We start from the raw sequence: 196,060 nt of genomic DNA, 5'->3' as shown, positions 1-196,060 counted from the left end.
CCTATAACCGGGCGGGGCGTGCCCCGCCCGCCGCCCCTGCCGGCCTGTGGGCCCCCCGCCCCCCGGGGGGGGGGGGGGGGGGGGGCCCCCCCGGCCCCCCCCCCCCCCCCCCCGCGTCCCGTTCCGGTGTTCAGCGCGTGTCGAGTACGTCGGCCACCGCGCGCCTCGGCGTCACCGGACCCTCGGGGCCGTAACCGAGCCGGATCACCATCTGGACGTGACTCATCCCCGCGAGCGGGTCGCGCACCGTCGGACGGAGCTCGGGCCACTCCAGCGGCTGCGAGGTCATGGAGGTGACCAGACCGTCGGAGGTGGCCTGGAGCAGGACCCGCTGCATGGCCTGACCTGCCAGCAGCCAGTCCACGGGCGCATCGCCCGCCGTGCCCAGCAGCGCGATGTGCGGCCGGCGCTCGAAGACCGCCCATCCCCGGCGGGGCAGGGGGCGCGAGCGGCCGAAGTCGCGCACGGTGGCTCCCGGACCGGACCGTACGGGACCGAACGCCTCGGCCGGGATCCCGTCCGGCCGGGCCTCCTCGCCGGGAGCACCCGTACGCGTCCACGCCGTGGTCTCCGCGCGCAGCGCTGGATCCGTGTCCTCGCGGTGCTCGGCATCGTGCACCAAGCCCAGCAGCGTCTCGGTGTGCCAGGCGTCCGGAACGGCCAGACGGCATCCCTCCAGGAGCGCGGCCCCGCACAGGGCGTCCAGCAGCGGTTGCGGGATCTCTTCCTCCGTGAAGGGGAAGCGACTGGTGTGACGCCGCCGCAGAGCGGGGTGGAGAACGGAGAGGTCGGCGTCCGCGGACGTGGGCGACCGGAGCGCCACCGAGGCCAGGAACCACGGATCGTCGCTGTCCGGCAGCAGCTCCACGACGGGCCCCCAACCCGCGTGGACGGCGGACACGCGCAGGTTGAACAGGGCGGCGGCGCAGCTCAGGTGCAGGGCCCTGTGATCGGGGTCGGCCTGCGGCATGGTTCGTTCCGGATCCCCGTGCAGCTCGATGACGCCCGTGTCCGGCCGGTGTACGAATCTCCACGGCTGGGCGTTGTGCATGGACGGCGCCGTGATCGCGTCCTCGACGAGGGCGACGACGGCCGGGGCGTCAAGGAGCGGAGCGGTCATGGGATCCACCTTTCACCTGCTTGCTCGGCTGCCCTCGAAGACGGCCTCGTGGCCTTCCGCTGCGCCGGACAAGCGGTCCTCGCGATCGGTTCACGTTCACCACTTCTCGTGCCAATTGTCTCAGGCACGGACCATTCGGTCGGGATGACCGGACCGCGCCGGGACACGCCGCCGCTCGTCGTTGCCCGAGCGGGCGGACCGGTGTGCCGTACGGTGACCGGGCCCGTCTCGGCCGGTGGGTCGGCGGGCCCTGGAGGCGAGGAGTGGCCATGGGACGGATCGAGGACTCCGTGCCGGAGGCTCCCCTGCACCGCTCGGGCCCGGCCCGTCGGCAGGTGCTCGGGCTCGCGGCCGGCTTCGTCGTGTCGGCACCGCTGCTCGCGGCCGCCGCCCCCGGGCGCGCGGCCGTACCGGAAGCCGGACCCTCCGGGTTCGACGTGGCGGCCGAGAACCGCCACCCGGGCGATCAGGACTGGCGGATCACCCACACCGGCAAGGCGCGCGCGATCGAGGGCTTCGCCGAGCGAACCTCCGTCCTCCCGGGCGAGCCGCTCGGCCTGAGGGTGTCGACGAAGGCGGCCTCCTACACGGTCTCCGCCTACCGCATGGGCTGGTACGGCGGCGCCCGAGCCCGCCTGGTGTGGCGCTCGCCCGTACTGCCCGGGGTGCTCCAGCCCGCCCGGCAGGTCGATCCCGCCACGAGGACCGCCCGCGCCGAGTGGCGGCGGACCGCCGAGGCCGACACCACCGGCTGGCCCGAGGGGAACTACCTGCTGCGGCTCGACACCGTGGGCGGCGAGCGGGCGCAACGGTACGTCCCGGTCACCGTGCGCTCCGCCTCGGCGGCCGGCCGGATGATCTTCGCCAACGCCGTCGGCACCTGGCAGGCGTACAACCGCTGGGGCGGCGCCGACCTGTACACGGGCAGCACCGGCAAGCCGGGCTCGCGCTCCCTCGCCGTCACCTTCGACCGCCCCTACGCGAACGCTCGCGGCGCGGGCCAGTTCCTCACGTACGAGGCGCCGCTGCTCGCCCTCGCGGAGCGGATCGGCATGCCGCTCGCCTACGCCACCGGCATCGACGTGGCCCGGGACGCGGCACTGCTCCGCGGAGCAGTGGCCCTGCTCTCGCCCGGCCACGACGAGTACTGGAGCCCCGAGCAGCGCCGCAACGTGACCGACGCCCGCGACAAGGGCATGAACCTCGCCGTGTTCGGGGCGAACTGCTGCTACCGGCGCGTCAGGCTCCGGGAATCCTCCGTCGGAGCCGACCGGACCGTCGTCTGCTACAAGGACGACTACGCGCAGGACCCCGGATTCCGGCGCGGCCTGCCGCCCACGCACGACTACCGGCGCCGGCCGTCCCCAGAGCCGGAGAGCAGCCTGCTGGGCGTCATCTACAGCGGCTACCCGGTCGACGCGCCCCTCGTCGTGACCCGGCCCGGGCACTGGCTGCTGGCAGGCACCGGGGCGGGTGCGGGGGACTCCTTCCCCCACCTCGTCGGAGTCGAGTACGACCGGATCGACCTGCGGTACCCCACGCCCCGGCCGGTCGAGATCCTGGCGCACTCGCCGGTCGTGCGCAAAGGGCGGCACAGCCACGCGGACACCGTGTACGCCTCGCTGCCGTCCGGCGCGGGCCTCTTCGCGGTGGGCACGATGCGCTGGGTGGAAGCCCTGGAGGCGGGAAACGCCGGAGCGAAGGTGAAACACGGACTGGACGCCCGTACCGGGAGGTTCACCCGCGCCGTCACCGAGAACGTCCTGCGCGCCTTCGCTGCGGGCCCCGCGGGAAGCGCGCGGCCCGCGCTGGACAGCGTGGCCCTCCACTACGGTCCGGACGGTACCCCGACAGGACCAGCCTCCGGCGTGTAACCGGAGCGAGACGCCCCGCAGTCGCTAGCGTCGGGCTTCGATCATCCGACCATCCGACGGCCCGCGCGTCCACGTGCCGGTGCGTCGGCCCCGGCCGCCTTGGAGTGTCCGATGCTCCGTCTCGCCACCGCCCTGACCCTCCTCACCACCGTGGTCTCCGGCGCCGCCTGGGCCGGCCCGTCCGCAGCCGGTCCCGTGTCCGGCCACGGGACGAACGTCCTCGTCGTCGGAATCGACAGCCGGGAGGGGCTGTCCAAAGCGGAGAAGGACCGGCTGCACGTCGGCGGCGCCGGGTGCAACTGCACCGACGTCATGATGCTCGTGCACCTGTCGCAGGACGGCCGCCGGGCGAGCGTGGTGTCGATCCCGCGCGACTCGTACGTCGAGTACGCGGACGGAACCGGTGTCCGCGGCAAGATCAACGGCGCTTACAAACGGGGCGGCGGACCCCTGACGGTCAAGACCGTCGAGAAGGTCACCGGCCTGCACGTCGACCACTACCTCGAAACCGGCTTCTCCGGCTTCGAGCAGGCGATCAACGGGCTGGGCGGAGCCACCCTCTGCACCGACAAGCACCTCCAGGACGAGAACTCCGGACTCGACCTGACCCCGGGCATCCACAACGCCAACGGCCGCATCGCGCTGCGCTACGTCCGGGCCCGGCACACGGAACACCCCGGCGACCTCGGCCGTGTCCGGCGCCAGCAGCGCGCGGTCTCCGACCTGCTGAGCCGCCTCACCGTCGAGGGCGCCCTGGCCGACCCGGTGGGGACGGCCGACACCGTACGGACCCTGCTCAAGTCGGTGCGCACCGACGCGGGCACGGACGTCGCCGACCTGGTCCGCATCGGTATGACACTCGGCCGGCTGAGCCCGGAACGGACCGAGTTCGCCACCGTCCCGATCAGGCTCTTCGACAACCGGGTGCCCGGCGTGGGCTCCACCCTCGTCTGGGACGAGGAGCGCTCCCGCGCCCTGTGGGAGGCGCTGGCGGCGGACCGGCGGATCACGGACGACACCCGGATCCAGCCCGTCCCCGAGACCCCGGCGCGCACCAACCCCGCCGGCGTCAAGGTCCGCGTCGACGACGCCGTCGTGGCCAAGGCCCTGAGGGCTGCCGGATTCGCCGTCACCGACACCTCGGCATCGGCCCCCGCCCAGCGCCCGGCGGGACCCCCGGTGATCCGCTACGCCCCCGGCCTGGAGGACGACGCGGCGACCCTGGCGGCGGCGCTGCCCGGGGCCCGGCGCCAGGTGGTCCCCGGCCATGACGCGTCCTTCGACGTAGCCGTCGGCACCCGGTCCGTCGGCGTCAAGAACGTGACGTACGACCGGAACACCCTCGACGGCGCCCCCGTCACCGGCGACCGCCTCGGCTGCCTGGGCTCCCGCGCCCGCCGGGCCGGGACGAGCCGCGTCGACGACTGAGCCGGGACAGCGTCGATTCCCGGCCCGATACACCCGATCGGACGCCATACTCCGGCCGGCCCTCGCTTTCCCCGCCTCCGGGCGGACAGCATGGTCCGGGCGGATCCGGCGGCACGGGACGGGACGAAGGAGCGGGCATGCGGGGCGGAACGGTTGCAGTGGTCGGCGGGTCCATCGCGGGCTGCGCGTTCGCCTCGGCGGCGGCGCGGGCCGGCGCCGAGCGGGTGGTGGTCTTCGAGCGGACCGGCGGGCGGATGGCCGACCGGGGAGTGGGCCTGTGCGTCCACGACGAACGGGCCGCGGAACTCACCGCCATGGGCACACTGCCCGCCGGGATCCCCACGCACCGGCTGACCCGCCGCCGGTGGGTGGTGCGGGACGGCTCGGCCTCACCCGCCGGGAAACTGTTCTGGGAGCAGCCGTTCCCCTTCCACTCCTACCACTGGGGCCTGCTGTGGCGCGGGCTGCGCGAGGCGACTCCCGCCTCCGTGGTCTACCGGCAGGGCGTCACGGTGACGGGCGTCGCCGGGGACGGTGGGCGGGCCGAGCTGCTGCTCGCGGACGCCGGCGCGGACGCCGGCGCGAACGCCGGGACCGGTGACCTCGAACGGCACGACCTCGTCGTCGGCGCCGACGGGTACCGCTCGGTCGTCCGTGACGCGGTCTGCCCCGGATCCCGGCCGCACTACGCCGGATACGTCTGCTGGCGCGGGAACTTCGACGCCCGGCTGCTGGACGGAATCGGCGCCGACATCTGGCCCTGCGACGCCGTGACCACCGTGTGCTTCCCCGGCGGCAGCTGCGTCGTCTACCGCATCCCCGGCCCGGACGGCACCCGGGTGAACTGGGTCCTCTACGCGGTGCCCCCGCGGTCCGGGAACCTGCGCCTCGACGACCCGACGAGCTTCCCCCCGGGCCGCCTGACCACGGAACTCGCCGACGGTCTGGCCGAGTTGCTCGCCCGGGAGTTCCCTCCGTACTGGGCCCGCCTGCTCGCGCTGACCCCGCCGGAGGACACCTTCGTCCAGCCGATCTACGACCTGGAGACCGCCCGGACCACCGCCGGACGCCTCCTCCTCGCCGGTGACGCCGCCACCGTGGTGCGGCCGCACAACACCAGCGGGGCGGCCAAGGCCATGCAGGACGCGGCCGCCTTCGAATCCGCCTGGCGCGCCTCCGCCTCCTGGGACGAGCTGCTGCACGCCTACCAGGAGGCGCGGGGCGCGGCCGGGCGCGAACTGGTGGCGCTGGCCCGCCGCCTGGGCCGCGCCCAGGTCGAGCAGACCCCCGACTGGGCCGCGATGAGCCGCGACGAGGTCGAAGCCTGGTGGCAGGGGCAGCTCGGGGGCGCCGCGGGAATCGGAGGCCAGGCCATGGCGCCGGCCCCTTGAGCGGTCAGTGCCGGGGGAGGTGGGTCTTGGCGTCCTCGTACGTGCCGTGGCCGGCCGAGGCCGCCGGGGCGTAGAAGAGGTTGAGCACACCGGTCCGGAAGGTGTCGCACGAGAGCAGCGTCAGCGGGACGGTGGCCTCGCCCTCCTCGAAGAGCCGCAGGCCCTTGCCCACGACGATCGGGTGCACCAGCAGGTTCAACTCGTCCAGCAGCCCCGCGGCCATCAGCTGACGGACGACGGAGACCGAGCCGCTGATCCAGACGCGACCGGTGCCCGGCCCGTTCCTCAGGGCGGTGACGGCACCGGCCAGATCGCCCTCGACGCGCTCGGAGTTGCGCCAGCCCGGTTCGAGCGGCCGGTTCGACACGACGATCTTCCTCGCGTCGCCGAGGACCTTGGCGAAGGGGGCGTCCTCGCCGCCGGCCGCCTCCCGGCCGGGCCAGGCCCCGGCGAAGCCGTCATAGGTCCTGCGGCCGAGGAGCAGGGTGTCGGCCGAGCCGAGGGTGGTGTCCACGGCCGCCCCCATCTCCTCGTCGAAGTAGGGGAAGTGCCACTGGTCGGGCGCCTCCACGACGCCGTCGAGCGAGATGAAAAGCTGCGCCGCGATCTTCCGCATGCCGGCCGGTCCTCCACAGAAGCCGTCGTGTTCCCTGACGCTCCCAGTAGACGCCGCCGGCGGCCGGACCGGTCGGCGGCGCGTCCGGGCGGCCGGCGGGCGGCGCCACGCGGTCAGCCGATCGGCTGCCGGGCCTCCGCACGTACCTTGACGGTGGTCTCGGCCACCTTGGCCAGGTCGACGGAGCCGGGAGCCTGCAGCGAGGTCTCCGGTGTGACGACGGCCACCGTGGCCCCCGTGTTCCCGTCCGCCCAGGCGCACATCGGCAGGGTGACCGTGGCACCGTCCTGCTTCGAGGTCAGCACCTCGCAGGACACGGTGATGTCGGAACCGGGGGGAGTGATCTCCCGGGCGGGGACGGCCACGGTCGCGCCGTCGGCGTCCGCGGCACCGGCCAGCATCTTGCGGCGGGCTCCCGAGGGATCCTTGAACTGGCCGTACATCCCGGAGAGGACGAGGACGCCCGGTCCCTTCGCCGAAGCCGAGCCGTACTGGGCGACCACCGGCTGCGGGTTGCGGATCTTCGGGTCGTACGAGTTCTTGATCGCCTTCCCGCCCTCGCCCTCCGACAGGTCCTGGGCCAGCTCGAACTCGCCGGCCAGCAGCGTCTTCGGCACCGTCAGCCGGTACTCGGCCGCGGGGAAACCGGATCCGCTCGCCACCGATCCCGCGTCCGCGATCTGCTTCACCGCGAACCCGAGGACGCCGAGCCCGACCAGCGAGCCCACGACGATCCAGATCACCATGCCGGTCCGGCTCTTGCGCGGCGCCGGCCCCATCGGCGGCTGCCCCCAGGGGCCTTGACCGGAGTACGGCTGCTGCGCGAACGGCTGCGGCGGATAGTGCTGTTGCGGGTACTGCTGGGGGTGCTGCTGCGGGAACGGCTGCTGCGGGTACTGCCCTCCGCCGTACGGATTCGGGGGCTGCGGGGGGCCGTACGGGCCGGGGGACTGCTGGGGCGGCGGGGGCGTGCTCATGACCGAACGCTACTTCAGCCCGCACCGGGGCCGCCGCCCCGGGACCGCCGCCCCGGCCGCGTCAGCGGCCGGACAGCACCACGTTGCCCGTGACCGCGCCGTCCGTGCCGGACACCGTGACGGCGTGCCGGACGCCGTCCGGACCGAGCACCACGGCCCGCCACGCACTGCCGCCGCCCTCCTGACCGACCACCCGGATGCCCTCGACCTTGCCTCCGGTCACCGCCGCCGCGGCCTTCTCCGCCGCGTCGCCGATCGCCAGCGACGGCAGCGGCGCGGGCGCCGCCTTCTTCGGGCCCCCGGGGCCCTGCTCCCCGGGTCCACCCGGCAGCCCCTCGCGGTGCTTGCCCATGCCCTCGGGCCGCCCGGCCTTGCCCATCCCCTCGGGACCGGCCTTGTGCGGGCCCTCGGGACCGCCCTCGCGCACCTCGAACCGGACCGGGTGGCCGTCGCGGTGGTGACCGGACACGGCCAGCGCCGTCAGCGCGGCCGTCCCGCCGCCCACGATCACCACGGCCGCGCCGATCGCCGCCCAGCGGGCACCCTTGCCGCGCGGAACGAGGCGTGCGGCACGGGCGGACTTCGCGGGTTCCGCCGCGGGCTGCTCGAACTGCGCCGTCTGCTCGGGCTCCGGGTGCGGCTGCTGCTCCGGCGGCGGGGGGAAAGACTCAGACATACGGGTACTCCTCATGACCCCGGGCACTCCGCCCGGCTGCTCGCCCAGAGCATGCGGAAGGAAAGCTGAAGCCCACCTGAAGCCGCCTGAAGACCCCTTCAGCCCCGCGCCCGCGCGGCCTGAGACCCTGGGCGCCATGCGTGTACTGGTGGTGGAAGACGAACGGCGGCTCGCCGTGGCCCTGCAGCGGGGGCTGCAGGCCGAGGGATTCACGGTGGACCTGGCACACGACGGCCCGCAAGGGCTGTGGATGGCCACCGAGCACGACTACGACGTCATCGTGCTCGACATCATGCTGCCCGGACTCAACGGCTACCGGGTCTGCGCCCGGCTGCGCGCCGCCGGCGTCGAATCGGGCATCCTCATGCTCACCGCCAAGGACGGCGAGTACGACGAAGCGGAGGCACTGGACACGGGCGCCGACGACTTCCTCTCCAAGCCGTTCTCCTACCTCGTCCTCGTCGCCCGCCTGCGTGCCCTCGGCCGGCGCACCGGCCGCCGCAGCCCCCAGACCATGCGCTTCGGGGACCTGCTGCTCGACCCCGCGCGCCACCTGTGCTCCCGGGGTGAGACCCAGATCCGGCTGACGGCGCGCGAGTTCGCCGTGCTCGAGTACCTCGCCCGGCGCCCCGGCGAGGTGATACCGAAGCGGGAGATACTCGAACAGGTCTGGGACAGCGCCTTCGACGGCGACCCCAATGTCGTCGAGGTCCACATCAGCGCCGTACGCCGCAAGATCGACGCGCCGTTCGGCCGGGCCGCGCTGGAGACCGTACGGGGCGCCGGCTACCGGCTGGCGGCCGACGGTGGCTGAGCCCGCGGCCCCGCGCCGCCTCCTCCTCCACGGCCTGCGCCGGCTGCCCGGGCTGCGCCGCCTGTGGCCCACGACCGTCCGGGCCCGGGCCACCGCGGGCGCCGTCGCCGTGGTCGCCCTCGCCCTGACCCTGGCCTCGTACGTCCTCCTCGGGCTGCTCGAGGCCAACCTGGTCCGCGGCGCCGAGGAGGACGCGCTGCGGCAGGCCCAGACCGTGGCCCGGCTCGCGGCCGCGGGGAACCTCGACCGGGTGCGGCCGCTCGTCCACGGAGTGGATTTCGTCCAGGTCGTCGGAGCCGACGGCCGCGTCGTGCTGGCCACCCCCAACCTGGCCGGAGTGCCGCCGATCGGCCCCGTCGAACCCCCGGTCCCCGGCCGGCGCGTCCGAGCCTGGAAGGGCCGCCCGCTCGGCGTCGAACACCGCCAGCAGGTAGTCCAGGTCACCACGGACACGCCCACCGGCACCATCACCGTCTACGCGGGCGCCTCCCTGCGCGACGTCGACGCCGCCGACGACACCACCACGGCCGCGCTCGCCTTCGGCGTACCGCTGCTCCTGCTCACCGTCGGCCTCGTCACCTGGCGGGTCACCGGCCGCGCCCTCGGCCCGGTCGAGGCCATCCGCGCCGAGGTGGCGGCCATCACCGACCGCGATCTGCACCGCCGGGTCCCCGTACCGGACACCCGTGACGAGGTCGCCCGCCTCGCGCAGACCATGAACACCACCCTGGACCGGCTGGAGGCCTCGGGCGTCCGCCAGCGCCGGTTCATCGCCGACGCCTCGCACGAACTGCGCAGCCCCATCACCGTGCTGCGCACCCAGCTGGAGGTGGCCCTCGCGGTCCGGGACCCAGAGCTGTGGCCCGAGCTGATCGGCGGCGCGCTCGAGGACACCGAACGCCTCCAGCAGCTCGCCGTCGACCTGCTGCTGCTCGCCCGCATCGACGCGGCCCAGCCCGTGGCGGCCGTCCCGCTCGACCTGACGGCACTGGTCCGGGCCGCCGTCGACGCACGCCTCGGCGACCGCGTCCCCGTGCGGACGGAGCCGGCGCCCCCGCTCCTGGTGACCGGCAGCGAACTGTGGCTCACCCGGGTGGTGACGAACCTGCTCGACAACGCCCAGCGCTTCGCGGACCGCGAGGTCCGGCTCGTCCTGAGCGGGGGCGGGCACACCGTGGTGCTGGAGGTCACCGACGACGGCCCGGGCATCCCGCCCGAGGACCGCGAACGGGTCTTCGAACGGTTCACCCGCCTCGACGACGCCCGCAGCCGCGACCACGGCGGAGCCGGCCTGGGCCTCGCCATCGCCCGCGACCTGACCGCGCATCACGGCGGCACGCTCACCGCCGAGGACTCCCCGCGCGGGGCCCGGTTCGTCGTCCGCCTGCCGCCGGCACCGCCGGCGCTCAGCGCTCCGACAGCTCCGAAGGGGCCTCCTGCACGATCCAGCCGTTCCCGTCCGGATCCGCGAAGGTGATGAACGAGTTCCAGGTGTCACCCTTCCCGTCCTCCCACCCGGTCTCACCGATGTGCCGGACGGGTGACACGTCCACGCCCCGGGCCACGAGCTCGTCGCGGGCCGCCTCGATGTCCGTGACGCAGAGCTGGAGGCCCCGCAACGTCCCCGGTGCCATCGGCTCCGTTCCGGGCATCACCGGCATCCCCCGTTCGAGGGTGATGGAGCACCGGGAGCCGGGCGGGGTCAGCTGGAGGATGCGCACCCCGGGGGCGACCTCGGAGTCCAGATCGACCGTGAAGCCCACCTTGTCGGCGTAGAACTCCTTCGCCCGGTCCAGGTCGGTGACGGGCACCAGGACCACTTCGAGTGTCCAGTTCACGCAGAGCCTCCTCAGATGCGCCGGCGGATTCGCCCGGTCCCACGGTCGCCCACGAGGCCGCCCCCGCGCACGCCGAAACGCCACTCCTCCCTAACGGACCACGAACACCGCGCCCGGCGCGGCGTACTCCACCGGCCCCCGATAGCGCCCGGCGGCGCGTGACACCGCCTGCTCCGGTGTGAGGGAGGGCCCGACGTGCGTGAGGACCAGCCGTCCGACCCGGGCCGTGCTCGCCGTGTCGCCGGCGTCCTCGGGCGTGTGGTGCACCTGCTCGCCGGCGGTGGGCGCCTGCGCGCTGTCGGCCTCGCACAGCAGCAGGTCGCAACCCCGGGCCAGGGCCGTCAGCGCGGCGCACGGGGCGGTGTCCCCCGAGTACACCAGGGACCCGCTCCCGGCGTCCCCGCCGCCCTCGATCCGTACGGCGAAGGCGGGCACTCCGTGCGCCACCGACCGGCTGGTCAGCGTGAGGGCGCCGACCCGCGCGCTGTGGCCGTCGTACAGCTCCCGGACGGCGAACGCCGACTCGACGGGGCTGCGGGTCGCGGTGTTGGTGAGGAAGTCCGCCAGCCGGTCGGCGATGCCCGGAGGCCCGAACAGCGGGATCGGCGCGGGAAGCCGTACGTCCGCGTAGAGCGCGCCGTAGTAGGCGGTGAGCAGGTCCGCGGTGTGGTCCGCGTGCAGGTGCGAGATCCATATCGCGTCCAGCTCGTCGAGGCGCACGTGCCGCCGCAGTTGCGCCAGGGTCCCGGTGCCCGCGTCCACCCACACCCGCGCGCCGCCCCCGGCCACCAGGTAGCCGGAGCAGGCGTTGTCCACGTCGGGATAGGGCGTCGCGGACCCGAGGACCGTCAAACGGAGAAGATCACTGGTCATTCGCGGAGTCTAGGAGCGCGCGGGGCCCGGCGGGACGCGCGCGGCGGGCCGACCGGAAATACGATGAGGGGCGGGCTTTTCGTACATCGGAAGCAGAGGCGAATGGATTCACCTGCACCCCGGAGTGGTCCATGAGCCCGCGGCGGACACCGCGGGCGACCAGCGCCGAGCTGCTGAGCACCCTGCGGCGGCTCGCGGCGCAGACCCGGGAAGGGGTGGAGCTCCAGCAGGCCCGCGTGGAGCTGGCCGAGGCGCTGCAGCGCGAGCTGCTCCCGGCCTCACTGCCCGTCGTGCCGGGGTTGCGTGCCGCGGCCCGGTACGCGCCCGCCCGGCACGGCCTGGACATAGGCGGCGACTGGTACGACGGCTTCCGGCTGTCCGAGGGCGCGCTCGCCTTCTCCATCGGCGACGTACAGGGCCACGACGTGGAGGCGGCGGCCTTCATGGGCCAGGTCCGCATAGGCCTGCGCGCCGTGGCCTCCGTGGTGGACGACCCCGGCGAAGTGCTGACCAGGGCGAACGAGGTGCTGCTCGCCATGGGCCGGGAGCTGTTCGCCACCTGCACCCTGCTCCGCTTCGACCCGGAGACCTGGGAGATCGAAAGCGCCCGGGCCGGTCACGTGCCCGCGGTCTGGGCCACGGTCGACGGCCGGTGCGGGATCGCCGAGGACGCCGGAGGTCCGCCGCTGGGCATGCTGCCCGGCGGCGGGTACGCGGTCACCAGACGCCGGATCGCCGCCGCGGGGTCGATCGTCCTGCTCACCGACGGCGTGGTCGAAGGGCCGGCGTTCCCGATCGACGTGGGGCTGGAGCGCGTGGTCCGCGTGGTCAGGGAAGGGGCGGGCACCGACCCCGAGGAGCTGGCCGCCGAGGTGATGAAGGTCGCCGATTCCACCGGCCACGCCGACGACGCGGCGGTGCTCGTCCTCAGCCACGACGGGCCGGGACGGGTCGGGACGGGTCGGGACGCGCCATGACCCGCCACGACGCGCCGACCGGCCATGCCGGGCCCTGACCCCCCGATCGCCGCGTGTCACGGTCCGCCGGACCTTGGGACTGTTGTCTGATGCTGTGGTGCGCACCGAGCCATGGCGACGTTTCCCCGCGGTCCTCCTGCCGATCCTCGCCGTCGCCCTCGTCTACTACGCGAGTGCTCGCCTCGGCCTGCGGCATCGCGTGGTCGTCGAGGGTGCGATGGTCACGCCCCTGTGGCCGCCCACCGGCATCGCCGTCGCCTGCCTGCTGTGGCTGGGCATCCGGGTCTGGCCGGGGATCGCGATCGGCACGTTCCTCGCGATCCAGCACATCACCGCCTTCGACGCGCCGGGCCTGGGCATCGTGGCCGGGAACACCCTCGCCCCGGTCTGCGCCTACCTGCTGCTCCGCCGGGTCGGCTTCCGCGTCGAGCTGGACCGGCTGCGCGACGGACTGGCGCTGGTCTTCCTGGGCGGCCTCGTCCCCATGTTGATCAGCGCGAGTGCCGGGACCGGGACGCTGGTGGTCACCGGGGACCTGCCGACCGCGGATTTCTGGCCGACGTGGTGGGCCTGGTGGGCGGGGGACGCGATGGGCGTGCTCATCGTGACGCCGGTGCTGCTGGTCCTGCCCACGCTCAGGTGGCCCGCCGACCCCTACCGCGTGGCGGAGGCGGTGGCGCTGTTGGCGGCGGCGGTGGGCGTCACCCTCGCGGCCACCCAGAGTTCGCTGTCCTTGCTGTTCCTGGTGTTCCCGCTGCTCATCTGGGCGGCGGTACGTTTCCAGCTGGCCGGGAGCGCGCCGTGCGCCCTGATCATCTCCGTCCTGGCGATCTCGGCCGCCATCGACCGGGAGGGTCCGTTCGCCCGCCACACCCTCTTCGAGATCATGGTCAACCTCCAGGCCCTCAACGGGGCCGCGGCCTTGACGGGCCTGCTACTGTCGGCGCTCGTCACCGAGCAGAACAACGTCCGCCTGAAGATCGAGCAGGTCTGTGAGGACCTCGCGGAACTGGTGGACCAGCTCAGCCGCGGGAAGCCCGGGCGGTGACACTTGCGGTTGCCGCCCACCCCCGGAGTCGTGATGAGCACGCCGAAGCCCCCTTCGCAGACCCCTGTGGGGCGCGCCGAGCGACTCGTGATGTACGCGGTGGGGCTGGCGCTCGAACGCGACAGCGCGGAGGCCGCGGCCCGGGTCGCCGAGTCCGAAGAGGTCATGGCCACGGTCGGGCGCGCACGCGTGGGACGGATCGGCCACAAGACCGACCAGGTGTGGATGCAGGCCGTCTCCCTGTTCGGGTTCCTGGGCGCGGCCTGGTTCCTGATCACCGTGGCCGTGATGGTGGGCGGCCTGTTCCTGCCCCGTTCACCGCTGACCGGCTACCTCGTGGCGGCCGCGGCGGCGTTGCCCTCGGCCCTCTGCGTCTCCCGAGAGGCCGCGCACGAGATCGCCAAGTCGGCCCTGCGCCGCGGGCGGCTGACGGCGGGCGCCCGCCGCCGGCTGACCCGGGTCCGGAGCGACGCCTTCGTGCTCCCGGTGACCGTCCCGATGTACGGTGTCTGGCTGCTGGTGATCCAGCCTTGGGCCGTGACCGCGCAGGTCACCCGGTGAAGACGCCCGCCCGGGCCGCTGCGACGGCGGCCTGCGCCGCCCGCTCCGCCGTGGCCTCGTCCAACGGGGCCGCGGAGGTCAGGAAGCGGTAGTAGAGGGGGGCCGATACCGCGCGGACCACCTCGGCGGCGTCGGTGCCCTCCGGCAGTTCGCCCCGCTCGACGGCCTCCCGAACGCACGGCGCCCACTCGGCGAGGCGGACCTCGTAGAAGCGGTGCAGTGCCTCCGCGGTCTTCGCGTCGCTCGTGGCGGCGGCGATCACGGCCTTGAACAGGGCCCCCTGACGGGGGTCGGCCAGGGTGCGGCGTACGAGGGCTGCGTTGGCCCGCATGTCCTCCAGCAGCGAACCGGTCTCGGCGCGCGGCAGGGACTGTTCGGCCATGTCCGCCAGCAGATCCGCGACCAGGCCGGTGGCGGTTCCCCAGCGGCGGTACACGGTCGTCTTCCCCACCTCGGCACGGCGGGCGATCTCCGCCAGGTCCAGCCCGTGGAAGCCGTGCTCGGCCAGGGTGTCCCCGGCCGCCTCCAGCACCGCGGCCCGGACCCGGGCCGTACGGCCCCCGGGGCGGACGCTTCCCGGCTCGGCTCCCTCACCACTGGATGTCATAACGGGTCTCCGGTTCCATTAGTGCCGATCTCCTGTTAGGTTGGACCCACCTTAACGGGTCCAACGTTCCATTACCGCTCGCTGGAGGGATCCATCATGGAATACAGGCAGCTCGGCACGTCAGGCCTCAAGGTCCCCGCCCTCAGCTTCGGCGCCGGCACCTTCGGCGGCCAGGGGCCGCTGTTCGGCGCCTGGGGCACCACGGACGCGCAGGAGGCGCGACGGCTGGTGGACATCTGCCTGGAGGCGGGCATCACGATGTTCGACACCGCCGACGTGTACTCGGCGGGCGCCTCCGAGGAGGTCCTCGGCCAGGCGGTCAAGGGCCGCCGGGACGAGGTGCTGCTGTCCACCAAGGCCGGCCTGCCGACGGGCGACGGGCCGGGGGACGCCGGCACCTCCCGCTCGCGCCTGATCAGGGCGACGGAGGACGCCCTGCGCCGGCTCGGCACCGATTACATCGACCTCTTCCAGCTGCACGCCTTCGACGCCGCCACCCCCGTCGAGGAAGTGCTGTCGACGCTCGACCAACTCGTGCGGGCGGGGAAGATCCGCTACATCGGCGTCTCCAACTTCGCCGGCTGGCAGCTGATGAAGTCCCTGGCCGCCTCCGAGGAGCACGGCTTCCCGCGCTACGTGGCCCACCAGGTCTACTACTCCCTCATCGGTCGCGACTACGAATGGGAGCTGATGCCCCTCGGCCACGACCAGGGCGTCGGCGCCATGGTCTGGAGCCCCCTCGGCTGGGGCCGCCTGACGGGCAAGCTGCGCCGCGGCCGACCGCTGCCCGAGGGGAGCCGTCTGCACCAGACCGCCGACTACGGCCCGCCCGTCGAGGACGGACACCTCTACGACGTGGTCGACGCCCTCGACGAGGTCGCGCGGGAGACGGGCCGGAGCGTCCCCCAGGTGGCCATCAACTGGCTGCTGGGACGCCCCACCGTGTCCTCCGTCATCATCGGCGCCCGCAACGAGGCCCAGCTGCGTCAGAACATCGGCGCGACCGGCTGGACGCTGTCCCCCGAGCAGACGGCCCGCCTCGACGCCGCGAGCCACAGGCCGGCCCCGTACCCGTACTTCCCGTACGAACGCCAGGAGGCCTTCGCCCGCCTCAACCCGCCCCTGATCCGCCCGGCCGCGGAACTGCCGTAGGGACCGAGGCGGCGGGGTCAGCGTGCCTCGTCCACGTTCCACTCCTCCGGCAGTTGCGCACCGCAGAAGACGCAGAAGTAGTCCTCGTCCCGCACGATGCCGACCTCACCGCATCCGGGGCAGCGCCGGAACACCACCGCGTGGGTGAAACCGCCCGGGCGCGCGATCCCCGCCGCGTCCAGGGCCTCCGCGACGGCCGTCCACGAGGTGACATCGGGGCAGTAGCCGGTCGACTGGTTGCTGACCTCGGAGACCACCCACAGCCCGGACTCCTCGCGGAAGCCCATCTCCCCGGCCGCCAGAACGCTTCCGCCGCCGGCGCACACCACGTGCTCGCTCCGGCGCACCGCGAGCCGCAGCATGCCCGACGCCTCCACGACGAAGGTGAAGGGCTCGGCCGTCTCCCGTGCCGGCCGGTCGGCCAGCCAGTCGCCGAAGTCCGCGGAGGACGCGATTCCCGTACCCACGGCTTCCGGCCGGGCGAGCGCACGGAGCTCCGCCGGCCCCACGTATCGGTAGGTCCGCCCCCGCGTCGCCGTCACGCCGGCCGGCCTAACGGGACCGGGGCCGCGCTGGCGTCTGTACCTGGGGCCTGTCGGATCAGGCGGGGTCGGCGGAGGGGACGCTCCGGTCCAGCGTGTACGTGAAGGTGTACGCGACGGACTGCTCGCCGTGCCGGTGGTCGAACCCGCCCGAGCCCGACAGGCCGGTCAGTTCGCCGGTGCCCGAGCCCGGGACCACCTCGAAGCGGCAGCGTGTGCCCGAGGAGTCGAAATCGCCCCGCTCCTCCAGGACGAACGTCCCCTCGAGGCCGTCGACCGTGCCGGACAGGAGCTCCATGCCGGTGTAGGTGCCGGAGGTCTCCCCGGTGTACGCGATCGTGTACGAGCAGCCGGTGCCGGGGGCCTCGATCGCGCCGGAGAAGGAGTTGGTCACCGTGGCGCGGGCGAGCCGGGGTGCGGTGCCGGCCGGGCCCACGGGCTGTTCCTCCCAGTCGGCGAAGGTGAAGTGGCCGCCGGTCTGCGTGGGAGCGGGCGTGGGCGTGGGCATGGTGGTCCTCCTGCGCTGTGCGTCGTCGACCGGCGGGCGGTCGGTGCCCCCGGCGTGGGAACAGCCTGTCCGGGATTCCTGACATGTTCTGTCAGGTATCCCGGACAATGAACCGCATGCGCGCAGACCGGCTCCTCTCCCTCCTCCTGCTGCTCCAGAACCGCGGCCGGATGACCGCCCCCGAGCTCGCCGCCGAACTCGAGGTGTCGGTCCGTACCGTCTACCGGGACATCGACGCGCTGAGCGCCTCCGGAGTCCCCGTGCACGCCGACCGGGGCCCGGCCGGCGGGTACCGGCTGATGGACGGCTACCGCACCCGGCTCACCGGCCTCACCGACGCCCAGGCCGGCTCCCTCTTCCTCGCCGGCGCACCCGGCCCCGCGCGGGAACTCGGCCTCGGCGCCGACCTGGCCGCAGCGCAACTCAAACTCCAGGCGTCACTGCCCGCCGAACTCGCCTCCAGGGCACGGCGGATCCAAGCCAGGTTCCACCTGGACGCCCCGGCCTGGTTCCGCGACGCCGACCCCGTACCGCACCTCGCGCGGATCGCGCAGGCGGTGTGGGACCAGCGGATCCTGCGCACGCACTACCGCCGCTGGGGCGGCGAGGTCCACCGCGATCTGAGCCCGCTCGGCCTCGTGGTGAAGGGCGGCATCTGGTACCTGGTGGCCCGGGCGGAGGCGGAGGCGGAGGCGGAGGTGGAGGCTGAGGCGGAGGAGGAGGTGGTGCGGACCTACCGCGTGGGCCGGTTCCTGGCGGTCGAGACCCTGGAGGCCGGCTTCGAGCGGCCCACCGGCTTCGACCTGGCCGCGTACTGGCAGGAGAGCTCACGCCGGCTGGAGAGCTCGCTGCTGCGGCAGACCGCCGTCCTGCGGCTCTCCCCGCGCGCCCGGAAACTGCTGCCCATGTACTTCGGCTCGGCGGGCGTACGCGCCCTCGCGGACGCGGAGGCGGCCGGCGCGGACGCCGTAGACGCGGAGGGCCGGCTCCACGTCAGCCTCCCCGTGGAGTCCCAGGCCGTAGCGGTCGGAGACCTGCTGCGCCTCGGCCCCGAAGCCGAGGTCCTCGGCCCGCCCGAACTCCGCCAGGCGGTCGCCGAGGCGGTGGCCGTCCTGGCCGAACGCTACGGCCCGCAGCGGCTAGGAGGCGACGGGTTGGTAGACGAACCCGCTCAAGGGTGAGAGGACCTTCCAGCCGAGCGCCTCATAGAGCGCCCGGCCCTGGACGGTCGCACCCAGAACGCCCGCGGAGGCCCCGCTGTCGACGGCCGTGTTGGTGAGCGAGGCCATCACCACCGTCCCCAGGCCACGGCGCTGGTGGGACGGTTCGGTGACGATCTGGTCGAAGACGCAGGCCGTACCGGTCAGACCGGCCCGGCCGCACGCGGCGAGTTCCCCGTCGGCGTCGCTCAGGACGCGCACGTGGGTGACGCCGCCGGTGGTCTCGACGGTGACGGTGTACCCGTCCGGCGCCCGCACGCGCGACGGTCGCAGATCGACGGCCATCAGGAAGCAGGGATCGGTGGGCTCCCATGCGGACGAGAACCACGGTTCCATGTCGGCCGGTGCGAGGAAGGCCTTGACGCACGTGGTGGGCTCGGTGATCGTGCCGATGAGCCCCCGGGCGGTCTCGGCATCGGTGTCGAGCAGGACGTGACGCACCACCTGGGTCGGCACTCCGGTCTGGATCCGCAGTCCCCAGGGCACGTCCACCGGCTCGGGCATCCCCCGGGCCACGGCCCATCCTCGGACCCACGACCGTCCGGTCTCCAACATCCAAACCCCCGGGACACGCCTGCGGCCGGCGCCCTACTGTGGCGCGGTGACGACTCGGATGATCATTCTCAACGGTGGTTCCAGCTCGGGCAAGTCCGGCATCGTGCGCTGTCTGCAGGACGTACTGCCCGATCCGTGGCTGGCGTTCGGATGCGACTCGTTCGTCGACGCGCTTCCCGCGCGGATGCGGGCGTCGGACGACGGGATCACCTTCGACGCCGACGGCGGGGTGAGCGTCGGCGCGGAGTTCCGGGCGCTGGAGGAGGCCTGGACGGAAGGCATCGTGGCGATGGTCCGGGCCGGGGCCAGGGTCATCATCGACGACGTCTTCCTCGGTGGAGCGGCGTCCCGGCAGCGTTGGCAGAAGGCGCTCGGGGGAGTGGACGTGCTGTGGGTGGGCGTCAGGTGCGAGAGCGCCGTCGCCGAGGGCCGCGAGATCGCCCGGGGCGACAGGGTCCGGGGGATGGCCGCGGCGCAGGCGGACCTGGTCCACGAGGGCGTCGCCTACGACGTGGAGGTGGACACGACGCACACCGAGTCGCTGCTCTGCGCGCAGGCCATCGCCGCCCACGTCCGCTGACCGGGCGGCTCAGGAGACCGCGTACCACTGGCTGGCCCAGCCGGTGTTGATGGTGCTGGTGGACTGTTCCGCGAGGTTCACCGTGCGCGGCAGCGAGGTCTGACCCGTCAGCACGGTGCTGTAGCGGAGCTGCGGGGGCGCCAGGCCCGCGTTGACCGAGATGCCCGCCCCCGTCGCCTTGAGGGTGAGCCCGTTCGTCGCCCAATTGCCGTTGAGCAGCAGGGCGATGAAGTAGGTGCCGGGGGCGGCCGTGAACGGCTTGGAGAGGGCGAAGGGCTTGGCGATCGCGTCGGTCATCAGCTGCGGCGAGATGTCCTCGGTGGTCCCGACCAGGGCGCCGCCCGCGTCGTACACACCGAGGTAGCAGTTGGCGAGCTGGGCGTTCGGGTCGATGCCCGCCAGACCGAGCCAGATGTTCGACCAGGTGATCCGCTCGCGCAGGACGATCCGCACCAGGGTGACCCGTCCGCCGACGCCCGCGGCCGACTGGGCGGTGACGTGCCCCGCGTCATTGGGGTCGCCCGTCCAGGCGAGGAGGTTCTGGTCCTGGGGCCGGGGTCCGTCGAAGGAGCCGCCACCCGGCGCGGGCGCGGAAGCGGTGGCCGGCGCGGTCCCCGACCCCTGCCGCTCCCCGCCCGGAGCGGTGCACCCGCCCAGGATCAGCATCGTTGCGAGCGCGGCAACGAGGCCGGTCGTGGCGGTGGTGGTGCGGGTGCGCATGGTCCCCCCATGAGGTGCGGTTGTGCCGACGGGACATCGTCACACGGGCCGTCGCCGTGATCGGCGCCGGGAGGATCCCGAAAAACTTCGGGCGGGACCGATGAGTTCCGGGAGCCGAGGCGGTCCACCCCTGTGACGACCGGCCACCGAGGAGACGGAAATGACCGAGATCGAGACCAAGACCCACACCCTGGACGCCGCGGGTGCCCGGATCACCTACGACGTCCGCGCCGCCGCCGCCGGCGACCCGGCCGCCGACCCCGCGCTGCTGCTGGTCGGCTCGCCGATGGACGCCACCGGGTTCGCCACCCTCGCCTCCTACTTCACCGACCGTACGGTGGTCACCTACGACCCCCGGGGCGTGGGCCGCAGCCCCCGCACCGACGGCGCGACCGAGAACACGCCCGAGGAGCACGCCGACGATCTGCGGCGCGTGATCGAGGCCCTCGGAACGGGCCCGGTGGACGTGTTCGCGAGCAGCGGTGGCGCCGTGAACGCGCTCGCCCTGGTGGAGGGACAGGGGTCCCTGGTGCGCAACCTCGTCGCACACGAGCCGCCCTCGGCGCGGGTCCTCCCCGACCGCGAGGTGGTGCTGGCGGTCTGCGAGGACATCCACGCGACCTACCTGCGCGAGGGGATGGGGCCCGCGATGGTCAAGTTCTTCTCCGTGGTGTCCCGCAAGGGGCCCTTCCCCGCCGACTGGGCCGATGAGCCGCTTCCGTCGCCCTCCGAGTTCGGACTGCCGACCGAGGACGACGGCAAGCGGGACGACGCGCTCCTGGGCCTGAACATGCGGACCTGCACCGGCTACCTGCCCGACTTCGAGGCGCTGCGCGCCGCGCCGACGCACATCGTCATCGCGGCGGGCAAGGAGTCCGAAGACGAGTTCCCCGCCCGCGCCGCGGCGGAGATCGCCGCCGCGCTCGGCACGGGGCTGAGCGTGTTCCCCAGCCACCACGGAGGCTTCCTGGGCGGCGAGTACGGCCGGGAGGGCGCCCCCGAGGAGTTCGCACAGGCGCTGCGCGAGGCACTCCGTACCGGCGAATGATCCACCCGCCGGGCCTCCGCCGGGCCTCCGCCGGGCCTCCGCCGGGCATCCGCCGGGCATCCGTCCGTCATCCGTCCGGCATCCGCCCGGCATCGGTGGAACCGATCAGGATCGGAGAAGCCCTGCTCACGGGGGCGCGGCTAGCGTGAGGGACATGGACAACACAGACATCACCGTTCACTGGACCTTCCTCCCGCACACCGACCCCGAGGCCTCCCTGGCCTTCTACCGCGACGTCCTCGGCTTCGAGGTCCGAAACGACGTCGGGCAGGGCGCGATGCGCTGGATCACGGTCGGCCCCGCCGGCCGGCCCGGCACGTCGATCGTGCTGGAGCCGCCGGCCGCCGACCCCGGCATCACCGAGGAGGAGCGCCGTACCATCGTCGAGATGATGGCCAAGGGCACCTACGCCCGCATCGTCCTCGGCACCGAGGACCTCGACGGCACCTTCGCGCGGCTGAAGGCCGGGGGAGCGGAGTTCGTGCAGGAGCCCACCGAGCAGCCCTACGGCGGACGCGACTGCGCGTTCCGCGACCCCGCCGGCAACCTGATCCGGATCAACGAGGTGCGCCGAGCCCGAAACTGATTGGATCGAACAGATCTTCCGTTTCGTCCAGCGCACAGATGGAGACACCATGAGCAAGGCCACGAGGACGGACACGCGGTCGCCCGCGCCGCACGTTGCCGACAGCCACGACTTGATCCGCGTGCACGGTGCGCGCGAGAACAACCTCAAGGACGTCAGCATCGAGATCCCGAAGCGGCGGCTGACGGTGTTCACCGGCGTGTCCGGCTCGGGCAAGAGTTCGCTGGTCTTCGACACCATCGCCGCGGAATCGCAGCGGCTGATCAACGAGACCTACAGCGCCTTCGTACAGGGCTTCATGCCCACCCTGGCGCGGCCCGAGGTCGACGTCCTCGACGGGCTGACCACCGTGATCACCGTCGATCAGCAGCGGATGGGTGCCGACCCCCGCTCCACGGTCGGCACCGCCACCGACGCCAACGCGATGCTCCGCATCCTCTTCAGCAGGCTCGGGAAGCCGCACATCGGCTCGCCGAAGGCGTTCTCCTTCAACGTCGCGTCGATCAGCGGAGCGGGCGCGGTCACCGTGGAGCGCGCCGGACAGAAGGTGAAGGAGAAGCGGACCTTCAGCATCACCGGTGGCATGTGTCCGCGCTGCGAGGGGCGGGGCACGGTCACCGATCTCGACCTGACCCAGCTGTACGACGCGTCCAAGTCGCTCGCCGAGGGCGCGATCACGGTCCCCGGCTACACGGGCGGCGGCTGGAACTCCCGGCTCTACAGCGAATCCGGCTTCTTCGATCCGGACAAGCCGATCCGCAAGTACACCAAGAAGGAGCTTGCCGACTTCCTGCACCGCGAGCCGACCAGAATGAAGATCGCGGGCATCAACATGACCTACGAAGGTCTGATCCCGCGGATCCAGAAGTCGATGCTCGCCAAGGACAAGGAGGGCATGCAGCCGCACATCCGGGCCTTCGTCGACCGGGCGGTCACCTTCACCACCTGCCCCGAGTGCGAAGGCACCCGGCTCAGCGAGGGCGCCCGCTCCTCGAAGATCAAGGGGATCAGCATCGCCGACGCCTGCGCGATGCAGATCAGCGACCTCGCCGAATGGGTCCGGGGCGTCCAGGAGCCCTCGGTGGCGCCGCTGCTTGACGCGCTGCGGCACACTCTCGACTCGTTTACCGAGATCGGCCTGGGCTACCTCGCCCTCGACCGGCCGGCGGGCACGCTGTCGGGCGGCGAGGCGCAGCGCGTCAGGATGATCCGCCACCTGGGCTCCTCGCTCACCGACGTCACGTACGTCTTCGACGAGCCCACCACGGGCCTGCACCCGCACGACATCAGCCGGATGAACGACCTGCTGCTGCGCCTGCGGGACAAGGGCAACACCGTGCTGGTCGTGGAGCACAAGCCGCAGACGATCGCGATCGCCGACCACGTCGTCGACCTCGGGCCGGGTGCCGGACAGGCGGGCGGCGCGGTCTGCTTCGAGGGCACCGTCGAGGGGCTGCGCGCCGGCGACACCATCACCGGCCGCCACCTCGACGACCGGGCCTCCGTGAAGGAGAAGACGCGGACCGCCACCGGGACGCTGGAGATCCGCGGCGCGACGGCGCACAACCTGCGGAACGTCGACGTCGACGTCCCGCTCGGTGTGCTCTGCGTCGTCACCGGGGTCGCCGGTTCCGGCAAGAGCTCGCTCGTGCACGGGTCGCTGCCCCATCTGTCGGGGGCCGCGGGGGAAGGCGTGGTGTCGATCGACCAGGCCCCGATCCGCGGTTCGCGGCGGAGCAACCCGGCGACGTACACCGGACTGCTCGACCCGATCCGCAAGGCCTTCGCGAAGGCCAACGGCGTCAAGCCGGCCCTGTTCAGCGCCAACTCCGAGGGCGCCTGCCCCAATTGCAACGGAGCCGGGGTCATCTACACCGACCTCGCGATCATGGCGGGCGTCGCCACGACCTGCGAGGAGTGCGAGGGCAAGCGGTTCGACGCCTCGGTGCTGGAGTACCGGCTCGGCGGCCGCGACATCAGCGAGGTGCTGGCGATGCCGGTGACCGAGGCCGAGGCCTTCTTCGGCGACGGCGAGGCGCGCACGCCGGCCGCCCACAAGATCCTGGAGCGGCTCGCGGACGTCGGGCTCGGCTACCTCAGCCTCGGCCAGCCGCTGACGACCCTGTCCGGCGGCGAGCGGCAGCGGCTCAAGCTGGCCACCCACATGGGCGACAAGGGCGGGGTCTACGTCCTGGACGAGCCGACCACCGGCCTTCACCTCGCCGACGTGGAGCAGTTGCTCGGCCTGCTCGACCGGCTGGTGGACGCCGGCAAGTCGGTGATCGTCGTGGAGCACCACCCGGCGGTGATGGCGCACGCCGACTGGATCATCGACCTCGGCCCCGGCGCCGGTCACGACGGCGGGCGGATCGTCTTCGAGGGCACCCCCGCCGACCTGGTCGCCGCCCGCTCCACCCTGACGGGCGAGCACCTGGCCGACTACGTGGGCGGCTGAGACCACGGGCCGCCGGTGCGACGGGGGCCTGTCCGGCGGATCGGAGTCGGACAGGCCCTAACGGCGCAGATCGACGACCAGGTGCGCGGACAGCGTGCCGAGGAACTCGGCCGCGTCGAAAGCCGCCCCGGCGGACAGGACCCCGCAGGACGCCGTGGTCCGACCCGTCAGGACGCGGTGGACGGCCTCCACCGCGAGCGGCGCGCTGACGGCGTAGATGTCCCGGCCGCTCGCGGTGGCGCGCAGCTCCTCGCCGCCGGATCGCACCAGCACGTCGACCAGGAAGGACTGCGCGGACCTCCCGCGCCCGTCGACCGCGGTCGGTGCCGGGGTGTCCGGCGCGGCCAGCTCGCCCGCGGCCTCGACCGTCATGTAGGTGCGGACCTCGGGGACGTCCAGATGGCTGGGGACGGTGACGACGTCCGCCATGGTGAACTCGCCGATCACCTCACGTGCGCCCAACGGCTCTGGGAAGGCCCACTTCAGGGTCGGCAGCGCGTCGTCGTGGTACTCCAGCCGCCCCTGGCCGTAGCGGACGCGCCGGCCGTTCCGGCGCTCCCCGGAGACCTTGCCGGCGGCGCGGGTGCCGGCGGTGGGGTGCCAGCTGCTGAGCCCGTACGCGACGTGGACCTCGTCGGCCCGTGTCCGGTCACCCAGCGCCGCGGTGACCAGCAGGTCGCCGAGGCCGCCGAAGAAGGCCATCGCGGGGATCACCACGGCGCCGGCGGCCCGGGCGGGATCCGCGAAGCGCCCGAAGGTGTCCGCGTTGGCCTCGATCTCGGCCGCCACGTCCACGTACGGGATCCCGGCGCGCAGGGCCGCCTCGATCACCGGTGAGCCGGTGGTGGCGAACGGGCCGGCGGTGTTGATCACGGCGGCCGCTCCCGCGAGCGCGTGGTCGAGGGAGGCGGCGTCGTCGACCGAGGCGGGCCGGACGTCGAGACCGGGGTGGGAGGCCGCGAGCTGCCGCAGCTTGTCGGCGTCGCGTCCGGACGCGATCGGGACGAACCCGCGCGCCAGCAGCTCCGCCACCACGAAACGGCCGGTGTGCCCGTAGGCACCGAACACCGCAACCCTCTGACCTGCACTCATCAGCTTCTCCCGCCGCTCTTGACCGTTGAACTGTGAACATCATGCGGGCGGTGGATGACCGGCACGAGTGTCCGGAACGACATGGCCCGTACAATTCCGGACATGAATTCCGTCGCGCTCGCCGTCACCGACGGGATGCTGCACTTCGAACTGTCCCTGGCCTGCGAGGTCTTCGGCGCCGACCTGTCCCACCTCGTCGACCCCTGGTACGAGTTCGCCCTCTGCGGGCCGGGCCCCGTGCGGGTCGGAAGGTTCCGGATGGAGCCCGACAGCGGGCTCGACGGCCTCGCCGCCGCCGACCTGGTCATCGTCCCCGGCTGGGCCGACATCGACGTGGACCCGCCCGCCGACCTGGTCGACGCGGTCCGCGCGGCCCACGAGGCGGGCGCGCGGGTGGCCTCCCTGTGCACGGGCGCCTTCGTACTGGCCGCCGCCGGCCTGCTGGACGGCCGGCGCGCGACCACGCACTGGGCCCACACCCGCGCCCTGGCCGACCGCCACCCACGGGTGGAGGTCGATCCGGACGTGCTCTACGTGGACAACGGCAGCGTGCTCACCTCGGCGGGCAAGGCCGCCGCCATGGACCTGTGCCTGCACCTGGTCCGCCTCGACCACGGCTCGGCGGTCGCCAACACCATCGCCCGCCGCCTCGTCGTGCCCCCGCACCGGGCCGGCGGCCAGGCCCAGTTCGTCCCCGCCCCGGTGCCCGACCAGGACGACCATCCCCTCACCAGGCTGTTCCCCTGGGCCATCGAACGCCTCGACCGGGCGCTGACCGTCGAGGACATGGCCCGGCGGGCGAACATGAGCTCGCGCCACCTGGGCCGCCACTTCAGGGCGGTCACCGGCACCACCCCGCTGCAATGGCTGCTGACCCAGCGGATCCGGCGCGCCCAGGAGCTGCTGGAGACCACCGGCGACGGCATCGACGCCATCGCGCAGGCCACCGGCATGGGCACCGCCGCATCGCTGCGCCGCCACTTCAACCGCACCATCGGCGTCCCTCCGGACACCTACCGCCGCACCTTCCGCACCTCACGGGCCGCCGCCGGCCGACCGGGGTCCAGCTGACCGGCGAGCAGGGCGGCCAGGGCGAGGCCGAATCCGGCGAGCTGCCCGGGCGTGAAGGCCTCGCCGAGCATCAACGCACCGATGAGCGCGGAGACCAGGGGCGACAGCAGCACGAGCATGCCGGTCGCGGTCACGGGAAGCCGTCCGATGCCGCGGAACCACAGCACGTGGGCGATGAATCCACCCACGGTGCCCAGCCACAGGTAGCCGCTCACCGCGGACCCGTCCAGACGCGGGGGAGCGCCCTCGAAGAGCAGCACGAGAGGCAGCAGGACGAGTCCGCCCGCGGTCAGCTGCCAGCCGGCCATCGACGCGGGGCCGACTCCGGCGGGACGGCCCCAGTGCTTGGTGAGGACGATCCCCAGTGCCATGGAACCGGCCCCCGCGAGACCCGCGAGCACACCGACCCCGTCGAGTCGCGCGCTCGGACCGAGGATCACGAGCCCGACGCCGGCGGCTCCGGCGATGCCCCAGCCGATGCGCCAGACCGAGGCACGCTCCCGCAGGACGGCGACCGCGAGCCCCGCGACCATGATCGGCTGCACGGCGGCGAGGGTGCCCGCGACACCACCGGGCAGCAGCTCCGCCGCCACGAAGAGGAGCGTGTAGACGGCCGCGATGTTGAGGGCGCCGAGCACGGCGGCCTTCCACCACCACGCGCCGCGCGGCAGCACCCGGGTGAGGAGCAGGAGCAGCAGCCCTCCGGGCAGTGACCGCATCAGGGCGGCGAACAGCGGGTGGCCGGGCGGCAGAAGCTCCGTCGTGACCGCGTACGTGGTCCCCCAGGCGGCCGGCGCGAGAGCCGTGGCGGCGATCAGCGCGACGGCGCCGCCCGCTCCGCGCGCCCGTCCACCGCCGCGCGGTCCCGGGTCCCGCTCCGCCTCTGCCGGTACCAGCTCCCGCTGCGGTGAAGTGCTCATACAGGCAGTCTTGTCGCGCCACCACCCATGCGTCCAAGACATGGTTGTCATCGGACCGATCGCGCCGGAGGATGGATGGCATGGAACTCCGACAGCTCCGGTACGTCGTCGCCGTGGCCGAGACCCGCAACTTCACCCGGGCCGCGGCACGTTGCTTCGTCGCCCAGTCGGCGCTCAGCCGCCAGATCGCCAACCTGGAGCGCGAGCTCGGGGCGAAACTGTTCGCCCGGACCAGCCGGCGGGTGGAACTGACCCCGGCGGGCGAGGCGTTCCTCGCGGGCGCGCGCCAGTCCATCGAGGCCGCCGAGCGGGCCGCGGCCGACGCGGCCGCGGCGGTGGGCGAGGTACGGGGGCGACTGACCATCGGGATCATCCCCATGGTGGTCTCGATCGACATCGCGGAGGTCCTCCAACTGTTCCGCGGGCAGCACCCCCAGGTGCGCGTGGCACTCCACGTCGGTGCGAGCGACGTCATGACGGCCGAGGTCGCCGCCGGCGACCTGGACGTGGCCTTCCTGGGCCTGCCCGGCGGCACCGAGCCCCATGGCGTCGCGGCCCTCGAACTCGGCCGGGAACGGCTCGTCGCCGTGGTGCCTCCCACCCACGAACTCGCCCACCACGCCACGGTCACCCTGTCCGAGCTCGCCGGGTCGCCGTTCGTCGACTTCCCGGCGGGCTCCCCGGGCCGGGCGCAGAGCGATCAGGCCTTCGAGGCCGCGGAGTTGGAGCGCGACGTCGCCTACGAAATGATGTCCGTCGAACTGATGACGAGGCTCGTCAGCCGGGGCCTGGCCGTCGCACTCCTCCCCGCCGCCATCGCCCACGCCACCCCGTCCGTCCGCGCACTCCCGCTCGACGGCGCCCCGAGCCGTGCCGAGTACCTGATCTGGAGCAGGTTCAACCCCACCCCCGCGACCCGCGCGTTCCTGTCCCGGTTCGAACCCCACCCCTGACGGGACCCCCGGCCTACCGGCCGACCGCGCCGAGGAGCAGCCGTGCGGCGACCGCCGCACCGTCGGTGCGGATCGTGCCCGCCACGGCCACCGCCCGGGCGCCGGTTTCGGGGCCCAGGGCCGTGCCGAGTGCCGCCGACAAGGACTCGACGGTGGGCGTCGGGTCGTCGTGGGCCACGCCGGTGCCCAGGTCTGCCACCCGGCCGGCCCAGTACGGCTGGTCCGCCCCCTGGGGTACCACCACCTGCGGCACGCCCGCCCGGGTGGCGGTGGTCGTGGTGCCCGCACTGCCGTGGTGGACGACGGCCGCCGTACGGCGGAAGAGCGCCTGCTGGTTGACCTCGCCGACGGCGATGCAGTCGTCCTGGTCGTCGATCAGGGCCAGTTGCGCCCAGCCGCGGGAGACGACCACGCGGCGGCCCCCCGCGCGCACCGCCTCGATGGCCGTCTTGGCGAAGGCCTGCGGGGCACTGATCGGCATGCTGCCGAAGCCCACGTACACCGGTGCCGGGCCGGCGTCCAGGAACGCCACCAGCTCTGCCGGGAGCGGGCGTTCGTCCGTCAGGTTCCACGCTCCGGTCTGCACCACGCCGAGGCCCGTCGGCTGCCACGGGGACAGGACCGGGTCCGTGGCCAGCCACGGCCGGGCGCTGAACGCGAAGTCGCGGATGTCGTCCACCGGCGGCAGACCGATCGCCGCCCGACGGGAGTTGACCGACTCGCCGAACATCGCGTTCGCGATCCGCGCGTCCTCTTCCCACAACGCCGTGTTGTCGCTCGGCTCCACGGACAGCGGCATGCCCCGCCGCGCCGGCGGCCGACGGTACGGCGACGGCAGGCTGACCGGCTGATGGCTCGCGTGCACGTAGCGGATGCCCAACTTCTCGGCCACGGACCGACCACAGGCCGCGACCGGCAGCGGGCCGGTCACCACCAGCGCGTCACACCCCTCGGCCGCCGAGGCGACCGTGTCGAACTGAGCGTCCATCAACTCGGCCGCGCGCTGCGCCAACCCCGCCGCCGACCCCGGTGTCACCGTGGTCACCAGCGGGCGCACCGGCGCACCGGCCGGCACCATCTCCACGCCGACTCCGGCGAACCGCTCCACGAACTCCTCGTCGGGCGGCGCGCACACCCGCACCTCCCCACCGAGTTCCCGCAACGCCAGGGCGAGCCCCACCATGGGTTCGACGCTCCCGCGCCCCCCGTACGCCGACAACAGCACACGCATTCCGCAACTCCCCGTCTCCGCAGGTCTCCTGAAACCGTGATTCTGCGATACGGGCGTCGACTTGAAGAAGCGGGCCCCCGACCCACCCCGCCCCGCCCGTGGCGACGACCTACTGTGTACGGGGCTGATGCGGCCGGCGTCGACGGGGGAAGGTGCGTACAGCGGTGAACGAGAAGCGGGGCGCCGCATGACCGGCCCGGGCACGCCCTCGGAGCCCGGCGGTGTCCCGGCTCCGCCCTTCGACCCCGAACTCGGCGCCGTACTCGCGGGTTTGGACAGGGCCGCGAGGGAACCGATCACCCTGGACAACCTCCGGGCCAGGCAGGCACGGGACGCGTCCGCCAGACCCCGGCCGACGGCCGAAGAGCTGCGCGCCGACGGCCGGTTCGAGGTGACGGAGCTCCGTGTGCCGGGGCCGCCGGGCGGACCGGACCTCACGCTCGTGAGCGCCCGGCCGTCCGCGGCGGCCGGGCCGCTGCCCCTGCTGTACTACATGCACGGCGGCGGCATGATCATGGGCAACGCGTGGTCCGTGCTGCCGAGGATCCTCCGCGAGTGGGTCCTCCCACTGGACCTGGCCGTCATCTCGGTCGAGTACCGGCTGGCGCCGCAGGCCAAGTACCCGGAGCCGCTGGAGGATTGTTACGCCGGACTCGTCTGGGCGGCAGAAAACGCGGCCGAACTCGGCACCGATCCCGAACGCATCGTGATCGGGGGCAAGAGCGCGGGCGGCGGACTCGCCGCGGCGCTCGCCCTGCTGGCCCGTGACCGCGGGGGCCCCGCCGCGCTGGGGCAGTTGCTGCTCTCCCCGATGCTGGACGACCGCGGCGGCACGTTCTCCAGCCGCCAGATGTCCGGCCTCGGAGTGTGGGACCCCACCTCCAACGAAACCGCGTGGAAGGCGCTGCTGGGCGACCGCCACGGCGCCGCTGACCTGCCGCCCTACGCGGCCCCCTCCCGCGCCACCGACCTCTCCCGCCTCCCTCCGGCCTACATCGACACCGGGTCGGCGGAGATGTTCCGGGACGAGAACGTGGCGTACGCGAACGCGATCTGGCAGGCCGGCGGCCAGGCCGAACTGCACGTATGGCCCGGCGCCTACCACGGCTTCGACGGCTTGGCGCCGCACGCGGCCCTCACCCGCGACGCGGGACACGCCAGGACCCGCTGGCTCCGACGGCTCCTGGCGAAGCCGGGAGACACCCGTGAGAGCGCGGTGCCGGTGTCGTGACCATCGCAGTCCGCCCGGCGCGGGGCGAGCCGCTCCGCGCCCTCGGCCCCGCCGGGATCCTTCCTACGACGGTGACGAGCCGGGCGGCCGGGCGGAACCACTCGCATCGTCGGCCTGCGCGGGCTGCGCGGCCTGCGCGGGCTCCAGGGCCTGCGCCGCGTGCCCGGTGTCCGTGGCCTCGGCGGGCTCAGCGGCCTGCGCGACCGGCGCGGCCTGCGTGACCTCCGAGGCCTGCGTCTGCCCGGGGACGCCGACGGTCCCTTCCAGCGCCGCCGCCATCGCCCGCTGCCTGCGGACGCGTCGGCCGCGCACGGCGGCGTACAGGGCGGCGGTCATGATGCCGGCGGCGCACCAGGCGCCGAGGACCACGGAGATCGTGGTGAGCACGGCCACGAGGGCTCCTCGGGGTGTGAGACGGCTGAAGCACGGGACGGAAACGGCGGCGGTACCGGCCGCCGTGCCTGGAGAACGAGCGGCAGGGCGTTCCCGGTTCGGCCGCGAACCCCCGCAGTGGGAGTGAACCCGGTATGTCGCACGCCGGGTTGCCGCGGCCGGCGCCCCATCCGCGCCGGGGAATGCCGTACGACCGCGTCAGGACTCACGACGAACCGCCTTCGGGGCAACGACCGTGACCAGAACCGCCACTCAGGGCGATGCGGTGCTTGCTCACCGTGACCGAGGTGTACCCCGAGGGTGCGGGCTTCACGCCCGGATCGGACGCCGCGTCCCCGCCGGGTGTGTTTCGGCCCGTTTTCCCCCGGGAGGGTGGCAGGGTGGAGGCATGTGCGGTCGATATGCCTCCTCCCGGGCCCCGGAGGACCTCGCGGGCCTCTTCGACGCCGAGCGGGATCCCACCGCCGGGGAACTCGGCCCCTCGTGGAACGTGGCCCCGACCGACGACGTGTGGGCCGTCCTGGAGCGGGCCGACCGCACCACCGGCGAAGTGGCCCGGCGGCTTCGGCCGGTGCGGTGGGGGCTGGTCCCCTCGTGGGCGAAGGACCCGGGGGTCGGCTCGCGGATGATCAACGCTCGGGTGGAGACCGTGCACGAGAAGCCCGCCTACCGGCGCGCGTTCACCCGGCGGCGGTGCCTGCTGCCCGCGGACGGCTTCTACGAATGGGTCGCCGTGCCCGCCACCGGCTCGGCCAAGGCCTACAAGCAGCCGTACTTCATCCGCCCCGAGGACACGGGCGTGATGGCCATGGCGGGGCTGTATGAGTTCTGGCGCGACCCGGCCGTCAAGGACGACGAAGACCCGTCGGCCTGGCTGACCACCGCCACCATCATCACCACCGAGGCCACCGACGCGGCCGGCCGCGTCCACCCCCGCATGCCGCTGGCCCTCGACCCGGGGGACTACGACACCTGGCTCGATCCCGCCCACCAGGACACGGCGGACCTCCGTGCCCTCCTCCACACCCCGGGCGGAGGCCGTCTCGCGGTGACGGCGGTCTCGACCGCGGTCAACAGCGTCCGCAACAACGGCCCCGAACTCCTGGCCCCCGCCGCCCCCTGACCCGCCTCCTGGCCTGCACCACCCGCCGTCGGCCGACCCGCCGTCAGCCCACCCGCCGGGCCAGCACCTGCCCCGGCCAGGCCCCGTCGAGGAACCGATCGGTGCGGGTGAAGCCGTTGCGCTCGTAATACGAGACCAGCTCGCCCCCGCCGCCCGCCCAGCAGTCGACCCGCAGCAGTGCCACGCCCGCCCGCCGGGTCTCCTCGGCGGCATGGGCGAGCAGCGCCGCCCCGACGCCCAGACCGGCGTACCGTCGGTCGGAGACCAGCAGCCGGACGTACCGCTCGGGTTCCCCGGCCGGCGCGATCGGCAACTGCGGGCTGGGCCCCGTGTCCAGCACGAGGGCTCCGACGGGTACTCCGTCCAGCTCGGCGACGTACGGCACGTTCTCGGTCGTGTACCGCTCGACCCGCGCCACCGCGCCGGGCTTCTGCGAATACGGAGTCGTGCCCCATTGCTCCGTATTGCCCCGGCCGTTCATCCAGGCCACCGCGGCGTCGAGCATGCCGAGCACGGCCGGTACGTCGGAGGGGCCGCCCGGTCTGATCCGCACGCCATGGCCTCGAGAGGTGTCGTCGTTCACGCCGGAAGCCTAGTGCTCTGACCGGAAAGGTTCCGCGCCTCACGACGCCCGGCACGGCACCTCGCCGCGTTGTCGGGCCACGCGAGTACGTCCAGTACGAGCCGTGGCCCTCCGCCTTGCGATCCACCGCACCGGACGCCGTGAACCGGCAAACCTTTCCGGTCAGAGCACTAGGCGGCCGCCGGGCACCCGCGGGCCTCGGGAGATGATGACGGGACGCACGAGGGGGAGGGGACGCGGCGGACGTGAAGGACGACAGGCTGCGCAACGACGAGAGCTACGAGGCGCTGCTGGCCGGCATGGGGCTGGAGCCCCTGGGCACGTGGTGGCTTCCGGGGATACGGAAGGCCGCCACGGCACGCCGGCTGCTGGACGCCGCGGACGGCGGAGGCGAACCGGCGGCGGGCCCCGCCGAGGCGGCCGGACTCGTGCTCGGCGGCGGCCGCGAGTTCCTGCTCGCCTTCGCCGGCCCCCATGCCCCGGGCGGCTGCATGGGCGGCGCGTGGCGGCGGGTCCGGATCCTCGCCGGCGACCCGGTGCGGGCCCTTGCCGGGTTGCTCGACGGGGCGGACCCCGACCCGCGCGGGCTGCTGCTGTCCGCGACGGACGGCGGGACCTTCGCCGGGACGGTGTCCGGCGAGGGCGGAGTCCCACGGCTGCTCGTCCTGACCCGGGTCGGCGCGCGGATCGACGCGGCGGCCGAGGCCGTGGCCCGGGAGAGCGCCGAAGAGAGCGCGGCGGTCTGGGACGCTTTCCCGGCCGCACCCGATCCGGCCCCGGCCGTCCTCGACGCCTGGAAGGACGCCCTCGCGTCGAACCCGCACACCCCGCAGGCCGTACGCCGCGAACTGATCCGCCGCTCCCCGAGGCAGCTGCCGCGCCTCCCGGCGGACGAGCTCGTGGAGGTGGCCCTGACGCACTCGGATCCGAAGGTCAGGCTCCACGCGGTCGAGCTGCGACCGCCCCTGACTCCCGCCCACTGGACCCGGCTGTTCCGCGCCGCGGACACCGAACGGGAACGCCGGTTCCTCGCCCTGCTCGCCGCCGAACAGCGGGCCGTGCTGGAAGAGGAGGCCTACGCCCTGCTGGTGGCCGATCCGTCCACCCGTGTCCGGGCCGAGGCCGCCACGCTGCCCGGCCTGCCGCCACGGCACGCCGCCGCCCTGACGGAGGATCCCGACCCCGGAGTCCGGGCGTCGGCCTGCTCGTCGGCCTGGCCGGCCCTCTCGGCCGAGCGGCGTGAGGCACTGCTCGCAGATCAGGCCCCCGGCGTACGGAAGCAGGCGCTGCTGCGGCACCACGAGCACGAGCCGCTGCCCCGGGAGGTCTACGTACGGGAGGAGCCGGGGGAGTACGCCGTCGAACACTGCCGCCTCGCCCCCGACCTCGTCGAGCACCTCCTCGCGACCGGCGACGCCCGACTGCGCGGGGCGCTCGCCGCCAACCCCCGCCTCGACGCGCGGACGGTGGCCCGGCTCGCCGAGGACACCGACGACGGAGTCCGGCACACGGTCTCGATCCGCGCGGACCTCACCGAGGAGCAGCGGGCCGCGATCCCCGTGGACATCGGTCCCGGCGACCGCTCGTCCCCCCTGCCCTGGGTCACGGAGCTCCACGACGACCCGGAGGCCATGCGGCGCCTCGCCGCCTCCTCCCACGCCCTCGTGCGCCGGAGCGTGGCCCGGGCCCGGCGGCTCCCGTCGGACGTGGTCCGGCGCCTGGCCTGGGACCCGGACCGGGTCGTACAGCTGTTCCTCGCCGAGTCCTGCGACGACGCCCCCGCCGAGATGCTGCTGCGGGTGTGGACCTGGTGGACGGGGAGCATGTCGAGCCCCGGACGCCCCCGCACGCACCCCAACTTCCCCCGGGAAGGCATGCTGCGGTACGCGGACGACCCGCACGGCCGGATGCGCCGGCTCGCCCTCGACGACCCGCTCGCACCCGCCGAGCTCGTCGCCCGGTTCGCCGCGGACCGCGACCCGGAGGTGCGCCACCGGGCCGCCGAGGACCCGCGCCTGCCCGTCGCCGACGCGGTCCGCATGACCGAGGACCCCGAGGACTCCGTACGCTGGACCGTCCTGCAACTCCGGCACCTTCCGGCCGGTGTGCTCGCGGCGCGGCTGCGCGACCCCGACACGGCCTGGGCCGCCGCCCGCAACCCGGGCATCCCGTCCCATGTGCTCCTCGGCATGGCGGCGAGGGTCATGCGGGAGCCGGACACCCCTGGGGCACGGTGAACCTAGGGCACGGTGAAGAGGACCTTGTCCCCGTCCCAGGAGGGGTTCGCCCGTTTGAGCGTGGCCCTGACGCCGGCTCCGAGCTGGAGGTCCAGGCCGTTGGTCGACTTCACCTTGGCCAGGACGGCGGGGTCGGCCAGGAACACCCTGCCCTCGCGCGGCCTGCCCCACTCGGCGTCGGTGTCGATGACCGCGGCGTCGAACACCTCGCCCACGCGGTGCATGAGCATCGCGGCCTCGGCCAGGTCCACGGTCTGCCGGTCCGCCAGGTTGCCCTTTCCCCGTGCCGTGTCGCACGGGATGCAGTACAGGGCGTCGAGCACCCAGCCTGGCGGGGCCTTGTCCGAGCACGCCGCCACGCACAGCTCACCGGTGTACCGGTCGACCAGGCGCCGCAGCGGAGCGGTGCAATGGGCGTACGGGGCCGCGATCGCCGCGTGCATCGTGTACGCCGGCTTCTGGCCGTCGCGGAAGACCGTGTACTCCGACCTGAGCATCGTGCCGGTGGCCTCGCTGAGGAAGGCCATGTGCCGCTGGTTGCCGGGATCGAGCTTGCGGACCAGCGTCGCGTACGAGATGCCGGGCCGCCAGACGATGCCCAGGGCCTTCGCGATGTCGTGCAGGCGCTTGACCACGTTCTGATCGGCCTGCTCCTTCTGGGTCCGCAGGATCCCGGTACCGGTGTCGAGCATGATCTGTGCCGCGGACATGCCGGTCATCAGGGAGATCTGCTCGTTCCAGCCCTCCACCGGAAGCGTCGCCACGTAGCTCAGCTGCAACGCTCCGTCTTTGAGGGTGACCTCCTGGTCCGGCAGGTTCACCGAGATGCCGCCGCGCGCGATCTCGACGGCCTCCCGCAGCTTGCCGATCTCGCGCAGCAGGAGGAGGGACTCCGGGGCCGTGCCGTTCTCGATGGCCCGCTGGGCGCCCGCGTAGTCGTACTGGGCCTGGCTGCGGACCATGGCCCGGCTCACGGACGAGTCGGTCAGGTTGCCGTGGGCGTCGAGGTCGTGCTGCCACAGCAGGGCGGGGCGGTCCTGGTTCGGCAGCAGGCTGGCCGCGCCCTCGGAGAGGACGGGCGGGTGCAGGGGCACCTTGAGGTCGGGGAAGTACAGCGTCTCGATCCGGTCGTGCGCCTCGACGTCCAGCGGGCTGCCGAACCCGACGAAGGCCGCCACGTCCGAGATCGCGTAGTACACGCGGTATCCGCCGCCGGGCCGCCGCTCCAGGTGCATGGCCTGGTCGAGGTCCTTCGAGGTCGGCGGGTCGATCGTGAACAACGGCAGGTGCCTTGCGTCCTTGTCGGGCAGGCTCGGCGCGGCCGCGGCGTTGTCGGCCGCTCTGAGTACGCGCTTGGGGAAGGCGAGGGGGACCTTCAGCTCCGTCCGAAGTTCCACCAGCGCGGCGCGCAGGGTCTCCAGGGCATCGTCGGACAGGTGCATCGGGCGGCGTCTCATGCCCCGAGCGTAGGACGGCGGTCACGGACCGGCACGGTGAGCGGGTCCGGGTGGGGGAGGCCCGTCCGGGCGGGGGGAGACCCGTCCGGACGGGGGCGACGGGGGCCGGTGCTCAGGGCTGGGGGAGGTCCTTGACGAAGACGATCCCGTCGCTGCCCGCCAAGTGGGCCGGGTCGAAGGGGGCGTAGCCGAACCACGGGGAGACGCGGGGCGCGGGCGGTGTCTCCCCGAGGGCGGTGGCCAGCCGACGGGCGTCGACGACGCACCGGTCCTCCGTGAGCGCGTACAGGATTCCTTCGACGGTGTCCGGCGGCGGCGCGTCCACGCCCCGGTGCCGGATCGTGCCGAGGGCCGTGGCCACGAAGGCGTACTCCCCGCCCAGGTGCGCGCTCGCGACGGCCCCGGCGCTCCACCACTCCAGCGGGATGTCGCCCAGCCGCATGCTGCTCCTCTCTCGCTGGAGGTGGGAGTTGTGGGCGTGGACGAGCACCGGGCCCCGGTCGGCGAGGGCGAGGAGGTTGCGGGCCATCATCCGGCCCCGCAGGCCAACCAGCCGGGTCAGGCGGGCCGGTGAGGCGTCGGCCATCCAGTGGTGGTACCGCAGCAGGCCGGTCGCGGTGCGCCCGTACAGGCACGCGCGGTCCCAGTCGTCCCGCGACGTCGAGGCGATCAGGTGCGGAGTCTGCTCGTCGAGCAGCGCCACCAGATCGTCGGCGAGCAGCCCCAGCTCCGCCGCCTCGGGCGACTGCCCCGCGGACCGGGCCGGGTCCATCATCGCCCCGGGCTCGGTCCACCGGCCGTCGGCGCCGAGCAGGCGGTCGAGGGTGTCCGCGGTGCACGGGAGCAGCCCCGGGCCGACGTGGTCGGCCAGGTAGCCGTGGAGTGCGGTGAGGGCCTGCCGGGGACTCGCGGCGCCGGTGATCTCGAGCGGGCCGTCGACCCCGGCGAAGCGGATCCGCTCGGAGGCGGGGCGCCCCTCGTTGTGGGCGCGCATCCAGCGCACCAGCTCCCGGTTGGCCGCTGAGGCGCCCCAGCCGTGGCTGATGCCCCGCTCCACGACCTCGTCGAGGGCGCCCGTGCCGGAGGTGACGTACTCGTCCACGATCAGGCCCGCCAGGCAGTCGCTCTCGATCGCGATCGTCCGGTAGCCCTCCTCCTCGACGAGCTGTCGGAACAGCGCGTTGCGCAGTTCGAGGAGGGAGTCCTCGCCGTGCGTGGGCTCGCCCAGCGCGAGCACCCGGGGCCGGGCCGGGAGCAGCCCCAACACGGAGGCGGCATCGAAGGGATGGACGGTGTCCTGGATGTCTTTGACCATGGCTTCAACGCTATCGTTGAACCTTCGGTTGAGACTTTTCGGCGATCTGGGCGGGGCTGTGATGCGAAACCCTCAAAACGGCAGGCAGCTCAGGCCGATCGATCTGGCCCGTGGACACGGTCTGTCCACACAGGCCGTCAGGAACTACGAAGAGGCCGGCATCCTCCCGCCCGCCGACCGGACGGCGCACGGCTACCGCACCTACACACCGCTGCACGCGCGGGCCCTGGACGCGTTCCTCGCCCTGGTCCCCGGCCACGGCCACCGCACGGCCACGTCGGTCATGCGGGCCGTGAACGAGGGCGAGACCGACGAGGCGCTCCGCCTCATCGACGAGAGCCACGCCCGGCTGCTCGACGACCGGCGGACCCTCCAGGCGGTGGAGCGGGCCCTGCGCGACCTGCCGCCCGCCGCCGGGTCCGACCCGGGCACGGCGCAGGGCGGGCCCCGCGGCGTGTTCGTCGGGGCGTTGGCGGCAGAGCTCGGGATCCGGCCCGCGACCCTGCGCAAATGGGAGCGCGCCGGGCTGGTGCACCCGCGCCGCGACCCGCTCACCGGGTACCGCGTCTACGACGCGGCGGACGTACGGGATGCCAGGCTGGTCCACCAGCTCAGGCGCGGCGGCCATCTGCTGGAGCAGATCGCCCCGCTGATCGCCCAAGTGCGGGCGGCGGGCGGGCTGGAGCCCCTCGAAGCCGTACTGGGCGGCTGGCGCGACCGGCTGACCGTGCGCGGGCGGGCGATGCTGACCGGCGCCGCGGAACTGGAGGCGTACCTCCGCGAGCGGGGCTGAGAGAGGGAAAACAGAAAAACGAGGAGCCGTCCGCTCCTCGCCACTATCAACCTATAGCGCACCGGGGGGCTTGTGGCAAGGCCCCCTTCCCGTCGCACAATCGTCGGCCTCAACCGGATACCCGCGGAAATGTGGTCTTGATGATTGACGTGATCGTTGTGGGCGCAGGCCCCACCGGCCTGATGCTCGCCGCCGAACTGCGGCTGCACGGCGTGGGGGTGGTCGTGCTGGAAAGGGACACGGAGCCGACCGGGATCGTCCGCGCCCTCGGCCTGCACGCCCGCAGCATCGAGGTGATGGACCAGCGCGGCCTGCTCGACCGGTTCCTCGCGCTCGGCAAGCAGTACCCGGTCGGCGGGTTCTTCGCCGGCATCGCGAAATCCGCGCCGGCGCACCTGGACACGGCGCATCCGTACACCCTCGGCATTCCGCAGCCCGTCACCGACCGCCTGCTGACCGAACGCGCCACCGAACTCGGAGCCGATATCCGGCGCGGCAGCGAACTCGTCGCCGTGAGTCAGGACGAGCAGGCGGTGACCGCGGAGCTGGCCGACGGCACGCGGCTGCGCTCGCGCTACCTCGTCGGCTGCGACGGCGGCCGCAGCACGGTCCGCAAGCTGATCGGCGTCGGCTTCCCCGGCGAGCCCAGCCGGGTCGACACGCTGCTGGGCGAGGTGGAGCTGACCGCGCCGCCGGAGGAAATCGCCGCCGTGATGGCCGAAGTACGCAAAACCCAGCTGCGTTTCGGCGCCGGGCCCCTCGGCGACGGGCTGTACCGCGTCGTCGCGCCCGCCGAAGGGGTGGCCGAGGACCGCACGGTCCCGCCGACCCTGGAGGAGCTGAAGCAGCAGCTGCGGGCCACCGCCGGGACCGACTTCGGGGCGCACTCGCCGCACTGGCTGTCCCGCTTCGGGGACGCCACCCGGCTGGCCGAGCGCTACCGGACCGGCCGGGTGCTGCTGGCCGGCGACGCGGCGCACATCCACACACCGGCCGGCGGGCAGGGCCTCAACCTCGGTATCCAGGACGCCTTCAACCTCGGATGGAAACTGGCCGCCGAGGTGGCCGGCTGGGCGCCGGACGGGCTGTTGGACAGCTACCACACCGAACGGCACCCGGTGGCCGCGTCCGTCCTGGACAACACCCGCGCGCAGTGGGAGCTGATGTCCCTCGAACCGGGAGCGCGGGCCGTACGCCGACTGCTCACGGAACTCATGGAGTTCGAGGACGTGAACCGGTACCTGACCGAGAAGATCATCGCGATCGGCGTCCGCTACGACTTCGGCGAGGGCCATGAACTGCTCGGCCTGCGGATGCGGGACGTGGAGCTGAAGCGGGGACGCCTGTACGACCTGATGCACGAAGGCCGCGGACTGCTGCTCGACCGGACGGGGCGGCTCTCGGTGGCGGGCTGGTCCGACCGCGTTGACCACGTCGTCGACGGCAGCGAGGAACTCGACGTGCCCGCCGTGCTGTTGCGGCCGGACGGGCACGTGGCATGGGTCGGAGAGGACCAGCGGGATCTGCTCGGCCACTTGTCGAAGTGGTTCGGATCCGCCGCGCACTGAGCGCGCACACCGGTGTCCCCGGTACATCTCGAGCGGGGTCTCGGACTCCTGCCGCGTGAGGGCCGAGCTGTCCGCTCACCCGGTGAGAGCCGGGGAGAACCACTGGTGGGCTCCACCACCGCGCCGGTCGTGACTGTGGAGGGCAGACACATGGGAGCGGTCCCCGCCCGTCGCGCATGATTCCCGGCATGACAAGCGGAATCACACCCCCGTCCGGCGCGGCCGCAGGCGTCGACCTCTCGGGCCGTACCGCCATGGTGACGGGCGCCGGCAGCGGGATCGGCCGGGCCTGTGCCCGGGCGCTCGCCGCCGCCGGCGCGTTCGTCCACGTGATCGACCTCGATGCCGGGGCGGCCGAATCGGTCGCCGGTTCCGTCGGGGGGCGGGCCCACGTCGTCGACCTCGCCGAGGGCCCGCTCCTGGCGGAGCTCCCCACCGACATCGACATCCTGGTCAACAACGCGGGACTCCAGCACGTCGCGCCGCTGGACGAGTTCCCGATCGAGCGGTTCGAACTCCTCCAGCGGGTGATGGTCCGGGCCCCGTTCCTCCTGATCCGCCGGACCCTGCCGCACATGTACACACGCGGCTGGGGCCGCATCGTCAACATCTCCAGCGTGCACGGTCTTCGCGCCAGCGCGTTCAAGGCCGGATACGTGACCGCCAAGCACGCCGTCGAGGGGCTGAGCAAGGTCGCGGCCCTCGAAGGCGCCCCGCACGGGGTCACCAGCAACTGCGTCAACCCCGGTTACGTCCGTACCCCCTTGGTGGAGCGCCAGATCGCCGCCCAGGCCGCGGCCCACGCCATCGACCCGGAACAGGTCGTCGGCGAGGTGCTGCTCAGCCGCTCCTCGATCAAGCGGCTGATCGAACCGGAGGAGGTCGCCGACGTCGTCGTATGGCTCTGCGGCCCGCACACCGGCTACATCACCGGGGCGTCCGTCCCCGTCGACGGGGGCTGGAGCGCCGCCTGACCGCCGGGAACGTCAGTGGCCGTTCGCGTCACCGCCCTCGCGGCGCCGGCGCCGGCGTGCGCCGAGGGCCCCCGCCAGACCGATCAAGCCACCCGTTATGGCGCCGGACACGAGGATGCGCAGAAAGTCTTCCATCGGACGGTTCCCCTCTGAGTCGGATTCACCGGGGACACTAGCGACGCGCGGACGGCCTGGCTTGGACAAATCTGCCCTCGGCCCTCACAGGGCGACGGCCCCCTCCGCGAGGCGGGCGGCGGCCAGCCGGCCGGGGGTGGTGCCGGCCAGCGCGCGGAACTCGCGGTTGAGGTGGGCCTGGTCGTAGAAGCCGCAGGCGGCGGTGACTTCGGTGGGGTTCGCACCCCCGCGGGTGAGCAGCCCGACCGCCCGGTGGAAGCGCAGCACCCGCGCGGACATCTTCGGCGTCAGACCGACCTGTTCGGTGAATCGCCGTACCAAGTGGCCTTGGCTCCAACCCACTTCGGCCGCGATCCGACCGACCGGGACCGCCCCGCCGGCACGGGACAGCAGCCGCCACGCGTGGACCACCTCGGGCGCGGGCAGCGGCCCCCGCGCGAGCCGGGCCGACAAGGCGGTGTCGAGCAGGTCGAACCGGGCCGACCAGTCACCGGTGGCGGCCAACCGCTCCACCAGCACCCCGGATTCGGGGCCGAGGACATCGCGCAGCTCGACCACCCTGTTGGTCAGCTCGCCCATCGGCACGGCGAACAGCCGATAGGCCCCCAGCGGGGTCAGCTCCAGCCGGATCGCCTCCTGCCCGCCGGGATGGTCACACACCCGGTACCCGTCCTCGAGGCCCGCGACCAGCGAGCCCGTCACCTGGCCCGCCGGACTCGCCTCCGCCGGCCGGCTGATCCGGGCGAACGGCTCACCCAGGCTGATCACCACGACGGCTCGCCCCGTGGGCACCAGTCGCACCCGGTAGGGCGAGGCCGCCGCCTCCCAGTAGCCGGCGTAGCTGTGCAGGACCGGGCGCAGTTGGGGAGGCCAGGGCCGGGTGACCCGCCAACGGTCACCCACCCGGGTCACCTCGAGTCCCCGACCTGCCACGCCCGTCCTCGCGGCCACCGGCATGTCCCTCTCCCTCCCTCCCGCGCCCGGCTCCTGCGGTACGTCCCGTTCCTCAGCGCCAGGAGGGATGGCCCTCGCCGGAGGTGCCGGTGGTGAGCATGCGCTCGCCGGTCCCGTCGGCACGTACGGCCCAGATCACCGGCTTCTCGTACGGGCCCCGGACGAAGGCCACCCAGGTGCCGTCCACGGACCAGGTCGGGTCCATTTCGTGGGCGCCGGTGGCGGCCAGTGCGCGGTCCTGCGTGCCGTCGGCGTTCACGAGGCGGATGTCGCCCTGGGTGGCCTTGCCGTAGGCACCCGCGGTGTAGGCGAAGGTCTTGCCGTCCGGGGACCACACCGGGTCGAGTGCCGGATGGGGCAGCCGGGTCACCTGCTCGGGAGAGCGGTTGGGGGCGGCGGGATCGACCAGGTGGATCTGCCAGTTCTCGGGATCCGTCTGCAGACAGACCGCGACGTGCTTGCCGTCCGGGGACCACGCGGGGTCCTCGACCTGGCCCGTTCCGAAGGTGAGCTGCCGGGCGGAGCCGTCGGCGACGGTGACCTCGAACAGCTGCTGTACGCCGTCCTTCTTGCGCAGTACCGCGAGCCGGCGGCCGTCCGGCGACCAGGACACCCGGCCGCCGGCGATGGGGCCGACCCGTCGGGCGTTCGATCCGTCGGCGTCGGCGGTCCAGACGGCCGTGCCCTCGGAGCCGGTGCGGATGAACGCGAACGACTTGCGGTCGGGGGACCACTGGGGCAGCACGTCGCACGTGCCGCCCGAGACGAGCTGGACGGGTGTGTCCGTCGCGGGGTCCCGGCGGGAGATGACACCGTGACAGGTCGCCGGGAAGCCCGGGGCGGTGTCCTGGCGGATGAGCAGGGGGTCCGTCGGGAGCGGGGCGGGGCCGGAGGCCGAACCGGTGGGTGTCGGGGCTCCGGACTTGCCGCCGTCACCGGCGGAACCGGGACCGTCCCAGGGCTGCCACACGAACAGGCCGGCGGCCGCGAGGGCGAGTACGAGCGCCGCCGCGAGCACCGCGGGGCGCCGCCGGGACCGCTGCGCGTCGTCCGGCTCCGGCACCGCCGTGCCCTCCCCGGGGGCGGGGTCGGGGGCCGGGGTGTCCACGGTCGGGGTGTCCCGGACCCGGGGGTCCGGGGCAGCGGTGTCCGGGGCAGCGGTGTCGGGGGCAGGGGTCTTCCGGACCAGGGCGTTCAGGGCTCGGGGGTCCAGGATCGGGGTGTTTCCGTCCGAGGCGTTCAGGGCTCGGGGGTCCAGAATCGGGGTGTTTCCGTCCGAGGCGTTCAGGGCTCGGGGGTCCAGGACCGGGGTGTTTCCGTCCGAGGCGTTCAGGGCTCGGGGGTCCAGGACCGGGGTGTTCCCGGCCGAGGCGTCCAGGGCCCGGGGGTCCAGGACCGGGGTGTTGCCAGCCGAGGCGTCCAGGGCCTGAGTGTCCTGTGTGGTGGGTCGTGCGGTGGGCTCCTGCCGGGGGAGCAGTTGCGTGGCCTCGTCCGGCAGCCAGCCGCCGACGGCCGGGTGGCGGACGGTCAGGCTGCTCAGGAAGCCGGTGGGTGTGGGGCGGTCGTCCGGGTCCTTGGACAGGCAGGCACCGATGAGTCCGCGGAGTTCGCCGGGAACGGCGGTCAGGTTCGGTTCCTCGTGGACGACCATGTAGTGCCGGGCCGCGGACGGACCCTCGCCGAACGGGGAGCCGCCCGCCGCCTGTGTGAGTACGACTCCCAGCGCGAACATGTCGACCGCGGGGGTCACGGTGCCGCCGGTGAGCTGCTCGGGTGCCAGGAACCCCGGCGTGCCGATCTGCAGGCCCGTCTGTGTCAGGGCGGTTCCGTCCAGCGCCCGCGCGATGCCGAAGTCGATCACGCGCGGCCCGTCCTCCGCGACGATGATGTTCGCCGGCTTGAGGTCGCGATGGATGACTCCCACCCGGTGGATCGCCTCGAGCGCCTCGGCCAGGCCGGCCGCCAGGACGGTGAGCGTGTCCAGCGGCAGCGATCCCACGTGCGCGAGCACCGCTTGCAGGGTGGGGCCGGGTACGAAGGCGGTGACCAGCCAGGCCGGATCGCCGTCCGGGTCGGCGTCGACGACCGGTGCGGTGTGGAAGCCGCCCACCCGCCGTGACGCCGCCACCTCGTCGGCGAACCGCCGCTTGAAGCCCGGCTCGCTGCACAGCTCCGGGCGTACGACCTTGACGGCCACCGCACGGCCGGACTGGGACCGGCCCATGTAGACCACGCCCATGCCCCCCTGCCCGAGCCGTCCCAGCAGCCGGTAGCGGCCCTCGCCGACCGAGGTGGGATCGCCCGCTTCGAGCGGCTTCATGGGTTCCCCGTTTCACACGTTGAGCAATGAACAGCCTCTCCCTACCCGTCGCGCCGCATGGCAGTCAAGCGCGGTCCACGCAGTGACGTGGGCGATTGGTCCGGTTCGTTCCTGAGCCGACCCTGCGGGCTTCCTTAAGAGACCTTGAAGAAGGCCTCCAGGCGGCTCTTTTGGCTGGTCACAGCCCTAGGCTCGGTCGGACCCGTTCACCCCCTCCCCTCTGAGGTGCCACAGGCATGAGCCGCAGCCGAACTCCCGGAACACCGTCCCGCGCCGGGGCGCGACGGAAGAAGAAGGTGCGCACGCGCGTCGTGCTGTCCCTCACCGCGGCGGCCGCCGTGGTCGCGGTCGGGGTCGCGGTGGCCGACTCCGACGGGGGCGGGCGCGCGGACCGGCACGCGGAGGCCGCCGGGAAGGCGTACCCCGGATCGGCGGGTTCCGCCGGCGAGGGCGCGACGGCGACCCCCTCCGCTTCCCTTCCCGGCGCCTCGGCGTCCGCGACCGGTGCCACGCCGTCCGGAACCCCCGGCGCCGACGCGACGGGATCCGCCGCCCCCGCGAAGTCCGAGGCGCAGCAGAGTCGCCCGGCCGGCTCGGCACCGGCGCCGGCCAGCAAGCCGGCGCGCCCGCCCGCCACGACCGGGGGCGGCGGTTCCGGCGGTTCGGGTGGTTCGAGTGGTTCGGGAGGCTCCTCCGGAGCGTCCGATTCCGAGTCGGCCGTCCTCGCCCTGGTCAACAAGGAGCGGGCCGCGGCGGGCTGCGGTCCCCTGACCACGAACGCCAAACTGAGCGCCGCGGCACGGGCGTACAGCGACACCATGGCCCGCAGCGGAGTCATGTCCCACACCGGACCCGACGGGTCCACCATGACCTCCCGCGTGGAGGACGCCGGATACGGCTGGTCCCGCCTGGGCGAGAACATAGCCCGCGGCCAGGCGGACGCCGACGCCGTCATGGACGCGTGGATGAACAGCTCCGGCCACAGGGCCAACATCCTCAACTGCGGCTTCAAGGAGATCGGCATAGGCGTCCACAAGGGCGACGGCGGTCCCTGGTGGACGCAGGACTTCGGAGCGCCGAAGTAGGCGCCGAACCAACGGTCCCCGCACCGGCCCCGCCTCCCCGCAGCCGGGCGGCACCCGTCCTCCTGACCCGTACGCTGGTCAGGAGGACTTCGGCGTTCCCCGGCCCGGCCGAACCCTCCCCGGGTCGGCCGCGGCCGATCCGGGGGAGGCGGTGACGGGCGGCCCGGAGCGTCGGCCACTATGGGGCCGTGCCAAGAATTCCGCGCTACCTGCTCATATGGCTGTCCTGTACGGCCGCCAGCGTGACCGCCGTGCTCGGCACGGTCCAGTTCGTGGTCGGCTCGACCAGGCATACGCCGCCGGTCGCGCAGTCCGCCCCCATGGTCTTCGACTCGCCGCCGGCGTGGCAGGCGGGGCAGGGCCAGTCGCCGGGCCCGCAGTCCCCGAGCGCGTCCGCCTCCGGCTCGCCCACCGAGACCGCGCGGCCCTCCTCCCCGGCTCCGGCGCCCACCCCCGTGAAGGTCTCGACCGGAACGCCCCGTACGACGGCGCCGAAGCCCTCCGTGGACTGCGAGGGCGGACCGGGCCTGCACACCGTCCCCTCCGAGGGCGGCAAGGCCACCGTGCGCTACGGGAGCCGGGGCGTGTGCCTGATCTCCGCGATCCCCGGCCCCGGATTCAAGGCCACCACGTCCCAGAGCGCGAACGACACCCTGACGGTCACTTTCACCGGCGCGGACCACCGCTCGGTCATCACGGCGACGATCGAGCCGATGGCCAAGGCCAGTGTCCGTGAGACGTCGTTCTGAGTTCTCCTGGTCCCTTTGAAGGGTTTCACCCCCGCGTATGCGCTCTTCTCCCGAGTCCCGGCGAAGCGGAACCTGAGCTGTTCCTTAGGGGAATCTCAAGATCGCGCACACACGGTTCCGGAGGCCCGGAGCGGTCCTATGCTCGCGTCAGCCGAGTGGCCCTCGGCGCCCGGGCGTGACGCCCCGGCGACGACCGGGCCGCCGGTTTCACCGATCCGGGAGGCGTTCCGCCCTTCCCGCAGTCCGAACCGTGCCTTGGGGTGTATCCGCCATGAGTTCTCGCATGCTCCGACCCGCTCTCGTCACCGCGGCCGTGTTCGCCGTCGGGCTGACCGCGGCGTGCGGGCCGTCCTCCCAGTCCGCGGGCGCCTCCGCGCCGGCCGCGGCGGGACAGCCCTCGGAGGCCCCCGCCGCCGACGGCACGACCTCGGCCTCCGCGTCCGCGTCCGCCTCCCCGAGCACCTCGGCCTCCCCGTCGGCGTCGGCCAGTGCCTCGTCCGGTTCCTCTCCGAGCCCCTCGCGCGCCCAGACCCCGGCCGCCGCACCCAAGCCTTCCCGTACGTCCGCCGCGCCGGCCCCGGCGAAGGTCCCCGGGCCCGGCTACGACAGTTCGGCCGATGCGCAGCAACTGATCAACGCGGCCCTGAGCTCGGCCAAGGCCGACGGGAGGATGGTGCTGCTCGACTTCGGCGCCAACTGGTGCGGCAACTGCAAGGCGGCCGACAAGGTGTTCGGCCAGTCGCAGACGGCGGCCCTCCTCGGGGCCTCCTACCACCTGGTCAAGATCGACATCGGGGGCAACAGCTCCGCCAACTCCGCGCTCCTGCGCAAGTACAGCCCCTCGGGCGGCACGTACAAGATGCCCGTCCTAGTCGTCGTCAGCCCGTCCGGGACGGTGAAGGTGGACACCCACGCCACCGGCAACCCCAGCCTGACCTCGGAGGGCATCAACTCCTTCCTGCGCCAGTGGGCGTCATGAGAAGACCCGTTCTGCGGCCCGCCGCCCTGGCGGTCGGCGGGCTGGTCGTGGCGGCCGCGGGCTGCCTCTTCGCGGCCACCGGGAGCGGCGCCCACTCCGGCGCGGCCGATGCCGGCGGCGCGGACGGCGGCGCGGTCAACGCGGCGGCCGCGGCCACGGTCGTCGACTTCGACGCCCGGCCGGCCGCTCCCGCCCTTGCGGGCGAGGACCTGGACGGAAGACCCGTCAGCCTCGACGGGTTCCGCGGCCAGGTCGTCGTGCTCAACGTCTGGGGGTCGTGGTGCGGCCCCTGCCGGGCGGAGGCCGACGACCTGGCGCGGCTCGGCGAGCGGACCCGGGCCCAAGGGGTCCGGTTCCTCGGGATCAACACCCGCGACCGGGACCGCGCGGCCGCACGGTCCTTCGTCAGCGCACACGGTCTCGGTTTCCCCAGCCTCCACGATCCCGACGGCGAGCTCCTGCTGCGCTTCCCTCCCGCGGTCCTCAACCCGCAGACCATCCCCTCCACCCTCGTGATCGACCGCCGCGGACGCATCGCCGTCAGCATCGGGGGAGCCGTCACCGACGAGGAACTGGGGCCGCTGGTCGCGCGCGTGGCGCGGGAGACGTCATGACGGCCCTCGCGGGGGTGCCCCTCGCCGCCGCGGACGCCCCGTCCCTCCTCCACGGGACACTGGCCGTCGCCGCCCCCGTGGCGTTCTTCGCGGGGCTCGTCTCCTTCCTCTCGCCCTGCGTACTGCCGCTGGTGCCGGGCTACCTCAGCTACGTCACGAGCCTGTCGGTCGCCGACCTGGCGGACGCCCGCGGCGGGAGGCGCAGCCGTATGGCGGCCGGTGCGGTGTTGTTCGTCCTGGGCTTCACCACCGTCCTCGTCTCCGGAGGCGCCCTGTTCGGGTACTTCGGCCGTACCCTGCTCGCCCATCAGGACGTGGTCACCCAGGTCCTCGGCGTCTTCACCGTGCTGATGGGGCTGTCCTTCATGGGCTTCCTGCCGGGCTTCACCCAGCGGGAGTTCCGCAGCCACCGGCGACCCGTGCTCGGACTGGCGGGCGCACCCCTGCTCGGGGCGGTGTTCGCGGTCGGCTGGACGCCGTGCATCGGCCCGACGCTGGCCGCCGTACAGGCGCTCGCCTGGAGCGAGGCGAGCGCGGCACGCGGCGCCCTGCTGATGGCCGCCTACTGCCTCGGGCTGGGCCTGCCCTTCGTACTGGCCGCGCTGGCCTTCCGCCGGGCGCTGGGCGCCTTCGGCCTGGTCAAGCGCCACTACCAGTGGGTCCTGCGGCTCGGCGGCGGGATGCTCGTACTCGTCGGCGTGCTGCTGGCCACCGGAGTGTGGAACGACCTCGTCTACCGACTGCAGCTGTGGAGCGCCGACTTCACCGCGGCCTTCTAGCCCCTTCCCCTCCCTCCCCCCTTCCCTTTTCCGAGACGAACGCGCAGAGGCAGAGACCCGGCAATGAGCATTTCCGAGTACGTGAGGCAGTCCCGCAAGGCCCGTGTCGCGGCCGCCCTGATCCCCCTGGCCGCCCTCGCGGCGTGCGGAGGGCAGCCCGCCGGGGCCGGCGCCGCCCCCGCACCCACGACGCGCTTCAGCGAGAACGGGGTCACCGTCACGCTCAGCGTCTCGCAGTGGCACGCCCCGAACGGCACCCTGACCGCGGTCTTCACCCCCGAGGAGAAGGGGTTCCACCTCTACAGCACCGACCTGCCGGCCGCCGGGATCGAGGGCGTGGGGCGGCCGACCGCGGTGGACGTCACCGGGGTCCTGCGGGCGGACGGCAAGCTGACGGCTTCCGCGGACGTACGGACGATCAGCGTGCCCGGCGTCGAAGCCCCGGTCCCCGTCTACCCGGACGGCCCCGTCACCACCACCCTGCCCATCCGCGCGGACGGCAACGGCGAGGCGACGGTCCTGCTCGGCTACGCGAGCTGCAGTTCCCAGGAGGGCTGCACCATCCCGGTCTCCGACCACCCCGTGCACCTGCACGTCACCGACGGCGGCCCGGCCTTCACCACCCGATAGGAACGGAAACGATCGTTCACCTAAGGTGTGCGCATGCCGAGCGTCCTGGTCGTGGAAGACGACCCCAGCATCCGCCAGTCACTCATAGAGGTCCTGGCGGAACACGGCTATGCCGTCCGCAGCGCGGGAGACGGGTTCGGCGCCCTGCGCGAGGTCACCCAGACGCCCGTCGACGCGGTCGTCCTCGACCTGGGACTGCCCGACCTGGACGGAGGGGACGCACTGCGCATGATCCGGGGCATATCCTCCGTCCCCGTCATCGTGGCCACCGCCCGCGACGACGAGACGGAAATCATCCGGCTCCTCAACGCGGGCGCCGACGACTACCTGGTCAAACCCTTCTCCGGGGGACAACTCATCGCACGCCTCTCCGCCGTCCTGCGGCGCACCGGCCACGTTCCCTCCGGCCCTGCCGCTCCGCACGCCGGTCAGGGCGCGTGGCCCGCGCCGGCGGCCGAACCGCTGCGCGCCACCATCGTCGGCGAGTTGGCGGTCGACCCCGGAGCGCGCACCGCCCACCTGGCCGGCCGGGAGCTCCACCTCACCCGCCGCGAGTTCGACCTGCTGGCCTTCCTCGCCCACCACACCGGGCAGGTCGTCTCCAAACGGCGGCTGCTGACCGAGGTCTGGCGCGAGCCGTACGTGGACGACCAGACCGTCGACGTGCACCTTTCGTCCCTGCGCCGCAAGCTCGGCGAACGCGCGGCGGCCCCGCGCTACCTGCTGACCGTGCGCGGTGTCGGCATCAAGTTGGTGGAGCCGAGGTGAGACGCTCACTGGCCGGAGTGGCGCTCGCCGTCACCTCCATGGTCGCCCTCTCCTTCCTCATACCGCTGGCGGCGCTGGTGATGTCGCTGGTCAAGGAGCAGAGCGTCACCGCGGCCGAACAGCGGGCCGCGGCCCTGGCCCCCGTGCTGACGCTGACGACGGACCCGAACGCCCTACGGGAATCCGCCGCGAGCCTAGACGCGACCGAGCGGCTCGTCGTGCACCTGCCGGACGCTGCCGCCCTCGGCACCTCCCGGGCCCCCGCCGCCCTGCTCGAACGGGCCCAGCAGGGGCGCGAGTCCATCTCGCAGGCGATACCCGACGGCTGGATCTGCCTGCAGCCGGTGGTGCTGCCGGGCGACCGGGTCGCCGTCATCGAGAACTTCGTCCCCGAACAGGAGCTGACCCGCGGGGTCAGGGCCTCCTGGGCGGTCATGCTGCTCCTCGCCGTGGGGCTGATCGGCGGGTCCGTGCTGGTCGCGGACCGTCTCGGGGCGAAGGTCGTCAGGTCCTCCAAGCGGCTCGCCCACGCCTCCCAGGCGCTGGGCCAGGGCAATCTGGACGCCCGCGTGGAGCCCATGGGCCCGAAGGAACTGCGCGACGCGGGGCTGGCCTTCAACGCCATGGCCCACCGGATGACCGAACTGCTGGCAGTGGAACGCGAACTGGTCGCCGACCTGTCCCACCGGCTGCGCACCCCCCTGACCGCCCTGCACCTGGCGTCGGAACGCATGGGCGCCTCACCGGAGTCGGCGAGGGTCGAGGCGGCCGTCTGCGAGCTGGAGACGGAGCTCCAGGCCATCATCACCGCGGCGCGCACCCCGCTCGCCGTGGGCCCGATGGGCCAGGGCATGCTCGGCACGGAGCCGGGCGCGAGCCACCCCGCCACCGGCGAGGTACCGACCGGACCGCGGTGCGAGGCGGCCGACGTCGTGCGCCGCAGGACCGCCTTCTGGGCGGTCCTGGCCGAGCAGCAGGACCGGACCTGCTCCCTCGACATCACCCAGGAGCCCACGCCCGTCGCCCTGTCCGACGACGACCTCGCCGCCGTGGTGGACGCCCTCATCGGCAACGTCTTCCGGCACACCCCGTCGGGCACCCCGTTCGGCGTCCGCGTCGTCCGTACCGCCCTGGCCGTGGAACTGGTCGTGGAGGACGCCGGTCCGGGCATCCCCGAACCGGACCGGGCCCTGTCCCGAGGGAGCAGTACGGGATCCTCGGGCCTCGGCCTCGACATCGCCCGCAGGGCCGCGACCGTCACCGGCGGCTCGACGCAGATCACCCGCGGCCCCCGCGGGGGCGCGCACATCACCGTGTCCTTCGAGCTCGCCACCCCCGTTCCGTCCGGCCGCCGGACCCGCACGTCCCGACGGCGTACGGGCCGGCCCCGCGGCCGGTCACAGGGTTAGCGGGCCGCCCGCGAGGTCCACGTGCAGGCCGTCGGACTCGACGCGTACGGACGTGGCCTTCAGCCCGAGCGGATACTCCTTGGGGGCTCCCGGCTCCGCACCGAGCGTGCCGGTGCCCGCCCCGAGCCGGTCGGCGGGGACGGACCGGCCGAACAGGGTGAGCCCGTCGACGGCGAGGGTGACCCTGCCGTCCGCGAGCACGGGACGCAGCGTCAGCTGCCCGGCGCCGCCCGGGCCGACGGAGGCGAGGACGGTGCCCCGCGCCGGGTCGGTGGTGACCGCGCCCACCCGTACGGAGGGAGCGGCGGCGCGGATCCCGGCCGCGATGGACTCGGTGGGAGCCGTCACCTGGGCGTGGGAGGCGCCGACTCCGGTCTTCCCGCCGAGGCGCACGTCGTCGAGTCGCGCCCGGACCCGGAGGTGGTCGAGCCTCCCGGCGCGGGCGTCGTCGCTGCTGATGTCGAGCCGGGGGACGCGTTCCCGCAGCAGTTCCCACAGGACCCAGCCGTCCGAGCCGACCGCCACGTCGTCGCCGAGCGCGGGCGCCGCCTCGGCGATCCGGCTGCGGACGATGTAGCGGGCGGTGAACTCGGCAGCCCCCGCGGCGAGGACGGCCACCAGGGCCACGGCGGCCGTGACGGTCAGGGCCCGGCGGCGGCGCGGCAGCACCCGGGTCTTCTTCGGTCGCCGCTTCACGGGCGCTCTCCCCGAGCGCGCGCCAGGACGGGGGCGGCCACCGGCTGGGCCGGGGCGGGCGGCCCTTCCGGGTCGAGATGCGGCAGGAGACGGTCCAGCCAGCCGGGGATCCACCAGTTGGCGCGCCCGAAGAGGTACATGGACGCCGGTACCAGGAGCAGCCGGACCACGGTGGCGTCGATGATGACGCTGACGCCCAGGCCGAGCGCGAGCATCTTGACGGCGACGTTCGTGGAGAGCAGGAACGCCAGGAAGACGCTCGTCATGATCAGTGCGGCGCAGGTGATGACCCGGGCCGTGGCGGCGAGGCCGGTGGCGACGGCGAGGTGGTTGTCCCTCCCGTGCAGCCACGTCTCACGGATCCGGGAGAGCAGGAACACCTCGTAGTCCATGGAGAGCCCGAAGACGATCGCGAACATCATCATCGGCACGTACGACTCCACGGGCACCTTCTCGGTGACACCCAGCAGCGCCCCGCCCCAGCCCCATTGGAAGACCGCGACGACCACGCCGTAGGCGGCGGCGATCGAGAACAGGTTGAGCACGGCGGCCTTGAGCGCGATGAGCGGGCTGCGGAAGACGGTGAGCAGCAGCAGGAACGCGGCGGTGACGACCACCCCGATGATCAGGGGCAGTTTGGCGGCGAGGGTGTCGGTGAAGGTCTGCCCGGCGGCAGCGGTGCCGGTGACGTAGCCGGTGGCTCCGGTGCCCGACAGCGCCTCCGGCAGGGTCTCGTCCTGCAAGGTGTGGATCAGGTCGCCGGTGGCCGCGTCCTGCGGCCCGGTGGCGGGGGTGACCGTGGAGATGAGCAGCACGTCGTCGGGGCTGGTGACGGGAGCCGTCACGGAGGCGACCCCGGGCACGGCGGCCAGACCGCTGTGCAGCGAGGCGGCGAGCTCCCGGCGCTGCGCGTCGTCGGCGACCTGCCGGCTGTCGAGCTGCGTGACGACGGTGAGCGGGCCGTTGGCGCCCGGGCCGAACCCCTCGGTGATCAGGTCGTAGGCGCGGCGGTCGGTACGGCTGGTGGACTGCGCTCCGGCGTCGACGTGTCCCAGCCGCATCGAGGCGACCGGTATCGACAGGACGCCGAGCACCAACATGCCGCAGGCCAGGAAGACCCAGGGGCGCCGGCTGACCAGGACGGCCCAGCGGTGCCACACGTCCGACTCGCCGGTGGGTTCGGTGACGGGCGTGCGCACGTGGAAGCGGTCGATACGGTGGCCGAGCAGGCCCAGCAGCGCGGGAGTCAACGTCACGGACGCCGCGGCGGCCACGACGACACTGAGCCCGGCCGCGACACCGAGGGAGCCGATGAAGCCCACGCCCGAAACGCAGAGCCCGGCCAGGGCCATGGCGACCGTGGCGGCGGCGACCAGCACGGCACGGCCGCTCGTGGCGACCGTACGCCCGACCGCCTCGGCGGGATCCGCTCCGGCCTGCAGCAGGGCCCGGTGGCGGGTGGCGAGGAACAGCGCGTAGTCGATGCCGACGCCGAGGCCCATCATCGAGGCCAGGGTCGGGGCCGCCTGCCCGAAGTCGAAGTGCCCGGCGAGCAGTCCGAGCCCGGCCAGGCTGACGGCGAGGCCGAGCACGGCCGTCACCAGCGGCAGTCCGGTGGCGGCGACGCTGCCGAAACCGATCAGCAGTACGAGCACGGCGACGGCCAGGCCGATGGCCTCCGAGGTGCGGTCGGCGGACTTCGGCGTGGCCAGCTGCCCGAGCGGGGCCCCGTACTCGACGGTGACGCCGTCGGCGCGCAGCGGCTCGACGGCCGCGTCCACCCCCGCGAGGTAGGAGGAGCCGAAGGAGGCCGGATTGCCGTCGAAGCGGACGGTCACCTGCGCGATGTCGCCCTTCGCGGACACCGCGCCGGGGGTGGTGAGCGGGTCGGACACGGACAGGACGTCCGGCAGCCGGCCCAGGTTGGCGACGGCCGATTCCACCGCGGCCCGGTGCCCGGTGACGGACCCCTGGTCCGACCGGAGCACGATCGGCGCGGCCGTGCCCCCGGAACCGCTGGTGTGGGCCTGGAGCAGGTCGGCCCCGGTCTGGGTACGGGTGCCGGGCAGAGAGAAGCCGTCGGCGAAGGCGCCGCCCCACGCGCGGTTCGTTAGCCCGAGGCCGACGAGGAGCAGCACCCACAGGGCGACGACCCGCCAGGCGTGCCGGGCACACCAGCGCCCGCTGCGGTGGAGGAGGCCGGGGCGCCCGGCCGATCGAGAGTTCATGGGCCCCACTGTGCGTGGCGAGGGTAAGGGGGACGTTGGCGCATTGTTCGGGGAATGTACGGGCGCGCGGCCCGCCCTCAGACGGTGCCGGGTGAGCGCGGGAGCGCGACGGTGAAGCAGGCCCCGCCCTCCGGGCCGTGCCCTTCGACGCCGAGGGTGCCGCCGAGGCGGCCCGTCAGGCGGTGGGCGATGGCCAGCCCCAGACCGCTGCCGACGGGGCGGCTGCCGCGGTAGCGCTCGTGCAGGGCGCCGTGGTCGAAGGCCACGCGTACGTCGTCCTCGGTGAGACCGGGCCCGCCGTCACGGACCTGCACCTCGGCCCCGCCGCCGGCCGCCGCACGCACGGCGAGGACCAGGGGTGCGCCCTCGGGCGTGACCCGCAGGGCGTTCTGCACGAGGCCGTCGACCAGCTGGCGTACCCGGAAGGCATCCGTGTCGACGACGACGGCCCCCTCGGGCCGCTCCAGGCGCAGCTCGACACCGTGGCGCGCGCACGGGTCTTCCCAGAAGACGGCGGCCTCGGCGACGACCGCGCCGAGGTCGGCGGGGGCCACGTCGAGGCGGAACTCGTCCGCCTCCAGCCGGGCCAGGTCCAGCAGGTCCCCCAGGAAGCGGTCCAGGCGGCGGGTCTCGTCGGCCAGGATCCCGCCGACCTCGGGCACCCGGTCGGGTTCGATCAGGCCGTCGGCGAGCGCCTCGGCGTACCCCTGCAACGCCGTCAGCGGAGTGCGCAGCTCGTGGGAGACGGACAGCAGGAACTCCCGCTGCCGGTTCTCGCTGCGCGCCAGCGCACCGTCCAGGACGTTCAGCGCGCGCCCGATGTCCGCCGCCTCCCGGGGGCCGTCCATCGGAGCGGGCACACCCCGTTCGCCGTCGGCGAGCCGGTGCGCGATCCGAGCGGCCGTGACCAGCGGACGGGCGATGCGGCGGGCCAGGAGCGCTCCGGCCAGAGCCGCGCCGAGCATGCCGGCGAGCAGCGGCGCCACCACGTTGCGGCGGATCTGGTTCGTGTTGTCGGTGACGACCGTGTACGGCTCGGTCAGCACCACCGCGCCGCCGCGCACCCCGGGCTGCCCCACCAGCAGCACCTCCCGGCCGCCCAGGATGCCCGTCGTGGAGACCGGCTTCCCGGCCAGCAGAGCCGATTTCGAGGCCCTGTCGACGGCCGGGCCGGCCGTTCCGCTCACCTTGCCGTCCGGGGCGACGACCGCGAGCTGCACCTCGTTCGGCCCGCCGAGCACCTGGGCGCCGTGGAACAGCGCCTCGGACAGGACCGGCAGCCGGCTGAGCACGGTCGCCTGACGCGTCAGCCGGTCCCGCTCGCGCTGCTCCGCGCCGTGCGCCGCCGTCTGCCAGGCGATCAGCCCGGTCAGCGCCACCGCGAGCGCCGCCACCACCGTGGTCAGCACCACGATGTTGCGCGCGAGGGAGCCGCGACGCAGGCCGTCCGGGCCGGCGCCGTTCACGCGCCGGGAGACGTCGCGCTGTACCCGACGCCCCGGACCGTACGGATCGGGCTCGCGTCGCCGAGCTTGGAGCGCAGCTGAGAGACGAACACGTCGACCATCCGGGTGTCGCGGTAGCCCGGGTAACCCCACACCTGACTGAGCAGCTGCTCACGGGTGAAGACCTGACCCACGTGCGTCAGGAGGTGTTCGAGCAGGTTGAACTCCGTGGTGGTGAGCTCGACCGGCTCGCCGTCGCGGCGCACGGTGCGGCTGACCGGATCCAGGCTGAGCCGCCCGACCGGCTCGGGCGAACGGTCAGGAGGGCCCGCCGCCCGGCGCAGCACGGTCTTGACCCGGGCGACCAGCTCGCGCGGCGAGAACGGCTTCGTCAGGTAGTCGTCCGCGCCCAGTTCGAGGCCGAGGATCCGGTCGGCCTCCTCGCCGCGCGCGGTCACCAGCAGCACCGGCGTCCAGTCACCCGCGTCACGCAGCGCGCGGCAGAAGGCGATGCCGTCCATGCCCGGCAGACCGATGTCCAGCACGATCGCCACCGGCCGCATCCGACGCGCGGCCGCCAGCCCGGCGGACCCGTCCGCCTCGACGTGGACACCGAAACCCTCGCGCGCCAGGTACAGCCGCTGCACATCGGAGATGTGGCGCTCGTCCTCGACGATCAGCACGAGGCCCTTGGACTGCGTCATCACTGCCTCTCAGGTGCGGCACACCCCGCCGATGGCTGATGCTAGCCGCACCGACCGGGCCGTCCGGCGGGCGCGCCGCCGCCCGTACATTCCCCGAACAATGCGGCGGCGGCGACGGCCGGCGACGGCCGGCCGCCGCCGTTCACACCGCCGGGAAGACCGGGGGGATCCCGAGTGCCGGCGCGATCGCCCGCCAGATCGCCGCCTGCGCCGTGTCGAGATCGACCCGGGGGTCTTCCAGCATCAGGCGGATGCCCAGACCGTCGCACAGGGCCAGCACCAGGGTGGCGAGAGCGGCGACATCGCAGTCGGTGAACTCCCCGGAGGCGATGCCCCGTTCCACGACCCCGCCGACCCACGCGTGCAACTGGTCGTACAGGTCGACGGCGAGGTGCCGGGCCGTCGCGTCGCGCTGGGCGCGCACCCACAGCTCCTGCCAGAGCTTCCAGTCCTGGCGCAGCTCCGCGTCCGTGGGCAGCATGCTCCGTACGATCCGGGCCAGGACCAACGCGGCGGGCAGCGAATCGTCCTCGCTGCCGGTGTCCGTGCCCGTCTTCGCGAAGGAGTGCGTCATCGCCTCGGCGAAGAGCTTCTCGCGGGTGTCGAAGTGATAGTGCAACAGGGCCTTCGAGACGGCCGCGTGCTCGGCCACCTTGCGCATGCTGACGTGCTCGAAACCGATCTCGGCGATCACTTCGCACGCCGCCGTGAGGATTCGCTCACGTGTCTCCAGTGCGCGCTCGGCCTTGGTCACGTCGGCTGCTCCCCGTGTCGGCGCCCGTCGGCGGGTGAGTGGGTGGACGGCGCCGCTACGGCGGTCCGGCCCGCCGCATCCGAGCCACCCGTACCCCCATCCTTGCCCATGGTGTCCCCCGTGCCCCGGTAGACGTGGAAACCGCGGCCCGTCTTGCGTCCGAGCAGGCCCGCCTCCACCATCCGCGACAGCAGCGGCGGCGGTGCGTACAGCGGCTCCGGGTACTCCGCGTACATCGACCGCGCGATGGACCGTACGGTGTCCAGCCCGATGAGGTCGGCCAGCGCGAGCGGCCCCAGCGGGTGGGCGCAGCCCAGGGTCATGCCCCGGTCCACGTCCTCGGCCGACGCCGCCCCGGCCTCGACCATCCGCACCGCGGCCAGCAGGTAGGGCACCAGCAGGGCGTTGACGATGAACCCCGCCCGGTCGCGGGCCCGCACCACCTGCTTGCCGAGGACCCCGGCGGCGAAGGCCTCCGCCCGGCGCACGGTCTCCTCGCCGGTGAGCAGGGAGGGCACGAGCTCCACCAGGGGGAGCACCGGGACCGGGTTGAAGAAGTGCAGGCCGATCACCTGTTCCGGCCGGGAGGTGGCGGCCGCCAGCCGGATGACGGGGATGGAGGAGGTGTTGGTCGCCAGGACGGCGTCGGGGCGTTCCACCACCGCGTCGAGCCGGGCGAGTACGTCCACCTTGGCCCGTTCGTCCTCGGCGACCGCCTCGATCACCAGGTCCCGGTCCGCCATCCGCCCCAGGTCGGTGGTCACGGTGATCCGGGCGGCGGCGTCCGCCGCCTCGGCGGCGGTCAGTTTGCCGGCCGCCGCGGCGCGGGCCAGCGAACGCTCGATCCGCGCCAGGCCCGAGTCCGCGGCCGCCCGGTCCGCCTCCGCGACCACGACGTCCCGTCCCGCGCGGGCGCAGACCTCGGCGATGCCGGATCCCATCAGTCCGCAGCCCACGACCCCGATCCGGTCCGCCCCGGGGGACCCCTCGGCCGCCCGGCCGGCGGCGGCGGTCACCCGTCCGCCGCCGGTGGACAGTGCGTCGTCGGTCACCGGGCGCCCGCGCCCTCGCCGGCCGGCAGCTGCAGAACGCCCGTGCCCCGCTTGACGAGTTCACCCGCGATGATCAGGCGCTGGATCTCGGAGGTGCCCTCCCAGATCCGGTCGACGCGCAGTTCGCGGTAGAGGCGTTCGACCGGGTACGAGCGGTCGTAGCCGCGGCCGCCGAAGATCTGCAGGCACCGGTCGACGACCCGGCCCGACGCCTCGCTCGCCGCCAGCTTCGCGATGGCCGCCTTGGCGTGCAGGGTCTTGCGGTCGACCAGGCCCTCGTCGACCTCCCAGGCGACCTGGTGGGTGTAGGCGCGGTTGACGGCGATGTCGACGGCGCAGTCGGCGAGCATGCCCTGGATCAGCTGGAAGTCGGCGATGGGGGAGCCGAACTGGCGCCGCTCGACCGCCCAGTCCCGGGCCAGCTCCAGCACCCGTTCCGCGGCGCCGATCGTGCGCGCGGCGATCATCAGACGTTCCTCGGTGAACCAGGAGCGGGTGATGTCGTAGCCGTTGCCGATCTCCCCGAGCACGGCGTCGTCCGGCACGCGCACGTCGGTGAAGGTGAACTCGGGGTGCTCGTAGACGAAGGTGTGCATCCAGCGCGGCACGCGGGTCATCTCCACGCCCGGGGTGTCCTTGTCGACGAGGAAGAGGGTCGGTGCCCGCTCCTCCCCGGCCGCCGCGAGCACGATCATGAAGTCGGCGTGGTCGCCGACCGTGACGAACCACTTCTCGCCGTTCAGCACCCAGCCGCCGGCGGTCCGCGTCGCCGTGGTCCGGATGCTCTGCGGGTCCGAGCCGGCCTCGGGCTCGCTCACCGCGTAGCAGTCGCGGCGCCGGCCCCGGATCACCGGCACCAGGTACCGCTCGCGCTGCGCGGGGGTGCAGTGCGACAGGGCGTTGGCGGGCCGCCACACCATGTCCCAGAGCGCGCCGGTGAGCCGGCCGAGCTCCGCCTGCACGACGACCTGCTCCAGGATGGTCAGGCCGGCGCCGCCCCACTCCGCGGGCATGTTGACGGCCTGCAGGCCGCTGTCGAGGACCGCGTCGCGGATCTCGGTGTGGGCCTGCGGGGGCAGGCCGTTGTTCTCCTCGCAGTCGGCCTCGTACTTCATGATGAACTCGGTGAGTGCGCGGGCCGTGCCCTGGAGCTCCTGCTGGCGTGCGGTGAGTCGGAAGTCCATGGGGTCCTCTGGGTCCTTTCGGCGGTTCACGGGGGGTTCGGTCGTACGGGCGGAATCAGCGGGGGAGGGCCAGGACCCGGGTGCCCCGCTTGACGAGTTCGTTGGCGATGATCAGGCGCTGGATCTCGGAGGTGCCCTCCCAGATCCGGTCGACGCGCAACTCGCGGTACATGCGCTCGACGGGGTACGTGCGGTCGTAGCCGCGGCCGCCGAAGATCTGCAGGCACCGGTCCACGACCCGCCCCGCGGCCTCGCTCGCCGCGAGCTTCGCCGTCGACGCCTTGGCGTGCAGGGTCTTGGGGTCGGTCCCGGGCCGGCCGGCCTCCCAGGCGACCTGGTGGGTGTAGGCGCGGTTGACGGCGATGTCGACGGCGCAGTCGGCGAGCATGCCCTGGATCAGCTGGAAGTCGGCGATGGGGGAGCCGAACTGGCGCCGCTCGACGGCCCAGTCGCGAGCCAGTTCCAGAGCCCGTTCGGCGGCGCCGACGGTCCGGGCGGCGATCATCAGCCGCTCGTCGGTGAACCACTCCTTGGTCAGCTCGTAGCCGTTGCCGACCCCGCCGAGCACGTCCTCGTCGGGGACGAAGACGTCGGTGAAGGTGAACTCCGGGTGCCCGTTGACCGCGGAGTGCATGAACCGGGGCACCCGCGTCATCTCGACCCCGGGAGCCTGCTTGTCCACGAAGAACAGGGTCGCCGCCCGCTCGGGCCCCGCGTCGGCCTGCACCAGCAGGAAGTCCGCGATGTCGCCGCAGGTCACGAACCACTTCTCGCCGTTGAGCAGCCAGCCGCCGTCGGTCCGGGTGGCGGTGCTCGTGCCCGAGCCGGGGTCGGAGCCGGCGCCCGGCTCGGTCACCGCGAACGCGTCGAACCGCTCGCCGCGGATGACGGGCAGCAGGTACTTCTCCCGCTGCGCCTCCGTGCCGTACGCGAGGACGTTCGCGGGCCGCCACGGGATGTCCCAGAGGCAGTTGGTGACCTTGCCGAACTCCTCCTCGACGATGACCTGGTCGAGCAGGGACAGCCCGGCGCCGCCCCATTCGGCGGGCATGTTGATCGCGTAGACGCCGGCGTCGATCGCGGCGCGGGTCAGCTCGCGGACCGTCTCGGCGGGCAGCGGCCCGCCCGCCTCCTCGGACCGGTCCTCGTACGTCATCAGGAGGTGCGTGTAGGCGGCGGCGCGGGTCTTGAGCTCGGTCTGCTCGGGTGTGTAGCGGAAGTCCATGGTCCTCTTGCTTTCCTTCGGGAAGCGGGAAGGGGGGATCTTTGCGGGCCTCAGCCCAGGACGGCCCGGGCGTCCAGGGCCAGTGCCCCGTCCGGGCGCACCAGCAGCGGGTTGACCTCCAGTTCGGCGATCTCCGGATGTGCGGCGGCCACCTCGGTGATCCGCTCGATCACGGCGGCCGCGGCGGCCACGTCCACCGCCGGCCCGCCCCGTACGCCGTCCAGCAGCGCGCCCGTCCGCAGGCCCCGGAGCAGTTGCTCGGCCCGCGCGGCCGGTACGGGTGCCAGGGCGAACGCCACGTCGCGCAGGGTCTCGGTGAGCACGCCGCCCAGCCCGACCATGGCCACCGGCCCGAACCGGGGGTCCCGGTTCACCCCGACGATCAGCTCGATGCCGTCGGAGAGGTCGGCCATCGCCTCCACCGAGTAGGCGGCGGCACCGAGCCGGGCGTGCATCTCCCGGTACGCGGCCAGCAGCGCGGCCCGGTCGGGCAGCCGCAGGGCCACACCGCCGGCGTCGGACTTGTGCAGCAGGTGCAGCGCCTTGAGCACGTACGGACCCTCGAAGTCCGAGGCCGCCGCCAGTAGTTCCGACTCGTCGACGACCTCGCGGGCCGCCGGGAACGGCACCCCCGCGGCGGCCAGCAGCGCCCGCACCCCGTGGTAGCCGGGGTCCCCCAGCTCCACGGCCGGGGCGGGCAGCGGGGCGATCCCGGGCGCGGGCGCGGCCGCCCGCCCGGTGATCGCGGCCAGCGCGCGGGCGGCGTCCTCGGTGGCGGAGAACACCGGGACCCCGGCCTCGGCCAGCACCCGGCAGCTCGGCGACCCGGGGTACATCGACTGCACGACCAGGGGCTTCGCCGCGGACGCGAGGTGCCGGGCGATCTCCTTCGCGGCCCGGGTCTCGCCGTCGGCGAGTACGGAGGCACCGGCCGGTCCGCCGCCCAGACCGCCCTCGGAGGCGGCGTACCCGCCGAAGTAGCCGGTCATCAGGACGGCGTCGACCTCGTCGGCGGCGAGGAGTTCCCCGACCGTGTCCGCGTACGACAGGGGCCGCTGTTCGCCCATCCCGGCCAGGTCCACCGGGTTGCCGACCGAGGACTGCTCCCACAGCACGGCCCGCAGCCTGTCCTGCGTCATGCCGCCGAGTTCCGGTACGTCGAGCCCGGCGTCCTCGGCCGCGTCGGCGGCGACCGCGCCGTGCCCGCCGCCGTCGGTGAACACCGCCGTACGCCGGCCCTTCGTACGGGCCCCCGCGCTCAGCGCCGCCAGGACGACCGTCATCTCCCGCGGCGTGCGCACGAGTTCGACCCCGGCGTCGCGGCAGGCGGCCGCGACCACGTCCGCCGAGGTGGTGAGCGCCCCGGTGTGGGACTGGGCGCTGCGCGCGGAGGCGGTGCCGCGCCCGGCGGTGAGCAGGACCACCGGCTTGCCCGCCGCGGCGGCGGCCCGGGCGAAGGCCCTGCCGTCGCCGAAGTCCTCGGCGTACACGGCGATCGCGGCGGTGGCCTCGTGCCGGGCGCAGTCCTCGACGAGGTCGACGAGGGTGACGTCGGCCTGGTTGCCGAGGGAGACGAACCGGGAGAAGCCGAGGCCGTGCGGGGCGCCGCGGAGCTGGAGTTCGAGGGCGAGGTTGCCGCTCTGGCTCAGCAGGGCGACGCCGCCGGGCGCGAAGCGGTCCGAGGCGAGGTAGAGCTCGGTCGTGTTGTCGGCGATGCCGAGGCAGTTGGGCCCGACGAGGACGGCCCCGGCTTCCCGGACCCGGGCGACGACCGCGCGCTGGCGGGCCAGTCCCGCCGGGCCGGCCTCGGCGAAGCCCGCGGTGATGGCGACGATCGCCTTCGCCCCGCAGGCCAGGGCGGATTCGACGGCGGCCTCGAAGCCGCTGCCGGGTACGGAGACCACCACCAGGTCGACCGGCTCGCCGATCGCGGCGAGCGACGGCGCGGCCGGCTTGCCGAGGACGGTGCCGCCGCGCCGGTTCACCAGGTGCACCGGGCGGCGCGCGCCGGCGCGGAGCGCCTGGGAGGCGACGGCGTGGCCGTACTTCGCGGGGTCGTTGCTGGCGCCGACGACGGCGACGGAGCGGGGGTCGAAGAGCGCGGTCAGATCGCGTCCCATGTCACTTCTCCACTCGGAGGGCGGAATTGGGGCAGCTCGCGGCGCAGGCGCGGGCCGCTTCCTCGCTGCCGGGCGGGACGGCGATGGCGATGACCTTCGCGTAGCCCCATTCGTCGAGTTCGATCAGCTCGGGCGCGGGTTCCTGGCACAGTCCGTAGCCCTGGCAGCGGGTGGAGTCCAGCAGGAGTTTCATGACGTCCCTTTCAGTACGGGCTGGGGCCGACGGGCAACGGCCAACGGGAGACGGGACCGGGGGACGGGGGTGCGGCGGCGACCTCGGGTACGGGCACGGCCAGACGGCGCCCGCGACCGTCGCCGCCCGCCGTGCCGGCGCAGTCGGGGCACGGCCCGCGCAGATGCGACCGGACCCGTTCGGGGAAGGCGCGCAGGAGACTGCCGGCGGTGGCCGCGGCCGCGTCGAGCAGTCCGCACGCGCCGCGCCCGGGCAGACCCTGCGACCACCGCTCCAGCCGGGCCGGGGCGTCCGGGTCGGCCGTGCCCGCGGCGAGGGCGTGCACGGTGTCGCGGATCGCGGCGGTCCCGGAGACGCACACCCCGCACTGCCGGGCGCTCTCGGCGGCGAGGTGGCCGACGGCATCGGCGGCGGTGGCGACCGGACAGGCACCGGAGGCGAGGAAGCGGATCGCCCCGCAGCCCAGCGCGGTGCCCGCCGCGGCGAGCGCGCCGGGTTCGAGGGGGAGGTCCAGGACGTGGGCGTCGACGAGCCCGCCGAACAGTCCGCCCATCAGGGCCCCGGCCGGGGCGGGGGTGCCGTGCCGGGCCGCCAGGGTGCGCAGGGGGACGCCGTAGGGGACTTCGGTGAGCACGGGGGTCGCGTGCCCGCCTGACAGCGTCACCAGGGTGGAGCGGGCGATGCCGCGGCGCAGCCCGGGGTGTGCGGCGGTGAGGGCGATCCGGGCGAGGGTCTCGACGTTGGAGACCAGGGTCGGCGCGCCCCCGACGCCCCGCTCGAACGGCCGGGGCGGTTTGGAGGTGGGCAGAGCGGGTCCGCCGTCGATCCGGCGGACGACCGCGCTCTCCTCGCCCGCCACATAGGCGTGGTCGGTCTCGACGACCTCCACGGGCAGGTGCGACCCGCACTCGGCGAGGGCCCGGCGGACGGATGCGGCCGCTTGCGGGTCGGAGAGGTAGACGTAGCCGCGTACGGCGCCGGTGACCGCGGCGGCGTGGGCCAGGCCGTCGAGGACCAGGTGGGGCCTGGCCCGCAGCAGCCAGCGGTCCTTGACCGAGCCGGGCTCGCCCTCCTCGCCGTTCGCCACCACCACCGGGACGCCGCCCCGGTCGCGGACGGCGCGCAGCTTCACGGCGGCCGGGAAGCCGGCCCCGCCCCGCCCGCGCAGACCGGACGCGTCGAGGTGGCGCAGCAGTTCGTCCGGTCCGGTGGTGCCGGCGTAGCCGCCGGTGGCGCGGTAGGCCTCGGCGCTCTCCGTCACACCCGGTGCCGTTCCGAGTACGGAGCGGGGAAGCCGGGTCGTGGGGAGTCGGATGGTGGTCATCGGCTGGTTCCTGTCCGGGGGTCGGTGCGCAGGTGCCGTACGGCGCGTTCGAGGGCCGTGCGGTCCCGGGCCGTGCGGTCGTATTCCGGTCCCGGGAGGCCGATGAGCATGCGGTGGTGGTCGAGGACCACCTCGGCGGCGTGCAGGGCGGCCGCGCGGTCGACCTGCTCCGCGCCGGCGGCGGCCGTGGTCACCAGCTCGGTGACCTCGGCCAGGTAGCGGAGCCAGCCGTGCCGGCTGCCGTGCAGTACGAGCCGTTCCACGCGCCGCCGCTCGGCGGCGGCCAGCTCTGCCGGCTCGGCCCGCTCCGTACGCGCCGAAGCGCGCAGGGCGGCGAGCGCCACGGGGAGCTCCCGCTCGGGTTCGGGGGTGAGCCCGAGCCAGTCCAAACGCCGACGACCGCTCATGCGTGCCTCCGCGAGGAGTGGGATGGGTGGTGCACGCGGTGCGGGCGATGGCACTCGGTGCGAAAGGTTTGCGGGTGGTGCGGGCGGTGCGGGCAATGCGTGCAGGGCAAGCACTGCAGCTGGTGCAGGCAATGCACGTGGTGCGGGCCATGCCGGTGGTGCAACCAGTGCATGCGGTGCAGGTGAGGAAGGCCGTGCGGTTGATGCGGGCCCGGGTGACATTCGGGGCGGGGCCGGCCGGCTTGCGGGGCCCGCGTAGAGAAGGCCTACGCGGGACGAACCTCGCACATGCCGGAAAGGCGACAGGCGGCACGCTCACTGACCGATCGGTCAGCCACGAATGACGCTAGCTGACCGATCGGTCAGCGCACAAGTCTTGACCCGACGGAAACGAGCCAGCAATCTGACTGTCCAATCGGTCAGCGAGTTTCCGGCGTCCGTCCGGACCGTCATGCCGTAACCGGTTCGGCCTCGACACCGACCGCGGACACCGATCGCCGCACGGCAGGCACGGAGGAGTCATCCGATGCAGTCCAGAGCCCCCGAAACCCAGCTCGGCCCGCCCGGCCGGGACGTTCCCGGCCCCGCGTTGCCGGCCCGCTACTACACCGATCCCGACACCGCCGCCGCGGAGACGGAGCACGTCTTCGCCAGGTCGTGGCAGCTCGTCTGCCACGAATCCGACCTGCCGGCCACCGGAGCCAGGCTCGCCGCCGCGGTGGCGGGCCGGGAGGTCCTGGTGGTCCGCACGGAGGACGGCTCCCTGGCCGCCCACCTCAACGTGTGCCGCCATCGCGGAACGCGCCTGGTCACCGCCCCCGAACCGGACGGCAAGGCGATCCGCTGCCCCTACCACGGCTGGACCTACCGCCTCGACGGGAGTCTGGTCGGCGCCCCGGAAGCCCGGCAGATCCCCTGCCTCGACAAACCGAGCCTCGGCCTGTTCCCGGCCCGCGTCGAATCCTTCCTCGGCTTCGTCTTCGTCAACCTCGACATGGACGCCGTACCGCTCGCCAAGAGCTGCGCCGGACTCGCCGAGGCCGTCGGCCACTACGCCGACGCGGACCTCGTCCCGGTCGGCCGCGACCGGATCCACGACCTGGCCCGCGCCGAGGTCCAGGAAGCCAACTGGAAGGTGGCGGTCGACAACTACCTGGAGGGCTACCACGTCCCGGTGGCCCACCCCGGACTGATGCGGCTGCTCGACTACCAGGGCTACACCTGCGAACTGGACGAGTCCTACGCCCTGTTCGCGTCACCCCTGCGGGACAAGCCGTCCTCGAACTGGGCCGAACGCCTCTACCAGCGCATCGCCGCGCCCATGCCGGGCCTCGCCGAGGCCGACCGCCGGGTCTGGCGGTACGCCGTCATCTATCCGAACACCCTCATCGACTTCTACCCCGACCACGTGCTCGCCTGGACCGCGATCCCGACGGCCGTGGACCGCGTCGCGGTTCCGGGAGCGTTCTACACGCGCCGCGGCACGGGCCCGCGCACCCGACTGGCCCGGCGCCTGAACATCCACATCGGCTGGATCACCAACGACGAGGACGCCGAGCTGGTCGCCCGCGTGCAGAAGGGGCTCACCACTCCCGGGTTCGAACCCGGGCCCCTCTCCCGCCGCGAATCGGCCGTGGGCTGGTTCGCCGCCCGCATCCGGGCCGACCTCGCCGCCGACACCCGTCCCTGATCGGCGCCCGCCCCGGGAACCGCCCCGGGAACCGCCCCGCGAACCCGACCCAGGAACCCACCCGGGAGGACCACGTCCCCGGGAGGAACCCGCACCGGGCGCACCCGCGCACCGGCGCGACCGCATACGGCACGACCGTACCGAGCAGCACGGCAGCAACCCCCCACGCCCCGAAGCACCGTTCGTTCGAGCCCCGCCGTTCCCCACGGCCCCCCTACGGAGAGGACCCCGATGTCCCCCGAGGCACACTCCCTGACCAGACGCTCCTTCCTCCGGGCCGGCACCGCCACGGCCCTCGGCCTCACCGCGGCCGGATGCGGATTCGCGTCCGGTGACGATCCGGCCGGCAAGGCGGCCGAGGAGACCCCGATCGACGTCAAGGTCGACGGCGACCTGGTCTATTTCAACTGGGCCGACTTCGTCGACCCGGCCGTCTTCGAAGGCTTCGAGAAGGAGTACGGCGTCAAGGTCATCCAGTCGAACTACGACTCGATGGAAGGCATGGCCGCCAAGCTCAATGCCGGCAACCGCTACGACATCGTCTTCCCCACGGCGAAGTGGGCGCAGCGCCTCGCCACCGGAGGCAAGCTCCGCACGATCGACCACGCCCGGCTGAAGAACGCGGAAGCCGTGTTCGGCGGCTACGACTACTTCGCCAACCCCTGGTACGACCCGGGCTCCCGGCACACCGTCCCCTTCACCATGTACAAGACCGGCATCGGCTGGCGCCGTGACCGGCTCGGGGACCTGACCGGATCCTGGGGCGACCTGTGGAACGAGCAGGCCAAGGGCAAGGTCTTCGTGCTCGACGACCGTGACGAGGTGCTCGGCATGGGCGCGCTCAAGGCCGGCGTCGGCCTCAGCACCGAGGACCCGGACGAGCTCGCACGGGTCACCGAGACCCTGCACTCGCTCCGGCCCCGCCTGCGCGGCTTCTCCAGCGACAGCTACAACAACCTGCTCAACGGCAACGCCGACATCACCCAGGCGTGGAGCGGGGACATGGCCGCGATGCTGGCCCAGGCCGAGGACCCCGCCGTCTTCGGTTTCGAGGTCGCCAAGGAGGGCGCCCCCGTCAACTCCGACTGCTACGCCATTCCCGCGAGCGCGGAGCACCCCGGCACCGCGATGCTCTTCATCGACTACATGCTCCGCCCGGAGAACGTGAAGAAGAACATCGAGTACATCGGCTACCCGATGCCGGTGCGGGGGACCGAGGACACCTACTCCGCGCTCGTGGAACCGTTCCCCCAGTGCCTGGTGACGGCCGACGACCTCAAGGACGACCACTACTTCCGCAACGTCACGGTGAAGGGCGAACAACGCCGCGACGCCGCCTGGACCGACGTGAAGGCCGGCTGACATGCCCCGACGCAACCGATCCGGAGCCGCCCGCGCGCCGCGCGGCGGCCCGGCGGCCTCGGAGGCCAGACTGTGGAGCGGGCTCATGCTCCCCGGCACCCTCTGGATGACCGGTTTCCTCGTCGCCTCGCTCCTCCTGGTGGCCACCCTCGCCTTCGGCACCACCGACCCGCTCGGAAACCCGCGCTTCGGGCTCAACTTCGAGAACTTCGCCGCGCTCGCCGACCCGGCCTACCGGACCGTCCTGCTGCGCTCCCTCGGCTACGCGCTGATCACCTGCATCATCTGCCTGGCGGTGGCCTACCCGGTCACGTACGCCATCGCCCTGCGCGGCGGCCGCTTCAAGAACCTGCTGATCGCGGCGATCGTCGTACCGTTCTTCGCCAACTACCTGGTGCGCATGTACGGGTGGTCGGTCGTCCTCTCCGACGACGGGCCGCTGCTGAGGGCCCTGCGCTCGATCGGCCTCGCCGACGACGGCACCAAGATCCTCCAGACCGGCCCGGGCGTCATCGCCGGACTCGTCTACGGGTTCGTCGTCTTCATGATCATCCCGCTGTACGCGGCCATGGAACGCATGGACACCTCGCTCATCGAGGCCGGACGCGACCTCTACGGAGGCCCCCTGCGGACCTTCTTCTTCGTCACCGTCCCCGCCACCCGGCAGGGCGCCGCGGCCGGCAGCGTCCTCGTCTTCCTGCCCGCCATGGGTGACTTCGTCAGCGCACAGCTCATGGGAGGCCCCGACCAGATCATGATCGGCAACCTGATCCAGGACAAGTTCTTCCAAGGCCAGAACTGGCCGCTGGGCTCGGCCCTGACCATGCTGCTGATGGCGGTCCTGCTGCTCGGCATGCTGGGATACCTGCGGCGCGCCCGCAAGGACGAGGCGGAGGCGGCCCGATGAAGCTCCCCCGGAGCCGCGGCCGAGGAGCCGATCGCCGGCCCCGCTTCGCCATCGCCGTCACCGTGCTCTTCTTCGCGCTGCTCTACCTCCCCGTCGCCGTCGTCACCCTCTTCTCCTTCAACGCGCAGAAGTCCCTCACCGTCTTCGACGGGTTCAGCCTCCGCTGGTACCGGGAGTTCCTCCACGACGACGTACTGATCGGCTCGCTCGGCATGAGCCTCCAGGTGTCCCTGGTCGCCATGGCCGGCTCGCTCGTCCTCGGCGTGACCCTGGCCCTGGGCCTGGTCCGCGCCCGCTCCCGGCTCGGATCCCTCGCCGGCCTCGTCATGCTCGTCCCGCTGATCACACCGGAGATCGTCACCGGCGTCGCGGCGATGATGCTCTTCAAAGGCCTCGGCATCACCCTGTCCACCACCACCGTGATGCTCGCCGAGATCACCTTCTCCATCTCCTACGTGACGGTCATCCTGCGCTCCCGCATAGCCGCCCTCAACGCGGAGGTCGAAGAGGCCGCGATGGACCTCGGCGCCACCCGCCGCCAGGCCCTCTTCCTCGTGACCCTGCCCGCGCTGCTCCCCAGCATCCTGGCCTCCGCCGTGCTGATCTTCGCCCTGGTCTTCGACGACTTCGTCCTCGCCTACTTCACCACCGGCGTCGACCCGCAGCCGCTCTCCGTCCGCATCTACTCGGCCATCAGGTTCGGCGTCCAGCCCACCATCAACGCCGTGGGCACGCTCATGCTGGCCGGATCCGTCGCCCTGATCGTCCTCGCACTCGCCATACCGCGCCTGATGGGGCGCCGCGGCGGCCTCGACCTGCTCTCCGGGAAGTGATCCCCATGTACCCGACACCCGTGCACCCGACCCCCGCCGTACGGCTCGACCGCGTGAGCAAGCAGTACCCCGGCGCGGGCGGCGGCTACGCCGTGCGCGAGGTCGAACTCGACATGGCGCAGGGCGAGTTCTTCTCCCTGCTCGGCCCCTCCGGCTGCGGGAAGACCACCCTGCTGCGGATGACCGGAGGCTTCGCCGACCCCACGGAAGGCAGCGTCCTGCTCGACGGCGAGGACGTCACCGGCCTTCCGCCCAACAAGCGCAACGTCAACACCGTCTTCCAGAGCTACGCCCTCTTCGACCACCTCTCGCTCGCCGACAACGTGGCCTTCGGACTCAAGCGCAAGGGAGTCGCCCGCGCCGAGATCCGCCGGCGGGTCGCCGACATGCTCGACCTCGTACAGCTCGGTGGACTGGCCGCCCGCAAGCCGCCCACCCTCTCCGGCGGGCAGCGCCAGCGCGTCGCCCTGGCCCGCGCCCTGGTCAACCGGCCCCAAGTCCTGCTGCTGGACGAGCCTTTGGCAGCCCTCGACCTCAAGCTCCGCCGCCAGATGCAGATCGAGCTCAAGCAGATCCAGCGCGAGGTCGGCATCACCTTCGTCTTCGTCACCCACGACCAGGACGAGGCCCTGACCATGTCGGACCGCCTCGCCGTCATGAACGAGGGCCGCATCGAGCAGTGCGGCACGCCCGAGGACGTGTACGAGCGCCCGACGAGCCGCTTCGTCGCCTCCTTCATGGGCACCTCCAACCTGGTCCCCGGCACCTACCGCGCCGGCCGGGTCGTCCTCGACGAGGGCCCCGCCCTGCCCGTCGGCACCCGGCCCGGCGTCCCCGACGGGAGCCGCGTCAGCCTGTCGATCCGCCCCGAGAAGATCTGGCTCTCCGACTTCGAACCGGGCATGGCCACCGTCGGCGGGGTCGTCCGCGAGACCGTCTACTCCGGCCCCACCACCACCTACCTCATCGAACTCGCCCCCGGCGTCACGGTGTCCGTGCTGGAACAGAACACCGTCCGCTCCCGCATGGAGGACCGCTGGAGCGGCGGCGAACAGGTCGAGATCGCCTGGAAGCCCGAACACTGCCTGGTCCTCGACCACGCCGACGCCTGACCGGAGGCACCCCATGAACCACGACGTCATCGTGCTCGGCGCCGGCCTCGCCGGTCTCAGCGCCGCACGCGACCTCGCCGCCGGCGGAGCCGACGTACTCGTCCTGGAGGCCCGCGACCGCGTCGGCGGACGCGTCGAACAGACCGAACTCCAGGGCGGCAGGCTCGTCCAGCTCGGCGGGGAAGTCGTAGGCCGGGCCCACACCGCCTACACGGCCCTCGCCGCCGAACTGGGCCTCACCCTCGTCCCCAGCTACGTCGCCGAACCCGGCGCCCTCGCCCGCGCCACCCCCGAAGGGATCTCCGCCGGGGACCCGCCCCACTGGTTCCGGCCCGGGGACGACGCCTGCCACCGGAAGGCCACCGCCGCCTTCACCGAGCTCGCCCGGACCGTCGACCCCGACGACCCGTGGTCCCACCCCGACGCCACCGCGCTCGACCGGCTCTCCGTCGCCGACTGGCTCCGCTCCCAGGGGGCCGGCCCGGCGGTCGTACGCCTCTGGGAGATCGGCCAGCTCGCCCTCGCCGACGGCTCGTACGAGCGCACCTCCCTGCTCGCCGCCCTGCGCAAGAACGCCGCCGTGCCCGGCCCCGGCCACTACGACTACGAGGCCTGGGAGGGCCTGCGGGTCGCCGAGGGCTCGGCCACCGTCGCCCTGCGCATGGCCGAGGCCCTCGGCGCGCGCATCCGTACCGGCGCACCCGTCGAGGCGGTCGCCGTACGCCGGCCCCGGGGCTGCGCCGTACGGATCGCGGGAGGCGAGACCCTCACCGCCGCGGCCGTCGTCAGCGCCCTGCCCGCAGGCCCGCTCCGCTCGGTCGCCGTCAGCGGAGTCTCCGAGGCCCGCCTCGCCTCCCTCCACCGCCAACGCCACGCCCTCGCCGCCAAGTTCACCGCCGCCTACGAGACCCCGTTCTGGCGGGAGCGGGGCCTGAGCGGACTCTCCGAGTGCGAGGGGGTCCTCGGCAGCACCTGGCCGCAGAGCGACGGCATCCTCTCAGCCCTCGTCCCGCCCGAACGCTACGGCGTACTGCTCGGCATGCCCGGCCCGCTGCGCGCCCCCGAGCTGCTGGCCGAGATCGCCCGCCTCTACGGGGAGGAGGCCCACCGCCCGCTCGCCACCCACCTGCGGCTGTGGGGCACCGATCCGTGGACCCAGGGCTACGTCACCCAGTGGACCCCCGGCGACGTGATGGCCGTCGGGCCCCTCCACGGCACCCACGAACCGCCCTTCTACGTCTGCGGCTCCGACCAGTGGGTGGCCGGCTACATGGAGGGCGCCGTACGCACCGGACGGGGCGCCGCGCAGGAGGTGCTGAGCCGTGGCTGACGCCCTCCGCAACCACATCGGCGGCGCCGACCGACCCGCCGCCTCCGGCGAGACCATGGAACTGATCGACCCGGCCACCGGCCAGGTCCACGGCCGCGCCCCCCGCTCCGGCCGCGCCGACACGGACGCCGCCTGCGCGGCGGCGGCAGCGGCGCGCCCCGGCTGGTCCGCGACCACCCCGGCCGCGCGCCAGCGCGCCCTGCTCGGCATCGCGGACGCGATCGAGGCGTACGCGGACGAGCTGACGGCCGCCGAGACGGCGGACACCGGCAAGCCGGCCGAGCGGTTCCGGAGCGACGAACTGCCCGCCATCGCCGACGCCGTACGGTTCTTCGCCGGCGCCGCACGCAATCTGCCGGGCGCCGCCGCGGCCGAGTACACCGAGGGCCGCACCTCCCTGCTGCGCCGCGAACCGGTCGGCGTCTGCGCCCAGATCACACCCTGGAACTACCCGCTGATGATGGCGGCGTGGAAGATCGCGCCGGCCCTCGCCGCCGGGAACACCACCGTGCTCAAACCCGCCGACACCACCCCCTCCTCGGCCGTCCTCCTGGCCCGGATCGCGGCCGCCCACCTCCCGCCCGGCGTGCTCAACGTCGTGTGCGGGGACCGCGACACCGGCCGGGAGCTCACCGCCCACCCCGAGGTCGCCCTGATCGCGGTCACCGGCAGCGTACGGGCCGGGCGGGAGATCGCCGCGGCCGCGGCGGCCGGCCTCAAGCGGGTCCACCTGGAGCTCGGCGGCAACGCCCCGGTCATCGTCCACGAGGACGCGGACGTCGAGGCCGCCGCCGCGACACTGGCCGAGGTCGCCTACTACAACGCCGGCCAGGACTGCACCGCGCCCACCCGGCTCCTCGTGCACCACCGGGTGTACGAAGCGTTCCTCGCGGCCTTCACCGCGGCGGCCACCTCCCCGCCGAACCGACAGGCGGCCTTCGGCCCCCTCAACAGCGCTGCCCAGCTCGCGTCGGTCCAGGGGCTGCTGGAACGGCTGCCGGCCCACGCCGAGGTCGTCACCGGCGGCGCCCGGCTCCCGCGCCCCGGCTTCTTCCACGAGCCCACCGTCGTCGCGGGGTGCCGCCAGGACGACGAGATCGTGCAGGAGGAGATCTTCGGCCCCGTCGTGACCGTCCAGTCCTTCACCGACGAGGCCGAGGCCCTGCACCTCGCCAACGGCGTCCGTTTCGGCCTGGCCGCGAGCGTCTGGACCACCGACCACGACCGGGCGATGCACGCCAGCCGCGCCCTGCACACCGGCATCGTCTGGGTGAACACCCACGGCACCACCGTCTCCGAGATGCCCCACGGCGGAGTCAAGCACTCCGGCTACGGCAGCGACCTCTCCCTGACCGGCCTCCTGGAATACACGCAGGCCAAGCACGTCATGCTCTGAGCAGGTCCAGGGTTTCGGGGGAGCGCAGCCGGGCAGCCGCCTCGCGGGGGTCCGGAACGGGAGGAGGCCCACGATGGACGAGCAGGGTGGAGCAGGAGGGGTGCCGCTGCACGACGAGGGTGAGCAGGCCCGGCGCCGCAAGCCGCACAGCACCCGTCAGGACGACCGGCGCACGGCGGCCGCCGACACGGACGAGGCCAGCCGCCTCGACCGCCCGCAGCAGCCCGAGAAGGACAGCGGGAAGGGGACGCGCTGGGTGGGCCCGAAGCACGGCTGAACCGAGCGGACCGCGCACCACGACACCGGCCCCGGGCCCGACGCCCGGGGCCGGGGGCGCGGGCGGGGCCGGCTGGTCACCGTACGTACACCGGAACGCGTGGTGATCACCTGGACCGCGCAGCCGGAGCCGTGCCTGCGGCGGCGCGAGCGCATGCGGGGTTAGGCTCGAAGCCGGCCACGAAAGAGGTGATGCGCATGTGTCGCTGGCTGGCCTTCTACGGCTCGCCGGTGCTCCTCGACACGCTGCTGTACCGCCCGGAGCACTCGTTGATCAACCAGAGCCTGCGCGCCCGGATGGGCGTGGAATCCACGAACGGCGACGGCTTCGGCATCGGGTGGTACTCCGCGGACGGCGACAGGACACCGGCGATCTTCCGGGACGTGGGGCCCGCCTGGAACAACCGCAACCTCCAGGAACTCGCCGCCCACGTGCGTTCACCCCTGTTCTTCGCGCACGTCCGGGCCTCTACGGGCTCGGCCATCCAGCAGACCAACTGCCATCCGTTCCGCCACGGCCGGTGGCTGTGGATGCACAACGGAGCCATCTCCGAATTCGAGCGGTTGCAGCGCGACCTGTACATGGCGGTCGATCCCGCCCTGTTCCCGTCCATCGAGGGCTCCACGGACTCGGAGGTGATGTTCTACCTCGCGGTGACGTTCGGTCTGGACCAGGACGTTCCGGGCGCGGTCGCCAGGATGGCGGGTCTCGTGGAGCGGCTCGGCGAGCAGCACGGCGTCGCCGACCCCCTGCAGATGACGGTGGCGGTCAGCGACGGCACCCGCGTGTGGGCCTTCCGCTACTCCAGTCAGGGAAAGACGCGGTCGTTGTTCTACAGCAGCAAGGCCGAGACCGTACGTCGTCTGTATCCGGACGTGGACTACCTGAGCAACGTGTCGGACACCTCCCGCATCGTGGTCTCCGAGCCGCTGGGAGACCTGCCCGGCGTCTGGAACGAGCTCCCCGAGGCCAGCTACACCGTCATCCCGGCGGGCACCGGCGACGACTACTTCCCCTTCGTCCCCGAGGTTTCCTGAACAGAGGGGACCGCCCGCGATCATGAGGGAGGAAGGCCGTGATCGTCGACTGCGCACACTACCGGGACGGGCGCCGGCAGCACGAGGGCGCGATGCCGCTGGAGCAGGCGGCCGCGCGCTGCGGGATGGGCGGCTTCGTCTGGCTGGGCATCTTCGAGCCGGGCCCCGAGGAGCTGGCCCGGGTACGGGAGATCTTCGGGCTCCACGAGCTGGCGGTCGAGGACGCCACGGCCTACCACCTGCGGCCCAAGGCCGAGCAGTACGAGGACGGCACCGAGCTGATCATCCTGCGCACGGCGCGCTACGACGACGAACGCGAGGAGATCGACACCGGCGAGATCAGCGTCTTCCTCGCCGAACACTTCGTGATCACCGTCCGCCAGGGCATCGCGAGCGAGCTGCACGGTGCCCGCAGTCGGCTCGAAGCCCGCCCCGAGCTGCTGAAGACCGGCAGCGCCTCCACGCTGTGGGCGATCCTCGACCAGGTCGTCGACAGCTACGCACCGGTGGTAGGGGAGCTCGAACGCGACATCGAGCAGATCGAGGCCACGGTGTTCTCCGGAGCGGTCGCCCCGACCGAACGGATCTACTCCCTGCGCCGCGAGGCCACCGATTTCTACCGGGCGGTGCACCCCCTGCTCGCCGTGCTCGCGCGGCGCCTGCAGCCGGGGAAGTCACCGCCGACGCTCCTGCCCTACATCCGCGACGTCCACGACCACCTGCTGCTGGTCAACGAGGAGGTCGCCGCCCAGCGCGACCTCCTGACCACCGTGCTGGAGGCGAACATCGCGGTGATCTCCGTCGAACAGAACAAGATCAACCTCCGGCAGAGCGCCACGATGGAGCGGCTCACCGTCCTCGCGTCGGTGTTCCTGCCGCTGTCCTTCGTCGTCGGGTTCTTCGGGCAGAACTTCGGGTGGATGGTCGGCCACATCTCCGGCTTCACGGCGTTCCTGGTCTTCACCCTCGCCGGACTGCTGCTGCCCTGTCTGCTGCTGTACCTCTGGCTGCGGCGCCGCCGCAGCCATCCGGGACAGCTGATGCCTGAGCCGACGGGTCCGCCCGCCGGGCGCTCGCGCCCGGCGGGCGGCTGAAGCCGGACCGGTGCGGGGGTCTACGGACCCTCGTCGTAGGTCCCCGCCTCGATCTCCAGGGCGAGTTCCCGGAGCACCTCGATGGCCGAGGTGTCCGTCCGCCCGCTGTCGTGCGCGATGGCGAGGCTGGTGAACGCCAGGCTGAATCCGGAGACCATGGTGTGCAGCGCCGGGCCGAGGGCCTCGGCCACCAGAGTCGCCACCTGCTGCGGAGACGCGTCGGCCGGCACGCTGATCGACGGCAGCATCTCGTTCAGGAGCGTCGTGGCCACTCCGGCCGTCGCCGCCAGGTCGTCGTCGTGGCCGTCGGCGTCCTCTCCGGTTTCGGCGGCCCGGCGGATCTCCTGGGCCTCGGTGAGGATGCCGATCACTCGCTTGAGTACCTCTGAGCGTTCCATCCTCTGGAGCGTAGCCCCGCATCCGGGCACGGGGGGACGGGTCGCACACGAAGTCCTGCCGGGCCGCGGCGGGTTACCGGGCGACGCTGCCGCCCGCGAGGGGCCACTCCCGGTTGAGGGAGCCGAGCGGGATGCGGCGCTCGAAGACCGGCGTACCGAACAGGGACAGCTGGAGGTGGAGCTGTCCGCTCAGGTCGAAGCCGCCGTAGAGGGCCCAGGCGCCGGATGCCGAGGCCTTGCCGTCGGTGGAGGCGGCCGCCTTGGCGTCGGCCTCGCCGCGCAGGTAGGGGGCGAAATCGGCACTGACGCCGACGGCTCCGTACAGACCGACGGAGGCCTCCGCGCCGAGGGCGCCCTTGACCCGCCCGGTTGCGGTGACGGCCGCCTTGACCGGCGAGCTCTTCACGGCAGAGGTGCTGACCGGGGTCCAACCCTTGCCCGCCGCGTAGGCGCCGCCGACCCGGAAGTCCCCCTTGACGTCCTGCCGCACGTCGAGGGTGACCCGCCCGTCGGCCTCCACCTGGACGTAGCAGGTCAGGCTCAGGTTGACGACGACGGGCACGGGGCCCACCTGGATCACGGGAGCGCTGCGGAGCGTGGCGAAGGGGATCCGCTTGGGCGCTCCGGTGCTCGCGGCGGCGCGGCCCTTCAGCTCCCACTGGGAGGACCAGTCGCCGCTCATCCCGAGGAAGGCGGAGTGCGGGCCCGCGCCGCCGCCGGGCGTGCCGTCGTACGCGAACTCCACCTTGGGAGCGAGCTGCACGAAGCCCGACACGGAGGCGCCGGCAGACGCGGGCGCACCCTCGGCGGTGTCCACCGCGGCGTTCACGTCGAGGCGCAGGCTGCCGAGGGGCAGTTCCGCTCCCTTGGGCCCGGAGCGCAGGCCCTGGCCCTTCGCCCAGGAGAAGGTGACGCCCTTCATCAGTGGCTCCACGGTGACCGAGGCCGGGTCGACCGGGACCGCGCCGTCGGCCTTGTCCTCCTTGAGGACGGAGGCCAGCGTGGTGGGAGCGGTCTTCACCTCGGTGCCGCGGTCGGTCTTCCCGACGACCTCGGTGACCTTCGCCAGGAGGCCGTCGGGGGCGCCGGGCGCCGGTGCGCTGGCGATGACGTCGTCCACGGCCACGGCCACGGGGTTCGGGGAGCCGGTGTGCTCCTGCGGGGTGGCCGATATGACGGCGCGGCCGCTCGCCTTGTCGTAGGAGGCGACCTTCAGGGAGGACTTCTCGGGCTTGTTCCCGCCCGCCCGGGCGCGGGCCACGGCCGTCGGAGCGGCGGAGCCCTCGGGCGCGGCGGCCACGTCGAGTCGACCGTCTCCGGCGGTGGTCGAGGCGGACGCGGCGGGGTGCTTCGGTTCCCCGGTGGAACCGGTGTGGGCCGGGGAGGAGCAGGCGGTGGCGGTGAGGGCCAGTGTCGTCAGGCAGGGGAGCAGGAGGCGTCGGGCGAGCATGCGCACGGAGGAATGACCTTCGGGTGGGGGGAAGAGAAGGCGTTACTCACAAGTAACGTCCAAATGATCATGCCATGTGCACGCAACGGCAGTCACCTCGGGATCCGGCCAACTCCCGCCCACCGTAGACACGTTGAAGATTCACCCATACGGCACGGGTCCGGAGGCCGGGGCGCCCCGCCCGGGCGGTGACATGCGCGCCGGGCGCGGTGCGCCCAGGATGAGGGGGACCGGTGACAAGGAGCGGAGCATGAGCAGTCCGGCCGAGCGGTCCCGACGTGGGCGCGCCGTCCGCAAGCGCGTCAGCCGTGCCTCGCACGGCCAGTGGACCGTGTCTCCCGACCGCCCCGATCCCGTCGAGGTGCTGCGGCGGCAGGCGGCCGGCCGGGTCCCGGAACTGCTCCCGATCCGCTACGGCCGGATGGCGGCCTCACCGTTCGCGTTCCTGCGCGGTGCGGCCGCGGTCATGGCCGCCGACCTGGCCGCCGGCCCGGACACGGGACTGACCGTCCAGCTGTGCGGGGACGCGCACCTGCTGAACTTCGGCATGTTCGCCTCACCCGAACGTGCCCTGCTCTTCGACCTCGACGACTTCGACGAGACCCTGCCCGGCCCCTTCGAGTGGGACGTCAAGCGGCTCGCCGCGAGCGTCGCGGTGGCGGCCCGCCAGAACGGCCACGGCGACGACTGGGCCCGGGAATCGGCCCTCGCGGCGGCCAGGGCCTACCGGGAGAACATGAGGGCGCTCGCCGGGCAGGGCGAGCTGGACGTCTGGTACCACCGGATCGACACCGCCGATCTGCTGCCCCTCATCCGCAAGCCCAAACTGCGCGGCCGCGTCGAGGCCGGACTGGCGCGCGCCCGGACCCGCACCAGCCTGCGCGCCCTGGCGAAGCTGACCGAGGTCCGAGAGGAAGGCCGGCGCATCATCCACGACCCGCCCCTGCTGGAACCACTGGCCCGGCCGGATTCACGGGCCGTCGCCGAGGTCTTCCGCGAGTACCGCGGCACGCTGCCCGAGGAGCGCCGCCTCCTCCTGGACCGCTACCGGCTGGTCGACGTGGCGCGCAAGGTCGTCGGCGTCGGGAGCGTGGGGACCCGCTGCCACGTCGTGCTGCTCACCGGCCGCGACGATGACGACCCGCTCTTCCTGCAGATCAAGGAGGCCGGTCCCTCCGTGCTGCAGGACCACCTCCCGGCCGGCGGCCATTACCACCACGGTCACCGGGTCGTTGCCGGTCAGCGGCTCATGCAGGCCACGAGCGACATCTTCCTCGGCTGGATGACCGGCCCCGAAGGGCGCCACTTCTACGGCCGGCAGCTGCGCGACATGAAGGGATCGGCCGATGTCGCGAGCATGTCCCGGGCGGTCCTCGGTCAGTACGCCGGGCTGTGCGGCCGGGCGCTGGCGCGCGCCCACGCCCGCTCCGGCGACCGCATCGCCATCGCGGGATACCTGGGCAACGCCGATGCCTTCGACCGTGCCGTCGCCGACTTCGCGCTGCGCTACGCCGACCGGACCGGCGCGGATCACGCCCTGCTGACCGCCGCGGTCGCCGACGGGTCCGTCATCGCCATCACCGGAGCCTGAGCGCACGTGGAGGCGCGTGGGGCTCAGGGGGCGACCCGGCGGAGCCGGATGAGGCTGCTGGCGTGGTCGCCGGCGGGCAGCCGCGGATCGATGCCGTGGCGGATCAGTACGGCCCCGCTGTGGACCCGGCCCAGGTCCTCGTCCACGTACCGCGCTCCCGGATCGAGGGCCGGCAGCCGCACCGGAGCGGGCGGATGACCGAAGCGGGCCGAGGGACGCCATACGAGGACCACGTGCCCGGAGTCGTCGGGCGCCGCGTAGTGCACGGCGGTCACGGGCCCCGCCTCCGGGGTGAGGCGGTACTGGTGTCCCCGCTGGACGAGGGGGCGGATCCGTTTGTACCGGGCCACGAGCCCGGCGGCTTCGGCGAGTTCCTCCTCGCTCCAGGAGGCCAGGTCCCCGCCGAGCCCCAGCGCTCCGGCCATCGCGACGTGGAAGCGGAAGCGCAGCGGGGTCCGCCTGCCGGTGGCGCCGCACGGGCTGTCGGTGACCCACGCGGCCATGGCCTGGGCGGGGAAGAGCTGACCGAACCCGTGCTGGATCCCGATCCGGTCCACCGGGTCGGTGTTGTCCGAGGTCCAGGCCTGGTCGGTGCGGGCGAGCATGCCGAGGTCGACGCGCCCTCCGCCGCCCGCGCACGCCTCGATGCGCAGACCGGGGTGGGCGGCACGGAGCCGGTCCATGATCCGGTGGACGGTCCGGGTGTGGTCGATCCACAGCCGGTCCGGGTCGGGATGGCCGTCCCAGCCTGCCTCGGTGAAGGCCCGGTTGGCGTCCCACTTCAGCCAGTCGACCTCGTACTCGCGCACGAGCCGGTCGAGCGTCTCCCAGGCCCACGCCTCGACCTCGGGGCGTCCGAAGTTCAGCACCAGCTGGTTGCGCAGTTCGGTCGCGTCGAGCCGGGGCGAGTGGACGACCCACTCGGGGTGGGCGCGGTACAACTCGCTGTCGCGGTTGACCATTTCGGGTTCCACCCACAGCCCGAAGGCCATGCCGAGCCGGTGCACCTCGTCGGCGAGGGGCCGCAGTCCGCGGGGGAAGGCCTCGGGCCGCGGAGTCCAGTCGCCGAGCCCGGACCGGTCGTCGCGGCGGGTCCCGAACCAGCCGTCGTCCAGGACGAAGAGCTCCGCGCCGACGCCGGCGGCCAGCCGGGCCAGCCGCATCTGACCGGCCTCGTCGACGTCGAACCCGGTGGCCTCCCAGGAGTTGTAGAGGACCGGCCGGTCCCGGTCGGGCTCCGGCAGCACGTGCCCGCGTACGTAGTGGTGCCAGGCACGGCTGGCGGCGCCGAAGCCGTGCGGGGTGTAGAGGCCCGCGTACACCGGAGTGCGCAGGCTCTGGCCCGGCCGCAGGGTCCAGCCGATCCCCTCGTGCCCGAAGCCGCCGGTCCAGGTGGTGCGCCCGACCGGATCGCGGTGGACGGTGACGCGCCAACTCCCGCTCCAGGCCAGGGCGGTGGTCCACACCTCGCCCGAATCCTCCGTCGCCGTGCCGTCGTCGACGGCCAGCCAGGGGGCGGCGTGGTGGCCGGTGAGCCCACGACGGCTCGTCAGCACGGTCTCGGCGACGGGCAGTCGGTCGCGCTGGAGCTGGAACTCGCTGTTCCAGCCGCCCACCAGATGGCTGAGCCGGTAGTCGGCCAGCGGGGGAGCGGTCCAGGCGGCCGAGTCGAGTCGGTCGACGGAGACGGGTTCGTCCGAGGTGCCGGTGTGGGTCAGTTCCGTCCACCGCTCGATGACGTCGGTGTCGGGCCGGACGCGGTAGCACAGCTCGGCGCGCAGGGGGCGGCGCCGGTCGTCGAGGCGCAGCCGCAGCTCGCCGCCCTCGACGCGGTGGCCGGAAAAGCGCCACTGGGCGCCCCGGGTGCCGTCGGAGAAGCGGACCTGGAGCCCGGCCGGTCCGAAGCGCGCCCCGGTCTGCGGCGCCAGTTCGTCGGCGGCGGCATCGGCCTCGAAGCTGCTCGCGGCGGGGGAGACCGCCTCCGGCAGCTCGGACAGCGGTCCGGTGTCGAGCGGTGCACCCCAGTACACGTGCCGGGGACTGCCGTCGGCGGCGACGCGCAGGGCGTACACGCTGTTCGGCGTGCGCAGGACCGCGAGGCCCGGGTCGGGGTCGAAGGTGACGAGCGGAAGCGTGGCGAGCACGGATGGGGCCCCTGACGTGCGGAGAGGAACAGGGTGAAATCCAGGCGGAGTTGGGCCCAGAGCGTAGGGCGGCCCCAACTCCCAAATCAATACTGGAAGAAGTTATTTATTTGCTCTAGGTTTCACCCGTGTTCCGACAACAAGCCCAGCCCCTGGTCAGTGCACCCGCCGAGACCGCGGTCCTCGCCCTGCTCCTCGCGGAGGGACCGCTCAGCAGAGTGGAACTGGCCCGGCGCACCGGGCTCTCCTCGACGGCCGTCACCAAAGCGGCCAGACCGCTCATCGACGACGGTTACCTGTACGAACTCCCCCCCGAGCGCACGGCGCCCGGCGCCGGCCGGCCCGTGAACCCGCTCGCGGTCGCTCCCGACCGGGAGTACTTCGTCGGCCTGAAGATCAGCTCCGACCAGGTCTTCGGCGCCGTATGCGATCTGCGGGCCGGCATCAGGACCACCGCCGTCAGGCACCTCGACGTGTGCGCCCCCGAGGTCGTCGCCGCCCTCGTCGCCGAACTCGTCGACGAACTCCTGGACACCGAACCGGCGTTCCGCGATCGCACCCGCCACCTCGGCGTCGCCGTGAACGGGGACGTGGACCGCGACGGCGGCCGGCTGCGCCACTCCGGCCTGCTCGGTTGGCGAGACGTCCCGCTCGCCGAACTGCTCGCCGCCTCCACCGGTCTCGCCGTGACCGTCGAGAACGACGTGAGGGCCCTGACCGTCGCCGAGCACTGGTTCGGCGAAGGCATCGGCACCGGCTACTTCGCGCTGGTCACCATCGGCGCGGGCATCGGCTCCGCGCTCGTCGTGGGCGGGCACCTGCTCAGAGGCGCCCACGGAGTCGCGGGCGAGGTCGGACACATCTGCGTCGACCCGACCGGCCCGCGCTGCCGCTGCGGTGCGCGCGGCTGCGTCGAGGCGATCGCCTCGACCGGCGCCATCGTCGAAGCGGTCCGAGGGGCCACCGGGAACCCCCGCCTCACCTTCGACGAGGCGGTAACCATGGCCCGCGAGGGCCTCCCCGCGGCACGCGAGGCCTTCGCCCGAGCCGGAGAGGCCATCGGGGTCGGGATCGCGGCGCTGGTCAATCTCGTCGGCCCGGAGCGGGTCGTCGTCAGCGGAGAAGGACTCGACACCTACGACCTGTTGGGCAGCCACATCCAGGACGCCTACGCCGCACACGCCTTCGGCGCCGCGTCCCGCTGCCCCCTGTCGCTGCGCCCGCTGCCCTGGGAGGAGTGGGCCCGCGGTGGCGCCGCCGTCGCCATCCAGGCCCTCTTCCCGCAGCCGGCGACCCCCTCCACGCTCGGCGCGGGCTGACCGGCGCGGCACGCCGCCGTCCCCACAGCCGCCGCGTACGACACCCGGCCGCCGCCCGCCTCCGCCGGCACGCACCGACGGAGGCGGGCGCGGCGGCCGGGGAGCACAGCACGTCCGCCCCGCATCCCTCAGTACCCCTCACAGAAGGAAATGCGACATGAGCGCACGCAGACCAGAGCTCAGCCGACGCGGATTCCTCACCGGATCGCTGCTCGTCGCCGCCGGAACGGTCCTGACCACCGCCTGCAGCACCGACCCCACCGGCGCCTCCGCCTCCGGAGCCAAGACCACCCTCAACGTCTGGTACCACGCCTACGGCGAGGCCGGCACCCAGCAGGCGGTGCTCCGCTACGCCACCGCCTTCACCAAGGCCAACCCGGACACGGCCGTCAAGGTCACCTGGGTGCCCGGCGACTACACGGCCAAGCTCAACGCGACCCTGCTCACCGACTCGGCGCCCGACGTCTTCGAGATCGGCGACTTCAGCGAGGCCCTCGCCCGCCGGGGCCAGATCGCCGCGCTCGACGACGTGTACGGCAGCGCCAAGAGCGACTTCAACACCAACGCGGTGGAGTCGGTCACCGTCGACGGCAAGCTCTACGGCGTCAAGATGATCGACGACGTCATGATGCTCTACTACCGCAAGAGCGCCCTGTCGAAGGCCGGTATCACCCCGCCCGCCACCTTCGACGACCTCGTCGCCGCCGCGAAGGCCCTGACCACCGACAAGAACAAGGGCCTGTTCGTCGGCAACGACGGCCTCGGCGACTCCCCGAGCATCGCCGCGTTCGCCAACGGCAGCGACCTCGTGACCCCCGACGGCACGGTGGCCTTCGGATCCGCCCGGGCACTCGAAGCGCTGACCGGGCTGAAGCGCCTGCACGACGACAAGTCCCTGCTCCTCGGGTTCACCACGGACTGGTGGGACCCCGCCGCCTTCACCCAGGGCGTCGTACCGATGCAGTGGGGCGGCCTGTGGTCGATGCCCGCCGTCTCCTCCGCGCTCGGCGACGACTTCGGCGTGCTGCCGTGGCCCGCCTTCAAGGCCGGCGGCGCTCCCGTCGTACGCGTCGGCGGCTGGACCGGCTGCGTCAACGCCAAGGGCCGGAACGTGGACGCCGCCAAGAAGTTCGTCCAGTGGCTCTGGGTCGGCCAGTCGGACCTGCAGAAGGACTTCGCCGAGAGCTACGGGTTCCACGTCCCGCCGCGCACGTCCGTGGCGGCCTCCGCGCGGAAGCTCTCCGCGGGCGCCGCCAAGGAGACCGTGGAGCTGGCGGCGAAGTACGGAAGGCACTACCCGGGAACCTGGGACACCGCCGTGAGCAGCACCTTCAACGCCGCCGCGGCGAAGATCACCGCTGGGCAGGGAGACCCGTCGGCGCTCCTGGCCGACGCCGTGAAGAAGGCGCAGAGCGAGATAGACAAGCAGCTCGGCCGGTGAGACCGATGAACGCGGTGAACCCTTCCGCGGCGGCGAACGGGGCCCGCGCCGGGCGGTCCGGCAGGCTCGCCTTCGTACTGCTGACCGCGCCCATGCTGATCGGGCTCGGCATCTTCAAGTACGTCGCGATCGGCTGGAGTTTCCTGCTCAGCCTCAGCGACGCGCGGGGCACCATCGCACTCGGCCACTGGGTCGGACTCGACAACTACCGCACCCTTCTCGCCGATCCGGCGTTCCGCGGCTCGCTGGTCCAGATCCTGCTGTTCACCGCCTTCATCGTGCCGGTCACCTTCGCCGCCTCCCTCGGCCTGGCCCTGCTGGTGCACCGGATCCGACGCGGCCGGGCCCTGCTGCGCACCACCTTCCTCATACCGGCGGCCGTCAGTTACGTCGCCGCGTCACTGCTGTGGAAGATGTGCCTGTTCAACGGCCTTCCGGCGGGCGTCGCCAACACCATCGGCGGATGGTTCGGAGCGGAGCCCGTCGCCTGGCTGCAGACCGGCTCGCCACCGCTGTACTGGATCGTCCTCGTGACCCTGCGCCTCTGGCTCCAGGTCGGCTTCTACATGGTGCTCTTCCTCGCCGGGCTCCAGACCATCCCCAGGGAGGTCCACGAGGCCGCCGCGCTCGACGGGGCCACCGGCCGGCGGCTCCTGACCCGGATCACCCTGCCGATGCTGCGCAACACCTCCGTCGCCGTGCTCATGCTGCTGTTCATCGCGGCCTTCCAGGCCTTCGACGAGTTCTACAACCTGTTCAACAGCGGGCTCTCGGGAACCGGAACCGCCCCGGTGCAGACGCCGCTGGTCCACCTCTACAACACCGCCATGGGCAGCCAGAACTACGGTCTCGGCTCGGCGGGGGCCTTCGTGCTGACCGCCCTCATCGTCGGAGTGACCCTGATCCAGGGCCGGTTCACCGGTTTCGGCAGGAGCGGAGAATGAGAAGCGCGTGATTACCTTCCCCGGACTCACCCGCACCGCGCGCCTGCTGGCCCGCGGCCTGCTCGTCGGCCTGCTCACCACTACCTTCCTGGCGCCCTTCTACCTGATGCTCCGCAACGCCCTGATGGACTCCCGGAGCCTGGCGGCGCCGGAGTGGACGTGGTGGCCCTCGACGACGCACTTCGAGAACTTCACCGCCCTGTTCGCGGACCCCACCGTCTCCATGGGCCGCGCCCTCGGCAACTCGGCACTGATCGCCGCCGTGACCGCGCCCGTCTCCACGCTCCTCGCCTCCGCCGCCGGCTACGCCCTCGCCCGGATCCCGGTCCGGGGGCGCGGCGTACTGCTCGCCCTGGTGGTGGCCACACTGATGATCCCCGGCTCGGTCACCTTCGTACCGACCTTCGTCGTCGTCGGTTCGATGGGCGGCGTCAACACGCTGTGGGGCATCATCGCGCCCGGTCTCTTCAATCCGTTCGCGGTCCTGCTGTTCCGCAACTTCTACCTCCAGTTCCCGAGCGAGATCGAGGAGGCGGGACGACTCGACGGCCTCGGCTGGCTCGGCCTGTACGGCCGGATCGCCCTGCCCAGCTCCGGCGCGATGCTGGCGTCGCTCGGCGCGCTGTCCTTCATCGACAGCTGGAACTCCTTCCTGTGGCCGCTGGTCATCGGCCAGGATCCGACCGCCTGGACCGCGCAGATCGCGCTGTCCACCTTCCTCACCTCGCAGACCGTCAACCTGCCCGGCCTCTTCGCCGGCGCCGTCGTCACCATCACGCCCCTGGTCGTCATGTTCCTCTTCGCCCAGCGCCACATCGTCGAGGGCATCGCCACGAGCGGTCTCAAGGGCTGACCCGGACCGGGCCCGGCCTCCCAGATCTCCCCGGACCTCCCGTCCGGGGCCCGCACGACCCGGCACCATCCCGCTCCCTCACCCCACTCCATCCGGAGGGAAACCCCCATGAGATCCGCAAGATCACCGAGGTCCGCGACACGAGGCCTGCGCACGCTGCTCGCGACCGCGGCGCTGCTCGCCGCCGCCGTCGCGGTTCCCGGGGCGAACGCCGTCGCCGCGGCCCCGGCGTCGGCCGCCGCGTCCGCTCCCGTCGCCCTGACGGGCGAACAGCTCGCAGCCTCGTGGACCGGCCCGCTCTCCACCCGGGGCCGGTACGTCGTCGACGCGGGCGGAAACCGCTTCAAGCTGAAGTCCGGCAACTGGGCCGGCGCCCAGGGCACCTGGCAGGGCAGCGGCGACATCGGCGACGTCGCCAACCACCAGGCGCGCCAGAACTCGCACAACCTCCCGCTCGGCCTGGACCGCAAGCCGATGGCGCAGATCCTGGCCGACTTCCACGCCATGGGCCTCAACAGCATCCGGCTGCCGTTCGCCAACGCGCTGGTCCACGACACGAGCGTGGTCCCCGACTCGGCCGTCGCCGCCAACCCGCAGCTGAGGGGCAAGACCCCGCTCCAGGTGTTCGACGCCGTCGTCGCCGCGCTCACCGCCGACGGCTTCGCCGTCATCCTCAACAACCACACCACCAGCTACCGCTTCTGCTGCGGCCTGGACGGCAACGAGCGCTGGAACAGCGGCCAGTCCACCCAGGCGTGGATCGACGACTGGGTGTTCCTGGTCAAGCGCTACCAGGCCGACAAGCGGGTCGTCGGTGCCGACCTGCGCAACGAGGTCCGCCGCGACACCTGGAACGACCCCAACTGGGGCTGGGGCAACGACCACGACCTCAACAAGGCCCTGGAAGAGGCCGGAAACAGGATCCTCCAGGCCGACCCCGACATGCTGGTCGTCATGGAGGGCATCAACTGGCAGGGCATCCCCACCGACGTGACCAGCCACGGCCGCCCGACCCTCACCCCGGTCGCCACCCTCTCCAACACCCTCGTCCGCTCGGACAAGCTCGTCTACTCGGCCCACTTCTACGGCTACACCGGCCCGAACCACACCGGCGCCACCGGCACGGGCGAGACCCACGACCCGCGCTACGAGGAGTTCACCCCCGAGCAGCTCGCGCAGGTCGTCGACGACCAGGCGCTGTTCGTCACCCGGTCCGGGCAGCACTTCACGGCGCCCGTGTGGATCAGCGAATTCGGCGCCGCCGGCCGCGGGGACGCCGACGCCAGGGAACGCGCCTGGTTCACCAACTTCACCGACATCCTGGTCAGGAACGACACCGACTTCGCCATCTGGCCGCTGGTCGGCTGGAGCGACGCGAACGGCACGCCGAACGACAACTGGGCCATGGTCAACTACCGCGCGGACGGCACACGGCTCGGCGTCATGGACGCCGGTGACTGGCGCGCCACCGACTGGAACAAGCTCGTGGGCGCCCCGGGCAAGACCGGACAGGTCGCCCCGGCCCCGCGCTGGAACATGCTCAACCTCGACTACGGCGATTACGACGTCTCCGCCACCATGCTGGCGAAGCCGGACTGGTCGCCCGGCAACCGCAAGGGCAACTGCCCCGACACCCAGCGCCTCGTCGGCCTGGGCCGCAGCGACAGCCGCGGCCTGTGCACCGACATGGGCCAGCCCGCGAAGGGCAGCGGCGCCTGGACCGTCGTCACCGACGAGCGGTACGTCACCGGGGGCGACTGGGCGGGCGGCTACAACAAGCTCCAGTGCCCGGACCGGACCTTCGCCGTCGGCTACAGCGTGAACGGCAACGCCATGTCCGCGCTGCTCTGCGCGCCCGCGGCGAGCGCCCTGCCCACCTCCGGGCGCGTGCTCTGGTTCGACCACGGCGACAACCGGCCCGCCACCGGAGGTTCGACCGCCAGCGACTGGGCACCCGGCCACTACAAGGGCCAGTGCGCCGACAACGAGTACCTCGCCGGCGTCGCCTTCACCTGGAAGTGGCTGCACTACGGCGTCCCGGACGCCCTGCTCTGCCGCCCGCTCGCCTGACCCCCTCACCCCGCACCCGTACACACGGCTAGGAGCACCCGGCATGCCCCGACTGGAGATCGCCGAGGACGGATTCCGCCTCGACGACCGACCGTTCCGCATCCTTTCGGGCGGACTGCACTACTTCCGCGTCCACCCGCAGCAGTGGGCCGATCGGCTCCGCAAGGCACGCCTGCTGGGACTCAACACGGTCGAGACCTACGTCCCCTGGAACCTCCACGCCCCCCGGCCCGGTGAGTTCCGGATGGACGCGGGTCTCGACCTGCCCCGCTTCCTCGACCTCGCCGCCGCCGAGGGCCTGCACGTCCTGCTGCGGCCGGGCCCGTACATCTGCGCCGAATGGGAGGGCGGCGGCCTGCCCTCCTGGCTGCTGACCGAGGAGGACATCGAGCTGCGGAGCCGCGACCCGCGCTTCCTCGCCGCCGTCGACGCCTATCTCGCCGCCCTCCTTCCGCCGCTGAAGCCGTACCTGTCCACGGCCGGCGGGCCGGTCATCGCGGTGCAACTGGAGAACGAGTACGGCGCCTTCGGCGAGGACACCGGCTACCTGGCCGACCTCGCCGGCCTGCTGCGCACCCACGGAGTGGACGTCCCGCTGTTCACCTGCGACCAACCCGGCGACCTCGCCCGCGGCGGGCTGGACGGGGTACTGCGCACCGTGAACCTCGGCAGCCGCGTCGAGGCCGGCCTCGACGCGCTGCGGAGGCACCAGCCGACCGGGCCGCTGATGTGCTCGGAGTTCTGGATCGGCTGGTTCGACCGCTGGGGCGCCGCCCACACCACCCGCGACGCCGCCGACGCGGCCGCCGACCTGGACCGGCTGCTGACCGCCGGGGCCTGCGTCAACATCTACATGCTGCACGGCGGCACCAACTTCGGCTTCACCAACGGCGCCAACGACAAGGGCACCTACCGCCCCACCGTCACCTCGTACGACTACGACGCACTGCTCGACGAGGCCGGCGACCCCACCCCCAAGTACGAGGCCTTCCGCGCGGTCATCGCCCGCCACGCCCCGGTTCCCGACGGGACCGCTCCCGCTGTCGCCCGGGCTCCGAAACTCGCCCCGGCCACCGTCGAACTCGACCACTGCGCATCCCTGTTCGCGCAGGAACACCTCTTCGGGGAAACCGTTCGCGCCGACCGTCCGCTGACCATGGAACGGCTCGGCCAGTCCTTCGGCTTCGTGCTGTACGAGGCGGCCCTGCCGGCCGCCGGGCCGACCGTGCTGCGGATCGACGAGGTCCGCGACCGCGCCCAGGTCTTCGTCGACGGGCAGCCCGTCGGCGTACTGGAACGGGAGCACCACGAGCACGCCCTCGCCTTCACCAGCCCCGGGCCCGGGGCGCGCCTGGCGGTCCTGGTGGAGAACCAGGGCCGGGTGAACTACGGACCGGGCATCCACGACCGCAAGGGCCTGCTCGGCCGGGTCACCGCCAACGGAGAGCGGCTCACCGACTGGGGCAGCCGCCCGCTGCCGCTGGACTGCCTGGACGGCATCGCCTTCGCCCCCGCAGTGCCCCTGGTCGGCCCGGCCTTCCACCGGGGCTCCTTCGAGATCGACCGGCCCGCCGACGGCCACCTCGCCCTGGACGGCTGGACCAAGGGCCACGTCTGGATCAACGACTTCCCGCTCGGCCGCTACTGGTCCCGGGGCCCGCAGGCGACCCTGTACGTACCCGCGCCGGTGCTCCGTCCCGGCCGCAACGAGATCACCGTCCTCGAACTCCACGCCTCCTCGGTCCGCACCGTCGAGCTGCGGGACCGGCCCGACCCGGGTCCCACCCAGGACTGACCCCCGGCGCCCCTCCCCGGCCATCCTGGAGCCTCCCCGCACGCCGTCCCAGTGGCGCGGTGTGCGGGGATCTCCTGGTGCGCGGGCGCGCCGGGCCCACTCGGGTCGACGAGTTTGACTGAACTTTCAGTCAGTGCGAGGGTGAGGCCAGGGCCGGAGCCCTGGCCCACCGGCGCCCCCATGCCCGCGATGGCGGCGCCGACCCGGCGATGGTCGACTTGATCTGGAGATGCCATGACCGAACACCGCGACGAGCGCTCGCTCGCCGACCACCTGCTCGGGCTCCTGCCGTCCCGCCGACGCCTGCTGGGAGCCGCCGGCCTCGGCGCGGCCGGCCTCGCCCTCGGCGCCGGGGCGCTGACGGGCTCCTCCGCCTCGGCCGCGCCGCGTCCCGGGGGAGCACGCCCCTGGGTGCCGGCCGACGACGTCCCGCACGCCAGGACCTGGATGTCCTGGCCCTCCCGGAAGTCGGTGTGGGGGCGGCAGCTGGCCGGCGTACAGGAGGACATCGCGCTGATCGCCCGCACCATCGCCGAGTTCGAGCCCGTGGTGATGTGCGTCCCCGACGACTACAGCGCCCGCGAGGCGCGCGGCATGTGCGGCCCGCAGGTCGAGGTGACCACCGCGATCCCCACCGACGACCTGTGGATGCGCGACATCGCCCCGGTCTTCCGCCGCGACGGCCACGGGGCCCTGGACGCGGTCTGCCTCAACTTCAACGGCTGGGGCAACAAGCAGGTCCACACCGACGACGCCCGCGTCGCCGAGCGGGTCGCCCGCCGCCGGAGCCTGCGGCTCACCTACGCCGACCTGGTCGGTGAGGGCGGGGCCGTGGAGACGGACGGCGACGGCACGGTGATGGCGACCGAGAGCAGCCTGGTCAACAAGAACCGCAACCGGGGCATGAGCCGCGACGAGATCGAGGACGCCGTCCTCGACGCGTACGGTGCCGACAAGATGATCTGGCTGCCCGGAATCAAGGGCAAGGACATCACCGACGACCACGTCGACGTCACCTCGCGGTTCGTCCGACCCGGCGTGGTGATGGTCCAGCTGCCGCCCGCGGACCGCAACGACGTGTGGGCGCGCGACGCCCGCGAGCAGTTCTCGATCCTCTCCTCGGCGACCGACGCGCGCGGCCGCCGGCTCCAGGTGATCCGGGTGGACGGCCCCGACACCGTGCGCTCGAAGAGCAACACCTTCGTCGACTCCTACCTGAACTTCGTCCTCGTCAACGGGGGCGTGATCACAGCACAGTTCGGCGACCGGGCCAAGGACGAGGCCGCCCGGCGGACCCTGGCGGCGGCCTTCCCCGGCCGCGAGGTCGTCCAGCTCGACGTGGACCGCCTGATGGGCGGCGGTGGTGGCATCCACTGCTCCACCATGCACGAGCCGATGCCCTGACCCTCCGTCCCCACGGACACCGCCGGCGTTCCGCCCCGCCGGCCCGCCCGGGTGTGCGGCCCGGTCGCTCCCCCCCTTCCCCTCTCCCCTCACCTTCCGGAGGACCCCTTGTCGAACCCCGCCCTGTCACGCCGCGCCATGATGCGCACCCTCGCGGGCGCGAGCGTGCTCGCCCTCGGCCTGACCGCCTGTACCGAGCTCGACGACACCGAGCAGGACGGCGCGCAGGCCCCCGGACCCGGCGGAGCGAACGGGCGCCGCTTCGGCGCCGAGTGGGAGAAGCACACCCGTACGTTCATGTCCTGGCCCGCTTCGGAGGACGTCTGGGGCGACCAGCTGGACGACGTGCGGAGGGACATCGCCGCACTCGCCGCCGCCATCGGCGCGCGCGAACCGGTGGTGCTCATGGCCCGGCCCGACCAGGAGCAGGCGGCCCAGCAGGCCTGCGGCGACGACGTGGAGGTCATCCCGCTCGCGGTCGACGACCTGTGGGCCCGGGACACGGCACCGGTCTTCGTCGAGGAGGGCGGCAAGGTCAAGGGCGTCGACTTCAACTTCAGCGGCTGGGGCAACAAGCAGGAGCACGGCAACGACGCCAAGGTCTCCCGGGCGCTGCTGGCGAAGTACGGCCTCGACCGGATCGAGACGCCGATCGTCGCCGAAGGCGGCTCCTTCGAAACCGACGGCCTGGGCACCCTGGTCCTCACCGAGAGCTCCGTGGTCAACTCCAACCGCAACCCCGGCATGAGCCGCGACCAGGTCGAGGCGGAGCTGAAGAAGGCCCTCGGCGTGACCAAGGTGATCTGGCTGGCCGGAGTGAAGGGCAAGGACATCACCGACGCGCACGTCGACTGCCTCATGCGCTTCGTCGCACCCGGCGTCGTACTGCTGGACAAGGCCTTCCCGGGCACCCCGGCCGACGTGTGGTCGCGCTCGGCGGACCAGGCGAAGTCCGTCCTCAAGGACGCCACGGACGCGCGCGGCAAGAAGATCGAGGTCATCGAACTCTCCCAGCCCGACCCCGACCGGATCACCGGCCGCGGCGACGCCTTCGTCTCCTCGTACATGAACTTCTACATCGGCGGCAAGGGCGTCTACCTGCCCCGGTTCGGCGACGCCCGGGCCGACGACCGCGCCAAGCAGATCATGAAGGAGCACTTCCCCGACCGCGAGATCGTCCAGGTGAAGATCGACGCGATCGCCTCGGGCGGCGGCGGCATCCACTGCGCCACGCACGACCAGCCCGCGATCGGCGGCTGACCGAACCCCTCTCCGACCGCGGCCCGGCCCCACGTCACGCGACGTGGCGCCGGGCCGCGGTCGTCGCCGTTCCGGGCCGCGGACGACTGTGCACTTTCGTTGCCCCTCCCAGGCCGATCGCCACTACTGCGCGCAGCGACCCCTCGCCAAAGCTGGTCCTGTGAACGACCTTCATACGAACGAATCAAGGCCGTACGCCGCGGACCGCACGCCGCGCGGCGAACACCGGGGCGACCGGGCCAAGACACCGGTACTGCTCAAGGTGCTCGCCGCTGTGGCCGGGCTGGGCGTACTGCTGCTCGGTGTCCTCGGCTCGCCCGACCGCTCCCTCGGCCACTCGCCCGAAGTGATCGGCGAACGGGAGATGGTGCGGGTCAGCGGACCGAACGGCAAGACGCTCGAAGTGCTCGCCATGGTCGACACCGGCGCGTCCGCGTCCTCGATGGACACGCAGCTGGCCAAGGACCTCGGCTTCGACCTCGGGACGGCCCCCAAGATCACCGTCGCCTCCGCGCTCGGCCGCGAACAGCGGCCCGTCGTCGACTCCACCGTACGCCTCACCGGCCGCTCGTTCGTCGCCAAGACCACCGTCAACAACCGTGCGAAGCGGGAGACTCCGGTCCTGCTCGGCCGGCAGGACGTCCAGGGCCTCCAAGTGGTCGTCGGGAAGCGGCTGCTGACCCAGCCCGAAGCCGCCAAGGCCCCGTCCGCCCTGCGCATCCTGTTCGCCAAGGCCCCCGCGATCGACCCGGTGTCCATGATGGCCCTGCTGCCCCTGGCCGCCCTGGTCATCGTCCTGCTGCGGGTGGTCGTCGGCCTGAACACCCTCGGCACCTTCAGCCCCGTCCTGCTGGCGCTGGCCTACGCGCAGTCGGGGCTGCTCCTCGGAGTACCCCTGACCCTCGTGCTGTTCGCGCTCGGATTCGTCATCCAGCCGCTGCTGCGCCGCCTGCACCTGCCACGCGTCGCCCGCCTCGGCGTGCTGATCGGCGTGGTCACCTGCGGCCTGATCGCGGCCCAGCTCTCCCTCGGCGGCCTCGGCCTGTCCGATTCCTGGGGCATGGCCCTGCCCGTCGTCGTCACCTCGATCATCACCGAACGGCTGTGGGAGCAGTGGGACCTCGACGGCGCCCGATCGGCCCTCGTCGGAGCCGCGGTGACCATGGGCACGGCCGTCCTGGTGGCACTGCTGCTCCTCACCCCGTACGTACGTCACCTCGCCGAGGTCGTACCGCTGCAACTGGCGACCGTCTGCGCGGTGTGGGCGGTGCTGGTCGGGACGTACCGCGGGCTGCGGCTGAGCGAGCTGTTCAGGTTCGCCCCCGCCGCCAGGGCGCAGGGCGGTGCCGCGTGATCCGGCTCCGCGGCTGGGACCCGGTCCTGGGCATGAACCTGCGCAACGCCCGGATCGCCGAACAGAACCCATCGGCCGCGATCCGCCTGGTCAACGACAAGTACGCCACCAAGCAGGCACTGGCCGCCGTCGGCGCGCCGACCTCCCCGACCGTGGGCCTGCTGCGCTCCCGCAGGGAGATCGCCTCCCTCGACTGGGCCGGCCTGCCCGACTCCTGGGCGCTGAAACCGAACCAGAGCCTCGGCGGGAACGGCATCCTGCTGTCCTTCGGCAGACGCCGGGGCACCTGGTACTCCTCGTCCGGCAAACGGATCGCCCGGGAGACCGTCACCGACCACCTGCGGCGCATCCTGGACGGGGAGTTCTCCCCGCGGCCCAACGACTGGGCGATGTTCGAACCGCTGATCCGAGCCCACCCGGAACTGGAGCGGCTCTCGCACCAGGGCCTGCCGGACATCAGGGTGATCTGCCGCGGCGACCGGCCGCAACTGGCGATGCTGCGGCTGCCGACGCGGTTCAGCGGCGGCCGGGCCAACCTCCACCAGAAGGCGATCGGCGCCGCCGTCGACCTCGCCACCGGCCGCATCACCCACGCCCTCGTCGGCAGGGAACCCACCGATCGCCACCCCGACACCGGGGAGCCCCTGATCGGTGCGAGCGTCCCGCACTGGCCCGAGGTACTCGACGCGGCCCGCCGCTGCGCGGGGGCGACCGGCCTGCGCTACCTGGGCGCCGACATCGTCGTCGACGCCGGCCGGGGCCCCTTGATCCTCGAGGTCAACGCCCGGCCGGGGCTCCAGATCCAGAACGTCACCGGGCGCGGTCTGGCGACCGTCTCCCGCCACCAGCACAGGAGGCACTGATGCGAGGGCTCGCCCTGGCTTCCAAGATCGTCGTCGCCGGACTCGCCGGTGCGTTCCTCACGATGAGCGCCGTACGCGCGGAGCCGGCCCGGCCCGCGTCCGACCACGACGCCCACCGGGACGCGCCGGCCGGCGTGCGGTCCGAGCCGCCGCCGGTGCCGGCGTCCGCTTCGCCGTCCGGGCCGGCGTCCGCGCGGCCGTCCGCGTCGCCCTCGGTGCGGCCGTCCGCGTCGCCGACCCCGCCCCCGTCACCTTCTCCCGGCGCCTCCAAGCGGCCCTGACGGGTCACCGGTCGGGGCGGAGCCGGGCGTCGCGGGCGAGGAGGGCGGCCTGAACCCGGTTGGCGCAGCTCAGCTTGGTCAGCATCCGGCTCACGTACGCCTTGATCGTCCCCTCCCCGAGGTGCAGCCGCCTTCCGATCTCCGCGTTCGAGGCACCCGTGCCGACCATGGCGAGCACCTCCCGCTCGCGGCCGGTGAGGGCCGCGATCCGGTCGAGCCGTGGATCCACCTGCTCCTCGTCCGACTCGAGGTACCGGTCGATGAGGTGGCGGGTGATCCGCGGGGAGACCATGGGGGTGCCGCCCGCGACCGTACGGACCGCCTGGATGAGCTCCTGCGGGGTGCCGTCCTTCAGCATGAACCCCATCGCACCCGCCCGCAGCGCCCGGGCCACGTACTCCTCCTCGCCGAAGGTGGTCAGCATGACCACGCGGACGGACGGGGCCCGGGCGGCGATCATCTCGGCCGCGTCGAGCCCGTCGGACCCCGGCATCTGGATGTCGAGCATGGCTACGTCCACCCGGTGCCGGACGGCGAGTTCGGCCGCCTCGCGGCCGGAAGAGGCCTCCGCCACGACCTCGATGTCCTCGGCGTGCCCCAGCACCAGCCTGATCCCGGCACGCACCAGGTCCTGGTCGTCGGCAAGGAGAACACGGATCACGGCAGGCCTCACGGTGTGTGGATGGAGATCGGGACGAAGGAGTCGAGGGGGGCGAGGGGGTCGAGGGGGTCGTGCCGGGCGTCGTCCCGGGAGGAGACCCCGGGCCGCTCGAAGACCTCCGGTCCGTCTTCCGCCGGGAAGGGGACGAAGGAGAGAGTCACGAACTGCAGGGCGACCGCTCCCACCACGCCCAGCAGCATGACCGCGCCCGCCACGGTCCGGCTCGGCCACGTCCGAGCGCCGACCAGCACCCCGAGCCCCGCCGCCGGATCGGACGCCGTACGAGGGGCGGCCGGGCCGCCGTCCAGCGGGATGCGGGCGTCGACGCGGAACCCGCCCTCGCCGGTGCGGGCCGCCCGCAGTGATCCGCCGAGAAGACGCACCCGCTCGTGCAGACCGGCCAGCCCGATCCCGCTGCCGCGCGGGGGCTGCCCGGGCGGGCCCGCGGGCCGGGGCCTGTTGTGGACGTCGACCCGTACCTCGCCGGTGTCGCAGTGGACGGTCACCTCCACCGGGGCCCCGGCAGCGTGCTTGTGGACGTTGGTGAGGGCCTCGCGCACCACCCGGTGGACCGCCCGCCGGGCGGTCGGGGCGGCGTCGGCCAGGTCCCGGCCGGTCCACCGCAGGTCCACCGGGATGCCGGCGGCGGCGGACTCGCCGACGAGGGCCGCGACGTCCGCGTGGGTGCCCGTCGCGGGGGTCAGCGGGTCCGGAGCCCCCGTCGCGGTGTCGCCGGCCCGGAGCACGCCCAGTACACCCCGCAGCTCGTCCATCGCCTCCCGCACCGTGCTGTGCACCAGTACGGCGGCCCGCTGGATCTCCGGGGAACCCGCCCGGCCCGCCAGCTCCAGCCCGCCGGAGTGCAGCGCCGCCAGGCTGAGCCGATGGCCGAGGAGGTCGTGCATCTCGCCGGCGATCCGGGTCCGCTCACACGCCCGGGCCTGTTCCTCTGCCGAGCGCTGCGCCTGCTCCAGGACGGCGTTGCGCTCCCACAGCGCGCTGAGCAGCCGTTCGCGCTGCCCGGCGAGCGCACCCACGAGACCCGGCAGCGCGCCGCACACGATCCCGGTGACGAGCACGATCATGGCCTCGTACTCGCGGACCGGCCCGGGCGCGCCGGCCGAGACCGCCGAGGTGATCACCAGGGGCCCCGTCACGCTCACGGCGAGCAGCAGGGACCGCCCCCGCAGATCCGACCAGCGGGAACCCGCCGCGTAGGCCACCGCGACCAGCGCCCCGCCGGTCAGCGGCTGGACCGCGATCATGGCCGCAGCGGTCGCCAGCGCGACCGAGGGCCACCGCCTCCGGACCAGCACCGCCAGGCCGGCGCAGCCGGTGGCGGTGTAGTAGGCGGCGGGGCCGATCAGCCCGCCGGCACCCCAGATGTCGGTCCACTCGAAGAGGACCGGCACCGTCAAGGTCACGGCGGCGATCAGCAGTAGATCGCCGAGCAGGTGGAGCAGCGCGGGCGGCAGCCGCCGACGCGGGTCGGCGGCCCGTGCGCCGGGGCGTTCGGCGGACATGCGGTTGCTCTTTCGGCGGTGGGGGAGGGGGAGGTCGACCGGTGGTCTGTCCGCATCCTCTCCTTGACTGAAGATTCAGTCAACATCGTGCAGGAGGTCATGGCCGGGCCATGCCCCGCCGGATTCATTTCTCGCCGATGACGACGAGGAACGGAGGTGTCGTCCGTTCCGTCGTCCAGCGGCGCTCGGCCGTCACATCGGAGGCGTGCCAGCGCTGGGCGTCGGCCGGCAGGGGGACGGTCTGCCACGTCCGTGCGAACCCCGATTCGCGGAGCATCGCGTGGTAGCTCTCGGCGGGCCAGTACGTGTCCACGATGTCCACCCACGTGCCGTCGGTCTGGCGCAGGCGCACGGGCATGGGCTCGCCCGCCCGGTAGGTGGCACCGGGGCGGCCGATCCGGAAGCTGTCGAAGGTGACGCCCGTGTGGAGGGGGTGGGCGTTGAGGATCGCGAAGCGGCCGCCGGGCCGCAGCACCCGGTGCACCTCGGCCGCGATGGCGCGGGCCTGGTCCCGGTGGGGAACGCAGACGAAGACGAAGTTGCACATCGCCGCGTCCACCGAGGCGTCGTCGAGGAACGACAGGTCCGAGCCGCCGGCCTGGTGGCGGCTCACCCGGGGATGGCCGTAGCGCGCGGCCGCGATGGCCAGCATCGCCGGGGAGAGGTCCACGGCGTGGACCCGGAGATCGTGGTCCTCCGCGGCACGCCGGGCGACCTTCCCGGGGCCGCAGCCCAGGTCCAGCAGGACCCGCACCTCCGGCTCGGGCAGGCGCAGTTGCTCGAAGACGGAGGGGTAACCCAGCAGCCAGCCGACCGTGTCGTCCCACATGACGAAGTCATCGGCGATCTCGGCGGTGTCCCAGACGGTGGGTCGGCGCGGAGCGTCCACGAGGGCAGTCAAGCAGAGTCGTGTACGAGAGGCCCGCCGGCGAACAGCGTGTCGCGACCGGTGGCGCCGCGGGCCCGCGCCCGGCCGACGGGCACTCCGTCGGCCGGGCGCGGGAGGCCGTGCCGTCGGGCACCGCCACGGGCGAGGGACCTGGTCAGCGCTTGGAGATGCGGACCACTCCGGTTTCGGTGCCCTGGTAGAGGGTGCCGTCGGGGGCCGCCGTTCCCCGCATCTGGAGCGGGTTGTACACCAGCCCGATGCCCAGGAAGGAACTGGTGAGCTGGGCGCCGGTGGCCGGGTCGATGACGGAGTGGTGGTACTGGGCGAAGGTGTTCAGGCCGGCGCTGCCGGTCGGCCCGGTCACCGAGACGGTGTAGATCTTCCCGTCGGCCAGGGAGAGGCGGGGCAGCGCGGCGGACTTCACCGGGCTGTTCCACACCACGGAGCAGCCCGTTCCCTCGGCGTTGACGTCGATCCGGCTCAGCCCGCCGTCGAAGTTCGCGGAAGAGGGTTGGCTCGCCGGAGCACCCTCGGGCAGGGCCGGGTACGGGTAGCCGTAGGTGTTGGTGACGAAGACGCTGCGGCCCGAGGCGATGACCGCGTCCTCGGTGCCGCTCCGCGCGTACTGGGTGAGTACGGGAACCCGGCAGATCGGGTCCGGTCCGCCGGCCGCCCGGTACACGAGCAGGTTCCCGTGCGGGGCGGCGTTGTCGACGATGGTGACGTACTCGGTGCCGTTGCCCGGTCCGAAGAAGCTCGGGGTGGTGCCCGTGCCCCAGCTGAGCTGGCCGGGCTTGCGGGCAGGTCCCCGGTCGTAGGGGGCGCGCCAGTCCACGACGGGGGTGCCGTCGGGGGCGGCCGACAGGAGGTAGAGCGCGTGGTCCGTGGCGACGGCGGTCCGGCCGGGCACGGTGGAAATGCTGTTCTGGACGCCTTCGCCGGTGCTGATGCTGCGTACCGTGCCCGAGCCGGTGTCCACGGTCCCGATCACGCCGCCGCTGGTGGCGAACCAGACCTTGCCGTCCCAGGCGGGAGTCAGGCCGACGATGTTGTCCCCGGCGGGGACGGCGTTCCCGAGGGGGGTGGACTGCTCGATCCGGAGCGTCCATCCGGACCCGGCGCGGCTGTGGCCGATGCGGACGAGGTTGTTGTTCCCGTCGACGGCGACCAGGCGGTCGCCGTTGTCGAGGTAGGCGTAGACGCCGCCGAAGAGGCTGCCCTTGGGCAGGGCCAGAGAGGCGAGGTCGGCTCCGGTGGCGGGGTCGAGCAGGTGGACGGTCGGTGTCTGGCCGAAGATGGTCGTGCAGAGGGCGATCACGTAGCCGTCGCTGCCCACGACTACGGTCGGGCAGGCCGAAGCGAGCGCCGTGCGGGTGTAGTTGATACCGGCCGTTCCGGGGCCCGGGTAGGGCGTGGTGCCACTGGAGGCGCTGTCTCCGTGCATGGTCGCGGCGCCGTTGGCCGCGGTGGCCGGGTTCTGCGGCGGCTGCGGGCCGTACGGGGAAGCCGCGTCGGCGGCGGCGGGGCCGCCACCGAGGACCACGGTGAGGGAGAGGGCGAGCGCGGCAAGACGCCCGCCCGCGGGCAGGGAGAACGGCATCAGGAGGTCCTCGTGACTGGAGGGGGAGTGAACGGCCGCGGAGCGGGGGCGCCGACGAGCGGCACGGGAGCGCCGCGCGCTGCGGCACCGCCGCGTCGGCCGACGTAGGTGGAACAGCCGACGGGACCGCTGCCGATGGTGCGGCCCGGCCCTTGCTTCCGTGTGGCGGTTGCTCCCCGGATCGGCTCTGACGGCGACGCTATCCGCTGTCCGCCGGGTTTGGATCTTTCCCGGGCGACCGGCCACAGCCTGTTCATGCCGTTCACACGCCCGCAGCACGCGGGCAACACAGGAGGGGTTGACCCTCCCGCCGGCTTCGCGCAGGCGGTGCCGGCGGGTCTGCCGGACCCGCCGGCCAAGCGGCCGTGCACGGTTCCCTCTGGTACTCCGCCGGGCCCCATCGCGCCGTGCCCGATGGCGTACAGGGGTCCTTCGCGCATCCGGCCCCCGGCGAGCAGAAGCCGCAACGGCCCGCCGGATGGACCGGCGGGCCGTCACGAGCGCGGAGTCAGTGGTCGGCGGGTGCCGCCGTCTCGATGGTGATGCAGGCGACGGCCCGCTCCGCCCGCTCGGCGGCCTCGACGCCGTCACGGCCGACCGCGAGGACATGGCCCGACCGGTCCCAGGAGTTCCTGACGAGTCCGATCCGGTCCCCGACCTCGACGTCCAGCTCCACTTCCCGGACGCCGGGCACCGCGTTCGCCGCGTCGACGCCCGTGATGCCGCGGACCACCCCGGGCGCCGCGTCGATGAACCGGATCGCCGCCCCGCCCACGAGCGAGCGGGAGCGGGAGACCTCGCCGCCGCCGAGGACGCTCAGCACGTCCCCGAGCAGGGAGCCGCCGTAGGAGAGGTCGATCAGGGTGTCGATGCTGTCGCCGGGCAGCCGGGCGGCGCATTCGACCAGGTGCGGGGTGTGGCCGTCGGCGAGGAGCCACTCGGAGTGCAGGAGGCCGGTGTGGAACCCGGTCTCCCGGATCAGCGCCGTGACGGAGTCGTCGAGTGCCTTCACGGCGACGTCGGGCAGAGAGGCCGGAACGGTCTGTCCCTGCTCAACGGGGTTGCGCCCGCCGAACACCGTCTTCGCGGTGATGTTCGAGTAGACCGGCTCCCCGTCCTTCACCAGCACTTCCACGCTGACCTCGGAGCCGCGGACCACCTCCTCCACCATGTAGAGGGGCTCGATGCCCTGACGGGCGCTCAGCCCGAACTTGTCCGCGGCGACGGCCTCCGCCCATGCCGCTTCGACATCGTCCTCGGGGTCCAGCAGCAGCACGCCGAGGCTCGCCTGGCGGTTGGCGGGCTTCAGCACGCAGTGTCCGCCGTGCCGGGCGCGGAAGGAGGCCACGTCGGCGGGACCGGTCGCCTGCACCCAGCGGGGCTGGGTGATGCCGGCGTGCCCGGCCGCGGTACGCAGCCGCATCTTGTTCCGGAAGGTCCGCGCGGCATCCAGGCCGGCGCCGGGGAGGCTCCAGCTCTCCGCCAGCGCGGCCGCGCCGATCACGCCGTACTCGACACCCGGGATGACGGCGCGTACCCGGTGCGGACGGTCGACGGCCTCGATGACGAGGTGCATCGACTCCTCCCGCTGGATCGGGGCCGGCACCACGCCCGCGAAGCAGCGGTAGCCCGTCGCGTGGGTCTGGATCTCGCGGGCCGCGATGACATCCGGTTCCTCTACGACGAGGACGCTGCGCGCCGGCAGCAGCTTCTCCAGGTCGGCGAGCATGGAGATGCTGAAGCCGACCATCACGTGCGTCACATCGGGAAGTTCGGATTCAGACATCCGTCATCACGTCCTCGGGTTGGGGGTGAACAGGGCACGGGGAGAGCCGATGCGGGGTCATGCCTCGCCGCCCGCGGCCGGACGGGCCTCGATCAGGCAGGACTTCGGTCCGGGGGTGATCGAGTGCAGGGTGAAGCCCGCCCGCTCCAGCAGATCCCGCCAGGCCTCGGCCGTGCGCTCGCGCCCGCCGAGGAGGACGAGCATGTGCAGGTCCAGGAGTGCCATCGGGTGGTGGGTCGCCTCCGAAGGCATGACCTGCTCGACGATGAGGAGCGTGCCGTCGGCGGACATCGCCTTCCGGCAATTGCGGAGGATGTCCAGCGCCTTGTCGTCCGGCCAGTCGTGGAGGATCTGGGAGAGGACGTAGACGTCGGCCTGCTGCGGGACCCCGTCGAAGAAGCTGCCCGCCGTCACCGTGAGCCGGGAGGCGACGTCCGGCGTGCGCGGCGTCTGCGCGGCTTCCTCGGCGATGTGGGGGAGGTCGAGGACGACGCCCTTGAGGTGGGGCGCGTGCTCCAGGAGGCGGCAGACCAGCGCACCGTTGCCGCCGCCGACGTCCACCACGGTGGCCGCGGTCGACCAGTCGCGTTCGAGCAGGGGGAGGAGGCGGAGCTCGACCAGGCCCGCCTGCGCGTTGGCGAACTCCTCCTCGGCGGCGGGATGGTCGGCCAGCCACTCGAAGTAGGGCGAGCCGAACACGCGGTCGAAGGCGGGGGTGCCGGTGCGGAGCGAGTGGGAGGCAGAACCCCACACCTGGTAGGCCTCTCCGGACATCAGCTTGACGAGGTGGTGCAGCGAGCCGTCCACGCTCGTGCGCAGGAGGTGGCCGGCGTCGGTGAGCGCGAACGCCTCCCCTTCCACGTGGAACAGGCCCTCGGCGGCGAGCACCCGCAGGAAGCGGCTGAGGGCGTCGGCGTCCACGCCGAGTTCGGAGGCGAGGTCCGCCGCGGACCGGGCCCGGTCCGCGAGGGCGTCGGGTACGCCGGCCTCGCACACGGCGACGATCGACTGGGACACGATGTGGCCCATGATCTGCCTGCGCACCCGCTCGTAGGTCTCACTCATGCTGTCGTCACTCTCGTCAGGGTCGGAAAAAGCGGGATGTCCACGGCCGTGCGGAGGTAGGAGGCGCCGTCGGTGCCACCCGTCCCGGACACCTCGCCGATGATCTTCAGGGTGATGCCCCAGTGGCTGCGCTTCATCAGGCTCCAGCCGCGGTCCAGGCGGAGCATGGCGTGCTCGAGGGCGTCGGCCTCCGCGAGCTCGTCCCGGTGGGCCAGGAAGGCCGCTTCGAGGGTGGGTCGGCCGGCCTCGGCCGTCCCGCCGCTCAGGTCGATGACGCGGCGATAGGACTCGGACTGGATCGCACTGCGGCCGGAGGTGTAGCCGCGGATCACGGAGAAGGCGTCGACGGGCATGGTCGTCAGGACCCGGAAGAGGGCGGAGACCGCCTCGATGCGGTCCGCCGCCCGGCCGATCCGGCGCGACGCGGCAGGCCCGTCGCCCGACTCGACGCACCGGATCGCGGTCGCCACGGCGGTGGCGATCTGCTGGTACATCCCCTCGAAGATCTGGATCATCCGAATGAACATCAGTTCGTCATGCAGGCGGGTCGTCGGCACGAGGGACCGCCGGACAGCCGACGCGATCTCCGCGGGCACCGCTTCGCGCGCCAGGGCGGCGGCCCGGGCCGTCGCGGCGGCGAAGGCGCCGCTGTCCTCCGCCGCCTTGGCGAGGACGAGGGCGATCCCCGCTCGGTCAGGGGTCGCCTGCGGGGCCAGATAGGCCAGCCGGGTCAGCAGGCGGGTGGCCGCACGGGCACGGGCCTCCTGGGGGGACCTCCGGGCCGCGCCCACGGCGGCCGACGCCTCCAACTCCGCGAGGTCCGCCACCACGGCGGTGATCATCGCGTCCGTCCGTGCCGTGTCGTCGCCCACGAAGTGGTGCAGATAGTCCTGGCCGTAATAGGTCGCATAGGTGCCGTCCGCCTGGTCGACCGCCATGGACAGCCACGCGGCCACGGCGGCATCGGTCCCGGGGGCGGCCTTCACGGCCTCCAACCGCCGGACCAGGTCCGGTCGTACGCGGTGGCGGCCCGTCGACTGGTAGTAGGCGACCGCCTCATCCAAGGGGAACGGCGCCGAGGCGTGCTCCCAGAGGTCCAGAGCGCGCTCCAGTTCGTGCCCGGACCGACGGTCCGGGGTCGCTTCCGCGCTCACCATGGACCCGCCGGCCACGCCGGGCGACACCGATTCCGCAAGCAGCGTCTCCATGTCGAGTACCCCGCTTTCAATCATGTTTTCTCCTCGCCTTCACCGTTCCGGTAAGGAATCCGGATCAGGAATTTCTCTGCGTGGCGGACGCCACCGCAGGAGCCCTCGGGGGTGCGGGCGGACTTTCGTGGGACATCAGGAGGAACGGACGAGCTTTCCGTACGCGTGCACGATCTCGGCCACCAGCGGGGATCCGGGGAAGCGGATGCCGTCGACCGCCTCCACCTCGGCGATCTCGATGGCGGTGCCGCACAGGAACGCGCCGTCGAAATCGGCCAGTTCGGCGTAGTGGACATCGCGTTCCTGCACCGTGCGTCCGGGCAGCAGCTCGTCGATGACGGTCCGTCGGGTGATGCCGTCCAGCGCCAGCTCGGTGGTGGGGGTCACCACGACGTCACCGGCCACGAAGAAGACGTTGGAGCCGCTCGACTCGCACACCCGGTCCTCGGTCGACAGGAACAGCACGTCGTCGGCGTCGGCGGGCTTGTTCCGGTAGCTCAGATAGCTGAGGGCGTACGTCGACGAGGTCTTGGCCTGGTACGGATGGCAGGCGGCCGGAGGGCGGCGCCACTCGGCCGTGGCCAGGCGGACCCGGCGACCGGGGCCGTGCGAGGGGAACGGCAGGGCGAACACCGCGGTCCTGCTGGCACATCCCCGCCCCATGAAGCTCACGTCGGCGTCGTCGTAGTAGACGAGGATCTTCAGGTAGGCGTCCGTGAGCCCGTTCAGTTCCAGCAACCGGTGGCACACCGCGGCGAGTTCTTCGTCGGAGTGGCCGACCGCGTGCCCGAACAGATCCGCGGAGCGGCGCAGCCGCCGCAGGTGTTCCGCGAGCTTGAACACGGAACCGCCGTAGCTGCGGATCCCCTCGTACACCGACGTGGCGTACGAGAGCGAATGCGTCTGCGCGGACACGCGGACCTCGTCGGTCCGCGTGAAGGAACCGTCCTGCCAGGCGATCAACTCGCTCACGCCCGCACCGCCGTGCGCGCGGTGTCGGCGCAGTAGAACTCGCCCCGGATCAGGCTGTCGCCGTCGTAGCTGTTGGGGGCGGTACCGGTGGCGTCGAGCTCGGCCATGATGGCGTCGTAGGCGGCGAGCGGAATGATCCGGAAGTCCATGCTGACCCGGGTGCTGTCGCTGATGTTCTCGGCGGTGCCGTGGAGGGTGCGGGGGTCGAACAGCAGACACTGGCCGTAGCGCATGTTGACCGGCATGGTGTCGGCCCGGATCGCGGCCAGCCGCTCGGGGTGTTCCCGCATGTACTCGAAGAACAGGGGCCGGCTGCTCTTGTAATCCGCGTAGGCGAATTCGTGCTGGTCGATGAATTGGCCCAGCGTCGTCAGGCTGGTCTCCTTGGAGCACACGCTGAGTGCTCCGGTCTCCTTCACGTCGCAGAACGGGAGCCAGCAGTTCACCTGCTGGAAGTAGTCGCCCAGCATGGTGTCCGAATGGTGCGAGAAGATCTCGCCGTCGGACAGCCGGAAACGGTCGTCGAACCGGTTCGGTATGTGGAAGCGGACGAGCGGGTTGTTCTCGAAGACGAAGTCGAACCCGAGGTGGTCGCTGAGCCAGCCGACGAAGCGGTGGTACTCCGCGACCATCGGCGCGCCCAGCTCCTGGATCGGGTGGGTCCAGTGGCCCGAATCCTCGGAGTTCTCGGCGATCTTGGACGCCTCGACGTACTTGTGCATCTTGTCCAGCCGGAAGTCGGCCGGGAAGCCGTAGCGCTCCATCAGCGTGCTGCGCAGGACCTCTTGCAGCGCGAACGACGACGCCGGGTAGTTGATCGCCGACGCCTCTCCGAACACGGGGTGGTCGGCTTCCAGGAGCTGCTTCAGATCGAAATGGGACATGAGTGTCTTCTCCTCCTTCAGGTGGCGACCGTCGCGGCGAATCGCTCCATCGCCGCGCGTCGTTGCGTGTTGATCGGAACCAGCACGTTCACCAGCTCGGTCACGTGGTTGGCGCCCAGTCGGCGCTTGGCCTGCACCGCGCCCCGACCGAGGCAGTGCGTGGTGAATCCGAGTTCGTCGGCGAACTTGTAGAGCTGGTAGTAGTCGGTGATGTAGAGGTTGAGCCCGGGTTCCCTCAGGCTTTCGTCCTGGCCCTGCACCAGCTGCGCGAAGACCCCGCTGCGGTCGTCCGCGTAGCTGAGCGACCCGTAGAGCGCCGCGCCGTCGTCGCGTCGGCGGTTCAGCTTCAGGTGGTAGTCCCGACCTGCCGGCGACGCCGCGAGTCCGCGCAGGATCTCGGCGGTGTAGAGGTTCTTGCTGTGCCCGTACTTCGCCACGTTGTTCGCCTGGAGCCGGGCGAAGTCCTCCAGCGGGCCGGGGCGGTCGACCAGGTCGGACAGGCGGTGGAAGACCGTGTCGTACAGACGCTCGGCCTTCCTGGTCCGCCGGGCGATGTCCTTGTACTGCCCGTTGCCGACGGCCGAGCGCAGGCACCGGTCCAGGTCGCCGTCCACCCGGAAGTACGCGACCGGCATGAACCCCACGGCCACGTGGTCGAGTTCGAGAGCCGTCGGGACGCCGGGGACCGACGGCAGGAGCAGCCAGTCGGCGTCCCCGGCCTCGGCCAGCAGCCGCGCGAGCCGGTCCTCGTCCGGTTCCTCGGACACCGGCAGGTAGAAGTAGCCCGGTGCCAGATGCGCGATGTCGTCGTGCACCGGATCGCCGGCCTGCCCGGCGCCGTCCATGACCGCCGCCCAGTGGGCGATCTCCCGCAGCCGCAGGGTCGGCGCCGCGACGCCGTGGGAGGCGCAGAACGCCGTGCGTTGTGCCTCCCACGGGGCGAATCGCGCGGCCTCGGCCTGGACCTCGACCGTGGTCACCGGTCGCTCCGTTCCGCGGCGACCAGGCGCCGCTCGCTGGTGAAGTGGAACCGTCGCGTGGCCAGCGCGGCCAGCTTCCGGTTGTGGGTGATGACGAAGAACAGCGTCCCGGGGGCTTCGGCGAGCAGCGTGGCCATCAGGGCGACCTCCTCGTCCGTACCGAGTTCCGAGGTGGCCTCGTCCAAGATCGCGATCGCGGGCCGGGACGAGAGCACCCCGAGCAGCGCGAGTCTCTGCTGCTCCGACTTGCTCAGTTCGGTCAGGCCGGTGACCGGCGCCGTCCCGGAGAACCCGCCCGGCAGCCGCCCGACGACGTCCGACAGGGCGAGCCGCTCGGCCAACCGCTCCAGTTCCGCCGGGTCCGCCCCGGCGAAGTGGTTCGCCAGCGGCCCCGGACGGAAGACCGGGGCGGCGGTCAGGAACAGGATCTCGCCGCGGTGCGGGCCCGCCAGGTAGCTGCTGCCGGAGCCCAGGGTCGCCACCGTGCCACTGGCGGGGCGCAGGTGACCGATCACCAGATTCGCGAAGGTCGACTTGCCGATGCCGCTCGGTCCCGTGATCACCACGACGTCCCCGGTGTCGAAGGACTCGCTGAAGTCCTCCAGCAGGGCGGTGCCGTCGCGCTGGTTCACGTACGTCACGGCCGAGAACGACACCAGCGTCGCGCCGTCGGCCCCCGGAGCCCGGGTCGGGGAGCCCACCGGAGCAGCGGGCAGGGCCAGCCGGTCGGCACTGTCCAGGACCTGCCGCAGCTCGATCGCGCAGCGCCCCAGCCGGCCGAAGATCGCTATCAGGCTGTAGCACAGGCCGACCCCGAGAACCATGCCGGCACTCACCGTTCCCAGCAGGTGCGCCCACACCGAAGCGGCGACGACCACGGCCATGAAGGTCAGGCCGAGCAGGTCCAGCTTGTAACTGAACCACCTGCGCGCTGCGGCGTTGTCGAGCGTGGCGAAGGCCCGCTCCGCCACGCCGGGTCGCAGCCACTCGAACATCGCCCGGGCGCCGTCCGTGGTGGTCTCGAACCGCCCGCCGTCCCGGTCGAGCGCGTTGACCTGCTCGAACAGGGCCGCCGTGGCGGTCACCTCGCGGGTGTTGAACGCCCCCAGGACCTCACCGGACCGCTTGGCGCTGTTGAGGTACGCGGCCAGGATGACGGCCAGCGCCACCAGGACCACCGGGCTGCTCACCACCACGTACAGGACGGTCGCCGTCAGCATGGCCGCGGCGCTGAGGGTCTCCAGCAGCAGCGAGGGCAGGGTTTCGTCGACCCGGCGCTGATCCCAGGTGATCTTTCCGTGCCGGTCCTGCGCGATGCGCTCGCGGTAGGCCGCGTGGTGGCGCGGGTTCATCAGACCGGCCAGATAGCCCACGCAGTGGGCCGAGGCCGCGGCGATGGTGCGCATCGTCAGCAGCAGCGTCCCGCCGATCGACAGCAGCGCGCCACCGCCGATGGCGATCGCCAGCCAGAGCGCGGCCGTACGGATGTCCGCGGCCAGCAGGCCGCCCGCCACCACGTAGTCGCCGACGATGGTCAGCGCTTCGCGGCTCGCCAGCAGGACGAGGGCGATCAAGGAGATCCGCCCGATGCCGAAGCGGCGCAGACTCCGCACGGTCGAGGACCTGCGGCTCGCTCCGGGGGCCGGGGAGGCGACCGCCGGGACCGGCGCCTCCGCCGCCACCTCCTCCGCCGCCACCTCCTCCACCGGCGGCGCGGTGACGTCGGGCGCCGCCTTCGGGCCGGCGCCGGTCCGGGTCTCCACCTTCACCACGGTGCGGTCGGCGACCGTCCAGACCTCGTCCGCGGCCTCCTGCTCGTCGGGACGGTCGGTCACGTAGACGACGGTGGTGTCCTTCCACGGACCGCTCAGCAGAGCGGCCAGGAGGCCGTCGGCCAGCGCGTCGTCGAGCCCTGAAGTGGGCTGGTCGACGAGGACCGGCGCCGGGCCGGCGAGGAGAGCCCGGGCCAGCTCGATCCGCTTGCCCTGACCGCGCGACACGCCCCAACTCCGGGGCGGCTCGCCGGTCCGGTACCCGGTGAGGAACTCCGCCGGCAGCCGACAGGCCGTCAACGCGGACCGCACCTCCTCGTCGCTGCGGTCCCGCCGGTGAAGCATCAGGTTCTCCCGGAGGCCGCCGGGGACCGTCCATGGTTCGTCGGGGACGAACAGCGCGCCGTCGAGGCCGGCCGTCCGGCCCACGGCCCTGAGCACCGACGTCTTGCCGCTGCCCGCCGCGCCGACGATGGCGATGTGGCGGCCCGCGGCCACGGAAGGCACCGAAGGGAGGTCGGGCACGCCGGGCTCCTCGGCGAGGTGCCGGGCCACGGCACGGTGTCCGGACACTCCGCGCGCGATGTCCTGTACCAGGTCCGGAAGCGCGTTGGCCGCGGATCGCAGACCGCCCACCACCGCGATGGAGGCGAGCACACCGGTGACGTCCACGTGCCCGCGAACGGCCAGCTGGGTCAGTGCCGCCCCGAGCAGGGCGATGAGCGGCGTCATCGTGGCCAGGAGGCTGATCGGTGCCATCAGACGGGCGGCGCCCTTGAGGGAGCGTTCCTCTTCGGCACGGCGGTCGGTGTACCGCCGCGCGAGGTCGTCGGTCCAGTTGTGCAGCCAGGCGGTCACCGTGTTGTCGACGGCGAAGGTCCCCACCTCGACACGGCGGGCCGATCGGGCCGACAGCTCGTCGTACGTCGTGTTCAGACGCTTGGCGACGCCGTAGACCACGACCGCGCTGAGCAGGGTGATCGCCAGTGCGGTGACTCCGGCGACCCCGAGGGCCACCAGGAAGAACGTCATCGAGTAGGCGACGGTGACCAGGACCAGGGCGACCATCACCAGGCTCGCCCAGGCGGCTTCCACCCGCGCGGCCTCGCGTTCGAGCGGGACCGTCAGGTTCTGCCCGCGGCCCTTGCCGCGCAGCAGGATGCGGCTCTCCACGTAGACCCGTGCGCCGACCGCGACGACCTCGGCCAGGAAGGTCGTGTGATTGAGGGCCAGCCAGGCGACGAGGGTGAGCAGGACGCAGACGGAGCCGGAGGCCAGCAGGGACGACAGCTGGGCCGAGTCGTCCGTCAGCCGGTGCAGCAGCGTCCGGAGGGCGGAAGCCGCCCCGTACGCCGCCGCCCCGTTGACGGCGGCTGCGAGCAGCCCGAGGAACAGGTCGCGGCGTACGACCCGGAAGACGGCCCGGTGGAGCGAGGGCTCGGCGGCGGCGGAGCGCTCGTCCCCGCAGGCCCTGTCGTACCAGTGCTGCCACCTGGCGGCGTACCTGAGCCGAGCGTCCTCGCCCGGCCTGGGCACCGGAAACCAGAACAGCCGGGCGAGTGACTGCGTCATCGAGCGACGGCCTCGACAGGCTCGGTGGTCGCGAAGGCGGCGATCCGGTCGCACAGCAGGGTGATCATCCGCCAGCCCTCGCGGAGGCTCTCCCGCAGCTCCGCCGCGTCCGCGGCGCCCGCTCCGCGCAGCAGGTCGAGCCCGAGGAGGACGTGGTCACCGTCGTCCTCACCGTGGTCCCGGAAGTGCGGCAGGTCCACGAAGACGCGGGCAGCCTCACGGTGCCAGACCTCACCGCTGGCCTCGAGCACGAGGTGCATCAGCAGCGTGCGCACCATGTCGCTGCGGCGCAGCATCTCGGACTTGAACCACTGCATGGCCGCGTCGAACTCCGCGTCCGAGACCGGCCGCTGGGTTCCCTCGCGCTGCTCGCGCAGGTTGTTGTTGTGCCCCAGCTCCTCGCGCAGGTGGTCCAGCGCCACCTCCTTGTGCGCCGGGTCCTCGCTCATGGCGACCCGCAGGTGCAGCAGGTCCTGGAACACGTCCGACCAGGCCTGCTGGCAGTCCAGCATGCGGTCGAGGACGTCGTCGTCCTTGATGGCGGGCTCGTCCAGCAGGCGCAGCAGCGTGCTGTTGCGGAACTGCTCGACGTACGCCTCGTTGGCCGCGAGCAGTTCGTCCACCAGCACCGGCTGCTCACCGGTGCCGAGGAAGGCGGCGTTCGGGCGCTCGAGGTCCTCGTAGAGGGCCTGGCCGTTGAACTGGATCGACAGCGCCCAGTAGCCGGTACCGGTGCCGCGGAAGCCGTGGGGGACGTGGCTCGGGACCATGACGATGTCGCCCGGAACCACGTCCTGCTCGACGGCGCCCATGGTCTGTCCGGTGCCCTCGCAGACCAGGATCAGGCTCGCCTCCGGGTGCTCGTGGACCGCGAGCTCCTCGCCGGCCTCCAGCCGCACCCAGCTCATCGCCAGGTTGTTGGCGTCCGGGATGAACTTCGCGAGGTCGGGCTCCTTGGCGAACATCTTGACCACGCCGAGGCTGTGGACGACGCCGTCGACCTCCACCTCGCGGAGGGTCTCCATGTCGTTCCTGGAAATGATCTTCAACGCTGTCTTCCGTTTCGTTGGTCGCAGAAACCTTCACGGGGGCATCGGGGCGCGTCGGCGCAGCACCGGGAGGGGCGCGCCGATGCGGAGCACCCGTGAAGGAGGACGCGGTCTCGCGTCATCGTGTGTTCTCCGGTCGATGGACCGGGAAGGATCCCGCCGGACGGTGTGCGTCCCGCGTCCGGCGGGTGATTCCGGTAAAGGAATTCTTTCCTCTAGAGGAATCCGTGCCTCAGGTATTCGACGGCCTTGTCGAACGCGGCCCGGTCTCGGGCGGCGAATACAACCCAGCCGATCTTGTCGTCATTGACGACCGGGCCGTGGCGCTCGGGGGCCGCGGCACCGATGTGGAGCCGGTGGATGTCGACGTCTTCCAGGTTCGCCCGCAGAACGTCCTGGTCGACCGGCTCGTAGAAGAGGTGGGACGAGGCGAAATCGTAATCGCCTTGTGCGCTCGCGGGCTCCGACTCGCCCGCGAAGAAGCGGACGGTCTCCCGGATCATGCTCACACCGGTGGTCAGCTCCGCGAGGAGGCCGACATAGTCACCGCCGACCCGATTGTTGATCTCGATCAACCGAATGCGGTCCCCGTCGAGTTTCAGCTCGATATGGCACGGGCCGTGTTCGTGGCCGATGAGGGTGAGCAGGCGGGCGCAGAATTCGGCCAGTAGCTCCCTGGTTCCGGAATTCACGACATCCGGGGTGACGATATGCCTGGTCTCCGCCAGTGTGTCACGGTAGAGCGTCTTGTCGGTGACCGCGAGAAGCCGGTGCCGCCCGTCGATCGTCAGCGTTTCGACGCTGACCTCACGGCCGGGGAGATATTCCTCGGCCAGCATCGAGAACGGCCCTTCGCCGAGCGCTGTCACCGCTGCGACCAGGTCGTCCTCGTCATGGATCACGAACACGTCCTCGCTGCCCGAGCCCGCGGGGGGCTTCAGGACGAGACCGGCCGGATTCTCGCGCAGGAATTCCCGGACCTCCGCCGCGCTTCCGCACGACGCACTGGCGACGTCGAACTCGGTGCCGCGAAGATGGTCGCGCATCAGACTCTTGTCCACGCACAGCCGACAACTGGACTCGGATATTCCGGGCAGGCCGTAATGGCCGGCCGCGACGGCAGCCGGAAGCAAACCGTCCTCGGTGAAGGAAAAGACATGGTCCACGCGCTTGTCCGCCAGAATCGCACCGACCGCGTCGACGACGGTTTCCACCTCGAGGTCGCCCACCGGGTGAATGTCATCGGTCAGAGCGCGCAGATTGGGCCCGATCGAACCCGCGAGTTGCACGACACTGAATGTCAGCGGCAGGTCCGCGCAGTGCGTGAATGTCTCATCGTGCCCACCGATCAGCACGATGTTCTTCATGAGAGGTACCCCTTCGAAGCGAGCGGACGAGATCACACTGATGGTGTTTTCTCGTCCGCCCGATGTGCAATGACCTGCCTGTTTGCCGGTCAAGTTGATCTTATGCATTTCCGGAAGCGGTTGTCACTGGTTCCGGTCATTTTTCCGAAGGAAATCAGCGCGCCGGTTCGGTTTTGACCCGGACCAGGTCGCGCGCCCGCTCGGCGTTGGCCACGGCCCCGTCGGTGTCCTCCCCGGTGCACAGGACATAGCCCTGGCGGGCGGTGGAGGAGGTGAGGGCGCCGAGCTCCCGGCCGGGCTCCAGTTCGCACTGGAGCCTGACCACGCCGGGCGCGTCACCGGCCTCCGCGACGCCGTCCACGCCGACGACGCGCACGTCCTCGTACGAGAAGAAGCGGATCGCGGCCGCGGCCGCCCTCGGCGTGCGCGGCGGACGGGGCAGCCCGAGCAGCGTGGCGAAGGTCTCCGCCATCAGGTCCACCCCGCTCACCATCTCGCACATCTCCCAGATCTGGTCGCCGCCGACCCTCGTCTGCGCCTCGATGAGCCGGGGACCGGCGGCGGTGAGCCGCAGCTCGGTGTGGACCGGGCCGTCCTTCTGCTCGATGAGCGTCAGGAACTCCGTCACGCACCCCTCGATCGCGGCGCGGGTCGCGTCGTCGAGTCGGGCGGGCACCTGGTGCCCGGTCTCCACGAAACGCGGCATCGGGGTGATCACCTTCTCGGTGACGGCGGCGATCTCGTGCCGGCCGCCCACCGAGAAGGACTCCACGCTGAACTCGGGGCCGGTCAGGAACTCCTCCACGAGGACGGGGCCGTCGGTGGCCCGCCGGGTCCATTCCCAGCGCTCGGCCAGCTCCTCCTCCGTCTCCGCCAGGAACACGCCCTCGCTGAGCCCGCCGTCACGGGGCTTGAGCACGACCGGCACCTCGCCCAGCTCCCGCATGAAGCGCACGGCTTCGAGGGGCGTGCCGCACAGGCGGTGCCGGACGGGGCTGAGGCCGTGCCGGTCCAGCAGCTCCCTGGTCCTGGTCTTGTCCCGGGTCAGTTCCACCGCCGTCAGGTTGTCACCCGGTATGCCCAGCGCGCGGGCGCACCGGGAGGCCGGGTACAGACCGTACTCGGTGAAGGAGGCCACCGCGTCGAACGGGTCGACCGAGTGCCAGGCCTTCGCCACTGCCAGGACCTCGTCGAGGTTCCGGTAGTCCATGACGGCGTAGTGGGAGGCGTTCGCGAACTGCCTTTCGCTGACGCGCTCCGGAATCTGCATCATGGAGTAGCGCACGCCGAGCTTCTCCAGCTTGTCCAGTTCGCTGCCTGGTCCTCCGACCAGCAGTACGTGCTTCTGTGCCACTTCCGTTCGTTCCCCTCAAGGCTTGACGACTGCCGGCCGGATCGCGTCGTCCGGCTACGGACGCAGCCTGGCCAGGTCGATGTTCATGCGGTTCGCCCAGGCGCGGCTGCGCATCAGCACCACGTCGACGAGCTCGGGGTGCGTGCGCCTGACCTCGTCCGGGTTGAGGGCCAGGGCGAGCAGCTCGCCCATCCGCTGGCGGATGTGCGTCTGCAGGTTCGCCTCGTCGAGGCACTTGCGGCCCAGGCCGATCGAGTCGCTCAGCAGCTCGATGCGGTGGTACCAGTTCGCCGGCAGGTAGAGCACGTCACCGGGCTTCATCGTGAACTGCATCAGCTCGGTGCCGGGCGACTCGCACAGGGCCTTCCAGTCCTCCTCGGTGTCGGCGAGGACCTCGGCCCCGGGGGCCATGACGTACCAGAGCTTCTCGCCGACGATCTGCGCGTGCATCACGTCGACCGAGTACGAGTCCTGGTGGAGACGGGTCACGCCGCCGCTCTGGCCCAGCCACAGCTGGTGGTTGGTCGACGCCGTCTCCCCGTACAGGTTGCGACGGAAGTCGTACTGCGCGATGTCCATCTCCGGCATGTCGTCGGCCAGCTCGGGAGCGGTGGTCTGGTAGTACCACTCCTGGAGGTAGACGGGAGCCGCGTCGTCGCGCTCGCCCTCCTTCAGCATCGCCACGAACTCCGCGACGGTCGCCTCGCGGGCCGCCTTGGTGTTGTAGCTGTCCACGATCACGCGGACGTCTCCGCAGCGCTCGGCGAGGTGGTCGAACGACCAGGTCCGCACCGAGGGCCAGTCCTCGACGAAGCCCTCCAGTATCACCGGACGCAGCTTGTGCCGGTACTCGCGCTCGAACTCCTCCAGCGTGAGCCCCTTGCGCCGGTCGAGCTCCGGCGCGGTCTTGACCGCCTCGCTGAGCGGACCGGTGTGGAAGGCCCGCTCCACGGCCGCGAGGCTCTCCAGGTCGTGCCGTCGCAGGATGTTCGGTTCGTTGCTCATTCGGTATCCCCCTCTTCGTTCGCGAGCCGGTCGGCCGGCTCATGGGTGCCGGCGGTGACCACGCTGCGCAGCGCGTCCAGCACTTCGGTCTTCACAGCGTCCTGCTCCGGGAGCCACCGGTGGATGAAGTGGTCGCAGTCGAGCCAGATCACCCGGCGCGAACGTGCCTTCGTGGCGTGCGCGAGGTAGCCGTCGACCGTGGCCTCGGACACCACCTGGTCCTGGCGGGCGCCGATGATCAGCAGGTCGCCGTCGAACTCCCCGATGCCGGCGAAGGCCGGGGAGTCGGCGTGGTTGCCGGGACGGGTGCCGTCACCGAAGGCGTCGTCGGCGGCGTCCGCCGGGTAGGCGGCCGGGCAGAAGAGCACGAGGGCGCGCGGCCTCAGCTGCGGGACGGCCCACGAGGCGAGGTGCCCGCCCATGCTCGTGCCGATGAGCACCGGGCGCCGTTCGCCGTCCAGCAGGCCGACGGCGGCCAGGGTCTCTTCCTTGCGCCGGCGGAGCGTGGCCTGCGCCATCACTCCGGTGCTGTCGCCGTTGCCCGAGAACTCGAAGGTCAGTGACGCGTGGCCGTGTGCCGCCAGGTCGTCGAGCAGATAACGGACGCCGTGCCGGGTCGCCGTGGTTCCGAGTCCGTGCAGGTGCACGACGTCGGGCGCGGCGCCACCGACGGTGCGGACCGTGGTGGCGGCCAGCCGGTGCCCGCCGACGTCGAAGAAGAAGTCCTCGGTCGCCGCGACGGCACCGCCCGCGTCCGGCGCCTGATCGTGGATGACGGACACGATCAGGCTCCGGCCTCGGTGCTGAACGCCGCGAAGCGCTCCTTGCGCAGGGCGGGCCACTCGTCGCGCAGGATGCTGTAGTAGATGACGTCGCGCCGGCGTCCGCCGGGCATGTAGTTGAAGCTGCGCAGGACGCCTTCCTCGTGCGCGCCCAGCCCGGCCAGCCCCTTGCGGGCCGTGGCGTTGAGCACGTCCGTCTTGAACTCGACCCGCTCGCACTCGAGGACGTCGAACGCGTGGTCCAGCAGGGCGAGCTTCGCGGCCCGGTTGACGCCGGTGCCCCGCATGGCCGTGGCCACCCAGGACCAGCCGATCTCCAGCCTGCGGTCGGCCTTCGCCAGGTTGCCGTACGCGCTGCTGCCGACGATCCTGCCGCTCTCCCGGTCGATGATCGCGAAGACGTTGCGCACTCCGGTGAGCGTGTCCTTGATCGCGCTCTCCAGGAACGCGTCCAGCTCGCCGGGCGTCTCGATCCGGCTCACGAAGTAACGCCAGATCTCCTCGTCGTAGACGATGTGCTCGAACTCGGCGCGGTCGGTGACCCGGATGCGGCGCAGCTCGACCCGCTCGTTGGACAGGACGAGATCGGACAGGTTTTCCCAGCTCACGTTAACTTCCTTCACTTGGTGCGTACTCGGGTCCGGCCCCTGGTGCCACGATGACGAGGGGGTCATCCGCGGGGGGCGGGCTCGCGGCCGCGAGGGCCTCTTCGTAGACACGGGACAACTCGGCTTCGTAGCGCCGGTGGATGTCCCGTCGTATGGGTTTGAACTGCGTGGTCAGCAGGCCGTTCTCCATCGAGAACGGTTCCGCCGCGATCACGAGGGCGTGGACGCGCTGCTCCGTCATCAGACCGGCGTTGACCTCGGCCACGTGCCGGCCGAGCGAGGCGAGGTCCGCATCCGCCGACGCGAGGGAGATCACCGCGGAGAGGAACTCCTCGCCGTTGCCGTAGAGCACGCAGCCGTGCACGGCCGGATGCCGGCGGATCTTCTCCTCGACCAGCGGGGCCAGGACGTTGTAGCCACCGCTGACGGTCAGTACGTCGTCCACACGGCCGTGGATGTAGAGGTAGCCGTCCTCGTCCAGGGTGCCGACGTCGTACGTCTTCACCTCTCCGGTGGGCAGGAACATCTTCTCGTTGGTCCCCGGGGAGCACCACGTGTAGCGGTGGTTGACCGGGTGCCTGCTGCCGACGATCAGGATCCCGTCCCGGTCGAACCTCACCGTCTTGTTCGGCAGGACCTTCCCCACGCTGCCCAGGCGGAAGGCGCCGGGGTGGTTCTTCGCGACGATGCAGGTCTCGTTGAGCCCGTATCCCTCGAAGAGGGGCACGCCGCCCTCGTTGAAGAACTCCAGCAGCGTACGGCTCGCCGGTGCCGATCCCGTCCACAGGTAGCGGACGCGCCCGCCGAGCTCGGCCTGGATGAGGTCCCGGCGCTTTTCGGCGTCCTCGGGCAGCTCCTCCCGGGCCTGGAGCCCGGCCTTCACGCCTTCGTAGAAGCCGGGAACACCCATGATGACGGTCGGTGCCGTCCTCCGTGCCGTGTCGAGGGCGTTGTCGGTGCGGGCGAGGGTCACGTCGTGGCCGTGGACGAGTCCCGAGTAGATCCAGTAGCGCTGCTGGATGAACCAGTTGCCCAGGAAGGTCATCACGTTGTCGCCGTCGCCGTGGGCGAACATCCCCTGGACCTCGTGGAGGGAGCTGTTCACGCTGGCGACCGTGGCCTCCAGGCCCTTGGGGACGCCGGTGCTCCCGGACGTGAACTTGACGGCCAGGATGTCCGCGGGGTCGTACCCCTCGTGGAACGGGAACTCCCCGCCCTCTCCCGCCTCCGGGGCCTCGTCGGCCCACGCGGCGACGGCCGCCGTGTCGCGCAGCACGCCGCCGTCGTCCAACCCCTCGGTGAACAGCAGGCTCAGGCCGTACTCCCGCGGCAGGTGCCGCGGGTCGAAGCGCCCGGGTTCGAACCCGGCGGTGACCGCGCCCAGCTTGATGACGGCGAGGTCGAGCAGCACCCACTCCAGACTGTTGGGGGCCAGGATGCCGACGCGGTCCTTCGCCCGTACGCCGAGCGCCCGCAGGCGGCGGGCCACCCTGACGGCCCGGGCGTCCAGGTCGGCCAGGGTGAGGGAGCGCACCTCGTCCGCGTCCCGGTAGTACAGGCGGTGCCGGCTGTCGGTGTTCTCCACGAGCGACAGGGTGTTGACGACATCGGTGATCCGGTCGCCGGCGGCGGTTCCCGCGGTTCCCGCGGTCGGGTCAGACATCGGCGCTCCGCTCGGAGTCGGACCGGAGGAAGAAGACCGCGTCGACGAGCGCGACCTTCGTGCCGGCCGGCAGCAGCTCCACCGTGCGCGGCCAGGTGGCCGCGTCCTGCGTGCCGAGGGCCTCCTCCATGCCGAGTGCCGCCGCCAGCCGGTCCGCGAAGCGGGGCATGACGGGGGCCGCGACGCGCGCCAGGAGTCGCGCCGCGGCGAGCTCCAGGGCGACGGTGGTCCTGGTGTGGTCGTTCCAGCGGCCGATGCCGGCCACGGCGTACTCGGCCTCGGTGAACCGCAGGACGTCCTCGACCAGGCCGTTCAGTTCCTCGGCCGCCTGGTTGAGGGAGAAGCCGTCCTGACCGAGACTGCGGGTGACGGCGGCCAGTCGCACGGTGAGCCGGTCGAGGAACGCCGTGTGCTCCGGCGTCCACACCCCGGCGTCCGGTGCCTGCCCGTCGTACCGGTCGGCGATCCGCGTGCCCAGGTCGCCCAGCCAGCGCTGCCAGGTGCCGATCAACGTGTCACCGAGCACGGCGTCGTAGACGGCCGGATCGAAGTTGGTGCGACGCCCCTCGGGACGGGTGCGGGCGAGGAAGAACCGCACCGCGTCGACGGTGTCGGCGCTGAGGACGTCCTTGCCCCACACCGCGTGCTTGCGGCTGGTGGAGAACTTCTGCCCCTCCAGCAGGTAGAACTCGTTGACGTGGTAGTCGATGTCCGGCTCCCAGCCGGGGTGGGCGAGCCGGTAGAGCACGGGGTAGAGGAGCGAGTGGTAGAAGCTGTTGTCGTACCCGAAGAAGTGCACGATCTTCCAGTCCTGCTGCGGCTCCCCGGCCCGCCAGTCCTGGCCCAGGCCGCGTCCCAGGGCCTGGATGCCGTGCAGGAAGCCGTACGCCATCTCGGGCCACACCCAGACGACCTGGCCCTCGGCGCCCGCCTCGGCGGGCGGTACGCCCCAGTCGGAAGGGTGCGTGAGGGGCAGGTGGAGCTCGGGCCGCGCGAAGACGCGCTGGGCGAGTTCACGCAGCCGCGCCGGGACGCGCCCCAGGTTGTGGTGGGCGGCGACCGCGTCGGCGAACTCGTGCAGGGGCAGGCTGTGGCGGGTGGCCGTACCGAGCCGCGGGGCCTCGCCGGAGCGCCGGGTCCGCGGGTCTGCCAGGTCCGCGCAGACGTTGGGCTCGCCGCACTCCTCGCAGATGTTGCCGCTCGTCCCCACCCCGCAGCCGGGGCAGATGCCGCCGACCCCGACCTCGTAGAGGTAGTCGCCGGTCTCGGCGTCGAAGAGCGCGGGCATTTCGCGCGGGGCCACCGCTTCGGAGGCCGCCACACGGGAGAAGAACGCGCGGACGCCGTCCCGGTACGTCGCGTCCGCGTCCGAGTCCGTGACGGTGTACTGGTCGGGCCGGATGTCCATCAACGCCAGCGTTGCCGCGATCTCGGCCGAGAAGTGGGCGGCGGTCTCGGCGGGCTCCCGGCCGTCGCGCTCCGCCCGGTCGACCACGTAGCTCTGGTAGTCGTCGCTGCCGGTGAGGTGCCAGGCGTCGACCCCGTTCATGCGCTGGAAGCGCACGAAGGCGTCGGCGCCCAGGTACGGGCCGGAGAGGTGGCCGAGGTGGAGGTCGCCGTTGGGGGTGGGCGGGGTGGAGAAGACGAAGACCGGGCGCTGCCCGAAGCGGCGCCGCTCCGCGGCCGCGCCGCCGGCCGCCCGGGCCGCGAGCGCGGGGTCACGCCAGTACATGTCGAAGAAGACGAGGTCCTCCGTGCCCGTGTTCTCGACGACGTGGGTCTCGAACGGTTCGAGCATCGCGACCGTTCCGGGTCCGACGGGGGTGCGCTCGCCGTCGACCACCAGCTCGCCGGTGCCCTCGACGATGACGAAGACCTCCGTCTCGTCGTGCTGATGCGCGTCACTCCTGCCTCCGGGCACGACCCGGCCCCAGCCGGCGCCGGGGCGGAAGCCGGCGACCGAACTCATCTCGATGCCGAACGCGTCGGACAGTTCGTGAGGGGTGAAGTGGCTGATTATCACGCTGGGTTCCTTTGTGCCGTGCGGATGCGCAGTAGATCGGCGGCTTCGGCGGCGATGGCGGGGGCGAGCCGGTAGCCGGAGCCGTTGGCGGCGCCGGCGAAGACGACGCGGGCGCCGTCGTCGAGGGCTCGTACGAGCGGTTCCCGCGCGGGGCTGTACGCGTCGCAGAAGACGCGGCCCGACGTGGCGTGGGCGGACAGGTCCGGCGCGTAGTGTGCGAGGACCGCGTGCGCCTGAGCCAGATCGGCCGCCGACAGCCCTGCGGTGATCTCGTCGGGCTTCACGTCCCATTCCGGGGAAGTGAAGCTGAAGAGCCAGTGGCCTCGGTGGTGCAGCGGGAGCAGGAAGGCGTCGTGGTCCTCGAACACGACGGCGCCGTCGTGCGCTTGCGGCGCCTTGTCGACGTGCAGGGCGACGATCTTCTTCACCCGGGCGCCGAGCGGCTCGACGAGCGACCGCCATGCGGGGTCGGCGATCCAGGGCCCGGGGGCCAGTACGGCCTTGGCGGCGGTCAGCGTCTCGCCGGTGGACAGTCGCAGCGTCACCGCGGACGGACCGGGCTCGACCGCGGTGACCGCAGTCCCCTCGCGGAAGGCGACCCGCGGGCGCAAGCGCAGGGTCAGGGCTTCGGTGAGCGCCCCGACATCGGCGTACTGGCAGCCCCGACCGGTCCAGAGCGAAGTCCCCTCCGGCGCGGTGACCAGCCCCCCGGGAACGGACCGGGTCGGTACGAGGCCGGCCCCGCCGAGGTAGTCGCGCTCGACGGCCGCCGCGTCCGAGGAGAGGACGTGCAGGGCCAGCGGGTGGATGGGCAGGGCCGGTTCGCCGCCGAGGAGCTCCTCGTAGAAGGTCTGGCTGCGGCCCGCCATGTCCCGGACCCGCGGCGTCGCGCCGCGGGGGAAGTGCAGTCCTGCCGACCGCCTGGTCGCACCGCTCGCCACGACGTCGCGGTCGATGACGGTCACCCGGCTCCGCGGCGCACGTGTGGTGATCTCGCGGGCGACGAGAGCGCCGATGATTCCACCGCCGATGACGGCGATGTCGACGTCGGTCACGTCTGCACCTCTCGCATCGTCTCGGGCAGTCCGCACTTGGCCGACCATTCGATGAAGGAGTCCAGCTGCTCGTCGCCACGGACGCCGCGGATCCGGTCGGCGATCCGCCCGCTCCGCCAGGCGATGAGGCTCAGGTTGCGGTCCGCCAGGCCGCGCTGCTGCGGGGCCGCGTTGTGGACGAAGACGTTGTGGCCGGCGGGGCCGTCCCACTGCACGGCGAAGTTCTTGTCGATCCGGTATTCGCCGTCCTCGCGCTCCAGGCGGTGGGCGATCGGTTCGAGGACGGTCATCGGAGCCGGGCGGAAGCCGGTCGCCCAGATGATCACGTCGGCGTCGACGTGCGTGGCATCGGCGGGGTGGTCGATGTCCCGGAGCTCCACGGACCAGGCGCCCGTGGCGCCCCGCGTGACGTCCGTGACCTCGCGGCCCGGCAGCAGCGCGGCGAGGTCCGGGGTGTCCTCGGTGAACCGGTGGACGTAGACGCGCTGGTAGATCTCGCGCAGCGTGGCCTCGGAGATGCCGTCGCTCGTCAGGACGTGGTCCGCGTTGAGCTTCTGGCGGATCGGCTTGTCGAGGAGGGCGAAGTGGTCCGAGTAGCCGGGCATGTAGAAGTCGTTGGTGAACGGTGTGTCGTCGATGGGGAAGTAGTTGCGGCGCCGGGCGATCCAGGACACGCGCCGCGGCCGCTCCCCGGGCGGCCGGGAGATGAGGTCGAGGAACGCCTCCGCTCCCGACTGGCCCCCGCCGACCACGCACACGCGCTTCCCGCCGAGGTTCCGCGCCTTCGCCACGACGTCGGAGACGTGGAACTGGTCGTCGCCGAGCAGGCCTTCGGCCAGGGGCGGGACCCATGGGCTGGTGCCCACGCCGATGGAAACGTTGTCGGCGGTCACCGTCCGGCGGTCGGTCTCCACGACGAAGGTCTTGTCGAAGTCCACGGAGAGCACGCGCTCCCCGAAGACGACGTTCTCGTTCCGCTCGCTCGCCCATTGCAGGTAGTTGCGGTACTCCCGACGGGGCATCGCGTCGAACTGCGCGTTGATGAAGTGGTAGATCCTTCCCTGGTCGTGCAGGTACGCCAGGAACGAGAACGGGTTGGTGGGATCCGCGAGGCTCACCAGGTCCTTGAGCATCGACACCTGGAGCGTGGTGTCGGGCAGCTGCTGCCCGTCGTGCCAGGTGAAGCATTCCTTTTGATCGAGGAAGAGATTGGGAATCGCCTCGTCTCCGTGGAGGAGGGACGCAAGGCTCAGATTCGCGGGGCCGACACCGACCCCGATGCAACCGTAATGTTGGCTGCGTTTATGCCCGTACATGGTGCTGACACTCCCTGAATAGTGAGCTCGCCGACCGGCCGAGGTGTGGCTTTGGGTGTGCTCCAACCGCAGACCGACTTTTGGTGATGTCGGCCTGCAGGGCTGCGGAATCATGCTGCCGCTACAGCAACGTGTAATCGACTAAGAACGTCGAGAGTCAGAGATGTTTGGTTCCGAAACCTTCTGGTGAGAGGAATCGGTATCGACGAGTTGGGGCCTTCGCGCTGCTGCGGCCACCACGGGTCGGACCGTCAAGCCGGCAAGGAGGAAAAGGGCGGCGAGCACGGCCCAACCGGCCGTTCCGTTATTGATGACACCCGCCGTCATCAAAAGAGGGCCCACTGCCACTTGGACGCTGGAACCGAGGTGAAAGGTTGCCAGATATTCGACTCGGGAACGAGTGGGTGCGAGTCCGAAGGAAAGGCTCCATTGTCCGGCGGACTGGAACATCTCGCCGAAGGTGAGGAGGACTATCCCGGCCAGGAGCACGGCCGTCACCACGACCGTGGAGTCGAGGTACGCGGCCGCCGCGAAGCAGGCGCAGGACAGCGCCAGGGCGACGCTCGCCCTGCGCATGGCCGTCACGCCCCCGCTCAGTTCCTCCGTGCCTCGCGCGAGTCTGACCTGAAGCAGGATCGCGATCACGGTGTTGACCACGAGGAGGATTGCGACGAGCGAATCACCGGCACGGGTGTGCGTGGTGATCCACAGTGGAACGCCCACGCTGAGCAGTGCCATGTGGAGCAGCATCAGGGCGTTGACGCCCGTGGTTGCCGCGTACCAGCGGTCGCGCAGCGCCGGCAGGCGCAGTGGAGAGACGTCACCGGAGGAGCGTGCGGACCGGTCCGCGGCTCTCGGCCGCAGGAAGGCCAGCAGGGTCGCGGACAGGACGAACGAGACGGCGTCGCCGACCATGATGGTCAGGAACGACGACCGGGTACCGATCTGGATGGCCAGCGCCGCGAGCAAGGCGCCGCCCGTGTAGCCCACGTTGTAGACGACCCGGAACCTGGCGGACATCGCACTGCGGTGCTCCTCGCCGACCACCTGCTCCACGAGCGCCTGGCTCATGGGCCGGGCCGACTGCTCCGCGATGCCGAGGAGTCCGGCGACGATCAGGAAGGACGCGAAGCCGTCCACCAGGACGTAGGAGGCGAATCCCGCGGCGCAGCAGAGATGGAGCAGTATGAGTACCGCACGGGGACTCCACCGGTCGGCCAACCTGCCGAAGGGAATGGGGCCGAAGATTCCGAGCACACCTGCCACGGAAAGACCCAATCCCACCTGCACGGTGGAAAGCCCTACGATCTTCGTGAAAAAAAGCGCCGATCCCGCCAAATAGAGACCGGTTCCGGTGGCATCGACAAGACCCACCAGCAGTAGTCCGGCGCCGCTGCGATTGACTGCGAGCCGGCGCAACAAGGTTGCACTCACGCCTGTTTGCCGATCGTTGTCGCCAAACAGGGTGCGCAACGGACACCCGCGACAAAGCGCGCGTCTATCATTTTACTATTCTCCCCGTCAGGCCCATGTCGCGCTGTGATGGATCACACGCCGGCGCGGTTTGGGCCAACCCCCGTTGGTCTGCACCACCCTAAACGACTCCACTTGGTACCCACAAGCATTTCTCGATGGCCGATGAAACCTCTGGGCGGCAGGCGGACGGGTTTGCGCCAGAGTGGCTCGAAGTGCCGCTGATCAGCGGAAAGGCCGACCACGCCCGCGGGTGGGGCGGGGGGCGGACCACCGTCGACGAGGCGAGGCCCGTGCCGGGGAGTACCGGGGCCGCCGATTCCGTCGAACTCCCTTGTGGGGCAGGAAAAGTGGGGCTCGATACCTGTCAACCCCCCTCCCATGCGCTCTCCCGCGCCGCCGAGGCGACCTCCTCCCCGCGATGGACCGGACGCACCGGAAGGCACGCCGGGACCGGCCGCGAGCGGCTCCTTCCGGCCAATGGCTAAGCCCGTCGAGAGACGCCGAAGTGGGTGAATACATTCCGCTTCAGTGGCCGTTGTGAAGACGCCGCAAGTCCACGGAGGGCATCACGGACGGCATCGCCTGCCAGGACTGTCGGCGAGGACCTTCTCGATGCCGCCGCTGGAGTACACCCCCTGCAGAGCACAACCCCGACAGGATCAGCGGAACCGGGAGACCCCATACTCGGTCATCGTTGCCGGCCCATCGAGCCGGTGGGCTTGGCGCGTTGGAAGGATTGAGGGGGGACATGACGGACGTGAACGATCTGGCCGTTCCGGAAGTAGTGGAGAGTCCCGCTGTGCAGGCACCGCCGGCCGGCGGCCTGGCCCAGTGGTTGCTGCGCCATCGGGTGCAGCCCGTGGGGCCGGCGTCCGGCGAGGGGCACAGCGAGCCGCAGGCCTGGTGGAAGGTGATGTGCCTGACCGGGGTGGACTACTTCTCCAGCCTCGCCTACGTCCCCGCGATCGCCGCGCTCGCGGCCGGTGCGGTGTCGCCGCTGGCGACGCTGCTGATCGTGGCGCTGACGCTGCTGGGGATGCTGCCGATGTATCGGCGGGTCGCCCGTGAGAGCCCGCACGGAGCCGGTTCGGTGGCGATGCTCGAGGACCTGCTGCCGTTCTGGCGGGGCAAGCTGTTCGTCCTGGTCCTGCTCGGCTTCGTGGCCACATCGTGGATCATCACCATCACCCTGTCCGCGGCGGACGCTTCCGTGCACGTGGTGGAGAACCCGTTCTTCCCCGAAGCCCTGCACGGCCACGAGGTCGCCATCACGGTGGCGCTCCTGCTGCTGCTCGGCGGAGTGTTCCTGCTCGGGTTCAGCGAAGCGGTCAGCGTCGCGATCCCGCTCGTCGCCGTCTTCCTGCTGCTCAACGCGGTGACCATCGCCTTCGGTGTGGCGGAGGTCGTCACCTCGCCGGGCGCCTGGTCGGCGTGGACCGACGCGCTCCTGGACGGCGGAGGCGGACTGGGCGACCTGGTCGGGCCCGCCCTGCTGGCCTTCCCGCTGCTGGTGCTCGGGTTGTCGGGCTTCGAGACCGGGGTGAGCATGATGCCGCTCGTCTCCGCGGAGGGCGAGGATGCCGGGCAGCGGCTGGAGTCCCGCATCCGCAACTCCCGGAAGCTGCTGACCACCGCGGCGGCCATCATGAGCGTCTACCTGCTCGCGGCCTCCTTCGTCACCACGGTCCTGATCCCGCACAAGGAGTTCGAAGCAGGTGGTGCGGCCAACGGTCGTGCCCTTGCCTACCTGGCCCACGAACAGGTGGGGGAAGCCTTCGGCACCGTCTACGACATCAGCACCATCCTGATCCTGTGGTTCGCGGGCGCCTCCGCGATGGCGGGACTGGTCAACATCGTTCCGCGCTACCTTCCCGACTACGGCATGGCCCCCGAGTGGGGCCGCGCCGTCCGTCCGGTCGTGCTGGTGTACACGGCCCTGTGCGTCATCATCACCTTCGCCTTCGACGCCGATGTCAACGCCCAGGCCGGTGCCTATGCCACCGGAATCCTCGCCATGATGGTCTCCGGTGCCTTCGCCGTCACCGTGTCGGCGCTGCGCCGCCGCCAACGCGCGACGACCGCCGGCTTCACCCTGCTCACCGCGGTGCTGCTCTACGCGCTGGTGGCCAACATCATCGACAAGCCCGACGGCATGACCATCTCCGGCCTCTTCATCGCCGGAATCATCGCCGTGTCCCTGATCTCCCGGGTTTCCCGCACCACCGAACTGCGCGCCGACCGGATCGTGTTCGACCCGGCAGCCCGGCAGTTCATCACCGACACCCTCGTCTACGACAACGCGATCAACATCATCGCCAACCGCCGCCAGACGGGCGACGGCGCCGAGTACGCCGACAAGGAACGCGAACAGCGCGGCAACAACCCCGTACCCGGTCCGGCCGACGTCATGTTCGTGGAGATCGACGTCGTCGACCCCTCGGACTTCAGCGAAACCCTCACCGTCCACGGGGTCGAGGTCGACGGATACCGGATCCTGCGCGCCGAGGCCCCCGCCGCCCCGAACGCCATCGCCGCGATCCTCCTCGCCCTGCGCGACACCACCGGAGTCAAGCCGCACTGCTACTTCGCGTGGGCCGAAGGCAGCCCCCTGACCCACATGTTCCGCTACTTCCTCCTCGGTCGCGGCGACACCGCCCCCGTGACCCGCGAGATCATCCGCAAACACGAACCCGACCCGGCCCGCCGCCCCGGCATCCACGTCGGAGGCTGACCCTCCGCTCGGTACGACGCGTTGCACCCGGGCGGCGGAAGCCGATGCGGGGTCTCGAACCCGTCGGCCTCCCAACCGGTACGGCCCCGGCAGCCACGACGGGGACGTACCGACCCTTCAACGGGCCTCTACGGGCTTGGCACAGCCGAATCCGGCCTCGGCCGCCTTCGTGAAGGCGTGCGAGGGGGTGTATTGGCGACTCCGAACGGAACGTGAACGCTGGGAGTGGCCGGCGCCGTGCCGTTCAGGTGGGAGACCTGGTCGTCGAAGAAGATGTGCGGATCGAGGGCACGCATCACGCTGGCCTTGTCGATGCCGCCGAGGAAGAAGGCATCGTTGACGCGAAGTCCCCACTGCTTGAGACTCCGCACGGCACGCTCATGTGCGGGGGCGTCCCGGGCGGTGACCAAGGACACCCTGAGGCGGGGCTGATAGGTGGGATCCGCACGGCGCTCTTCCTCCTCACGGCGCTGGATTCGGTTGATGCCTGAAAGGAATTCCTTCAAGGGGCCGGGGTCGTGAGGGGTGGTCGCATTGAGGACTTCATGTGCGCGGAACTCGTCGATGCCGGCGGTCCGGTAGATCCGCTCGGAGGAGTCGCCGGCCAGTACGCCGTCGAAGTCGAAGGCGATGCGGAGTTCCTGGTCGGCGTCGTCATCCACCCGTTCCGTCTTGAGCACGTGCCCTGCCGGCATGCCGTCGGCCACTGCTTCGCGAACGTCCGAACCGTTGGCCGACAGGAACAAGGACATGTTGAGAGCGGGCATGAACAAGTGTGTCGACCGGCCCTGTCGGAACACGGCCCGGCTGACATGCAGGTCGTGCGCCGTGACGGAACGCATGACGCGGAGCCCGGTGTCCGGGTCGTTGCGCGACAGGATGATGACCTCGACCAGCGGGTCGAGGGGCTCCGCGAGGTCGTTCAGCGACAGCAGCCGCCGGACGAAGGGGAAGGCCACGCCCTTGTCCAGGACATCGTCCACATGGGCCTCTTGGTAGGCCCGATACGCGTCCTCACCCTGCTCCCGGAACACCGCGTCGCAGGCGGTGAGGTCGAACAGGGCGCTGGAGGCGATCCCGATGACGAGGCGGTTGGACAGGTCGTACTTCATTTTTTCGCCCCCTGCTGGCACCCGAGCAACATCGAGAGCCTTATCGCCCCTTCGGATCTGCCGAAAACGTGTGCGGCCACTGCTCCAGCCGCACATCGTGATCGGTACGGAGCGGGTGGCGATGCACGACCGCGCTCAGCCCCGCCGTCGGCATGGCCATCGACCCGTCCGCGCCCCTGGCTCACGCCGCCCTGCTCGCCGTCGTCCGTCCGGCCGCGAGAGTGGCGTGAGCGCCGTGGCGGTGCGCCGAGTGTCCGGTGCCGCACCGCTCGCCCGGCAGGCGGCTGACCGAGGAAGGGCTTCGGCCCGGCTTCGCGGCGCGCGGCCACACCGTGCCCGGCGCGCCGCTACCCGGTCACTGTGCCGACAGGCGCGGCGTACGCGGCGGTTCCGTGCGTCGGCTGCCCGTCGCCTCGAATGCCGCGGCGAGGGTCAGCAGGGCGTTGTCGTCGTAGGCGCGGCCCGCGAAGGTCAGCCCGACGGGCATGCCGGTGTCCGTCATGGTGCCCATCGGTACGGTCACGGTCGGGATGCCGAGGTGGCGGGGGACCAGGTTTCCGTTGGCGACCCAGACACCGTTGCGCCAGCCGAGATCGGCGGACGCCACGGCGACGTCCATGTCCGCGGGGCCCACGTCGGCCACCGCGGGGAAGACCACCGCGTCCAGGCCCAGTCCGTCCATCCACAGCTCCAGGTCGACGCGGCGCGTCTCCTCGAGTCCGCGCAGTCCCTGCTCGAGGTGCGGCATGGCGGCCAGGGAGGCGTACGGGCGCTCGCGCACGAAGCGCGGGTAGTCGCCGATCGTGTCGTCGAAGCCGTCGTAGCGGTCGGGTAGTTCGCCTTCCTGCTTGGGCCAGATGTGGGTGCCGTCGACATCGGCCAGGGTGGCGAGCGCCGGGTCGCCGTTGGCGCGCAGGAAGTCGTCCCAGGCCCAGGCGGACAGGTCTTCGATCTCGAAGGTGAGGTACTCGTGGCTGACCAGCCCGCGGGTGAGCAGCGAGGGCGCTCCGGGACGGTCGGACTCGTAGTTGGTCACCACGGGGAAGTCGACCTCGACGACCTCGGCCCCGGCGGCCTGAAGGTCGCGGCGGGCGGCTTCCCACAGGGCGAGCACCGAGGGGCGGGTGTCGATGCGCTGCCCGGTCTGGCCGCCGATGCCCCCGTCGGGGTTGGTTCCGGCGTCGGGGTCGGCGTTGATGTACATGCGGGGCACGCCGACGCGCTTGCCGGCGAGCGCGTCCGCTGCGATCGAGGCGTCGGCGGGCGCGAGGGCCGGGTATGAGGCGGGGCGTACCCGCGAGGCCGGGGGCAGCTGCACCCACGGCTGTGCGCGCCACAGGTCCCCGCGCGTCTGCGGGTCGTCGGCGACGATGACGTCGAGCAGTTCGAGCAGGTCGGTCATGGTGCGGGTGTGCGGGACGACGACGTCCATGGTCGGTACGAGCGGCCAGTTGCCGCGGACCGAGATCACGCCGCGGCTGGGGGTGTAGGCGCACAGCGCGTTGTTCGAGGCGGGGGCGCGGCCCGAGGACCAGGTCTCCTCGCCGAGGCCGAACGCGCCGAAGGACGCCGCGGTCGCCGTGCCGGAGCCGTTGGAGGAGCCGGATCCGTAGGCGCTGGTGAGCCAGTCGGCGCTGTACGGGCTTTCCGCGCGGCCGTACACACCGCGCTGCATGCCGCCGTTCGCCATCGGGGGCATGTTGGTCAGGCCGATGAGGACGGCCCCGCCCGCGCGCAGCCGCTCGATGGCGAAGGCGTCGCGCTGGGCGACGAGGTGCTCGAAGGCGGGGGAGCCGGAGGCGGCCGTGAGCCCCTTCGCGAGGTAGCTGTCCTTCGCGGTGTACGGGATGCCGTCCAGCGGGCCCAGTGTCTCGCCGCGGGCGCGGCGGGCGTCGGAGGCCTCCGCGTCCGCGCGGGCGTGCGGGTTCATCACGACCATCGCGTTCAGAGCGGTGGCCGTGCCGGGCCGGTCGTACGCGTCGATCCGCGCGAGGTAGGCGTCGAGCAGGCCGACCGCGGTCGTCTCGCCCTTCTCCAGCGCTGTGCGCAGGTCGGCGATACAGGTCTCCACGACATCGAATCCGCGCGTCATGTGGGTGTCTCCCGGGTGGCTGAGTAGGACAGGCGGGCCGTTGACGGTCGGGGCGGCCGTGCACAGACGGCCGTCACACCCTCCATCGCCCTGACTAGATTTTCAGTCTAGACCAAGGGTCTAGATTTTCGGAACCTAGACTTGGGGCCTGGACTTCCGGAACCGAAAGTGAGCTCATGCCGACGTCAGAGACCGGGCGTGCGCGGCCCGACCGCCTCCTCCCGTCGGAAGACGTGATCGGGCCGGCGGATGCCGGGACCGGCGCCTCCTCCTCCGTGGAGCGGACCCCGATCGACAGGAAGCGTCAGCCCAGCGGGGACGAGGCGCGTGGGCGGGCGATGCGGGCGGCCATCGCCGTCATCGCCGAGAAGGGCACGGCGGCCCTGCGGATGTCGGACATCGCCGAGCGGGCCGGCATGAGCACCGGGCACATCCTCTACCACTTCGGGAAGAAGGACAGGCTCCTGCTCGAAGTCCTCGTGTGGAGCCAAGCGGACCTCTGGACACGCTTCCGGCAGGCCGCCGACCAGGCCGCATCCCCTGCCGAGAAGCTTGACCTGTTCGTCCGCTTCTACCTGCCCCGCCACCAAGGCGACGAACGCTACGCGCTGTGGACCCAGGTACTGGCCCAGCGCCACGACGAAGCGGGTCGACGGGTCCTCACCGAGCTGCTGGACGGCTGGGACGAGCGCCTGGAAGCCATCCTTCGTGAGGGCCGGGAGCTGGGGCACTTCGCCGACGTGGATCTTCCGGAATTCACCATTCGGGCCGTGGCCATGCTGAGCGGGCTCGCCGAGGACGTGATGTTCGGACGGTCCCGCTGGCAGCACACCTCCGTGCACGCCTTCGCCCTGTCCGCCCTCGAACGCGAACTGCGTCCGACCGGTCGGGCGTGACCACGCCCGGGGCGGCTGATCGAGACGACCGGGGGACCGACCATCGACGCCCGCCATCCGGCGTCATCACAGAGGGCGGTCGTGGTGCGCGCCTGCCGGCCGGTGGTCTTGTGGGGGGCCTACTTGGGCGATGACGAGGGCGACGTCGTCGGCTGCGTCGGCGTGTCGTAGTGCGGCCAGGAGCCGGTCGCAGCTTGTCTCCGGAGTGAGGGCGCGATCGGTGAGCAGGTCGAGGAGGAGGGCGAGGCGGTCGTCCAAGGCGTCGTCGCGGGTTTCGACGAGGCCGTCGGTGTACAGGACCAGCCGGTCGCCGGGGAGCAGGTCGAGGATGGTGGTCTCGAAGTGTGTGCTGCCGAGGTCGCCCGTGCCGAGTGGCACCCCGACGGGAACGTCGAGCAGTGCCGGGGCCTGTCCGGACCGGATGACGACGGGGGGCGGGTGGCCTGCCAGGGCCACGCGGCAGCGGGAGCGGTGCGGGTCCCAGGTGGCGTACACGCAGGTCGCCATCGTGCCGTCCAGTTCGGCGGTGATGTGGTCGAGGTGGCGCAGGACTCTTGCGGGGTCGAGGCCGAGGTCGGCCAGGGTGCGGGTGGCCGTCCGCAGTTGTCCCATGGTGGCGGCGGCGTGGACACCGTGTCCCATGACGTCGCCGACCACGAGCGCGGTCTTGTCCCCGGGCTGGGGGATCGCGTCGAACCAGTCACCGCCTATCCCGCTGGCGGCTGCAGCCGGTTGGTAGCGGTAGGCGATCTGCAGTCCGGCCGCCTGGGGCGGCGGGTGTGGGAGGAGGTGGCGCTGGAGGGTCAGGGCGGTGTCGGTGGCGTGCTGGTACCAGCGGGCGTTGTCGATGGCGATGGCCGCACGGGTGGCCAGCTCGCCGGCCAGAGTGACGTCGTCGTGGTCGAAGGGGAGGGGGTTGCGGGCGCGCAGGAGGCCGAGGGCGCCGAGGACCTGCCCGCGGGCGGTCAGCGGGACGGCCAGGTAGGAGTGCGCGCCCTCCTGGGCGAGGAGGTCCGCGGCGGCCTCGTCACGTGCGATGTGTGCCAGGTCAGGGCCGGTGACGTGCGCTACCAGGACGGGGCGCCCGGTGCTCACGCAGCGTGTGACCAGGCGATCGGCCGGGTAGATGATCCGCTCGCCCACTGGGTCGGCGGCGCGGACGGAGGCCGTTTCGTAGGCCGCCGCGACCGCCAGGGGCCTGAAGAGCGCCCGGCCGGCTTCCGGGTCGGGTGCCGCGGCCACGCTGCCTTCGAGTACCGAGTCCAGGACGTCGACCGAGGCGACGTCGGCGAGGTCCGCCACGACGAGGCCGGTGAGCTCTCGGGCGGTGCGCTGCAGGTCCAGGGTGGTGCCGATGGTCACCGACGCCCGGGCGATGAGGTCCAGTCGCCTACGGGCTTCGGCGGCTTCCCGGGCGGCGCGGTAGCTGTCGGTGACGTCCACCACCACGAGAGCGACGCCGATCACCCGGCCGCCGGAGTCCTCCAGCCGGTAGTACGAGCCGGACCAGGCGCGCTCCCGGTGCGGGTCGGCGGGTATGCGTCCGATGGCGTACTGGTCCAGCAGTGGTACGCCGGTGTCCAGGACCTGGCGCATGGAGGCTTCGATCACGTCGGTGTCCAGGAAGGGCAGCGCCTCGTGCGGCATGCGGCCCAGGAGCACCCCGGCGGGCAGGCCGTTGAGCACCTCCAGCCTGGGGTTGACCAAGACGTAGCGCAGGTCGGTGTCCAGCACCGCGAGCCCGAGCGGGGACTGGTCCACCAGCGGCACGGACAGGGCCAGGTCGCGCTCCACGCCCCGCAGGACGGTCTCGTCGCAGGCGATCCCCAGGGCGTACACGGCGCCGTGCTCGTCCACCAGGCGCATGTTGCGGAACTCCACCAGCCTCGTGGAACCGTCCTTGTGCCGCATGGGGAACACACCTGCCCAGGCGCCGTCACCGGCCATGACCTTGGCGAACAGCTCCAGTACCAGGTCGACGTACTCGTCGGAGACCAGCAGCTCGCCCGCGTACCTGCCCAGCGCTTCCTTGGCGGACCAGCCGAACAGGTTCTGGGCATGAGGGCTCCACAGCGTGATCCGGCCCTCGGCGTCCAGAACCACCGCGGCCACGCTCAGAACGTCCAGCAGACCGCCGGGTTCGGAGGGCACCGATCCCACGGGACCGGGCGCGGCTGGGGAGGCCTCGGACGCGGTCATCGCCGGCCCTCCTTCGCTCACGGCGGCAGCTCTCGGACCCGACGGTCCGGCCCCTCACGCGCCCGTCGGCCCGTTTCCCATCCTCCCCCTGCATCCTCTGTACGGCAGCCTTGGATACTGGATGGTCCAGGCCGGAGAACAGATCATCCAGAACTGCGTCTGAGACTTCATGGCTCACTGAAGAAGCATTTGCCAGATTATTTCGCGAATAATCTGGAGAATGCCAGACGCTGCGCGTGCGGTGGCGGCCGTCGAGCCGTCTGTGTCGCCCAACGAACGCAGTGCCCGCGCGGCGACGACGCCGTCGCGACGGCCGAAGGTGGTGGATGCTTCCGGCACTGACCCTGCCGCCCGTGGTGATCCTCTCGCTCTTCGACACGGACAGCGTGGAACACGGCTTCTGGAATCCTTTTCGGAAGGAGTTGACGGTGTGCCGGCCGGCCGGGATCGTGATTGACGCGCAACGGTCCAGTGCGCCGTCATCCGGTCAAGAAGCGAGGGGCCGGCTGGTGGGAGGAGATTCACTTCTTGCCGAGGTGCCCGTGTCGGAGCCGCGCTCGCCGTGGCCCTCGGCGAGCTCCCGAGGTTCATGGGCTCGCGCCGTTCCGGCGTCACGGTCACTGGGCCCCCGCGTCGACACCACTTGACCGGGGCAGGCGGTAGAAGGGATCGGTATGACCAACAGGCACGCGGACGATCAGCTCGCCATTGTGGCAAAAATGGTAATGGGTACGGTGACGCCGCGAGAACGCGCCCGCTTCGACAAGAACTTCGACCGGTGGATGAGGGAGGAGTGGAACGGAAGCGAGATGCGCGCCTTCGCCGCATGCCTGGCCGCGGTTTCCACGGCGTGCGGCGGCGCCCGCGGCGAGTGGGGGACGCTCGCCAAGGATGAACAGCAGGCCATGAGCCGGTACTTCGGAATGGCCTACCTTCCGACGCAGGCCGAATCCCATGACGACGCCGAGGAGTTCGTGGAGTTCGAGATCCGTCGCGGCAATCAAGGCATGAAGGAGTTCGCACAGTTCCTGGTGCGGGCGTTCTCGGAAGCCCCTGGGTAACCCCCCCCATGAACAGGCCGGCCTGCAACCGGATCCTCTCCCGAAACGCCCGTCGTCACGTGTACCGCGGCGAGCGGCGGGACCCGGCGCTGATCCAATCCGTATCCGGAACCAGTCGTCCCGTCCCGGCCCGGCGCCGTTCCGGGCGGGCGGAGGCGGCTCCCGGTCGAGGGGCCGGCAGGCAGGTCCCCCTGCGCGCAGATCCGGGAAGTCATCGCGCAGGGGGCCGAGCCGTTCCGGGAGCATGTGCGGGGCGCCGTCGTGCGCCTGGGTGCTCCTTGTGGTCCGCAGTCGACCTCAGAGCGCCGTCGGAGGCCCCGGTAGTGCCGTGGTCCGGGCCTGCCAGAGCTCCGGGTAGAAGCGCCGGTGCACAGCCGCTCGCAGATGGTTCACGCCGCTGCTGCCGCCGGTGCCCGGACCGGCGCCGATCTGTCGCTCCACGAGCAGTGCGTGGCAGGCCCGCCACTCCGTCCAGGCCTCGTCCAGATCGACGAGCGCCTCCGCCAGGTCGGCCAGTTCGGGCAGTTGTGCGGGCTGCCTCGGATCACGTCCGGTGTCGGTGGCACCGGCCAGTGCCGCCAGCCGTGCGCAGGCCTCTTGCCGGCCCTCTTCCGTCGCCGTCGTGAAACCGCTCTTGTCCAGCAGCCGGACGAACGCGTCCCACATCGTCGGCTCGGTGAGCCGGGCCCGCAGCCGTACCCGTTCCTCAGGCAGCAGCCCGGCGATCAGGTGGTCGCCGTACGGCCCGCGAACCCAGTCCGAGCCGGCCAGCGCCGCGATCTCGACGTACTGTGCCGACTGCGCGCCGCTGCTGCTGCCGAGCACGCCCCGGAAAGCGTGGAACTCCCGGGGCGGCATGGTACGCAGCGGATGGATCCCGGCGATCAGCGCCCGGGTGATGACCACGGCCCGTGCGAGCCGTGCCCGAGCCCCCCGCGGATCGTCGTCCAGCATCCGGTCGCGTGCGTCGGAGAGGTCGCCGATCAGCTGGCGGAACCACAGCTCCTGCACCTGGTGGACGACGATGAACAGCCGCTCGTCGGGGACGCCGTCGGCGAGCGGTACCTGGAGCGCCAGCAGCTGGGGCAGCTTCAGGTAGTCCGCGTAGGTGACCTCGCCGGTGTCAGTCATCGGTGTCCTCCGGCGCGCGCAGACCGTACGAGGCGAACGCGTCCGCCGCGCCGGGCAGATCGAACGCGTCCACCTGGGCGCAGAGCCGCAGCGTGGAGCGGGAGACCGTCTGGATGCGGCTGATGCCGGCGTCCTTGCCGTAGCAGTCGGTGATGACGGCCTCGATCCGGTCCTCGTCCAGGCCGGCCAACCGCAGCGACACCCGGACCGGCTCCACGTCCCAGTCCAGCGCGGCGCGGATCATCGCGGGCAGCGCCCGGGCGGCCAGGATCCGGCGGGGCCGGTCCAGGCGGGCCCACAGCTCCAGGAAGAAGGCGGAGAAGAACCGGTGGTGGCGTCCCTCGTCCTTGGCGTGGTCGCGCATGAGGTCGCGTACGGTGCTCACCACCGTCGGGTCCTGCGGCACCTCGTTCAGCACGGCCGTGATCAGCGTCTCGAAGACGACCGCCTGTAGCTGCCCTGCGAGCAGCGGGTCCTCGGGCAGCAGCCGTCGCCCGCTGTCCTGGAGCGCCGTGACGAATCCGCCGTAGTCGACGTCGGGCACCTCGATGCCGGTGACGGCCGCGATCTGGTCCGCCAGGTCCAGGCTGTAGAGGGCGTGGTAGCCCTCGTCGCAGTAGACCTTGAAGGCGTCCATCCGCAGGGCGGACGGGAAGTGCATGCCGGTGTTGCCGTTGGCGACCGGCTCTGCCGCTCCGTTGACCACCCGGGTCTCCAGGTGGGTGGTCGAGTGCAGGAACTGGTAGAGGTGGCGCACGGATATCTCCCGGATCCGCTCCGGGGCCAGGGCCTTCACCTCGGGGTGGTCCAGGTGCGCGACGAGCGAGTGGGGGAAGAAGACCCTGCCCTGTTCGGTCTCCGCGTGGAAGATCCGTCGGACTCCGCCCCGCACGCCCGCGGTCTCGTACCAGCGGTCCAGGGGGCTCGGTGCGCTGCTCATGGGCGGCTTCCGTTCGGTGAGGGGGAGGAGTGGGAGGACGGGGAGGACGGGGAGGGCGGGGAGGATGGGGAGGGTGACGGGGCGCTGAGGTGTGCCGCGAGCCTGCGGACCGCCTCGGTGACGAGCGTGGCGTCGACCGCGTGGCACAGCCGGAACCAGCCGGGCTCCGGCGAGCCGAACGCCCCTCCGGGCAGGATGCTGACCCTGGTGGTCTCGAACAGTGCTGCCCACAGGCGTTGTTCGGCGTCGAAGCCGCTGCCGGGCAGCCAGGCACGGAGGTCGAGCCAGACGGAGAACCCCGCGTCGGCCGGGGCGTACGGGATGCCGTGCTCGTCCAGCAACGAGCACAGGCGCGCGTACGAGGAGGCCAACCTGCGGCGTCCCTCCACGAGGAAGGCGGCGGTCCAGGCCGGGTCGGACAGCAGCTCCGCCAGGGTGTTCTGGGTGGCGGTGGAGACGGGTGCGAAGTAGGCCATGGCCCGGCCGGCGGACCGGACCTGGGGGTCGCGGGTGTGCAGTACGCCGGTCTTCAGGCCGGGCAGGGCGAAGTCCTTGGCGAAGCCCCAGACGACATGGGTGCGGTGCGCCCAGTGCCGGTTGACGGCCGGGTCGGCGGCGCTGGTGAACTCCCGGTCGCCGAAGGTCGAGTGGGCGTAGATCTCGTCGGAGATCAGGTCGACGTCGTGTGCGCGGGCCACCCGCAGCAGTGCGGCGAGGGTCTGGGGCGGGTGCGTTTCACCGATCGGATTGGACGGTGAGGAGACCGCGACCGCGCGTACCGTGATGCCCGCCGTGCGGGCTTCCCGCAGGGTGCGGTCGACGGCGGCGGGTGCCAGCCGGAAGCCGTCGGTGGGGGAGAGCGGGGCGGGCAGGATCCGGGCGCCGGACCTCCCGCCGAGGTCGGTGTCGAAGGCTCCGTAGTACGGCGCGGGCACCACGATCGCCTCGCCCGGGTCGCACAGCACCGACGCGATGGCGTCCAGGGCCCCGGTCGCGCCGCTGATCACGACGAGGTCGTCCGGGTCGAGCACGGTCCGGCAGGTGGTGGAGAGCAGAGTGGCCACCCGCTCGCGCAGCACGGCGGTGCCGTGCAGGGGTGCGTAGCGGGCGGCCTGCTCGGTCATCGGGGGAAGCGCGGCGAGCCGGTCCCGCAGCAAGTCCCAGAGCAGGCGGTTCTCCGCGGTGCCGAGGTTGAGGTAGCCGTCGGGGCGCGTGTCGGGGTCGTAGGGCTCTGCCTCGGCGCGGAAGTGGGCGTCGGCGATCGCGGGGGTGTCGGCGAGCAGCCGGGCGGCCTGGCGGGAGACCATCACGACCGCCCGGTGCCGTCGCCGGCGGCGGCGAGCATGCCCGGATTGACGCCGAGGCCCATGGAGGCGTCGATGACGGCGCCGTGCAGTGGTGCGGAGTGCGCACCCGCGAGCCATCGAACCTGCTCGGCGATCTCCTCGGAGCGGATCATGCGGCCGCCCGGCAGCCGGGTGACCAGGTCGTCGCGCTCGCCGGGCGACAGCCGGTCCAGGGTGCTGGCCTGGAACATCGTGGTCTCCACGACGCCCGGGCAGAGGGCGAAGACGTGCACCGGAGTGTGCGCCAGCTCGGCGGCGAGGTGCCGGGTCAGGTAGGTGAGGGCCGCCTTGCTCATGCCGTCGGCGGGGTGGAAGCCGGGGAACTGGAAGATCCCGCCGCCCACGCTGGAGATGTTGACGATCTTTCCGTAGCCGCGGTCCAGCATCCCGGGCAGCAGCTGCTCGGTCAGCCAGAGCGGGCCGACCGCGTTGATCTGGAAGAACGCCGACGCCAGGGCGTGGCGGGGGCCGTCCGCGTAGTGTTCGACGGTCTTGGAACCCACTGCGGCGTTGTTCACGAGGATGTCGACGGGACCGGGCAGCCGGTCCAGGAGCCGCTCGTGGTCCTCCCAGTCGCCCTGGTCGAAGGGGAAGGCCTCGACCTTGGCGCGGCCGGTGAGGGCCAGCTCCCGTGCGAGGTCCTCGGCCCGATCACGGCCGTTGCGGTACGTGAACCAGACGGTCCGGTCCGCCTCTTGGGCGAACCGTTCCACACAGGCCCGGCCGATTCCGCCCGAGCCCCCGGTGATGAGTACATTTCGGGTCAACTGCGTCCCCTCGAATCATGGATGACGCTCTGCCGCGGCGTGCGGCGACGCGAGCAGAGCATGTGCCAGATGAGGGGCTGCGAGAGCATAGCATCAGCCAGGCCATCTGGAGATTCCGCTTGCATGTGCGGTTTTGATGGCGAGCTGCCGGTCTCGCTTCCGAGGGGTGCGTTCACATGACCTGGCGTCGGAGGCGGGGGCTGCGCCCGGACCCCGACGCCAGGCCGGCGTCTTCCGCTTGCCGGATGGGAAGTTCCCCGACGGTGCTCTCCAATCGAATCCGCCACCCGAACGGCCCTGCGTCGATGCGGTCTCCCGGTTGTACGGATCTCACGGAAGGCTCGGCCTGGCTGCCTTGCGCGGGGCGGATCTTCGAGGCGTTCGCGGCACCCTGCGTTGGGTGTCGCAGTCCTGCTCGCGAATTGCAGATGCGGTGCTCCGAACCTCTACTTGTGGCATCTGCGCCGCGTGCCGAACGGCGCGCCACGCGTTTGCGGAGTCTCCGGCTTTCCGTTCCCGAGGAGCTGACAAGACCATGCCGAGCATTCACCTTGCCCGGAGCACCGCCGTGGCCCTGCTGGCCGGCGCTCTGATGATTCCGGCCCTCGCGGGCTGCGGCAGCGACACCAAGGACAGCGGATCGGCAGCGAGTCCGAGCGCGAGCGCCTCGTCGACGGCGCCGGCGGCGAATCTGACGGTCCTGGCCGCCTCCTCCCTGACCGATGTCTTCAAGACCGCGGGCGCCGCCTACGAGACGAGCCACCCGGGCACCAGGGTGAACTTCTCCTTCGCCGGCTCGCAGGAGCTGGCGGCACAGGTCCGCCAGGGCGCCCCCGCGGACGCGTTGGCGACGGCCGACACCAAGACCATGGACGGCCTGAAGTCCGAGACCGGAGATCCGGTCGTCTTCGCCAAGAACCGCCTGGTCATCGCCACCGCTCCGGGCAACCCGCACAAGATCGAAGGGTTGAAGGACCTCTCCGACCCCAACCTCAAGGTGGTCCTGGCGGCCCCGGAGGTGCCGGTCGGGCGTTACAGCCGGGAGGCCCTCGACAAGGCGGGCGTCACCGTGAAGCCGGTCTCGGAGGAGCCGAACGTGCGGGCCGTCCTGTCCAAGGTGGAGCTGGGCGAGGCCGACGCCGGCATGGTCTACAAGACCGACACCACGGCCTCCAAGGGCAAGACCGACGCCGTCGAGATCCCCGACGACCAGAACGTCATCGCCTCCTACCCCGCGGCCACCCTCACGGCGTCCAAGAACCCCCAGGCCGCGGCCTCCTTCGTCACGTGGCTGACCAGCGCCGAAGCGCAGCAGATCCTCCAGGCCGCGGGTTTCCAGCAGCCCTGACCGGCGCCGAGCGGTCCGTCCGCCCCTGAGGACGGTCCTTTCACCGGTCTCCGAGCCCCGCCGGGTGAGGAGACCGGTCCCGTGGAGGAGGAAGATGCCCACGAGCGTGCGCCCCGACAGCGCCACCCCGACCGCTCCCGTCGGCCGCGCCCGACGCCTTGGCGGGCCGCGCCGCGCCGGGACCCGGCCTCCCCTGGCCCTGGCCGTTCCCGCCTTCCTCGCGGTCGCGTTCCTGGCCATCCCGCTGGTCGGGATCCTGGTGCGGACCCAGTGGTCCGAGCTCGGCGCCCACCTGACGACCCCCGGCGCGCTGGAGGCGCTGCGGCTCTCCCTCTTCGTCTCCTTCTGCGCCCTGGGCCTGTCCCTGCTGCTCGGGGTGCCGCTGGCCTGGCTGCTGGCCAGGGTTGACTTCCGGGGCAAGGCGCTGGTGCGCTCGCTGGTACTGCTGCCGATGGTGCTGCCGCCCACCGTCGGCGGTGTCGCCCTGCTGCTCGGGTTCGGACGGCGCGGCCTGCTCGGGCCCTTCCTGGAGGACACGTTCGGCCTGACCCTGCCGTTCCACACGTCCGGCGCGGTGGTGGCCGCCACCTTCGTGGCCATGCCCTTCCTCATCATCAGCCTCGAAGGCGCCCTCGGGGGGCTGCGGCCCGGCTACGAGGAGACCGCGGCATCACTGGGGGCCTCGCCACTGAGGGTGTTCCTGACGGTGACCGTGCCGATGGTGGCACCCGGCCTCATCGCGGGCGCGGCCCTGACGTGGGCGAGGGCCCTGGGCGAGTTCGGTGCGACCATCACCTTCGCGGGCAACCTCCCCGGGGTCACCCAGACGCTGCCGCTGCAGGTGTACCTGCTGCTGCAGGACTCCCCGGAGGCCGCGACTTCCCTGTCGCTGCTGCTGCTCGCGATCGCCATGGTGGTGCTGATCGGCTTGCGCGGACGCTGGACCAGCGGGCACGCCGTACGGGACATCCACCACAGGACCATCACCGACGACCCGGTCGCCGACGCCCCCGAACCACACCTGCCCGAACCACCGTCCGAGGACGCGCGATGGGCCCTGCACGCCAGGGTCACCGGGTTCAACCAGCTGACCCTGGACGCCGAACCGGGCACCACCATCGCCGTGGTCGGCGAGAACGGCGCCGGCAAGACCACCCTCCTGCGCGCCCTCCTCGGGCTCACCCCGCGCGCGCACGCCGAACTCCGGCTCGGCGACACCGACACCACCTCGCTGCCCCTGCACAAACGACAGGTGGCCTGGGTTCCGCAGGACGGCGCCCTCTTCCCGCACCTGACCGCCCTCGCCAACACCGCGTACGGGCTGCGCGCCCAGGGCACGCCCAAAGCCGAGGCAATGCGGGCGGGGCAGCTGTGGCTGGACCGGCTCGGTGTGGGCCACCTCGCCCGCCGCAAGCCCGCCCAGCTCTCCGGCGGCCAGGCCCAGCGGGTCGCACTCGCCCGCGCACTGGCCGCCCGGCCCCGGCTCCTGCTCCTCGACGAACCGCTGGCCGCACTCGACCAGACCACCCGCGCCCGGGTCCGCCACACCCTGCGCACCCACCTCGGCGGCTTCGGCGGCGTCTGCCTGCTGGTCACCCACGACCCCGTGGAGGCCGTGTCACTGGCCGACCGGGTCCTCGTACTCGACCACGGGCAGGCCCTCCAGGACGCACCGCCCGGTGAAGTGACGCGGCACCCCCGCTCACCGTGGGTGGCACGGATGCTCGGACGCAACGCGTGGCCGGGCACCACCACCGGGACCGGGCTGGAGCCGGACGCCGGAGGGAGCCTGGTCGTCGCCGAAGCCGAGCGGCCCGGGGTACGGGCGCTGGCGATCGTCGCGCCGGAAGCCGTCTCCCTGCACACCGCACGGCCCACGGGGAGTCCCCGCAACGTATGGTCCGGAGCCGTCCGCGAGATCACTGCGGCAGGAAGCAGGCTGCGGGTGCTCATCGCCTCCGACGCCACCGCGGACACGGTGGCGGAGGTCACGCCACAGGCCGCCGCCGAACTGGGCCTCGCCGACGGAGTGCTGGTCTGGTGCAGCGTGAAGGCCACCGAGATCACCCTCGTCACCCTGTGACGGCGCCGCTCCCCGGGCATGGAGGGCCGACCGAAACAGCGGCGCGCAGGACGGCGTTGTTCGGTCGATCAACCACTGCTCCCGACGCCCGGCCCGCTGTTACGTTCACCTGGCCGGCGCGGACCGCACCCGCTCCGGCCGACGGGGACGTGCCCCCGGCCACCGACATGGCCTCGGGGCGCGACGGCCGCGTGGGCAGGGGCAATCCGTTCTTCCCCTGCCCACCCGGCCGCAGCCGGAGCAGCGGTCACCCGGCCCCGTCCTCCTGATAGGAGTGCCGACTTCCCGTCCACGGGTCGGCGATGTTGTGATAGCCGCGTTCCTCCCAGAAGCCGCGCCGGTCCTGGGTCATGTACTCGATCCCCCGCAACCACTTGGGGCCCTTGTAGCCGTAGAGGTGCGGCACGACCAGGCGCAGCGGGAACCCGTGCTCGACGGTGAGCGGCTCCCCGGCGTGGTGGGTGGCCATGACGGTCTGCTCGGCCGTGAAGTCCGCGAGGCGCAGGTTGGCGCTGTAGCCGTACTCGGCCCAGGCCATGACGTGCGTGACCTCGGGAGCCGGGGGCGCCAGTTCGAGCAGGAGGGCGGCGGGCACACCGTGGAACTCGTGACCGAGCGTGCTGGTGCCCGAAGCGCAGTGCAGATCGGTGGTCACCGTCGCGGTGGGCAGCCCCAGGATCTCGTCGAAGGACCACGAGTACGTCGTCCCGCTCGCGGTCGCGCCGAAGACCTGAAGGTGCCACCGATCGGGTCGGAAGCGGGGCACCGGGCCGTAGTGGGACACGGGCCACCCTCCCAAACGGCACGGTGCGCGGCCACACCGGTCCCTACCGGGAGGTCTTCGTCACGGGGGATCTGGACCAAGTGCCGTACTTCGCCGCCGAGGACGCGGTTCGCAGGCTCGCCGAGCACATCGCGGCCCGGTGGCTGATCTCGTCGTCGGGCAGGCCGCGCTGTTGGACCGGGTGGATTCCGCACCGGTGGCATGGACGGGACCCAGCCCCACACCCCGTGCGGGCGCGACCCGCTGGGGCGCCTCGCCTGGATCGCCGACGGCCGGCGAAATCAGGACCCCTACAGCCACCTCGCCTTCTTCCGAGGCGAGAGCGTCGACACCGAACAGATCGCCCTGCTCAGGGAACGGTCCGGGCCGCTGTGCCGGCATCGCCTCCGGGGGTTCGACGGCAGTCACCGCGCGCGCCGCGTTCTCGCACGACCCGGCACCTGCACCCATGTTGAGCACCGTCTGGGCGTCGCCCAGGGCTTGGGCGATGAACCGGGCGCTGCGTCCGTCCGGGCGGCGGTAGGAGGAATAGCCGGCGCGATCACGCCGTGGTCGACGTCACCGGCATGGTGGCGTGCGCGGGTGCGACGCCGCCGGGGCCAGGCGGCTCTTGTAGGTACCACCAGGGCACGATGCCGTCCCGGGGCGGGGAATTGGTCGGGGGACCACTGCCCTTGCCACGAGCGAGACGGTTGACTGCAGTCAGCTCTTCTTCGTGCCACGGCCGCGAACGGGAGCTCGGGGTGTGTGATCGCCGCCCCGTCGGCAGGAGAAGCAGGAAGAGCAATGACGCGAGTGGCGGTACCCGATCGGATGGACAAGCGTCTGCGGGCCCTCGGGCTGGTGGAAGCGCATCGGATGGCGCGTGCGGTCTTCGCGGAGGTCACAGGGCGCGGTCTGGTGCTGCCGGGCCGCACCGAGCGGGAGCTGGACGCCCGCGTCTGGGACGTGGCCGCAGAGGTCTTCCCGTTCGTGGGGCAGCGGCGGGGGCGGTTGGTGCGCTCGGGGCCGCACGCAGTGGTCCCGAGCGGCGGGCACCAGGAGGCGACGGACCGGGTGATCTGCCGGGACGACGTCGTCGTCATCGATCTGGGGGCGCTTTTGGCCGTGCGGGAGACGGACTTCGCCCGGACGGTGGTGGTGGGTGACGACCCGGGCAGGATTCAGCTCGTTGCGGACCTGGCCGCGGTCGCTGCGGGTGCCCGGGAAGCGTTTGTCGGGAACGAGGACATCACCGGTCGGGAGCTGCACGCCGAGATCGAGGCCCTGGCCGGCAAGGCGGGCTGGTCGCTGGGTACGTGGCACGTCGGCCGTCTTTCGGGCGCGGCTGTGCCTCGGCCGGGCCATGGCACGCGGCGGGATCTGTTCATCGGCCCGGACAACACCGATCCGTTGCGGCGGACGGTCGTCGGGGGGTGGTGGGCGCACTGGATCTTGGAGGTCTGCCTGGTGGACGACTACGACGCCGGACTCGGAGGCTCGTTCAAGCAGCTCCTCGGCCTGGCCTGAGCCGAGCCCGATCATCCCGTGCCGGCCGGTCGGCGGGTGGCGGGCGAGGAGAGTGAGCAAGCACGCGATGGGGCCCCGCACCGGAGGGGGTGGTGCGGGGCCGCATCAGCGTTTCGGCCCGTGAGGGCCGGGGGTGGTTCAGGCCGCGGCGAGGGAGACCTCGGTCGACTTGATCAGCGCGACGACGGGAGTGCCGGACGTCAGGCCGAGGTCCTTGGCGGCGTCGGCGGTGATGGCGGCGGTCAGGCCGCCTCCGGCGACGTCGACCCTCACGGAGGCCATGGCCGGGCCGGTGGCCACGTCGACGACGGTCCCGGCGAGCTGGTTGCGGATGGAGAGGCCCTCGACCGAGCCCGTGGCCAGGGAGACCTCGGTGGCCTTCACCAGGGCCTTGACCGCGGAGCCCTCGGTCAGGCCCAGCTCCTTGGCGGCGTCCGTGGTGATCACGGCGGTGACGTCCTGGCCGCCCTCCAGACGGACCTTCACCGACGACATGGCCGCACCGGCCGTGACGGAGGTGACGGTGCCGGGGATCTGGTTACGGATGGACAGGCTCATGGAAAACCACGCCTCTCTCGAGAAGAAAGAACAGGGGACGAAATACGCGGGCCGGATGTGGTCTGCGTCACGTCCGAGATTACAGGATGGAAAAGGGTGCCCACGGGCGGACCGTCGCATCCGCCAACCGAATATCCGCGACCGCCTGGCTTATTCGTGCAGGCGCCCCGAACCCCGCTTCTCAGTCATGGGAACCTGCCCTGAGCTGGGAAGTTCGCATCCCACTATCTACCGGCCACCCCTGATGGCAGAGCGTTCTTCGAATTGCAGATGCGGCCTTGTGAACTGCTTCCGGACGGCATATGCGTTATTCAACCCTCGAAGTGGACGGCAATTGCCGAGGGATGCCGGGATGTGTGAAGAAAAGGAATCCGCCATGGTCTCGCTTCGTCTCACCATGATTCGACGTCGCCGCTACGCGGCATGCGGGCCGGTGGGCGCCGTCCTGGTGGCCGTGCCGGACGCCGGCGGCGGCAACGGCCCCCTATACGGACTGATCCGTGCGCGCCGGGTCGGACAGCTGTGCTGATGAGGAATTCGGCGTGGCCCTGTTGGGCTCGGCAGGCCTGGTCGGCGCGGATCACCGCCGCATACGCGGTGGTCAAGAGCGGTGCTGACAAGGGCTTTCGGGTCGGCACCGAACCAGCACGGGTCGTTTGGGGTGCCTGTCGTTCCTGACGGAGCGGCTTCGTGCCGCCCGCCACTGGGTCGACCCGCAGATCGGGACCGATTGCAGAACGTCACCAATTCCGCCACCCCGGTCCTGCGGACGCCAGTGTCCTGCAGGTGTCTCATACCCAGCCGGATTGCACGGCCTCGGGTCGGGGAAGTTCTGAGCGGACCGGCGTGCAGGGGCCTGGGGGTGGCGGTGGCGGGTGGGCGCGACGAGTACGTGCGCGAGCGGGCGCGGCAGGACAGGGAACGTGAGCGGCGCCGGAAGGCTGCCGAGACGGAGGCCAAGCGCAAGGCGCGCGAGGAGAAGGTCGCCTACGAGGCCGCACGTGCACAGGAGGCCGTCGACAAGACGAGCGTGACCGAGCACGACGTCGAGCAGTTGGCGGGACTGTTGCGTGCGGCGGTGCTGGACGGCCGGCAACTGGGCTTCGACGGTCTCAGGCAGCGCTTCGTCCCCGCAGCCTTCGCGCCGCCGAAGAGCCGAACGAAGCCCGCTCCGCTCCCACGGTGGGGAGAGTACGAGCCCGAGCCGCCGCGCGGATGGCTGGGAGCGCTCGGCTTCGGGCGCCGAACGTACGACGCGGAGGTGGAGACCGCGCGCCGGCGGTTCGACGAGGCGCTGCGGGACCATGCGCGCGAGGAGCACAAGCGGCTCGGAAAGCTGGATGCGGCGCAGGCCCGCCATGACGAGCGCAACCAGCAGGAGGCGGCTCGCATCGAGGAGTGGAATGCCGGGATCGAGACCCGCCGCGCCGCGTATCGGGACCGCGATGTCGAGGCGGTCGAGTGGTTCACCGACCAGGTTCTGGCCGCATCCGCGTATCCCCATGGCTTTCCGAAGGCGCACCGAGTCTCGTACCAGGCAGATACCGGAGACTTGCTGGTCGAGATCGATCTGCCGCGGGAAGAGGTGGTCCCGACGGCCCGTGCCTATCGGTACGTGAAGTCTCGCGACGAGATCACACCTGTCCCGAGGCCCGAGAAGGAGCGTCACGAGCTGTACGCGTCCGTACTGGCGCAGACGGCGCTGCGGACCGTCCACGAGTTGTTCGCGGCGGACACTGACGGCGTGGTGGGATCGGTGGCGTTGAACGGGCACGTGGCGACCATCGACCGCGCCACAGGCCGCGAGGTGCACCCGTGTCTGATCACCCTCCAGGCGGGGCGAGAGGAGTTCGGCGAACTGGTGCTGACCCAGGTCGATCCGCAGGCTTGCCTGAAGCGGCTGCGGTCGCTGATCTCCCCGAATCCCTACGAACTGGAGCCGGTGCGCCCGCTGGTCACCTTCGACTTGAGCAAGTACCGCCTGATGGACAGCATGGACGTCGTGGCGGGTCTGGACAGCCGTCCTGTGCTGATGGACCTCTCACCCACGGAATTCGAGCATCTGGTCCGGCAGTTGTTCGAAGCCATCGGCCTGGACAGCGTCAACACGCGGCCCTCGCAGGACGAGGGCGTGGACGCGGTGGCGATGAACACCGACCCGGTCATGCGAGGCCTGTGCATCATCCAGGCCAAACGCACCGCCAAGGTGGTCCCCTTCGAGTCGGTGTCCGCCCTCGCCGGCGTCGTGGAGCACAAGCGGGCGGCCAAGGGCATCTTGGTGACGACTTCGTGGTTCGGTCGGGCGAGCGAGGCATTCGCGAACGACCACGGACGCTTGGAGCTTCTCGACGGTGCCAACCTGGTCCACCTGTTCAAGGAGCACCTCGACCTCGACGTCATCCCGGGCCCCGTTCCTCCCAAGCGCCGCCCACGCTGACGACGTGCCCATGGCGTGAGCCCAGGGAGGTCCAAGACGGTCGAGGTGGGGCCGGTTCAGGCACGGTAGCTGGAGTACACCAGGCAGCACAGGGTGAGCGTCGCGGCGCCGGCGCCGAAGCCCGAGAAGAGAGCCGTCACGAAGGAGACCCCTTCGGTGTGGACGAGGAAGCCGGCGCCGAGGCCGACGATGACCGACAGGGCCAGGAACAGGAGGAAGACCAACAACTTCACCAGGTTCGTCATGGTCCCAAGCCTGGCGCCGCGCCCCGCCTCGCGTACGGTTTCCAGGCACCACTCCGACGGTGTGCGCACCTCATGGGCCCGGCAACGTCGTCGCGGAAGTTGAGCATAAGTACCGGGAATCGACCGCATGGTTGCTGCTCAACTGTTCCTCCCACCCCGGCTCTGCGGGGGTGTGAGGAGAGGAGACCTGCCATGACGTCATGGCCGCAGCCCGCGCGCTGGCTCAGGCACATGCACCATCCGAAGCTGCGTCAGCTGCAGACCTACCGGGTGGCCCAACGGGCCACGACGGCCAGTGGCAGCTCGACCCCCTTCATCCGACTGCTCTGCTGCGTCCTGGTGTTCAGCGCCGGGCTGTGGGCGACCACGGGTGAAGGGCGGGAGGACCGGCGCTGGTGGCTGCTGCTGATCGCGGTGGCCGCGGTCGGCGCGGCACTGGCGGTGGTCCACGCCCAGGCGGAGACGATCCGCGCGATGATGCGTTCCCGGTTCTGGCCGGTGCGGCTGCTGGGGCGGAACCTGGAGCGCTTCGGCTGGAACAGGGTCAACCTGCCGGGCGTGCTCGAGACCGTCGGCCCGCTCCTGATGGCGTGGCTGGTCGGAGAGCCGTCCGGCCCCTTCGAAGGGAGGCCCGCCGCGCAGCTCGTCGCGGCCGCGGCGACCCTGCTGTTCAGTGCGCTCGGCACGCTGCACTGGGCCACCGACTCGATCTTCTACCAGCCCGACAAGACCAAGGCGTGGTCGGTCGGTTCGGCCCGCCTGATGCGCGCGATCGTCCCCGTGCTGTTGGCCGTGGTCTACGGAGGCCTGCTGGCCCGGAACACGGACGGTGCGACGAACACTCTGCCGTGGCTGGCGGCCGTGTTCCTGCTCATCTACCCGGCCGTTGTGTACTTCGAACGGGTACTGATGAGCGCGGAGATCGAACGCCGTCCGGCCGTGGAGGCGCAGCGGCTCACCGATGCCACCGTGGTCCACGCCCGCATCAGCAATCCCATGCACTACGTCCTGATGGCCGTTCGCGACCGGCCGGCTGACGCGGAGCACCTCATGGTCTACCTGCGCAGCGAGTTGGAGCGCTGCCTGCAGGAACTCGACCACGGGCACGGTCCCGCCACCGTGCAGGAGGTCTTCGCGAGTGTCCGCGGCGGGCTGCTGCCCGCGGACCGGGGGCGCCTCACCCTCGCGGCCGGTGCGGTGGACGAGGAACTCACCTCGGTCGATGCCTCGATCACCCGCAGCGTGCTGGCCGATCTGTGCTGCAACGCGCTCAAGGAGACGCGCGCCGGGCGAGCGCCCGAGGTGGTGGTGTCCGTCGCGCACGAGGAGGGGATCCACCTTGTCGTCGAAGTGGCGGACGACGGGCCGGGGATGGGGGAAGACTGGCGGCCGGGTCCGTCGTTGCGCCGCCTGCACAATCTGTTGGACACGAGGGGCGGCGGGCTGTCGTACCGTCCCAACGGCCCTGGGGGCATGGTCGTCAGGGCCACCTGGCAGCAGGAAGTGGTGGAGGTGGAGCGGTGAGCCGCGAACTGAACGTCCTCGTCCTCGACGACAACGTGGTGACGGCCGTGGCACCCATGCAGCAGTTCCTCGCCCGGATGCCCGGTGATCCGGAACGCTTCAAGTTCTCGATACTGACGGATCCGGTGAAGCTGGAGGCCCACCTCAAGGCACATCCCGAGATCGACGTCGTCCTCGTCGACGTGGCGTTCGACCTCTCCGCCTCCCACAGCACGAACACCTGCCTGACCGCCTTCGACACCCTCATCCGCCTGGGCGGCCCCCGGGCCATCGGTCTCGCCCAGTCCCACTACGGAAGGACCCTCTTCCCCTTCGCCGTCTGTCAACTCCTGCCGCCGCCAAGGGGACAGACGGTGGTCGGCTGGACGTACAAGGACGACAGCCCCGTTCGCGGCTACCCCGAGACCATTCGCATCCTTGACGAGATCGCCGCCGGGGAGGGGTTGCAGGCCCCGCCGCCGACCCTGCTCCGCTGCATGCCGGGAGTCGTCAACCACACCGGGGACTTCCTCGGGAAGATCCTCGACAGCAGGCTGGACGTCAAGCTGTGGGGCCTGATGTCCAGCAGCCTCTACTCGGCCGAGGAACTCAAGCTGACGGCCGGCGCGCGCAGCGTGCAGGCCGTGCGCAGGCGCTTCGACGACTACCTGCTCGCGATCGAGCGGTTCGAGGTGGCGATGGAGTTGGACACGGTCCACCCGATGGGCGGCAGTCGGGTGCGGAACCTGCCCAACCGTGCCGTGGGAGCGGCGAGCGTCCGTGATCCGCGGCAGCGGGCGATCGAGGTGTTCGCACAGGACCACCGCGCCTTCTTCCAGGCGCCCGAGCTGGAGAAGATCGTCGTCGAGTGCGACCTGCGCAAGAGCCGACAGGCGGGCAGGAGGTCCCGCAAGCGGGTGCCCGAGGCGTGGTGGAAGCCGTCGGACGCCCCCTGACCCGTCCCCTGCCGGGGGGTGTCTCCATGTCCTTCGTCAAGGGCGTGGCGCCGGTTATGGGGCTGTTCGGGATGGTCATGCGGCGAGGGTGACGGCGGGCGTTCGGGACTCGTGGAAGGTGCCGTCGCGGAGCATGGCGAACAGGACGCTGATGCGTTGGCGGGCGAGGCGAACCAGGAGAGGGACAAGGCGCGTTTGAGCTGCCGGTTTCAGCCTCTGGGCGCGTGTTCGCCGTGGATCGAGGTCCCGGAGGATCTGGTAGTTGGGGCGAGCCCTGCGTAGGAGGCGAGGTGGGCGGCCCTGGGGAAACTGGTGCCGTCGCCGACGGTGACCAGCAGGACCGCGGCGGTCCTGGCCTGCGCGGGCAGGAGGAAGAGCACGCCGAATACCGCCGGGTCCGTGCCCGTGCCGAGCACACCTTCGCCCGGACGGAGAACTGGAAGATCCTCCGCGACCGCCGTCAGAGGGGCGACGACACCCGCCGGTCAGTGAGGGCGGCCGACGCTGCCGCAGCCGGAAGGCATCGGTGTGGTGGTCGTACCGATACGCGGGGGCCCGATTGTGGTGGTCCGCCACATACGCTCCTGACCTGCCGGTTCCTATGGTGTGGCGACACGGATCGTCCCCGCCCCCAGTCCGGAAGTGGTACTCATGGCCGCCCCTGCCGCACCGTCAGCCAGCGCCGGCAACATCAGAAGAGTCGTCGCGGCGAGTCTCGTCGGGACCACCATCGAGTGGTACGACTTCTTCCTCTACGGCTCCGCCGCCGCCCTCGTCTTCAACAAGCTGTTCTTCCCCGGCAGCGAACCGCTGGTCGGCACCCTCCTCGCCTTCCTCACCTACGCCATCGGCTTCGCGGCCCGCCCCCTCGGAGGCGTGGTCTTCGGCCACTACGGCGACAAGATCGGCCGCAAGAAGCTCCTCATCCTCAGCCTCGTCATGATGGGCGGCGCCACCTTCGCCATGGGCCTGCTGCCCACCCACGCGACCATCGGCGTCGGCGCGCCGATCCTGCTCACCCTGCTGCGCCTGATCCAGGGCTTCGCCCTGGGTGGTGAATGGGGCGGCGCGGTCCTGCTCGTCTCCGAGCACGGCGATGACAAGAGCCGCGGATTCTGGGCCTCCTGGCCCCAGGCCGGCGCTCCCGGGGGGAACCTGCTCGCCACCGGTGTCCTCGCGCTGCTGGCCGCCGTACAGTCCGACGAGGCGTTCCTGGCCTGGGGCTGGCGCATTCCCTTCCTGCTCTCCGGCGTCCTCGTCGTGGTCGGACTGTGGATCCGGGTGTCGGTCGCCGAGTCGCCCGTCTTCCTCGAAGCGCGGGCCCGGGCCGCCGAACAGGCCGCCGCCGGCGCCAAGGAGAAGCTCCCCGTCGCCGAGGTGTTCCGGACGAACTGGCGCGGGGTCCTCACCGCGATCGGCACCCGCCTCGGCGAGAACATCTCGTACTACATCCTCACCGCCTTCCTCCTCGTCTACGTCACCACCCACCTCGGACTGTCGAAGAGCGACGGCCTGAACGCCGTACTCATCGGCTCCGCCGTCCACTTCGTCACCATCCCGGCCTGGGGCGCGCTCTCCGACCGCATCGGCCGCCGCCCGGTCACCCTGATCGGCTCGGTCGGCATGACCGGATGGGCCTTCGGCTTCTTCGCGATGCTGGACACCAAGTCGTTCCCCGCGATAGCCGCCGCCGTCACCATCGGACTCCTCTTCCACGGCGCCATGTACGGCCCGCAGGCGGCCTTCATCTCCGAGATGTTCGACACCACCGTCCGCTACTCCGGCGCCTCCATGGGCTCCCAGCTCGCCTCGATCATCGGCGGCGCCCTCGCCCCGATCGTCGCGGTCGAACTCCTCAAGGACTACGGCGCGTCCCTGCCCGTCTCGCTCTACCTGGCGGCCGCGGTCGTCATCACCACGCTGACCGTCCTCGTCGCGAAGGAGACCCGAGGGCGCAGCCTGGCCCGGAACCACACCCCGGCCGGCGCCGCGATCCCCGGCGCGCGCCAGATCGACCACCGGTCGGCCTCCGCCACCGAATGAGTCGCCTGCCGCCCCCGCCCCCGTCCGTTCCCGGCAGACCTGCCATGAGTCTTCATCGATTTGCCTAAAGGCTTTAGGCAATCGCATACTCCTCTTGGTTCGAACGAGGAGGCGTCATGGCGGGACGAGTAGGGCTGACCGCGGACAGGCTGGTGCGTGCCGGGGCCGATCTGGCGGACGAGATCGGCTTCGAGCGGGTGACCCTGTCGGAACTCGCCCGCCGCTTCGACGTGAAGGTGGCGAGTCTGTACTCGCACCTGAAGAACTCCCACGACCTGAAGACCCGCATCGCCCTGCTGTCCCTGGAGGAAATGGCCGACCAGGCCGCCGACGCCGTGGCGGGGCGGTCCGGGAAGGACGCGCTCGCCGCCTACGCGGGCGTCTTCCGCGACTACGCCCGACAGCACCCCGGCCGCTACGCCGCGACCCAGTTCCCCCTCGACACCGAGACCGCCCTGGCCAGTGCGGGGGTACGGCACGCGCGCATGACCCGGGCCATCCTGCGCGGCTACGACCTGGCGGAGCCGGAGCAGACCCACGCCGTCCGGCTGCTCGGCAGCCTCTTCCACGGCTACGTCAGCCTCGAGAACGCCGGCGGCTTCAGCCACAGCGCCCCCGACAGCCAGGAGAGCTGGGAACGGGCCGTCGAAGCCCTCGACTCCCTGCTGCGCAACTGGCCCACCCCCTGACCACCCCCGCCGCCCGGCAGGAGCAGACGATGACCACCGAACCGACCTGGACCACCGCCCCGATCACCACTCCGATAACCGCCGGGCTCCTGCGCGGCGCCATCGAACTGGAGCGCACCGCGCACGGGCTGCTGCCGCACCGGCTGCCGGCCTGGGCCCGCGCCCAGTGCTCCGACGGGCAGCTGGCCATGGCCGAGGCCCAGCCCTCCGGCGTACGGCTGGCGTTCCGTACGGCGGCCACCGCCGTCGAGCTGGAAACCCTGCCGACCAAGCGCGTCTACGCCGGCGCCCCGCCCCGCCCGGACGGCGTGTACGACCTGCTCGTCGACGGCCGGCTCGCCGCGCAGGGCACCTGTGCCGGCGGCAACACCCTCGCCATCGACGTGAGCGACTGGAGCACCGAACTCCGCCCCGGCGCGCCGTCCACGGTCCGCTTCACCGGGCTGCCGGGCCGCGCCAAGGACGTGGAGATCTGGCTCCCGCACGACGAGACCACCGAGCTGGTCGCACTGCGCACCGACGCCCCCGTCGAGCCGCTGCCCGACCGTGGCCGGCCGGTCTGGCTGCACCACGGCAGCTCGATCAGCCACGGTTCCAACGCCACGAGCCCCAGCGCGATCTGGCCCGCGCGCGCCGCCGCACTCGGCGGCGCCGAGCTGATCAACCTGGGCTTCAGCGGCAGCGCACTGCTCGACCCGTTCACCGCCCGCACCATGCGGGACACCCCCGCCGACCTGATCAGCGTCAAGCTGGGCATCAACCTGGTCAACCTCGACCTGATGAGGCTGCGGGCCTTCGGCCCCGCGGTGCACGGCTTCCTCGACACGATCCGCGAGGGCCACCCCACCACGCCGCTGCTCGTCGTCTCCCCGATCCTGTGCCCGATGCACGAGGACACCCCGGGCCCGACCGCCGTCGACCCGTCCTCCGTCGCCGCCGGGCAGTTGAGGTTCCGGGCCACGGGCGACCCGGCGGAGGTCGCCGCCGGAAGGCTGACCCTCGGTGCCATTCGCCGCGAGCTGGCCCGCATCGTGCGCGAGCGTTCGGCCGACGACGCGAACCTGCACCACCTCGACGGACGAGAGCTGTACGGAACCCCGGACGCGGCCGAACTGCCCCTGCCCGACAACCTCCACCCGGACACCGCGACGCACGCCCTCATCGCCGAACGCTTCGCGAAGTCGGCCTTCGCGGCGAACGGGCCGTTCTCCGCACGCCACTGATCGTGGTGGACTCGGGAACACGCCGTCACCAAGCTGTGAAACTCCGGCGGGACGCTTGTGCTCAGCCCAGCGCACCCACGCCTCTCACCCGGGGGAACTCATGAGCACCGTCCGCAGAACCGCCGTCCTCCTCGCCTCCGTGTCCGCCCTCGCCGCGCTGACCGCCTGTGGGCCCACGGGGGACGACGCGGCGGGCGGGGCCACCACGCCGCCCGCGAGCCCGACGAAGGCGGCGGCGACGCCGTCGGTGACTCCGACGAAGGCCGCGACGCCGACCAAGCCGAATCCGAAGCCGAAGCCGACGGCGTCCACCGACCCCGACTACGACGTCTTCCCGTGCAGCACGTTCGACGTGAAGTTCACCGCGACCCTGGCGGACCCCACGAGCAGCAGCTACCTGCTGAAGGTCACCAACAAGGGCACCAAGACCTGCAAGGTGCTCGGCCACCCCGTCGTGACCTTCGGCGATCTGGACGGCCACGCCACCGAGCGGGGCAAGGCCCCCGCGATCGAGGACGCCATCAGGCTCGCCCCGGGCGAGACCGCCTACGCCGGACTCATGGGCGGCGCCAACGACGGCAAGGGCAAGACCGTGGGCAGCATCGCGATGACCATGAGCACGGAATCCGACCTCAAGCAGACGCCCCTCAAGGCCTCCACCCCCGGTCTGTACGTATCGCCCGACAAGAACTCCGTGACCGCCTGGATGGACAACGCGGAGGACGCGCTCAGCCTCTAGTCCGAGCCTGGTTCAAGGCCTGACGTCGTAGAGCAGGTTGAACGGATCCTCCTGCGTGGACCGGGCCACGCTGGTGAATCCCGCCCCGGTGCACAGCTCGCGTACGACCGCCTCGGGCATGCCGCACGTCCCCAGGGCGGCGCCGCCGTTCGCGAGGGAAGTGGTCATGCAGTAGAACACGCTGAATCCGTAGTACAAGGAGGCGACCGGGCCCACGTTGTCCTCGGGGCGGTCCGCGCAGTTGATCTCGAGCATCAGGTAGTCGCCGTCGTCCTCGACCGCGGCCCGGATGGCGGCGAGGAGCCGCTTCGGGTCCGCCGAGTCGTGGATGACGTCGAAGGTGGTGACCAGGCCGTAGCGCCCGGGAATCCCCTGGGCGGCGTCCACCGTCTCGAAGGTCACCCGGTCGGCGACGCCGGCCGCCTCCGCGTTCGCCCGGGCGCGCTCCACCTGGCCCGGGAAGTTGTCGAACCCGGTGAACCGCGAGCGGGGAAACGCCTCGGCGAGCACGATCAGGGCGCGGCCCGCGCCGCATCCCACGTCCGCGACGTCGATGCCCCGCTCCAGCCGCTCGACCACATGGGGAAAGGTGCTCAGCCATTCGTCGACCATCACGCTCTCGAACCATCCGCTGGTGAACCGGCTCATGCCGTCCCACAGGCCGTCCGGGTAGGCGTCCTGTGCCACGCCTCCGCCGCTTCGGAACGCCTCGGCCAGGCGTTCGTACGGGGCCAGCGCGGCGGGCATGAACTGGTAGACCCCGCCGAGGAACATGGGTCCCGATTCGTCGGCCAGGGCGGGCACGTGCTCGGCGGGCAGAAGGAACCGGCCGGGTTCCGGCTCCTCCAGGTACCCGGCGGCGGTGAGCCCCCGCAGCCACTCCCGTACGTAGCGCTCGTCGAGGTCGAGCCGGTCCGCGAGCTCCCGGCCGCCGGCAGGGCCGTTGGCGGCGAGGTCCTTGAACAGGCCCAGCCGGTCGCCCAGATGACACAGGCCGACGGTCATCGTCCCGCTGAGGTCCCCGAGTGCCTTCTCCATGAAGGCCCCGGCCTTCGCCTCGTCCCATGTGCCCTGCCCCGCCACTGTGTTCCTCCAGGCCGCCGAGTGCCGTCACGGGGTGTGACCGGCCCCGCAAGCGAAGCACCGGCCGGCTCCCCGGCGCCGCCGCCACGACCGGAGGGCGCGCCCGGGCCGGCATTCCTCACCCGATCCACGTACGGGGTGAACCCCCGTGCGGGGGCCGCACGGCCTCGATCTGCGGGTCTTCCGTCCCATATCCCGCTTTTGTAATAGCCAAGATGCCATCTGATCTATTACTGTCGTGTGAGAACCTCGGTACCCGGCAAGGAGCTGCAGCAGCATGTGGAAGTGTGAACAGGTCGTCGGCGGCGAACTCGACGTAGCGGAAGCGGCCGCGCTCTACCGGGCGTCCACCCTCGCCGAGCGCCGGCCCGTGCAGGACACGCAGCGCTTCGCGCGGATGCTCTCGGGCGCCAACCTCGTCATCGTCGCCCGGGACGAGGAGGGCCGCCTCATCGGCATCTCCCGCGCGATCACCGACGGCGTCTACTCCACCTACCTCAGCGACCTCGCGGTCGACGTCGCCTACCAGGGCAGGGGAGTGGGCCGCGACCTCATTCGCGCCACCCGCGAGGCCGCGCCGGAAGCCAAGCTGATCCTGCTCGCGGCCCCCGCGGCCGTGGACTACTACCCGCACGTCGGGTTCACCGCTCACGACTCCGCCTGGACGATGCCCGGCCCGGCCGCTTCCGCCTGACAGCCCCGCGCGGCCTCCGGCGCCCCGTCTCGGGAGCCGGAGGCGCCCCGGGGCCGTGACATTTGTACTGCCGGAGTCTGTACAGGCGCATCTGCCGGGCGAACCGCCCCGCTCTCTAGCGTGGTGGACATGAAGCAGACGACGAAGACAGCGCACCCCGCGGCCGGTTCACCGGCGGGAGCGCACCCCGCGATCCAATTACGGGGCGCCGCCAAGTCCTTCGGCCCCGTCCACGCCGTCGCCGCCATCGACCTCGCCATAGGGCGCGGCGAGACGGTCGCCCTGCTCGGCCGCAACGGCGCCGGGAAGTCCACCGCCATCAGCCTGCTGCTCGGCCTGAACGAACCCGACACGGGCACGGTGAGCCTCTTCGGAGGGACCGCCGAACAGGCGGTACGGGCCGGGCGGGTGGGCGCGATGCTCCAGGAGGGGCGGGCCGTCCCCCGGATCACCGTACGAGAGGTGGTGGCCTTCGTGGCCCGGACCCATCCGGCACCGATGCCTGTCGCCGAGGCGCTGGAACTCGCCGGCCTCGCCACCCTCGCCGGCCGGCGGGTCGACAAGCTCTCCGGGGGCCAGGCCCAGCGCGTCCGCTTCGCCGTCGCCCTCGCGGGAAACCCGGAGCTGATCGTGCTCGACGAGCCGACCGCCGCCCTCGACGTCGAGGCCCGCCGCACCTTTTGGGAATCCATGCGGGGCTACGCCCGGCGCGGCAACACCGTCCTGTTCTCCACCCACTACCTGGAGGAGGCGGACGCCCACGCCGACCGGATCGTCGTCATCGAACGCGGGCGGATCGTCGCCGACGGCACGGCCGAGCAGCTGCGCCGTACCGCCGGCGGCGGCTCGCTGGTCTCCTTCGACCTGGGAGGCCGCTCCTCCGCGTTCCTCGGTGGCCTGCCGGGGGTGTCCTGCGTGGAGATACGCGGGGACCGCGCCCGGCTCCGTACGCGGGACCCGGACGCCACCGTCACCGCCCTCGCCGCGCTCGGCGCCCTGCGGGGAATCGAGGTCACCGCGCCCTCCCTGGAGGACGCCTTCCTCGCCCTCACCGGTGAAGCCGCCACCGAAACCCCGCCTGCTCCCGCTCCCGTTTCCGCTGCCGCTCCCGCTCCCGAGGAGAAGGTTCGATGATCACCGCCTATGTCCGGCTGGAGGTGCGCCGCACGCTGCGCGACACCGGCTTCGTCGTCTTCGGCATCGGCATGCCCGTGTTGATGTACCTGCTCTTCACCAACCTGGGCAGCACCGAGGCCGAGTGGAAGACCGCCTCCATGGTGGCCATGGCCGCGTACGGGGCCCTGGGCGCGGCCCTGTCGACCGGGACCGGCGTCGCCGAGGACAAGGGCGTGGGTTGGCTGCGCCAATTGCGGGTCACCCCGATGTCCCCGCGCCAGGTGGTGGCCGGGCGGGCGCTGACCGGATCGGTGATCGTACTGCCCGCCATCGCCGCCGTGCAGGCGGCGGGCGGGCTCGTCAACGGGGTCCGGCTGGAGGCCTGGCAGTGGGCCGCCGTCACCCTCGTGCTGTGGCTCGGCGCGCTCCCCTTCGCCCTGCTCGGCATCGGCATCGGCTACCGGCTCACCGCCCAGACCACCGGCCTGGTCAACACCGGCTGCGGCCTCGCGCTCTCCGTGGCCGGCGGGCTCTGGTTCCCGGTGGAACTCTTCCCCGACTGGATGCGCTCCCTGTCCGCGCTCACCCCGACCCGCCGATACGCCGAGATCGGCCAGTCCCTCGCCGCCGGAGCCGCCCCCGGCCTCGCCGCCGTCGCCGTCATCGCCGTGTGGGCCCTGCTGTTCGGCTCGTACGCGGTCCTCTCGTACCGTCGGTCCGCGAGGACGGTGTAGGTCATGGAACGGGGAAGCGGAATGAGGGGCAAGCGGGGGATCGTGTGGGAACGGCGGCCTGATTGGCAGGCGCGCATGGCCGAATGGCGGGCCGCGGAGCCGTCCGCGAAGCCCCACGGCCCCGACCGGGGCTGCGACGGTGACCACGACCCGGGTCCGACGCGCGGGCCGCGGGCCTTCACCCTCCTGCCCTGGCTGCTGCTCGGCATGGGCGCCGTTTCCAACGTCATCCACGGAGAGACCCCGAACCCCTGGGTCGGCGCACTGGGACTGCTGACCTTCAACTCCCTCTACATCACCCTGGTGTTCCGCGCCTTCCACAAGCGGGCGCGGGAGGCGGCCGGCACCCGCTGGTGCCTGGTCGTGCTGGGGCTCGTCACCTGCGCGCTCGCACTCGCGTACGGGGACAACTGGCTGCTGTTCTTCCCGCTGCTGGGCCTCGCCACCGGGGCGGTGCTCCGGGGCCGCGAGCTCGGCCGGGCGATGGTCGGCATCACGGCACTGGCCGCGGCGATCTCGGCGCTGCACGAGGGCTGGGACGCCATCGGGATCGTCTACGGAACCCTCCTCTCCGGCATGGTCACCGGGGCCATCCTGGCCCTCGCGGAGACGGTGGCGGAACTGCGCGAGACCCGGCAGGAACTGGCCCGGACCGCCGTGGACCAGGAGCGGCTGCGCTTCTCCCGCGACCTGCACGACCTGCTCGGCCACACCCTGTCGGTCATCGTGGTCAAGTCGGAGGCGGCCCGCCGGATCGCCCCCCGCGACATGGCGGCCGCCCTCGAACAGGTCCGTGACATCGAGTCGGTGGGCCGCCAGGCACTCACCGAGATCCGCGAGGCCGTCACCGGGTACCGGGAGGCGAGCCTCGCGGCCGAACTCGACCGGGCCCGCGGCGCGCTGACCGCCGCCGGCATCGAGCCCGTCGTACGGCAGTCCGGCCCCCCGCTGCCCCCACAGGCGGCGGCGCTGCTGGGCTGGGTGGTCCGCGAGGCCGTCACGAACGCCATCCGCCACAGCGGCGCGGCCACCTGCGAGATCGAGGTACGGGGCGGTGCGGAACGGGCCTCCCTGGTGATCACGGACGACGGGGGCGGCGTAGGCTCGACACCGCCGGGCAGCGGACTGACCGGACTCACCGAACGCCTCGCCGCGGCGGGCGGCACCCTGACCAGCGGCCCGGCCTCCGGCCGGGGCTTCCGGGTCACCGCCGAGCTCCCGGTGGAGGCTGCCGAGGAAGGGAACGAGGGGGGTCGATGATCAGGATCCTGTTGGCCGAGGACCAGGGCATGATGCGCAGCGCACTGGCCCTGCTGCTCGGGCTGGAGGAGGACATCGAGGTCGTGGCGCAGGTCGCCGCCGGGGACGCGATCGTGCCCGCCGCCCTCCAGGCCAGGCCCGACGTGGCCCTGCTCGACATCGAACTCCCCGGCCGCAGCGGCCTCGACGCGGCCGCCGAACTGCGCACCGCGTGCCCGGAGTGCCGGGTGCTGATCCTGACCACATTCGGCCGGCCCGGTTACCTGCGCCGGGCGATGGAGGCCGGAGCAGCGGGGTTCCTGGTCAAGGACGGGCCGGTGGAGGAACTGGCCGCCGCGGTACGCCGGGTACTCGCCGGCGAGACCGTGATCGACCCCTCGCTCGCGGCCGCCGCCCTCAGTGCGGGGCCCAGCCCGCTGACCCCGCGCGAGGTCGAGGTGCTGAACGCGGCCGTCGACGGGGCGACCGTCGCCGACATCGCGGCGAAGGTGTTCCTGTCGGAGTCGACGGTACGCAACTACCTCTCCTCGGCCATCGGCAAGACCGGCACCCGCAACCGCATGGAGGCCGTCCGCGCGGCGCGCCGCCAGGGCTGGCTCTGACGGACGGTGTGGCATCAGCCGGACCGGCGTGGGTCGCCCGGTTCGCCCGGTTCGCCTGGGCCGTCCGGGCCGTCGAGGTCGTCGAGGAGCCGTTGGAACGGCCGCCGGAGGGCGACGGAGACGGGCCGGGAGTCGGTCCGCGCGTAGTCGGCGAAGAAGGCGCGAGCGGCGGTCACTGCGGGCCGGGGATCGCGTCCGGACAGGGTGTCCGCGATGGCCGACGAGGTGAGCGCCGCCAGTTCGGGAAGCCTGCGACCGGCCCTGGCCAGGTCCTGGGCGAGGTCTTCCCGGCCGGTGAGCACGGCCGCTTCCCGCGCCAGGGTGGTCAGGTGGGCGGTGAGCCGGTCGGCGGAGGCGACCCGGCCGGCCTGGATCCGTACGGTGTCGCGGTGACGGCGTCGCAGCGGGTTGAACTTCATGGCGCGTTCGGCTTCGCGGGCGCGCGAGGCGTTCGCGTGCACCGCTTCGACATGGGCGTCCACGAGGTCGAGGTTGTCGCGGGCCGCGGCCGCTCCGGCGGCCAGGGCCGCCGTGGTGCCGGTGAGGGCCCTGGTCAGGTGCATCCGGCAGTCCTCGGCGAGGACGGCCAGGACGCGGTGCGGGGCGGGCGGCCACAGCAGTGGGGCGAGCAGGACCGTGACCACCGCCCCCACCACGGTCTCCCACACGCGGTGCAGCCCGTAGGCATCCGGTGAGGTGTTGGCGAAGACCAGGAGCGAGGAGGCGGCGACCTGGATGTTGAGCCCGCCGCCGGCCCGCAGGACCATGCCGACGCCCAGGCCCAGCGCCACCACCAGCGCCAGCGTGGCGGTCGAGGGGCGCAGTACGTTCAACACGGCGAGCCCGATCAGCACGCCCGCGATCACACCCAGGGCCCGCTGCAACGAGGTGCCCAGGGCCGTCATGGGATCCCCGCGCAGCGCCACCAGCGGGACGATCGCCGCGAAGATCGGGGGCTGGTCCGCGCCGAGCCACAGCGCGACCTGCCAGGCGACCGCGACGGTGACCACGATGCGGGCCGCCGCCGGGCCTTCGGTGCGCAGGATCTCCCGGGCCCGGTCCGCCCGGTCCGCCCGGTTCGGCCTGGAGGCCCGTGTGGTCCGGGCACCGACGGGGCCGGTCATCCGCGCCGCTTCCCCGGCGTCATGTCACCCGCCGTTCGGCGACGGGGTGCCCTCGGCCTTCCAGCCCCAGGCCGTGAGCAGGCCAGGGGACAGCCCGGTGCACTCGGGGGAGTCCAGGTAGCGCACCGCCTCGTCGATCAGGGCGTCGTCGACCAGACCCGTCGCCACCATGGCCGCCCTCGCCCGGCCCCAGGTATCGGCCCAGAACCTGCTGATCGCGCTCCCGGGCAGGAGAGGCGGTACGTGGATCTCGGCCGCCACCGCCTCCAGCCCGGCGGCCCGCAGCAGCTCGGGGCGGCGGACCACCTGGGAGACGTCCGTCCCGATGCTGTCGCGCAGCCCCTGCCACATGGCCCGCATGGCGCGGGTGTACGGGGTCACGGGCGCCGAGTCCGTGGTCAGGTCGACCGCGTCGCCGACCACCAGGACCCCGCCCGGGGCGAGCAGCCCGGCGAGCCGGGAGACCAGCTGCTGCGCGGAGGGCAGGTGCATGAGCACGAACCGGGCGTGGACCAGTTGGAACCGCCCGGGGGAGAAGCCGTCGGAGGTGATGTCCGCCTGGAGGGTGCTCAGCCCCGGCACGGGGTGCGCGGTCAGGAACCGTACGTCGCGGTCGACCGCGAGGACCCGGGCCACTCCCGCCTCGCCGAGCAGCCGGCGCGCCACCGTGCCCGTTCCCGCGCCCACCTCCAGGCAGCTCCAGCCGGGCCCCGCGCCCAGTTGTCGCAGCCGGGACATGGTCGTCTCGTCGTAGGCGAGGGCGCCGAGGTCGATCCGGTCGTCCTCGCCCCGTTCCTCGGGGCGGAAGACCCGCTCACCGTAACGGCCCTCGCTCGGGGGCCCAGTACCGGCCATGCGGCCATTGTGGCAAGGGGGATCGGATGCCACACGTCGTGGGCGCCCGGTGTATTTTCCGATTGTGCTTCTCCTTGCCAATTTGGAAAGTAGAAGTCATCCTGGACAGGAAGGCAGACGGTGAGCGGCTGCCCGACGAAGGGGGATGCGGCATGGACGGAACGGGAAGCACCGCCGGGGCCTTGGGGCGGGCGGCCGAGCTGGAGAGGGCGGCGCTGCGGCGCAGCGACTGGTACGGGCGCTACCTCGCGGTGTTCGGCGGCAGCCAGCTGTTCATGGTGCCCATGGCCCTGCTCTGGCGAGGGCCCGTCGCGGGCGCCGTGTTCGCCGTGGCGCAGGCGCTGATCGTCGGCGGACTGAGCGTGTACGCGGCCCGGCAGCGCGTGATGCGGCGCGGCTTCGGACTCCGGCACGGAGTGATCATCGGAACCTGGGGCCTGCTCTTCGCCGCGACCGTCGTCCTGGGTGTCAACGTCTTCACCGGCGACGCGGCCTTCGCGGCCGCCGGAGCCCTCGTCTGCGCACTGCCCGCCGCGATCGGCGCCCGGCTCGAACTGAGGCGGCAGCCGTGAGCCCCGACCCGGGATCCGGAACCCATCCCCGGCACGGGCTGGATCCGCTGCTCAACGCCCCGGTCCGGCTGTCCGTGGTCGCGGCCCTGGCGCCGCTGGACAAGGCCGAGTTCGGCTTCCTCCGCGACCTGGTGGAGGTCTCGGACTCGGTCCTCTCCAAACAGGTCGCGGCCCTTGAGGAGGCCGGCTACGTCGATGTGCACAAGGGGCGCGTGGGCCGCCGTCCGCGGACGTGGCTCTCGTTGAACGCGGAGGGTCGCGCCGTCTACCGGCGCCACCTGGAGGCCCTGCGGGCCATCGCGGCCGACTGGTCGTAGCGCGCGCCTTCCCCGCCTGGTGCGTCCGCCCGGATCCGTGCGCCGGCCCGGATCCGCGCGTCCGCCCGGATCCGCGCGTCCGCGTCACCCGCCGTTCTCCGCCGACCGCATCGCCTCCTCCGACCGCCTCCTCATCTCGTCCGGCTGGACGTCCTCGATGTGGGAGGCGACGTTCCAGCGGTGGCCGAAGGGGTCCTTGAACTGGCCGGTGCGGTCGCCGTAGAACTCGTCCTTGACCGGCCTCAGTTCGGTGGCGCCCCGGGCGAGGGCCTTGGCGAAGACCGCGTCGACGTCTTCGACGTACACGTGCAGGGTGACGGGCGTGCCGCCCACCGCCGCCGGCGAGCGGAAGTCCATGCCCGGGTACTCGTCCGCGAGCATGATGAGCGAGTTGCCGAGCTCCAGCTCGGCGTGGCCGATCCTGCCGCCCGGAGCGGACATCCTCATCCGCTCGCGTGCGCCGAGCACGGAGACGTAGAAGTCGATCGCGGCCGCGGCGCCGTCGATGCAGAGGTACGGGGTGACGTGCGGGTATCCCTCGGGAACGGGCTGGACAGTCACCGGCCTCCCGCCTTTCCGGACAGTGACGGTCACCGCCGACCGCCGCCTGCGACCACACATATCCCGAACGCCCGGCGAGGGCGTCCACGCCGCGCGACAGCCGGGCGCCGGTTGCCCCGAAGGGCTCCGGGCCCGGCCCGGCTCCGGCTCCGGCTCTCCGCCCCCTGGGCTCCTGCGCGCCGTCGGCCTCGGAGGCCAGCGGAACCTCCCCCCGGGTCTTGCTGAAGCCGAGCGCCTCGACGATGCGGCCGTCCGTGACGCGCATGACGTTGACCCCGGAGACCCACTGGTCGGGGCCGTCGCCGAAGCGGTAGGTCCACAGGATCGTGGCGCGATCGCCCGCCAGGAGCACCTCCCGCGGGGTGAACTGCGTGCTGCGGTCCTCGGCGAGCGCTCCCCACCACGCCGTGCACGCTTCGAGTCCGACGACCCGCTCGCCGCTCGGCGCGGGCTGGACGCTCTCCATCACGCAGTCCTCGGCGATCAGGTCGTGCAGCAGATCGGCCTCGTGCTCGATGAACGCGCGGTTGAAACGGTCGATGACCTCGGCGGTGCTGCGTACGGACATGGCGCCTCCTCGGAAGGGATAGACCGTTCGGTCTACTCATATAGATAGACCGGTTGATCTACCGTGTCAAGGGCCGGCAGAATCACCCCCATGACCACCACCACCGCCAAGCCGGGCCCCCGAGAGCGGCTGCTGCTCGCGGCCCAGGAGCTCACGTACACCCAGGGCGTCGGCGTCGGCGTGGACGCCCTGCTCAAGGCGGCCGGTGTCGCCCGACGTTCGCTGTACGAGCACTTCGGCGGCAAGGACGGCCTCATCGCCGAAGTGCTGCGCCGCAGCACCGCCGAGGACGAGGCGGAGTACCGCGCGACGATGGCCGCCGCGGGGGAGGACCCCCGTGCCCGGCTCCTCGCGGTCGTCGACAGGCTCGGCGTGATCGCCTCGGCCGCCGACTTCCACGGCTGCCGCTACCTCGCGGCCGACCTCGCGCTCCCGGACCCGGCCCACCCGGGCCACGAGGTCACCCGGGCCTACCGGCGTACGGTCCACGGCCTGTTCCGGGACGAACTCGCCGCTCTCGGCCACGCGCGCCCCGAATTCGCCGCCGACCAGCTGCTCATCCTCGTCGACGGCCTGCTGGCCGCCGGGGCGACCCGTCCCGGCATCCAACCGGGGGCCGCGTCCCGGGAACTCGCCGAGTACGTCATCGACTCGGGCCTGCCCCAGGTCCTCGTGCCGTGACCGCACGGGTTCACCGGGTTGCTCGTGGTGCCGGTCGGAAGTGACGACTTCCGACAACAGCACGGTCCCGCATCAGGCCGAGTGCAGAGGTGGGACATTCCTCGCGATGGCAGCGGCATGCAGCACGATGCTCGGCTCGTCGCCGGGGTCCTCGTCCACGATGACTCCGGCCGCCTGGATGTCGAAGCCTGTGGGCCAGATGGTGACGTCGCTCGCCAGTGCGCCCTCCAGCTTCGCCCCCGTCAGGTCGGCACCGGTGAGGTCGGTTCCCCGGAGGTCGGCCAGTCTCAGATCCGCGCCGGTGAACTTGGTGCCATGGCCCCGCACCTTGCGCAGATTGGCCTCCCGCAGGTCGGCCCCGGAGAAGTCGGCCTCGCTGAGGTCGGCCCTGATCATGCGGGCACCGCGCAGGTCGGCTTCGGTGCAGCGGCTCTGGTGGAGAACCGACGTCCCGAGCTCCACGTGCCGCATGTTGGCCGCGATCAGGGACGCCTTGGTCAGGTTGACCTGGTAGATGCTCGCGGCTTCCAGGCAGGCGCCGTCGAAGTTGATGTGATGCAGCCACAGCCCGTCGCAGTCGGCCCGACGCAGGTCGGTGTAGCTGACGTTGAGCCAGCCGGGCCGGCGTTCCCGGCACAGGACTCCGAGACCGGTCAGCGCCACCTGGGCATCCGGGGCACGGGTCTCCAGCGGAGGCACGGAGTTGATGGACGTTTCCGCCGCCGGGGAGTCCTGCCCTCGCGCGGGCCATGGCAGGTGAGTGCGGAGGAACGCAGCCTTGATCGAGACGACCGACTCCCGGTCGTGAGCCGAATGGTCCGCGATCCGCCACAGCGCGTAGAGGCCGCCGATCCGCACATCCGTCTTGTCGCTGCCGAGCTGGTCGACCGCCCGGCTGAAGCGGTCGGTGATGTGCCCCTCCCGGGTGGCGCTCAGCCCCTCCTGGTTGACCCTCAACTGCCGCCAGGTGGCGTACGCGCCGAAGAGAACCACGGCACCACCGACCGCCTGTATGAGCGTCGTGCGTACGTTGTTCACGGCTCCGAGCCGTTCGGCGGCCGAGATCCTGTCCCCACCGAGATCGCGCTCGACCACAAGGCCCGGCAGTACCACGACCACTACGGCCAGCGCGGCGAACACGCCAAGAACCGCCGCCACCGCGGACAGGACGGAACCGAAACGACGCCGCCGAGAGACGACCGACATGCGGCGGCCATGACTAGATTCCCCCGTATCCATGCGCACATGATCGCAGGGCGGCGCGGAAGCCGGCGTACCCATCCGGTCGGAGCACCGGGTCCTAGCGTGCGCGGGCGTACGTGCCGTTGCAGAGCTGGGTGATCGCAGGGCTCGTGATCCCCTGCGAGGAGCGGCAGAGCTCCGCCATGTCGATGTGGCCGGGGGCGGACGCGGGGCCGCCGCGCCGTGGCGCCGCGGGCTTCGCGCCGGGAGCGCGCCGCTTCGGCTCGGCCTTGGGCTTGCCCTTCGGCCGTGGTTTCGGCTTCGGCACCGACTCGGCCCGGGGCCGGTGCTCGGACCGCCGTTCGGCGGCCGGGCGGCCGGCGTCGGGCCCCCGGCGCGGTTCGGGCCGCTGACCGCCCGCGTCCGGCGTGGTCTTCTCCGGCCCGGCCACCGCGGGGACCGGCGCCGGATCCGAACTCGCGGGCAGCCGCGTCAGCGGCCAGGCGGCGGGAGGAGTGCCGGGGGAGGTGCGGGCCGCCGGTGGTTTGTCGTCGCCCACGCCGGGGCCCGAGACGGTGACACAGCCCGAGGCGGCCAGGAGGGTGGCGAGGAGGAGGGGGAGGGTCCGGCGGCGCATTCGATCACTGTGGCGTACCCGGGCCCGGTCCCGCACGGACGGCACGCGGAGATGACCCCGACGAGTGATCATCGGGACCGCGCGGAAGACCGGGCCCGGCCGGGAGGTCAGTTCTCCAGGCGGAAGGGCATCAGCAGCGAGAAGGTCTCCTCCGTATCGGTCCGGCGGATCGCCAGCGGCGCCGTGGGGGCGCCGAACTCCAGGACCAACTCGTCCCGGGCCGCGGTGTCGAGGGCGTCCAGCAGGAACTCGCGGTTCACGGCGACGCGGTGCTCCTCCTCGTCGTTCTCGCACACGGCCACGGCCCCGTCGCGCGTCACTTTGAGCACGGTGAGATCACAGGCCGCGCCGCTCTGTTCGCGCACCTCGCTCGCACGGACGGGGCCGGTTTCCACCGCTTCCCGGAAGGCCGGGACCTCGACGGGGACCCGGCGCCCGGCCGGCAGGCGGACGAGGCGGCGGTAGTCGGGGAACTCGTGGTCCAGGCACCTGCCCGCCACCTGACGGCCACCGGTCTCCATGACCACGCGGTCACCGTCCAGGGTGAGTTCGACGGGCGCGTCGTCGCTCAGCAGCGCCCGCATCGCGTCGACGAGCGGCGACGGCACGATGGCCTGCACGCGCGGCCCGGCACCACCGGTGGTGCCGACCCGGGCCACCGCCATCCGGTACCGGTCGGTGGCCACGACGCGCACTGCCCCGCCCTCGATGTCGAACAGGACGCCGCCGAGCATCGGGAACTCCGGATCGGCACAGGCGGCGAAGCGGACCGCGTCCAGGGCGGCGGCCAGCTCGGGTGCGGACACGGCCGGCCGGCTGGTGGTGGTACGGAGCGAAGCCATGGGGTTCTCCCTGTGTTCCAGTAGCGCTCGGATCGCGGAGAACTCATCGCGGGCATCGGACAGCCCCAGTTCGAGACGGCGCAGATGTGCCTCCAGCAGCTTCAGCACCAGTTCGGTGTCCGCGCCGGACCATCCGGCGAGGATCAGCCGGATGTCCGCCAGCGGCATGCCGGCCCGGCGCAGCCGCGCCAGCAACCTGGACTCCTCGAGCTGCTCGGTTCCGTACCAGCGGTAGCCGCTGACCGGATCCACCCAGGCCGGGACGAGCACCCCCGCACGGTCGTAGAACCGCAGGGCACTCACGCCGAGCCCACTGTCGCGGGCCATTTCGCCAATACTGCGCATCTCGCTCTCCACACCCGGAACTCTGGTCCCTCCACCAGGTCGAGGGTCAATCCCGGTCGGACGATCCGGTAGCCCCGACTCCCTTTCCTGTCGCATCCGAACAATGCGCTCGGGCCCGTGACCCGACATCCTGACCCCGTGCCGTGTCGGTCGACGGCACCGGGGAGGTCGGGCGCACTACGGGGGGCGTCCGGCTGCCCCGGTCCGCGGCTGCCCGCGCGCGAGGAGCGGGGACGAAGACCTCCTCCCGGCCCGCGCCCCGCGGCGCCGCGGCGTGAATGGGGCTACTGCCCTTCCCCACCCAGGACTTCGGCCAGCAGGACGCCCGGATCGCCCGTGAAGGGATGCGTAGACCGTCCGCCCGGCCAGGTCGTGATCCCGTCGCCCACCCATCGGGGAACGACGTGGAAATGCAGATGGGGCACCGACTGTTCCGAACCCGGGCCGCTCGCGCTCAGGATGTTCACGCCCGAGGCGCCCAGGGCGGTCCGCATGGCCCCGGCCACCCGCCGGACCAGTTCGGTCGTCGTCGCGAGCACCTCGGCCGGGGTGTCGAACACGTCCGGGTAGTGGGCCGTGGGAACGACCAGCGTATGTCCCGGCGCCAGTTGATCCAGCGGAGTGAAGGCGCAAGCCAGTGGGCCGCGGGCCACCCAACGGGCCGTGTCCTTGACGATGAGGTGACAGAAAGCGCAGTCCATGCGGTCCGACTCTGCCACATCGCGAACCCGATGATCCGTTCGTACTTCCGGTTAAGCTGCGGCAGAACCGTCGAACGGGAGACGCCCAGCAGATGCCGCACATGCCACCATCACCGCTCGGAACACGGCCGACTGACGGATCATCGGTCCGGATCGGCGCCCTCGTTCCACTGACCAGGCCCGGCTGGGCCGAGGCGGGCCGGCACCTGCTCGCCGGACTCGAGCTCGCCGCTCGCGAGGTCAATGACGCCGGCGGGATCGACGGCGCGCCCCTCGAACTGCTGGTCCGCGACACCGCGGCCGATCCGCAGAAGGCCGCCGAGGCCGTGGACGAACTGGCGGGCCTGGGCGTGGCCGCCATGGCGGGGGAGTACCACAGCGTCGTCGCCCGCGCCGCGGCCGCCAGGGCCGACGCCCTCGGCCTGCCGTTCCTGTGCTCCTCGGCGGTACTCGACGCCCTCACCGAACAGCCGACGGACTGGGTCGCGCGCCTCGCCCCCGCCCAGTCGCACGGCTGGCGCGTCTACGCCGACTTCCTGCTCGGCGCGGGCCACAGCCGTATCGCGGTGGCCGCCGAACCGAGTGCGTACTGGGCGTCAGGAACCCGCATCCTCCGGGACCACCTCGCCCCGCACGGCGGCACCGTGATCGAACTGGATGCGCGCGCCCTCACCCCCGCGGCGCTGTGCGATGAGCTCGCCGGCACCCGCGCGACCGCCCTCCTCCTGCTGGTCGGCTTCCCGGAGCCCGCCGTGTCGATCGTCCGGGCCGTCCGCCGCGACCGGCGTCTCGACGGGATCCTGATCGGCGCTCCGGCCGGACAGCCGGAGTTCGCCGAATGGGCGGCCCTGCTGGGCGATGCCGGCGCGGCGGTTCCGTTCCTGCGCTACCTGCCCGAGAACCTCACCCCACTCGGTGTCCGGGTCGAGAAGGCCCTCGGCGAGGAACTGGCCGAGGCGCCGTCCTTCGTCGCCTTCGAGGGCTACGACACGGTCACCGTCCTCGCCGATCTGCTGCGCACCCACGGCACGGACCGGGCGCGCATCGCCGCATCCTGGTCGCGCGCCGCAGTCGAAGGGACCCGTGGGCGGATCCGGTTCTCCCGCACGCCGGGGATCGGCGTGTGGCAATGGGCGTGGCCTCCGGTCCAGGTCGTCGACCGGGATCCGGCGGCACCCGACCGCCTCCGCATCCGCCACACCGGCTGACGAGCAACCGAGAACAAGCCGAGCACAAGCGGACGACGAACCGACGACGAACCGACGACAAGCCGACAGAAGACGCTCTTCACCACCGAGGTCCAAGGAGATCCATGGTCGACACCGTCAACTCGCTGGCCACCCGTGTTCACGAACTGGAGGTGGCGATCCTGACCGGTGCCACCTCCCTGGTGAACGGCACCACGGGGTTCCACGACATCGTGGCGCGCGCCACGAGGCTCGGCCCGGAAGGCGCGTGGCTCGCCGCCTCGGGCCATGCGGCCCTCGGTGGCCTGGCCCTCGCACACGGACAGGTGGACCAGGCCATCCACCACCTGGACGCCGCGGTGACGGGCGGCTTCAACGACTGCGTGGCGCTCCACAGCGCCCCCATACGCCCGCTGCACGGCGATCCGCGCTTCCGCGCCCTGTACGAGCGGATGCGCGTCACCCCGGCCGACCTCGACGAGTTCTTCTGGCTGCACCAGGAGATGCAGATCGCGACGAGGGAGGCCCAGGCGGCGACCGTCGACAACATCGGCCGCCTCGACACCGGGGTGTCGCTGCTCCCGCAGGCCCCCATGCCGACCCGTGAACCGAACACCCCCGGCGTCCTGATCACCCGCATCGATCTCGCCGCGACCCAGGCGGCACTCCAACAGACGGCGATCAAGGCGGAGTTCCAGCGCAGTGCCGGCAACACCAGTCTCAGTCTCATCGACGACTCGTGGGACTACACCCGGGCGACGCGCGATGCCTGGCACGCCGACGTGCTGGACACCCAGCGCCTACAGGCCGCCGCGGCCCGGGCCTTCGTCGAACGCCCGGGCGCCGGCAGCATGCTCATCCCCTGCCCGCCGCTGGGCTCGATCTCCTACCCGGGCTGAGGAAAGCGGTTCAGTCCCACCAGAAGGACCACACCTGCTTTCCGAGGACCTGGTTGGCCGCGTAGGCGCGGAGGGTCTCGTCCCAGCCCTGGGTGATGTTGTCGGGCGCGAACGCGAAGTGTTCCGCCGCGATGGCCTCGGCTTCGCGCGTCGTCCCGACGGGCGCCGCCACCGAGACGGTCAACCGGTCCTCCCCGAGGCCCAACAGGCGGACGCCGAAACGTTCTTCCCAGGACCGCAGGACGGTGCACAGCTCGGCGTCGTCATACGGCCGGCAGCCGCCCGGGCCGTGCGCCTCGACGAGGGCCCGTACGTCCGTACCGCGGTACACCGCGTCGAGGAGGTACCCCTCCTCGGCGTGTCCGTCGATCTCCGACAGCTCGCCGAGCACCCGTGCCGCGAGCTGCTCGGCATCGGGCCAGGGCCGGGGCGGAGCGGCCGCCAGTCCGGGCCACCGGGTACCGAAGGGGGCCACCACCTCCGTGAACGGCGCGGGGTCGCCGAAGAGTTCGACGACCTCGTCCCGGCCGGGATGGTCCTCCCCGGCATCCGCGACCGCTTCTTGCGCGTGGCTCTGCCACCGCTCGCCCAGGATCTGGTCGGCCGTGCGTTCGGGCATGGCGTGGTCCCCCTGCTTCCGAGTCGGTGAAGTCGCCGGGACGCCAGTGCTGTGACCGGAAAGGTTCACCGGGTCACGGCGCCCGGCACGGCACCTCGCGGCGTTGTCGGCCCTCGCAAGTACGGCCAGTACGAGCCGAGGCCCTCCGCCTCGCGATGCTTCCCCTCGGCCCCCGCGGGCCTGGGGAGATCCCATGCACCGGACACCGCGACCCGGCACACCTTTCCGGCCACAGCACTGGCAGCCGCCACTGACAACCCCGGCGGCAAGACCTCGTCTCAGTGGTCCACGGTGACCACGATCTTGCCGAACTGGGTGTTGGATTCCATGTGCCGGTGTGCCCGCACGATCTCCTCCAGCGGAAAGACGCTGTCCACCACCGGACGCAGGGTCCCGGTACGCAGGCCGGAGGTGATGAACGCCGTCGCCCGGTGCATCCGCTGCGGGTCCCGGGTGATCTCCAGCATGGTGTACGTACGGATGTTCAACGCGGGCATGCCCAGGTCGAATCCGGGGTAGGGCGTGGGCTGCCCGCTCTGCGCGCCCCACAGGAACAGCGTGCCGTCGGGGGCCACCCCGCGGGCCAGGTCGGTCACGCCCGGTCCGGCGACGGCGTCGAAGACGAACTCGGCGCCCCGGCCGCCCGTCACCTCCAGCAGGCGCCCCGCCACGTCCTCTTCGTCCGAGACGATCACTTCGGCCGCCCCCGCGTCCAGCAGCCGCTGCCGTTTGTCGCGGGTACGGGTCACGGCGACCGGGGTGGCGCCCACGCGGTTGGCGGTCTGGATCGCGGCCAGGCCGACGCCGCTGGAGGCCGCGGTCACCACCGCCACGTCACCCGCCCGCATCCCACCCACCTCGACCATCGCGCCGTACGCGGTGAGGTACGGCATCCACACGGCCGCGCCCGTCACCGCGTCCACGCCCTCGGGGCGGGGCAGGACGGCGCTCGCCGGGACGACCGCCCGCTCGGCGTACACGCCGTGGTCGTTGTGGGAGAAGCTCGGCACGACGCTCACCGCCTGCCCCGGCTCGAGCCCGACCACCCCGGGGCCGACCGCCTCGACCACCCCGGCCGCCTCGTTGCCCAGCCCGGAGGGCAGCTGCTTGACCTGCTCGATGTACCGGCCGCTCCGGAACAGCGCCTCCGCCCTGTTCAGCCCGATCGCGTCCACCCGCATGCGGACCTCACCCGGCCCCGGATCGCCGGGCTCCAGATCCTCCAGCCGCAACACTTCGGCCCCGCCCAATTCGTGGAACCGCACAGTCCTCGCCATGGCGCTCTCCTTCACCGGAAGTCGCCGCTACCGTGACACGGAAGTACGATCACTGTCAAACTTTGACGGGCGTCGTACCATGTGGGCATGGAACGCACGCCACCCCACCCCGACGTCTCGGAGTTCGACCTCCAGCAGGTGCTGGAGGCCCTCGTCGACCCGGTACGCCGGAGCATCGTCACCCAGCTCGACGCCGCCGACGGCGCGGACATCGCCTGCGGCGCCTTCGACATCAACGTCAGCAAGTCCACCGCGACCCACCACTTCAAGGTGCTGCGCGAGGCGGGCCTGATCCGCCAGCACTACGCCGGCACCTCCCGCATGAACACGCTCCGGCGCACCGACATGGACCAGGCCTTCCCCGGCCTGCTCGACGCCCTGACCCCGCACGGGCGCGACGCGGGGTGAGTGACGCGCGGAGGCGGCCGGAGCGGGCGCTGCCCGGCGGATCACGGGCCGAGCCGTAGGCGGGTTGCAGGGAAGGCCTACGCGGCCGGGAGGTCTGCCCGCGCCGTGGCAGGGCCTGCCCTCGGCTCAGGCGATTCCCACCGTGTACGCGGCGCGGTACCCGTCGCCGTCGGGCGAGAGGGGCAGCGTCATCGTGGCGCCGGCGGCCCGGTAGCGGCTGTCCCGGCTGTTGGGGTGTTTCGGTGCGGGGCGGCGCGCGTAGGGCTGTCGCGCGTACACCTTCAGCAGGATGTCTTCGGGGAAGAAGAACTGCGAGGTCGTCTCGGTACGCGCGTCCGGGTGCACCTTGAAGTGGATGTGCGGCGCCAGCCCCGCGTACCAGCCGGGCACGATCGTCCGGAACACGCACCGGCCGGCACGGTCCGTGACCTGGGTGCCGCGCAGGAAGGTGGCCTTGCCGGTGGAGTAGTCGCCCGAGGGGTCGGCGTGCCACACGTCGAAGCCGGCTCCTTCGAGCGGTCGGCAGCCCTCCGACACCCTGACCACCGTCAGGTCCAGCCGCAGCGGCACACCGCCGCGACCCTCGGTGATGTCGGACCGGACCCGGTCCAGGTTCATGTAGTACGGACCCGCACCCGCCTCCGTGGCCAGGACGCAGGCCGGGCTGCTGGCGCCGCCCCCCGGCCGGGACGGCGCGGCGGACGGCTGACCTGCCGCACCCCTGGTTCCGGCCGGGCCGCCGCACGCCGCGGTCAGCGCCGCGGCGCCGGCCGATCCGGCGGCCAGCAGGACCGCCCGGCGGCTGGTCCGGGAGATGCCGTTCTCCGCGTTGTTCTCGGCGTGGTTCCCGGCGTTGTTCTCGGCCATGCGAACCCCTCACATGTACCTCTGGGTGCCGTCACGCGCGGACGGCTGCGCACAGTGACCAACCGTGCCGGACGGCGGGGTCCCCGGTCCGTACCGACACACCCGGGTCACGTGAACGGCCCGCCCGCCGCCCTCGTGGCATGGTGGAAGCCCCGTGATCGGAGCGGCGGCCGGCATCCGGGCAGGTGGACATCATGAGCGGACCCGTCATCGACTACCAGGCGGTCTTCGAGGCCCTGCCGGGTGCGGTCGCGCTGCTGACCCCCGAACTGGTGTACGCCGACGCCAACGAGGCGTTCCTCTCCATGGCCGGGCGCACCCGCGAGCAGGTGATCGGCCGCTACCTGTTCGACGTCTTCCCCGACAACCCCAATGACCCCGGCGCGACCGGCATGCGCAACCTGTACGCGTCCCTGCGACGGGTCGCGGTCACCGGCGAACGCGACACCATGGCGCTGCAGCGCTACGACGTGGAGTACCAGGACCGGCCCGGCGTGTGGGAGGAACGCTACTGGAGCCCGGTCAACGTCCCCGTCCTCGCCGCCGACGGCTCCGTGGCGCTGCTGCTGCACCGCGTGGAGGAGGTGACGGAGCTCATCCGGGCCCGCGGGAACCGCTCCGGCAGCGATCACGCCGCCGTCCTGGAAGCCGAGCTCTACACCCGTGCCCGGGAGCTGCAGGAACTCAACGAACGGCTGCGCCGGGCCATCGCCCGCGAACGCGAAGTGGCCCTCCACCTCCAGCAGGCCATGCTCCCCGCGCCCCGGCCACTGGCCCACCACCAGGCCGCCGTGCGCTACCGGCCCGCCGTGGGGGCCCTGAACGTGTGCGGCGACTGGTACGACCTCGTGGACCTCGCCGACGGTCACCGCACCGCCGTCGCGGTCGGAGACGTCGTCGGCCACGGACTGCGGGCGGCCGGAGTCATGGGCCAGCTGCGCAGCGCGCTGTCCGCGGCCTCCCGCGTCGCCGACGGCCCCGCCCAGGCCCTCGAAGTCGTGGGCCTGTACTCGCGCTCCGTCGACGGCGCCGAATCCACCACCGCCGTGTCGGTCTTCATCGACTGGCCCAAAAGCACCCTGGCCTACAGCAGCGCGGGACACCCCCCGCCCGCGCTGTGCCGCCCCGACGGGACCGTCACCTTCCTCGACCAGGCGACCGACCCTCCGCTCGGCGTCCGCCCCGAGCACGTCTCCCGCCCCCAGGCCCAGACCGCTTTCGCCGAAGGGTCCGTACTCGTCCTCTACACCGACGGGCTGGTCGAACGCCGACGGGAGGACATCGACATCGGCCTGGACCGGCTCGCCCGTTCCCTCGCCCGCCACCACACCTCCGACCCCGACAGCCTCGCCGACGCCCTCCTCGCCGACCTCATCCCACCCGCCGGGGTCACCGACGACACCGCCCTCATCGTCCTGAGGCTGTGACGGCGGCTAGGCTTCCGCCGTGAGCAGCGAGCGGTGGAGCCGGCGACGGGTGGTCGGCGCCGGAGCCGGGGCGCTCGCGCTCGCACTGGCCGGCTGCTCGGGGAACTCGCCTCCGGTGCGGCGCCTGCGGCTCGCGACCGGGCCGGAGGGCGGCCCGTACAACGCGTTCGGTCGAGCTCTCGCACAGGCCGTCACCGCGAGTGGCGGCGCGCTGGAAGTCGTACCGGTGAGCACGTCCGCCAGCGTGGACAACCTGCGGAAACTGGAGGACGGTTCCGCCGACCTGGCGCTGGCCATGGCCGACGTGGCCGAGGACGCCGCGCTGGGGCGCGAGGGGTTCTCCCGGCCCGCCGGTGTGACGGCGCTGGCCCGGATCTACGTGAACTACACGCACCTCCTCGTGCCGGCGGTCGGTCCGGTTCGGGCGGTGGGCCAGTTGGCGGGCCGTACGGTCGCGGCCGGCGCGGCGGGCTCGGGAGTGCAGGTGGTGGCGCGGCGGGTGCTGGCCGCGGCCGGGCTGGGCGAAGGCCCTTCGCAGGCCCACGAGCGGCAACTGGGCCTCACCGAGTCGGCGAAGGCACTGCGCACGGGCACGGTCGACGCGCTGTTCTGGTCCGGCGGTGTGCCCACGCCGGCGCTGTCGGGGCTGGCCGCTGAACTCCAGCTCAGATTGCTGCCGTTGGACGGCCACGTGGCAGCCCTGCGAGAGCGCTACGGCCCCGTCTACACGGCGGTCACGTTCCCGGCCTCGGCGTACGGGCCGACGGAGCCGGTGGGCACCATCGGAGTCGGCAACTACCTGCTGGCCCGTCACGACGTACCGGCGAGTGCCGTACGCGACGTGCTCCGGGTGGTGTTCGACCGCCGGCGCGACCTGCTGCGCGAGGTGACGGCGGGAGCGCGCCTCGAACCGCGGTTCGCCATCTCGACCGGGAAGGTGCCGCTCCACCCGGGCGCGGCCGCCTACTACCGCTCGGTGTACGGCTGACCCCTTACGCGCACGGGAGTCGGAGTTCGACGACCAGGCCGTGGGGCGTGTTGGCTCCGACGCCGAGCGAACCACCGCTGATCCGGGCGATCTCGTCGGCGATGGCCAGTCCGAGACCGCTGCCGGGAACGTTCTGATGCTCGGGAGAGCGTGCGAAGCGTCGTAGGAGCAGGGGGAGTTGGTCCTCCCCGACTCCCGGACCGTCGTCGGCCACCCGCACCACGGCCGTCCCGTCCGTGCCCCGCGCGGTGGTCACCTCGATACGGCCGCCCCGCGGCACGAACTTGACGGCGTTGTCGAGGAGCGAGTCAAGGATCCGGCCGGTGGCGTCCGGCAGGGCGCGTGCGCGCAGTTCCTCGGCGAGGTCCGCCGTCGCCAGTGCCAGGCCGGCGTCACGGAAGACCGGCTCCCAGGCCCGTACCCGTTCCCGTACCGCCTGCGACACGTCGTGCTCGTGGGGCTCTGCCACACCGGACTCCACCCGGGCCAGGGCCAGCAGGCCGTCGAGCAGCTCCTCCAGGCGCTCGGCCTCGTCCAGGGCGCGGGTGTGCTCGGCCCGGCCCGGACCGGGGGCGACGTACGGCTCGACGTTCTCCAGTTGCAGCACCAGGGTGGCCAGCGGATTGCGCAGCTGGTGGGAGGCGTCGGCGACGAAGTCGCGTTGGCGGCCGATGGACTCGGAGACGGCCTGCGCCATGGTGTTGAAGTGCTGCCGCAGGTGGCGCAGTTCGGGCGGCCCCGCGGCCGAGACGGCCCGGGCCTGGAGACTGCCCGCGGCCAGGCCCTCCACCGCCCGGTCCAGGTCGAGGAGCGGACGCATCAGCCAGCGCGAGATGCCCGCCGCGACCAGGGCCGCGGCAGCGAAGGCGGCGAGGGCCCCGGCGGCGATGAGCGACCAGCGGACCGTCACGTCCCGGCGCGCGGCGGCGGTGGGCACGGTCAGCAGGACGGCGCCGCTGACCCGCTCGTCCCGGCCGACCGGCTCCGCGAGCACGACGGACGCCGGGCCCCAGGGGCGCAGCGTGGGAAGCAGGTCGGTGGAACGTCCGGTGAGGGCGCGCCGGCAGGCGTCCGAAGCGGCCGTGAAGCAACCGGCACCGGCACCGGCATCGACACCGGCGCCGATGGCGGGGCCGGCCTGCGCGGTCGTCGCGCCCGCCGTGTCGACCACGACCACTCCCGCCGCGTACAGCTCGGCGTACCGGCTGATCTCGGCGGAAAGTTCCGACCGATCGGCGTCGGTGCGCATCCGGTCGGCGAGATCGGCGAACCTCACCGCGTCCGAGCGCCGCTGCAGGAGCAGGTGCTCGGTCCGTCCCCGCGCGTAGGCGTCGGCCAGGGGGAGGCACAGCAGCAGCGCCGCCACCCCCATGAGCACCATCAGCACCGCGAGGAGCCTGCGTCTCACCGGGCGCCGTCCCGCCCGCCGCGTGACGAGGGAGAGCCCAGTTGGTAGCCGAAGCCTCGGACCGTGCGCACCAGACCGGAGCGGCCGGTCTTCGCGCGGATCCCCGCCACGTGGACGTCCAGGGAGCGGGATGCGGCGAGGAACGCGTCCCCCCAGATCCGGTCCAGGATCTCCTCCCGGGAGCGGACCTCTCCGGGGCGGGCGGCCAGCAGGGCGAGCACGTCGAACTCGCGCCGCGTCAACTGGACTTCGGTACCGGCCACGGTGACCGTGCGGCCCGCCAGATCGACCTCGACGTCCCCGGTGCGCACGGGCTCACCGGCGGTGGGGACGGCACCGGCCGAGTGCGCTTCCGTCCGGCGGCGCACGGTGTCGATCCGGGCCATCAGCTCGGCCATCCGGAACGGCTTGACGACGTAGTCGTCGGCGCCCGCCCGCAGCCCCTGCACGATGTCGCGCTCCTCGCACCGCGCGGTCACCACGATCAACGGTGCGCCGCAGACGGTGCGAAGCCGCCGCAGCAGCTCTATCCCGTCCAGGTCGGGCAGGCCGAGGTCGAGCAGGACGAACTCGGCCTCGTGGACGTGCCGCAGGGCGTCCAGGGCCCGGGCGACCCGGCGGACGGTGTGCCCGCGCTGCGCGAGGGCGGTGCCGAGCGCCTGGGCCATGCGGTCGTCGTCCTCGACGAGAAGCGCGTGCACGAACGGCCTCCTCGTGACCGGCAGCCGGTGACCTGTGACCCGCGACAGGTTACCGGTGTGGATCAGTGCGCGGCATCGGCGGGAGCCGCCGCCGGCCGCCGACCCGTGTCGGCCCCGCCACCGGCCCCGGCGCCGGCCTCGGCGCGGCTGAGCGCGGCATCGCGGGTGTCGGGCATGAGGACGTACGTCACGAGGGAGACCAGGGCGCACCCGGAGACGTACCAGAAGAACATCGTCTCGCGGCCACTGTTCTTGAACCACAGTGCCACGTACTCCGCGGTGCCGCCGAAGAGCGCGTTGGCGAGCGCGTACGGCAGCGCCACGCCCAGAGCGCGCACCCGCGTCGGGAACAGCTCGGCCTTCACCGCCGCGTTGATCGAGGTGTAGCCGGTGACGATCACCAGGGCGAGCAGGGAAAGGCCCAGCGCGGACCAGTACGAGGAGGCGGAGCCGAGGGCGGTCATGATCGGGTAGGTGCCGACGGTGCAACCCACCGCGAAGGTGATCAGCAGGGGGCGTCGGCCGATCCGGTCCGACAGCATCCCGGCGAACGGCTGCAGTACGGCGAAGAGGGTCAGCGCGGTGAAACTCACCAGCGTGGCGGTCGTCTTCGCCATGCCCGCGCTGCCCACCAGGTACTTGGTGAGGTACGTGGTGTAGGTGTAGTAGGCCACGGTGCCGCCGAGGGTGAGCGCCATGACCAGGCCCGCCTGCCGCCGGTGCTCCCACAGGGCCTTCAGCGTGCCGCGCGTCCCGTCGGCCCCGGCGTCCTCGCCCGTCGCCTGCTCCTTGAACGCGTCCGTCTCCTGGAGCCGGCGCCGCAGCCAGAAGACGACCACCGCGAACAGGGCCCCGAGGACGAACGGGATCCGCCAGCCCCACTCGGTCAACTGGGCGCTGGTGAGCGTGTGCTGAAGCGTGATCAGGACGCCCAGGCCGAGCAGCTGGCCGCAGGTCATCGACACGTACTGGAAGGACGATCCCAGGCCGCGCCGGCCCGGGGCCGACGCCTCGGTCAGGTAGGTGGCGCTGGCCGCGTACTCGCCGCCGATGCTCATGCCCTGCAGCAGGCGCGCGAGCAGCAGCACCAGGGCGCCGAAGTACCCGGCCTGCCCGTAGGTGGGCGCGACGGCGATCAGCAGAGCGGCCACCGACATCATGGTCACGGTGAGGGTGAGGGCGCTCTTGCGGCCGTGCCGGTCGGCGGCGCGGCCGAGGATCCAGCCGCCGACGGGGCGCATCAGGAAGCCCACCGCGAAGATCCCCGCCGTGTTCATCAGCTGCGTGGTCGGGTTGTCGCCGGGGAAGAAGGAGTCGGCGAAGTAGATCGCGAAGCTGGCGTAGACGAACCAGTCGTACCACTCCACCAGATTGCCGAGCGAGCCGCCGATCAGGGCGAGGCGGCGCCGCCCCCGCTCATCCGCGGACGGTGGTTCGGACAGGGCGGCGGCGGACGAGGACATGGCGGCTCCAGACGGAGGTCCCTGATGCGGGACGAGGAACGCGAAGCGTGGAAACTCGGGACTTCCCCAGCCCCCCGTGCTGGGGAAGTTCCCAGAGCATGCGTCCGCCGTCGCCCCCGGACAAGGTCCGGCGACGAGATCTAACGTCCCGCTAAGAAAGCGCCGGCCGAGCCCCCTCCGGCGGCAGGGCGACGCGGCGGGCGCCGGCCGCGGGAGTCGCGGTGAGGAGGTGCGGGGGCCGGTGGCCGGCGTCGGCGAAAGCGGCCGTGACGTGGCCGCCCACGATCTCCTCCTGTCCGGACCGCACCAGGGCGATGACGGAACCTCCGAAGCCGCCGCCCGTCATCCGCGCGCCCAGCGCGCCCGCGTCCAGCGCCGAGGAAACCGCGAGGTCGGTCTCCGGGCAGGAGACGCGGTAGTCGTCGCGCAGCGAGGCGTGGCCGGCGGTGAGGATCGGGCCGAGTGCCGCCGCGTTCCCCTCCCGCAGCCGGGCCACGGCTTCGGTGACCCGGGCGTTCTCCGTCACCACGTGGCGCACCAGCGGCGCGAGTTCCTGCGGCAGCGCGTCCAGTGCCCGCGGGAGCTCCCCGGCGGACAGGTCGCGCAGGGCGGGCAGGCCGAGCAGGGCGGCCGCCTTCTCACACCCCTCGCGGAGGGCCGCGTACGCCCCGTCGCCGAGGTCGTGGGTGACCCGGGTGTCGATCACCAGCAGCCGCAGGCCCTGGCCCCGCAGGTCGAAGGGAACGTGCCGGTGCAGCTCGGGGCTGCGGGCGTCGAGGTGGAGGGCCGATCCGGCGGTGCCGCACACGGAGGCCATCTGATCCATGATCCCGCAGGGCACGCCGACGAACGCGTTCTCCGCGCGCTGGGCGATCCGGGCGAGATCGGCCCCTGAGAGGCGCAGCCCGTGCAGCTCGTCGTACGCGACGGCGACCGCGCACTCCAGCGCGGCGGAGGAGGACAGTCCGGCACCGGTGGGCACCGTGCTGTCGAAGTGGAGGTCGGCCCCCGCGACCGGGTGCCCCGCTTCGGCCAGCGCCCACACCACTCCGGCAGGGTAGGCGGCCCAGCCGGTCACGGCGCCGGGGGCCAGTGCGGCCACCTCCAGGTCGGTGACCCGGCCGTCGCCCTGCGCGCTGTGCAGCCGCAGCCGTCCGTCCGTGCGGCGGCGGGCGGCGAGCAGGGTGCTCCGGGGGAGCGCCATGGGGAGGGCGAACCCGTCGTTGTAGTCGGTGTGTTCGCCGATCAGGTTGACCCGGCCCGGCGCGGCCCACACCCCGTCCGGGGCTCCTTCGAAGAGTCGCCGGAACTCGTCCGCGACGAACCGCGCCCGCCTGTCGTCGTCCCACTGGTCCGTCCGGTTCACGACAGGGCCTCCCGCAGCCGCCGCGCCGCCGCCTCGGGGGCGACGTCGTTGATGAAGGCTTCCGTACCAGACTCCGTCCCGGCGAGGAACTTGAGCTTGTCGGCGGTCCGCCGGATGGTGAACAGCTCCAGGTGCAGGGCCAGTTCCTCGCCGCCGGTACGGGGAGCCTGGTGCCAGGCGGAGACGTACGGCGTGGGTACGGGAGCCTCCGGCCGCCCGGCCGCGGGGAAGAGCCGGTCGAAGCGGCGCAGCAGGTCCTGGTAGATGCCGGGGAACTCGGCCCGCTCGGCCTCGGTGAGGCAGGTCAGGTCGGGGACGCGGCGGTGCGGGTGGAGGTGCACCTCGTACGGCCAGCGGGCGGCGTACGGCACGAAGGCGGTCCAGTGCTCCCCGGCCGTGACCACGCGCTCCGTGGCGGCGCGGGCGCGTGCCACGAGGTCCTCGAAGAGGTTGCGGCCGGTGGCGTCGCGGTGGGCGGCCGCCGCCGCCGCCATCTTCGCCGTTCGGGGGGTGACGAAGGGGAAGGCGTAGATCTGGCCGTGCGGGTGACCGAGCGTCACCCCGATCTCGACCCCGCGGTTCTCGAAGCAGTACACCTGCTCGACCCCCGGGAGGGCGGAGAGCTCCGCGGTGCGGTCCGTCCACGCGTCCAGGACCAGGCGGGCGGCGGACGGTGTGAGATCGGCGAACCGGGCGTCGTGGTCCGGGGTGAAGCACACGACCTCGCAGCGGCCGACCGGGCCCGAGAGGGAGGGGAAGCGGTTCTCGAAGACGGCCACCTCGTAGTCGGCGGCGGGGATCTCGCCGAGCCGGCCGTCCCGGGAGGGGCACAGCGGGCACTCCCCGGCGGGCGGGTGGTAGGTGCGGCCCTGTCGGTGGGAGGCGATCGTGATCCAGTCGCCGGTCGCCTCGTCCTGCCGCAGCTCGGGCCGGCTGTCCACGGGCTCCAGCGGGCGCAGGTCGGGAGCCTCGCGTACGGCGCTCTGGTCGGTGTCGAAGTAGATCAGTTCGCGGCCGTCCGCGAGTTTCGCGAGTGTTTTCTTCACCTGTCAAGAATAAACAGAATCAAACAGCAGGCACCAGCAAATGGGTTGAAGTTCCCCATGCTTCAACAGTCCGCCGTGTTATCTTGCTGCCTTCCGAGGCACTGGCCGACACCGGGGGAGCGATCGTGGCCGAACAGGCAGCCCAACTGGCCCACCAGCGCCGCGCGCTCATCCTGGACGCGGTCCGGCGCGACGGCGCGGTGCGCGTGGCGGACCTCGTCGGGCGGCTCGGCGTCTCGGACATGACGATCCGCCGGGACCTGGACGCCCTGGCCCGGAGCGGCGCCGTGGAGAAGGTCTACGGCGGGGCCGTCGCCGCGAACGGGGCCAGCGGCCACGAGCCGGGATTCGCCGCCAAGTCCGATCTGGAGGGCGCGGCGAAGGCGGCCATCGCGGAAGCCGCCGCGACCCTGGTGGAACCGGGCAGCGTGGTCGCCGTCTCGGGCGGCACCACCGCGCACGCGGTCGCCGCCCGGCTGCTCGGCATCCCGCGGCTGACGATCGTCACCAACTCGCTCCCGGTCGCCGAGCTGGTGCGGGCCGCGGACGGGGAACCGGGGAGCGGGGCCCCCACCCTGCTGCTCACCGGCGGCGCACCCACCCCGTCGGCCGCGCTGGTCGGTCCGCTCGCGGACCTGGTGATCGGTTCCCTCCACGTGGACCTGCTCGTCCTCGGCGCCCACGGGGTGGCCGAGGGGGCGGGGCTGACCACCCCGAACCTCATGGAGGCGCAGACCAACCGGGCGCTCGTCGCCTCGGCCCGGCGGGTCGCGGTCGTCGCCGACCACAGCAAATGGGGCGTCGTCGGGCTCAGCGGCTTCGCGGCACTGGACCGGGCCGACTGGTTCGTGACCGACGCCGCGATGCCCGCCCCGGCCCGGGCCGTCCTCGCGGACGCGGTGGGTGAACTGCTCATCGCCGGCGAGGAGCACTGAGCCGGCCCGCCCGAAGCGGTCCGCGCGGCCCGCACCCGTCCTCGGGGCCGGCACTGGCCCGCCGGACCGCGGCCCCGGTCAGTCCACGAGTACGCCGGGGTTGAGGATGCCGTGCGGGTCGAGCGCCGCCTTCGCGGCGCGCAGGGCGAGGGCGAAGGGCTCGGGCCGCTGGCGGTCGTAGCCCGGACGGTGGTCCCGGCCGACGGCGTGGTGATGGGTCACGGTCGCCCCGTGCCGGTGCAGGACCTCGACCGCGACGGCCTTCAAGTCGTCCCAGAGGGCGTCCTCGTCGCCGTCCCGGCCGGCGGCCAGGACGGTGAAGTACGGTGCCGCCCCGTCCGGATAGACATGCGTCAGACGGCAGTTGACGGTGGCCGGGTGACCGGTCGCCTTGAGCGCCGCCGCACCGACCTCGGTACGCACCGCCTCGATCAGGCCGGGGATCCGGTCCCAGGTGGCCGCGGTCTCGAAGGTCTCCGCGACCGCGCCCATCCTGGCCAGACCGTCGCGGAGGTAGGGCATCCGCAGGAAGGCGGAGCGCCAGGCGCTCACGGCCGCGTCGCCGCCGGGACCCGCGTCCGCACGGGATGCACCGGACGCACCGGACGCACCGACCGTCGCGCCGGACCGGCCGCCGTGCGAGCGGGCCAGAGCGACGGCCCGGTCGAGCCGGGCGGTCACCGGCTCGTCCGCCGACTCGAAGCCCAGGACCAGTACGGCGGAGCCGTCCCGCGCCGCGCCCGACAGCGCCGCCTCACCGGCGTCCAGCAGGCGGCAGTTGGCTGGGGAGAGGTCGGACTGCGCGAGGGCGCGCACCGCCCGGAGCGCGTCGTCGAAGCGGGCGAACGCGACCGAGGCGGACGCCTTGTGGCGAGGGCGCGCCTGCAACCGTACCCACGCCTCGGTGATGACCCCGAGGGCACCTTCGGAGCCGAGGAACAGCCGGTCGGGCGAGGGCCCGGCGCCGGAGGCGGGCAGCCGCCAGGAACTGCTCGTGCCGGCCGGGGTGACCACGCGCATCGACTGCGCGAAGTCGTCGATGTGCGTGCGGCCGGTGGCGTAGTGGCCACCCGCGCGGGTGGCCAGCCAGCCGCCCAGGGTGGAGAACTCGAAGCTCTGCGGGAAGTGGCGCAGCGTGAGTCCGTGGGGCCGCAGCTGGTCCTCCAGGCTCGGCCCGAGGGTGCCCGCCTGGATGCGCGCCGCCCGCCCCTCGGCGTCGACCTCCAGGACGCGGCCCATCGCCGTCAGATCGAGGGACATCACCGCCCCGTGGGCGTCACCGCGGTACTCCACACCGCCGGAGACCGAGGAGCCCCCGCCGTACGGTACGACGGCGACCCGCCGCTCCCCGGCCCACTCCAGCAGGTCGGCGACCTCCCGGTCGTCCGTCGGGCGGGCGACGAGGTCGGGGATCCGGCCGGGCCGCCCGCGCAGGGCCCGCACCACGTCGCGGTAGGCCTTCCCCATGGCGTGGGCGGCGCGGTCACCGGGATCGTCGGTGACCAGGTGGGCGAGGCTGCGCGGGGCCTCGACCGCGGGGCCCGCGATGCCCAGGTCGCGGACGCGGGGGACGGGGAGCGGGCGGGCGAGGGTGCCGGGGATCAGGGCGCCCATCGCGGTGCATTCCGCGTCGTCGGGATGGGCGTCCTCCCAGCCCCAGCCCCACCAGGAGCGGGTGCGGGAGTGCGGCTGCGGGGTGGTGCCGGCCATGGATGCGCTCCAGGGGTCGCAGGTAATTTACCTCGGGGTAAATTACCTACTGATAATATCGCCGCATGGCAACCCCCGTGACAAGAGCCGGCACCAAGGGAGTCCCGCGGGAGCACCGCCGGCGGCAGATGCTGGAGGCCGCCACGGAGGAGTTCGGCACCCGCGGCTACGCGGCGGCCTCGCTCCCCGCGATCGCCGCGCGCGTGGGCGTCACCAAGACGCTGCTGCACCAGTACCTGGGCACCAAGGAGGACCTGTACGTCGCCTGCCTGGTGCCCGTCGGGGACCGGCTGCTGGAGGTCATTCGGGAGGCGATGGGCGCCGACGGCACCGCGCCGGACACGCCGCTGCGCGTGCTGCGCGGCATCTTCGAGGCCCTGGAGGGCCGGCGGGAGGCGTGGTTCGTCCTGTACGACACCACGCTTCCGCCCGGCGGCGAGGCCGAGCGTCGGGCCTCGGAGTACTGGTCGGCCATCGACCGGCTCGCCGCCGGCGGCACGGCCGAACTGCTGCGCGCGGCCGGTTCCGCCGACCCGCTGGACGCCGACGCGCTCAAGTACGTCTGGCGGGACCTGGTCGCCACGCTCGTCCGCTGGTGGGTCAAGCACCCGGAGCAGACCCCGGCGGCCATGACGGATCGCTGCGCCCGCCTCTTCGCCGCGGCCGCCACGCTCACCGCCGAGGTCGAGGCCGCCCCCGACGGTCACGGAGGCTGAATCCGGGCGCCCGCGGGCCCCGTGAGGGTTCCCCGCCGGCCCGGGGGGTGCCGTGCGCGCCCTATCCCTTCTCGGCCTGCGCGGCCTTGGCGGCCTTGAGCTTGCGCCACACCCTTTCCAGGGCCTCCAGGTCCTGCTCGTCGAGCAGCTCGGTGAAGACCGGCTCCAGGGCTTCGCGCCGCGTGGCGTCGGCCGCGGTGAACACCGTGCGTCCCGCCTCCGTGAGGGAGACCTCCACCGACCGGGCGTCACGCGCGGAAGGCGTACGGGTCACCAGGCCGCGGTTCTGCAGGGCGTCGACGACGCGGGACACCTGGCTGCGGCTGAGCAGCGTGCTGTTCCCGAGGGTGGAAGCGGGTACGGGCTCGGGGCTGGAGGCCAGCCACAGCATCACCTCGAACCAGGAGACCGGAAGGTCGTGCGCCTTGACCAGGGCCCGGTCGACCCGGTCGGTCAGGGTGGTGCCGGCCCAGACCAGCCCGTAGAAGGCGTAGTCGGCCGTCGGCATCTCGGTTTCGGTGAGCTTTTTCGCCATGTCCGCAGTCTAGAGCTTGCGTGCGCACGCACATAAATTTATAGTGTGTGTGCACGCACATAAATCACGCTCAGTGAAAGGCGCCGGCCATGTCGACCCACCCCACCACCGCCACCACCCCCGACAGCTCCCTCCGCACGGTCCTGATCACCGGTACCTCCTCCGGCATCGGCCTGGCGGCCGCCATCGCCGCCGCCCGTGCCAGGTGGCGCACCATCGCCACCCTCCGTGACACCGGCCGGGCCGACGCCCTGCGCAAGGCCGCCGCCGAGGCGGGCGTCGAACTCGACATCCGGCAGCTCGACGTCGTCGACGAGGAGTCCGTCGCCGCCGCCGTGGCCAGCGTGATCGCCGACTACGGCCGTCTGGACGCGGTCGTGAACAACGCGGGCGCCGGGCACGTCGGCACCCTAGAGCTCGAGTCCGTCGCCGACGTGCGTGAGGTCATGGACGTGAACTTCTTCGGCGTGCTGAACGTCTCCAAGGCGGCCCTGCCGCACCTGCGCGCTACCGGAGGCCGCCTGATCACGGTCACCAGCGTCGGCGGCGTCATCGGCCAGCCCTTCAACGAGGCCTACTGCGCCGCGAAGTTCGCCGTGGAGGGGTACATGGAGAGCCTGGCCCCCGTCGCCGCCGCCGTCGGGGTGGGCGTGTCCGTCATCGAGCCCGGCGCGGTGGCGACCGAGTTCGTCAACAACATCGGACTCGACATCGACGCCCGCATCGCCGCGGCCGGCCCCTACGCCGACGCGATGCGCCACTACATCGACCGCACGGTCGGCCAGTTCCTGGACGGGGCGCAGACCCCGGCGGGCGCGGCCGAGGCGGTCATGGAGGCGCTCACCGCCGAAGAGCCCGCGTTCCGCATCCAGACCTCCGAGTGGGCCCGCGGTTTCACCGGGACCAAGCTGGCCGACCGGGACGGCTCCGCGGTCCTCGGTATGACCGGAGCCTGGGTCTCCTGACCGACGGCGGCGGCCTCTCGGACGGGCGACCGCCCGGGCCTCGCCTCGCGAGAGGCCCGGGCCGGGGGGAGACTCGTGCGCATGGACGAATCGCGCAAAGCCTGGGCCATGGTCATCGGCGTCATCACCGTGATCCTGCTGGACCTCGCGGCGATCATCCTGATGAACACCCTCTGACCGTGACGGCGTGACGGCGTGACGGCGTGACGGCGTGACGGCGTGACGCGGGCCGGGGCAGGGGCCGGGTTCGGGGCCTGGGGCCCGGGGGCGGTCAGGCGGCGTCGAACGCCGCCTGCAACGCGTCCCCCGTGGGGGCTATGAGCATCGCCTTCTCCCGGAGCTCCGCCGGGAGGTGAGGGCGGTCGTCCTCGCGGAAGATCAGTGTTCGACCGCACTGCGGCACGATCGAGGCCCCGAGGGCCGCCGCCAGCCGTGAGAGCACGCCGAGCATCGCCCCGCGGGCGAAATGCGTCGCCGTCACGCACGACATGCCGCTCTCGCCCGAGGACTCGTGGTAGAGGTCCGCCTCGCCCTCGTCCTCCGCACGGATCTGCGAGAAGCCCTCCTCCTGGCCGCCCGCCACCAGGCAGGGCTCCGTCACCCGGCGAAGCGTCCCGGTGTCCAGGGGAACGACCTCGCCGTCCCTGAACCGGAGCAGGAAGATGCTGTAACTCACGGACCCACTCTGCCATCACCGTGATCCGCGGGAGGGCCCCGGTCCGTCCTGACTCGAATCCGGCTCGGGAACACGCCAAAAGGCGTCCGCACTCCGGTGGTTCGTGTCCGTTCATGCCGGAAAGAGAGGCCGCCCACACCCTTGCTGCGCCGCCCCGGTTCGCGAATGATGCTGCCCGGCGTGTCGGCCGACGGTGGTCGCGATGCACGCGCCATCCCGAACCCGGCCGGCCAGGAGGCACGCCTTGCGGACGAACCGTCACATCCGGAGATCGTTAGCGGTCGTGGGTGCCGCCCTCGCGCTGGTGGTCGCCGTACCCCAGGTCGCCTTCGCCGCACCACCGCCCGCCCTGCCCAGCCAGGCCGAGGCGATCGAGCTGACCTTCCAGCCGGCCTACGACTACGACACCGACGGCTGCTACCCGACCCCCGCGATAGGCCCGACCGGAGTACTCAACGGCGGACTCAACCCCACCGGTGCCCTCAACGGCAACTGCCGCGACGCCTCGGACCTCGCCAACACCAACGGCTACTCCCGCTGGACCTGCAACAACGGCTGGTGCGCCGTGATCTACGGACTGTACTTCGAGAAGGACCAGGCGATCCCCGGCATCAGCCTCGGCGGCCACCGCCACGACTGGGAACACGTCGTGGTGTGGATCCAGGGCAACGAGGCCAAGTACGTCTCGACTTCCGCACACGGGGACTTCGTCATCCACGCCCGCGACCAGATCCGCTGGGACGGCACCCACCCCAAGATCGTCTACCACAAGGACGGCATCGGCACGCACTGCTTCCGCGCGGCCAACACCAATGACGAACCGCCGGAGAACCACCGCCAGGCCTGGCAGTTCCCCGCACTCGTCGGATGGTCGGGTTACCCCGCCGGACTGCGGGACAAGCTGAGCCAGGCCGACTTCGGCAGCGCGCACTTCGGCCTGAAGGACGGCGCCTTCGCGGACCACCTGGCGAAGGCGAAGCCGGCGGGCATCCCGTTCAACCCGTACCAGTAGCTCCATCATGGGCGGCATGACGAACGAATCCCGTGCGCGTTCCTTCGGCGCGGCGGCCGCTCGCTATGCCGCCCATCGTCCCTCCTACCCGACCGAGCTGTTCGACGCCCTCTCCGAACTCGCCGGCTTCCCACTGGCCGGGGCCCGTACCGCCGACATCGGGGCCGGTACGGGCATCGCCACCGCCCTCTTGCAGGCACGCGGGGCGCGCGTGGTCGGCATCGAGCCGGGCGAGGGCATGGCCGCGGAGTTCCGGCGCCGCAATCCACGGACGCCGCTCCTGCGCGGGGACGGCAACCGGCTGCCACTGAAGTCCGGTTGCCTGGACCTGCTGACCTACGCGCAGTCCTGGCACTGGACCGACCCGGCCCGTGCCGTCCCCGAAGCCCGGCGGGTGCTGCGCCCCGGCGGCGCGCTGGCGGTCTGGTCGAACGACCCGGACGTCACCGTCGACTGGATCGCGGACCAGCAGACCCGCATCGAGGAGCGGTTCGGCCCGGGCTGGTACATCAACGAGCGCACCCGCTCGCAGTACGGGGCACGCTTCACCCGCCGTCGCCTCCCCTGGTCGCGCCGCGTCCCCGTCGACACGCATCTCGCCAAACTGTCCACGCACTCCCTCTTCCTCATCGGCGAGCCCGGCACGGACGCCTTCCTCACCGACGAACGGGCCCTGCTCATGGCGCGTTTCCCGGACGGATGGGTGGACGAGCACTACGTGGTCGACCTGAGCGTCGCCGTTCTCCGCGGCGACACCCCCGGTCAGGCGGGCGCGGTGCCGAACGGGTTGTCGACGACGTAACGCCACAGCCCGTCCGCGCCGCGGCGGGCCACGTCCGTGGCCGTTCCGGCCAGCCGGACGGCCGCGCCGTCGGGCCCGGTTCCCTCGATGCTCCAGTCGACGATCATCAGTGCGAGGTCACCCGCCGTGTACACGTGGCGTGGACGCACCTCGATCGGCAGCCCCAGCGAGAGGAACTCCGCGTTCGCGGAGGCGAGCGCCGCCCCCGTCAGCGGGGTCCCGGGGTGTGGAACGAAGACGGCGTCCGGTTCGTACACCTGGGCCAACGCCGCCGGGTCGCCGGTGTTGAACGCCGCCGCGAAGACGGCCGGGTGTTGCCGGGGATCGGTGGTCAGGGGGACAGTGGGTGCATGATCGCGTCCGATGCTCATGGCGGCAGCCAACCCGAGGCCGAAATGGGTCACCAAACGGAAAGCCACACAGGCCGATGGGACACCGAGCTCGTCCCCGACGACAGCGGGCGCACCCGGCGGCCGGAGCCGCACTGCCCGGTGGAACTCGCCCTCACGGCGGTGTCCGGGCGCTGGACCACGCTCGTCCTGCGGGAACTGATGGGCAGCCCCCTGTCGTTCGGAGCGCTGTCGGCCCGTCTCCCCGACATCAGCCCGAAGGTGCTGACGGAGCGGCTGCGGGCGCTGGAGGCGCAGGGCCTGGCCCTCCGTGAACGCCTGCCCGGCTTTCCCGTCCGCACCCGTTACGGCCTGACCCCGTCCGGTGCGGCCCTGCGGCCCCTGCTGGTCGAGCTGTACCGGACCGGGGTGGAACTGGCGGCGACGGAGCGGGAAAGGACGCACCCGCGCTCTACAGTGGCGGTGCCAGGCGCAGCCGTGGAGACAGCCCGGACCGGACGATGAGGGGTGCCATGGAGGAACGTCACGCGGTGGTCGCCGGGGCGGGCATCGGCGGTCTCACGGCCGCCATCGCCCTGTACCGGCGCGGCTGGCACGTCACCGTCTGCGAACGCTCCCCCGAACCGCCCATCACCGGCGCGGGCATCGGCCTGGCGCCCAACGCCCTGCGCGCACTCGACGCCATCGGCGTCGACGCCGTGCGCGCCACCGGCAGCGCCATACCCGCGACGATGGGCGTACGCCGCTCCGCCGGCCAGTGGCTGACCCGCGCCGGGACCGCGGAGATGGCGGCCCGCTACGGCATCGCCCCCATAGCCGTCCCGCGGCCGGCCTTCACGGCCGCCCTGGCCGCCGCGCTGCCGCCGGGGACCGTCCGCTACGGCACCGCGGTGACCGCCGTCGACGACGCGGAGGGCCGTCCGACCGTCCGTACGGCCTCGGGCCCGGACCTGCCCGCCGATCTGGTCGTCGCCGCGGACGGCATCAACAGCCCGCTGCGGCGCGCGTACTTCCCGTCCCACCCCGGCCTGAACTACATCGGCGAGACCGCCTGGCGGGCTCTCGTGGACGCCCCGGACCTGCGGGTACCGGCCATGAGCGAGACGTGGGGGAGGGGGCAGCGGTTCGGAGTGACCCCGCTCTCCGACGGCCGCTACTACCTCTACGCCACCGCGGTCGTCCCGGCCGGCACCCGGTCGGCCGACCCCCGTGCCGAACTCCGCGACCGTTTCGGCACCTGGCACGACCCGATCCCCGCCCTGCTCGACCGCGTCGGCCGCCTCGCGCCCGCCGACGTCCTACAGAACGACCTGTACGACCTCGCCGCTCCGCTCCCGCGCCTGCACCACGGCCGGATCGCCTGGCTCGGTGACGCCGCCCACGCCATGGCCCCCAACCTAGGCCAGGGCGGCTGCCAGGCCATCGAGGACGCGGTGGTCCTGGCCCACCTCCTCCCCACCGGAAACGGCACGGACGACAGGACCGACACGACCGGCGCGACCGGCAAGGGTTCCGTCCCGGCGGCCCTGGCCGCGTACACCGCCGCCCGTCGCGACCGCACCGACGCGGTGCGCGTGCGGGCCCGCCGCGTCGGCCGTCTCGGCGCCCTCCGCCACCCGCTCGCGGCGGCCGCACGCGACCTCGCGGTCCGGGCCACCCCCACGCGCCTGGCCCTGCGCGGCATGGACGACCTCTTCAACGGCTTCCGCCTCCCCGGCTAGTGCTGTGGCCGGAAAGGTTTGCCGGGTCGCGGTGTCCGGTGCATGGGGTCTCCCCAGGCCCGCAGGGGCCGAGGGGAAGCATCGCAAGGCGGAGGGCCTCGGCTCGTACTGGACTTACTTGCGAGGGCCGACAACGCCGCGAGGTGCCGTGCCGGGCGCCGTGACCCGGTGAACCTTTCCGGTCACAGCACTAGACGGCGGCCTCCTTCGGCGTGACAGCCTGCCGCAACTGTGTCCGCCGGGGCTGTTGGTGGCGTTGGGCCCAGGTGACGGCAAGGGGCGCCGCCAGACCCGTCAGCGCGAACAGCGCTCCCACGACGTACCACCCAGGTCGGCCCCAGCCGATGCAGAGTGAGATGAGCAGGGCCGGACCGAGGGCTTCGGCCAGTCCGGCGCCCAGGCCGAACACGCCTAGGTACTGGCCGGTAGCGTGCTGCGGAGCGAGGGCGAACGACACCTCGAAACCCGCGGCCGAGTGCCACAGCTCGCCGATGGTGTGGATCACCATCGCCGCTGTGAGCAGCGTGGCGGCGGCCCACGCCGGAATCCCGGCGGACAGCGAGATCAACGAGCACGAGACGAGGAAAGCCACGCCCGCTCGCCGGTAGGCGGCTCCGCCCGCCGCGGGTGAAACGATGCTGCGGCCGACTCGTATCTGGAACAGGACGACGATGACCGTGTTGACGAGCATGGTGCCGGAGATCAGCCAGCGAGGAGCGGTGGTGGCCGTTACCAGCCAGAGCGGGATGGCCACCGTGAGCACCTTGAACTGGACGGCCATGATGCCGTCGAGAGCGGTGAGCAGGAGGTAGGGGCGGTCCCGCAGGGCGATCCGGCGGGGGCCGCCGGTGGTGGGGACGGGGGCGACCGGCGACAGGCGGAGCAGGACCGCCGCGGAAGCCGCGAAGGCGACCGCGTTGCCGATGACCAGGAGTCGGTAGGCAGGGAGGGTGCCCACCTGCACGGCCCAGCCCGCCAGCAGGGCGCCGAGGGAGATGCCCACGTTGGTCACGGCGCGGAGATAGGCGCGGAACGCCTGCGGACGGTCCCCTCCGTAGTGCCTGATGAGTGGACTGCGTGCGGCCAGTCCGGCGGCCTTGGCGCCGGTGGCGATACCGACCGTGAGGACGAACGACCAGAAGTTGTCGGCCAGTACGAAGCCGCCGGTGGCCAGTGCCTGCACGGCGAGCGTGATCGCGTAGACGCCGCGTGCTCCGTGGCGGTCCGCGAGATGGCCGACGGCGATGCCCACGGCCAGCGCGACGACGCCGGCGATGCCGAGTCCGAGGCCCACCGAGGCCGCCGGAAGGCGTACTGCCTCGGTGAAGTAGAGGACCCCGGCGGTCAGATAGAGGCCACTGCCGACGGTGTAGATGAAGTTCGAGGCGGCGATGACGCGCTGAGGGCCGGAATCCGGGATCAGTCTGGGCATGACGAAGCTCCGCGTCCCGAGGTGACGGTAAGTACCCTACAAGCTTTCTGCCTGTTACTCGCAATAGCAACACCCTTGCGAAGAGCGACTTTTGGGTCGACCGGGGCCGGCGGGTGGCCTGAACGGGGCTCCAGGTGGTCCGCTCAGCCGGCGGACACCGTCTCGCGCAGGAAGCCGAGGAGCAGGTCCGTCACGACGGCGGGCCGCTCCAGGCTGGGAAGATGCCCGGCCCAGGGCAGTTCGAGGTGCCGGGCGTCGGTGAGCAGCTCCGGCAGCCGGGCCGCGATCTGCCGGAAGTCCGCCACGTCGAGGGCACCATGGCGGAGATCCGGTCCGGTCGGCGTGCGGCGATCTCCACGGCCACGCGTCCGCCGTACGAGGAGGCGACCAGGACCGCCTGCTCGACACCGAGGGAGTCGAGCTGGTCCAGTACGTCCTCCGCGTCGTTGTGGCGCCGATCCGGTAGCGGAGCCTCGCCGAAGCCCCGGAAGTCCGGGCGCACGACGACCCGACCTGATCGCCCCTCAGTCGACGCGCAGCTCCTACCATTGGGTAACCGCACGACTGATTCGGCACCGCACCACTCCCACGAACGGCACCACACCCCAAAGGGAGCGATCAGTACATGACCAACGACTACGACGTCGTCATCAGCGGAGCCGGCCTCGCCGGCTGCGCCGCGGCGATCCTGCTCGCTCGGCGCGGTGTCCGCGTCGCACTGCTGGAACGTCGCTCCGACCCCGACGCGTACAAGGTGCTGTGCACCCACTCCATCACGGCCAACGCCCACCCCGTGCTGGACGAACTCGGCCTCATACCCGCTCTGGAGAAGGCGGGAGCCCTCCACAACGACGCCCGTTGGTACACGCGTTGGGGATGGATCGAGCCGAGGTCCGCGCCCGACGGACCCGCGCTGCCGTACGGGTACAACGTCCGGCGCAGCACCCTCGACCCGCTGATCAGGGCCCGCGCGGCGCAAACCCCCGGCGTCGACCTGCTCCTCGGCCACCGGGTCACGGGCCTGGTCCGGGACGCCGGGCGCACCGTCGGGGTGCGTACGTCGATGCCACAGGGCGACCGTGAGATCCGGGCCCGGCTCGTGGTCGGCGCCGACGGCAAGGACTCGGCCGTCGCGAAGTTCGCCGAGGTGCCCACCAAGGTGCACGAGAACACCCGGTTCGGCTACCTCGCGCACTTCCGCGACCTTCCGCTGCACGGCGGGATCGGTCAGACCTGGTTCCTCGAACCCGACATGGCGTACGCCTTCCCGAACGACGACGGGGTGACGGTCCTCGCGGTACTCCCGGACAAGAAGCGGCTGCCGGCCTTCAGGGAGGACCTGGAGGGCAGCTTCCTCGAGTTCGTCCGCGCCCTGCCCGAGGCGCCGCCCGTCGACTCCGCCGAGCGCATCACCAAGTTCATCGGAACCGTCGACTACCCGCTGATCACCCGCGACCCGACGGCCCCGGGCATCGCCCTCGTCGGCGACGCCGCCCTGACCAGTGACCCCCTGTGGGGCGTGGGGTGCGGATGGGCCCTGCAGTCCGCGCAATGGCTCGCGGAGGCGGGCGCCCCGGCCGCGGCCGGCCGGGGCGACCTCGACAGGGCGCTCGCGCTGTACGCACGCCGGCACCGGCGCGGGCTGCGCGGCCACCAGGCCATGGCGGTCGACTTCGCGAAGGCCCGGCCGTTCAACCCCGGGGAACGGCTGCTGTTCTCGGCGGCGGCCCGCGACGAGTCGATGGCGCGGCACATGTACATGTTCGCGGCCCGCATGATCGGTCCGCTGCGCTTCCTGAACCCCGCCGCCCTGGCCAAGGCGGCGGCCGTCAACATCAAGCACCGCGGGGCGGGAACCTCACCAGCGCGCTGAACCGCGCCGCGGCCATCGTGAAGCGGACACAGGGGGCCCCGGAGCGGAAGCCGGGGCCCACTGCCGCGAACACGACCCCCACGGTCTGCCCCACGGTCTGCCCCGCGACCTGATCACGATCCTGCGGCGGGAGCGAGGGGCGGGCCGCCGCCGGCCTCCGGCGGCGCCGCCGGTCAGGTGTCGCTGATGGCGCAGGCGAGGTAGAGGTCGACGCGGTCGCGGGCGGTGGACAGGTCGCGGCCGGTGAGGTGCTGGATGCGGCCGATGCGGTAGTGCAGCGTGCTGACGTGGACGTGGAGGGCCTCCGCCGCGGCGCGCCAGGCTCCGTTGGCTTCCAGGAACACGGCGAGGGTGTGCGTCAGCTCCGTGTCGTGTTCCGCGTCGTAGGCGTGGAGGGGGCCGAGGAGGCGTTGCCGGTACGCCGCCCGGATGTCTCCGGGCACCCCTGCCAGGAGCATGAGGTGGGAGTCGAGTTCGCGGGCGGTGACCAGGGCCAGTCGCTGGGGGCGCAGTGCGGCCAGGCGTGCGGCGTGGCGGGATTCCTCTAGGGCGCGGCCGAGGCCGGCCGGGTCGGAACACGTGCCGAGGCCGAAGGCGACGCGCCCACCGTCGGCGGCGGGCTCGAACTGCGCGAGGCGTTCGCGGAGCAGGGTCGCGAGCGCCCCGTCGTCGAGCAGGGTGCCGAGTGAGGCCAGGACGGTCGGTCCGCTCTCGCCTCCGGCGACGACCGCACGGATCTCCGGGTCCTCGTCGAGGGTGCTTTCGACGAGGTCCGCGGCGAGGTCCCAGGAGCGCAGCGCGCCCCTGGTGAGGGCGGTCACGGCGACCAGCGGGCGGTCCGTGGCCAGGCCGGCGGTGCGCAGGCGGGCCGTGACGGCGGCGGGCGGCGCCTGCTGGTCGAGGAGTTCGACGAGCTGGGCGTGGAACCGCTGCTCGGTGCGGCGGCGTTCGTCCCGGCGGGCGCCGCCCAGGGCGAGGAGCTCGGCGGTCTGGGCAGCGGTCCCCGCGTCGTCGGGGGTGCCGAGGATGACGAGGAGCCCGCCGCCGGCGCCGCGGCGGCCGATCGGGAGCAGGGTGTGTCCGTCGGCCGTGGCCGGGAGGCGCTCGGCGCGCAGGGCGTGGGCGGCGAGCCGGCCGCGGACGGCGACGGAGAGCTCTTCGCCCGGCCCGGCGAGGAGGCGACCCGCCGTCGACAGGGCCCAGCAGGGGGTGCCGAGTTCGGCGGAGAGCATGGCCACGAGGCCGCCGAGGTCCGCGCCGTCGACGAGCGCGGTGACCAGGCGGCGGTGGTGGCTCAGGACATCGGCGAGCACCCGGCCGCGTTCACGGTTGATGCGGTCGATGACCGTGCGGGACAGCGTGCTGTAGCTGATGTCGGCCGGCACGGCGAGGACGGGGACGCCATGGCGGCGGCAGGCCTCGACGAGGGCGGTGGGTACCTCGCCGAGCAGGATGTCGCCGGCGACCAGCGCGGCGGCGGCGCCTTCGGCCAGGGAGGCCGCGAAGGTCTCGCAGTCGGCCGCGGTGCGGTACCAGCCCTCGCTGGTCAGGACGAGCTCGCCGCCACCGAGGAAGTCGGCGGGCTCCAGCAGGTCGGTGGTGTAGACCCAGCGCAGCTCGCGGTCCAGGCCGGCCGGGCCCCCGTCGTCGAGCACCGTGAGCCGGAGCTCCGGCATGTCCAGCAGATCCCTCACCCGCACGGCACGCCTCCCTGTCGTATCTCGCTCGTATGTCG

At 72.3% G+C, this 196,060-nt stretch carries 177 protein-coding genes and 3 pseudogenes; 87 read left to right on the top strand and 93 right to left on the bottom strand.

Annotated elements, in window-relative coordinates; translation table 11 throughout:
- Positions 1 to 130: 130 nt before the first annotated feature.
- Positions 131 to 1,120, bottom strand: a complete 990-nt coding sequence (locus ACIQ5Y_RS03290; protein ID WP_403874454.1) for an Acg family FMN-binding oxidoreductase — start codon at positions 1,118 to 1,120, stop codon at positions 131 to 133.
- Between the two features lie 269 nt (positions 1,121 to 1,389).
- Between ACIQ5Y_RS03290 and ACIQ5Y_RS03285 the strand changes: the two genes are divergently transcribed.
- The 3 genes from ACIQ5Y_RS03285 (at position 1,390) to ACIQ5Y_RS03275 (ending at position 5,813) form a co-directional block, all read left to right on the top strand.
- Positions 1,390 to 2,994, top strand: coding sequence for a N,N-dimethylformamidase beta subunit family domain-containing protein (locus tag ACIQ5Y_RS03285; RefSeq protein ID WP_403874452.1), 1,605 nt, complete (start codon positions 1,390 to 1,392; stop codon positions 2,992 to 2,994).
- Positions 2,995 to 3,105: 111 nt separating this feature from the next.
- The gene (locus ACIQ5Y_RS03280; RefSeq protein ID WP_403874450.1) at positions 3,106 to 4,422 is read left to right on the top strand and encodes an LCP family protein; all 1,317 of its coding nucleotides are present in this window, start codon (positions 3,106 to 3,108) and stop codon (positions 4,420 to 4,422) included.
- A 137-nt stretch (positions 4,423 to 4,559) separates the two neighbouring features.
- Positions 4,560 to 5,813, top strand: a complete 1,254-nt coding sequence (locus tag ACIQ5Y_RS03275) for an FAD-dependent monooxygenase (RefSeq protein WP_403874448.1) — start codon at positions 4,560 to 4,562, stop codon at positions 5,811 to 5,813.
- A gap of 4 nt (positions 5,814 to 5,817) precedes the next feature.
- Here ACIQ5Y_RS03275 and ACIQ5Y_RS03270 read toward each other — a convergent pair whose 3' ends face one another.
- The 3 genes from ACIQ5Y_RS03270 to ACIQ5Y_RS03260 form a co-directional block, all read right to left on the bottom strand.
- The gene (locus ACIQ5Y_RS03270; RefSeq protein WP_403874446.1) at positions 5,818 to 6,429 is read right to left on the bottom strand and encodes a dihydrofolate reductase family protein; all 612 of its coding nucleotides are present in this window, start codon (positions 6,427 to 6,429) and stop codon (positions 5,818 to 5,820) included.
- A 113-nt stretch (positions 6,430 to 6,542) separates the two neighbouring features.
- Complete coding sequence (locus ACIQ5Y_RS03265; protein WP_403874444.1) at positions 6,543 to 7,406, bottom strand: hypothetical protein; 864 nt, start codon at positions 7,404 to 7,406, stop codon at positions 6,543 to 6,545.
- Between the two features lie 61 nt (positions 7,407 to 7,467).
- The gene (locus ACIQ5Y_RS03260) at positions 7,468 to 8,082 is read right to left on the bottom strand and encodes a hypothetical protein (RefSeq protein ID WP_403874442.1); all 615 of its coding nucleotides are present in this window, start codon (positions 8,080 to 8,082) and stop codon (positions 7,468 to 7,470) included.
- A gap of 136 nt (positions 8,083 to 8,218) precedes the next feature.
- On the opposite strand from ACIQ5Y_RS03260, the gene ACIQ5Y_RS03255 reads away from it, so the two are divergent.
- Positions 8,219 to 8,896, top strand: coding sequence for a response regulator transcription factor (locus ACIQ5Y_RS03255; protein ID WP_403874440.1), 678 nt, complete (start codon positions 8,219 to 8,221; stop codon positions 8,894 to 8,896).
- A complete protein-coding gene (locus ACIQ5Y_RS03250; protein WP_403874438.1) occupies positions 8,889 to 10,373 on the top strand; it encodes a sensor histidine kinase in 1,485 nt (494 codons plus the stop codon). The genes ACIQ5Y_RS03255 and ACIQ5Y_RS03250 overlap by 8 nt, the downstream gene beginning before the upstream one ends.
- Here ACIQ5Y_RS03250 and ACIQ5Y_RS03245 read toward each other — a convergent pair.
- Together ACIQ5Y_RS03245 and ACIQ5Y_RS03240 are read right to left on the bottom strand one after the other, a co-directional pair.
- Positions 10,303 to 10,734 (bottom strand): VOC family protein, encoded by a 432-nt coding sequence (locus ACIQ5Y_RS03245; RefSeq protein ID WP_403874436.1) that lies wholly within the window; start codon positions 10,732 to 10,734, stop codon positions 10,303 to 10,305. The genes ACIQ5Y_RS03250 and ACIQ5Y_RS03245 overlap by 71 nt on opposite strands.
- 90 nt (positions 10,735 to 10,824) lie before the next feature.
- Positions 10,825 to 11,607 carry an MBL fold metallo-hydrolase gene (locus tag ACIQ5Y_RS03240; RefSeq protein WP_403874434.1) on the bottom strand — a complete coding sequence of 261 codons (783 nt, stop codon included), beginning with the start codon at positions 11,605 to 11,607 and terminating at the stop codon, positions 10,825 to 10,827.
- 131 nt (positions 11,608 to 11,738) lie between these two features.
- Here ACIQ5Y_RS03240 and ACIQ5Y_RS03235 point away from each other — a divergent pair, with 131 nt between their 5' ends.
- From ACIQ5Y_RS03235 to ACIQ5Y_RS03225, 3 genes are all read left to right on the top strand, one after another.
- Entirely contained in the window at positions 11,739 to 12,584 is an 846-nt protein-coding gene (locus tag ACIQ5Y_RS03235) for a PP2C family protein-serine/threonine phosphatase (RefSeq protein ID WP_403874432.1), read from the top strand.
- Between the two features lie 94 nt (positions 12,585 to 12,678).
- Positions 12,679 to 13,632, top strand: coding sequence for an MASE1 domain-containing protein (locus ACIQ5Y_RS03230; protein WP_403874488.1), 954 nt, complete (start codon positions 12,679 to 12,681; stop codon positions 13,630 to 13,632).
- 33 nt (positions 13,633 to 13,665) lie between these two features.
- Positions 13,666 to 14,193, top strand: coding sequence for a hypothetical protein (locus tag ACIQ5Y_RS03225; protein WP_403874430.1), 528 nt, complete (start codon positions 13,666 to 13,668; stop codon positions 14,191 to 14,193).
- On the opposite strand, the gene ACIQ5Y_RS03220 is transcribed toward ACIQ5Y_RS03225, so the two are convergent.
- On the bottom strand, positions 14,183 to 14,800 hold the full coding sequence (locus tag ACIQ5Y_RS03220) for a TetR/AcrR family transcriptional regulator (protein ID WP_403874428.1): 618 nt from the start codon (positions 14,798 to 14,800) through the stop codon (positions 14,183 to 14,185). The two genes, ACIQ5Y_RS03225 and ACIQ5Y_RS03220, sit on opposite strands and share 11 nt — an antisense overlap.
- A gap of 96 nt (positions 14,801 to 14,896) precedes the next feature.
- Here ACIQ5Y_RS03220 and ACIQ5Y_RS03215 point away from each other — a divergent pair, with 96 nt between their 5' ends.
- Complete coding sequence (locus ACIQ5Y_RS03215; RefSeq protein ID WP_403874426.1) at positions 14,897 to 15,952, top strand: aldo/keto reductase; 1,056 nt, start codon at positions 14,897 to 14,899, stop codon at positions 15,950 to 15,952.
- A 17-nt stretch (positions 15,953 to 15,969) separates the two neighbouring features.
- Here ACIQ5Y_RS03215 and ACIQ5Y_RS03210 read toward each other — a convergent pair whose 3' ends face one another.
- Positions 15,970 to 16,494: a hypothetical protein gene (locus tag ACIQ5Y_RS03210; RefSeq protein WP_403874424.1), complete on the bottom strand. Its 525-nt coding sequence runs from the start codon at positions 16,492 to 16,494 to the stop codon at positions 15,970 to 15,972.
- 58 nt (positions 16,495 to 16,552) lie between these two features.
- Complete coding sequence (locus ACIQ5Y_RS03205; protein WP_403874422.1) at positions 16,553 to 17,002, bottom strand: DUF3224 domain-containing protein; 450 nt, start codon at positions 17,000 to 17,002, stop codon at positions 16,553 to 16,555.
- A 107-nt stretch (positions 17,003 to 17,109) separates the two neighbouring features.
- Here ACIQ5Y_RS03205 and ACIQ5Y_RS03200 point away from each other — a divergent pair, with 107 nt between their 5' ends.
- The gene (locus ACIQ5Y_RS03200; RefSeq protein ID WP_403874420.1) at positions 17,110 to 18,183 is read left to right on the top strand and encodes a helix-turn-helix transcriptional regulator; all 1,074 of its coding nucleotides are present in this window, start codon (positions 17,110 to 17,112) and stop codon (positions 18,181 to 18,183) included.
- On the opposite strand, the gene ACIQ5Y_RS03195 is transcribed toward ACIQ5Y_RS03200, so the two are convergent.
- Positions 18,142 to 18,738 (bottom strand): GNAT family N-acetyltransferase, encoded by a 597-nt coding sequence (locus ACIQ5Y_RS03195; protein ID WP_403874418.1) that lies wholly within the window; start codon positions 18,736 to 18,738, stop codon positions 18,142 to 18,144. The genes ACIQ5Y_RS03200 and ACIQ5Y_RS03195 overlap by 42 nt on opposite strands.
- 85 nt (positions 18,739 to 18,823) lie before the next feature.
- Here ACIQ5Y_RS03195 and cpt point away from each other — a divergent pair, with 85 nt between their 5' ends.
- Positions 18,824 to 19,357: a chloramphenicol phosphotransferase CPT gene (gene cpt / locus ACIQ5Y_RS03190; protein WP_403874416.1), complete on the top strand. Its 534-nt coding sequence runs from the start codon at positions 18,824 to 18,826 to the stop codon at positions 19,355 to 19,357.
- A gap of 9 nt (positions 19,358 to 19,366) precedes the next feature.
- Here cpt and ACIQ5Y_RS03185 read toward each other — a convergent pair whose 3' ends face one another.
- A complete protein-coding gene (locus tag ACIQ5Y_RS03185) occupies positions 19,367 to 20,077 on the bottom strand; it encodes a hypothetical protein (RefSeq protein WP_403874414.1) in 711 nt (236 codons plus the stop codon).
- A gap of 160 nt (positions 20,078 to 20,237) precedes the next feature.
- Here ACIQ5Y_RS03185 and ACIQ5Y_RS03180 point away from each other — a divergent pair, with 160 nt between their 5' ends.
- The 3 genes from ACIQ5Y_RS03180 to ACIQ5Y_RS03170 all read left to right on the top strand — a co-directional run bounded on the left by ACIQ5Y_RS03180 (position 20,238) and on the right by ACIQ5Y_RS03170 (position 24,166).
- Positions 20,238 to 21,125: an alpha/beta fold hydrolase gene (locus ACIQ5Y_RS03180; RefSeq protein WP_403874413.1), complete on the top strand. Its 888-nt coding sequence runs from the start codon at positions 20,238 to 20,240 to the stop codon at positions 21,123 to 21,125.
- A gap of 154 nt (positions 21,126 to 21,279) precedes the next feature.
- Positions 21,280 to 21,711, top strand: coding sequence for a VOC family protein (locus ACIQ5Y_RS03175; protein ID WP_403874411.1), 432 nt, complete (start codon positions 21,280 to 21,282; stop codon positions 21,709 to 21,711).
- A 49-nt stretch (positions 21,712 to 21,760) separates the two neighbouring features.
- A complete protein-coding gene (locus ACIQ5Y_RS03170; protein ID WP_403874409.1) occupies positions 21,761 to 24,166 on the top strand; it encodes an ATP-binding cassette domain-containing protein in 2,406 nt (801 codons plus the stop codon).
- Between the two features lie 57 nt (positions 24,167 to 24,223).
- On the opposite strand, the gene ACIQ5Y_RS03165 is transcribed toward ACIQ5Y_RS03170, so the two are convergent.
- Positions 24,224 to 25,258 (bottom strand): saccharopine dehydrogenase family protein, encoded by a 1,035-nt coding sequence (locus ACIQ5Y_RS03165; protein ID WP_403874407.1) that lies wholly within the window; start codon positions 25,256 to 25,258, stop codon positions 24,224 to 24,226.
- A gap of 102 nt (positions 25,259 to 25,360) precedes the next feature.
- Here ACIQ5Y_RS03165 and ACIQ5Y_RS03160 point away from each other — a divergent pair, with 102 nt between their 5' ends.
- Positions 25,361 to 26,329: a helix-turn-helix domain-containing protein gene (locus ACIQ5Y_RS03160; protein ID WP_403874406.1), complete on the top strand. Its 969-nt coding sequence runs from the start codon at positions 25,361 to 25,363 to the stop codon at positions 26,327 to 26,329.
- Here ACIQ5Y_RS03160 and ACIQ5Y_RS03155 read toward each other — a convergent pair.
- A complete protein-coding gene (locus tag ACIQ5Y_RS03155) occupies positions 26,272 to 27,249 on the bottom strand; it encodes an EamA family transporter (protein WP_403874404.1) in 978 nt (325 codons plus the stop codon). The two genes, ACIQ5Y_RS03160 and ACIQ5Y_RS03155, sit on opposite strands and share 58 nt — an antisense overlap.
- 80 nt (positions 27,250 to 27,329) lie before the next feature.
- Between ACIQ5Y_RS03155 and ACIQ5Y_RS03150 the strand changes: the two genes are divergently transcribed.
- Positions 27,330 to 28,202 carry a LysR family transcriptional regulator gene (locus ACIQ5Y_RS03150; RefSeq protein ID WP_403874402.1) on the top strand — a complete coding sequence of 291 codons (873 nt, stop codon included), beginning with the start codon at positions 27,330 to 27,332 and terminating at the stop codon, positions 28,200 to 28,202.
- A gap of 13 nt (positions 28,203 to 28,215) precedes the next feature.
- Here the strand turns inward: ACIQ5Y_RS03150 and ACIQ5Y_RS03145 are convergent, their stop codons facing one another.
- The gene (locus ACIQ5Y_RS03145; RefSeq protein WP_403874399.1) at positions 28,216 to 29,433 is read right to left on the bottom strand and encodes a glycosyltransferase; all 1,218 of its coding nucleotides are present in this window, start codon (positions 29,431 to 29,433) and stop codon (positions 28,216 to 28,218) included.
- 187 nt (positions 29,434 to 29,620) lie between these two features.
- Here ACIQ5Y_RS03145 and ACIQ5Y_RS03140 point away from each other — a divergent pair, with 187 nt between their 5' ends.
- Positions 29,621 to 30,664: an alpha/beta hydrolase gene (locus tag ACIQ5Y_RS03140; protein ID WP_403874396.1), complete on the top strand. Its 1,044-nt coding sequence runs from the start codon at positions 29,621 to 29,623 to the stop codon at positions 30,662 to 30,664.
- A 63-nt stretch (positions 30,665 to 30,727) separates the two neighbouring features.
- On the opposite strand, the gene ACIQ5Y_RS03135 is transcribed toward ACIQ5Y_RS03140, so the two are convergent.
- Positions 30,728 to 31,057 carry a hypothetical protein gene (locus ACIQ5Y_RS03135; RefSeq protein WP_403874394.1) on the bottom strand — a complete coding sequence of 110 codons (330 nt, stop codon included), beginning with the start codon at positions 31,055 to 31,057 and terminating at the stop codon, positions 30,728 to 30,730.
- Positions 31,058 to 31,445: 388 nt separating this feature from the next.
- On the opposite strand from ACIQ5Y_RS03135, the gene ACIQ5Y_RS03130 reads away from it, so the two are divergent.
- The gene (locus ACIQ5Y_RS03130; protein WP_403874392.1) at positions 31,446 to 32,180 is read left to right on the top strand and encodes an SOS response-associated peptidase; all 735 of its coding nucleotides are present in this window, start codon (positions 31,446 to 31,448) and stop codon (positions 32,178 to 32,180) included.
- A gap of 43 nt (positions 32,181 to 32,223) precedes the next feature.
- On the opposite strand, the gene ACIQ5Y_RS03125 is transcribed toward ACIQ5Y_RS03130, so the two are convergent.
- The gene (locus tag ACIQ5Y_RS03125; RefSeq protein ID WP_403874390.1) at positions 32,224 to 32,763 is read right to left on the bottom strand and encodes a GNAT family N-acetyltransferase; all 540 of its coding nucleotides are present in this window, start codon (positions 32,761 to 32,763) and stop codon (positions 32,224 to 32,226) included.
- A 245-nt stretch (positions 32,764 to 33,008) separates the two neighbouring features.
- Here ACIQ5Y_RS03125 and ACIQ5Y_RS03120 point away from each other — a divergent pair, with 245 nt between their 5' ends.
- Positions 33,009 to 35,000, top strand: a complete 1,992-nt coding sequence (locus ACIQ5Y_RS03120; protein ID WP_403874388.1) for a PE-PGRS family protein — start codon at positions 33,009 to 33,011, stop codon at positions 34,998 to 35,000.
- Positions 35,001 to 35,002: 2 nt separating this feature from the next.
- On the opposite strand, the gene ACIQ5Y_RS03115 is transcribed toward ACIQ5Y_RS03120, so the two are convergent.
- The gene (locus ACIQ5Y_RS03115; RefSeq protein WP_403874386.1) at positions 35,003 to 36,457 is read right to left on the bottom strand and encodes an RNB domain-containing ribonuclease; all 1,455 of its coding nucleotides are present in this window, start codon (positions 36,455 to 36,457) and stop codon (positions 35,003 to 35,005) included.
- 112 nt (positions 36,458 to 36,569) lie between these two features.
- Positions 36,570 to 37,772, bottom strand: a complete 1,203-nt coding sequence (locus tag ACIQ5Y_RS03110) for an erythromycin esterase family protein (protein WP_403874384.1) — start codon at positions 37,770 to 37,772, stop codon at positions 36,570 to 36,572.
- 58 nt (positions 37,773 to 37,830) lie between these two features.
- Between ACIQ5Y_RS03110 and ACIQ5Y_RS03105 the strand changes: the two genes are divergently transcribed.
- The 3 genes from ACIQ5Y_RS03105 (at position 37,831) to ACIQ5Y_RS03095 (ending at position 41,107) form a co-directional block, all read left to right on the top strand.
- A complete protein-coding gene (locus ACIQ5Y_RS03105) occupies positions 37,831 to 38,565 on the top strand; it encodes a TioE family transcriptional regulator (RefSeq protein WP_403874382.1) in 735 nt (244 codons plus the stop codon).
- Positions 38,566 to 38,705: 140 nt separating this feature from the next.
- On the top strand, positions 38,706 to 40,133 hold the full coding sequence (gene rox / locus ACIQ5Y_RS03100) for a rifampin monooxygenase (RefSeq protein WP_403874380.1): 1,428 nt from the start codon (positions 38,706 to 38,708) through the stop codon (positions 40,131 to 40,133).
- Positions 40,134 to 40,321: 188 nt separating this feature from the next.
- A complete protein-coding gene (locus ACIQ5Y_RS03095) occupies positions 40,322 to 41,107 on the top strand; it encodes a 3-hydroxybutyrate dehydrogenase (RefSeq protein ID WP_403874378.1) in 786 nt (261 codons plus the stop codon).
- A 219-nt stretch (positions 41,108 to 41,326) separates the two neighbouring features.
- Here ACIQ5Y_RS03095 and ACIQ5Y_RS03090 read toward each other — a convergent pair whose 3' ends face one another.
- Entirely contained in the window at positions 41,327 to 42,145 is an 819-nt protein-coding gene (locus tag ACIQ5Y_RS03090) for a helix-turn-helix domain-containing protein (protein ID WP_403874376.1), read from the bottom strand.
- Between the two features lie 103 nt (positions 42,146 to 42,248).
- The gene (locus tag ACIQ5Y_RS03085) at positions 42,249 to 44,516 is read right to left on the bottom strand and encodes a protein kinase (protein ID WP_403874374.1); all 2,268 of its coding nucleotides are present in this window, start codon (positions 44,514 to 44,516) and stop codon (positions 42,249 to 42,251) included.
- A gap of 236 nt (positions 44,517 to 44,752) precedes the next feature.
- On the opposite strand from ACIQ5Y_RS03085, the gene ACIQ5Y_RS03080 reads away from it, so the two are divergent.
- From ACIQ5Y_RS03080 to ACIQ5Y_RS03045, 8 genes are all read left to right on the top strand, one after another.
- Positions 44,753 to 45,601, top strand: coding sequence for a CAP domain-containing protein (locus tag ACIQ5Y_RS03080; protein WP_403874372.1), 849 nt, complete (start codon positions 44,753 to 44,755; stop codon positions 45,599 to 45,601).
- Positions 45,602 to 45,789: 188 nt separating this feature from the next.
- Positions 45,790 to 46,350: a hypothetical protein gene (locus ACIQ5Y_RS03075; protein WP_403874370.1), complete on the top strand. Its 561-nt coding sequence runs from the start codon at positions 45,790 to 45,792 to the stop codon at positions 46,348 to 46,350.
- Positions 46,351 to 46,633: 283 nt separating this feature from the next.
- Positions 46,634 to 47,329, top strand: a complete 696-nt coding sequence (locus ACIQ5Y_RS03070; RefSeq protein WP_403874368.1) for a thioredoxin family protein — start codon at positions 46,634 to 46,636, stop codon at positions 47,327 to 47,329.
- Positions 47,326 to 47,943 (top strand): TlpA disulfide reductase family protein, encoded by a 618-nt coding sequence (locus tag ACIQ5Y_RS03065; protein WP_403874366.1) that lies wholly within the window; start codon positions 47,326 to 47,328, stop codon positions 47,941 to 47,943. Before ACIQ5Y_RS03070 ends, ACIQ5Y_RS03065 begins: the two co-directional genes overlap by 4 nt.
- Positions 47,940 to 48,722, top strand: a complete 783-nt coding sequence (locus ACIQ5Y_RS03060; RefSeq protein ID WP_403874364.1) for a cytochrome c biogenesis CcdA family protein — start codon at positions 47,940 to 47,942, stop codon at positions 48,720 to 48,722. Before ACIQ5Y_RS03065 ends, ACIQ5Y_RS03060 begins: the two co-directional genes overlap by 4 nt.
- A gap of 63 nt (positions 48,723 to 48,785) precedes the next feature.
- Complete coding sequence (locus tag ACIQ5Y_RS03055; protein ID WP_403874362.1) at positions 48,786 to 49,352, top strand: hypothetical protein; 567 nt, start codon at positions 48,786 to 48,788, stop codon at positions 49,350 to 49,352.
- Between the two features lie 33 nt (positions 49,353 to 49,385).
- Complete coding sequence (locus tag ACIQ5Y_RS03050) at positions 49,386 to 50,120, top strand: response regulator transcription factor (protein WP_403874360.1); 735 nt, start codon at positions 49,386 to 49,388, stop codon at positions 50,118 to 50,120.
- Complete coding sequence (locus ACIQ5Y_RS03045; RefSeq protein WP_403874358.1) at positions 50,117 to 51,529, top strand: ATP-binding protein; 1,413 nt, start codon at positions 50,117 to 50,119, stop codon at positions 51,527 to 51,529. The genes ACIQ5Y_RS03050 and ACIQ5Y_RS03045 overlap by 4 nt, the downstream gene beginning before the upstream one ends.
- Here the strand turns inward: ACIQ5Y_RS03045 and ACIQ5Y_RS03040 are convergent.
- From ACIQ5Y_RS03040 to ACIQ5Y_RS02985, 12 genes are all read right to left on the bottom strand, one after another.
- Entirely contained in the window at positions 51,518 to 52,225 is a 708-nt protein-coding gene (locus ACIQ5Y_RS03040; protein WP_403874356.1) for an LmeA family phospholipid-binding protein, read from the bottom strand. The genes ACIQ5Y_RS03045 and ACIQ5Y_RS03040 overlap by 12 nt on opposite strands.
- Positions 52,222 to 54,453 (bottom strand): MMPL family transporter, encoded by a 2,232-nt coding sequence (locus ACIQ5Y_RS03035; protein ID WP_403874354.1) that lies wholly within the window; start codon positions 54,451 to 54,453, stop codon positions 52,222 to 52,224. Before ACIQ5Y_RS03035 ends, ACIQ5Y_RS03040 begins: the two co-directional genes overlap by 4 nt.
- A gap of 77 nt (positions 54,454 to 54,530) precedes the next feature.
- A complete protein-coding gene (locus ACIQ5Y_RS03030) occupies positions 54,531 to 55,919 on the bottom strand; it encodes a histidine kinase dimerization/phospho-acceptor domain-containing protein (RefSeq protein WP_403874352.1) in 1,389 nt (462 codons plus the stop codon).
- Complete coding sequence (locus ACIQ5Y_RS03025; RefSeq protein ID WP_403874350.1) at positions 55,916 to 56,602, bottom strand: response regulator transcription factor; 687 nt, start codon at positions 56,600 to 56,602, stop codon at positions 55,916 to 55,918. Before ACIQ5Y_RS03025 ends, ACIQ5Y_RS03030 begins: the two co-directional genes overlap by 4 nt.
- A 142-nt stretch (positions 56,603 to 56,744) precedes the next feature.
- Entirely contained in the window at positions 56,745 to 57,356 is a 612-nt protein-coding gene (locus ACIQ5Y_RS03020) for a TetR/AcrR family transcriptional regulator (protein WP_403874349.1), read from the bottom strand.
- On the bottom strand, positions 57,353 to 58,372 hold the full coding sequence (locus ACIQ5Y_RS03015; RefSeq protein ID WP_403874486.1) for a 3-hydroxybutyryl-CoA dehydrogenase: 1,020 nt from the start codon (positions 58,370 to 58,372) through the stop codon (positions 57,353 to 57,355). Before ACIQ5Y_RS03015 ends, ACIQ5Y_RS03020 begins: the two co-directional genes overlap by 4 nt.
- A gap of 32 nt (positions 58,373 to 58,404) precedes the next feature.
- Positions 58,405 to 59,592: an acyl-CoA dehydrogenase family protein gene (locus ACIQ5Y_RS03010; protein ID WP_403874347.1), complete on the bottom strand. Its 1,188-nt coding sequence runs from the start codon at positions 59,590 to 59,592 to the stop codon at positions 58,405 to 58,407.
- A gap of 55 nt (positions 59,593 to 59,647) precedes the next feature.
- Positions 59,648 to 60,817, bottom strand: coding sequence for an acyl-CoA dehydrogenase family protein (locus ACIQ5Y_RS03005; RefSeq protein WP_403874345.1), 1,170 nt, complete (start codon positions 60,815 to 60,817; stop codon positions 59,648 to 59,650).
- Positions 60,818 to 60,867: 50 nt separating this feature from the next.
- Positions 60,868 to 62,937: an acetate--CoA ligase family protein gene (locus tag ACIQ5Y_RS03000; protein WP_403874343.1), complete on the bottom strand. Its 2,070-nt coding sequence runs from the start codon at positions 62,935 to 62,937 to the stop codon at positions 60,868 to 60,870.
- A 1-nt stretch (position 62,938) separates the two neighbouring features.
- Positions 62,939 to 63,130 (bottom strand): ferredoxin, encoded by a 192-nt coding sequence (locus tag ACIQ5Y_RS02995; protein WP_384588753.1) that lies wholly within the window; start codon positions 63,128 to 63,130, stop codon positions 62,939 to 62,941.
- 10 nt (positions 63,131 to 63,140) lie between these two features.
- Positions 63,141 to 64,454: an NADH-ubiquinone oxidoreductase-F iron-sulfur binding region domain-containing protein gene (locus ACIQ5Y_RS02990; protein ID WP_403874341.1), complete on the bottom strand. Its 1,314-nt coding sequence runs from the start codon at positions 64,452 to 64,454 to the stop codon at positions 63,141 to 63,143.
- The gene (locus ACIQ5Y_RS02985; RefSeq protein ID WP_403874339.1) at positions 64,451 to 64,861 is read right to left on the bottom strand and encodes a hypothetical protein; all 411 of its coding nucleotides are present in this window, start codon (positions 64,859 to 64,861) and stop codon (positions 64,451 to 64,453) included. Before ACIQ5Y_RS02985 ends, ACIQ5Y_RS02990 begins: the two co-directional genes overlap by 4 nt.
- Positions 64,862 to 65,387: 526 nt before the next feature.
- Here ACIQ5Y_RS02985 and ACIQ5Y_RS02980 point away from each other — a divergent pair.
- From ACIQ5Y_RS02980 to ACIQ5Y_RS02935, 10 genes are all read left to right on the top strand, one after another.
- Positions 65,388 to 66,551, top strand: a complete 1,164-nt coding sequence (locus tag ACIQ5Y_RS02980) for an aromatic ring-hydroxylating dioxygenase subunit alpha (RefSeq protein WP_403874337.1) — start codon at positions 65,388 to 65,390, stop codon at positions 66,549 to 66,551.
- Between the two features lie 231 nt (positions 66,552 to 66,782).
- Positions 66,783 to 67,913: an extracellular solute-binding protein gene (locus tag ACIQ5Y_RS02975; protein ID WP_403874335.1), complete on the top strand. Its 1,131-nt coding sequence runs from the start codon at positions 66,783 to 66,785 to the stop codon at positions 67,911 to 67,913.
- Position 67,914: 1 nt separating this feature from the next.
- Positions 67,915 to 68,820, top strand: coding sequence for an ABC transporter permease (locus tag ACIQ5Y_RS02970; RefSeq protein ID WP_403874333.1), 906 nt, complete (start codon positions 67,915 to 67,917; stop codon positions 68,818 to 68,820).
- On the top strand, positions 68,817 to 69,653 hold the full coding sequence (locus ACIQ5Y_RS02965; protein ID WP_403874331.1) for an ABC transporter permease: 837 nt from the start codon (positions 68,817 to 68,819) through the stop codon (positions 69,651 to 69,653). The genes ACIQ5Y_RS02970 and ACIQ5Y_RS02965 overlap by 4 nt, the downstream gene beginning before the upstream one ends.
- Before the next feature lie 5 nt (positions 69,654 to 69,658).
- Positions 69,659 to 70,765, top strand: a complete 1,107-nt coding sequence (locus ACIQ5Y_RS02960; protein WP_403874329.1) for an ABC transporter ATP-binding protein — start codon at positions 69,659 to 69,661, stop codon at positions 70,763 to 70,765.
- Positions 70,766 to 70,778: 13 nt separating this feature from the next.
- Positions 70,779 to 72,095 (top strand): flavin monoamine oxidase family protein, encoded by a 1,317-nt coding sequence (locus tag ACIQ5Y_RS02955; RefSeq protein ID WP_403874327.1) that lies wholly within the window; start codon positions 70,779 to 70,781, stop codon positions 72,093 to 72,095.
- Entirely contained in the window at positions 72,088 to 73,491 is a 1,404-nt protein-coding gene (locus ACIQ5Y_RS02950) for an aminobutyraldehyde dehydrogenase (protein ID WP_403874325.1), read from the top strand. Before ACIQ5Y_RS02955 ends, ACIQ5Y_RS02950 begins: the two co-directional genes overlap by 8 nt.
- 73 nt (positions 73,492 to 73,564) lie before the next feature.
- A complete protein-coding gene (locus ACIQ5Y_RS02945) occupies positions 73,565 to 73,768 on the top strand; it encodes a hypothetical protein (RefSeq protein ID WP_403874323.1) in 204 nt (67 codons plus the stop codon).
- 197 nt (positions 73,769 to 73,965) lie between these two features.
- Complete coding sequence (locus tag ACIQ5Y_RS02940; RefSeq protein ID WP_403874321.1) at positions 73,966 to 74,805, top strand: class II glutamine amidotransferase; 840 nt, start codon at positions 73,966 to 73,968, stop codon at positions 74,803 to 74,805.
- Between the two features lie 38 nt (positions 74,806 to 74,843).
- Positions 74,844 to 75,899: a CorA family divalent cation transporter gene (locus tag ACIQ5Y_RS02935; RefSeq protein WP_403874319.1), complete on the top strand. Its 1,056-nt coding sequence runs from the start codon at positions 74,844 to 74,846 to the stop codon at positions 75,897 to 75,899.
- A gap of 20 nt (positions 75,900 to 75,919) precedes the next feature.
- On the opposite strand, the gene ACIQ5Y_RS02930 is transcribed toward ACIQ5Y_RS02935, so the two are convergent.
- A complete protein-coding gene (locus tag ACIQ5Y_RS02930; protein ID WP_403874317.1) occupies positions 75,920 to 76,297 on the bottom strand; it encodes a hypothetical protein in 378 nt (125 codons plus the stop codon).
- A gap of 73 nt (positions 76,298 to 76,370) precedes the next feature.
- Complete coding sequence (locus ACIQ5Y_RS02925; RefSeq protein WP_403874315.1) at positions 76,371 to 77,753, bottom strand: hypothetical protein; 1,383 nt, start codon at positions 77,751 to 77,753, stop codon at positions 76,371 to 76,373.
- Between the two features lie 244 nt (positions 77,754 to 77,997).
- Here ACIQ5Y_RS02925 and ACIQ5Y_RS02920 point away from each other — a divergent pair, with 244 nt between their 5' ends.
- Positions 77,998 to 79,338 (top strand): DUF2252 domain-containing protein, encoded by a 1,341-nt coding sequence (locus ACIQ5Y_RS02920; RefSeq protein WP_403874313.1) that lies wholly within the window; start codon positions 77,998 to 78,000, stop codon positions 79,336 to 79,338.
- 23 nt (positions 79,339 to 79,361) lie between these two features.
- Here ACIQ5Y_RS02920 and ACIQ5Y_RS02915 read toward each other — a convergent pair whose 3' ends face one another.
- Positions 79,362 to 81,482 (bottom strand): alpha-galactosidase, encoded by a 2,121-nt coding sequence (locus ACIQ5Y_RS02915; protein ID WP_403874311.1) that lies wholly within the window; start codon positions 81,480 to 81,482, stop codon positions 79,362 to 79,364.
- Between the two features lie 128 nt (positions 81,483 to 81,610).
- Here ACIQ5Y_RS02915 and ACIQ5Y_RS02910 point away from each other — a divergent pair, with 128 nt between their 5' ends.
- From ACIQ5Y_RS02910 to ACIQ5Y_RS02860, 11 genes are all read left to right on the top strand, one after another.
- Complete coding sequence (locus ACIQ5Y_RS02910) at positions 81,611 to 82,801, top strand: ROK family protein (RefSeq protein WP_403874309.1); 1,191 nt, start codon at positions 81,611 to 81,613, stop codon at positions 82,799 to 82,801.
- Between the two features lie 157 nt (positions 82,802 to 82,958).
- Complete coding sequence (locus ACIQ5Y_RS02905; protein WP_403874307.1) at positions 82,959 to 84,242, top strand: ABC transporter substrate-binding protein; 1,284 nt, start codon at positions 82,959 to 82,961, stop codon at positions 84,240 to 84,242.
- A 5-nt stretch (positions 84,243 to 84,247) separates the two neighbouring features.
- Positions 84,248 to 85,186, top strand: a complete 939-nt coding sequence (locus ACIQ5Y_RS02900) for a carbohydrate ABC transporter permease (protein ID WP_403874305.1) — start codon at positions 84,248 to 84,250, stop codon at positions 85,184 to 85,186.
- Positions 85,187 to 85,193: 7 nt separating this feature from the next.
- Entirely contained in the window at positions 85,194 to 86,039 is an 846-nt protein-coding gene (locus tag ACIQ5Y_RS02895; RefSeq protein WP_403874303.1) for a carbohydrate ABC transporter permease, read from the top strand.
- A gap of 108 nt (positions 86,040 to 86,147) precedes the next feature.
- Positions 86,148 to 88,109 carry a glycoside hydrolase family 5 protein gene (locus ACIQ5Y_RS02890; protein WP_403874301.1) on the top strand — a complete coding sequence of 654 codons (1,962 nt, stop codon included), beginning with the start codon at positions 86,148 to 86,150 and terminating at the stop codon, positions 88,107 to 88,109.
- A 43-nt stretch (positions 88,110 to 88,152) separates the two neighbouring features.
- Positions 88,153 to 89,904, top strand: coding sequence for a beta-galactosidase family protein (locus ACIQ5Y_RS02885; protein ID WP_403874299.1), 1,752 nt, complete (start codon positions 88,153 to 88,155; stop codon positions 89,902 to 89,904).
- Between the two features lie 234 nt (positions 89,905 to 90,138).
- On the top strand, positions 90,139 to 91,308 hold the full coding sequence (locus ACIQ5Y_RS02880) for an agmatine/peptidylarginine deiminase (protein WP_403874298.1): 1,170 nt from the start codon (positions 90,139 to 90,141) through the stop codon (positions 91,306 to 91,308).
- Between the two features lie 108 nt (positions 91,309 to 91,416).
- A complete protein-coding gene (locus ACIQ5Y_RS02875; protein WP_403874296.1) occupies positions 91,417 to 92,568 on the top strand; it encodes an agmatine/peptidylarginine deiminase in 1,152 nt (383 codons plus the stop codon).
- 160 nt (positions 92,569 to 92,728) lie between these two features.
- Positions 92,729 to 93,922 carry a 7TM domain-containing protein gene (locus tag ACIQ5Y_RS02870; RefSeq protein WP_403874294.1) on the top strand — a complete coding sequence of 398 codons (1,194 nt, stop codon included), beginning with the start codon at positions 92,729 to 92,731 and terminating at the stop codon, positions 93,920 to 93,922.
- Positions 93,919 to 94,785, top strand: coding sequence for a sugar-transfer associated ATP-grasp domain-containing protein (locus ACIQ5Y_RS02865; RefSeq protein ID WP_403874292.1), 867 nt, complete (start codon positions 93,919 to 93,921; stop codon positions 94,783 to 94,785). Before ACIQ5Y_RS02870 ends, ACIQ5Y_RS02865 begins: the two co-directional genes overlap by 4 nt.
- Positions 94,785 to 95,066 carry a hypothetical protein gene (locus tag ACIQ5Y_RS02860; RefSeq protein ID WP_403874290.1) on the top strand — a complete coding sequence of 94 codons (282 nt, stop codon included), beginning with the start codon at positions 94,785 to 94,787 and terminating at the stop codon, positions 95,064 to 95,066. Before ACIQ5Y_RS02865 ends, ACIQ5Y_RS02860 begins: the two co-directional genes overlap by 1 nt.
- A 4-nt stretch (positions 95,067 to 95,070) precedes the next feature.
- Here ACIQ5Y_RS02860 and ACIQ5Y_RS02855 read toward each other — a convergent pair whose 3' ends face one another.
- The 22 genes from ACIQ5Y_RS02855 to ACIQ5Y_RS02750 all read right to left on the bottom strand — a co-directional run bounded on the left by ACIQ5Y_RS02855 (position 95,071) and on the right by ACIQ5Y_RS02750 (position 123,673).
- Positions 95,071 to 95,727, bottom strand: coding sequence for a response regulator (locus tag ACIQ5Y_RS02855; RefSeq protein ID WP_403874288.1), 657 nt, complete (start codon positions 95,725 to 95,727; stop codon positions 95,071 to 95,073).
- Between the two features lie 8 nt (positions 95,728 to 95,735).
- Positions 95,736 to 97,250, bottom strand: a complete 1,515-nt coding sequence (locus tag ACIQ5Y_RS02850; protein WP_403874286.1) for a sensor histidine kinase — start codon at positions 97,248 to 97,250, stop codon at positions 95,736 to 95,738.
- Positions 97,251 to 97,374: 124 nt separating this feature from the next.
- A complete protein-coding gene (locus ACIQ5Y_RS02845; protein ID WP_403874284.1) occupies positions 97,375 to 98,151 on the bottom strand; it encodes a class I SAM-dependent methyltransferase in 777 nt (258 codons plus the stop codon).
- Between the two features lie 142 nt (positions 98,152 to 98,293).
- A complete protein-coding gene (locus ACIQ5Y_RS02840; RefSeq protein WP_403874282.1) occupies positions 98,294 to 99,739 on the bottom strand; it encodes a hypothetical protein in 1,446 nt (481 codons plus the stop codon).
- 508 nt (positions 99,740 to 100,247) lie between these two features.
- Positions 100,248 to 101,525 carry an ATP-grasp domain-containing protein gene (locus ACIQ5Y_RS02835; RefSeq protein ID WP_403874280.1) on the bottom strand — a complete coding sequence of 426 codons (1,278 nt, stop codon included), beginning with the start codon at positions 101,523 to 101,525 and terminating at the stop codon, positions 100,248 to 100,250.
- A 57-nt stretch (positions 101,526 to 101,582) separates the two neighbouring features.
- A complete protein-coding gene (locus ACIQ5Y_RS02830; RefSeq protein ID WP_403874278.1) occupies positions 101,583 to 102,590 on the bottom strand; it encodes a methyltransferase in 1,008 nt (335 codons plus the stop codon).
- Positions 102,587 to 103,822: a hypothetical protein gene (locus ACIQ5Y_RS02825; protein WP_403874276.1), complete on the bottom strand. Its 1,236-nt coding sequence runs from the start codon at positions 103,820 to 103,822 to the stop codon at positions 102,587 to 102,589. Before ACIQ5Y_RS02825 ends, ACIQ5Y_RS02830 begins: the two co-directional genes overlap by 4 nt.
- A gap of 111 nt (positions 103,823 to 103,933) precedes the next feature.
- A complete protein-coding gene (locus ACIQ5Y_RS02820; RefSeq protein WP_403874274.1) occupies positions 103,934 to 104,770 on the bottom strand; it encodes an aminotransferase class IV in 837 nt (278 codons plus the stop codon).
- Complete coding sequence (locus ACIQ5Y_RS02815) at positions 104,767 to 105,654, bottom strand: phytanoyl-CoA dioxygenase family protein (protein ID WP_403874272.1); 888 nt, start codon at positions 105,652 to 105,654, stop codon at positions 104,767 to 104,769. The genes ACIQ5Y_RS02820 and ACIQ5Y_RS02815 overlap by 4 nt, the downstream gene beginning before the upstream one ends.
- 17 nt (positions 105,655 to 105,671) lie before the next feature.
- Positions 105,672 to 106,634, bottom strand: a complete 963-nt coding sequence (locus tag ACIQ5Y_RS02810; RefSeq protein WP_403874270.1) for a hypothetical protein — start codon at positions 106,632 to 106,634, stop codon at positions 105,672 to 105,674.
- Positions 106,631 to 109,978 (bottom strand): ATP-binding cassette domain-containing protein, encoded by a 3,348-nt coding sequence (locus tag ACIQ5Y_RS02805; RefSeq protein ID WP_403874268.1) that lies wholly within the window; start codon positions 109,976 to 109,978, stop codon positions 106,631 to 106,633. The genes ACIQ5Y_RS02810 and ACIQ5Y_RS02805 overlap by 4 nt, the downstream gene beginning before the upstream one ends.
- Complete coding sequence (locus ACIQ5Y_RS02800) at positions 109,975 to 111,003, bottom strand: cupin domain-containing protein (protein ID WP_403874266.1); 1,029 nt, start codon at positions 111,001 to 111,003, stop codon at positions 109,975 to 109,977. The genes ACIQ5Y_RS02805 and ACIQ5Y_RS02800 overlap by 4 nt, the downstream gene beginning before the upstream one ends.
- Before the next feature lie 239 nt (positions 111,004 to 111,242).
- Positions 111,243 to 112,394 carry an acetyl-CoA carboxylase biotin carboxylase subunit family protein gene (locus ACIQ5Y_RS02795; RefSeq protein WP_403874264.1) on the bottom strand — a complete coding sequence of 384 codons (1,152 nt, stop codon included), beginning with the start codon at positions 112,392 to 112,394 and terminating at the stop codon, positions 111,243 to 111,245.
- Between the two features lie 154 nt (positions 112,395 to 112,548).
- Complete coding sequence (locus tag ACIQ5Y_RS02790) at positions 112,549 to 113,748, bottom strand: ATP-grasp domain-containing protein (RefSeq protein ID WP_403874262.1); 1,200 nt, start codon at positions 113,746 to 113,748, stop codon at positions 112,549 to 112,551.
- A gap of 54 nt (positions 113,749 to 113,802) precedes the next feature.
- Positions 113,803 to 114,753: a cupin-like domain-containing protein gene (locus ACIQ5Y_RS02785; RefSeq protein ID WP_403874260.1), complete on the bottom strand. Its 951-nt coding sequence runs from the start codon at positions 114,751 to 114,753 to the stop codon at positions 113,803 to 113,805.
- Positions 114,750 to 115,535, bottom strand: a complete 786-nt coding sequence (locus ACIQ5Y_RS02780) for an alpha/beta hydrolase (protein ID WP_403874258.1) — start codon at positions 115,533 to 115,535, stop codon at positions 114,750 to 114,752. The genes ACIQ5Y_RS02785 and ACIQ5Y_RS02780 overlap by 4 nt, the downstream gene beginning before the upstream one ends.
- Positions 115,536 to 115,537: 2 nt before the next feature.
- Complete coding sequence (locus tag ACIQ5Y_RS02775; protein ID WP_403874256.1) at positions 115,538 to 116,143, bottom strand: GNAT family N-acetyltransferase; 606 nt, start codon at positions 116,141 to 116,143, stop codon at positions 115,538 to 115,540.
- A 1-nt stretch (position 116,144) separates the two neighbouring features.
- A complete protein-coding gene (locus tag ACIQ5Y_RS02770) occupies positions 116,145 to 117,806 on the bottom strand; it encodes an AMP-binding protein (RefSeq protein ID WP_403874254.1) in 1,662 nt (553 codons plus the stop codon).
- Positions 117,799 to 119,829, bottom strand: coding sequence for a class I tRNA ligase family protein (locus ACIQ5Y_RS02765; protein WP_403874252.1), 2,031 nt, complete (start codon positions 119,827 to 119,829; stop codon positions 117,799 to 117,801). Before ACIQ5Y_RS02765 ends, ACIQ5Y_RS02770 begins: the two co-directional genes overlap by 8 nt.
- The gene (locus ACIQ5Y_RS02760; protein WP_403874251.1) at positions 119,826 to 120,884 is read right to left on the bottom strand and encodes an NAD(P)/FAD-dependent oxidoreductase; all 1,059 of its coding nucleotides are present in this window, start codon (positions 120,882 to 120,884) and stop codon (positions 119,826 to 119,828) included. The genes ACIQ5Y_RS02765 and ACIQ5Y_RS02760 overlap by 4 nt, the downstream gene beginning before the upstream one ends.
- A complete protein-coding gene (locus ACIQ5Y_RS02755; RefSeq protein WP_403874249.1) occupies positions 120,881 to 122,200 on the bottom strand; it encodes a lysine N(6)-hydroxylase/L-ornithine N(5)-oxygenase family protein in 1,320 nt (439 codons plus the stop codon). Before ACIQ5Y_RS02755 ends, ACIQ5Y_RS02760 begins: the two co-directional genes overlap by 4 nt.
- A gap of 141 nt (positions 122,201 to 122,341) precedes the next feature.
- Entirely contained in the window at positions 122,342 to 123,673 is a 1,332-nt protein-coding gene (locus ACIQ5Y_RS02750) for an MFS transporter (RefSeq protein ID WP_403874247.1), read from the bottom strand.
- Between the two features lie 751 nt (positions 123,674 to 124,424).
- Between ACIQ5Y_RS02750 and ACIQ5Y_RS02745 the strand changes: the two genes are divergently transcribed.
- Entirely contained in the window at positions 124,425 to 126,407 is a 1,983-nt protein-coding gene (locus tag ACIQ5Y_RS02745) for an amino acid transporter (RefSeq protein WP_403874245.1), read from the top strand.
- Between the two features lie 128 nt (positions 126,408 to 126,535).
- Here ACIQ5Y_RS02745 and ACIQ5Y_RS02740 read toward each other — a convergent pair whose 3' ends face one another.
- Both ACIQ5Y_RS02740 and ACIQ5Y_RS02735 read right to left on the bottom strand, forming a co-directional pair.
- Positions 126,536 to 127,519 carry a 5'-nucleotidase gene (locus tag ACIQ5Y_RS02740; RefSeq protein ID WP_403874243.1) on the bottom strand — a complete coding sequence of 328 codons (984 nt, stop codon included), beginning with the start codon at positions 127,517 to 127,519 and terminating at the stop codon, positions 126,536 to 126,538.
- A gap of 355 nt (positions 127,520 to 127,874) precedes the next feature.
- Positions 127,875 to 129,611, bottom strand: coding sequence for an amidase (locus ACIQ5Y_RS02735; RefSeq protein WP_403874241.1), 1,737 nt, complete (start codon positions 129,609 to 129,611; stop codon positions 127,875 to 127,877).
- Positions 129,612 to 129,787: 176 nt separating this feature from the next.
- Between ACIQ5Y_RS02735 and ACIQ5Y_RS02730 the strand changes: the two genes are divergently transcribed.
- Entirely contained in the window at positions 129,788 to 130,507 is a 720-nt protein-coding gene (locus tag ACIQ5Y_RS02730; RefSeq protein WP_403874239.1) for a TetR/AcrR family transcriptional regulator, read from the top strand.
- Positions 130,508 to 130,573: 66 nt separating this feature from the next.
- On the opposite strand, the gene ACIQ5Y_RS02725 is transcribed toward ACIQ5Y_RS02730, so the two are convergent.
- Complete coding sequence (locus ACIQ5Y_RS02725) at positions 130,574 to 132,706, bottom strand: SpoIIE family protein phosphatase (RefSeq protein ID WP_403874238.1); 2,133 nt, start codon at positions 132,704 to 132,706, stop codon at positions 130,574 to 130,576.
- Positions 132,707 to 133,380: 674 nt separating this feature from the next.
- Between ACIQ5Y_RS02725 and ACIQ5Y_RS02720 the strand changes: the two genes are divergently transcribed.
- The gene (locus ACIQ5Y_RS02720; RefSeq protein ID WP_403874236.1) at positions 133,381 to 133,767 is read left to right on the top strand and encodes a hypothetical protein; all 387 of its coding nucleotides are present in this window, start codon (positions 133,381 to 133,383) and stop codon (positions 133,765 to 133,767) included.
- Between the two features lie 297 nt (positions 133,768 to 134,064).
- Here the strand turns inward: ACIQ5Y_RS02720 and ACIQ5Y_RS02715 are convergent, their stop codons facing one another.
- From ACIQ5Y_RS02715 to ACIQ5Y_RS02700, 4 genes are read right to left on the bottom strand one after another with little or no spacing between them, the layout of a single operon-like run.
- Complete coding sequence (locus ACIQ5Y_RS02715) at positions 134,065 to 134,898, bottom strand: tryptophan 2,3-dioxygenase family protein (RefSeq protein WP_403874234.1); 834 nt, start codon at positions 134,896 to 134,898, stop codon at positions 134,065 to 134,067.
- Positions 134,891 to 135,838 (bottom strand): diiron oxygenase, encoded by a 948-nt coding sequence (locus ACIQ5Y_RS02710; protein ID WP_403874232.1) that lies wholly within the window; start codon positions 135,836 to 135,838, stop codon positions 134,891 to 134,893. Before ACIQ5Y_RS02710 ends, ACIQ5Y_RS02715 begins: the two co-directional genes overlap by 8 nt.
- Positions 135,835 to 137,145, bottom strand: coding sequence for an aminotransferase class I/II-fold pyridoxal phosphate-dependent enzyme (locus tag ACIQ5Y_RS02705; protein ID WP_403874230.1), 1,311 nt, complete (start codon positions 137,143 to 137,145; stop codon positions 135,835 to 135,837). The genes ACIQ5Y_RS02710 and ACIQ5Y_RS02705 overlap by 4 nt, the downstream gene beginning before the upstream one ends.
- Complete coding sequence (locus ACIQ5Y_RS02700; protein ID WP_403874228.1) at positions 137,145 to 137,951, bottom strand: SDR family NAD(P)-dependent oxidoreductase; 807 nt, start codon at positions 137,949 to 137,951, stop codon at positions 137,145 to 137,147. The genes ACIQ5Y_RS02705 and ACIQ5Y_RS02700 overlap by 1 nt, the downstream gene beginning before the upstream one ends.
- A gap of 535 nt (positions 137,952 to 138,486) precedes the next feature.
- Between ACIQ5Y_RS02700 and modA the strand changes: the two genes are divergently transcribed.
- On the top strand, positions 138,487 to 139,299 hold the full coding sequence (gene modA / locus ACIQ5Y_RS02695) for a molybdate ABC transporter substrate-binding protein (protein WP_403874226.1): 813 nt from the start codon (positions 138,487 to 138,489) through the stop codon (positions 139,297 to 139,299).
- Between the two features lie 94 nt (positions 139,300 to 139,393).
- Positions 139,394 to 141,382 carry an ABC transporter permease gene (locus ACIQ5Y_RS02690; RefSeq protein ID WP_403874224.1) on the top strand — a complete coding sequence of 663 codons (1,989 nt, stop codon included), beginning with the start codon at positions 139,394 to 139,396 and terminating at the stop codon, positions 141,380 to 141,382.
- A 247-nt stretch (positions 141,383 to 141,629) separates the two neighbouring features.
- On the opposite strand, the gene ACIQ5Y_RS02685 is transcribed toward ACIQ5Y_RS02690, so the two are convergent.
- Positions 141,630 to 142,181, bottom strand: a complete 552-nt coding sequence (locus tag ACIQ5Y_RS02685; RefSeq protein WP_403874222.1) for a molybdopterin-dependent oxidoreductase — start codon at positions 142,179 to 142,181, stop codon at positions 141,630 to 141,632.
- Between the two features lie 771 nt (positions 142,182 to 142,952).
- On the opposite strand from ACIQ5Y_RS02685, the gene ACIQ5Y_RS02680 reads away from it, so the two are divergent.
- Positions 142,953 to 143,675, top strand: a complete 723-nt coding sequence (locus ACIQ5Y_RS02680) for a M24 family metallopeptidase (RefSeq protein WP_403874221.1) — start codon at positions 142,953 to 142,955, stop codon at positions 143,673 to 143,675.
- A gap of 138 nt (positions 143,676 to 143,813) precedes the next feature.
- Here ACIQ5Y_RS02680 and ACIQ5Y_RS02675 read toward each other — a convergent pair whose 3' ends face one another.
- Positions 143,814 to 144,233: a molybdopterin-binding protein gene (locus ACIQ5Y_RS02675; protein WP_403874219.1), complete on the bottom strand. Its 420-nt coding sequence runs from the start codon at positions 144,231 to 144,233 to the stop codon at positions 143,814 to 143,816.
- A gap of 376 nt (positions 144,234 to 144,609) precedes the next feature.
- On the opposite strand from ACIQ5Y_RS02675, the gene ACIQ5Y_RS02670 reads away from it, so the two are divergent.
- Together ACIQ5Y_RS02670 and ACIQ5Y_RS02665 are read left to right on the top strand one after the other, a co-directional pair.
- On the top strand, positions 144,610 to 144,762 hold the full coding sequence (locus tag ACIQ5Y_RS02670) for a hypothetical protein (RefSeq protein WP_403874217.1): 153 nt from the start codon (positions 144,610 to 144,612) through the stop codon (positions 144,760 to 144,762).
- A 333-nt stretch (positions 144,763 to 145,095) separates the two neighbouring features.
- Positions 145,096 to 146,670 (top strand): restriction endonuclease, encoded by a 1,575-nt coding sequence (locus tag ACIQ5Y_RS02665; protein WP_403874215.1) that lies wholly within the window; start codon positions 145,096 to 145,098, stop codon positions 146,668 to 146,670.
- A gap of 56 nt (positions 146,671 to 146,726) precedes the next feature.
- Here the strand turns inward: ACIQ5Y_RS02665 and ACIQ5Y_RS02660 are convergent, their stop codons facing one another.
- Positions 146,727 to 146,915: a hypothetical protein gene (locus tag ACIQ5Y_RS02660; RefSeq protein WP_403874213.1), complete on the bottom strand. Its 189-nt coding sequence runs from the start codon at positions 146,913 to 146,915 to the stop codon at positions 146,727 to 146,729.
- A gap of 192 nt (positions 146,916 to 147,107) precedes the next feature.
- Between ACIQ5Y_RS02660 and ACIQ5Y_RS02655 the strand changes: the two genes are divergently transcribed.
- The gene (locus ACIQ5Y_RS02655) at positions 147,108 to 148,439 is read left to right on the top strand and encodes a hypothetical protein (RefSeq protein WP_403874211.1); all 1,332 of its coding nucleotides are present in this window, start codon (positions 147,108 to 147,110) and stop codon (positions 148,437 to 148,439) included.
- Positions 148,436 to 149,374 (top strand): hypothetical protein, encoded by a 939-nt coding sequence (locus tag ACIQ5Y_RS02650; protein ID WP_403874209.1) that lies wholly within the window; start codon positions 148,436 to 148,438, stop codon positions 149,372 to 149,374. Before ACIQ5Y_RS02655 ends, ACIQ5Y_RS02650 begins: the two co-directional genes overlap by 4 nt.
- A gap of 75 nt (positions 149,375 to 149,449) precedes the next feature.
- On the opposite strand, the pseudogene ACIQ5Y_RS02645 reads toward ACIQ5Y_RS02650, so the two are convergent.
- A pseudogene (locus ACIQ5Y_RS02645) lies at positions 149,450 to 149,727 on the bottom strand (transposase); the annotation flags it as partial.
- Positions 149,728 to 150,025: 298 nt separating this feature from the next.
- On the opposite strand from ACIQ5Y_RS02645, the gene ACIQ5Y_RS02640 reads away from it, so the two are divergent.
- The 4 genes from ACIQ5Y_RS02640 (at position 150,026) to ACIQ5Y_RS02625 (ending at position 154,068) form a co-directional block, all read left to right on the top strand.
- The gene (locus tag ACIQ5Y_RS02640) at positions 150,026 to 151,417 is read left to right on the top strand and encodes an MFS transporter (RefSeq protein WP_403874207.1); all 1,392 of its coding nucleotides are present in this window, start codon (positions 150,026 to 150,028) and stop codon (positions 151,415 to 151,417) included.
- 116 nt (positions 151,418 to 151,533) lie between these two features.
- Positions 151,534 to 152,106: a TetR/AcrR family transcriptional regulator gene (locus ACIQ5Y_RS02635; protein WP_403874205.1), complete on the top strand. Its 573-nt coding sequence runs from the start codon at positions 151,534 to 151,536 to the stop codon at positions 152,104 to 152,106.
- Between the two features lie 29 nt (positions 152,107 to 152,135).
- Positions 152,136 to 153,329 carry a GDSL-type esterase/lipase family protein gene (locus ACIQ5Y_RS02630; protein ID WP_403874203.1) on the top strand — a complete coding sequence of 398 codons (1,194 nt, stop codon included), beginning with the start codon at positions 152,136 to 152,138 and terminating at the stop codon, positions 153,327 to 153,329.
- Between the two features lie 100 nt (positions 153,330 to 153,429).
- Complete coding sequence (locus ACIQ5Y_RS02625; protein WP_403874201.1) at positions 153,430 to 154,068, top strand: DUF4232 domain-containing protein; 639 nt, start codon at positions 153,430 to 153,432, stop codon at positions 154,066 to 154,068.
- A gap of 12 nt (positions 154,069 to 154,080) precedes the next feature.
- On the opposite strand, the gene ACIQ5Y_RS02620 is transcribed toward ACIQ5Y_RS02625, so the two are convergent.
- Positions 154,081 to 155,151, bottom strand: coding sequence for a class I SAM-dependent methyltransferase (locus ACIQ5Y_RS02620; protein ID WP_403874199.1), 1,071 nt, complete (start codon positions 155,149 to 155,151; stop codon positions 154,081 to 154,083).
- Positions 155,152 to 155,428: 277 nt separating this feature from the next.
- Between ACIQ5Y_RS02620 and ACIQ5Y_RS02615 the strand changes: the two genes are divergently transcribed.
- From ACIQ5Y_RS02615 to ACIQ5Y_RS02595, 5 genes are all read left to right on the top strand, one after another.
- Positions 155,429 to 155,845 (top strand): GNAT family N-acetyltransferase, encoded by a 417-nt coding sequence (locus tag ACIQ5Y_RS02615; RefSeq protein ID WP_403874197.1) that lies wholly within the window; start codon positions 155,429 to 155,431, stop codon positions 155,843 to 155,845.
- A 129-nt stretch (positions 155,846 to 155,974) separates the two neighbouring features.
- On the top strand, positions 155,975 to 156,979 hold the full coding sequence (locus tag ACIQ5Y_RS02610; RefSeq protein WP_403874195.1) for an ATP-binding cassette domain-containing protein: 1,005 nt from the start codon (positions 155,975 to 155,977) through the stop codon (positions 156,977 to 156,979).
- Positions 156,979 to 157,695 carry an ABC transporter permease gene (locus ACIQ5Y_RS02605; protein ID WP_403874484.1) on the top strand — a complete coding sequence of 239 codons (717 nt, stop codon included), beginning with the start codon at positions 156,979 to 156,981 and terminating at the stop codon, positions 157,693 to 157,695. Before ACIQ5Y_RS02610 ends, ACIQ5Y_RS02605 begins: the two co-directional genes overlap by 1 nt.
- Before the next feature lie 3 nt (positions 157,696 to 157,698).
- On the top strand, positions 157,699 to 158,955 hold the full coding sequence (locus ACIQ5Y_RS02600) for a sensor histidine kinase (protein ID WP_403874193.1): 1,257 nt from the start codon (positions 157,699 to 157,701) through the stop codon (positions 158,953 to 158,955).
- Positions 158,952 to 159,557, top strand: a complete 606-nt coding sequence (locus ACIQ5Y_RS02595; RefSeq protein WP_403874191.1) for a response regulator — start codon at positions 158,952 to 158,954, stop codon at positions 159,555 to 159,557. Before ACIQ5Y_RS02600 ends, ACIQ5Y_RS02595 begins: the two co-directional genes overlap by 4 nt.
- A gap of 14 nt (positions 159,558 to 159,571) precedes the next feature.
- Here the strand turns inward: ACIQ5Y_RS02595 and ACIQ5Y_RS02590 are convergent, their stop codons facing one another.
- Both ACIQ5Y_RS02590 and ACIQ5Y_RS02585 read right to left on the bottom strand, forming a co-directional pair.
- A complete protein-coding gene (locus ACIQ5Y_RS02590; RefSeq protein WP_403874189.1) occupies positions 159,572 to 160,681 on the bottom strand; it encodes an aromatic acid exporter family protein in 1,110 nt (369 codons plus the stop codon).
- A 24-nt stretch (positions 160,682 to 160,705) separates the two neighbouring features.
- The gene (locus ACIQ5Y_RS02585; protein ID WP_403874187.1) at positions 160,706 to 161,536 is read right to left on the bottom strand and encodes a class I SAM-dependent methyltransferase; all 831 of its coding nucleotides are present in this window, start codon (positions 161,534 to 161,536) and stop codon (positions 160,706 to 160,708) included.
- 152 nt (positions 161,537 to 161,688) lie between these two features.
- Between ACIQ5Y_RS02585 and ACIQ5Y_RS02580 the strand changes: the two genes are divergently transcribed.
- Positions 161,689 to 162,108, top strand: coding sequence for a hypothetical protein (locus ACIQ5Y_RS02580; protein ID WP_403874185.1), 420 nt, complete (start codon positions 161,689 to 161,691; stop codon positions 162,106 to 162,108).
- Positions 162,105 to 162,425: a winged helix-turn-helix domain-containing protein gene (locus ACIQ5Y_RS02575; RefSeq protein ID WP_403874183.1), complete on the top strand. Its 321-nt coding sequence runs from the start codon at positions 162,105 to 162,107 to the stop codon at positions 162,423 to 162,425. The genes ACIQ5Y_RS02580 and ACIQ5Y_RS02575 overlap by 4 nt, the downstream gene beginning before the upstream one ends.
- An 84-nt stretch (positions 162,426 to 162,509) precedes the next feature.
- Here the strand turns inward: ACIQ5Y_RS02575 and ACIQ5Y_RS02570 are convergent, their stop codons facing one another.
- Positions 162,510 to 162,986 carry a VOC family protein gene (locus tag ACIQ5Y_RS02570; RefSeq protein ID WP_403874181.1) on the bottom strand — a complete coding sequence of 159 codons (477 nt, stop codon included), beginning with the start codon at positions 162,984 to 162,986 and terminating at the stop codon, positions 162,510 to 162,512.
- Between the two features lie 247 nt (positions 162,987 to 163,233).
- Positions 163,234 to 163,554, bottom strand: a pseudogene (locus tag ACIQ5Y_RS02565) (nuclear transport factor 2 family protein); the annotation flags it as partial.
- A gap of 90 nt (positions 163,555 to 163,644) precedes the next feature.
- Here ACIQ5Y_RS02565 and ACIQ5Y_RS02560 point away from each other — a divergent pair.
- Complete coding sequence (locus tag ACIQ5Y_RS02560) at positions 163,645 to 164,235, top strand: TetR/AcrR family transcriptional regulator (protein WP_403874179.1); 591 nt, start codon at positions 163,645 to 163,647, stop codon at positions 164,233 to 164,235.
- 72 nt (positions 164,236 to 164,307) lie between these two features.
- Here the strand turns inward: ACIQ5Y_RS02560 and ACIQ5Y_RS02555 are convergent, their stop codons facing one another.
- The 4 genes from ACIQ5Y_RS02555 to ACIQ5Y_RS02540 form a co-directional block, all read right to left on the bottom strand.
- On the bottom strand, positions 164,308 to 165,441 hold the full coding sequence (locus ACIQ5Y_RS02555; protein ID WP_403874177.1) for a pentapeptide repeat-containing protein: 1,134 nt from the start codon (positions 165,439 to 165,441) through the stop codon (positions 164,308 to 164,310).
- A gap of 94 nt (positions 165,442 to 165,535) precedes the next feature.
- On the bottom strand, positions 165,536 to 166,054 hold the full coding sequence (locus tag ACIQ5Y_RS02550) for a hypothetical protein (RefSeq protein ID WP_403874176.1): 519 nt from the start codon (positions 166,052 to 166,054) through the stop codon (positions 165,536 to 165,538).
- A gap of 107 nt (positions 166,055 to 166,161) precedes the next feature.
- On the bottom strand, positions 166,162 to 167,241 hold the full coding sequence (locus tag ACIQ5Y_RS02545) for a MerR family transcriptional regulator (RefSeq protein WP_403874174.1): 1,080 nt from the start codon (positions 167,239 to 167,241) through the stop codon (positions 166,162 to 166,164).
- Positions 167,242 to 167,525: 284 nt separating this feature from the next.
- Entirely contained in the window at positions 167,526 to 167,942 is a 417-nt protein-coding gene (locus ACIQ5Y_RS02540) for an HIT family protein (RefSeq protein ID WP_403874173.1), read from the bottom strand.
- Between the two features lie 101 nt (positions 167,943 to 168,043).
- Between ACIQ5Y_RS02540 and ACIQ5Y_RS02535 the strand changes: the two genes are divergently transcribed.
- Both ACIQ5Y_RS02535 and ACIQ5Y_RS02530 read left to right on the top strand, forming a co-directional pair.
- Complete coding sequence (locus tag ACIQ5Y_RS02535) at positions 168,044 to 169,150, top strand: ABC transporter substrate-binding protein (RefSeq protein ID WP_403874171.1); 1,107 nt, start codon at positions 168,044 to 168,046, stop codon at positions 169,148 to 169,150.
- Positions 169,151 to 169,254: 104 nt separating this feature from the next.
- The gene (locus ACIQ5Y_RS02530) at positions 169,255 to 170,028 is read left to right on the top strand and encodes a hypothetical protein (protein WP_403874170.1); all 774 of its coding nucleotides are present in this window, start codon (positions 169,255 to 169,257) and stop codon (positions 170,026 to 170,028) included.
- Positions 170,029 to 170,038: 10 nt separating this feature from the next.
- Here the strand turns inward: ACIQ5Y_RS02530 and ACIQ5Y_RS02525 are convergent, their stop codons facing one another.
- Entirely contained in the window at positions 170,039 to 170,647 is a 609-nt protein-coding gene (locus ACIQ5Y_RS02525) for a DUF4253 domain-containing protein (protein ID WP_403874168.1), read from the bottom strand.
- 278 nt (positions 170,648 to 170,925) lie between these two features.
- Positions 170,926 to 171,924 (bottom strand): zinc-dependent alcohol dehydrogenase family protein, encoded by a 999-nt coding sequence (locus ACIQ5Y_RS02520; protein WP_403874166.1) that lies wholly within the window; start codon positions 171,922 to 171,924, stop codon positions 170,926 to 170,928.
- A gap of 87 nt (positions 171,925 to 172,011) precedes the next feature.
- On the opposite strand from ACIQ5Y_RS02520, the gene ACIQ5Y_RS02515 reads away from it, so the two are divergent.
- Positions 172,012 to 172,332, top strand: coding sequence for an ArsR/SmtB family transcription factor (locus ACIQ5Y_RS02515; protein WP_403874164.1), 321 nt, complete (start codon positions 172,012 to 172,014; stop codon positions 172,330 to 172,332).
- A 126-nt stretch (positions 172,333 to 172,458) separates the two neighbouring features.
- Here ACIQ5Y_RS02515 and ACIQ5Y_RS02510 read toward each other — a convergent pair whose 3' ends face one another.
- Positions 172,459 to 173,199, bottom strand: coding sequence for an intradiol ring-cleavage dioxygenase (locus ACIQ5Y_RS02510; protein WP_403874162.1), 741 nt, complete (start codon positions 173,197 to 173,199; stop codon positions 172,459 to 172,461).
- Between the two features lie 194 nt (positions 173,200 to 173,393).
- On the opposite strand from ACIQ5Y_RS02510, the gene ACIQ5Y_RS02505 reads away from it, so the two are divergent.
- A complete protein-coding gene (locus tag ACIQ5Y_RS02505) occupies positions 173,394 to 174,626 on the top strand; it encodes a PP2C family protein-serine/threonine phosphatase (RefSeq protein WP_403874160.1) in 1,233 nt (410 codons plus the stop codon).
- Between the two features lie 19 nt (positions 174,627 to 174,645).
- Positions 174,646 to 175,614, top strand: a complete 969-nt coding sequence (locus tag ACIQ5Y_RS02500) for a TAXI family TRAP transporter solute-binding subunit (RefSeq protein ID WP_403874158.1) — start codon at positions 174,646 to 174,648, stop codon at positions 175,612 to 175,614.
- A gap of 4 nt (positions 175,615 to 175,618) precedes the next feature.
- On the opposite strand, the gene ACIQ5Y_RS02495 is transcribed toward ACIQ5Y_RS02500, so the two are convergent.
- The 5 genes from ACIQ5Y_RS02495 to galT all read right to left on the bottom strand — a co-directional run bounded on the left by ACIQ5Y_RS02495 (position 175,619) and on the right by galT (position 181,598).
- Positions 175,619 to 177,022 (bottom strand): ATP-binding protein, encoded by a 1,404-nt coding sequence (locus ACIQ5Y_RS02495; RefSeq protein ID WP_403874156.1) that lies wholly within the window; start codon positions 177,020 to 177,022, stop codon positions 175,619 to 175,621.
- Complete coding sequence (locus tag ACIQ5Y_RS02490) at positions 177,019 to 177,723, bottom strand: response regulator (protein WP_403874154.1); 705 nt, start codon at positions 177,721 to 177,723, stop codon at positions 177,019 to 177,021. The genes ACIQ5Y_RS02495 and ACIQ5Y_RS02490 overlap by 4 nt, the downstream gene beginning before the upstream one ends.
- A gap of 62 nt (positions 177,724 to 177,785) precedes the next feature.
- Positions 177,786 to 179,186: an MFS transporter gene (locus ACIQ5Y_RS02485; RefSeq protein WP_403874152.1), complete on the bottom strand. Its 1,401-nt coding sequence runs from the start codon at positions 179,184 to 179,186 to the stop codon at positions 177,786 to 177,788.
- A gap of 151 nt (positions 179,187 to 179,337) precedes the next feature.
- Positions 179,338 to 180,552: a galactokinase gene (galK, locus tag ACIQ5Y_RS02480; RefSeq protein ID WP_403874150.1), complete on the bottom strand. Its 1,215-nt coding sequence runs from the start codon at positions 180,550 to 180,552 to the stop codon at positions 179,338 to 179,340.
- Entirely contained in the window at positions 180,549 to 181,598 is a 1,050-nt protein-coding gene (gene galT, locus ACIQ5Y_RS02475) for a galactose-1-phosphate uridylyltransferase (protein WP_403874148.1), read from the bottom strand. The genes galK and galT overlap by 4 nt, the downstream gene beginning before the upstream one ends.
- A gap of 125 nt (positions 181,599 to 181,723) precedes the next feature.
- Here galT and ACIQ5Y_RS02470 point away from each other — a divergent pair, with 125 nt between their 5' ends.
- Positions 181,724 to 182,533 carry a DeoR/GlpR family DNA-binding transcription regulator gene (locus ACIQ5Y_RS02470; RefSeq protein WP_403874146.1) on the top strand — a complete coding sequence of 270 codons (810 nt, stop codon included), beginning with the start codon at positions 181,724 to 181,726 and terminating at the stop codon, positions 182,531 to 182,533.
- A 78-nt stretch (positions 182,534 to 182,611) separates the two neighbouring features.
- Here ACIQ5Y_RS02470 and ACIQ5Y_RS02465 read toward each other — a convergent pair whose 3' ends face one another.
- Positions 182,612 to 184,243: an FAD-binding oxidoreductase gene (locus ACIQ5Y_RS02465; RefSeq protein ID WP_403874144.1), complete on the bottom strand. Its 1,632-nt coding sequence runs from the start codon at positions 184,241 to 184,243 to the stop codon at positions 182,612 to 182,614.
- A gap of 65 nt (positions 184,244 to 184,308) precedes the next feature.
- Here ACIQ5Y_RS02465 and ACIQ5Y_RS02460 point away from each other — a divergent pair, with 65 nt between their 5' ends.
- Positions 184,309 to 184,959 carry a TetR/AcrR family transcriptional regulator gene (locus tag ACIQ5Y_RS02460; protein WP_403874142.1) on the top strand — a complete coding sequence of 217 codons (651 nt, stop codon included), beginning with the start codon at positions 184,309 to 184,311 and terminating at the stop codon, positions 184,957 to 184,959.
- A 61-nt stretch (positions 184,960 to 185,020) separates the two neighbouring features.
- On the opposite strand, the gene ACIQ5Y_RS02455 is transcribed toward ACIQ5Y_RS02460, so the two are convergent.
- Entirely contained in the window at positions 185,021 to 185,494 is a 474-nt protein-coding gene (locus tag ACIQ5Y_RS02455) for a MarR family winged helix-turn-helix transcriptional regulator (RefSeq protein ID WP_403874140.1), read from the bottom strand.
- A gap of 89 nt (positions 185,495 to 185,583) precedes the next feature.
- Here ACIQ5Y_RS02455 and ACIQ5Y_RS02450 point away from each other — a divergent pair, with 89 nt between their 5' ends.
- A complete protein-coding gene (locus ACIQ5Y_RS02450; RefSeq protein ID WP_403874138.1) occupies positions 185,584 to 186,459 on the top strand; it encodes an SDR family NAD(P)-dependent oxidoreductase in 876 nt (291 codons plus the stop codon).
- Positions 186,460 to 186,730: 271 nt separating this feature from the next.
- Here the strand turns inward: ACIQ5Y_RS02450 and ACIQ5Y_RS02445 are convergent, their stop codons facing one another.
- Positions 186,731 to 187,135, bottom strand: coding sequence for a hypothetical protein (locus tag ACIQ5Y_RS02445; RefSeq protein WP_403874136.1), 405 nt, complete (start codon positions 187,133 to 187,135; stop codon positions 186,731 to 186,733).
- A 202-nt stretch (positions 187,136 to 187,337) separates the two neighbouring features.
- Here ACIQ5Y_RS02445 and ACIQ5Y_RS02440 point away from each other — a divergent pair, with 202 nt between their 5' ends.
- Together ACIQ5Y_RS02440 and ACIQ5Y_RS02435 are read left to right on the top strand one after the other, a co-directional pair.
- A complete protein-coding gene (locus tag ACIQ5Y_RS02440; RefSeq protein ID WP_403874134.1) occupies positions 187,338 to 188,147 on the top strand; it encodes an NPP1 family protein in 810 nt (269 codons plus the stop codon).
- Between the two features lie 16 nt (positions 188,148 to 188,163).
- Positions 188,164 to 188,949 carry a class I SAM-dependent methyltransferase gene (locus tag ACIQ5Y_RS02435; protein ID WP_403874132.1) on the top strand — a complete coding sequence of 262 codons (786 nt, stop codon included), beginning with the start codon at positions 188,164 to 188,166 and terminating at the stop codon, positions 188,947 to 188,949.
- On the opposite strand, the gene ACIQ5Y_RS02430 is transcribed toward ACIQ5Y_RS02435, so the two are convergent.
- Positions 188,910 to 189,320 (bottom strand): YybH family protein, encoded by a 411-nt coding sequence (locus ACIQ5Y_RS02430; RefSeq protein ID WP_403874130.1) that lies wholly within the window; start codon positions 189,318 to 189,320, stop codon positions 188,910 to 188,912. The two genes, ACIQ5Y_RS02435 and ACIQ5Y_RS02430, sit on opposite strands and share 40 nt — an antisense overlap.
- Here ACIQ5Y_RS02430 and ACIQ5Y_RS02425 point away from each other — a divergent pair.
- Both ACIQ5Y_RS02425 and ACIQ5Y_RS02420 read left to right on the top strand, forming a co-directional pair.
- Positions 189,300 to 189,803, top strand: a complete 504-nt coding sequence (locus ACIQ5Y_RS02425) for a winged helix-turn-helix transcriptional regulator (RefSeq protein ID WP_403874128.1) — start codon at positions 189,300 to 189,302, stop codon at positions 189,801 to 189,803. The genes ACIQ5Y_RS02430 and ACIQ5Y_RS02425 overlap by 21 nt on opposite strands.
- An 8-nt stretch (positions 189,804 to 189,811) precedes the next feature.
- A complete protein-coding gene (locus tag ACIQ5Y_RS02420) occupies positions 189,812 to 191,020 on the top strand; it encodes an FAD-dependent monooxygenase (protein WP_403874126.1) in 1,209 nt (402 codons plus the stop codon).
- A 190-nt stretch (positions 191,021 to 191,210) separates the two neighbouring features.
- Here ACIQ5Y_RS02420 and ACIQ5Y_RS02415 read toward each other — a convergent pair whose 3' ends face one another.
- The 3 genes and pseudogenes from ACIQ5Y_RS02415 to ACIQ5Y_RS02405 form a co-directional block, all read right to left on the bottom strand.
- On the bottom strand, positions 191,211 to 192,452 hold the full coding sequence (locus tag ACIQ5Y_RS02415; RefSeq protein WP_403874124.1) for an MFS transporter: 1,242 nt from the start codon (positions 192,450 to 192,452) through the stop codon (positions 191,211 to 191,213).
- Positions 192,453 to 192,595: 143 nt separating this feature from the next.
- A complete protein-coding gene (locus ACIQ5Y_RS02410; RefSeq protein WP_403874498.1) occupies positions 192,596 to 192,757 on the bottom strand; it encodes an alpha/beta fold hydrolase in 162 nt (53 codons plus the stop codon).
- Between the two features lie 68 nt (positions 192,758 to 192,825).
- Positions 192,826 to 193,014, bottom strand: a pseudogene (locus tag ACIQ5Y_RS02405) (alpha/beta fold hydrolase); the annotation flags it as partial.
- A gap of 63 nt (positions 193,015 to 193,077) precedes the next feature.
- On the opposite strand from ACIQ5Y_RS02405, the gene ACIQ5Y_RS02400 reads away from it, so the two are divergent.
- Complete coding sequence (locus ACIQ5Y_RS02400) at positions 193,078 to 194,325, top strand: NAD(P)/FAD-dependent oxidoreductase (protein ID WP_403874122.1); 1,248 nt, start codon at positions 193,078 to 193,080, stop codon at positions 194,323 to 194,325.
- A 173-nt stretch (positions 194,326 to 194,498) separates the two neighbouring features.
- Here the strand turns inward: ACIQ5Y_RS02400 and ACIQ5Y_RS02395 are convergent, their stop codons facing one another.
- Complete coding sequence (locus tag ACIQ5Y_RS02395; RefSeq protein ID WP_403874120.1) at positions 194,499 to 196,025, bottom strand: PucR family transcriptional regulator; 1,527 nt, start codon at positions 196,023 to 196,025, stop codon at positions 194,499 to 194,501.
- Between the last annotated feature and the right edge of the window lie 35 nt (positions 196,026 to 196,060).

Origin of the sequence: Streptomyces sp. NPDC096339 (assembly GCF_044762985.1) — a bacterium.
GTDB lineage: Bacteria > Actinomycetota > Actinomycetes > Streptomycetales > Streptomycetaceae > Streptomyces.
Note: the sequence above shows the minus strand (reverse complement) of the source record. Positions and strands in the feature narration are given on the sequence as shown.

Excerpts from the sequence above, each read along its gene's own strand:
- ACIQ5Y_RS03290 (WP_403874454.1), bottom strand. The coding sequence starts at position 1,120 with ATGACCGCTCCGCTCCTTGACGCCCCGGCCGTCGTCGCCCTCGTCGAG.
- ACIQ5Y_RS03285 (WP_403874452.1), top strand. The coding sequence starts at position 1,390 with ATGGGACGGATCGAGGACTCCGTGCCGGAGGCTCCCCTGCACCGCTCG.
- ACIQ5Y_RS03280 (WP_403874450.1), top strand. The coding sequence starts at position 3,106 with ATGCTCCGTCTCGCCACCGCCCTGACCCTCCTCACCACCGTGGTCTCC.
- ACIQ5Y_RS03275 (WP_403874448.1), top strand. The coding sequence starts at position 4,560 with ATGCGGGGCGGAACGGTTGCAGTGGTCGGCGGGTCCATCGCGGGCTGC.
- ACIQ5Y_RS03270 (WP_403874446.1), bottom strand. The coding sequence starts at position 6,429 with ATGCGGAAGATCGCGGCGCAGCTTTTCATCTCGCTCGACGGCGTCGTG.
- ACIQ5Y_RS03265 (WP_403874444.1), bottom strand. The coding sequence starts at position 7,406 with ATGAGCACGCCCCCGCCGCCCCAGCAGTCCCCCGGCCCGTACGGCCCC.
- ACIQ5Y_RS03260 (WP_403874442.1), bottom strand. The coding sequence starts at position 8,082 with ATGTCTGAGTCTTTCCCCCCGCCGCCGGAGCAGCAGCCGCACCCGGAG.
- ACIQ5Y_RS03255 (WP_403874440.1), top strand. The coding sequence starts at position 8,219 with ATGCGTGTACTGGTGGTGGAAGACGAACGGCGGCTCGCCGTGGCCCTG.
- ACIQ5Y_RS03240 (WP_403874434.1), bottom strand. The coding sequence starts at position 11,607 with ATGACCAGTGATCTTCTCCGTTTGACGGTCCTCGGGTCCGCGACGCCC.
- ACIQ5Y_RS03235 (WP_403874432.1), top strand. The coding sequence starts at position 11,739 with ATGAGCCCGCGGCGGACACCGCGGGCGACCAGCGCCGAGCTGCTGAGC.
- ACIQ5Y_RS03225 (WP_403874430.1), top strand. The coding sequence starts at position 13,666 with ATGAGCACGCCGAAGCCCCCTTCGCAGACCCCTGTGGGGCGCGCCGAG.
- ACIQ5Y_RS03220 (WP_403874428.1), bottom strand. The coding sequence starts at position 14,800 with ATGACATCCAGTGGTGAGGGAGCCGAGCCGGGAAGCGTCCGCCCCGGG.
- ACIQ5Y_RS03215 (WP_403874426.1), top strand. The coding sequence starts at position 14,897 with ATGGAATACAGGCAGCTCGGCACGTCAGGCCTCAAGGTCCCCGCCCTC.
- ACIQ5Y_RS03205 (WP_403874422.1), bottom strand. The coding sequence starts at position 17,002 with ATGCCCACGCCCACGCCCGCTCCCACGCAGACCGGCGGCCACTTCACC.
- ACIQ5Y_RS03200 (WP_403874420.1), top strand. The coding sequence starts at position 17,110 with ATGAACCGCATGCGCGCAGACCGGCTCCTCTCCCTCCTCCTGCTGCTC.
- ACIQ5Y_RS03185 (WP_403874414.1), bottom strand. The coding sequence starts at position 20,077 with ATGCGCACCCGCACCACCACCGCCACGACCGGCCTCGTTGCCGCGCTC.
- ACIQ5Y_RS03180 (WP_403874413.1), top strand. The coding sequence starts at position 20,238 with ATGACCGAGATCGAGACCAAGACCCACACCCTGGACGCCGCGGGTGCC.
- ACIQ5Y_RS03175 (WP_403874411.1), top strand. The coding sequence starts at position 21,280 with ATGGACAACACAGACATCACCGTTCACTGGACCTTCCTCCCGCACACC.
- ACIQ5Y_RS03170 (WP_403874409.1), top strand. The coding sequence starts at position 21,761 with ATGAGCAAGGCCACGAGGACGGACACGCGGTCGCCCGCGCCGCACGTT.
- ACIQ5Y_RS03165 (WP_403874407.1), bottom strand. The coding sequence starts at position 25,258 with ATGAGTGCAGGTCAGAGGGTTGCGGTGTTCGGTGCCTACGGGCACACC.
- ACIQ5Y_RS03160 (WP_403874406.1), top strand. The coding sequence starts at position 25,361 with ATGAATTCCGTCGCGCTCGCCGTCACCGACGGGATGCTGCACTTCGAA.
- ACIQ5Y_RS03155 (WP_403874404.1), bottom strand. The coding sequence starts at position 27,249 with ATGAGCACTTCACCGCAGCGGGAGCTGGTACCGGCAGAGGCGGAGCGG.
- ACIQ5Y_RS03150 (WP_403874402.1), top strand. The coding sequence starts at position 27,330 with ATGGAACTCCGACAGCTCCGGTACGTCGTCGCCGTGGCCGAGACCCGC.
- ACIQ5Y_RS03145 (WP_403874399.1), bottom strand. The coding sequence starts at position 29,433 with ATGCGTGTGCTGTTGTCGGCGTACGGGGGGCGCGGGAGCGTCGAACCC.
- ACIQ5Y_RS03140 (WP_403874396.1), top strand. The coding sequence starts at position 29,621 with ATGACCGGCCCGGGCACGCCCTCGGAGCCCGGCGGTGTCCCGGCTCCG.
- ACIQ5Y_RS03130 (WP_403874392.1), top strand. The coding sequence starts at position 31,446 with ATGTGCGGTCGATATGCCTCCTCCCGGGCCCCGGAGGACCTCGCGGGC.
- ACIQ5Y_RS03115 (WP_403874386.1), bottom strand. The coding sequence starts at position 36,457 with ATGAGACGCCGCCCGATGCACCTGTCCGACGATGCCCTGGAGACCCTG.
- ACIQ5Y_RS03110 (WP_403874384.1), bottom strand. The coding sequence starts at position 37,772 with ATGGTCAAAGACATCCAGGACACCGTCCATCCCTTCGATGCCGCCTCC.
- rox (WP_403874380.1), top strand. The coding sequence starts at position 38,706 with ATGATTGACGTGATCGTTGTGGGCGCAGGCCCCACCGGCCTGATGCTC.
- ACIQ5Y_RS03095 (WP_403874378.1), top strand. The coding sequence starts at position 40,322 with ATGACAAGCGGAATCACACCCCCGTCCGGCGCGGCCGCAGGCGTCGAC.
- ACIQ5Y_RS03085 (WP_403874374.1), bottom strand. The coding sequence starts at position 44,516 with ATGAAGCCGCTCGAAGCGGGCGATCCCACCTCGGTCGGCGAGGGCCGC.
- ACIQ5Y_RS03080 (WP_403874372.1), top strand. The coding sequence starts at position 44,753 with ATGAGCCGCAGCCGAACTCCCGGAACACCGTCCCGCGCCGGGGCGCGA.
- ACIQ5Y_RS03070 (WP_403874368.1), top strand. The coding sequence starts at position 46,634 with ATGCTCCGACCCGCTCTCGTCACCGCGGCCGTGTTCGCCGTCGGGCTG.
- ACIQ5Y_RS03065 (WP_403874366.1), top strand. The coding sequence starts at position 47,326 with ATGAGAAGACCCGTTCTGCGGCCCGCCGCCCTGGCGGTCGGCGGGCTG.
- ACIQ5Y_RS03060 (WP_403874364.1), top strand. The coding sequence starts at position 47,940 with ATGACGGCCCTCGCGGGGGTGCCCCTCGCCGCCGCGGACGCCCCGTCC.
- ACIQ5Y_RS03055 (WP_403874362.1), top strand. The coding sequence starts at position 48,786 with ATGAGCATTTCCGAGTACGTGAGGCAGTCCCGCAAGGCCCGTGTCGCG.
- ACIQ5Y_RS03050 (WP_403874360.1), top strand. The coding sequence starts at position 49,386 with ATGCCGAGCGTCCTGGTCGTGGAAGACGACCCCAGCATCCGCCAGTCA.
- ACIQ5Y_RS03035 (WP_403874354.1), bottom strand. The coding sequence starts at position 54,453 with ATGAACTCTCGATCGGCCGGGCGCCCCGGCCTCCTCCACCGCAGCGGG.
- ACIQ5Y_RS03025 (WP_403874350.1), bottom strand. The coding sequence starts at position 56,602 with ATGACGCAGTCCAAGGGCCTCGTGCTGATCGTCGAGGACGAGCGCCAC.
- ACIQ5Y_RS03010 (WP_403874347.1), bottom strand. The coding sequence starts at position 59,592 with ATGGACTTCCGACTCACCGCACGCCAGCAGGAGCTCCAGGGCACGGCC.
- ACIQ5Y_RS03005 (WP_403874345.1), bottom strand. The coding sequence starts at position 60,817 with ATGGACTTCCGCTACACACCCGAGCAGACCGAGCTCAAGACCCGCGCC.
- ACIQ5Y_RS03000 (WP_403874343.1), bottom strand. The coding sequence starts at position 62,937 with ATGGGACGCGATCTGACCGCGCTCTTCGACCCCCGCTCCGTCGCCGTC.
- ACIQ5Y_RS02995 (WP_384588753.1), bottom strand. The coding sequence starts at position 63,130 with ATGAAACTCCTGCTGGACTCCACCCGCTGCCAGGGCTACGGACTGTGC.
- ACIQ5Y_RS02990 (WP_403874341.1), bottom strand. The coding sequence starts at position 64,454 with ATGACCACCATCCGACTCCCCACGACCCGGCTTCCCCGCTCCGTACTC.
- ACIQ5Y_RS02985 (WP_403874339.1), bottom strand. The coding sequence starts at position 64,861 with ATGAGCGGTCGTCGGCGTTTGGACTGGCTCGGGCTCACCCCCGAACCC.
- ACIQ5Y_RS02980 (WP_403874337.1), top strand. The coding sequence starts at position 65,388 with ATGCAGTCCAGAGCCCCCGAAACCCAGCTCGGCCCGCCCGGCCGGGAC.
- ACIQ5Y_RS02975 (WP_403874335.1), top strand. The coding sequence starts at position 66,783 with ATGTCCCCCGAGGCACACTCCCTGACCAGACGCTCCTTCCTCCGGGCC.
- ACIQ5Y_RS02970 (WP_403874333.1), top strand. The coding sequence starts at position 67,915 with ATGCCCCGACGCAACCGATCCGGAGCCGCCCGCGCGCCGCGCGGCGGC.
- ACIQ5Y_RS02965 (WP_403874331.1), top strand. The coding sequence starts at position 68,817 with ATGAAGCTCCCCCGGAGCCGCGGCCGAGGAGCCGATCGCCGGCCCCGC.
- ACIQ5Y_RS02960 (WP_403874329.1), top strand. The coding sequence starts at position 69,659 with ATGTACCCGACACCCGTGCACCCGACCCCCGCCGTACGGCTCGACCGC.
- ACIQ5Y_RS02955 (WP_403874327.1), top strand. The coding sequence starts at position 70,779 with ATGAACCACGACGTCATCGTGCTCGGCGCCGGCCTCGCCGGTCTCAGC.
- ACIQ5Y_RS02945 (WP_403874323.1), top strand. The coding sequence starts at position 73,565 with ATGGACGAGCAGGGTGGAGCAGGAGGGGTGCCGCTGCACGACGAGGGT.
- ACIQ5Y_RS02940 (WP_403874321.1), top strand. The coding sequence starts at position 73,966 with ATGTGTCGCTGGCTGGCCTTCTACGGCTCGCCGGTGCTCCTCGACACG.
- ACIQ5Y_RS02930 (WP_403874317.1), bottom strand. The coding sequence starts at position 76,297 with ATGGAACGCTCAGAGGTACTCAAGCGAGTGATCGGCATCCTCACCGAG.
- ACIQ5Y_RS02920 (WP_403874313.1), top strand. The coding sequence starts at position 77,998 with ATGAGCAGTCCGGCCGAGCGGTCCCGACGTGGGCGCGCCGTCCGCAAG.
- ACIQ5Y_RS02905 (WP_403874307.1), top strand. The coding sequence starts at position 82,959 with ATGAGCGCACGCAGACCAGAGCTCAGCCGACGCGGATTCCTCACCGGA.
- ACIQ5Y_RS02900 (WP_403874305.1), top strand. The coding sequence starts at position 84,248 with ATGAACGCGGTGAACCCTTCCGCGGCGGCGAACGGGGCCCGCGCCGGG.
- ACIQ5Y_RS02890 (WP_403874301.1), top strand. The coding sequence starts at position 86,148 with ATGAGATCCGCAAGATCACCGAGGTCCGCGACACGAGGCCTGCGCACG.
- ACIQ5Y_RS02885 (WP_403874299.1), top strand. The coding sequence starts at position 88,153 with ATGCCCCGACTGGAGATCGCCGAGGACGGATTCCGCCTCGACGACCGA.
- ACIQ5Y_RS02880 (WP_403874298.1), top strand. The coding sequence starts at position 90,139 with ATGACCGAACACCGCGACGAGCGCTCGCTCGCCGACCACCTGCTCGGG.
- ACIQ5Y_RS02860 (WP_403874290.1), top strand. The coding sequence starts at position 94,785 with ATGCGAGGGCTCGCCCTGGCTTCCAAGATCGTCGTCGCCGGACTCGCC.
- ACIQ5Y_RS02850 (WP_403874286.1), bottom strand. The coding sequence starts at position 97,250 with ATGTCCGCCGAACGCCCCGGCGCACGGGCCGCCGACCCGCGTCGGCGG.
- ACIQ5Y_RS02840 (WP_403874282.1), bottom strand. The coding sequence starts at position 99,739 with ATGCCGTTCTCCCTGCCCGCGGGCGGGCGTCTTGCCGCGCTCGCCCTC.
- ACIQ5Y_RS02835 (WP_403874280.1), bottom strand. The coding sequence starts at position 101,525 with ATGTCTGAATCCGAACTTCCCGATGTGACGCACGTGATGGTCGGCTTC.
- ACIQ5Y_RS02830 (WP_403874278.1), bottom strand. The coding sequence starts at position 102,590 with ATGAGTGAGACCTACGAGCGGGTGCGCAGGCAGATCATGGGCCACATC.
- ACIQ5Y_RS02825 (WP_403874276.1), bottom strand. The coding sequence starts at position 103,822 with ATGATTGAAAGCGGGGTACTCGACATGGAGACGCTGCTTGCGGAATCG.
- ACIQ5Y_RS02815 (WP_403874272.1), bottom strand. The coding sequence starts at position 105,654 with ATGTCCCATTTCGATCTGAAGCAGCTCCTGGAAGCCGACCACCCCGTG.
- ACIQ5Y_RS02805 (WP_403874268.1), bottom strand. The coding sequence starts at position 109,978 with ATGACGCAGTCACTCGCCCGGCTGTTCTGGTTTCCGGTGCCCAGGCCG.
- ACIQ5Y_RS02800 (WP_403874266.1), bottom strand. The coding sequence starts at position 111,003 with ATGGAGACCCTCCGCGAGGTGGAGGTCGACGGCGTCGTCCACAGCCTC.
- ACIQ5Y_RS02795 (WP_403874264.1), bottom strand. The coding sequence starts at position 112,394 with ATGAAGAACATCGTGCTGATCGGTGGGCACGATGAGACATTCACGCAC.
- ACIQ5Y_RS02785 (WP_403874260.1), bottom strand. The coding sequence starts at position 114,753 with ATGAGCAACGAACCGAACATCCTGCGACGGCACGACCTGGAGAGCCTC.
- ACIQ5Y_RS02770 (WP_403874254.1), bottom strand. The coding sequence starts at position 117,806 with ATGTCTGACCCGACCGCGGGAACCGCGGGAACCGCCGCCGGCGACCGG.
- ACIQ5Y_RS02755 (WP_403874249.1), bottom strand. The coding sequence starts at position 122,200 with ATGTACGGGCATAAACGCAGCCAACATTACGGTTGCATCGGGGTCGGT.
- ACIQ5Y_RS02745 (WP_403874245.1), top strand. The coding sequence starts at position 124,425 with ATGACGGACGTGAACGATCTGGCCGTTCCGGAAGTAGTGGAGAGTCCC.
- ACIQ5Y_RS02740 (WP_403874243.1), bottom strand. The coding sequence starts at position 127,519 with ATGAAGTACGACCTGTCCAACCGCCTCGTCATCGGGATCGCCTCCAGC.
- ACIQ5Y_RS02735 (WP_403874241.1), bottom strand. The coding sequence starts at position 129,611 with ATGACGCGCGGATTCGATGTCGTGGAGACCTGTATCGCCGACCTGCGC.
- ACIQ5Y_RS02730 (WP_403874239.1), top strand. The coding sequence starts at position 129,788 with ATGCCGACGTCAGAGACCGGGCGTGCGCGGCCCGACCGCCTCCTCCCG.
- ACIQ5Y_RS02725 (WP_403874238.1), bottom strand. The coding sequence starts at position 132,706 with ATGACCGCGTCCGAGGCCTCCCCAGCCGCGCCCGGTCCCGTGGGATCG.
- ACIQ5Y_RS02720 (WP_403874236.1), top strand. The coding sequence starts at position 133,381 with ATGACCAACAGGCACGCGGACGATCAGCTCGCCATTGTGGCAAAAATG.
- ACIQ5Y_RS02715 (WP_403874234.1), bottom strand. The coding sequence starts at position 134,898 with ATGACTGACACCGGCGAGGTCACCTACGCGGACTACCTGAAGCTGCCC.
- ACIQ5Y_RS02710 (WP_403874232.1), bottom strand. The coding sequence starts at position 135,838 with ATGAGCAGCGCACCGAGCCCCCTGGACCGCTGGTACGAGACCGCGGGC.
- ACIQ5Y_RS02705 (WP_403874230.1), bottom strand. The coding sequence starts at position 137,145 with ATGGTCTCCCGCCAGGCCGCCCGGCTGCTCGCCGACACCCCCGCGATC.
- modA (WP_403874226.1), top strand. The coding sequence starts at position 138,487 with ATGCCGAGCATTCACCTTGCCCGGAGCACCGCCGTGGCCCTGCTGGCC.
- ACIQ5Y_RS02690 (WP_403874224.1), top strand. The coding sequence starts at position 139,394 with ATGCCCACGAGCGTGCGCCCCGACAGCGCCACCCCGACCGCTCCCGTC.
- ACIQ5Y_RS02680 (WP_403874221.1), top strand. The coding sequence starts at position 142,953 with ATGACGCGAGTGGCGGTACCCGATCGGATGGACAAGCGTCTGCGGGCC.
- ACIQ5Y_RS02675 (WP_403874219.1), bottom strand. The coding sequence starts at position 144,233 with ATGAGCCTGTCCATCCGTAACCAGATCCCCGGCACCGTCACCTCCGTC.
- ACIQ5Y_RS02670 (WP_403874217.1), top strand. The coding sequence starts at position 144,610 with ATGGTCTCGCTTCGTCTCACCATGATTCGACGTCGCCGCTACGCGGCA.
- ACIQ5Y_RS02660 (WP_403874213.1), bottom strand. The coding sequence starts at position 146,915 with ATGACGAACCTGGTGAAGTTGTTGGTCTTCCTCCTGTTCCTGGCCCTG.
- ACIQ5Y_RS02655 (WP_403874211.1), top strand. The coding sequence starts at position 147,108 with ATGACGTCATGGCCGCAGCCCGCGCGCTGGCTCAGGCACATGCACCAT.
- ACIQ5Y_RS02640 (WP_403874207.1), top strand. The coding sequence starts at position 150,026 with ATGGCCGCCCCTGCCGCACCGTCAGCCAGCGCCGGCAACATCAGAAGA.
- ACIQ5Y_RS02635 (WP_403874205.1), top strand. The coding sequence starts at position 151,534 with ATGGCGGGACGAGTAGGGCTGACCGCGGACAGGCTGGTGCGTGCCGGG.
- ACIQ5Y_RS02630 (WP_403874203.1), top strand. The coding sequence starts at position 152,136 with ATGACCACCGAACCGACCTGGACCACCGCCCCGATCACCACTCCGATA.
- ACIQ5Y_RS02625 (WP_403874201.1), top strand. The coding sequence starts at position 153,430 with ATGAGCACCGTCCGCAGAACCGCCGTCCTCCTCGCCTCCGTGTCCGCC.
- ACIQ5Y_RS02615 (WP_403874197.1), top strand. The coding sequence starts at position 155,429 with ATGTGGAAGTGTGAACAGGTCGTCGGCGGCGAACTCGACGTAGCGGAA.
- ACIQ5Y_RS02610 (WP_403874195.1), top strand. The coding sequence starts at position 155,975 with ATGAAGCAGACGACGAAGACAGCGCACCCCGCGGCCGGTTCACCGGCG.
- ACIQ5Y_RS02600 (WP_403874193.1), top strand. The coding sequence starts at position 157,699 with ATGGAACGGGGAAGCGGAATGAGGGGCAAGCGGGGGATCGTGTGGGAA.
- ACIQ5Y_RS02595 (WP_403874191.1), top strand. The coding sequence starts at position 158,952 with ATGATCAGGATCCTGTTGGCCGAGGACCAGGGCATGATGCGCAGCGCA.
- ACIQ5Y_RS02590 (WP_403874189.1), bottom strand. The coding sequence starts at position 160,681 with ATGACCGGCCCCGTCGGTGCCCGGACCACACGGGCCTCCAGGCCGAAC.
- ACIQ5Y_RS02585 (WP_403874187.1), bottom strand. The coding sequence starts at position 161,536 with ATGGCCGGTACTGGGCCCCCGAGCGAGGGCCGTTACGGTGAGCGGGTC.
- ACIQ5Y_RS02580 (WP_403874185.1), top strand. The coding sequence starts at position 161,689 with ATGGACGGAACGGGAAGCACCGCCGGGGCCTTGGGGCGGGCGGCCGAG.
- ACIQ5Y_RS02560 (WP_403874179.1), top strand. The coding sequence starts at position 163,645 with ATGACCACCACCACCGCCAAGCCGGGCCCCCGAGAGCGGCTGCTGCTC.
- ACIQ5Y_RS02555 (WP_403874177.1), bottom strand. The coding sequence starts at position 165,441 with ATGTCGGTCGTCTCTCGGCGGCGTCGTTTCGGTTCCGTCCTGTCCGCG.
- ACIQ5Y_RS02550 (WP_403874176.1), bottom strand. The coding sequence starts at position 166,054 with ATGCGCCGCCGGACCCTCCCCCTCCTCCTCGCCACCCTCCTGGCCGCC.
- ACIQ5Y_RS02545 (WP_403874174.1), bottom strand. The coding sequence starts at position 167,241 with ATGCGCAGTATTGGCGAAATGGCCCGCGACAGTGGGCTCGGCGTGAGT.
- ACIQ5Y_RS02540 (WP_403874173.1), bottom strand. The coding sequence starts at position 167,942 with ATGGACTGCGCTTTCTGTCACCTCATCGTCAAGGACACGGCCCGTTGG.
- ACIQ5Y_RS02535 (WP_403874171.1), top strand. The coding sequence starts at position 168,044 with ATGCCACCATCACCGCTCGGAACACGGCCGACTGACGGATCATCGGTC.
- ACIQ5Y_RS02530 (WP_403874170.1), top strand. The coding sequence starts at position 169,255 with ATGGTCGACACCGTCAACTCGCTGGCCACCCGTGTTCACGAACTGGAG.
- ACIQ5Y_RS02525 (WP_403874168.1), bottom strand. The coding sequence starts at position 170,647 with ATGCCCGAACGCACGGCCGACCAGATCCTGGGCGAGCGGTGGCAGAGC.
- ACIQ5Y_RS02520 (WP_403874166.1), bottom strand. The coding sequence starts at position 171,924 with ATGGCGAGGACTGTGCGGTTCCACGAATTGGGCGGGGCCGAAGTGTTG.
- ACIQ5Y_RS02515 (WP_403874164.1), top strand. The coding sequence starts at position 172,012 with ATGGAACGCACGCCACCCCACCCCGACGTCTCGGAGTTCGACCTCCAG.
- ACIQ5Y_RS02510 (WP_403874162.1), bottom strand. The coding sequence starts at position 173,199 with ATGGCCGAGAACAACGCCGGGAACCACGCCGAGAACAACGCGGAGAAC.
- ACIQ5Y_RS02505 (WP_403874160.1), top strand. The coding sequence starts at position 173,394 with ATGAGCGGACCCGTCATCGACTACCAGGCGGTCTTCGAGGCCCTGCCG.
- ACIQ5Y_RS02485 (WP_403874152.1), bottom strand. The coding sequence starts at position 179,186 with ATGTCCTCGTCCGCCGCCGCCCTGTCCGAACCACCGTCCGCGGATGAG.
- ACIQ5Y_RS02465 (WP_403874144.1), bottom strand. The coding sequence starts at position 184,243 with ATGGCCGGCACCACCCCGCAGCCGCACTCCCGCACCCGCTCCTGGTGG.
- ACIQ5Y_RS02460 (WP_403874142.1), top strand. The coding sequence starts at position 184,309 with ATGGCAACCCCCGTGACAAGAGCCGGCACCAAGGGAGTCCCGCGGGAG.
- ACIQ5Y_RS02455 (WP_403874140.1), bottom strand. The coding sequence starts at position 185,494 with ATGGCGAAAAAGCTCACCGAAACCGAGATGCCGACGGCCGACTACGCC.
- ACIQ5Y_RS02450 (WP_403874138.1), top strand. The coding sequence starts at position 185,584 with ATGTCGACCCACCCCACCACCGCCACCACCCCCGACAGCTCCCTCCGC.
- ACIQ5Y_RS02440 (WP_403874134.1), top strand. The coding sequence starts at position 187,338 with ATGCACGCGCCATCCCGAACCCGGCCGGCCAGGAGGCACGCCTTGCGG.
- ACIQ5Y_RS02435 (WP_403874132.1), top strand. The coding sequence starts at position 188,164 with ATGACGAACGAATCCCGTGCGCGTTCCTTCGGCGCGGCGGCCGCTCGC.
- ACIQ5Y_RS02425 (WP_403874128.1), top strand. The coding sequence starts at position 189,300 with ATGATCGCGTCCGATGCTCATGGCGGCAGCCAACCCGAGGCCGAAATG.
- ACIQ5Y_RS02430 (WP_403874130.1), bottom strand. The coding sequence starts at position 189,320 with ATGAGCATCGGACGCGATCATGCACCCACTGTCCCCCTGACCACCGAT.
- ACIQ5Y_RS02420 (WP_403874126.1), top strand. The coding sequence starts at position 189,812 with ATGGAGGAACGTCACGCGGTGGTCGCCGGGGCGGGCATCGGCGGTCTC.
- ACIQ5Y_RS02415 (WP_403874124.1), bottom strand. The coding sequence starts at position 192,452 with ATGCCCAGACTGATCCCGGATTCCGGCCCTCAGCGCGTCATCGCCGCC.
- ACIQ5Y_RS02400 (WP_403874122.1), top strand. The coding sequence starts at position 193,078 with ATGACCAACGACTACGACGTCGTCATCAGCGGAGCCGGCCTCGCCGGC.